Source organism: Bacteroides clarus YIT 12056 (genome assembly GCF_900129655.1).
In the GTDB taxonomy this organism is placed as follows: domain Bacteria; phylum Bacteroidota; class Bacteroidia; order Bacteroidales; family Bacteroidaceae; genus Bacteroides; species Bacteroides clarus.
On record NZ_FQWK01000003.1, the window covers coordinates 1 to 230,686 of the forward strand.

Consider the following 230,686-nt stretch of genomic DNA (forward strand, 5'->3'; position numbering starts at 1 on the left):
TTGTATTGTTTATGTAAATCTGTTCAAAGATCGCTTCTTTTCGAAGAATGCTCCTTTTCAAAAGCGGATGCAAAGGTAAAAACTTTTAAGCATATCTTCCAAATGTTTTCGGAAGTTTTTTTTTAAATTCTTTTCTCATTCAAAACAACTCTCTTGCGAAAGGAAGAACTGAGAAAGAAAAGAATCCAAAAAGCTCTTTTCTTTGCGAGTCGGACTGCAAAGATAAAGATAAAATTCAATAAACTCCAAACAATTTCAGATATTTATTTTTCATTTCTATCTAATCTTCAGCACTCATGCGCTTTTGTTTCAGAATGTCAATCTATCGCTGCTCTCGTTCTCGAAAGCGGATGCAAAAGTAGAGGATTTTAATATACCGACCAAATATATCTTTCACTTTTTCCTAATATTTTTGAAACTTTTTTGTAACTGGCTGATTAGTAAAGATGTTGTAGAGCATATGCTTTTAAAAGTGTTATACCTACCGACAAAATAGGTACATTATATATATACGTGCGCGCGAAAGCGGCTTCCTACTTCCATTATTTACTGTTCAAAGCAATGAGAATCATAATACACATATTTGGCATTTAAGAATAAAAGCACTAATTTTACTTTTAAATAAAAACCGTATGAGATACAAAAAGATTATAGAACTATTACCAGCTTGCGCATTACTCTCTTTGCTATCGAGCGCAAACGGCGCATGCAGCAGCGGACAGGCAAGTAACAAACAAGAGAAAGTAGTCGTAACAGATACGATAACCGCTTTCGCATTACCCACAATCCCCACAATGCTGAATACTCCGGAATTGCGTGCCGATTATCTGGCGCGTCATTACTGGGATAATGTAAATTTCACCGACACCAATTACATACACCATCCCGAAGTGACGGAGCAAGCATGGGTAAACTTCATTGATATTCTGCGACTGGTACCCGCTTCAACAGGGGATACAGCCTTGAAAACCTTGTTTGCACAAGCTGAAAAAGAGAAAAAATGCTATATGTACCTGACTTCCCTTGCGGACAAATATCTATACGATCCAAACTCGCCGATGCGTAATGAAGAATTGTATATATCCGTGCTGGATGCCATGCTGAAATCTTCCGTCATGGATGACACAGAGAAAATTCGTCCGAAAGCCCGGCGGGAACTGGCGCAGAAAAACCGTGTAGGTACAAAAGCGCTGGATTTTACCTATACGCTCGCCAATGGCCAGCAGGGCAACTTGTACAATATCAAAGCTCCTTACACATTGCTATTTATCAATAATCCCGGTTGCCACGCTTGCGGTGAAACGATAGAAGCGTTGAAACACAGTCCTTCCATTCACCAAGCCACTGCACAAAGCCGGATGAAAATTCTGTCCATTTATCCCGATGCGGATTTGGCGGAATGGCGAAGACATCTATCGGATTTTCCTGTGGAATGGATTAACGGTTATGACAAGAAACAGACAATCGAGCAAAACAATCTTTACGACTTAAAAGCCATCCCAACCCTGTATCTACTGGATAAGGATAAAACTGTATTGCTGAAAGACGTTACAACCAAAGAAATAGAGGAATACTTGCAGAATATTCAGTGAACAGTTTCGGCATAGCGAGTTTCAAGGAGATAAACGGTTTTTTCAGAGAGAACCTCGCCCTTTATAAAAAAGAATAATATTCTCCGTCATTCATTCAGAGCGCAGCGAAGAATCTTTTCCCTATCACAAAGGAGTGGATTCTTCGCTGCGCTCTGAATGAATGACGGAGAACACGGTGTTTAATCCGTACATTATTCTATAATTTTTGCATCTTCGATGTCGTCATCATCGGCCTTACCGCCCGTAACTGGTGCTTTAGGACGGAGACGAGTGAACTTGAACCAGTTTATCAGTTCCGAAACCGCATAAACCAAACTGGTGATTCCGATAATAATAAACGCCGTAGAGCGTACTCCCGTAGGATTGAACAGGGCAATCAATCCGGCAAGCAATATCAGTACCGGAACAACGTAGAATCCGCCCGGCACAGGTGTCCATCTGCGGGCAGCCGAAAGCGAAGCTATCTGCTGCACACCGCCCATTACAAGGATAAAGCCCAGCACGAACGTCAGCAAATCGGCAAAAAAGCCCGGCATAATAACCAGCCACAATCCGAACAGCAAGCTGCCTATCCCCTCGATAGGAAAACGGCGGCGCACCTCGGCACTCTGAGCATAATATCCTATAATACTGATGAGCGAAGGCACAAGGAAAATGACACCGATCGTTATCACAAAATAATCACCGGCCTGGTCGGGAAACATCACCAACACCAAGCCTATTACCAGCGCGCACACGGCGCGCAAGAATGAATAACTTAATCCTTTCATGAGTTTTTGATTTTTTGCGAAGATACATTATTTATCTGAACAACCCCGCATGATAATACCGAAAAATCAGTTCACATTGAGCCAGGCGTTCAAGTCTTCGGCTATAAAAAGCCAATATAGCAATAAGACAATGGCAATAATCGCGCCTACGACAATCAAATGTTTTCGCTTCATAGTTTGTTCCTTTCTTTTTAATAGTAAATAATAGCTGTTATCCGCTATAAAGAACAAAATTTTAAGAAAAATGTTCTTATACGAAAAAAAAGTAAGATTTATTTTGGCGATTAAAACAATGTGCTTATATTTGCCTCGGTTAAAATAAAAAAAGACAATGAAAACAATGTTCGTAAATACATATTGGTGGTGGCACCCGTTACAACTCCGGCAGTCGTAAGGGAGCAGTGCTCGTATGTATATATGTAATATATGATAGATATAAAAAGAGCCCTGTCGCACCAAGCGACGGGGCTTTTTTCGTTTAAGCGATGTACATCTCCCCCCTATCAAATCAATGGTAAAATGATAAATAATAAAAAAGACAATAATATGGCGAGTTTCTTAGTTGACAAAGAAGGCTATTACGGAGAATTCGGCGGGGCATACGTTCCCGAGATACTCCACAGATGTGTAGAGGAGTTGCAGAACACCTATCTTGACGTTCTGCAAAGTGAGGATTTCAAGCGGGAGTACGACCAGTTGCTGCGCGACTACGTAGGGCGTCCTTCTCCGCTGTATCAGGCCAAACGCCTGTCGGAGAAGTACGGTTGCAGGATTTATCTGAAACGGGAAGACCTGAACCACACCGGCGCGCACAAAATCAACAATACCATCGGCCAGATTTTGCTGGCGCGCCGCATGGGCAAGCACCGCATCATCGCCGAGACAGGAGCGGGACAGCACGGCGTCGCCACCGCCACCGTCTGCGCATTGATGAATATGGAGTGCATCGTATATATGGGCAAGACCGATGTGGAGCGTCAGCACATCAACGTAGAGAAAATGAAGATGCTGGGAGCAACCGTAGTCCCCGTAACCAGCGGCAACATGACCTTGAAAGACGCCACCAACGAGGCCATACGCGACTGGTGCTGCCACCCTGCCGACACCTATTACATCATCGGCTCCACCGTAGGCCCGCACCCCTATCCCGATATGGTGGCACGCCTGCAATCGGTTATCAGCGAGGAGATTAAGAAGCAGCTCATGGAAAAGGAAGGGCGCGATTGTCCGGACTATCTCATAGCCTGCGTAGGCGGCGGAAGCAATGCCGCCGGAACCATTTACCACTATGTCGACGACGAACGCGCGCAGATAGTTCTCGCCGAAGCCGGCGGTAAAGGAGTGGAAACGGGCATGACGGCCGCCACCATCGCCCTCGGCAAACTGGGCATCATTCATGGAGCGCGCACCTACGTCATCCAGAACGAGGACGGGCAGATTGAGGAACCTTACTCCATCTCCGCCGGACTGGATTATCCGGGCATAGGTCCCATGCACGCCAACCTTGCCGCACGGAAACGCGCCATCGTACTCTCCGTAAATGACGACGAGGCTATCCGCGCCGCTTACGAACTGACAAAGCTCGAAGGCATCATCCCCGCATTGGAAAGCGCCCACGCCCTCGGCGCCTTGGAGAAACTGAACTTCAAACCCGACGATGTGGTGGTACTGACCGTTTCGGGACGGGGGGATAAGGATGTGGAAACGTATTTAAGTTATGAGTTATGAGTTATGAGTTATGAGTTATAAGTTATGAGTTATAAGTTATGAGGGTTTGTGATATAAACTGACTGTTACAACTGACTGCTACTACTTACTGTTACTACTATTTACTGTTACTATTTACTCAATAAAGGAAGCAATGAAACAATATAATTATCAAACGGTCAGCCGTACAGTGCTTGGCGACCTGCATACTCCCGTAAGCACTTATCTGAAAGTGCGCGACATCTTTCCTCAAAGCGCGCTCATGGAGAGTTCCGATTATCACGGCAGCGAGAACAACCGTTCTTTCATCGGGCTTTGTCCGGTGGCAAGCGTCAGCATAGACCACGGAACCGCCGTATTCCGCCTGCCCGACGGCACACGCGAGGAACATCCCGTTACCGGAGAGTACCGTGCGGAGAATGCTCTGCGGGACTTTCTCAACCGCTTTCATGTGGAAGGCGAGTACAGCGACTATTGCGGGCTGTACGGCTACACCTCTTTCAACGCCGTACGCTATTTCGAGAACATTCCCGTAAAGGACAGCCGCGAAGCCACCAACGATGCGCCGGATATGCTATACATATTATACAAGTATCTCATCGTTTTCAACGACTTCAAGAACGAGATGCTGTTGCTGGAAATGCTGGCTCCCGGCGGGAAAAGCGAGCTGGACAAAGTACGGAAAGCCATTCACAACCGCAATTATACCGTTTACGACTTCCGTGCCGTAGGCGAAACGACCTCTCCGCTGACGGACGAGGAGCACAAAGCCAACATCCGCCAAGGAATAGCCCACTGCATGCGGGGTGATGTTTTCCAGATAGTCCTCTCCCGCCGCTTCGAGCAACGTTTCACAGGCGACGATTTCAAGCTCTATCGCGCTCTGCGCAGCATCAACCCCTCTCCCTACCTGTTTTACTTTGACTTCGGCGGTTTCCGTATCTTCGGCTCATCGCCCGAAACGCACTGCCGCATCGAAGGACGCCATGCCTATATAGACCCCATTGCCGGCACTACCAAGCGCACCGGCGACCCGGAGCAGGATGCCGTAAACGCCCGTTACCTGCACGACGACCCGAAAGAAAACGCGGAGCACGTGATGCTGGTAGACCTCGCCCGCAACGACCTCAGCCGCAACTGCCACGACGTGAAAGTGGATTTCTACAAGGAGATGCAATATTACAGCCACGTCATTCACCTCGTGAGCCGCGTCAGCGGTACGCTGAACAGCGAAGCCGATCCTATCAAGGCGTTCATCGACACCTTCCCCGCCGGAACATTGAGCGGTGCGCCGAAAGTACGCGCCATGCAGCTCATCAGCGAACTGGAGCCGCATAATCGTGGCGCCTACGGCGGTTGCATCGGGTTCATCGGTCTGAACGGCAGTCTGAATCAGGCCATCACCATCCGCACATTCGTCAGCCGCAACGGGGTACTGTGGTTTCAGGCAGGCGGCGGCATCGTAGCCAAAAGCAATGACGAATACGAGCTGCAAGAGGTGAACAACAAACTGGGAGCATTGAAGAAGGCGATTGTAATGGCGGAGAGAATGAAAGAAATGAAGAATGAGGATGAAGTATGAAGAATAAAGGATGAAAATTTTGAAAGATATGGAAATGAAAATAGTAATCATAGACAATTACGACTCTTTCACCTACAACCTTGCGCATCTGGTGAAAGAACTCGGAGCAACGGTGGATGTGTTGCGCAACGACCGATTCAAAATGGACGAACTGGAGAAATATGATAAGATTCTTCTTTCTCCCGGCCCCGGTGTGCCCGAAGAAGCGGGGTTGTTACCGGATGTCATACGTACCTATTCCGGAAAGAAACCGATATTGGGAGTGTGCCTGGGAGAGCAGGCTATCGGACAGGTATTCGGCGGGAGATTGGTCAATCTCAGCAAGGTGTTTCACGGCGTACAGACCGATATACGGCTGACAGAACCGGATTACATTTTCCGGGGACTGCCTGAGAAAATACCTGTGGGGCGCTACCATTCTTGGGTAGTGGATACGGAAGGACTGCCTGCAACGCTTGCCGTTACAGCCGTCAGTCCCGAAGGGCAGATTATGGCGTTGAAACACCGGGAGTACGACGTTCACGGCATTCAGTTTCATCCGGAATCCGTGTTGACCCCGGACGGAAAGCAGATTATGAAAAATTGGCTGGACGGTGACGAAAAGGACGGAATAAACGGCGCAGCTTATGAAGGTAAATGACACAGTTCACGAGGATGCAGCGCAGACCTCATAAGGTACAAGCGGCCTCATAAGTACAGGTGCACATTGCGTGAAAAACAAGCGCACACTGCGTGAAAAACAAGCGCACACTGCGTGAAAGCCAAGCAAGCACTTCGTGAGAACCGAGCAGGCACTTCGCGAGAATCGAGCAGGCACTTCGTGAGAGCCGACCGCACACCTCATGGAAGCTGACCGCGCACCTCACAAGAGCCGGGCAGGCATCTCACGGGAGTGAAGCAAGCGCCTCACGAGAACAAAAAAACGTTACTCGGAAACATATTCGATTACTGATATCAGCACTCATGCTTAGCCATACATCAACTATAAACTTTTTAATCACTGACTTAAACAGATGAAAACAATATTAACCCGCCTCTTCAATCACGAAGAGCTCACCGCAGAGGAGTCCAGACAAATCCTGCTCAACATCAGCCGGGAGATGTATCCCGAGGCGCAGATAGCAGCGTTACTCACTGTTTTTCAGATGCGCGGCATCACAGTAGACGAACTGACAGGCTTTCGCGAAGCACTTATGGAAACACGAGTCCCGATAGACTTCGCGCCCTATCGCCCCATTGACATCGTAGGTACGGGCGGTGACGGAAAGAACACGTTCAACATCTCCACCTGCGCCTGCTTCATTGTGGCGGGAGCGGGTTACAAAGTGGCCAAGCACGGCAATTACGGCGCTACTTCCGTCAGCGGGGCAAGCAACGTAATAGAGCAGCATGGCGTGCGCTTCACCAATAATCCCGACATCCTGAAGCGCAGCATGGAAGAATGCAACATTGCCTACCTGCACGCCCAACTGTTCAATCCGGCAATGAAAACCGTCGGTTCTGTGCGCAAAGCGTTGGGAGTACGGACGCTGTTCAACCTGCTGGGCCCGCTGGTGAATCCGTGCAAACCCGCTTATCAGCTGCTGGGTGTGGCAGACCTCTCGCAGATGCGTCTCTACACAAATGTTTTCTACAAGCTCGGTATCGACTTTGCCGTCGTCAACAGCCTGGACAATTACGATGAAATCTCGCTGACCGATGAATTCAAGGTAATGACACGCAATTATGAGCGCATCTATCGTCCGCAAGCTCTCGGTTTCAGCGCGGTACGTCCCGAAGAGCTTTCCGGCGGAGCATGTAAGGAAGACGCGGCACGCATCTTCGATAATGTCCTGAACAACCGTGCGGAAGCCGCCCAGACGCAATGTGTCATTGTCAATGCCGCCTTTGCCATTCAGGTCATGGAACCGGAAAAGGAGATTGAAGAATGCATCGCCATAGCCCGCGAATCACTGGAAAGCGGACGGGCGTTGAAGACATTGAAAAAGTTTATAGAAATAAGTAAAGGTTGAAAATCAAGTTATGCTATACTGTCATTCAGAGAGAAGCGAAGCATCTCTTCCCTTTGTGAATACAAGTCTTTATGTGAATGTCAAGAAGAGAGAAGATTCTTCGCTCTGAATGACAGATAGGATTAACCGATTATACGCATTTACTTAAACAGCGCCATATCACCCCCAACCCATAACTCATAACTCATAACTTATAACTCACCCCTCCCCTCCTATGGATATTCTATCTGAAATAACAGACCACAAACGAATCGAAGTGGAATTGCAGAAACAGGCTGTTTCACCCGAACAGTTGCGCGAGCAAGTACGCGACCTAATGGAAAACTCCCCTGCCCCACGCCGCAGCATGAAACGTGCGCTGGCTTCCTCACCCGCGGGAATCATTGCCGAGTTCAAGCGGCGCTCGCCCTCGAAAGGCTGGATATACGAGACGGCCAAAGCCGACGAAATACCAGCCGCATACAAGGCGGCAGGCGCTTCCGCCATCTCCATCCTTACGGATGAGAAATTCTTCGGCGGTTCGTTGCGGGACATCCGTACGGCACGTCCGCTGGTCGACATTCCTATCTTGAGAAAAGACTTCATCATCGACGAATACCAACTGCTGCAAGCACGTATCGCAGGTGCGGACGCCGTATTGCTCATCGCCGCCTGTCTGACGCAGGAAGAATGCGCCGACCTCACCGCCCGGGCGCACGCCCTGGGACTGGAAGTGCTGCTCGAAATCCACAGCCCCCGCGAACTTGCTTATATAAGTAAGGATGTGGACATGGTAGGCGTCAACAACCGCAACCTCGGCACATTCGTCACCGATGTGGAGAACTCGTTCCGCATAGCCGGACAACTCCGGCAGGCGATAGCCGGCGTCCGTAACATTTCCGACGCTCAAGACGCTCCCGATGCCTGTAACATTTCCGATGCACGTAACGTTCCCAACGCCCAAGGCTCTTCCGATACCCCCCGACATCAGCCGCTACTTGTTTCGGAAAGCGGTATTTCGCACCCCGAAACCATCTGCCGCCTGCGCACCGCCGGTTTCCGAGGCTTCCTTATCGGAGAAACCTTTATGAAAACCCCGCAGCCGGGAGACGCGCTGAAAGGCTTCATACAAGGCATCGAGGAAACCGAAGCACAGAAATCTTTGTGAGCAATGAATAATGAATCATAAATATAGTAAACAGTAACTCCCATGGCTTCTCTTATTATCAAAGTATGTGGTATGACCGAAGCGGAAAACATCCGCAATGTAGAGCAACTGGACGTAGATATGATAGGTTTCATCTTCTACCCCAAGTCTCCCCGTTGCCTGTGCGAAATGCCGGCATACCTGCCTGTGCACGCAAAGCGTGTCGGCGTCTTCGTAAACGAAAACAAGGACGACATCCTGATGTACACCGACCGTTTTGCGCTGGATTATATCCAGCTCCACGGCAACGAATCGCCCGAGTACTGCCGTTCTTTATGCAACAACGGCCTGCATCTCATCAAAGCTTTCTCCATCGCGCACCCCAAGGATTTGGCGGCCGTCTCCGCCTACAAGGGATTATGCGACTATTACCTGTTTGACACCAAAACGCCACAGTATGGCGGTTCCGGCAATCAGTTCGACTGGAACCTGCTGCTTCGATACACCGGAATGACACCCTTTCTGCTCAGCGGCGGCATCAACCCTTACAGCGTCAAAGCAATCAGGGAGTTCCATCACCCCAAACTGGCCGGCATCGACATCAACAGCCGCTTCGAAACGGCTCCGGGCAAAAAAGACGTGGAACGCATCGGAAAATTCCTTCAGGAAATAAGAGGCGGCGAACCTGCCGGCAAGTAGCACCGCTACCCGCCGATAACGTAACAGACAACAATAAATCCATAATAACGAACTCACTATGAACCGTATCAACCAACTTTTCCAGAACAGCCCCCAAAACCTGCTGTCTATCTACTTTTGTGCCGGCTGCCCCACACTCGACGGCACAGCCGATGTTATCCGCACGCTCGAAAAGAACGGAGTGGATATGATAGAAATCGGCATCCCCTTCAGCGACCCCATGGCGGACGGCATCGTCATTCAGGATGCCGCCACCCGTGCCCTGCGCAACGGAATGTCTCTCCGCATCCTCTTTGACCAGCTGCGTGACATCCGCCGCGATGTCCGCATACCGCTGATATTGATGGGATATCTCAATCCTATCCTGCACTTCGGCTTTGAAGCCTTCTGCCGGAAATGTACGGAATGTGGCATCGACGGCGTCATCATCCCCGACCTGCCCTTCAGGGAATACGAGGCGAACTATAAGGCCGTCGCGCAAAAGTACGACATCCGCATCATCATGCTCATCACCCCCGAAACCAGCGAAAAGCGCGTCCGCGAGATAGATGCCCACACCGACGGATTCATTTATATGGTGTCGTCGGCAGCCACCACCGGCGCGCAAAAGGATTTCGACACCCGGAAACAAGCCTACTTCAAGAAGATTCAGGACATGAACCTGCGCAATCCGCGTATGGTAGGTTTCGGCATCAGCAATAAACAGACGTTCAATGCCGCCTGCTCCCATTCGTCCGGAGCCATCATCGGAAGCCGCTTCGTCACTCTGCTCAACGAATATAAAGGAGATGCCGGAAAAGCCGTCGCGCACCTGAAAGAGGACTTGGAGCAAGGATGATAAAAGGGTTATTACTTTATCATTACCACCTTATCACTTTTTTTCCTATCTTTGTGCCCGAAAAAGAAGAAAAACGAGATATTTATGAAAGCAGATTACCCTTCCGTTCTCTTAATTTACACAGGCGGAACTATCGGAATGATAGAAAACCCGGAAACCGGCGCACTGGAAAATTTCAATTTCGACCACCTGCTCAAGCATGTCCCCGAATTGAAACGCTTCAACTACCGTATCTCGTCCTATCAGTTCGACCCGCCCATCGACTCCTCTGATATGGAACCTTCTCTGTGGGCCAAGATTGTCGAAATCATAAATGATAACTACGATAACTTTGACGGCTTTGTCATCCTGCACGGCACCGACACGATGGCGTATACGGCATCGGCGCTCAGCTTCATGCTCGAAAACCTCGCGAAGCCGGTTATCCTTACCGGTTCGCAGCTGCCTATCGGAACCTTGCGCACGGACGGAAAGGAAAATCTGATTACTTCCATCGAAATAGCCGCCGCCAAGCATCCCGACGGCACCGCCATCGTTCCCGAAGTATGCATCTTCTTCGAGAACGAACTGATGCGGGGCAACCGGACAACCAAAATCAATGCCGAAAATTTCAACGCTTTCCGCTCCTTCAACTATCCCGCCCTGGCAAAAGCAGGCATCCATATCCGCTACAACGAGCACAGCATCCGTCGCCCCGACCCTGCACGGCCGATGAAACCGCATTATCTCTTCGACACCAACGTCGTAGTCCTCACCCTGTTTCCGGGCATTCAGGAAAGCATCATCAATTCCGTACTGCACGTTCCGGGGTTGAAAGCGGTGGTTCTCAAGACATTCGGTTCCGGCAACGCTCCCCAAAAGGAGTGGTTCATCCGGCAACTAAAGGATGCCACAGAGCGCGGCATCGTCATCGTCAACATCACCCAGTGCCAAAGCGGCGGCGTAGAGATGGGGCGTTACGAAACCGGCCTGCATCTTCTTCAAGCCGGCGTTATCAGCGGCTACGACAGTACGCCCGAGTGCGCCGTTACAAAGCTCATGTTCCTGCTCGGACACGGGCTGGACCAGACAGAAATTCGTCACCGGATGAATTCGGATTTAGCAGGGGAAATTACAAAAGAGTAATTTCCTCTTTTTTTCTTCTCCCCCCTTCTGACTTTTTCCCTCACCCGCTCTGGATAGTATTTACAAGTTTTCAAGACCGGCAAATGGCCGGATTTAACAAAATATCCACCCTATTTTATCAAAAAAGACAATATTTACAACTAATAATCCGAATAATATGGCTATTTTTGCGGCGTAAACGAACTGAAAGTTGATTATTTTACTCAAGAAGCAAACAAAACATCAGAAATTTTTATAGATTGGCTTATGAAATTATTCTACCGTTTTTCAGTTATGGCAGCCATAGCCGGAACTTTGGCGTTTGCCGGTTGCACGGATGATGTGTACGATCCTGAAAGGGGGATTCAGACGGAACCGAAAGAAAATCCGTTAGGAGAAGATTTCGCCGCCCCTGACGGTTTTAACTGGTCTATGATTAACACCGTAAATCTGAACGTCGAGGTAAACGACGAGTTTGACGGTCGATACAAGTACCTTATCGAAGTATTCACCGCCAACCCGATATCCGATGTAAGCGCCGCGCCTATCGCAGTGGGTACCGCCGATAAGGACGGAAACTACAACGCGGAAATCAACGTCTCCAAAGCAACCGCGAGACTGTTCATCCGTCAGACCGACCCAAAGCAGCGCAAGGAAGTCTACGAATACGACATTCCCGAAAACGGCGGAGCATTGGAGTGTAAGTTATACAGCGTTTCAACCGGCACAAAAACAAGAGCGGCAAGCAGAGTTACAGCCAATTCCAACCCGGCAGCCGAAGCAGCCCGAGCAGCCGGCATAACGGAAATCGCCGATAAGGAATATAAAGAAGCGGAAGTCATCCCCGCCGTCCCGGGCACATCGGACGGCTATATCTCCGACAATCCTTGGGATGAAGGCGTACTGGCCGACGGCGCCGAGTATATTATAGGAAAGGAATACACTTCAGCCTCTCCCTACCTTGTGCAGCTAAGAACAAACAGAGGCAGGGCAACCGTATTCGTACAAGGTGTTTGGAAACTAAGCGATAATCATTCAAACCTCGATATATACGTAATGAATGGCGGTAAAATCATCGCCAACGCCCTTACCGTCGGCAACAACAATACCCTCGCCCTGCAAAGCGGCGGCAGCCTCGAATGTACCTCTCTCAAATTAGGATGCCCCACCAAGAATTTCGGAAGCATCAAGGTCGGCAAAGAGCTGAGCATGAATCTCGGAAACCGCCCGGAATTATTTAACGCGGGGAACATCGAAGCAGACGATGAAATCACTATCAACGGCAGCAACGTCATCAATCACGGCACATTAAGCGCCCATGAATTCAACTTCGTAAATGCCCGGATACTGAACAAGGCGGATTTAACCAGCGCCACCGATATAGACCTCAACGGCAGTCAGCTATTCAACTACGGCAATATCAGCTTCGACGAAGCGGACGGTGAAATAGAAACCAACAACTCCACCGCAACCGCCATCGTCAACCACTATGAAGCCCGCATCAGCGGTCATGAAATAGAAGGCGGCCTGTCCGTCTACAACGACGGTTTCATCGAAACATCCAAATTCACGAACTCGTCATCCGATGTTCTATACAACAGTTGCACCGTCATCGTCAAAAAGGAATTCAAGTTCAGAAACGTGACATTAAACAAAGGCTCCATCACTGCCGGCCGTGCCGACGAAACCGACACCGAATGGCTGCCCGTACCCGAAATAGAAACCCTGAGCAATGCCAGGTTCACGCTGACAGACGGCTCCATGATTAAAGCCAAAGAGTTCAGAGTAAAACGCGGCGACGTCATTTTCCGGGCGGTGAACGTCACCAACGACGACAAGTCGATGATTAAGGCCGGAACAATTAAATTCGAGCAACCCACTACCGTCCAATTGTTAAGCAACAATCTGGTCATAGAAGGAAAGATAGAAGGCCCCGACCGGTATCGCCCGTTTAAAAAGAACGAAAGCGTCAATACCGGTTATGACGAATCCAAATACACTATCGAGACTTGCGGCGGCATCTACGACGAAGGCAACAAAGGCGAAGAAGAGAAAGACCCCGACTTCCCCATCGAAATCGAAGATAGCGACGTATACACTTTCGCCTTCGAGGACAACTGGCCTGTATACGGTGACTTTGACATGAACGACCTCGTAATCGTAATGTCCAGAAAAGAGCTGCAAGTAGACAAAAACGGCATCGTGACCCGCCTCAGAATGACCCTCGAATTACGCGCGACAGGCGCCACCAAGACATTGGGAGCAGGCATCCGCTTCACCAAATTCCCCCGAAACATGAAGCCCGATAAATTCAGAATCGGCGGTGAGGACGTATCATTCGAGGAGCGGCAAAGCATCCCCACCTATATCCTCTTCGGTGACGCGCGCACCGAATTGTGGGGCGGCCGATACACCGACACGGAGAAGCGCATCAACACCATTGTCGGCGGCCCGTTCAAGAAGGACACCAAGGAATACAACATTATCATGGAAATTCCCGCCTCTGCCAACGTGAAGCCGGAAGACCTGAATATCAACCACATCGATATCTTTGCCATCACAGCTCCCGCCACAGCCAAAGGAAAGCGTACGGAAGTGCACATAGCGGGCTTCGCTCCGACCGACTTGGGCGGTACTCATTACTTCAACAGCGGTAACGACGGCTCATCCGCCGCCGAAAACAGGTACTATCTCAGCCAAGAGAACCTTGCCTGGGCGGTCGTGATTCCCCAAGAGTTCGCATGGCCTGCGGAGAACAAGAAAGTCACGATGGTATACGATAAGTTCCGGTCGTGGATTACCACCGGCGGACAACAAGACAACGACTGGTACCGGTCGCACAACCAAGACGTATATCCTATTGAAAATCTGACTCCGCTCAATAAAGACTAAAGTACACCGATATACACATTCTCACGTTTTTTCTCACTTTGCCGTTAAAGTAGGTTAACAAGTCTTCATTGTTATTAGCAATCGGACGAGTTTAATAAAAAATAATAGTTACTTTTGTTACTGCATAGTAAACAAACAAAGCAACAGCGCTATAATAAACAGAGCAATGAAAAAAATCTTATTGGTTGATGACAAAGCCACCATAGGCCGCGTACTCAAGATCTATTTAGGGACAGAATACGACCTGGAATATTTTGAAAACCCCTTAAAGGCCCTTGAGTGGCTTAACGAAGGCAATATTCCCGACCTTATCATCTCCGACATCCACATGCCCCATATGCGTGGCAACGAATTCCTGTACTATCTGAAAGGAAACGAGCTGTTCAGGCACATCCCCGTAGTGATGCTCTCCAGTGAGGAAAGCACCGTCGAGCGCATCCAGTTGCTCGAAGCCGGGGCGGCGGATTACATACTCAAGCCATTCAACCCGCTGGAACTCAGGGCGCGCATCAAGAAATACATCTAAAAAAGCAGCAAGGAAGATATGTTATATTATATCTACATAGGAAACGGCCAAACCGCCATCGACCATCTGAGCAAGGTTACGGATGGCATGTTCGTTACTGTTTCCTGCGCCGATAAAGCGGCCGTCATCATAGACGGCATCCGCGAACGGTATAACACATCCATCCTTTACGAGCAAACCGACCCCGGAAAGGACTGCCTCGACATCGCCTGCCTTCACAGGAGATTTCCACGCGTCTACATCACCCTTATCACCGAAGGATTACAGGCAGAAGAGCGCAAGGCCTATCTGCTGGCAGGCGTCAGCAACACACTGCCGCCGCAGGCCGACGCAGAGAGCATCCGCAGCATGACCCGGTTCCTGCAGATACGCCAAAAGCACAAAATGCAGGAATTCAGCCGTACCCACCGGAAGATGCTCAACACGTTTCACCTGCCCGCATGGAAACGCGCGTTCGACGTATTATTCGCCGCATGCGCATTGGTACTCCTTTCTCCGCTGCTCATCGGCACAGCCGTCGCCATCCGTCTCGAGAGCAAAGGCAAGGTCATTTACAAGTCGCAACGTGTAGGCAGTAATTACCGGATATTCAACTTCCTGAAATTCCGTTCCATGTACACCGATGCGGACAAACGGCTGAAAGAGCTCAACGCCCTCAACCAGTACAAGCTGGAAGAAGAAATAGCGGACTGCACTCCCGACATCCGTTTCGACGAGCTTACAGGCTCCCCCGACGAAGAAGCCGACCTGCTGATTTCGGACGATTTCATCATACCGGAGAAAGATTTTTTGAAACAAAAAGCCCAATCCAAAGAAAGCCCGTTTGTCAAGATAGAGAACGACCCGCGCGTCACACGCATCGGCCGTTTCATCCGCAAATACAGCATCGACGAGCTTCCACAGCTATTCAACGTTCTAAAGGGCGACATGAGCATCGTAGGCAACCGCCCTCTCCCGCTCTACGAAGCCGAGCTGCTGACCAGCGACGCGTACATAGACCGCTTCATGGCGCCTTCCGGACTGACCGGGCTTTGGCAAGTGGAGAAACGCGGCGGAGCCGGCAAGATGTCGGCGGAAGAACGGAAGCAGCTCGACATCAAATACGCGCAGGAATTCAGTTTCCTGCTGGACATGAAGATACTTCTCAGGACGTTCACCGCTTTTGTACAGAAAGAAAACGTGTAATCATTAAAACCAAAAACAAAACAGACGAATGATAAAAGCCCGTACATATACCTTATTACATCTCTGTGCAGTTACACTTATTCTGTTCCTGTCACCCCTGCCTGCCGGCGCCCAGAAAGACATGACGCGTGAAGAGCGAATCAAAATCCTGGAAGCGTTGAAAGAGAGCGACGCCATTCTGGAAAAGAGCGTCTCGGGAGACAACCTGCCGGAGACGCGGCACTACATAGAAGGCTTCGAGCTGCCGCCCCTTTCCGTATTCATGGATGCCGTGATAGAAAACGCCACCGTAAAACGGGCGCAGTCCCAGGTAGAGCAGGTAAAGAACCAGTACCGCATAGAAAAAAGGAACTGGTGGAACTACTTCCGGCTGAACGGGAACTACGCCTACGGGCGTTACAACGTGCTGAACGACAACAGCGACTCCTTCACCGACTGGTATCAGTCCACCACAGCCAGCTCCCGCCACACCTTCAACGTAGGCGCCAGCTTCAGCGTAGGCCTCGGCGATTTGTTCAACCGCCCGCTCCGGCTGAAAAACTATCGTTACAACATCGAACAACTCCAATACACGCAGGAAGAAGTGATGGAAGAACGGCGGCTCAAAGTGCTGGAAGCCTATAACAATGTGACGGCGCAACTGGCAACCATCAAAGCCAAAGCGGAGAATGCCGCCCTCTACAACGCCCAGATGAAAATCTCGGAGAACAATTTCATACAAGGCAAAATAGACATCATCTCGCTGTCACTGGAGCGCGCGCGCCGTTCCGGGGCGGTGACTTCCTATGCCGAGGCGCGCGTCTCGCTGCATAACGCCATCATTTTACTCGAGATGCTGACCAACGTAAAAATAATCAAAGGGAAATAAAGTCTTATGGATATAGTACAGTTTATAGCCCAATTCTTTTACCGCATCCGTTACTGGCTGTTGTGGGGCGGATTCATCGTCACCGTGCTGGTGGCGTACTTCACCCAGTTCCTGCCATTCAGCTATACTGTAAACAGCAATATCTACGCCGGCGTCACCAACGTCACCAACATCGACGGCAGCAAGGTCGAGAACATCAGCAGTACGTTCGACAATCTCATCAACATCGCCAAGTCCAAAAGCACCCTGGAGCAAGTCTCGCTCCGCCTGCTGGCCACCAACCTTGTGTATGGCGAGGAGTGGCAAGACAATATGTACATCCAGGCAAAGCACTACCGCCAACTCCTGCAAAGGACTCCCAAAGAAGTGCTGGCTCTGGTAGACCGTTCCTCGTTGGAGAAGACCGTCGGGAACCTGCAAAAATACCGTCAGGAAAGCGCCGCGAACTTCGTATATTCCATGTTCAGCCGTCCCACGGAGTTTTACGGCTTCGAGGCGCTCGACCAAATCATCGTAAAGCGTCTGGGCACGAGCGACCTGATAAGCTTCACCTACACAAGTCCCGACCCGGGCATCACCCAAAACACCATCCGGATTTTAGAGGACGAGCTTATCAAGGCATACGAAATACTCCGTTTCAGCGCCACCAACAGCGCCATCGCTTACTTTGAGGAGCAAGTGAGGCTCGCCAAAATCAACCTCAACAAAGAAGAAGACAACCTGATGCGCTATAACGTAGAACATTCGGTAATCAACTACGACAACCAGAGCAAGGAGCTGGCCATCACCAAATACGACCTGGACGACCGCGAGGAACTCGCCCGGCGCACCTACCGGAGCGCTGTGGCGCTCCGCCGGATGCTGGAAGACAAAATGGACATCCGCGCCAAGATAATCCGCGACAACACCAAGCTGCTCAAAGAGCTTGAGAAAGTAACGGAGCTGAACCAGAACATTCTGGAGCAGGAAATCTTCTCGACGGACACGGAGCTGAAAGACAACAGGCAGTTGCAGCAAAACAAAACCGATTTACGGAACTCCGAAGACAGAATCAGCCATATTTCCGACAACCTCAACGAATACAATTTCACCAAAGAAGGGGTCGGCATCGATAATATGGTAACGGAATGGCTGGTGGCGTGCATCAACGAGGCCAAGGCGCAGGCCGAGCTGAAAGTCCTTCGCGAGCGCCGGAACGACATCCTGAACCAATACCGGGAATTCGCCCCCGTGGGCACGCAGGTCAACCGCAAGGAGCGCGCCATCGGCATAGCCGAGGACACCTACCGCGAACAGCTCCGCGGCCTGTCCGAAGCGCGGCTCCGCCTGCAAAACATCAAAATGACCACCGCCAACCTGCAAATCATCGCCCCGCCCGAGTTCCCGCTCACCGACAACGGGCGCAAGCGCATGCTCTACATCGTGGCAGCCCTGATAGGCAGTTTGATATTCATCACTTTCTACTTCCTCATCATCGAGCTAATAGACCGTACGCTCCGTGACGCCGAACGCAGCCACCGCCTTAGCGGCCTGCCCGTCATCGCCGCGTTCAACGGCATCAGCAACCTGAAATTCCGGGGATTCCTGAAAGTATGCAACCGCCGTGCCGCCGCCTACTCCTGCCACCGGCTCAACAAATACCTGGCAACAGGCCGTCCCACCGTCATCAACCTGCTCAGCATGGAAGAACGGGAAGGCAAGAGCTTCCTGGCCAAATACTTTGCCGACCATTGGGCGTCCGAGGGGCTCCGCACCCGTATCGTAAGGCACGGCGTCGATTTTGAAACCAACGACAAGAAATACATCCGGGCGCAGCGGCTATCCGACTTCTGGGAGTTGAACTCCGCCGAGCAGATACCCGATATCATCCTCGTGGAATACCCGTCCGTAAGCAGCTCCAGCCTGCCTCTGGCCGTGCTGAAACAGGCCGATTTCAACCTGCTCATAGCCAATGCCTGCCGTTTGTGGGGTAAGAACGACGACATCAACCTGAAATCCATCAAAGAAATGCTGGGTGACACCCCGTTATCGCTTTACCTCAACAATGCCGACCGTGAAGTCGTGGAATCATTCACCGGCGAATTACCGCCCAAGACACCACTCCACAGCTTCGTCAGCCGATTGTCGCAACTGGGACTGACCGCCAAAAAAGCCGCCGTAAAATGAGCATCAAGCGAAGTTACATATCATCTCCCACCCTCACCTTTGCCATACTCTGCATCGGGTTAGGCTGCATCGTGGCGGCCACCCTGCGGCAAAATCTGGCGATAGCGGCACTGGTGGCCGTGCTGCCCGCCCTCTTATGCATCCTGATTCTGCATCTCCGCAAGCCGGAACGCTTCATCTTCCTGCTGTTCATCTTCAATTACTTCTTCACCCCGCTGGCCCGTTACAGCCGGCAGGACGGGCTCAGCGTACTGTCGGACGTCATCTGGTGGAGCGTACTGCTTATCATCATCATCCAGACCGCGCTGCGCTACCGTTTCCCCTGGAAGCAGGCCGCCAACATCCTCACCATAGGGGGCGCGGCGCTGGCGGTATACTGCCTGATGGAAGTCGTCAACCCCACCGCGTCCCTGGAAGCGTGGATTTATTCCAGAGGATTCATTTACAACACGTTCCTCGTCTCCTTAATCACGGTGCTGCTGGCAACGTCCTACAAGCAAATCGGCCGGCTGATGTTCCTGTTCTCCCTACTGACGCTCATCGCCATACTGAAAGGCTTCTGGCAGAAATTCATCGGGTTCGACGCCATCGAGTACGATGTCCTGATGGAAAGCGGCATGTACAAGACGCACCTGCTGCCCCAAATCACCCGCTATTTCTCTATTTTCACCGATGCGGGCAATTACGGTTCCAACATGGGATTCACCTGCGTACTGTTCGGCATCACCGGCCTGTTCAGCAAGAAACCCGGCCTGAAAACATATTACCTCTGCGTCTCCGCGCTTTCACTGTACTCCATGTTCACTACGGGCACCCGGGGAGCCATCGTGGTGCCTCTGGGCGGCCTGCTGCTCTTCGCGCTTATCAGTAAAAACATCAGGCTGATGAGCGCCGCCACGGTGGGGGGAATATGCATCTACGTCTTCTTCGCGTTTACATACGCGGGCGAGAGCAACTACATGATACGGCGTATGCGCACGGCGTTCCGTCCGAATAAAGACGCGTCCTATCTGGTAAGAAAACAGAACAGGCAAAAGCTGGCGGAATACCTCAGAAACAAGCCCTTCGGCGAAGGTCTCGGCCTGGGCGGCGTGGAAGCCCGGAGATTCGGCAACAGACTGACCACCACCATCCCCAACGACTCCACCTACGTCAAGATATGGACGGAAACGGGCATCGTAGGCATCATCCTCTACCTGCTGATTTACGCGGGCAGCCTGCTGTGGGGATGCTACTACATCATGTTCAAGGTGAGGAACGACGAGCTGCGCCACCTGCTCACCGCGCTTGCCTGCGGCGTATTCGGCATGATGCTCAGCGCATACGGGAACGCGTTTTTCACCCAGTTCCCCACCGGCATCATGATGATTATGTTCCTGGGCATACTGATGAACGGGAAATATATAGACGAACGTCTGACGATTGAAAAACAACAAGCATTATTAACCGCAACTAAAAAAGATTCGACGCTATGATGTCCGATATTTTTAACATATTCAGTATAGACTGGTGGATGGATGAGAACAACAACGCGTTACAAATGACAGATTCCGTCCTGTTCCTGCTGCTGGCCATTCCGGTGGCCTACTTGCTTCTTTGCGCGCTCTTCTCGCTCGGAAAGTACAGGAACCCCTACCCGGCGGCAGCCGTACAGCACCGTTTCCTGGTGCTTTTCACGGTGTTGCGCAACGGGAAAGAGGTGATTGAATCCATCAACCGCTTTCTGGACACCCAGCAATACCCGCGCGACAAGTACGACGTGGCCGTAGCGGCCACCCAACTGCCCGAAGAAGACCTTATCACCCTGCTGCAAATGCCCGTAAACATCGTAGTGCCCGACAAGGAGTACTGCACCAAGGTCTACGCCATCCAGCAGGTGATGGAACGCTATGCTCCCGACGAATACGACATGATTGTGCTCTTCAATTCCGACAACCACATCGTGCCGAACGCCCTCAGCCTGTTCAACGACGCCTATTACTCCGGCTGCGACTCCATCCAGGCGCACCGCATGGCGGAGAACCTGAACACCAGCATCGCCGTCCTCAATGCCACCAGCGAGGAAATCAACAACAATCTTTTCCGTCTGGCGCACACCCGCATGGGCTTTTCCTCGGCTCTCATCGGTTCGGCCATGGCGTTCGATTTCGTCATGTTCCACGAACGCGCTCCCAAGTTGAAAGGCTCCGACATAAGCAAGGCGATGGAAACCGCCCTGCTGGAGCAGAACATCTACACCGAATACCTGGCGGAAGTGGTGTGTTACAGCAAGAAAGAGGACAACGCCGACGGCTACCAGACACAGCGCATCAGTTGGATACGCGCGCAGTACACCAGCACATTCTTCGCGCTGAGGTATCTCCCGCTGGTGCTGCTGAAAGGCGAATGGGACTACGCCCTCAAACTGTTCCAGTGGCTGATGCCTTCCCGTTTCCTGCTTATCGCGCTGGTGCTGCTGTGCACCGCGGGCGTCACCCTGCTGGACTGGACGCTGGCTCCCAAGTGGTACGTGCTGTTTGCCGCGCTTATCCTCGCTTTCCTCATGGCGCTGCCCGAAGGAGAGGCCAGCCGCCGTCTCCGCAAGGCCATCTGGGCGCTCCCGGTGCTTATGTTCACAGCCGTATTCAGCCATATCAAACGGTTCTTCCATAAAAAGAGATAAGGAGCGCACAACATGAAGATAGCCATAGAAGCCCAACGGATTTTCCGTCCCGACAAGCACGGCATGGATTTCGTAGCGCTGGAAACCATCCGCGAATTGCAGAAGCGGAACGACGGCAACGAATATTACATCATCGTCGCTCCGGGCGCCGACCGTTGCCTGGAAGAGTCCGCCAACCTCTCCATCGTGGAAGTGGCGTGCCCCACCTACCCGCTTTGGGAGCAGACAGCCCTGCCGCTGGCGGTGAAACGCCTGGGCGCCGACCTGCTGCACTGCACGTCCAATACAGCCCCGCTATGCTGTCCGGTTCCGCTGGTGCTGACACTTCACGACATCATCTATCTGGAGCCCCGCCTGCACCGCAGCCCCTCGCTCTATCAGGAAATGGGGTGGCACTACCGCCGCCTCACCGTGCCCCGGATTCTGAAGAAATGCCGGAAAATCATCACCGTCTCGCACTTTGAGCGCAACCGCATCCGCGAAGCCCTGAACATCCCCGCAGACCGCATCACGACCATCTACAACGGCTGCAACAAGCATTTCCGCCCGATGGACGACATAGACATGCAGGTAGTAAACCGCTATATCCCCCAAAAAGACTTCCTGTTCTTCCTGGGCAACACAGACCCCAAAAAGAACGCCGCGCGGGTGCTGAAAGCCTACCGCCTCTATCTGGAACAGTCGTCCGTAAAGCGTCCGCTACTCATCGCCGACCTCACAGAAAGCCGCATAGACAGCCTGCTTCAGCAGGAAGGCATCGGCAACGCCCTGAAACAGCACCTCTACTACCCGGGCTACATCCGCAACGCCGACCTCGCCACGCTGTATAACGCCGCGTTCGCCTTCCTCTACCCCTCGCTGCGCGAGAGTTTCGGCATCCCGCTGGTGGAAGCCATGGCCTGCGGCACTCCCGTCATTACGGGAAACACCTCTTCCATGCCCGAAGTGGGCGGCCCCGGCATACTGGCCATAGACCCCTGCCGGCCGGAAGAGATAGCCCGCGCGGTGCTGCGTCTCGAAAACGAGGACACGCTCTACCGGCGGCAGCGGAAATACGGACTGCTGCGCGCCCGGCAATTCTCGTGGGAAAAGACGGCCGACGAGCTGATTCAAGTATATCGTTCCCTATTCAAATAACCGCCGCCCCATGAAAATCCTTTTCCTCGTCTTCTACGGATTCCAAGAGTACAACGGTATCAGCAAGAAAATCGGCTACCAGGCGGACGCCCTCAGGCAATGCGGGGCGGATGTCCGCGTCTGCCGCTACGAGGTCGCCGGCGACGGCAGCCGTAAGTGGATGACAGACGAAGAAGTGCTCGCCGATTTGGGCAAGGGAATACCCGCCAAGCTCAAAAAGCGGCTGTCGTTCGCCCCCATCCTGCGATACGTCCGCCGGGAAGGCATCCGGTGCGTCTATATCCGTTCCTACCACAACGCCAACCCCTTCACCATACACTTCGTGAGGACACTGAAAAAGCAAGGCGTCGGCGTGTTGCTGGAGATACCCACATACCCCTACGACCACGAATACGCTTCCGTCAGGGAGAAAGCGCAGCTGTATACGGACAAGCTGTTCCGCCGCGCCTTCTGCAAGTACGTCGATTTCATCGTCACCTTCTCCGACGACGAGCGCATATTCGGCCGCCCCACCATCCGCATATCCAACGGAATAGATTTCGACCGCATCCCCCTGCGCTCCCCCCGGCACGGCACAGCCGGAGAGCTGAACCTGATAGGAGTTGCCGAAATCCACTTCTGGCACGGCTTCGACCGCCTGCTGAAAGGTCTGGGAGAGTATTACAGCGGCCATCCCGAATATAAAGTCCGCTTCCACCTGGTAGGCAAACCGAGCGGCAGGCGCGAAGCGGAAGAAATCGCGGCGCCCATCCGCCGCTACCGCCTGCAACCGTTCGTCACCCTGTACGGAGCAAAGCACGGCGAGGAGCTGGACGCGCTTTTCAACCGGGCGGACTTCGCCGTAGGCAGCCTGGCACGGCATCGCAGCGGCATATACAACATCAAGACGCTGAAAAACAGGGAATACGCGGCGCGCGGATTCGGTTTCGTCTACTCCGAGACGGACGACGACTTCGACCGCATGCCCTACACGTTCAAAGTCCCCGCCGACGACAGCCCCGTCAGCATCCCCGCCCTGATAGAGTTTTACCAAAGCATGACCGTGACGCCGCCGGAAATAAGAGATTCCATCCGCCACCTCTCCTGGCGGGAACAGATGAAGAAAGTATATGAACATATCGTACGAATGAAAAAATAGAACGCCATGCCCGAAGTCTCCGTCATCATCCCCATATACAACACCGCCGCCTACCTGCGCAAGGCGCTGGACAGCATTTGCGACCAGACCTTGAAAGAGCTGGAGATAATCCTCATTGACGACGGCTCCACCGACGGAAGCCGCGGCATCATTGAAGAATACGCGGAACGCGACGCGCGGATACGGTGGCACGCGCAGCCCAACCAAGGTCAGGGAGTGGCGCGCAACACCGCCCTGGCGCTTGCCACGGGCAGGTATATATACTTCATGGACAGCGACGACCTGTTGGGCAGGGACGCCCTGCGGCACTGCCACGAAGAATGCGAGCGGCACAAGCTGGACTTCGCTTTCTTCGATGCCGAAACCATCCTGGAAGACCGCCACACGCCGAACCTCTACGATTACCGCAGAAAAGGCATCGTGGATGAAAACAAGCTGTGGAACGGCATCGAGCTGTTGGACTTCGAGATAAATCACCGCAAGCTGCTTATCTCGCCGTGCCTGTTCTTCACAAGACGCTCCTTTCTGGAGCGATGCTTCAAGGGGTTCCCCTCAGGAATTATCCACGAAGACCATGTCTTCGCGATGGATGTGCTGCTGAACGCCCGTCGGGCGCGCTATATAGCGCAACCCTACTTCAAGCGCAGGGTGCGGGGCAGCTCCACCATGACCGGCCGCTTCGGAATGCGCAACATCGAGGGATACACCGCCGTATGCACCCGGATGCGCGCGCTCGGAGAGGAACGCCCCGAATGGAAAGCGGTTATCGGCAAATACCTGTCCTACACCCTGAACGATGTAATCTGGGCGGGACACCGGATGTCGCTGCTCGAAAAAGTGGAAACCGCCTGCCGCTTCAGACGCCTGCGGCTCGGAAAGTACGTCAGTTTCAGGAACTGGGCTGTGTTCTGGCTGAAAAAGAAATAGGAAAAGACCATGAAAGCGCTTGTCTCCATCATCACCGTCAACTACAACGGGCTGCGCGACACCTGCGAAATGATAGACTCCTTCCGCAGCCGCGAAACCTATCCGCGATACGAAATCATCGTTGTGGACAACGGCTCGCGCCTGCCCGAGGCGGAAGAGATACAGGAACGATACAGGGACAACCCCGTGCCGGGCGGCTCCTTATCAGGCAGCCCCGTCTCCTTTCCCCCCGTCAAAGTGGTGCGGAACATCAACAACGGCTTTGCCGGCGGCAACAATGCCGGACTGAAAGCGGCCGAAGGCGATTATCTCTTTTTCATCAACAACGACACCCTCATCAAAGAGCCGGTACTGGATGCGCTGGTGCGGCGCATAGAGAGCGATTCGCGACGCAACGGCGGCGTGTCGCCCATGCTGAAGTTCGCCGCCCGTCCGGACACCCTGCAATACGCGGGCTTCACCCCCCTGAGCCCCGTCACCCTGCGCAACGCGGCCATAGGCTTTATGCAGCAAGACAGCCCCCGCTTCCGTATCCCCCGCGAAACCGCCTCGCTGCATGGAGCCGCCATGATGGTGAGCCGGCGGGCGTTGCAGGACGCAGGCACCATGAGCGAGGTCTATTTCCTGTTTTACGAGGAGCTGGACTGGTCGGCACAGCTCCGGAAAGCCGGCTACCGCCTGTGGTACGAGCCCGCCGCCGTGGTCTACCACAAGGAAGGCATGACGGCGAGGCGGGGCAGCCCGACACGCGAATTCTACCTGTCGCGCGCACGCATGCTGTTCGCCCGCCGCAACCTGCGGGGCATCGGCAAATACCTGTCGTGCGCCTACCTCTGCATCCTCGCCGCCCCCAAAAAGGCGGCCGTGTACCTGCTGCACGGGCAGGTCGCGCTGGCCAAAGCCACGATATGCGGCACCTGCGAAGGGATATATAAAAATATCCGAACCGCCTGACATTCCGAAAGAAGTGCTACCTTTGCAGGCGTTATTTTTTTAGTATTTGAGTATGAAAAAATTTTTAAGGTAACCATAACGCTGAACAACAAAGCGTTTTGGGTATTCGAGGGAGAAACCAAGTACACGATGAAAGAGCTGGTTATCGCCGAAATCATCAAGCTGATAATCTTCCGGACGTTCAGGTCGGACACGAAAGCCAGTTACAGGGCAAGCGCCGAACTGATTCCCGCCGGACACCGCATCGAAGTCGTGAAACAGGTAAGGGAAAAGGAGAAAGAGTAGAAAAATCCCGGAATTATACATCTTTTAACCTACTCACGGTTTCCAAGTATTTTCAAACCGTATTACACTGCAACACAACAGCATGAGCGTATATAGACCGTAGTAAATCAGGCTATATACGCTATTTTTTATGCCTACCTTCGTGCCGATAATACAAGCGTACGAATAAATAAAATTGATACATGAAACGCAATTTCTACTTACAACATCCCATCATGGCGATGAACGATCCCCGAATGAAAAAACTCATAGACAAGGAAAGGTTGAAAGGCTCCGGAGCCTATTGGTTCATCATCGAAAAACTGGCGTTGCTGCCCGAACCGCGCGCGCAACTGGAATATCTGCAACCGTTCTGCGTAGGCCGGAAAATCCCCCTGTCGTACTTGCAGAAAATCATCCGCGAATACGACCTTTTCATCTTCGACGAGGACAACTATTTCACGCCCGCCGAACTGAATCCCGCCAAGAAAAAGGATGAAAAAAGTGTCGAAAATGTTTCGGGAACTGACGTTTCAGTGTCCGAAAACAACCGAAAAGTGCAAAAAACGTCTCGGAAGAAAGCGGAAAAAGAGAGTTTGAAAGTCGGTAACAGCCTAAACGGCAGCCTGTTGCCAAAAGATACTCCCGCAATCGGTAAAGAGAATATAAAAGATATAAAAACAACAGCAACAACAGAAGAAAAAGAAGAGACCGCCGCCGATGCCGCTACTCTTCCTTCGGTTTGTTCGTCCGGCAGCACACCCCCGCCGCCGCCATCCGTCACGGTAACCGTCTGCGACGAATGGGACGAGCCACGCCGGCCGCAGCACCCCATCCGCCCCTGGCGTGAACTGGTGGACGAACTGGGGCGCAACCGTCTGTGGATGGAAATGGCCTGCATGAGAAGCGGCTACGGAGCCATGCTGGCACGCCACCTGCCGGAAGCCATAGAGTTCTTCAAGCAGCACGTGGAGCTGTACGGCAAAGGAGACAACCTGCTGACCGAAAGCGATGTACGCTCCTACTTCGTGAATTTCGTGAGTGCCGGCGGACGCACCTCGAAAGCGCTGTTCAAGGAGCTGACGGACAACGAAGCCCGGAAGAAATCCGAGCTCCGGGAGTCCTCTGCCGACCCGCTGCGATACGAGCAAATCGTCAACGGGAAGCGAACCTACCTGGGCTGCCCCATCCCCGACGACGCCCCGCCCCGTCCCGACCCAAACGCCGTCTGGAACGAGGAACTGTGCCTGTGGATGTCCGGCAGGAAGAACAAAGGGAAGCCCGACTGAAAGCGGGCAGTCCGACAACTCCGAGCAGGCAGTCCGGCGGTCGCAAGCCCGCAGTCCGGTGGTCATAAGCAGGCAGTCCGGCAGCCGTAAGCAGGCAGTTCAAGAGCGCTGCCCCCACAGTTCGTCACCGCCGAGCCCGCAACCCGAAGTATCCGGGCTCACAACCCGAAATCCATTCACCCCAAACCATCCCCCATGTTCGACTTCAGAAAACATAACATCAATACCCGTGGCCGCAGCAGCGGCAAAATCAAAACCACCTGTCCGCAATGCAACGACACCCGCGGCCACAAAGGCGACCGTTCGCTATCCGTAGACCTCGACAAGGGGCTGTGCTACTGCCACCACTGCGGCTACACCCTGCACATCCCCGACGATGCCGAAGAACGCCGGCGGCAGGAACGGATAGACCGCTACCGCAAATCCGTCCTGCTGCCCTCGCACTTCCGGCGTCCCGTGTTCAACGCTTCCAAAACCGGCCGCAGCGAGGCGCTGGAACGCTACTGGACGGAAGAACGCTGCCTCAGGCAAGAGCTGCTCGACGAGCTCCGCATCACCGAACAGCGCGAATGGATGCCCCAAAGCGAGAAAGAAGAGAACTGCCTCTGCTTCAACTACTTCGAGGGTGATACCCTCGTCAACACCAAGTTCCGCAGCGGACAGAAGCATTTCAAAATGGTGAAGGACGCCGAGCTCATCCCCTACAACATCAACGGCATACTGGGCACCCGCCAGGCCGTCATCACCGAAGGCGAGTTCGACGCCTGCGCCCTGATGACCGCCACCGGACGGCGCGACATCATCTCCGTGCCCGCCGGCGCACAAAGCAACCTCACCTGGATAGACCGCTTCGTGGAGAGCCACTTCGAGGACAAGGAAACCGTCTACATCGCCGTAGACGAGGATGCCGCCGGAGAAGTGCTGCGCCGTGAGCTCGTCCGCCGTCTGGGCGCGGAATGTTGCAAGATAGTGCGCTACGGAGCCGGCTGCAAGGACAGCAACGAGCATCTGATTCGTTACGGCGCGGACAGCCTCGCCATCTGCCTGCAACAGGCCGAGGAAATTCCCATAGAGGGCGTAGCCACCGCCGACGATTGCAGCGAGCAGTTGCGCGCCCTCTACGAAAACGGACTGCAAGGCGGCGCCGAAACGGGCTGGGAGAACCTGGACGCCCACTGCACGTTCGAGCTGGGGCGGCTCGTGGTGATAACAGGCCGTCCGGGCGACGGAAAATCCGAGTTCACCGACGAGCTCGTGCTCCGCCTGCGTCTGCGCCACGGCTGGAAAACAGCCTATTACAGCCCTGAGAACCTGCCCGTGGAGTACCACCTCAAGAAGATTGCCGACAAGCTGTTGGGACGTAACTTCGCCCCCGGCTACGGCATGACCGAGGAACTGTACGACCAAGCCCGCCAATGGCTGGCGGCCAACGTGACCCATATCCTGCCCGGTGACGGCGCCTACCGCATAGACGACATCCTGCTCAAAGCCCGCCAACTGGTACGCCGCCGCGGCGTGCGCACCCTCGTGATAGACCCCATGAACCGTCTGGAGCAGGACAGCGGCATGACGGAACGCGACTTCATCCGCTCCGTGCTGAACAAGCTCTGCCGCTTTGCCCAGCGCAACCGTTGCCTCGTCATCCTCGTAGCCCACCCCCGCAAGGTCAACCGCAACGAAGCCACCGGAGAACTGCGCCGTGTGGAGATGAACGACATCAACGGCTCCGCCGACTTCGGCAACATGACGGACTACTGTATCGACGTAGACCGTAACGACAAGAAGCAAATCGTAACCATTTATATTGACAAAGTGCGCTTCAAGCATCTGGGCAGTGCAGGCACCTGCGCCAAGTTCGTCTACAACTTCATCAGCGGGCGCTACTTCCCTTGCGAAGAGGGTATCGTGCATACTCCGGACGGCGACAGTCCGGGCCCCGTAGACACGCGGTTCGACAATGCAAATTGGTTGAAAAATAATGAGGAACAAGGTTGCCTGTTCCACTGAAAATGCGTATCTTTGAAGCAATCAACTATCTGAATATCAAAACCTGAACATGTATAGACTATGATGAAAAATGATGCTTCTTTCATTGCTGAAGCCCCCTTCTCCATCCGCAGCTACGGCAAAGGAGAACTGGCGATGTGTTATATCCGCAACGTGGCGCAACAGAGTGCCGTAAACCTGTTTAACGAATGGATCCGTACCGCCCCCGGACTGGAACAACGCCTGCTGGCCACGGGCATGAACCCCGCCGCCCGCCGGTATACCCCCGCGCAAGTGCGGCTGATGGTGAGTGTTTTCGGAGAACCTTAAAGGGTTCTTCGGGAAAACTCCCGAAACGTTGCGGCTGTAACTGTCGTTGTGATTCTCTGCGGTTCTCGGTGACTCTCGGTGACTCTCGGTAATTCCCTGCAACTCTCTGCAATTCCCTGCAACTCCCTGCAATCCTCTGCAACTCCCTGCAATCCTCTGCAACTCCCTGCAATCCTCTGCAACTCCCTGCAATCCTCTGCAACTCCCTGCAATCCTCTGCAACTCCCTGCAATCCTCTGCAACTCCCTGCAATCCTCTGCAACTCCCTGCAATCCTCTGCAACTCCCTGCAATTCCCTGTAATCCCCCGTAATTCTCTCCCAATCTCCCCCAACCCTTGCAAAGCTCCTTTCGTACCGGCACGCCGCCGTATCTTTGTATCAACGAAACGAAAAGGAGAAAACTCGCCGCGGAGAAGCCATCCCCGTCGTTCCGGAAACAATTGACAATTCATTAAAAAGTAACGAAATGACAAAAGCAAAAGCATTAGTAATGCGTACGCAGCGACACAAGAAAATAGGCGACAATACCTCGCCGATGGTCTACACGCTGAGACGCAAGCCAAAAGACGCTAAGATTCTCGACCTCGAACGCATCGCGCAAGACATCGAGGCACTGGGCAGCATGTCCGCCGAAGACGTGGTACACGTAGGCAGAGCTCTCGTCCGCCAGATACGGCAGACGCTGACGGACGGAAATAACGTCCGCCTGGACGGGTTCGGTATCTTCTATACCACCTTCAAGTGTCGCGCCACCGAGGCCGCCAAAGATTGTACGGTGAAAAACATCGAACGGGTGAATATCCGCTTCAAAGTAGCGAACACGCTCCGTTTGGAAAACGACACCAACGCCACGACCAAAGGCAACCCCAACACCTTGATTTTTGAGCTGGTGTCCGAAGACGGCGTTTCCGGCGGCGGAAACAATGGCGGCGGCAGCGGCGGAGACAACGGTGAAGAGGAGAACCCGCTGGGATAAGGGAATTTTACGAACCGATAATCGGGATTTATCATTTATAACTTAAAAACAAAAGAATATGAGTAAAAGTACAGGAATCTGGGACACAGTCTTGAAAGTAATCATCGCCGTAGCTTCCGCCGTTCTCGGCGTTTTCGGAGCCAACGCGATGACGTTCTAAAAGAGTGACGGTACACACCGTACGAGAGGATGCGCCGCCCCGGTGATGGGAACGAGGCCATCCTCTTCTTTTTTATCCGCTTTATCTGCGCCGGAAGCGCCTTACCAGCGAACGCATCCCCGCCGAGCAGCAATAAAAGCCGCCGCACAATATCAGCAGGAACACCAGCGACGACACCAGCGCATACACCATCCACATGCCATAGCCCTGAGACGGTTCCGGCAGCGGAAGGAAACAGAGAACCACGTCCGTCAGCCCCCACGAAAGGACGGCAAGCAGCAGGTAAAGGAATATATTCTTCCAATAGGACATGACGGGCATTCCGAACCCTTCCTTATAAAGGAGATAGGGTTTCCAAACGCTGACGACGGTCAGCGAACTGGCTACATCGCCCAGCAACACGCCCGGAAGCCCCCACAGGAAGCCGCCCGCCAATGCCACCGCCACCGTGATTGCCAGCGTCGCCACCGCCGCCCATGTGTCGTGAAACAGTCCGTAACCGAAGATAAACTGGTCGTTCGTGCCTCTGAACTGGCTGATGAAGAAGTTGGTGAGGATAATAACCAACACGGAACGGGGCAATACGTACTCCTCGCCCAGCCACACCGTAATGAACGGGTCTGTCAGATGATAGAGCGCGAATGTCAGGAACGACGCTATCAGGAAACGCAGCGAGCTCAGCTCCCAAAAGACTTGCTGGATGCGCTTCACATCTCCCTCGGCTATCAGGTTGCCCACGCCCGCTCCGGTACTGCCCAGAAAATTGTCGACAAACTGGTTCAGCTTGGTGAGCAACAGCATATAGTTGCCGTAATACGCCACCAGCTTCAGTGAGGTAAACGCGTACACCAGAAAAGGCAAAAGCTGCGTCCTGCCCATTCCCGCCAGTTTATGTACAAACATCTGGCGGGCTTTACGCACGATAATCTTATTCTCCGGATACTTCCGCCTGCCTTCCGCCACCTCGCACTTCAGCCACGGATATACCCGGTTTATCTTCCAATTCAGGATGAACGAGTACAGAATGCCGAATATCAGCTCGATGGCTATCCACAGGTAGAAGCTGCCCACATGGCACGCCAACGCCGTTTGCAGGAGTATCTTGACGATATTGGCCGTTTGGAAGTAGACGGTGACCACATAATTGCGCTGGTCGGCGCCAAGCAGGGTCTGCCGGTAATTGACGAAGTAACCGATGAGGGCGGAAGCCAAAAAGGCGAAATAAGCAAAATAGATTACTCCGAAACGAATACCGGCACCGGCGAATATGTAAGGCAGAAAACAGGCGAGCAGCAGCCCGGCGCCCAAAATCAGCAACCCCACATTGCGATAGAGATAGCCCAGCACCGAGATGATTTCCTTTATCTTGTCCCGGTTGCCGTCGAAAATCGGTTTGTAAAGCACATAGCCGATGGAAGCTCCGATGCCCAGCTCGGCCAGATTGAGAAAGCCCAGCAGGTTCTGCATCGTCCCCGTCAGCCCGACAAAGTCCGCCCCCAGCTTCTCAAGAAATATCTTTCTGGAGAAAAAGGAGATGAAAAGGGTGACAAGGTAGAAGAATACATTGACACGCGCGTTCAGATAGCTTTTCTTCAGGCGGGATTCTGACATAGGCACTTTTTTAACTTTGCCGACAGCAAGCCGGAAAATGTTTCATAAACCATATCGGGACATTCCATACGCGTATAAATCCACACGGCTTTCAAATATCCCCGCCAGCCAAAATGCTTCCGGCACAACTGTACGTAATAGTAGCGGTTCACGCGTTTGTCCCGCTCCCCTATTTTCCGCATGAAACGGTTGTACCGGCACGATACCCGAACGCGCGCCAGCAGGTTCTCAAGCACAACGCCGTAGTACAAAGAGTTCTTGCGAACCGTGGCGCAATATATGGCTTGGGAGCAGAGAGCCGTTTTCCGGGCGTAATAATCGCTGTATGCCGAAAACATCACGTCGTTTCCTGCCGGAGTTTCATCGAAACGAATCCGGTGGTTCCGCACCAGGCTTGCGGATATCATCTTCGCCCACGGCACTCCGTTCTTATATCTCAGCGCTTCCCAATCGGCATCCTCACGTATCCGGCCGTAATATTCCTGCCGGGATTCCACCTGCCGGAGCGTATCCGAGTCCGTGCTCTCCGCCCGAAAAACAATCATGTCGTAATCCGTAAGGGCGAATGTATCCAGCACATCCAAAAATCCCGGAAGAAAGAAATCGTCGGCATCGGCAAACAACAGCCAGCGACCCTTCGCCACGGCCAACCCGCAGTTGCGCGCGTATCCGGCTCCCTTGCTTTCGGACGTATGGATAATCTCCGTGTCCTTACGCTCGCTCCCCGGAAAGTTGTCAAAATCTACAACGGCAGGCGAACTGTTATCGTCTACTATCACAACCTGGATATCCTGCCGTAACGGTATGGAATCAAGACAGCGTTGCAATAACAACGGAATATTCTTGTGAGGAATTATTATCGTATAGGTATATGCAAAGTCCATTTCAAGAGTTTTTCTTCTATCTGTCATTATCCATCCACCCCATGCACCGTATGAATAAACCGCTTATTCGCTTCTTTCAATCGGAACAGGTTCAAAAGCATCAGCAAGAAAGAGTAAGGAACCCAGCAAACCGCCTTCAGCAACCGCCACTTCCAATACTTGCGGGGAATGGCGAGAGCCAGCGCCGACAGCAGCAGGATGAATATTCCCCACCACTTACAGGCCGATGGGGACGCGCATAGGGAATGCGCGAGGGAGATGATGAACACGAATCCCAACAGCAGCACCCGGGAGAACGAGATTTGCTGGTAGAGCTTGTCGCAGAAGTCCCACTTCCCGTCACGGATGGCGGGCAGCAAGCGTCCGGCAAACTCAAAGAAACTGTAATACTGCGCGGACAGCCAGCGGCGGCGTTGCTGGTAGAAATTGTTGGCTTGCTGTATCTTCTCGTCCTTGACGAAAGTATCGGGCAGGTAATGGAAATGCACGCCCTCATAAAGGAGCTTCATCTCCAGCACACGGTCAAAACCGCCCACCGAGGTGTTGCTCATCATCGCATCGTAAAACAGGGGATAGTCAAAAGCCATGCCCGAACCTATCAGAGCCGCCGACATGCCCAGATTGGCATGCCCCGAACGGAAAATGGAGTTGTTTATCTCCTCGCTGACTGCGTCCAGATAGGCCATGTCGGTGTTCAGGTTCTTGGCCACGCGATGCGTCTGCACCACCCGGACACCGGGCACGGCGAAAGCGTCGTTCACCTCGGACAGGTAGGACGGGGCGATAATGTTGTCCGCATCTATTATCAGCGCCACGTCGTAAGCGGCTTTGTCCAGGTATTCGAGGGCGGCTTTCAGGGATTTGGTGTTGGTGCTTTTCTCAAAATCCACTTGAAGCAGCTTGATGGGAAGTGAAGACAAGGCCGCGTTCGTCTCAGGCCGCATGTGGTCTGATATAACGGTGACGTCGTATTTATCGTCCGGATAATCCTGCGCCAGGCAGGCGTGCACGGTGGACAGGATGACCGCATCCTCGCGATAGGCGGCAATGAGTACCGCAAAACGCTTGCAGGCGCGTGCCGGTACGGAAGCGAGAGGTTTGCCACGGCGCAGCGATGCCAGACTGTACACCAACAGATACGCCACATTTATTGACAATAAAATGTATAGAAACCAATCAAAGATATGTAATAAGTGTTCCAAAATCCATGCAATTTAACCCTGTTGTTTTATTTGTTGGAAGCCTGCCCGCAGGGGCTTCGTCGCAAAGATACAAAAAACGGGGAGAGTTTGGACAGAATATACAAAAAAAGGCGGAAAATAAAAAAAACGAGCAAGTTCTCCCGAACCCCTCGCCTCGTGTAAGAAAAGCCAAAAGGCTTTTCTTTTTTACTTGCATCAAATTGTTACCCGAAAATCAATCTTTCTTTTTACCTCTAAAAATAAACTTCAAACCTATCAAATAACACTTAATGTTTAACTTTTACCTTTACCTAATTACCTACTTTTAATCTACAAATTTTTCGCTTATGAATTAATTCAATCTTTTTACCTCTTAACTAATTACCTTTACTGAAAACTCTTCTTTTATTTTTTAAGAGCAATTTCTCAACTGCACTGCAAAGGTAAGCGTTTTTTCCGTGTGCGCAAACAGTAGAGGGAAAAAGTGAGTGTCTTATAACATTGTTTTAGAGATTAAACGTCTCTTTTACACTTGTAAACACTTAAAAGGCTATCATTGTGACACTCTTTCCGCCGAAAGCGTTACACCGGGTACAAAAAAACAAACCACCGAAGTGCCGTAGCACCTCGATGGTTGTCCCCTTTAAACACCTTTAAACAAAATGAAATATAATGATTACTTTCTTGCTTCCGCAATGTAAGCCAGAGCTTCCTTGCATTTCTCCGTAACGTAAGTCCAGTCTTCAGCGGCAACCTTGTCGTTCGGGAAGAGCTTGGAACCCATACCTACGCAGAATACGCCGGCTTTAATCCAAGAAGTCAGGTTTTCCTGTGTCGGTTCCACACCGCCGGTAACCATCAGCTTAGACCACGGCATCGGAGCCAACAGGCCTTTTACGAGTTTTGTACCCAGCACGTCACCGGGGAATATCTTGCAGAGATCGCAACCTGTTTCCTGCGCGAAGCCTACCTCTGAAACGCTTCCGCATCCCGGAGTGTATGCCACCAGACGGCGGTTGCAAATCTTAGCAATTTCGGGGTTGAACAACGGGCCTACAATGAAGTTTGCGCCCAATTGCAGATACAGCGCAGCGGTAGCAGGGTCTACGATAGAACCTACACCCATAGCCATTTCGGGACATTCCTTAGCAGCGAACTTCACTACTTCGGCAAATACTTCGTGAGCGAAGTCGCCGCGGTTGGTAAACTCGAATGCGCGGACACCGCCGTCGTAACATGCCTTCACTACTTTTTTCGCTACTTCTGCATCTTTGTGGTAGAATACAGGAACCATACCGGTTGAACCAATCTTGTTCAATACGGCTATTTTATCAAATTTTGCCATTGTATTAATCAATAATTTAATGTATAGAAATAACTCTATTTGATTTTTTCAGGCATGGATTGCACGGGCTCAGCACCGTATTTTCCATGTGATTATCACACCGGCATCCGTAAAATCCGTGTAATCCGCGCCTGAAAAGAATTATCAGCGTTGTACGCGACCGCTTGCGTCACCACCGGCCAGCGCTTCCACTTCCTCAACAGAAACGAGGTTGAAGTCACCGTTGATAGTGTGCTTCAAAGCCGAAGCGGCCACCGCGAATTCGAGAGCGGCGCCTTGGTTGGGCTTAGTCAGCAAACCGTGGATGATACCGCCTGAGAAAGAGTCACCGCCACCTACACGGTCGATAATCGGGTTGATGTCGTAGCGTTTTGATTCGTAGAACTCTTCGCCGTTGTAAATCATTGCTTTCCAGCCGTTGTGTGTTGCCGAGAATGATTCGCGCAAAGTAGAGATTACATATTTGAAACCGAATTCTTTGGCCATTGCCTTGAAGATGCCTTTGTAGCCTTCCGCATCTGTCTTACCGCCTTCTACGTCAGCATCGGGTTTGAAACCGAGGCAGAGTTCCGCGTCTTCTTCGTTACCGATACAAACGTCTACGTATTGCATCAACGGTTTCATGATGGACTGAGCTTTTTCTTTTGTCCAAAGTTTCTTACGGAAGTTAAGGTCTACGGATACCGTAACACCATGACGCTTGGCGGCTTCGCAAGCCAGACGGGTCAATTCGGCAGCCTTGTCGGAGATAGCCGGAGTGATACCTGACCAGTGGAACCAGTCTGCACCTTCCATGATAGCGTCGAAATCGAAATCCGCCGCATCCGCTTCGGAGATTGAAGAGTGGGCGCGGTCGTAAATCACCTTGCTGGGACGCATGGACGCACCGGTTTCCAGATAATAGATACCTACGCGGTCACCGCCACGTGCGATAAAGTCTGTCTTTACACCATATTTACGCAAAGCGTTCACCGCTGACTGACCGATTTCGTGTTTCGGCAATTTGGTTACAAAGTAAGCATCATGACCGTAGTTGGCGCAGCTGACAGCAACGTTGGCTTCACCACCGCCATATACTACATCAAAAGAATCGGACTGTACGAAACGAGTGTTGCCCGGAGTGGACAGTCTCAACATAATCTCACCTAATGTAACGACTTTCTTTCCCATAATTCTATGTTTTTATTAAATATATGATTAAATTGTTTCTTTCAAATTGTCATATCAGCCCTCATGAAGAGGTTAAACACTTGATTCTATGCAGAGTAAACGAAAACGGGGTTTGTTCTTCATAGCTTTCGTGTGCGGGCACAAAGATACAACAATTTTCGTAATTACAAAAATTGTTATATATTTGTGTCGAAAATATTTAGATTATTATTGTGTGCGAGCACAAAAAGCCATGAACAAGCCCATGAATACACCGGAAAGGATAAGGATTAAGGACATCGCCAGGATGGCTGATGTATCGGTGGGAACCGTAGACCGCGTTATCCACGGACGTAGCGGAGTGTCGGAAGCCAGCCGTAAACGTGTGGAAGAAATCTTGGAGAAGCTGAACTATCAACCCAATATGTATGCCAGCGCACTGGCGTCCAACAAGAAGTATGCGTTTGCCTGCCTGTTGCCCCAGCACGACACCGGGGAGTATTGGACGGAAGTGGAAGGCGGCATCCACGAAGCGCTGACAACCTATTCGGACTTCAACATCACCGTGAAGCTGACGTACTACGATCCGTACGACTACCGCTCCTTCGCCCGCGCCGCCCGCAGCATCGCGGACATGAAGCCCGACGGCGTATTGTTCGCCCCCACCGCCCCGCAGTATACCGCCCCCTTCACCGACGAGCTCGAAAAGCTGAATATACCTTATATATATATAGACTCGAACATCAAGGAAGCTCCCGCCCTCTCCTTCTTCGGACAGAACTCGCACCAAAGCGGATATTTCGCCGCACGCATGCTGATGCTGCTCGCCGGCGAGGATGCGCAGGAAATCGTAATCTTCCGCAAGATAAACGAAGGCATCGTAGGCTCCAACCAGCAGGAACGGCGGGAAATCGGTTTCCGGGAATACATGAGCGAGCATCACCCCGCCTGCCGTATCTGGGAACTGAACCTGCACGCCAAACGCGACAGCGAGGACGCGCAAATGCTGGACGACTTCTTCCGCGCCCACCCCACCGTAAAGAACGGCATCACCTTCAACTCCAAAGCATATATCATCGGCGAATATCTGCAAAAGCACCGGAGAACGGATTTCAACCTCATGGGATATGACCTGCTGAAACGTAACGTGGACTGCCTGAAAGAGGGGAGCATCTTCTTCCTCATCGCCCAGCAACCCACCTTGCAGGGGTTCGACGGCATCAAAGCCCTGTGCGACCATCTGATTCTGAAAAAAGAAATCGCAAGGGAGAATTTCATGCCGATTGACCTGCTGACGAAAGAGAATATAGAATACTATTATAATAAGTAAGAGAATACGGAAGACCATTATAACAAGTAAGAGATATAAAATACCACCATAACAAGTAAGATAAAATAGAATACCATTATAATAAGTAAGAGCATATAGAATAACATTATAATAAGTAAGGACATATAGAATAACATTATAATAAGCAAGGGCATATAGAATAACATTATAATAAGCAAGGGCATATAAAATAACATTATAATAAGCAAATGTTAGAATGACAGACAGTACAAGCTGATTATACATTAATAAATGTTGAAATTCAGTTTATATCAGTAACGATGATATAGGGTAATCTAAGGCTGAAAGCCTTTTTATCTTATAGCCCGGGGTAACACCCCGGGAATACGAATATGAATAACATTGCGCCCTGTAAGGGCAAAATATTTGAAGATTAATCTTTTGCCCTTACAGGGCGCAGGGTTCCGGGAACATTTATTCCCGGGGCGTTGCCCCGGGCTATAAGATAAAAAGCCCTTCAGGCTTAGGTTATACTTACTATAAATAGCTTTCAACACTTACTTGTTTAATAAGGTGGTAAGATAACAAGGTGAAAGTGATAAGGTGGTAAGATGATAAAGCGATAAGGTAGAAATGATAAAATAGAAGTAATAAGGTAAAAGTGATAAGGTGGAAACGATAAAGTAGAAGTGATAAGGTAGAAGTGATAAGGTAGAAGTGATAAGGTAGAAGCGATAAAGTAGAAACGATAAAGTAGCAGCAATAAGGTAGCAGCGATAAAGTACTAAGATAATAAGGCAATAAGAAAATAAGATAATAAAGTGATTAAAGCAATCAAGTAATATTGAACGAAACTAATTAAAACATATTCATATGGAAACAAAGTACCTGAAAATTAATCCTGCTGATAACGTTGCAGTGGCCATTGTGGCACTGCCGGCAGGTGAAAAGCTCATAGTAGACGGCAAGGAAATCGTCCTGAACGAAGATGTTCCTGCCGGGCACAAGTTCGCGCTGCAAGATTTTGCGGAAGGCGAAAATGTGATTAAATACGGTTATCCCATCGGCCACGCCCGCACCGCTAAGAAGCAGGGCGACTGGATGAACGAAAACAACATCAAGACCAATCTTGCCGGACTGCTGGAATATACGTACAATCCCACCGAAGTGAATCTGGATATTCCGCACAAGAACCTGACCTTCAAAGGTTACCGCCGCAAAAACGGTGATGTGGGAGTGCGCAACGAGATATGGATTATCCCCACGGTGGGCTGTGTAAACGGCATCATCAACCAACTGGCGGAAGGCCTGCGCCGTGAGACAGAGGGCAAAGGCGTGGACGCAATCATGGCATTCCCGCACAATTACGGCTGCTCGCAGCTGGGCGACGACCACGAGAACACCAAGAAAATACTACGCGACATGGTGCTGCATCCCAATGCCGGCGCTGTACTTGTGGTAGGCCTGGGATGCGAAAACAACCAGCCGGATGTATTCCGCGAGTTTTTGGGTGAATACGATTCCGACCGCGTGAAGTTCATGGTGACGCAGAAAGTGGGCGACGAATACGAAGAAGGCATGAAGCTGCTGCGCGAACTCTACGAGAAAGCCAGCAAGGACGAGCGCGTGGATGTGCCTCTGAGCGAGCTGCGCGTAGGCTTGAAATGCGGCGGTTCCGACGGCTTCTCAGGCATTACAGCCAACCCGCTGCTGGGTATGTTCTCCGACTTCCTCATTGCGCAAGGCGGTACGAGCGTACTGACGGAAGTACCCGAAATGTTCGGTGCGGAAACAATCCTGATGAACCGCTGCCGTAACAAAGAGCTGTTTGAAGAAACGGTGAAACTGATAAACGACTTCAAAGAATACTTCCTCTCGCACGGCGAACCGGTAGGTGAGAATCCGTCTCCGGGTAACAAGGCCGGCGGTATCTCCACACTGGAAGACAAGGCTCTGGGATGTACCCAGAAGTGCGGCAAGAGCTACGTGGACGGCGTGCTTCCTTATGGCGAACGCCTGCAAGTAAAAGGCCTGAATCTGCTTTCGGCACCGGGAAACGACTTGGTTGCAGCCACCGCCCTGGCTTCATGCGGATGCCACATGGTACTGTTTACGACAGGCCGCGGAACGCCGTTCGGAACGTACGTACCGACCATGAAGATTTCCACCAACTCCACCCTCGCCAAGAACAAACCGGGCTGGATTGACTTCAACGCCGGAGTTATCCTTGAAAACGAACCGATGGAAAAGACTTGCGAACGTTTCATCGACTACATTATCCGTGTGGCAAGCGGCGAGTTCGTGAACAACGAAAAGAAGGGTTACAAGGAAATCGCCATCTTCAAGACAGGCGTGACTTTATAATACAGGTTTGCCCGGTGATTTTTCTGGTACGGATTACACGGATTTCGCAGATATTAAACGAATATTAAAAAAATCCGTGCAATCCATGCCTGAAAAAATCACCGGGCGTATTCCATCCCTAAATAGGGAAAGAAAGTGTCAGAATGAATTTCAACCCTCATTCAACTATTCGGTACGAAGTGAAGAACCCCTTTCCTTTATATATGAGGAAAGAGATTCTTCACTTCGTTTCGAATGACAGAATGAGGTATCAACCGGAATTCTATTCTTTTTTTCCTATCTTTGCAGCCGGTTTACTCAATATATCGCTCTTATAATTCCATAACAGAAAAGTATGTCCGCAGATACAACTACTTCTCCAAAGCAAAAAGGCGGCTGGTGGTCGCTAAGTCCGTTGGCTGTATTTCTTTGTCTATACCTCATCACATCACTGCTTGTAAACGATTTCTATAAAGTGCCGATTACGGTGGCCTTCCTGCTGTCGTCCTGCTACGCCATCGCCATTACACGGGGGCTTAAACTGGAACAACGCGTCTACCAGTTTTCCGTAGGCGCAGGCAACAAGAACATATTGCTGATGATATGGATATTCGTCCTCGCCGGAGCGTTCGCGCAAAGCGCCAAGCAGATGGGAGCCATCGACGCCACGGTGAATCTGACCCTGCATATCCTGCCGGACAACCTGCTGCTGGCGGGTATCTTCATAGCCGCCTGTTTCATATCCCTGTCTATCGGCACCAGCGTGGGGACTATCGTCGCGCTTACTCCGGTGGCGGTGGGGCTGGCGGAGAAAACAGGCATAGACCTGCCCTATATGGTAGCCATCGTGGTGGGCGGCTCGTTCTTCGGAGACAACCTCTCGTTCATATCAGACACCACGATTGCATCCACAAAGACGCAGGACTGCGTTATGCGGGACAAGTTCAAAGTAAATTTCATGATTGTAGTACCGGCCGCATTGATTGTGCTGGGCATTTACATCTTTCAAGGGCTGTCATTGTCCGCCGCCCCGCAAATACAAGAGATTGAATGGATAAAGGTAATCCCCTACCTCATCGTGCTGGGTACGGCGATAGCCGGAATGAACGTGATGTCGGTACTGCTGCTCGGCATCTTCTCGACCGGTATCATCGGCCTCTTCACCGGAATGGGGTTCTTCGACTGGTTCGGCGCCATGGGAACGGGCATCACCGGCATGGGCGAACTTATCATCATCACCCTGCTGGCAGGCGGAATGCTCGAAACCATCCGCTACAACGGCGGCATCGACTTCATCATCGCCCGCCTCACCCGCCACGTCACCGGCAAGCGGGGAGCGGAACTGAGCATAGCCGCACTGGTGAGCGTAGCCAATCTTTGCACCGCCAACAACACCATTGCCATCATCACCACCGGCCCCATCGCCAAGGACATAGCCAAGCGCTTCCACCTGGACCGCCGGAAAACGGCAAGCATACTCGATACATTCTCCTGCCTCATTCAAGGCATCATTCCCTACGGCGCACAAATGCTGATAGCCGCAGGACTTGCCGGCATCTCGCCGCTCGGCATCATAGGCAACCTTTACTATCCGTTCTGCATGGGAGCCTGCGCGATACTCGCCATATTGATAAGGTATCCGAAAAGATACTCATAATTCTCCCCCGGAATGAAAATATTACGCGAACTATTTGTCAATCAAAAGAAAAAGTGTACCTTTGCGCCCGCTACTACGAGTTAGCAGCATAATTCAAATCATTAACTAAAAACATTTATTTAAATGGCAACAAAAATCAGATTGCAAAGACATGGACGTAAGAGCTACGCTTTCTACTCTATCGTAATTGCAGACGTAAGAGCACCACGTGATGGTAAATTTATTGAGAAGATTGGTACTTACAACCCTAACACCAATCCTGCCACAGTAGATTTGAAATTCGACCGCGCACTTGACTGGGTATTGAAAGGTGCACAACCTACCGACACTGTCCGCAACATCCTTTCCCGTGAAGGCGTTTACATGAAGAAGCACCTTCTTGGCGGTGTAGCGAAAGGCGCATTCGGCGAAGCAGAAGCAGAAGCTAAGTTCGAAGCTTGGAAGAACGACAAACAAAACGGTTTGGCCGCTCTGAAAGCTAAAGACGAAGAAGCTAAGAAAGCTGAAGCCAAAGCACGTCTGGAAGCCGAAAAGAAAGTAAACGAAGTGAAAGCTAAAGCATTGGCCGAAAAGAAAGCCGCTGAAGAAGCTGCCAAGGCTGCCGCTGAAGCACCTGCAGAAGCAGAAGCTACCGAAGCTCCGGCTGAAGAAGCTCCCGCAGCAGAAGCCGCTGCTGAATAAAAAGCAGAGCTTTCCCTGTAAAAAAGGGACAAAAAACATAAAATCCTCACCGGTTATACCGGTGGGGATTTTTTATTATTATCTTTGTGGCTACAAATTATTTATTTAATGAACAAAGCAATGAAAAAACTAACTTACCTGCTCGCTGCCGCTGCCGTATTCGCAGCCTGTAACAGCGGGAACCAAGGTTACACCGTAACCGGAACGATAGAGGGTGCAACCGACGGCGATACCGTCTTTCTGCAAACCGTGGAAGGCCGCCAACTCGTAAAACTCGATTCCGCAGTCATCACCAACGGAACCTTCACCTTCAAAGGAACGCAGGACACTGCCGCCAACCGCTACCTTACTTATAGCCCCGCCGGAGCAGAGGGTATGATTATGGACTTCTTCCTCGAAAACGGAAAAATCAATATCAAACTCAACGGAAAGAGCAGCTCCGCCACCGGTACCGCCAACAACGACATCTACCAGGCCATCAGAACCCAGCTCAACGAACTGGACAGCCAGATGGAAAACATCTACACTTCCATGACCGACACCGCCCTGACCGACCAGCAGCGCGAAGCCAAAGGCAAGGAAATGAGTGCGCTGGAAAGCAAAATGATGGAAGTGGCCAAAGCCGGCATCAGCCAAAACATTACCAATGCCGTGGGCGTGCATCTGCTGAAAAGCAATTACTACTACTTGGATGTGAAAGAACTCGACCCGCTGATGCCGCAGATTCCCGCCACATACAGCAACGACGCCACCATCATCCGCATCAAGGAGAATGTAGAAAAGATGAAAGCCACTGCCGTAGGCCAGAAGTTTACGGACTTTGAAATGCAGACTCCCGAAGGAAAGACCGTGAAACTGTCCGACTACGTAGGAAAGGGCAAGACCGTGCTCGTCGACTTCTGGGCAAGCTGGTGCGGACCCTGCCGTCGCGAAATGCCTAACCTGGTAGAGGCATACGCCAAGTACAAGAACAAGAATTTCGAGATTGTAGGCGTTTCTTTAGACCAGAACGGCGATTCTTGGAAAGAAGCTATCGACAAACTGAATATCACCTGGCCGCAAATGTCCGACTTGAAATATTGGAATAATGAAGGCGCCAAGCTGTATGCCGTAAGCAGCATTCCCCACACGGTACTGATTGACGGTGACGGAATTATCCTTGCACGCGGTTTGCACGGAGAGGAACTGCAAGAAAAATTGGCTGAAGTGCTTAAATAAACGAGGAAGCCGAAAGAGTATAAAACAAAGGGGTGTGTCAAAACTCCCCTCGTATCGAAATCACCCCCGCTACGATTATCTGTGGCGAGGGTGATTTCCTATTTATGAGGGTTTCGACACACCCTCTTTATTGTTTTGCAATCCCGCAGGGCAACAGCCGTAAGATGCGGGCTCAATTATGGTAACATGCGGGCTCGGCCACCACGAGACGCGGGCTCGGATGTAACAAAGTACGGGCTCAGCCATAACAAGGCCTGCGCTCAAACACAGCAAGACATGCGCCCGGACACAACAGTGCGTGCGCTCAGACAGGGAATATACGGTCTGCCATATCCTTAGCCAGTCCCACGGTTTTCCATTGTTTCTCCTCATCCTCTTCCGAGGGATTAAGAAGATTATCCGCATCGGGCAGGCAGAGCGTCAGATGCTTCACGGGAATATAATTCAGCACTTCTTCCATCTTGGCCTGCAACTCATCCAGTTCTTCCTCATCGGGATAATAAGAGAGTACGAAACCAAACACAGCTTCCCGTTCATGCACAAACCACAACAGACGGCTGCGATCGCAAATCCCGCAATCATAATCCAGAAAATACGCGTCCGCCCCGCGCAGCCGTATCAACATATCCGTCGCGGCATGAAAAGCCACGAACAACCCTTCGGGACGCTCGCGCAGCACCCGGTTATTGAGGCGGGCGGCTTCATCGGTCAGCATGGACTTCACGCCCTCGAACTGTATATAACGGCAACCGGCCTCATAAAGCCCTTCCAGCAACTTTTTATAAGCCGCCGCCAAATCATCCAGCAGTATATTCAAGTCCGGATAAACCGACTTCATGCACCCGGCATCCGTCTCGCGAAGAATCCTCATCAGTACTTTTCCGGGCGAAGGAATATGCTGTTTGGGCAATACATCGTCCGAAGCATTCGCCGCCAAAAAAGCAAAATCATCAAGGATAGGATGATGAAGCAAACCTATTCTGCCCGTCACTTCCAGCTCCTTGCCGGACGGAGCCCCCGCATCGCCCTTCCGGCGGATGCCTTCCCAGGCTTCCAGAAAATCATAACTCCGAAATCCGCCATCCGTCACAATCCTTACGCCTTCCGACCTCAACCGTTCAATCAAACTACGTATCTCCGCATTTTCCACGGCACGCAATGTTTGCTGACTGATTTGCCCGCCTTGATAGCGGCTCCTTGCGTCCCGCAGCGCAGAAGGCACACACAATGCCCCCGCAATATCGACCTTAAAGGGTGGAAACAACTTTCCCATATTCGTTCTTTTTATTTGAAAATTAATACCTCAGCGCTTTGCCCTATCCCACGAGTGGCAAAGAAAATCAAAGAATGGCAGGTCTTCTGACTCGGTTTCCATTTCAAACCGCCTTCCCAACCTTTTCCCGCATACGGGGAAATAATCAGTGGCAGAGGTGTATCTGTCGAAATGTTTGGTATGAAACCTTACAGCAGCGGGACTGTCCGGGATTTGCACCCGATTCCCTTTTAATTACCGATGATGACAACCATCGGTAAACCGATTCGCTGCAAATATAACCAAAGTATTTGAAAGTCGGCAAGTGAAATCCCTATTTTTCATCGGCCGCTTCAAAACAGATTGACACATCATCTAATATATAATTATCAATAATGTGCAACTATAAAAACCACGCAAACTGAAAAGTTTTCCATTTTATCACAAACCATATTTGATTATCAACAGATTAACCATTTTTAATCCAACAAAAGTTTTCCAAAACAGAAAACGTATGAAAAACTATCATACCTTTGTTTCGCAATTAACTCCTATTGTAAAATCTAAAAAATACAACCAATATGATACAAACGGTACTCAAGCGTGACGGACGCGTCGTCGGCTTCAACGAAGAAAAAATAGTAACCGCCATCCGCAAGGCCATGCTCCATACGGACAAGGGAGAAGACATGCAACTGATACGCCAAATCACCGACCACATCTCCTTTAAGGGCGATGCCCAAATGACGGTGGAAGCCATTCAGGACCTGGTGGAAATGGAGCTGATGAAGAGCAGCCGTAAAGATGTCGCACAGAAATACATTGCCTACCGCAACCAGCGCAGTATCGCCCGCAAGGCAAAGACGCGCGATATGTTTCTGGAAATCATCAACATCAAATCCAACGACATCACCCGCGAGAACGCCAACATGAATGCCGACACTCCGGCAGGCATGATGATGAAGTTCGCCAGCGAGACCACCAAACCGTTTGTAGACGACTATCTGCTGAGCGAAGAAGTGCTGGATGCCGTCAGCCACAACTACCTGCACATCCACGACAAGGATTATTACCCTACCAAGAGCCTGACATGCGTGCAGCACCCGCTGGACCGCATCCTGACATACGGCTTCTCCGCCGGACACGGAGAATCGCGCCCTGCAAAACGCATCGAGACCGCCAGTATCCTGGGTTGCATCTCATTGGAAACCGCCCAAAACGAAATGCACGGCGGACAAGCCATTCCCGCATTCGACTTCTATCTCGCCCCCTACGTGCGCAACAGCTACATCGAGGAAATAAAGAATCTGGAAGAGCTGAACGGCAAGGACTACTCGCACCTCTACCAAAAAGAGCTGACAGACTATCTGCAACAACCGCTGGACGGCCTGACCGACGACCGCCGCATTGTCCAGCATGCCGTGAACAAGACCGTAGCCCGCGTGCACCAGTCCATGGAAGCGTTCATCCACAACATGAACACGATACACTCCCGTGGCGGAAACCAAGTGGTTTTCAGCTCCATCAACTATGGCACGGACACTTCCGCCGAGGGGCGCTGCATCATCCGCGAACTGCTGAAAAGCACGTATCAAGGCGTAGGAAACGGCGAGACAGCCATCTTCCCCATTCAGATATGGAAAAAGAAACGCGGCGTAAGCTACCTGCCCGAAGACCGCAACTACGACCTCTACCAGCTTGCCTGCAAAGTCACCGCACGCCGTTTCTTCCCGAACTTCCTGAATCTGGACGCCACCTTCAACCGCAGCGACGACTGGAGAGCCGACGACCCGAAACGCTACGAGCACGAAGTCGCCACCATGGGATGCCGTACGCGTGTGTTTGAAAACCGCTTCGGCCCGAAAACATCCATCGGCCGAGGAAACATCTCTTTCTCCACAATCAACATCGTCCGCCTTGCCATAGAGTGCATGGACATAGCGGACAAGGAGCAGCGCATCGCCCTCTTCTTTGCCAAGCTGGACGCCATGCTCGACATCACCGCCCGCCAGTTGCACGAACGCATGGAGTTCCAAAAGACGGCGTTTGCCAAACAGTTCCCCTTGCTGATGTCCGCCTTGTGGATAGGTTGCGACAAGCTCAAGCCGAACGAAGACATCTCTTCCGTAATCAACCAAGGTACGCTGGGCATCGGTTTCATCGGTCTTGCGGAATGTCTGGTCGCGCTTTTGGGCAAGCACCACGGAGAATCGGAAGAAGCCCAGGAATTAGGTCTGAAAATCGTGACGTACATGCGCGACCGCGCCAATCAGTTCTCCGACCAATATCAGCATAATTACAGCGTGCTGGCCACGCCCGCCGAAGGTCTTTCAGGCAAGTTCACCCGTGTAGACCGCAAGAAGTTCGGCTGTCTGCCGGGCATCACAGACCGCGACTACTACACCAACTCCAACCACGTGCCCGTGTACTACAAGTGCAGCGCCCGCCATAAAGCGGAAGTAGAAGCCCCCTACCACGACCTGACCCGCGGCGGACACATCTTCTACGTGGAGATTGACGGCGACGCCACCCACAACCCCGAAGTCATCATGCGTGTAGTAGATATGATGGACCGGTACAACATCGGTTACGGCTCGGTGAACCACAACCGCAACCGCTGCCTGGAATGCGGATACGAAAACTCCACCCCCGACCTGGAAGTTTGTCCGAAATGCGGCAGCACCCACATCGACAAACTGCAACGCATCACCGGCTACCTGGTAGGAACCACCGACCGTTGGAACCAAGCCAAACTCGCCGAACTGAACGACAGGGTAGTACATGGGAATTAAGAATTAAGAGTTAAGAATTAAGAGTTAAGAATTAAGAGTTGGTTAAGAGCTTTCATGCTGAATTCATCATTCTTAATTCTTAATTCTCAATTCTCAATTTCCCTAATTCTTAATTCTTCATTAAAAAAGTGCTTTCCATTCTTGAGATATTAGAAGATACCACGGTGGACGGTCCCGGTTTCCGTACCGCCATTTACGCGGCCGGATGCCCCAACGGGTGTCCGGGCTGCCACAATCCGGAGTCGTGGGACATTAACCGCGGACGCTGGATGAGCACCGATGAAATTCTGCAAAAGGTGCTTGCCGATACATTCGCAGACGTGACGTTCAGCGGGGGCGACCCGATGTTCCAGCCGGAAGGCTTCACCGAACTGGCGCACGCCATCAAGCAGCGAAGCCGGAAAAACATCTGGTGCTACACCGGATACACCTTCGAGTCGCTGCTGCGCAATCCCCGTCAGGCAAAGCTGTTGGAGTACATCGACGTGCTGGTGGACGGTAAATTCCGGCAGGAGCTGCGCGACGAAGACCTCTACTTCCGTGGCAGCAGGAACCAACGGCTGATTGACGTGCAGGCATCACTGAAAGCAAACAAAACCGTAAGTTACCGGTACAATCCGGGCATTTAACGAATATTTTTCCTACATTTGCAGCACATAAGATAATCCGCAACGAGATACTGAAACCGTGAAACGAAAACAATCCCCCGGACATACGATACGCTTCCGCCGCTGGAGCCGGAAGGCCTATGCCGCATTCGCCAGCATAGGCAGATGCGTCACGATCGGCTGTCTACGCAAGAATGTGGCCGACAGCTCGCTGCGCAAGCAGGATGCGGTTCAGACTCTCCCCTATTTTATTCATACCATGACTATTGACGAACTGAAAGCCCGGGTACTGGCAGGCATAGACATATCGCCCGACCAAGCCGCCTGGCTGGCGAACACCGCCGACCGTGAAGCGCTTTATGCCGCTGCACATGAGATTACCGTACAGTGCGCACAGCACGAGTTTGATATGTGCTCCATCATCAACGCCAAGTCGGGACGCTGCCCCGAAAACTGCAAATGGTGCGCACAATCCGCCCACTACCACACCAAGGCCGACATCTACGACCTGCTCCCCGCAGAAGAATGCCTCAGACAGGCGCAATACAATGAACGGCAGGACGTCAACCGTTTCTCCCTCGTCACCAGCGGCCGAAAACCTTCTTCCCGACAAATGGAACAGCTTTGCGATACGGCACGCCATATGCGCCGCCACTCGTCCATACAGCTATGCGCCTCTCTGGGCTTGCTGAACGAAAAGGAACTGCGAGCCCTGCACGATGCCGGCATCACACGCTATCACTGCAATCTGGAAACAGCCCCCTCTTTCTTCCCCACCCTGTGCAGCACGCACACGCAAGAAGACAAGCTGCGCACCCTGCAAGCCGCCCGCAACGCGGGTATGGATATTTGCAGCGGCGGCATCATCGGTATGGGCGAGACGATGGAACAGCGTATCGAGTTCGCCTTTACCTTGAAAGAGCTGGGAGTGCAGTCCATCCCCATCAACCTGCTCAGCCCCATTCCGGGCACTCCGCTGGAAAACCGGCAGGCGCTGACGGAAGAAGAGGTATTGGTAACAATCGCCCTGTTCCGCTTCATCAATCCCACGGCCTACCTGCGCTTTGCGGGCGGACGTTCGCAACTGAGCAAGGATGCGGTGAAGAAGTCCTTATATATAGGTATCAACTCGGCCATCGTGGGCGACTTGCTGACCACGCTCGGCTCTAAGATTTCCGACGACAAGAAGCTGATAGAAGAAGCCGGATATGAGTTCTGCGGTTCACAATTCGACCGCGAGCATCTGTGGCATCCATACACTTCGACCACCGATCCGCTGCCTGTATATAAGGTGAAGCGGGCGGACGGAGCAACGATTACGCTGGAAAGCGGACAGACGCTGATAGAGGGAATGTCCTCTTGGTGGTGCGCCGTACACGGTTACAACCATCCGGCGCTGAACAGGGCGGCCACGGAACAGCTCGGCAAGATGTCGCACGTCATGTTCGGCGGACTGACGCACGACCCCGCCATCGAACTCGGAAAACTGCTCCTGCCGCTGGTTCCGCCTTCCATGCAGAAGATATTCTATGCGGACTCCGGCTCGGTGGCCGTGGAAGTGGCCTTGAAAATGGCTGTGCAGTACTGGTACGCCAAGAACCGGGGCAAGAAGAATAACTTTGTCACCATCCGCAGCGGCTATCACGGAGATACGTGGAACGCCATGTCGGTGTGCGACCCGGTGACGGGGATGCACTCGCTCTTCGGTTCGGCGCTCCCCGTACGGTACTTTGTTCCGCAACCCCGCTCACGCTTCGGCGGCGAATGGAATCCGGATGATATTCTCCCGCTGAAAGAAATCATGGAGCGACACGCCGATGAGCTGGCGGCCTTGATACTGGAACCCGTGGTGCAGGGCGCAGGCGGAATGTGGTTTTATCATCCGCAGTATCTGCGCGAAGCGGCGAAGCTATGCCGTGAGCACGGTCTGCTCCTCATCTTCGATGAAATAGCGACGGGCTTCGGACGTACCGGAAAGCTATTTGCCTGGGAGCATGCCGGAACAGAGCCGGACATCATGTGCATAGGCAAGGCTCTGACCGGCGGCTACATGACGCTTTCCGCCGTATTGGCCGCCAACGAGGTGGCGGACACCATCTCCAACCATGCCCCAGGCGCGTTTATGCATGGCCCCACGTTCATGGGAAATCCTCTGGCATGCGCCGTGGCCTGCGCATCGGTACGATTGCTCACGTCTCCCGAATATGATTGGCAGGAGAAAGTTACCCGCATCGAAGCACAGCTAAGGCAGGAGCTGGAACCTGCACGGCAACTGCCGCAAGTGGCCGATGTACGCGTACTCGGAGCCATCGGCGTCATAGAAACCAAGCAGCCGGTGGATATGGCATGGATGCAGCGACGCTTCGTTGAAGAAGGCATCTGGGTACGCCCGTTCGGCAGGCTGGTATATCTGATGCCGCCTTTCATCATCGAACCGGAACAGCTCGGCGTATTGACGAAAGGATTGATTAAGATTGTGGAAGAAATGAAATAAGAAAGCGTTGAACAATGGATACAATACATGAAATGCAGCAAGAGCTGCAACACCTTGAAGAACACAGCAACCTGCGCCGTTTGCCCAAGATGGTGCACGACGGAAGGCATGTCATCGTGAACGGCGCGCGTATGCTGAACCTCTCGTCCAACGACTATCTGGGGCTGGCATCCGACCGGAGCTTGCGCGAGGAGTTCCTGCGCACGCTTACTCCCGACACGTTCCTGCCCGCCTCTTCTTCTTCCCGGCTGCTGACGGGCAACTTCACCGTTTACGAAGAACTGGAAGCGGAGCTGGCGCACCTTTTCGGTACGGAAGCCGCATTGATTTTCAACAGCGGGTATCATGCCAATACGGGTATCCTGCCTGCCGTAAGCGATGCGCGGACGCTGATACTTGCCGACAAGCTCGTCCACGCCAGTCTGATTGACGGCATCCGTCTTTCGGCGGCCAAGTGCGTCCGTTACCGCCACAACGATTTGGCGCAATTGGAACGGCTGTTGAAAGAGCATCATTCCGCCTATCGCCGAATCATCATCGTCACCGAAAGCATCTTCAGCATGGATGGCGACCGGGCGGATTTGCAAGCCCTGGCAGGATTAAAACGCCGATATGACAACGTACTGCTTTATGTGGACGAAGCCCACGCCTTCGGCGTACGCGGCAAGCGGGGGCTTGGTTGCGCCGAGGAATCCGGTTGTATCCGCGACATCGACTTTCTCGTCGGTACATTCGGCAAGGCGGCTGCGTCCGTAGGCGCTTACATCGTATGCAGAAAGACGGTACGGGAGTATCTCGTAAACCGCATGCGCACACTTATTTTCACCACCGGGTTGCCACCCGTAAACATAGCATGGACACTGTTTGTAGTACGCCGACTGGCAGATATGCAGGAACGGCGTGAACATCTGGCGCATATCGGCCGAACGCTTCGCGAAGCCCTGCAAGCCCGAGGATATACATGTCCCGGCGCCAGCCATATCGTTCCGATGATTGTCGGACAGAGCGCGGATACCGTCCTGCAGGCAGAGGCTTTGCAACGGCACGGCTTTTACGCCCTGCCCGTCCGTCCGCCGACAGTGCCGGAAGGAACATCACGCATCCGTTTTTCGCTGACAGCGGAAATCAGAAGCGAGGAGATAGAAGAGTTAACGAATTACCTGACCGTTCATACTCAAACTTAGCAATACCTATGACAAACGGCATTAAAACATCAACCGATATTTATCATTTAATAAAGAAAAAACAATGAAACAAGTGTATATCATCAACGAGAATCACCCCAAGTTACTCCTTTTCTTTGCCGGATGGGCGGCAGATGAAACTCCTTTCAAGCAGTATCATCCCAAGGATACGGACTACATGATTTGCTACGACTACCGCACACCGGACTTCGACACGTCCGTCTTCGACCGTTACCGGCAGATAAACGTGGTAGCCTGGTCTATGGGTGTGTGGGCAGGCTCTCTCATACTCAGCCAAGTTCCCCGGGAAAAGATTTTCAGTATAGCCTTCAACGGAAGTACAAGCCCCATAGACAATCTGGAAGGTATTCCCGTGCAAACCTATCAGGCCACTTTCGACGGACTCACCCCCGCCTCGCTCCAGAAGTTCCTGCGCCGCATGTGCAAGGACAGCAACGCCTACAAGGCCTTCATGGAAATAACTCCCCGACGGGACTTCGATGAAATCAAGGAAGAACTGAGGCTCATCCGGGAGCGGTACTTCGAGATGTTTGGAAACATGGAGCATAAAGGTTATGATGAGGAGACTGAAGAAAGGTTTCAGGAGAACTTCGAAAGGTACGAATACGACTACGATTACGCCTTTATCGGCAGCAACGACCGGATTTTTCCGCCTGAAAACCTGGAAATGAACCACGACAACCTGATGTGCAACAATGTAATCCTGACGGACAGCGCACACTATGACGCGTCCATGTTCCGTTTTCTGTTGCAGGACATGTGGGAAATGCCCATCGATGACTTTATGCACCACCTCAAATCCATCAATATCGAATGAAACGACAGAGGAAATGACTTGCAACGCCCAATCCATTGACAAAGCTCTCGTGGCACGGCGCTTTGCCCATGCGCGAGACACATACGGCAGCGAAGCCCGCGTACAGCAGCAGGTTGCGGAAAAAATGCTGCGCCTGCTCACGGCGCACGCCTGTACATCCGCTACCGCACCGGACGGTAACGGTGACAGGCAACAGCCGCGGAACGCCGCCCTTTCCTTCCGTCATATTGCGGAGTTCGGATGCGGTACGGGCTGTTACTCCCGCCTGTTGCTGCGCACGTTGCAACCGGAAACGTTGCTGCTTAACGACCTGTGCCCCGAAATGGAAGAGTGCATACACGACTTGCTGACGGGTGGCGGGCGTCTGCCATGCGCTCCTCAGGCTGGCAACGCCTCTGGGGTTCTTTACGATGCCGATGTGGAACTTTACAGCGCCGAAACTCCATCCGAGAGCACCAAAGTACCATCCGAAAACGCCAAAGTGCCATCTGAAAACGCCAAAGTGCCATCTGAAAACACCAAAGCGCCACTTTGCGGAAGCTCTCCTGCAACTACCGCCGTCAGCTTTCTGCCGTGTGACGCGGAAACGCTTGATTTCCCGCAAGGGACGGACTTGATAACGTCCTGCTCCACCTTGCAATGGTTTGCCGATACGGAACGGTTCTTCGCCCGTTGCCACCGCTTTCTGTCGGACGGCGGCATTCTTGCATTCAGTACTTTCGGGAAGAAGAATATGCGGGAGATACATACCCTGACCGGACACGGACTGGAGTATCTGTCGCTCGATAACCTGAAAGTCCTGCTCTCTCCCCGTTTCGAGATTCTTTATGCCGAAGAAGAGATTGTCTCCCTGTCGTTCGGCACTCCGCTCGAAGTGTTGCGACACCTCAAACAAACCGGAGTTACCGGCACGGAAAAGAGGGTTTGGACACGCGGACGTTTGCAGAGTTTCTGTGATGAATATATACGGATGTGCGGCAACGACGACCGCAGCGTTTCGCTGACTTATCACCCGATTTATGTGATTGCGAGGAAGAGGGAAAGATAAAAGATTAAAGATAAAAACATGAAAGATAAAGAATAAAGGATATTAGTAATAGAGTAACCTAAGGCTGAAAGCCTTCTATCGCAAAGCCCGGGGTAACACCCCGGGAATACGAATATAACCAACATTGCGCCCTGTAAGGGCAAAAAAGATAAAATATAAAGTATAAAAAGACATGAATACCGACATCTATTTCATCAGCGGTATCGATACCGATGCCGGAAAAAGCTACTGCACCGCCTGGTACGCCAAGCAGCTATCCCAAAACGGACAGCGTGTCATCACCCAGAAATTCATCCAAACCGGCAACACCGGCCATTCCGAAGACATCGACCTTCACCGCCGTATCATGGGCACAGGCTACCTGCCCGAAGATAAAGAAGGGCTCACCATGCCCGAAATCTTCTCCTACCCCTGCTCTCCCCACCTTGCGGCGCGTATCGACAACCGCCCCATCGACTTCGGCAAAATAGAGCGCGCCACCCGCGAACTCGCCCGCCGCTACGACATCGTACTGGTAGAAGGCGCCGGCGGCCTGATGGTTCCCCTGACGGAAGAATATCTCACCATAGACTACATCGCCGAGAAAAACTATCCCCTTATTTTCGTAACATCCGGCAAACTGGGCAGCATCAATCACACCCTGCTAAGCCTTGAAGCCGTTAAACACCGGGGAATCACACTCGACACCGTATTGTACAACCTTTATCCCACGGTAGAGGACACGACCATACAAAACGATACGATGCAATACATACGGGACTACCTTGCCAGGCACTTCCCCGAAACGAAGTTTGAAGTCGTGCCGGAAATAAATAATCCGCGTCAGGCCATGTAATCTGTGCCGAATTTCGTAACTTTGCACGTTATAAAACGTCATAGGACACATGGAAGCATTTACATTCGATACAACCGAGAAGATATTACTCGCAGCGACGGGAACTCTTTTTATCATTCAAGCCCTTTATTACTTTTGTCTGTACAACCGTATTCACATGCGCAGCCGTGCCGTGAAACGAGACAATGTGCACTTTTCCCAGGAGCTCCCCCCTGTATCGGTCATCATCTGCGCCCGTGAAGAATCCGAGAACCTGCGCCGCAATCTGGCCGCTGTGCTGGAACAGGATTATCCGCAGTTTGAGGTTATCGTTATCAATGACGGCGATACGGACGAAAGCGAAGATTACCTCACCCTGCTGGAAGAGAAATACCCGCACCTCTACCACAGCTTCGTCCCCGACTCTTCACGCTATATCAGCCGCAAGAAGCTCGCCGCCACTCTCGGCGTGAAAGCCAGCAAATACGACTGGCTCGTCTTTACCGAAGCCGACTGCCGTCCGCAAAGCGACCAATGGCTCCGACTGCTGGCACGTAACTTCACTTCGCGTACGCAAGTCGTTCTGGGATATAGCGGTTATGAGCGCGGCAAAGGCTGGCTGCACAAACGTGTGGCGTTCGACAACCTGTTCAGTTCCATGCGTTACCTCGGTTTTGCGCTTGCCGGAAGCCCTTATATGGGCATCGGGCGCAACCTCGCCTACCGCAAAGAACTGTTCTACCGGGAGAAAGGCTTCTCCGCGCATCTCAACCTTCAACGCGGCGATGACGACCTGTTTATCAACCATGTAGCCACAGCCGAGAATACCCGTGTAGAAACCGATGCGGATGCTATCGTACGCATGCAACCCGTATTCCGCGCCAAAGACTGGCGGGAAGAAAAGATAGGCTACGCATCTACCGCCCGCCTCTACCACGGTGCGCAACGCTGGCTGGCCGGATTGGAAACCACCACCCGCCTGGCGTTCCATGCCGCATGGATAGCCGCGCTCGCAGCAGGTATACTGCATTTTCACTGGCTGGCGGCGGGCATCGCGTTCCTTATCTGTATATTTCGGTTTATCCTGCAAGCCATCATCATCAACAAGACCGCAAAAGATTTGAACGACCAACGCAGATACTACTGGTCACTGCCCGTATTCGACGTGCTTCAACCTTTGCAGTCTCTCCGTTGGAAACTCTACTGCCTGTTTAGAAAGAAAAGCGGATTCCTGAGAAAATAAATCCATTCCACGGGGCGGAGTTATTCGCCTTGCGGAATGAAAATATCTATCCCGTGGGATGAAATTATTCGTCCCATGAGATGAAAACCACCCGTCCCGTAAGATGAAAATATCCGTTCCGTAAGACGAAATCATCCATCCCGTAAGACGGATTCGGCTCTGCAGTGACAGGAATTTGATTGCCCTACCCGCTCTTACTCGTAGCGCATGGAATTTGCCGGATGAATCCGTGTAATAAGGTATGACGGCCCCAGCAACATAATGACCGAAGCCAGCAGCGTACCGACATTCAGCAACAAGAAAATCCAGATATTGAAAGACACGGGAACGGTGTCCATATAGTAGGTTTCGGGGTCCAGGCGGAACAGGCCGAACCATTTCTGGATAAAGTAAAAAGCCAGTCCTATCACATTGCCCCACAACATTCCCTTTCCGATAAGGAATACCGCCAGCCAAAGAAACAGCTTGCGGATAGTGAGATTATTCGCGCCCAAAGATTTCAGAACGCCAATCATGGAAGTACGCTCGATGATGATAATCAGCAATCCCGACACCATCGTGAAGCCGGCAACACCGGTCATCAGGATAAGGATAACCCATATATTGACATCCAGAATGCCGAGCCATGCAAAAATCTGCGGGTTCAGTTGCTCCACATTGAGCACACAGTAGTCCGCTCCGTACGGGTCGGGGCGCCGGCTCACCTCATCGGCTATCCGGTAGGTGGCTTCTTCCAGTTTATCGTAGTCGTATAGCTCCAGCTCCACTCCGCTCACCTGGTCGGGGCGCCATTTGTTCAGGCGGTTCACCAAGCACAAGTCGGTGAGCAGGAACAGGTTATCGTACTCGGAAAAGTTGGTCTGGTAAATGCCCGTGACGGTCAGACGGCGGGCACGCACCTCATCCTGTATATAATAGGTGTCTATCTTATCGCCGAGCTTCAGTTTCATCTTGTCGGCCATCGCCTTCGAAATGACGACACGGTTGGTAGAAGCCGAGTCGCTGAACTGCGGAAACTCTCCCTCTACCAGGTGGCGACGGAAGAAAGAACTGCCGTACTCAGGCCCGATACCCTTCAGCACCATCCCCTGAAAGGCGTCGGACGTCTTTATCATCCCCGGCTTGGTGGAATAGCGTTGCACATGTTTCACGTCGGGATTATCTGCGAGGGCGGCAATCATGCTGTCCGTCACAGCTATGGGGCGGGTTTCAAAAGAACGCGCCGCGTCCGAATTGCTTATCTGGATATGCGAGCCGAAACCGATTATCTTATCGCGCACCTCGCTCTTGAAACCGATTATCACCGACACAGCGATAATCATCACCGCCAATCCGATAGCGACACCGACAGTCGCTATCAGCACGGCAGGACGGGAAACTTGCTTTCCGGCATCGGAACTGCGGTAAATACGCAGCGCTATGAAACGGGATAAATTCATCAGTAGTATTATATATCTTCCGATTTCTTCCGGGCACGGGTTACACGGATTCCGCAGGCTTTCTTAATCCTTTCTCCGTGAAATCCGTGTAATCCGCGCCCTATTCTTACATTCGACAGACCGATTATCCGGTACACCTTCCCGAACAACTATTCCGTACGTCCCGGATAGGCTTCGAGCGCTTTGGAGAGCACAAACAGCGCACGGGTCAAATCTTCTTTCTTCAAGACGTAAGCTATGCGCACCTCGTTGCGGCCGGAACCCGGAGTGGTATAAAAGCCGGAAGCCGGAGCCATGAAAACGGTCTGGCCTTCGTACTCGAATTCGGAAAGACACCATGCGCAGAACTTGTCCGAATCGTCTACGGGCAGCTTGGCCACGGTATAAAACGCTCCCATAGGAATGGGCGAATATACGCCGGGAATACGGTTCAGACCGTCAATCAGACACTTACGGCGTTCCACGTATTCGTCGTAGGTATCGCGCAAGTAGTCTTCTCCGGCATCCAGGGATGCTTCGGCGGCAATCTGGCCTATCAACGGCGGGCTCAAACGCGCCTGGCAGAACTTCATAACGGCATCGCGTATCTCCTTGTTCTTCGTTATCAGCGCACCGATACGAATACCGCATTCGGAATAACGCTTGGAAACGGAATCTATCAGAACCACGTTATTCTCGATACCTTCCAGGTGGCAGGCGGAGATGTATGGGGAACCCGTATAGATAAACTCACGATACACTTCGTCGGAGAAGAGGAAAAGGTCGTACTTCTTCACGAGGTCGCGTATCTGATTCATCTCGCGACGGGTATACAGATAACCGGTAGGATTATTGGGATTACAAATCAGGATGGCGCGGGTGCGGTCGTTTATCAACTCCTCGAACTTCTCCACTTTAGGCAGCGAGAACCCCTCTTCTATGGTCGTCGCAATCGTACGGATTTTAGCGCCGGCGGAAATGGCAAACGCCATATAGTTGGCATAAGCCGGTTCCGGCACGATAATCTCGTCCCCCGGATTAAGACAGGCCATAAATGAGAACAACACGGCTTCCGAACCGCCGGAAGTAATGATTATATCATCGGCGGTGAGCTTGATGTTGTATTTATCGTAATATCCCACCAACTTTTCACGATAGCTGCGATAGCCCGCGCTGGGACTGTACTCCAACACCTTACGGTCAATATTGCGAATGGCGTCAATCGCGACTTGCGGCGTAGGCAGGTCGGGCTGTCCGATATTGAGGTGGAATACATGGGTGCCCCGTTGCTTGGCTGCATCTGCCAAAGGAGCCAGCTTTCTGATAGGAGATGCGGGCATCTCCATTCCGCGAATAGAAATTGTTGGCATGAGTTTTTTATATCATTTTATCATTTAAGTCGCAAATGTAGTGATTTATTTGATACTGAAGGGAAGCTAAGACATAAAAACTTTAAAAACCTTATCTATATTAAAAACACTATGCTATTTCAAAAGAATCTTGTACCTTTGAAATAGTAAACAAATGGACAACTACAACCGTTTTATCATAAACCAACATTAAAAATAGTAAGTAATACCATGGTCATCAACCTAATAACTTTTGCTTCACTGTTACATAAGCAAGCATCTGTTCGCAGTTCCCATGAAATAATATTGACTGAGTTGGAGAAATATTTCACCGTCAATTTCATAGATTATCAAGATATTAACAAGCTGACCCCCGATGACTTCAGCATCCTGTTCATCGCCACCGGCGGAGTGGAACGACTGGTCATCCAGCATTTCGAATCGCTTCCCCGCCCCGCCATCATCCTTGCGGACGGCATGCAGAACTCACTCGCCGCCGCCCTCGAAATATCTTCCTGGCTGCGCGGACGCGGCATGAAAAGCGAAATCCTTCACGGCGAACTGTCCGAAATCATCAAACGCATTTTTGTACTCCACAGCAACTTCATGGCGCAACGCAGCCTTTTCGGGATGCGCATCGGCGTGATAGGCGCCCCGTCCGGCTGGCTCATTGCCAGCAACGTGGATTATCTGCTTGCCAAGCGGCGTTGGGGAGTGGAATACACCGATGTCGCCCTTGACCGCATCTACGAATATTACGCTCAAATCACCGATGACGAAGTGGGCGAAGCATGCGCCCGCCTCGCCGGAAAAGCGCTTGCCTGCCGGGAAGCGTCCCCCGAAGATATGATAAAGGCGATGCGCCTGTACCGGGCTATCCGAAAGATTGTGGACGAAGACCGCTTAAGTGCGCTCACCCTGAGCTGCTTCCGTCTGATAGAGCAGACGGGCACTACCGGATGCCTGGCGCTTTCCCTGCTGAACGACGAGGGTATCATCGCCGGATGCGAAGGCGATTTGCAATCCATATTCACCATGCTCACCGCCAAAGTGCTTACAGGGAAACCCGCTTTCATGGCCAACCCGTCCATGATTAACGCGCGCACCAACGAAATCATACTGGCGCATTGTACAATCGGCATCGCGCAGACAGAGCAGTTCATCATCCGCAATCACTTTGAAACGGAAAGCGGTATCGGCATACAGGGAATACTGCCCACCGGAGACGTGACAATCGTGAAATGCGGCGGAGAATGCCTGGATGAGTATTACCTCGGTACGGGCACGCTCATCGAGAACACCAATTACATCAATATGTGCCGCACGCAGGTACGCATAAAAATGAATGCTCCGGCAGAATATTTCCTGAGAAATCCGCTGGGAAACCATCACATCCTGTTGCATGGCAACCATGAACAAATACTTGACGAGTTCTTGCAGTCGAACGGATGCAAGAGGATAGAATAAGGCTGTAAACGCTCCGCAATTACATCACATCGTCGCTCAGTCTGACTTCAAAGCGGGTTCCTCTGCCCAGCTTTGAAGTTACCGTTATCGTTCCATGCAGACGTTCCACAATCGTCTGGCAGATACTCAGCCCCAAACCTGCGCCTTGCGTAAAGCTGTCCGCCTTGTAGAAACGCTCGAAGATATGTTTCTGGTCTTCATCGGATATACCCGCCCCGGTATCTTCCACGAAGACGGTTGTGTATCCGGGTTCTTCCATGCTGTATCCCAACGTGATACTGCCCTTCGCGGTAAACTTCCTGGCATTGTTGATCAGGTTATTCACAACCTGCTTCAAACGCACGGAGTCGGTAACGATATCTTTGCCTGTCCCTTCCGGAAAGTCGGTGCGTAATTCCACCCCTTGCGGCATACTCAGCCTCTGAGAGTCGTAGACCTGCTGCATGATAAACGTAAGGTTGTAGGAAGAGAGCTGAAAGTCCATTGTGCCCGACTCGATGCGTGAAAGGTCCAGAATATCGTTAATCAGAGCCAGCAACAGGGTACAGTTTATATTGATGGTCTCGACAAACTGCTGCACTTCTTCCGAAGAAAACGCTTCCAGGTCTTTCAGCAAATCGGAGAAACCGACTATCGCATTCAGCGGAGTGCGTATCTCGTGGCTCATATTGGCAAGGAACGCCGATTTCAGTTTATCGGCCTGCAAAGCCCGGTCACGGGCGGCGATAAGCTCGTCTTCGGTGTCTTTATAGCGCTGAATACTCTGGCACACACCCAATACCATATAAGGAATATCCGCCGTCAGACCGTCATAAGCGGTACTGCGGAACTCCCACCACTCGTACCCGCCATCCGCGTTTTGCAGCCGGAAACTCATACGCGAGTTCGGCTCGTGTCCCAGCATGATATCATTGAAATGCTTGCGTGTACGGGGCAGGTCTCCCGGATGAATAATCAGGTCCAGCTCTTCCCTGGATATATACCCCGTATTGTCATAGCAGTTGAAGCGTTGCAACAATCCGCCGGGGAAGTGGAAACATTTCAGCCGCGTGTTGTACTGCCACGGATAGATGGAACTCTCTTCGATGGCCATATTGAAGAAACGCCTCTGCATCTCCTCTTCGGATATGTTACGGCAGACAATGGCCATACCCGTCAGCTTGTCTTTCGCAAAGATAGGAACCACCTCGCCCGAAACCGGGAAATAAGCGCCTTTCGTATTCTCCTGCATGAACGCCTTTTCCGGTATAATAACAGGTTTCTTGTCCCGTATCACCTGCTTCAACAAAGTTTGCAGGATATTCTCGCCATTCATGTAGATATGGAAAATGGAGCCGGCAATCTGCCCTTCGTACGAACGTGCCATATACGTATCGGACGATAAGCCCAGCATCTCCACCAAAGCCCGGTTGACGAAATGGATCCGCAAATCCGTATCATACGTTATCAGCCCGTCGCGAATGGAGCAGAATATCTTATCGAATTCATCCCGCTGCTCCACCAAACGGTGCTGTACCAGCAGACGGGTCTGCGCGTGGATGCGCTTGCGAGCCTCGCGCCGGTTGCTCCGATAAAGCCAGGCCACAAGAAACGCCAGTGCGCCCACCGTCACCGAATAGAAAAGGATAAACCAAACCCGATAGCGATCCATTAAAGGCACATTCAGAATGGTTCCCCGCTTCTCAACGCTCTCCACGTCCACATGGAAAAAGTCCAGCTGCTTATAATCGAACAATAACTTACCGTCCAAATCCCCCACCCCGAACGAATCGGGCGACCGCCCTTTCAGAATGTCCGCCGCCTGTACGCCCGCAGCATAGGTATCTGTCGCCGGCTCTACGTCATAAACGCATAACACGCCGCTCGTCATCGCCAAGTTCTGATTGGCAAATACGGGAGCTTTCAGCTTCAAGGAAAGAAAAGGAATCCATTTAGGAGCTATAACAATGTGCTTATACGCGTGATAATCGTAGCAGATAGAGGTAATAATGGTGTTGAGGGACTTCTCCTGCACATTCAGTTTCTTCAAACTGTATCCGGGATGCTTCTCCTTAAAAGCCACCCAGGCATCTTCCACCGCTTCCACCCCTTTAGAGCTCAAGAAGCTGCTGTCCGTCAGGCAGACAATCTCCTTGCGCGCGGGAAACAGACGTATGGCTTCTTCAAGCAGCACATTGAAATCCGTCTTTGAAGTGAAGCCCGAAACGTTCGGCATTCTGTCAAACAGCTTCTTATCGGGATACTTAATGCCCGAAACCACCACCGGTATCTGATACGGCAAAGAATCGCCGCAATGGGTTAAAGTAAAGAAAGCCTCATCGCTGGACGTCACAATCAAGTCTGTTTTACGCTGCCTGGCACGTTCGCATATACGGCGCATGATAACGCACTCCGAAGCGAAAGTCCAAAAGTCGGCGTTCAGGTATTCCGTTACCACGTCAGCCTTTACGCCACCCTTCTCCAAGCCGTTCTGCAGACCGGTAATAAGATTATCATGCCAAGAAGCGCTGTTGGTATATGATTGTATGAAAAGTACGTTATAGTTGTTTTCCGCAGCCGAAAGTGTTCCCGATATCAAGCACAGGAAAGCCCATGAACATAGTAAGAAAAAGTGTTTTCCCATTTCGTTTGTTTTGATTTGTCTGCGTAAACTTCTTTATAGTCACGCAAATATACAAGGTTATATTGAGAATTTACACCTTTTTCCTTAAAAAAACTTTATTCATCGTGCAATGCCTCGGCCGGATGTACTTTCATCGCTCCATAGGCGGGATACCAGATTCCGGCAACAATCATCAGCGCCATAAGCATCCATGTCAAAACGAGAGCCGATAAAAAACGTACGGCATCGAAAGGCATCTTGCCCACATCCACCAGCTCGGCATAACCGATATTAAAAGCTATGACAGCCGCCGGCAGAGCCGCCAACGTGAGCAGCAGTATCCCCTCATACATGAGGTAGGAGAAAATACCCCGGCGCGAGCTGCCCATCGCCAGCCGCAACGCAACCTCTTTACGACGCTGCTGCGTACGGAACCAGAATGTTCCGATAACGCCCAGAAAGATATTCAGCAACAGGAAACCGAGCACGCAAAGCTGTGTCTTCCATTCGTTCATGTCTTCCAGCTCGCAGATTTCACGCAAATGCCCGAACGGTGTAATATCCAGCAGATAAAGGTTGCCCACCTGATAAAGACGGTCGGCCTCATCCATCAGCTTTTCGGCAAAGTCCTTATCGGCATCTTCGGAAACGCGCAAACTGACGGTGATATAACGGGGGTCTGCAAAATCCCGTAACCTGTTCACGTCAAGCGGAAGGGCGGCAAAAGCCCCGCCCCACTGCGACGGCGTATGGAAATGCGACCAGCGCACAGGCGTACCCACCGCACCGATGCGGCGGCGGACGTCCTTACCGTAGTTCAAAAGCGAAACTTCCCGTCCCTGCAAAGATGCGCTACCGCCCGTTTCCGGATGTCCTTCGGTGAGGTTGGAAGATACCACCAGTTCATCGTTACGGAGTGCGGCCTCTACTTTGGCGAAATCCGCTTCTTCCGTAAAGGAGTAACGGAAGACACGGAAGAAGTCCGCGGTGACCCAAAGAAGACGCGCGTTGACGGCCACAGAGTCAATGCCCAAGTCGATGCCGTTGCTACCCTCATTGTACGGAAAACAGTTTTGCGAAAGGGCGACGGCCTCTACACCGGGACAATGACGCAGCCTGTCCGTAAGCCGGAGTAAATCATCCATATCGTCATCCGCAGTCAGCTCCGGATTATAAAGAGGCGAGTTCGCTCCCAGCCTGCTTACGGTAATGTTGTAGCAATGCTCCGTATCAAATCCCATCGGAGCGTGATAGACGCGTGTGGTGACAAGCGTCCAGTCCACAATATACCACAGCACGACAAAGACCAGCAGCAACTCCACAAAGAGAAAAAGATTGCTGCTCCACTCGTTCTTTATTTGTTTCAATATCGTTTTCATAATCATCGTTTACCTTTGGTTAATCGCATCCGTTATATTCATTCTCGAAGCGCGCCATGCCGGTATGCCCGCCGAAAGGATGTTCATCAGCAAGCAGAAGCCGAAAGCCGCAAGAAACGCCCAGGGCGAAAGCAGCATGCCCGGTGTCAGTGTGGTTTCACCGCTGAGGTAGGCATTGGTGCTGTTGTCGAAGAGGAAGCCGTTCAGCAGGAAAGTGGCGGCATAGCTCAGCGCAAGTCCCAATACGCCGGCAAACAATGTCAGCAACAGGTTCTCAAAGAATATCTGGCGCATCAGCTCCCCACCCGTAGCCCCGAAAGCCTTGCGCACGCCTATCTCCGCCATGCGCTTACGCATACGGGAAAGCGTCATGCTGCTCAGGTTGATGGCAGGTACAAGCAACAGAATGACGATAACGAGCGTGTAATGCAGGATAATGGCTTTGGTATCGGGCGTTTCGCTCCACTTGCGGTAAAGATTGGCAAACTGTTCATCGGGTTGCCCGCGGTAAAACACTTCCGAGTCACGCAGCCCGTCGTTATATTTGCGGCGGAGTTGTTCCACCTCCTCACGGATAGCCGGAAAATCGGCTACGGAATGTGCGAGGATAACCGCTCTCATCTGTCCCATAGTGTCTTCCCACCACGTCAGCCGGTTAATATCCGTGGAAGTATAAGGCACCCACACCTGCGCATAAGCAGAAGTGGCAAGTACGGACACATCCGCCACCACACCGGATATACGGTACTCCACATGGTTCAGTTGTACCGTTTTTCCCGCAACGTCCGTCGTGCCGAACAGGCGGCGCGCCACCGTAGCGCTCAGCACGGCGCATGGCAGTCCGGCATCGCTGTCGGCCTTTGTAAACGCCTTGCCGCTGAGAAACCGGAACCGGAAGATAGACCAAAAGGCATCGTCCGTCTGCACCATGTCGGCAGTGGCCTTGTTGCCCGCCGGCAAAGACACACGTACCTTTTCGGGCAAGGAAATCAACGTGACCGCTTCCGCCGTGGTGAGATTCTTAAAGCACTCGCGCCCCGTACGTACCGACATGCGGGCGTTGGACGAATCACCGTCGCTCCCACCCTTGTTCTTGACGGACATGGCAGACACATACAGCGAACGGCTGCGGTTCACTTCCGGCTCACAGTCCACAAGCCTTACCTGAAAGGTGATGACAAGCACCATAATCATACAGATGGCCAATGCCGTACCCAGTACGGAAACCCACGTTATGATAGGATTCTCGCGCAAATGATATAGCGCTTGCTGAAAATAAAGACGTATCATATTCTGTTATCGGTTTAATTTCTTGAATTCATTCATCGTGCAGAGCTTCCGCCGGTTGTACCTTCATCGCCTTACGCGCCGGAATACCGATACCAATCGTAATCATCAATCCTATCAGGACGAAACTTACGGCCGCGCAAAGCAACAGACGCCCCCACTCCAGCGTCGTACCGTTGCGCCAAGAATTCAGTTCCATGCTTGCCAGGTTATAATCAATGATGAATGCTATCGGGGTGATAAGTAACAGCAAAAGCAGTCCTTCGCTTATCAGACGGACGAAAATACTCATGTCCGATGCTCCATGCGCCTTATGCAGGGCAATCTCCGAACGGCGCTGCTGGGTACGGAACCAGAAAGTGCCGAGCAGCCCCAGGAAGATATTCAGCAGCAGGAATCCCATTCCCATCACGTAATTACGCAAATCATTGCTCCATGACTGCTGGAAATTACGGCGGATATCCTTAAAAGAACGCACTTCGGAAATATAGACGTTGCCGATGCGGAACTGCTTCTCGCTGTCCGCCTTCAGGCGCCGGATAAAATCATGGTCTTGATTAGCCCGGACACGCAAGCAAAGTTCCAACCCAATATCGTACCAGTCCAGTTTATAGAGAAAAGTATAAGAGCTTCGAGCTTGTTGGAAGTCGTTGTAACGTACATCCTTTAAAGCCGCCCCCAATCGATAAGTTTGTGTTGTATCACCAAAAAGCTGGCAACGTTTGCCTACAAGTTCTGTCAGCGGACGACCGTACTTCCGGTAGAGGTTATCGGAAGCAAGGAACTCTCCTTTTTCCAACATCCCGGCAAGCTGTTCGGGCGTTTCACCGCGTGTACCCTGATAACGGAACACACGTACAAAATCGGGAGTTACCATACGGCGGATAGTCCAACTATCAGAAACCAGTGTATCATACCGAACCATATCAGTAGAATTGCTGCCATTGTATGGATAGGAATTTTGCGAGAGACTTACCGCCTCAATTTCCGGACGGCGGCGTAAGCGGTCTACAAGTTCAAGAATATCGGCATCTTCCTGTTCATCGGTTTGGTTCGGAATATAATCAGAACTCTTGTCCGTGAGTTTTCCCATCTCAATAAGGTAACAATGACTGATGTCAAAGCCTCGCGGTTCCAAGTAGGTAGCTGCACGCGTATAGAGATAATCTACCACAAACCACATCACAACGCTCACAACCAGCAGTTCCAAAGCCAGCCACAGGTTATTGCGCCATTCATTCTTTATCTGTACCAAAAGTTTCTTAGTCATTTCTTTCTGCGATTAATAGTTAGCGACGAGCGTTTAGTGCAACCGTCCACCCAATGCATTCACTATCCCGATACGTGAAGCGCGCCATGCCGGAAAACCGCTGCTCATCAAGTTCAGCACAAAGCAAAAGAGCAGCGCCCAGGCAAAGGTGGAAGCATGCAGCAGGATTGAAGCGTCCACTTCCGGCGGATTCAAAGTCTGGCTGAACTCCTGCGCAAAAAGCAACGTGTTGCCCACGTACGCAAAAACCACGCTCAGCAGCAGGCCGACAATACCGGCCAATAAGGTTATCACCAGATTCTCCGCTATAATCTGCCCCATCAGCTCCATGCGCGTACTGCCGAAAGCACGGCGTACCCCGATTTCCGCTACCCGCTGACGCAAACGGCTCTGCGTCATGCTCGAAAGATTGATGGCAGGCACTATCAGCAAGATAACGAAGATGATAATCCGCTGGCGGCGGGCCGCATCCACATCCGGTTCGATATTGGCGCCGAAAGCGATGGCATTCTTTTCCTGGTCGTAGGGACGGTTACGGTAAATCAGTTCCCAGCCGTTCTTTCCGATGAGCGTGTTGTACGCCGATTTACGGCGTTCGGCTTCCCGGCGGATAGCGGGAAAATCATCCCGGCTACGCGCCAGTATCGTGCAACTCATCATTCCCATATGCCGGTCGTTCCACGTATCATTATCCATACCCGTCGAGGTATACGGAACCCATACCTGCCCGTAAGCGCAATCCGCCAGCGTGGACACATCTTTCACGACACCGGCCACGCGATAGGGCGCATGACTGAGGAGAAATTCACGTCCCGCCACATCGGTCGTACCGAAAAGGCTGCGCGCTACACTTTCCGTAAGTACGGCCGCCGGTTGTCCGGCGTCGAATACGGCTTTATCGTAGGGCTTTCCATCGATAAAGGAGAAGTCGAACACACGCCAGAAGATGTCGTCCGTCTGCCGCAAATCCACGCTGACCGCCGGCTTGCCCGGCAAAGAAACAGGTGTGGATACCGGGAAAATGGTATAAATAGTGACGGCTTCCGGTGTTTTCAGCGACTGGAAACATTCACGGGCGGTCTGCACGCTCATCGGTCCGTTGCTCGTCCCTTCGCCCCAGTTCGAGTTGGAGATGCTCATCGACTTGACGTGCAGAAAGCGGTCGCGATTACTTTCGGGCGCGAAAGGAGCCACCTTTACCTGCTGCATCATTACCACCAGCATAATCAGGAAGATGGCAAGCGCTGTACCGGCTATACCGACCGCACTCATCAACGGTTGCTGGCGAAGCTGCGCCCACGCTTGTGTAAAATATTGCTTTATCATCTGTTCATTCGCTATTTTAACAGTACACTATAATCAGTTTTCTACTTTTACTCTTCGTGCAATGCCTCTGCCGGCTGTATGCTGACAGCTTGCTGCGCCGGAAACCAGATTCCCACTATCACCATCGACGCCATCAGCAGCCATGCGCCCAACGTGCCCGACAGGAAACGAAGGAAACTCCATTCCACCGGCCAGGTGGTAATCAATTCGGTATGTCCCATCGTAAATTCGGCAATGCCCACATTGTAGCATACAATCATGGCCGGGAGCGTAACAAGGGTCAGCAACAGCAATCCCTCTCCCATAAGCAAACAGAATATCTGCTTCTTCGTGCTGCCCATCGCAAGCCTTAAAGCTATTTCATTGCGACGGCGGCGGGTACGGAACCAGAATGTACCTATCAGCCCCAAAATGTCTTTCACCCGTTTCTCCATTCCTTGCCTGATGGCCGGAAAGTCGGCAGATGAGCGCGCCAGCGCAACGACCGTATGCGCGCCGATATAGTTCCGAACGGAAACGGCATCCTGCAAATCGGCCGGATACATGCGCCACACCTGTGCGTAAGCGTCTTTGGCTATTACGGACACATCCTTCACCACCCCGCACACACGCGCCTCGTTGCGGTTCAGCAGCACCGTCTTACCTACCGCATCCGTAGTACCGAACAGTTTCCGGGCGACAGAAGCAGATATCACAATAGCGGACACATCACCGCCCCGGTCCGAATCATCGAATCCGCGTCCGGCGACGAACTGCATCTGGAACACTTTCCAGAAACCCGGATCCGTCTCCATGGCATCCACCTTTACGCTGTTAGTGCCATCGGGCATGGAAACCAAAGCAACTCCCGCCGGAACAAACGCCGTACAAGCCTCCACTTCCGGCAACGGCTGCACGCACTCTTTCATAAAAGCCGGCGAACAGGAGCTATAAGTATTCCACTCCTTATTTTCTTTGCCCTGCAAATGCATCTTACTTATATATAAGCAACGGCTGCGGTTCACTTCCGGCTCCATATCCGCATATTTCATCTGCCAGGTAATTACAATCGCCATAATCATGGTTATGGCAAATGCCGTACCCAATATGAAGATGGTACTCAGCAACGGATTCTGCCGCAGAAGCATAAGGGCTTGACGAATGGTTTGCATGGTGATGAGGGGGGGATAAGTTATGGGTTATGAGTTATAAGTTATGAGTTATGGGGGATGAAGGGCGGGAATTATTCTACCTGACGGCCGTCGAAGAAGCGGACGGTACGGCTGGTTTGTCTGGCCTGTTCTTCATTGTGGGTCACCATTACGATGGTGCGTCCGTCTTCTTTATTCAACTGATGCAACAGCTCCATGACTTCCGCACCCATCTTGGAGTCCAGATTACCGGTAGGCTCATCGGCGAGTATTATCTCCGGATTGCCGATGATGGCGCGCGCAATGGCAACACGCTGGCACTGACCGCCGGAAAGCTGTGTAGGCATGTGGCGCATACGGTGGCTCAAACCCACCTTCTGCAATACTTCCTCTGCCAGACGGCGACGCTCCTTGGCCGACACCTTTCTGTACAGCAAAGGCAGCTCCACGTTATCCAGTACATTCAGCGAATTAATCAAGTGGAAAGACTGGAACACAAACCCCAGCTTCCGGTTACGGAAAGCCGCCAGTTCCCTGTCCTTCATGCCATCCACCTTAATGCCGGCTATTTCAATCGTTCCGCCGGTAGGCGCATCCAGCAAACCCATAATGTTCAGCAAAGTAGACTTACCGCAACCGGAAGGACCCATGATACTGAGGAATTCCCCCTTGTTCACTTCGAGGTTTACATTCTCCAACGCTACGGTTTCAATCTCGTTCGTACGATAAATCTTGTTGATGCCAGTTAACTTAATCATAATGGTAAGTATTTAATTGTTATTTCAGTTTCAGCTTATTCTTGTTCTTATACTGGCTCATGTCGCTCACCACCACTTCATCACCCGGTTGCAAGCCGCCAATAACTTCCACAAACTCAAAGTTGGAATCGCCCAGCTGTACTTTGCGCTTCACAATCTCGTTATCGGAATTGCGGACAAACAGTTCGTATTCCCCACGTCCCACATAGTAAGAAGCGTTGGCAATGCGCAACACGTCCTCTTTCACGGCGTTCATCACATACACATCCGTTTTCAGGCCGGAGCGGAGACGGCGGTTGTTATCCTCATTCAGTTGTACGGTAAAGGAGATAACGCCGTTCTTGGACAACGGAGTGACACTGCTGACCGCCCCTTCCAGTTTCTCATTGCCAATCTTCACAACGGCCTTGCCGCCGGCAGATACACGGTCGCCGTACGTATCGGCTATCTCGCCCTCTACTTTGAAGTGGCTCAAATCGGAGATGACGGCAATCTGCGAACCCTCCGCCACCTGCGCGCCAATCTGGTTATTGATGTAAGTAAGGATGGCCTTACGTGGCGAACGGATTTGCGCGTCGTCCAGCGTACGTTTGGTTTCGGCCAGCGTCTTGCGGAAAATGCTGAAATCCAATTCCTGCACCTGGTATTCCGCATCCAGCACTTCTTTCTCGTTGGCATACTGTTGCTTCAACTGTTCGTATTCCAACTCGGCCACATTATAGCTCAGCTCCGCCTGACGCACTTTATCGGTAGTGCCGGAGCCGAGGCTGTCGAGGTATTGCTCATTACGCAGCTCCACCTTTTTGCGGTTCAGCTGCATGGCAGAAACCTTTATCTTCATCTGCAAGTCATTCAGCTTGGTCATGTTCTCCAGTTTGAGCTGTTTCAGCTTGTAGCTGCGCATCTGTTCCTCGTCCAGTTTCTGCTTATAATCGGTTTCGGCGCTCTGCAAGTCCAGCTTCAGGATAGGCGTGCCTACATCCACGCTGTCGCCACCTTTCTTATATACTTCCAGAATACGGGTATTGATAGGCGAATTGATAATCTCCTCAAAGGCAGGAACCACCTTGCCTGAAGCGCTTACGCTGACCTCGATAGTGCCCTGGTTCACTTTAGAAAACACAAGGTCTTTTTCTTTCACGCCGGTACGCATCAACGAAATGAGTACACTGATAACGACGATACCCGCAGCGCCCATGCCGCCATAACGAATGATTTTCTTGTTACGTTCTTTGTTACGAACTTCTTTCGGAATCTCTCTATCCATATTCTCTGTCTTTATTTACTGTTTTATGTTGCCGCCGTCCTGTCGCGTAAACGGACAGCCGCGATTCTTCGTCCTTATACTTGCGAAATCCGTGCCAAAAATGTAAATCATTGAAAACAAGCGTTAAAACAAAAAAGAAGAGTGTCCGTTTTCGGACACTCTGTACATTTTCGGATAGCGGGCCGGTACACAAAAGGGACAGGCAAGGCACATCCCGCCGACAACATGCTTTAGTAACGGCAATACCAACCTTTGGTACAGCCGATACCAACAGCCGGTACAAGGAATACCAACGCTTGGTACGACGTGTACCTAAGGCTGGTACGCTTCGTACCTAAGCAGGGTACACGACGTACCAAAGCGCGGTATCTCTTTGGTACGCGCACCTCACTGAATTACAATAGAATATAAAAGCCGTAATCCGCTTATCTCAAACGCAGCCTGTCGCCTACTTCCGGCACGTATTCCGCATCCTTGCGGTTCATCTTATACAGGTTCTTCAGGCGGATGCCGTACGTCTGCGAGATGGAGTGCATGGAATCGCCGTCCTTCACGATATAAACGGTATGAGGCTTGGCCGCTTTCTTGCGCTTGCCTTTCAGATAGATGATATCGCCGGCCTCTAAGGTATAGTCTTTGTGCAGGTCGTTATATTTCACCAGTTTGCGCCAACTGATGCCGAACTCCTTGCCCAGGAAGTGGAAGGTATCTCCGTCACGTGCCACGACATAGGCTATGTCATTGGCGATATACACCTGGTGCGGATTGGCGAGCCAGGGCTTCTTCTTCAATTCCTTCTCCCAATTGCGGGCTTCACGCTTGCTCATGCCGCGGCTATCATACTTATACAAGTCGTAGTCCTCGATGATGGTTATCAAGCGGTTGGCGTAAGAGGGGTCTGTGGCATAGCCCGCTTTTTTCAGGCCGCGCGCCCAGCCTTTGTAGTCGGTAATCTTCAACTTAAACAGGAAAGCGTAGCGGGCGCCGCGTTTCAAGAAAAGCGAGTGGTCTTCGTAGGAATCCTTCGGATTGCGGTAGGCGCGGAAACACTCGTTACGGGCATCATCGTCGTGCCGCACGCTGCGTCCCCGCCAACTGCTTCCGCACTTTATGCCGAAGTGGTTGTTGCTTTTACGCGCCAGCGTACTTTGCCCCGCACCGCTTTCCAGCAGACCTTGCGCCAGCGTAATGCTGGCGGGTATCTTATGTTCCTTCATCTGCTCTACGGCAAGCGGAGCATATTCCTTTATGTATTCATTGTAGCGGGAGTTTCTGCGTTGCGCCTGCGTGGCTACGGAAACAAGAAGAAGCGCTATGATAGCGGTCAGTCTGAAAATAGGTTTCATGCTTCAAATGTTGAATTTGACACAAAAGTCTGCAAAAGAATTGAAAAAACCAATCTCTTTCCTATCTTTGTAACATTAATTACAATAAACCATTACTCTATGAAAGACCTGAACATACAGATTGCTATCAAGATATACGACTACGAAGAACTGAGTGCCGCCGACCGCGAGCTGATGGATGCCGCCCGTCAGGCAACTTTCCGCAGCTATGCCCCCTACTCGCATTTCTCCGTGGGCGCGGCAGCCCGATTGGCAAACAATACGATTGTTACAGGTACCAATCAGGAGAATGCAGCCTATCCGTCGGGACTTTGCGCGGAACGCACCACCTTGTTCTATGCCAACTCCCAATATCCCGACCAAGCCGTAGAAACGCTTGCCATAGCCGCCCGCAACGAACGCGGGGAGTTTCTGGAAGAACCCATTCCCCCATGCGGCGCCTGCCGGCAGGTGATGCTCGAAACGGAGAAACGCTTCAAACGCCCCATGCGCATCTTGCTGTTCGGCGAAAAAGGCATTTATGAACTGAAGAATGTAAGCGCATTGCTGCCGCTTTCATTCGATGCGTCTTCCATGTTATAAACAAGATGTGTACCTTATTATAAATAAAATGCGTACCTTTGCAACCGCTAACCAATAAATACCACCGATGAGAATAGTTAAGTAAAGACAGCACATTTCGGTAAACATCACTTTATACATGCTTTTCATATCAGAACGCTGAGCATCACTCAAAAGGTGTATGTTTGGCCCTTACTGTGTTTGTCTGTTCCCCACAGCCTTGCGAGAGTTGAAAATGTGTCATGCGGACACCTATGTTATCTACCCTGAACACAGTATTTTTATGAGTATCATTATCAAAGACCTCAGCTATATCCATACCGATAAGGAAGTTTTGTTTTCCAACCTCAATCTGATTATCAATTCCGGAGAAAAGACCGCGCTGACAGGCAACAACGGTTGCGGAAAGTCCACCCTGATGCGTATCCTTGCGGGAGAAGTATCGCCGGGCGGCGGCAGCGCGTATTGCTCCGGGCATCTTTTCCATGTGCCCCAGCATTTCGGGCAGTACGACGGACAGACGGTTGCGCAGGCATTGGGCATAGACCGTAAGCTAACCGCTCTCCACGCCATCCTGAACGGTGATGCGGCGGAAGAACACTTCGTCCGGCTCGATGACGACTGGAATATCGAAGAACGAGCCCAAGCCGCGCTCGACGCATGGCAGTTGGCCGGTATCTCCCTTTTGCGCCCGTTAAAGGGGTTGAGCGGCGGAGAGAAAACACGCCTGTTCCTCGCCGGCATGGAGCTGGGAAAGCCGGACACCATACTGCTGGACGAGCCGACCAATCATCTGGATACCGCCGGACGGGAACGCTTGTATGATTTCGTACGCCGCACTTCGGCTACGGTACTCGTTATCAGCCACGACCGTACCCTGCTAAACCTGCTACCCGCCATTTGCGAGCTTTCCCGCAACGGACTGGCTTACTACGGCGGTAATTACGACTTCTATAAAGAACAGAAGGAAGTGCACCGCAACGCCCTGCAACAGCAGTTGGAAGAAAAAGAAAAGGCTTTGCGCCTCGCCCGCAAAACCGCCCGTGAAGTGGAAGAACGGAAAGCCAGGCAAAACACACGAGGCGAAAAGGCTTCCATAAAGAAAGGTATTCCGCGTATCCTGTTGGGCGGCCTGAAAAATCACGCCGAAAACAGCAGTAGCAGGCTCAGTAATGTCCACGCCGAAAAGGCGGGAAAGATTCAGCAGGAAATAACAAGCCTGAAAGGCTCCTTATCGCGAACCGACAAGTTGAAAACAGACTTCAACGCCCCGGCATTGCATACAGGCAAAATACTCGTTACGGCACGGGATATCAATTTTCATTACCCGGACAGCGACGCAAATCTTTGGCCGGCTCCCCTCAGCTTTCAGCTGCGCAGCGGCAGCCGATTGTGCATTAAAGGGAATAACGGCAGCGGTAAGACAACCCTGCTGAAACTGATTACCGGCGAACTGGCACCGACCGGCGGAGCGATAGAGCGTGCAGACTTTACCTATGTTTATCTGGATCAGGAATACTCCCTTATCCAAAATGGATATACCGTTTCGGAACAAGCGGAAACCTTCAATCTGCGGCATCTGCCGGAACATGAAATAAAGACCATCTTAAACCGTTATCTTTTCCCGCAGGACGTTTGGAACAAGCCTTGCGGCAAATTAAGCGGCGGTGAGAAAATGCGCCTTGCCTTCTGCTGCCTGATGATTGCCGATAACACTCCCGACATATTTATGCTGGACGAACCTACCAATAATCTGGACATCGAAAGCGTTGAAATCATCACGGCCGCGATACGTAACTATCAAGGTACCATACTTGTTATCTCGCACGACCGGGAATTTCTGAAAGAAGCGGGAATTGAACAAGAAATAAGCTTTTTTCTGTAAAATTGGTAAAAACAACTGTAATCCATATACACAAACTAATGATAAACTCCGTATTTTTGCGACGATAAAACTATTATGACTATGTTACGTACTATCAGACTGACACTTGCAATTGTATTCTTTGCGCTCGTCACGCTCCTGTTCCTCGATTTTACCGGAACGCTGCACGGATGGATGGGCTGGATGGCAAAGATACAGTTTCTCCCCGCACTGCTCGCACTGAATGTAGGTGTGGTATTGCTGCTTGTTGTATTGACCTTGCTGTTCGGACGGGTCTATTGTTCCGTTATCTGTCCGCTCGGCGTATTTCAGGATGTCATCTCCCGGTTTGCGGGCAAACGGAAGAAAAACCGCTTCCGCTACTCTCCCGCAAAAAAATGGCTGCGTTATGGAATGCTGGCATTGTTTGCCGTCACCCTCATTGCGGGGGTACGTTTTCATGCGGTCGCTTCGCTGCTCGAACCGTACAGCTCTTATGGGCGTATCGCTTCCAATCTTTTCGCTCCCGTCTACCAGTGGGGCAACAATCTGCTGGCATACCTGGCGGAACGGGCGGACAGCTACGCTTTCTATGAAACAGAGGTGTGGATGAAAAGCCTGCCTACGTTCATCATAGCGTCCCTTACTTTTGCCGTACTCATCATATTGGCATGGAGAGGCGGGCGTACGTACTGTAACACGATTTGTCCGGTGGGTACGGTACTCGGCTTCTTGTCCAAGTATTCCTTTTTCAAACCGGTTATAGACACAGCGAAGTGCAACGGCTGCGGACTTTGCGCACGCAACTGCAAAGCTTCGTGCATCAACTCCAAAGCTCACGAAATCGATTACAGCCGTTGCGTGGCGTGCATGGATTGTCTGGATAAATGTAAGCAGGGCGCCATCATCTACACCCGCCGTCATAAAGCAGGTGTAGAGAAAGTAGCTGCCCGGAATCAGTCCCGTGCAGCGACCGGTGCTGCCGAACCGATAGATGATACCCGGCGCGCATTCCTCTCGGCAACGGCAGTGTTGGCCGCTACCGCGGCCTTAAAGGCGCAAGAGAAGAAAGTGGATGGCGGACTGGCTGTCATCGAAGATAAGAAGATACCCGCACGTGCCGCCGCCATCACTCCGCCGGGGTCGTTGAGCGCACGCAATTTCGCGCAACACTGTACAGCCTGCCAACTATGCGTTGCCGTATGTCCCAACCAAGTACTGCGCCCCTCTTCCGACCTGACGAAACTGATGCAGCCGGAAATGTCCTACGAGCGCGGCTACTGCCGTCCCGAATGTACCAAGTGTTCGGAAGTGTGTCCGGCAGGTGCAATCCGGCCGATAACGAAAGCTGACAAATCTGCTATCCAGATAGGCCACGCCGTATGGATAAAGGAGAATTGCATCTGCATCACCGATGACGTGGAATGTGGAAACTGCGCCCGCCATTGTCCGGTCAGCGCCATACAAATGGTAGCTTCAGACCCCGGGAATCCGGAGTCAAAAAAAATACCCGTTGTCAATACCGAACGCTGCATCGGCTGCGGAGCATGTGAGAATCTTTGCCCGTCACGCCCGTTCAGCGCAATCTATGTGGAAGGACATATTATGCACAGGACGGTGTAAAGACCAGGTGAAAAAGCAGTAATACGATGAGGTGATGAGATAATGAAGTGATGAGACGCTGAAGTAGCGCTGAAGCAGTGATGAAGCAGTGATGAAGCGGCAAGGTAATGAAAGAGTATCATCACGAATTATATAAATAAACGACTGAATCAATTAATATCATTGGGGACTTATGGATAAGAATAATAACCATAACAATAATAATAGCAATAAGATTAATCGCCGGGACTTTTTCAAGCTTGCCGGCGCAGGGACGCTCGCATCGGCAGCCGCGCTGTATGGCTGTTCCGGTAAAAACAACAGTTCGGACAGCGAATCGGCCGCTTTGGGCGAGATTCCTACCGATAAGATGGTCTACCGCACCAATCCTACTACGGGCGACCGTGTATCGTTATTAGGCTACGGCTGTATGCGCTGGCCTACCCGGAAACGGGCTGACGGAAACGGGGATGAGATAGACCAGGAAGCCGTCAACGAACTGATAGACTATGCCATTGCCCACGGCGTGAATTACTTCGATACATCCCCGGCATATGTGCAGGGTATGTCCGAGCGTGCCACGGGTATCGCCCTGAAGCGCCACTCGCGTGAAAAGTTCTTCCTCGCCACCAAACTGTCCAACTTCAGTCCCAGCACCCACAGCCGTGAGGAGTCACTTGCCATGTATCACCGCTCTTTCCGTGAACTGCAAGTGGATTATATCGATTATCTGCTGTTGCACGGTATCGGCATGGGCGGTATGGAAGCCCTGCGCAGCCGCTATCTGGATAACGGCATGCTCGACTTCCTTCTGAAAGAACGTGAAGCGGGGCGCATCCGCAATCTCGGTTTCTCTTATCACGGCGACATCAAAGTTTTCGATTATCTCCTCTCCCGACACGACGAACTGAAATGGGATTTCGTACAAATCCAGCTGAACTACGTCGACTGGAAACATGCCAAAGAAGTAAATACCCGCAATACGGATGCCGAATATCTGTATGGAGAACTCGTAAAGCGCGGCATACCTGCCGTCATCATGGAGCCGTTATTGGGCGGACGCCTCTCCAAACTGAACGACCACCTGATGGCACGCCTGAAACAACGCCGTCCGCAAGACAGCGTAGCTTCCTGGGCATTCCGCTTTGCCGGAACCTTTCCCGATGTGCTGACGGTGTTAAGCGGCATGACGTATATGGAACATCTGCAAGACAATCTCCGCACCTTCTCCCCGCTCGACCCCTGCACGGAAGAAGAAATGGCGTTGCTGGAAGATACGGCGCAGATGATGCTGACCTATCCCACCGTTCCGTGCAACGACTGCAAATACTGCATGCCTTGTCCCTACGGTCTGGACATCCCCGCCATATTGCTGCATTACAACCGATGCATCAACGAGGGCAATGTGCCTAAAAGCAGTCAGGACGAGAACTATCGCGAAGCACGCCGCGCCTTCCTCATCGGCTATGACCGCAGCGTACCGAAGCTTCGCCAGGCAAGTCATTGTACCGGATGCAACCAATGCAACCCGCATTGTCCGCAGGGCATTGATATTCCCAAAAAGTTACAGGAAATAGACCTATTTGTAGAAAATCTCAAACAAGAGAGACTATAATACAAACGGAGAAAGAAAATACGCCCTATCTTTGGCGGAGCAAATAATGAAGAAAGTAATACGAATGAAGAAAAAAGCAATATTACTCCTTTCGATAACCGGTATCTGGGCAATGGCGGGATTCGCGCAAACAACAAAAGACAGCACGCGCATTGCCGGAAGCCTGACAATAGATGAAGTGGTAGTCACCGGAACAAGAAACGAAACGGATATACGGCATCTGCCAATGACCATCTCCGTAGTCAACCGCAAAGTGCTGGAACAAAGTTTTCAGCCGTCCGTTCTGCCCGTACTGACGGAGCAAGTGCCCGGCCTGTTCACCACGAGCCGCGGTATCATGGGATACGGCGTGTCTACGGGAGCGGCGGGCGGAATGAGCCTGCGCGGTATCGGCGGCAGTCCTACGGCAGGCTTGCTGGTGCTGATTGACGGACATCCCCAATATATGGGATTAATGGGGCACCCCATTGCCGACGCCTATCAGACCATGCTGACCGACCGGGTGGAAGTGCTTCGTGGCCCCGCCTCGGTGCTGTACGGCTCCAACGCCATGGGCGGCGTCATCAATATCGTGACCCGCAAGATGCAGGAAGACGGCATAAAGACCAATGCGCAAATTGGTTACGGTTCCTACAATACATTACAGACGGAGGTTTCCAACCGCATCAAGAAAGGGCGTTTCAGCAGTATCGTCACCGGCTCTTACAACCGTACCGACGGACATCGCGACGATATGGAATTCGAGCAATACGGCGGTTACGCCAAGCTGGAGTATGACTTCAACGATGCCTGGAAACTGTGGGGCGACGTAAATATCACCCAATTCAAGGCTTCCAATCCGGGCGAAGCCGGTAATCCGTATATAGACAATGATTCACGCGTCACGCGCGGCATGACTTCGTTCGCTCTCGAAAACCATTATGAGAAAAGCTCCGGCGCCTTGAGTTTCTTTTACAACTGGGGACGCCATAAAATCAACGACGGCTATCATCCCGGCGGAACACCGCAGGAATCCCACTTCAATTCCAAAGACCGGATGCTGGGCGTGTCGTGGTACCAAAGCGCAACGCTTTTCACCGGCAACCGTCTGACTATGGGTTTCGACTATCAGCACTTCGGCGGCGAATCATGGAACAGAGTGGTGGCCACCGGCGAACGTATTCCGGGGGTAGACAAGCAAATGGATGAATTTGCCGGATATGTCGACTTCCGTCAAGACCTCGGCGAATGGCTGTCTTTGAATGCCGGTATCCGTGTAGACCATCATTCGCACGTAGGTACGGAATGGATTCCGCAAGGCGGACTTTCGTTTCACTTGCCCGAACAGGTGGAAATAAAGGCGATGGTAAGCAAGGGATTCCGCAATCCCACTATTCGTGAAATGTACATGTTTCCGCCGCAGAACCCGGATTTAAAAGCAGAAAGTCTGATGAATTACGAGCTGTCCTTCTCACAAAGAATGTTGGACGGTGCTTTGTCTTACGGCATAAATATCTACTACATCGACGGTGACAACATGATTATGACCGTTCCCACGGACGGCAAACCCAAGAATGTCAATACCGGCGAGATTGAGAACTGGGGTTTCGAAACCAATATCGGCTACCGCATCAATCCTCACTGGCAAGTAAACGCCAATTATAGCTGGCTGCACATGGAGAATCCGGTGGTTGCCGCTCCCGAACATAAACTCTATGCGGGCGTTGACTTTACACGAGGCCGCTGGGGAGTATCAACCGGGGTGCAATATATAAAAGACCTTTACACCAACGTAAGCAAAGGTAAGGAGAAGAAAGAAAGTTTTGTTCTTTGGAATCTGCGTGCCAATTATCGTTTATGCCGTTATGCCGACCTCTTTGTAAGGGGTGAGAATCTGCTGGCGCAACGTTACGAAATCAACGACGGCTTCCCGATGCCCAAAGCCACCGTTATGGGCGGAGTGAACATCAACTTCTGACAAAATCAGGCATTACCGTCGTCAAGACCGTAGCTATTTGGAATAATAGTTATAACTTTGTAAGCATAAAAATGATTATTTGATAAACCAATAAGATTACTCTATAAACTATAAGAACATGGAAACAAAAACTGTAAAACTCTATTCGCTGGATTACAGCAATGCAAAAACTTACTTAATGGCCGCATTGTTCATTGCAGGCAATATGGCGCTTCCTCAGCTTTTCCACCTTATACCGCAAGGTGGTATAACATGGTTGCCCATCTATTTCTTTACCCTGATCGGCGCCTACAAATTCGGCTGGAAAGTGGGATTGCTGACTGCCGTTCTTTCTCCGGTAATCAATTCGCTGCTGTTCGGAATGCCTCTTCCGGCAGTGCTTCCCGCCATTCTGTTGAAGTCCGTATTACTGGCGGTAGCAGCCGGTTGGGCGGCACACCGCTTCAACCGCATCTCTCTGCCTATTTTATTGGCTGTCGTACTGTTCTATCAGGTGGCAGGTACTTTAGGAGAGTGGGCTATGGTTGGCAGCTTCTTCCAGGCCGTACAAGATTTCCGTATCGGTCTGCCGGGAATGGCGATGCAGGTAGCAGGCGGGTATGCGTTGATAAAATATAGCGCATCGCTGTAATACATTGCAGGATTATCAAAAGTGGCGGAACTGTTTTCCGTACACTGTTTTACCAAAAGTATAGAGGCCGTTGGCCTCAACTCAAAAAGAAAACCTTAGAATCGATAATCAGAGAAAGAAATGATGAACTTTTTCCGCTTATCGAATTCTAAGGTTTCAACCAATATAATCTACGAGAATCAAAAACGTCAGTTTCTCAACAAAGAGACAGAACCGCTTACTTTATCTTATCATATTGCTGTTCTGCTTTAATTTCCGCATAAGCAGGCGCATCTATCATCTCGACCAATGCCCTCAAAACAGGTCCTTCACCCATAGGGTCGTTTTTCCATTGCGGACGGTTATAATAAAATGATAAAGAAGGCATAATTCCCGTACCTACACAAATTGCAGTGACATCACCCTCGGGCGTGATTTTTGTCAGCATCCCTTTCAAGCCTTCCCATGCCACATAGATATAATCGGGATGTAACCATCCTTCTTTAACTCCCTTGGCAATGCCGAAAACAAACATGGACGTTCCGGTTATCTCTTCATAAGAATCCGGTTTGTCGAGCAACTGATGCCATAACCCGTTAGCGCCCTGATAACGGATTACTCCATCCGTCTGCATCCGGAAGTTCTCGATGACATCTTCACGCATAGGATGATTTTCAGGCATTCTCGACAGTAAATCTGCCGTTGCCATAAATATCCATCCGTTGGCTCTTGACCAATGAGCTACTCCGTGTATCTTCGTGTCGGTATGGTAACAGTGATAATATACTCCCTTTTCCGGACACCACAGATAGCGGGTATAATTCAATATCTGATTGGCAGCATCATCGAAATACTTATTATCTCCCGTCACCTCTCCCATTCTTACCAAAAAGGAAAGAGCCATAAAAGCATCATCAGCCCATACCGTATTTACATGCGGCCACAACCGGGCAATGGTACCATCGGCGAGCCGGGGTTCGGAAAACATCAAATGATGATTGGTGCTTTCAATATATTTCCGGAACGCTTCGTCAGGATGCTTCCGGTTCAAATCAATCAGGCTTGCTCCCATCGGTCCGTTATCGTCCAAACGTTTATTACGATAAATCATGTGCCAGTTCAAGGCGTTCACCGCTTTCCAACCCTCATTCTTCAGCGTTTCTTCATACAATCGGCGGAAATAAGATTGATTGTCCGCGTCAAATACGAAATCCATGTTTTTCAATACATAGTTTTCGTATTTGGAATTACCCAGCTTATTACCCAATTCCATTAAGGCGATATTGGTAACTCCGTTCGTATAGTGCCAATCCAGATATTTACTCTTGACCTTCACCGCTTTATTCAATGGCGTATTCTTTAAGGATGTATAGGTCTTCCCGCTTTTCTTATCCACAAACTCATAAGTGGTGGACGCTAAAATACGGTCGGCTATCTTCACCGCCATCTCTCTGGCTTTGTCATTCGTTTGCGCCCCTGCCGGCACGCTACACAATTGCAACACGCTTATAAAAACAAGACATAATTTTTTCATCATTCGGTATTCTATTTAATCAGAAATATATAATTCTCTATATTCGTATATCCATTGGACGCTATCTTCATGGCATCTGCCGGATCGTTCTTATCAAGGCCGTATTTATCTTCAAACTCGTCCGGCATACCGTCATTATCGGTATCCGCGGGAGCATCCGCTGATTTTATACTGCCCGGCCCTTTTGTCGGTATATCTTCTTCCGTATGGATAATCAGCCCTTTTTTCCCTAATGAAGTCAGTTCGTCGATAAGATAGGTATCCACCTCATCCCGTACGGGAAGGGAAGCTCCGCCATTATCGACAATCCATTCATAGGCTTCCTGAGCAGTCATCAGTCCTTTTATTTCGGGATGTATATCGGACGGACGTTCAAGGAACGTAGGAGAAGTTATAATCTCCTCTCCGGCTACAACCGACTTCTTCATGCAGTCCGCACGTTCCAGCTCACGGCCATTCAATACGCCATCCTTATTATCATCATAGAAGTTACCGGACAAATAGGCGCTGAAATGCTCGTTATATCGGGTAAAGGGAGCTGTCGCGCCTAACTTCTTGCCATCGTAATTATCTGTAGTTCCTACTATAAAATAATTATTCCGAATATCCGCATCCGATTTTTGCTCGGTATCCCCCATAATGTAAGCACCGCCGTTTCCCCAATTATAAAGGACATTGTTTACGAACTGATTCAGTCCTTTCACTTTCGGATTACGGGTTTTATTGTCTATATACAGATTACGGTACAAAGTAACCCCGTTGTTTATCGTAGTCTGGATAAGGCCGCCGCAAGAATGGGGTTGCAGTCCCTGCCCTATGAACGAATTCTGTATAGTGATATTCCGAGGTTGGTCGGCAGGCTTTTTAGGGTCTCCATTGATGGAGAAACATTCATCGCGTCCCCATGTTACGGACATGTGGTCGAAAATCATATCCGACCCGTAGGCGATACCGGCCGCATCTTTACCTTCACGGCCGTTCATGCCCATTCGTACACGTAAATAACGGCATATCAAATTGTCCGCCCCCGAAAAGGAAACCCGATTGCCATACACGACAACTCCGTCACCCGGAGCTGTCTGTGCTGCAATTGTCAAATTCTTTGAGAAGTCGAGAGGAGACTCTAATTTGATTACCCCCGCTACCTTAAATACAATAATACGGTTGGGCTTACTGACGGCATCACGTAAAGAACCCTTACCCGAATCCGCCAAAGTCGTTACTTGATACACTTCACCCGTTCTGCCGCCTGTGGCATGCCGTCCATACCCTTCCGCACCGGGAAAGGCCAGTACTTCACCATAATCCGGAAAAGGAACCGCCGGATTATCTTTTCCTTCTTCTTGGTTGCAGGACAGGAATACCCATGCAAGACTAAAGAGCCCTATCAGATTCATAGTACATCTCATTAATTAGAGTTTTTAGCTTTTTATTAAATTTGCAGATAATCAATCCAATACTGTAATCCAACGAGGATCGCCATATTCCGACTTATATATAACGGATTCCGCATCAATCACAGTAAAGTCATTCTCCTCGATATTACGGAATAATGAAGCATCATCCGTATCCAATGAGATAAGTGTCAAACCGGCATCAGACATCTTTTCAAAATCCGATGTGCAATAATTACCTTTCGAACTCAAATTGATACCGCCTGCATCGAGCACTTTACTTTCACTGCTGCCAAAGACGCAATTATTTACCGACAAATTCAGCGGAGCAGTCAGTTTGGAGAAATTTCCAACAGCCCTATAAGTGTTTTTACCATCCTTATTCGAGCCCCAGTTGTAGAAAGTACAATTAGAAATAACAACCTTGTTACCGGCGGCAATAGGAACATTGGCAGTAGGCGCTCCAAACACACCGGGTGAAATATAAAACTCATAGAATGTGGAATTAGTGACAGAGACATCATTCCATACATTAGAGCCTTTATTTATAGCATGAATAAAACCGAATTGCTTTGTTACATTTTTTGTATCATTAATGCCGGAAACCAAACAATTATCTATACGGATATGGTTGATTGTAGTTACCCCTTCACTGGCGTCGCTCATCATTAGGACAGCAGACGGTAAAACAATATCCGAGTTTGTAATTTCAAATCTGTCTATTGTAAAATCAGTACCGGCATCATGTTTCCCAATATTCAGTAAACGTGTCTTACTGCCCTTACTGGGTTTGCTTTCAGTCCAGGTTTCCTTAACATTCACATTATCAACAACAAAATATTCAATATCGGGCATATTGCCACTTTCCGGTTTTACGTTGAAGCATCCCTCACGAATATACAAAGTAGGACGTTCTCCCGGATTGGCAAGAAGAGCAATGCTCTTGGTCAATTTTATATCGCCGGTTTTCGCAGCTACTTCCCCGCCTTCCGTCAGGTAGTAATCAACTCCATTCTTCAATTGGAATACAAGGGCTTGCTTACTTGCATCTGTCATACCGGCCTTTATCTTACCCATCAAATCGACACCATCTTCTACCACAACCGCATCGACAGGCATTCCCGCAGTGGTAAACCTTTGTTGATTGTATTTCTCCGCTCCTTCCGGTGCAGCGCTATTTGTTAAAGCCACATAGTACGTGGTGCGAGGGGTTAATCCTGTAATTGTATATTGTCCGGCGGAAGCATTTTCCAAACTGATTTGTCTTTCCTCTGTGGTCCCTTCTTCCCATATCGCCAATCCGTCAACCGGATTTTTCTCTGATACCACCCATTTGATTTCTGCAGAAGTCTCACTAATCCGCGAACCTTCCACGGCATATAAAATTTTAGGAATGGTACGGGACAAAGTTGAAATGGAAGAACCCATTTCCGTCCAATTCGATGTGATGGCAAGAGATTCGTTATTGGCTCTGACACGAGCATAAAACTTAGTCTCATAACGTAAATTCGTAAACGTACACTTACCATGCTCCACTGTCTGCGTTTCCAACTTTTCCGACTGAAACGTGGCATCCTGTGAAAGTTCTACCGTATATGAAGTCGCTTCACCGGAGGTTCTCCAGGCCAAGGTTATGGTATTATCCTCTGCAAAACAGGAAGAAGCTATAAAAGAAGGTCTGAATAAACGGGGCATTTCCGTCTTATCGTCTTCACACGCCATGCAAGCAAACAGACAAAAAAGTAAAAGCGGTACTATATATCTTGTTTTCATCCTACTGTTAGTTTTAATATCCATAATAATTTTTCAATAATCCCTGATGGCTCGACAACGCGTCCGGCGGTATAGGAACCAAATAGCGTACAGGATCTGTCTCGGGATTTACAGACCCGGCATTCGAAGCGTTGATATATCCATAGAACGAATGCAGAATACGGGCAGACGGTTCCCACTGGCGAGGGCTGGCGTTTTTGACTTGCGTACAATATTGAACGCACATATCTACGCGCGAGTAACCGGTAGGATTCTTAGAAGGATATGCAGGTAGCGCCTCGTCATAAGAATTGACATCACCTTCCTTATACCAATCCATTGTTTCGGCTACACATACCGGGAACAGCGTTTTATCAGCCGGTACCATCTTATAATAGGCTACGGCCGGATAAGAATCAAAACGCGCATTATAAGTAGGGTCTTCAAAAGGAGTTGTCGTATTTTCATACTGCTTAGTGCGGGCAACCTTACCTAATTCAATCCAATCGAAATACAAGTTATATAATGTTTTGCCATACAAGTTCCAGCGCGCCAAATCATAGCGTCTATGCTTTTCTCCGCCAAACTCCCACGCACGTTCCTGAACAATAGCGTTGAAGAAATCTTCTTTTGTCCCCAAAGCATCTACATAGGCTTCCACCTTTTCCGCATGGTCTTCCTGCGCAAAGGCTCTCTTACGTACCTGCTTCAAAGCATCCTTGGCGCCCGCCGTCGGCCCGTCATGGTTTTCATTGGCAGCTTCCGCATACATCAACAGCACATCGGCATAACGCATATACGTATAGTTAATCCCCGTACCCTTATTGGATGTGCTGCCCAGCGGAGATTCCATAAACAAACGGTTCCACTTGCCGCAGCCAACATTAAGCTCGGAAAAAGGCTTCTGAACAATAGAACTCATCCCCGAATTTTCATAACGGAACATTTCGCAGGTAATATCCCTACGTAAATCCGCCTTATCAAAAGATAACATATACGTAAGCGCTAATCTGGCACCGCCGGACGAATATCCGTGAGGAGCATTGGAAGCGTTCACACCTTCCGAATTCTTTGACGATACGATATATGTTCCCCAAGAATAAGCCAATTCTCCTGAACCGCCCACCTTAGCCGGTACATCAAAAATATTATCATCGGCAACCGGTACTATCCAATTACATTCATCTACCCAAACCTGGCGGAAAGAGCGGGCCAAAGAGTGTTTACCCTCGGAGATAACCTTTCCGGCATATTCCTCGGCTATTTTATAATACTCCTTCCAATCATCACTCCGTTCCATTGCACCCACAGCCGCAGGATTATCATAATCCGGTCGGAGGCTCCAGCCACCTCTTTGCAAAGCAATACGTGCTATCAGTGCCTGGCAGAATTCTCTTGAAGCAGCTTCCACTCCTCTGTCGGATTCTTCCGCATACAACATCAAAGGTTCTACTTCTATCAAATCATTTATCATATCTGTCAATATCGTATTGCGGTCTGTCGCCCCAATAAACAGTTCATCCTTATTTCCGGCAGATGTTCTTCTGTACGGCACATCACCCCAGTTTCTGACAAGTTCCAGATAATACATGGCGCGCAAAACTTTCGCTTCTCCATAGTAATGCATCAAACGAGACGGTTTAGTCTTATCGGCGGCGGCAAACAACGGACTCTGCTCGATACCCTCTATAACGTCATTCGTACGGTTCACCCCGTCATACATACCCGTCCAAATATCACCATACGACTTTATATCACCCGTACTCGGCACATACGCACGCTCATTGAGGTTAGATGCGGTGGACAGTCCGCTAAACTCCACATCCGTATTAAACAGCATCTTCTTAAGCAAGACCCCTACCCAACCCTTACCGCTGACCATAGGCACATACATGCCATTGACAGCAGTAGCGATTTCGGATTCGCTGCCAAATACATAATTCTTATCAAACGTAGACGGAGAATTTACATCCAGATAATCTGAACAGGAAGCAAACAGTAATATGCTCGCAATTACCGATATATATATTTTTCTCATACTCTATATAATTTTAAAAATTCAAATTAACACCGACTGTATAAACACGGCTACGCGGAGTTACATTGTTATCAATACCCGGCGTCAAACCTTTTTGGATATTCACTTCCGGATCGTAACCGCTATATCCTGTTATCGTAAACAAGTTACTTCCGGAGAAATACAAGCGCAAGCTTTTAACTCCCAAAGATTGCAACCAATGTTTAGGAAGCGTATAACCGACCGTCAAAGTACTCAAACGAAGGAAAGAACCGTCTTCAACCAAATCGGTCATTGTTATACCCTGAGTTACGGACATCCAAGAGTAAGTTTTGGCATTCTCATTCAATGCAGCCAAGGCGACAGGGTCACTGGAAACATTTACCCCGGCGTCATCCACATAACGGAAACGATTGGCAAGATTCATATCCGTAGATAAGTTGGAATAATTACGACGGACAGCCGAGTGCAGGTAGAGTTTATTCACATTGAGCACATCAAAATCACACATGTAATTGAAGAATGCCGTAAAGTCCAGATTTTTCCAGTTACCGGAAAGACCGAAACCGCCGGTCACTTTAGGATTGGTATCACCTATCACCGTCATATCATCTTCCGTAATCAGGTTCGATTCGGAATCGGACAGTTTCTTGAATTTCATGGCGCCCGGCTTAAAGGCGAAGTTACCGGAACTGAATGATGAATTGTCGGGTACGCCCGGCTTCAAAGTCCATTTTTTAGTCGTCGCGTCGAAATCAAAATCATCTACCTTATAGAACCCGTCATTGACGAATCCGTAAATCAATCCCATGCTTTTGCCTACTTCCATCTTATAGTTATACGTTCCATACCAGTTGGACAATGAGGCTTTGGTTTTCCATTCGGTCTCACCGGTAGCCAGTTTGTCCACCTTATTCTTATTGAACGCGACGTTGAAATTTGCCGATAACTGGAAATTCTTTGTCTGAACGATTTTTGCGTCCAAAGAAATTTCAACTCCTTTATTTGAGGTCTGTCCCACATTTGTCATCTGACGGGAGTAACCCGATGAATTGGGAATGATGGAAGGAACCAACAAGTCCTTGGTAGTATTCCAATATACATCAACCGTACCGCTCAAACGATTTCTAAAGAATCCGAAATCCAAACCGATATTACGGGTTATGGTGGTTTCCCATTTCAAGTCAGGGTCATAAAGATAGGTCTGGTCGGCAAACTGATAATAATTATACTCTTCATTGCCGAAAGCGGGAGCTCTCGTTCCGCTGTATACGCGATAGATATTATGCCACAAATCATTACCGATACGGTTATTACCTGCCAGACCGTAGCTGGCTCTCAACTTCAAGTCGGAAATGAATCTTATAGGCTTCATCCACTTTTCATTGGAAATTCTCCAGGCAATAGAACCTGCCGGAAAATATCCCCATTGCTTACCGGGAGCAAACTTGGTAGACCCGTCGGCACGAACCGTCAGAGTGGCATAATAACGATTTTTGTAATCATACAATGCACGTCCGAAGAAAGAGGATGTTCTGTCGGGAGCGCTTCTGTAACTGGTGCTCTGATTGGGAGTTCCCAAAGCAAAATTCTCCAAAGCCGCCTCTGCCGTTACTGAAACCGGAAAGAGCTTCGCGCTCATAAACGTATTATCGTTCTGCGCATGGTTAATTTCCTGTCCCAGCATTATATTGACATTGTGAGACTTATTAAACGAGTTACGATAGGTCAGCGTATTTGCCAGACGATATGATTCCTTATGGGTTTTGGTACGCTTAGCCGAAGGCATATTGTTCATACCCGCAGCAGAGGCCGTACTGGACAACGGGCCGTAAAACTGATTGTCATTTGCATGAGTCGTACTGATTCCATACTCGGAACGAAATTGCAGCCCTTTTATCACATCCCACACCAAGGCAGCTTTCAGGCTGATAGCCTGTTCGTCCCGTTTTCTGTAATTCTGCTTATTCTCTTCTACCGGAGTATATTTCTGATTCAGAGAGTTTCCGTCTTCATCCAGGTTTTCCTCGTCATCATCGGGGTCAACGGCAACTCCCGCCGACAATCCGTTGGTAGGGCGGAAACGAAGTGCGGTAACGATATTTGTTCCCGAAGTTCCGGCACCGTCAATGGTGCGTGTGCGATACGTTGCATTTGTTTCCAGTTTCAGATTCTTGAACAACTGATGATTCAATTTCAGGTTGATGTTATTACGTGTCAGTCCCGAACCAATCAACTGTCCCTCATCTTTATTACGGGTATAACTTAAATTGAATTTAGTTTTTTCATTACCGCCGTTAACGGTTATATTATAATACTGTGAAAGAGGATTACCGCCCAAAATTTCATCCTGCCAGTCAGTAGTGTTCGTGTATTTGTACAAATCGATATCGTCATAATAGCCGAAGTTTTTGATAAAGCCCTCATCCGAACCTTTACGGATCATCTGATATTCATATTCGGCCATTACAAACTCATAGTTGTTCATCACCGGTATTTTGCGTGCCAGCGTACGCATCTGCAGATAGCTGTTAAACTGCACCGTTGTTTTACCCATTTTAGGATTCTTGGTAGTCACGATAACAACACCGTTCGCGCCTCTCGCTCCGTAAATAGCTGTCATTGACGCTTCTTTCAATACATCAATGGATTCAATATCCGTCGGCGGAATACCGCTCAAATCATCTACCGGAAAACCATCCACCAAAAACAACGGCGAATTATCCTGGGTAATGGAACCACCGCCACGCACGCGAACGCTGATTTCAGCGTCCAACGCACCGTCTGTAGTGGTAATCTGTACACCAGCCATTTTTCCAGCCAAAGCATCGGCTACGGAAGCCGAAGCCACCTTGGATATAGACTCGGATGAAACAGATGCAATGGAACCCGTCACATCGCTACGGCGTATATTGCCATATCCCAATACCACAATTTCATCCAGCACATTCGCATCCTCACGTAAAGTTATATCCAGTTTTTTACCTTGCTGGGCTTTTACTTTGCGTGTCTCATAGCCGATGTAAGATATTTCCAGATTGGCATTATCCGTAACGTCCAGCGAAAAGCTGCCGTCAATACCGGTAACCGCTCCGTTGGTTGTTCCCTGCTCTCTGACAGTCGCACCGATGATAGGCTCCCCTGCATCATCCACAACCTTACCGATGGCTTTAACTCGCTTACTCTTTGTTTTTCCTTCCGGTTGTATCTTCTTTACTATTATTCGTTTATTCTGAATTTCGTAAGTCAGATTGTTTTGTCCCTGAAGAATTTGCTTAACAACATCATCAATCGTCGCTTTATCCGTAGATATTGAAATTCGCTTATTCGTATTTACATCCGCAGATGAAAACACAAATGAGTAACCGGATTTTTCTTTCAATAGTTCTATCGCTTCTTTCACCGTTATTTGCTTAGCTTTCAGTGATATATCTTGTGAAAAAGCAGAAAGGTGAAGACAAAGAGCTACTGAGGCTATTAAAACAGCCTTACTGAAGTTTCCCATAAACTTTTTGAATTTTTAATTAATGAATAGAAATAAGGTTTGGTAAAATTACCAAATAAAGCTGACTCCCGGAACATTATATCCGGGAAGCAAAATACCTGTGTCAGCCGGAAAAAGTAAATCTCATGCAATTCATGTTTCTCATATTTTATTTTTTAAGTTCAACATTAATATAGTATATATACACCGTTTTCGTATTTATAATTCATCTGCTGGGTCGAAGCCATCACATCCAGAATCTTATCAATCGTATTGGCCGAGATACCGAAACTTCCATAGAAACGTTTGTTGCGTAAAGAATCGGCAACTTCCACCTTAACATTATAGCTGCGCATCAGTTTCTTAGCTATATCTTCCAGCAGCTCCTCATCAAAGAAAAGCTCGTCGTTAATCCAGACATTAGCTTTGGCCGCCCTTGTGCTGCTTTTTACCATTTGACCGGTCACCTTGTTGAGAACCATTTTTTCGTCCGGCGTCAGATAAAGTTCAGGCATTTCCCTGATGCCGTTCCTAAGAGCCACCTTTCCTTCCATCAGATTCACCGTCACTTCTTCATCATCCGGATAGTTTCTGAAATTGAATTTCGTTCCCAGCACTCTCAGATTCAGTTCTTTCGTGTTTATTTCAAAAGGTACTTCTTCGTTCTTCATTACCTCAAAATACCCTTCTCCTTCCAAACGCAACCGGCGGTCATCCACTCCAAAACCCTGCGAATATATTATTTTCGATCCTGCATTCAGCCATACCAATGTACCATCCGGCAAATAGAGTTTAGTATGCGCTCCCATAGGTGCCTCTACAACCATATCCGCAAAGTTTTGCTTCACAGCTTGCTTTCCCTGCCAATAAGTAACAAATGGAATCATCAGAATCAGCACAACGGCAGCTACCCGCATAAAGGTTTTCCATGAGAAACGGAGCATCTGTTTTTGTTTCTTCTCCGCCCCGGCAACCCGTTGTCTGAATAAAGAGAATGCCTTGTCTTTATCAAACCGTACAGCAGTATCGGCAGCCCCCGAGGAAAACCATACCTCTAACTTATTCCGTACATATTTCCGATTAGACTCAGACTCCAAACTCCAACGTTTCAGTTCGGCAAAGGATTCTTTATCCAGTTTTCCCGAAAGATATCGAGTTATCAATAAATCTATATCAGTATGTTCTTCCAGTTGCATAATTCTGTTGCTTTATATATAAGACAAAAAAATCAAGAATGAGGGTAGTCGAAAATATATATTTTTTCAAATATCCATAAAAATATAAATAATCAATAAATGCAAATAGTTATCCAAACGCTTTTGAAGAAGAGCTAAAGCATTCTTTATATGATACTTAACCGTATTAATGGAGATTCCTAACTCTAAAGCAATCTCTTCGTACTTTTTTTGTTCAAAACGACTTTTTTTAAATACGGTGCGACATTCCACAGGCAGTTCTTCTATGCTGCGGGTCAATTCATCTTCCAATTCTTGTTCGAGCAATATACCCAAGGGCTGATTCTCTTCCACAAAAACAGAATCGAGGAATTCCATATTTTCCGGCAGCATAAAAGATGAAAAATGCAGTTCTTCGCGATGGCTCAAGGATTGCAATTCATTCAGGCAACGGTTACGTACAGCACGCATCAGATAAGCACGTACAGAATACGTGATTTCTATCTCCCGGCGATGCTCCCATAAATAAAATATAGCGTCGTCCACCACTTCTTCCGAAAGAGCCGCATCATTCAATATCTGATTGGCGAAGCGACAAAGCAGGACATAATGACGCTCATAGATGTATTTAAATGCCTCCTCATCCCCTCTGCGTAAATGTTCAATGATTAATGTATCTTTCATAGCCGCCTCCATTTATAGAAGAGCAAAAGTAGTCAAACTTAGGTAACTACACAATCATTAAGAAGATTTTTCAGAAAAAGAGGCGCTCAATTATGCGCCGCCGCACACAATAACTTATATTTCTATTGCAATAAATCTGCCTTTGCATCTTAATAATTTATATCTTTGTTACCTGAAATCTATTCATTCGACAACTATCTAATAATCATTCGATAGATATCAAATAATTATTAGACAATTGTCGAATGATTATTAGATAGTTGTCGAATGAATAAATTTATACAAGCTGAAAAATAGTTTGTAGAGAGAGCAGAATTTATTCATCGAATAGCAAAAAACTAACTGCAATACTTATATAATGAGTGCCTACTACGATTTTTACGAAACACCCTCACCGGGACAAAAGAAAGAGAACAAAAAAATTCTTCACGCACGTATCTATCCTAAAAGGACTTATACCAAAGAAGAATTTATAGAACATGCTTCAAAATACCAACATCTGCCTAAAAATGTATTGGGAGCCTCATTAGGAGTTCTTATTGATGACCTCTGCGATTTACTTGCCGACGGAAATATCGTGGAACTGGGTGAACTCGGATTTCTCAGTACTTCGCTAAAATGCCTTCGGAAAACAGACGATAACCAGCAAAAAATAAGGGCGGAATCCGTTGTGTTTCAAAATGTGCATCTACGTATCAGCAGTACATTCCGTAAGAGGATTATACACAAAATGACACTGGAGCGCGTACACTCTCCCTCACGTAAGGCCGCTGCAATTACGTCCAGCATAGAAGAGCGCAAAGCCGCATTGGCTGTATTCTTAAAAGCCAATATTTGCATCACCCGCCGGGAGTACGTCCAAATAACCAAGCTTACGCCATACGCCGCCATGAACGAACTGAATAACCTTATTCAACAAGGTATTCTGCGACGTAGAGGTTCGGGAAGGTCTGCCGTCTATGTTGCAGGCGAAAAATACAATGAAGAAATAAAAGAATAACAAATCTCGATAGAAATCAGAATATGGAAATCGCAAAAACAACAGAACCGGAAAATTCTATGCAGTGGTTCGTCTTTTTCAAAGACCAACTGCTGTTAAAGAAAGAATACACAACAAACGGAGAAAACAAATACGGTATACCCCATGGAATAAATCCGCCTGTAACACCCGAAGCGGGATGTACGATACACGAGGTAACTCTGACGGACGGACATAAGGTAAAAACCTTCGCCCTCGAACAACCTGTACCCGAAACCGAAGAATGGGTAATGACAGGTTTACGCACTTCTTACGACTATCTGCCATTGGCGGATTACCAGGCAGCGGGAAAATCATTCCAGATACTCTATTGGGACGAGCACAGCCGCTTCTGTCCCGTATGCGGCACTCCTATGGAACAACACACTCCTATCATGAAGAAATGCCCGGAATGCGGAAATGAGATGTATCCCCCCGTTTCTACGGCTATCATCGTGCTGATACGGAAAGACAAAGAAATATTGCTGGTGCATGCACGCAACTTCCGCGGTACTTTCCATGGGCTGGTAGCCGGATTTCTGGAAACGGGCGAAACACTGGAACAATGCGTAGAGCGGGAAGTTATGGAAGAAACGGGACTGAAGGTGAAGAACATCACTTATTTCGGCAGTCAGCCATGGCCCTATCCCAGCGGGTTAATGGTAGGCTTCATTGCCGACTACGAAAGCGGAGAAATCAAGCTGCAAGCCGATGAGCTCAGTTCCGGCGCATTCTATTCCAAAGACAATCTGCCGGAAATTCCACGTAAGCTAAGTATTGCACGAAAGCTGATTGACTGGTGGCTGGAAAATAATTAAAGGAAAGGGCATAAAAAACAGATTGCGGAAAACACGCGCTCACAAACGAACAACTACGAATGAAACGACTCTCATTCACATCAACCAATCGGCGTGCAACCGCAATCTGTAAGTACATCTGTTAACTGTTGACCTCCGTCGCATATAAGAACAGCATTTAACGGAGAATGATTAGATAATCGGCATAAAGAATATAAAAGAAACTTAATTGAGGTACTTCAAAATACGCATGATGATTTCTTTTAGACACGGATTGCGCGGATTTCATGGTACTCTCTAAATTTATCCGTGCAATCCATGTAATCTGTACCTAAAAAAGCAAACAGCAAGCAAGATTTTGCCCTGCTCCCTCTTAACCTTTTTTACAGCCGTTTCTTACAGCATTCTGTGGCGTGTTGCGTCTAACCTACAACCAAGACTCAACAATGAACAGAAATGATTAAAAAGGAATATATATTGTTGGCAGTATTATCTGCCGGTTTTTCCTTTCCGGTGCAAGGACAGACTACATGGACGAAACAAGATTCCATTAAACTGAAAGAGATACTGGACGGAACAACGGATATATCCATTAATCCTACTGTCAAACAAGAAATCGACCTGTTATTTTCCACACCTGCACAGATACACAGTATTCCCATTTTACCCGTTGAGGAACTTTTACCCAAGCCGGAAAATCTCCGGCAGATATACGCGATACCCGGATTCCGGCTGGACAATACACGCATATATTACAACACCCAACGACGGAATAAATATATACTGAACACTCAGCGATTCAGTATCTCAGCCACTACGGAATATGGCAAAAGAGCAAAGGTACTTTTACAGCAAAAGACAGATTTCAAATTTGACGTCACTCAAAAGCTCGGCTATCATATTTACGCAGGCTATAGCCGCAGCAGCGGTAAATCCGCCATATTGCCGGGAACAGTAAGCCCGCTGTATCTTGGAAGCGGATTCTCGTATGACATCAACAGGCAGGTACAGGTAAAAACAGGTGTCAGACACCAATTCAATATAATCCACAGACGCTGGGAATGGGTGTGGGAAACAAGTGTGGGAATATCTTTTTAGATATGAAAAAAGGTGCAGGCGGCTTACTGCCGCTTGCACCTTTCCATATCAAGAGTCAAATCGTCTTAGATACCGAGTGATTTGCGTACTGCTTCCACTTTCTTTTCAGCCTCGGCGTTTGCATTGCCGTAGCACTTGGAGCAACCCATTTCACCTTTCACTTCAATGTAGAACTTAATCTTAGGCTCCGTACCCGAAGGACGAACGGAAATCTTCGTGCCGTCTTCTGTAAAGTACTGGAGAACGTTGGATGTCTCGGGCATATCCAAGTCGGTTACATTGCCCTTGGCATCGGTAGCTTTCAGAGTTTTGTAGTCCTTAATCAAGGAAACGGCAGAACCACCGATTTCTTTCGGCGGGTTGGCGCGGAAGTTATCCATCATAGCCTTGATTTCATCTGCACCGCTCTTACCCGGCTTCACTACATTCACGGTAGTTTCCTTAGAGAAACCATACTCTACATAGATATCCATCAGGATGTCATACAACGTCTTACCCTGGTCTTTAGCCCAAGCGCAGATTTCAGCCAACAGTGAACAGGCTGAAACGGCGTCTTTATCGCGAACGAAATCTTCGGCAAGGAAACCGTAGCTTTCTTCGCCGCCGCCGATGTATTGCTGCTTGCCTTCGCGCAGGCGGATTTCACGGGCAATCCACTTGAAGCCGGTATAGCAATCGAGCATTTCAATCTTATTCTTATCGGCAACCGCCTTGATAAGTTCGGTAGTCACAATGGTCTTCACGATGAAGTCCGTAGGCTGCATCTTGCCCGTCGCGATACGGTTCTTGATGATATAGTACAAGAAGAGCAAGCAAGTCTGATTACCGTTAATCAGCACCCATTCGCCCTTATCGTCCTTACAAGCCATACCCACGCGGTCGGCATCCGGGTCGCTTGCCATTACGATGTCCGCATCAATCTTCTTGGCGAGTTCGATGGCCATAGAAAGCGCTTCCGCATTTTCAGGATTCGGAGAGATTACCGTCGGGAAGTCACCGCTCTTGACCATCTGTTCGGGCACGCAGTGTACATTCTCAAATCCCCATTCTTTCAGAGAAGCGGGAATAAGCACTCTACCCGCACCATGAAGCGGCGTATAAACGATACTGAGGTCTTTCTGACGTTTAATCACTTCCGGGTCGATGGAAAGAGTATGAACTTTATCCAAATATACCTTGTCGATGTCTTCGCCGATAATCTGAATCAAATCCTTGTTGCCTTGAAATTTGATGTCCTCAACAGTTACTTTGTTCACTTCATCGATAATGGCAGTGTCGTGCGGAGCAAGTACCTGCGCACCGTCATCCCAATAGGCTTTATAGCCGTTGTATTCTTTCGGGTTGTGGCTTGCGGTCAGGTTGATACCGCTTTGGCAACCGAGGTGACGGATGGCGAAGGAAACTTCCGGAGTAGGACGCAAATCATCGAACAGATAAACCTTGATACCGTTCGCCGAGAAAATATCAGCCGAGATTTCAGCGAACTTGCGGCTGTTGTTACGGCAGTCGTGACCCACTACGACGGAGATTTGCTCTTTGTCCTTGAAGCATTTGTTCAGATAGTTCGCCAATCCCTGGGTAGCCGCGCCTACTGTATAGATGTTCATACGGTTACTGCCCGCACCCATGATACCGCGCAAACCACCTGTTCCGAATTCCAGGTCTTTATAAAAACATTCTATCAGTTCGGTCTTATCTGGATTTTCCAACATTCTTTTCACTTCAGCCTGAGTTTCGGCATCATAAGCCGGGGTAAGCCATTTTTCAGCTTTCTCAGTTACCTGTTTAATCAGTTCTTGATTTTCCATAAGACTATTTTAATATTAAAGGTTAATACTTCATTTTTTGTTAAGTCACAAATGTAAAAGAATAAGTTCAAATATCCTAATCAATCGGGCATTTTATAACGGTCGCCCGTTTGTTTTACATATTCTTCCAAGAATTCCTTCGGATAACCCGGACGAACCACACCTGCGGGCTGACCGATAGCATTGCGCTCGAACTTTCCGTCTTTCATTTTACGGACAACACCGTCATTATATTTCACAATGATGAATTCACCCAGACGCTTCCATGTGTCAAAAGCGCTCTGTGCCGTCATATTGGTATAATTTGTCAAAAATGCTTTCGCTTTGGCCGGGTCTTTCTCCAGAAGTTTGGCGGCGGCGGATTCAAAGCCTTCCTGCGCCTCGTTGAAAGTGGTTTCGAGTTCGTTCTGCGTGGCACGTACATCGCCAATCATAAGGTCGTAACGGGGATATACCATATTGGAAACCCAGTTGAAAATCCAGAAAGAGGAGTTCCATGAGAAAGTGATGTAGTCCGCACCGTCTACGCGCGAATAGCATACGGGCACTTTATCCGTGCAACAGTATACGGGAGTGAATACAGTCATGTTGGCGTCATCCGTACCGAACCACAATACGCCTCCGATAGCATCGGGCAGCGTGGAACGCATCTGCGCCACAAACACGAAACCGCTCTGCTGCGTGGAGATGGGACGCTCGTTGAAATACTCCTTATCGCCCACTTTGAAAGAAAGAGGAGAAAGACGGTAGGGAGTATGATACGGTCCTGCGCCGAAATCCTTGCTAATGTCGAGAGGAGTGCCTTCGTAATGATCGCGCATGGCATTCTTTACATCTTGTACGGAGATTTTACGGTCGGGCTTTACGAAAAGCGGCATCGGAGTGTCGGTATCGCCTAATATATAAGGTAAGAATTCGTTGCCACGGGCGGTAAACATATTAAAATAGCTCCACACGCGGGCTTCGCAATAACGACGAGCGCCAAAGTCGAGCGGCGCATAGGCATTCGCAAAGCTGAAGTCTTTGTTTACTCCGTCGAAATAGCCTTTCTCACGGGCAAAGGATATGACGTCGGGAGAATACATACAGTTGTTCTTGTCGTTCATATCGAACTGGTGGATACGGCTTTGGTTGGCATGCGCGGAAATGCAATCATCGGGCACGCGGACAGCCACCCATACGGCTCCACGCACACCGGGACCTTTGCCTATCATCTCCATAATCCAGATTTCATTGGGGTCTGCGATGGTGAATGACTCGCCGCCGCTGTAATAACCGTATTCCTGTACGAGTTCCGTCATTACTTTGATAGCTTCGCGGGCGGTGCGGGAACGTTGCAGACCGAGATAAATCAGGCTTCCGTAATCGATGATGCCGGTAGTGTCCACCAACTCGGGACGGCCGCCGAAAGTCGTCTCACCGATAGTAAGCTGGAATTCGTTCATATTGCCGATAACGTTGTAGGTCTGGCGTGCCTGTTCTATCCGGCCGAGGTATTTGCCGGTATCCCACTCGTGTACGTCAATCAATGCGCCCTTTTTGTGCACACCTGCGGGATAATGATATAACTCGCCGAACAATCCATAGGAGTCGGCAGAATAGGAAACAATTGTAGAACCGTCCGTAGAGGCGTTCTTACCCACAATGAGGTTGGTACAGGCAAATGCGTTTGCCACAGCTGCCACCACTAACGCGACGGAGAGAGTTAATCTTTTCATACTTCTGTTATTATATAGTTTATTTGATAATGCCATGATATAAATGAAGAGTTACCATGCAAAACGGAACTGTTTCGTGGTCTGATTGCCACAACCGTCGGTTACAGTCATTTCTACGGTATGCCTGCCGCCTTTCTTTACATGCTTCGGGTCGAGTTCGCAAACCAGATTGCCGCTAATGGAGTTGGGCTTGCCGAACAAGGCGTATTTTCCGTCTATCGTTCCGCGATAACTGTGTATTCCTGTCTCCTTGTCTTTCGCTTTAAAGACGATACGCCCCGTACGCCCCCACTGCTGAGGGTTGAGCGGAGTAATCTCCGGCGGTACGGTATCGGCAGCCACCGTATAAGCAGCCAAGTCGCGGATGCGGACTTTCATAAAGCCGTCCTCATACGTGCCGCCTACGCTATATTTCCCACCTCGGGCTGTAACGCCGGCTACGTAATATTTCGATTTATCTTCCAGGCGGTCGCGGCGCAAACCGATACGCATTTCGCAAGCTCCGTGCAGGGGAATACGCGTATCGTGCAACTGATAAGTGAAAGCCACATCTCCGCTATCGGCACGTACGGAATAGTTCAGCCAGACATCATCGTACAGCATTCCGCGCGGTACGACCAGCTCCAAACCGGGTTCCTGAAGATAATTGGTCTTGTCCCATTTGAAAGCATACTTTTCGCGATGTTCCACGGGACGGATGCCGGTGTTCTTTCCCTGTACGGTAAAGCGGACTTTCGAGGTGTTGCCTAACGCGTCGCTTAGAGTGTACACAAAGCGATAAGGACGTTCTTCGTTGATTTCTATCAGTCCGCGATTGCCGTTGGAGGCATGCAGCATACGCAGGCGGTTGCCCGGTTCGATGAATGACTTCATGTACTGTCCGTGCGTCCATGAGTTGATATAGCGGTTTTCTTCGTAAGCAAAGCGGTCTACCACACTGCGGAATACTTCTTCACCGTCCACTTCGAGAATAACGGTATGCACGCCGTAGCGGTTGCCCACTCCGTCCATGTGGTCATAGGCACGAATTCCCGCGCCTATCAGTCCCCAGGCCGTGATAGGTTTTGCGGGGCTGGCAGGGAAAGTCTGATATATCTGCTTTCCGTTTACCACACCTTTGCCCGGTTGCGGAAACAGGATGATACCCTCGGCATGAGGGGCGGTATTGTCTTTCACTTTTTTCATAAAGAAAGGCAGCGGGTCAACATAGTCTCCCGTTGCCGACTCAATCATATCCAGATGCAGGTGAGGGCCGAAAGAGTAGCCCGTATTGCCGCTAAGGGCTATCACCTGGCCTGCCTTTACCGGATATTCCCCCGGCTCGGGAGTAATCTCCACTTCCCAGCTTTCCTTTTCATACTGCAAAGCTTTCACCCTTCGGGCTATATCGCCTACAAACGCACTGAGGTGGCGGTTAATAGTGGAATAGCCGTTGTCGTAATCCACATCGAGCACATAGCCCGAACCGTGCGTTACGCGGATGCGTGAGATATGCCCGTCGGCTAAAGCACGCACGGGTTTGCCGATGGCCCCGCCGGTCTTGAAGTCCAATCCGCCATGAAAATGGTTGGCACGTATCTCACCGAAGTTACCGGAGAAGACGATAGGAAAATCAAAAGGGGGAGTAAAAGACGCCGCCTGCATCTCCGGCACAGTTTCCATATCGGACGCCTCTTGTGCATATCCGCTTTGTACGCTGCCAACGAAAAATAAAACTGAGAGAAATATAGAGTGTTTTATATTCTTACAAATCATATCCTATTTTTTTAATGCATGCAAATATAAAAAGAATAGTTCTCTCCGCCTAAACAAAAAAGCATAATCCTACCGTCCTACCCTATAAATAAGCAGGCGTTTTCTGTTGTAAAACACCTTATATTAAATGACAATGAGACAGAGAAATCGCTATCTTGCAACATGTTTAACCATTAACAGATGACATTATGATTATCGGAGTACCCAAAGAAATCAAGAACAACGAGAACCGTGTAGGAATGACCCCTGCCGGAGTAGCCGAGTTGGTGAAGAAAGGTCATACGGTGTATGTGCAGGCTACGGCCGGCGCAAACAGCGGGTTCTCTGACGATGATTACATCGCCGTAGGTGCGCGAATCCTGCCTGCCATTGAAGATGTCTATGCCATAGCCGACATGATTGTCAAGGTGAAGGAGCCTATTGCACCGGAGTACAAACTGATTAAAAAGGGACAAGTGGTATTTACCTATTTCCACTTTGCGGCCGATAAATTACTGACCGAGGCCATGATTGAAAGCGGTGCCGTATGTATCGCTTATGAAACGGTGGAGAAGGACGACCATTCCTTGCCATTACTCACTCCTATGAGCGAAGTGGCAGGACGTATGGCTACCCAGGTGGGAGCCCGCTTTCTGGAAAAGCCGCAAGGCGGAAAAGGAAAGCTGATGGGTGGCGTACCGGGTGTCCGCCCCGCGCGCGTACTTATTTTAGGTGGCGGCGTAGTCGGTACCAATGCCGCACAAATGGCCGCGGGAATGGGTGCCGAGGTAATGATTACGGATGTCAACCTGCCACGCCTGCGCTATCTCAGCGAGGTATTGCCCAAAAACGTAAAAACACTCTATTCCTCGCTTCACAATATAAGAATGGAACTGCCTACCATAGATTTGGTAATAGGTTCCGTTCTTATTCCCGGCGATAAAGCTCCGCATCTCATTACAAGGGATATGCTGAAAATGATGAAACCCGGAACCGTACTTGTGGATGTCGCCATTGACCAGGGCGGCTGCTTTGAAACGTCTCATCCCACTACCCACAGCGAACCGACGTATGTTGTGGATGGTATTGTGCACTATGCGGTAGCCAATATTCCCGGCGCTGTACCGTTTACTTCTACTATGGCGCTGACAAATGCAACGCTGCCTTATACCGTGGCATTAGCTTGCAAAGGTTGGAAACAGGCTTGTAAAGATGATCCGGCATTGGCATTGGGACTGAATGTGGTAGAAGGGAAAGTGACATATAAGGCGGTGGCGGATGTGTTCGGAATGAGGTATGAGGAGGTAGAATTATAAGTGATGAGTGATGAGTGATGAGTGATAAGTGATGAATCATGAATGATGAGTGATAAGTTATGAATTATAAATGATGGGTGATAAGTTATAAATTACAAGTGATGAGTGATGAGTGATGAATTATAATTTATAAATAATGAATTACGATTCTGCATAACTCATAACTTATCACTTATCGCTCATAACTTATAACTTATCACTTATAACTTATAACTTATCACTTATCACTTATCCACCACCTCAATCATCAAACAAGAAATCTCCTTTCTTCGCATACGCCCAATACATAGTCAATATTGTTATGCACAAATTGAAAATGAACGGAAATTCTTGCGAACCGGTATGGAATATCCATTGGAAAAAATCGGTGATGAAAGGCGACAACAGTATGGCAAGGTAATTCATCACCATTACAAAAGCAAGGGCAAGCGTTGTCTTTTGAGGAATGGCAGTATCGACCGTCTTATCATAAATCAGCGGTTGAATGATACCATAGCCTAAACCGACCAAAATACATCCCGGCACAATAAGCCATTCCGTAGGAGAAATCCATATCAATAGTAATCCGACGGCAACAGCCAAAAGGCTATAAAGTTTTGTTTTATTTCCCAAAAGCTTCACTATATTATCCAACATAAACCCCGGAGCCATAATGGCAAGGAAAAACAAAGAAATCATCAGCCCTGAATTTCCGCTTGAAAAGTGGTGCGCTTCCATTAAGAAAGGTAAATTAAAAGTAACCGCAAGAACTACGTACGTAACCACCCCATAGAACAGCATTAACTGAATAAGATGGCGTATATGTATGCCATATTTACCGGAAATCACAGGCGCAGACTGCATGGAAGGAATAACAGCCGACGCCTGCTTCACCGTGACCGAAACCGTATTCTTTTTTAAATAAGCCGAAAGAACCAAAGAAATCAGCGGCAACAGATAAACGACAAAAGGCAAACGCCAGTGTACCTCTGCCAGATAGCCCGTTACGGCCGTAGCCACCACCAGCGTCATATTGGTTATGGCGGAACTGTATCCAAACTGTTTGACGCGATACTCTCCCGTGAAATACCGAGAAATCAGCCCCGTAGAAAGAGGAATAATCAATCCCGCCCCGATACCGAGCAAAGCGCTGACAGCCATCAGTTGCCACATCTTGGAAGAAAACAAATAAAGTACCCCGCTTGCGGCAAACAGCCAAAGCCCCACCCGCAGCAAACGGATAAAATCGCGTTTCTCCGCCAACTTGCCCGCCAACAATACAAACGGGATAATCAGTAAAGAAGGCAAAGAAGTCAACATCTGTATATCCAACTCCGTGGCATGGGGGAAAATAGTGGAGAGCTCTCCCAAAATAGGTGAGACAGCCAAGCCCGGCAATGAGGTCAGCGCGGAAATAGACCAGATACCTATAAGCGTAATAAGAGGAATGGTTCCTTGTCCGGTATTAATTTTCATAATTTTAAAGTGAGTGGGTTAGTTGAAGGAAAACAAGCGATACAACAGAATGTTCGGACAGGATAAGTGATAATTAAAGAGTAATAAGACGTAAAAGCGCCGGGATTTCCCGCCCCGCCCTTTTAATAAACGCCAAATAATGTAAAACGGCGGAACTTTCTTTCGTGGGGGTCGTTGTTGTGGAAAATTCGACGGGGAAGGTCCCCGCCGCCTAAACCTTTAAAAACTTATAGTTATATGGAAGATTTGAATTTCAGAAAAGGAGATGCAAAGACCGAAGTATTCGGTTCGAACCGTATGTTGCAACCCTCACCGGTAGAGAAAATCCCCGAAGGGCCTACCACTCCGGAGATTGCCTACCAGATGGTGAAGGATGAAACGTTTGCGCAGACCCAGCCCCGTCTGAACCTGGCTACGTTCGTCACTACTTATATGGACGAATACGCAACCAAGTTGATGAACGAAGCTATCAACATCAACTACATCGACGAAACCGAGTATCCCCGCATCGCCGTAATGAACGGTAAATGTATCAACATCGTCGCCAATCTGTGGAACTCTCCGGAAAAAGAAACCTGGAAAACCGGCGCGCTCGCCATCGGTTCTTCAGAAGCATGTATGCTGGGTGGTGTGGCCGCATGGCTGCGTTGGCGCAAGAAACGCCAGGCTCAAGGCAAACCGTTCGACAAACCGAACTTCGTTATCTCGACCGGTTTCCAGGTGGTATGGGAAAAATTCGCCCAACTGTGGCAGATTGAAATGCGTGAAGTGCCCCTGACACTCGACAAGACCACGCTCGACCCCGAAGAAGCTCTGAAAATGTGTGATGAGAACACTATCTGTATCGTACCTATCCAGGGTGTTACATGGACAGGACTGAATGACGACGTTGAAGCCCTTGACAAAGCGCTCGACGCATACAACGCCAAGACCGGCTACGACATTCCTATCCACGTAGATGCTGCAAGCGGCGGCTTTATCCTTCCGTTCCTGTATCCTGAAAAGAAATGGGACTTCCGTTTGAAATGGGTACTTTCCATCAGTGTCAGCGGTCACAAGTTCGGCTTGGTTTATCCGGGTCTGGGTTGGGTTTGCTGGAAAGGCAAAGAATATCTGCCCGAAGAAATGTCATTCAGCGTAAACTACCTCGGCGCCAATATTACCCAAGTAGGTTTGAACTTCTCCCGTCCCGCCGCACAGATTTTAGGACAGTATTACCAATTTATCCGCTTAGGCTTCCAGGGTTACAAAGAAGTACAGTACAATTCACTCACAATCGCCAAGTATATCCATGACGAAATCGGTAAAATGGCTCCATTCGTCAACTACTCCAACGAGGTGGTGAACCCGTTGTTCATCTGGTATTTGAAACCGGAATACGCAAAGACCGCCAAATGGACGCTGTACGACTTGCAGGATAAACTTTCGCAACACGGTTGGATGGTTCCGGCCTATACGCTGCCTTCCAAACTGGAAGATTACGTAGTGATGCGCGTCGTGGTCCGTCAAGGATTCAGCCGCGACATGGCGGACATGTTGCTGGGCGACATCAAGAATGCCATTGCCGAACTGGAGAAACTGGACTATCCCACTCCTACCCGCATGGCACAGGACAAGAACCTGCCGGTAGAAAGCAAAATCTTCAATCACGGCGGCAGACGTCACAAAAAGTGATAAAGTCATAATCACTCTACTGCCTTATCACTTTAACACAGTATATATAAATATGGAAAAGAAAATATCAATCTCTCAAATCAAGGAAGTTGCCCAACAAGCCTATAATGAGGTGAAAGGACAAACAGGCGGCAAGAATGCGGATTATATTCCGTACCTTGCCAATATAGATTCCAAATTGTTCGGCCTCAGCATTTGCCTGATGAACGGACAGACCATCAATATCGGAGATACGGACTACCGTTTCGGCATAGAATCCGTGTCAAAGGTACATACCGCCATACTTATCCTGCGCCAGTACGGTGCGCAGAAAGTGCTGGATATGATTGGCGCCGATGCAACAGGACTGCCGTTCAACTCTATCATCGCTATTTTGCTGGAGAACGACCATCCCTCTACGCCATTGGTAAATGCCGGAGCCATTTCCGCTTGCTCCATGGTACAGCCGGCAGGCAATTCGGACAAGAAATGGGATGCCATCGTACAGAACATCACAGAACTGTGCGGCTCCGCTCCGCAGCTTATCGACGAACTGTACAAATCGGAAACGGCTACGAACTTCAATAACCGCTCCATTGCCTGGTTATTGAAGAATTACAACCGTATCTACGATGATCCGGATTTGGCGCTCGACCTTTATACCCGCCAATGCTCACTGGGTATCACAGCCGAACAATTGGGCATTGCAGCCGGAACGATTGCCAACAACGGCGTTAATCCCGTCACCAAACAAAACGTGTTTGAGGCCGGGCTCGCGCCGAAAATCACTTCAATGATTTCCACCGTAGGCTTCTACGAGCATTCAGGCGACTGGATGTACACTGCCGGCATACCCGCCAAGAGCGGTGTAGGCGGTGGCGTAATGGCCGTACTGCCCGGTGTGATGGGTGTTTCCGCTTTCGCTCCCCCGTTGGACGAAGCCGGCAACTCCGTCAAGGCGCAACTGGCTATCAAGTTCATCATGAACAAGCTCGGTCTGGGTGTATTCAACGGTGACAATGTGACGATTACAGAATAATCTCTCATACTCTTTTTTCCAAGGTTGCTCCAAAAGCGTCGCGAACGCCGAGGGGCAACCTATTTAATGATGAATGATGAGTTGCAGGTGGCAACTCGTCACAAAACAGACCTCATTATGAAAATGGCTCTATCGGAATTCGTTTTGCGAAAAAAAGGAATATACGGCATCCTGCATGTCATCATCCTGCTGCTTTCGCTGTTTTTGGTAATCAGCATCTCCATCGATACGTTCAAAGGCATCCCTTTCTACGAGCAATCGGTGTACATGGAAGTACAGTTGTGGATTTGCGCATTGTTCCTGGCGGACTTTGTGCTGGAGTGGATTCTGGCAACAGACAAGAAACGGTATGTCGCCACGCATTTCATCTTCCTGCTGGTGGCTATTCCTTATCAGAATATCATTGCCTATATGGGCTGGACTTTCTCACCCGAAATTACCTATATGCTGCGTTTTATCCCGTTGGTACGGGGCGGCTATGCCATGGCTATCGTGGTGGGCTGGCTGACGTACAACCGCGCATCGGGTCTGTTCGTATCCTACCTGACCATGTTGCTGGCTACCGTCTACTTCTCAAGCCTCGCCTTCTACGTCATGGAGCATGGAACCAATCCTTTGGTTACGGGCTATGGCGATGCTTTGTGGTGGGCGTTCATGGATGTGACCACGGTAGGCTCCAACATAATAGCGGTCACCGTCACCGGACGGGTATTGTCCGTGCTGCTGGCGGCGTTGGGCATGATGATGTTCCCTATTTTCACAGTATATGTAACGAGCCTGGTAGAGAGGCGTAACAAGGAAAAGCAGGACTATTATAAAAAGATAGAACAGAAACAGGAGCCCGCAAACAGCGCTCCTTAATTGTTAAAACCAAGATTTTCCCTTACCCGCCGGGAACAACTGTTCCCAGGGGTTGTTATAAACGCTGATTTTGAATATATTTTTCATCTAAAACCTTAACTTATGGCAAATATTAAACAAACAGTGAAGCTGGGCGTGTTTACCCTGGCAATCATGAATGTGACGGCAGTAGTATCCCTGCGTGGACTGCCCGCCGAGGCCGTGTACGGAATGAGTTCGGCCTTCTATTACTTATTTGCGGCCATAGTTTTCCTTATCCCGACGTCACTCGTCGCTGCGGAATTGGCTGCTATGTTTCAAGACAAACAAGGCGGTGTGTTCCGCTGGGTGGGCGAAGCCTACGGAAAGAAGCTCGGCTTCCTCGCTATCTGGGTACAGTGGATTGAAAGTACGATCTGGTATCCTACGGTGCTGACGTTCGGCGCTGTGTCCATTGCGTTTATCGGCATGAATGACGTGCACGACATGTCGCTGGCGAACAACAAGTATTACACGCTGGTCGTGGTACTCGTTATCTACTGGCTGGCAACTTTCATCTCTCTGAAAGGTATGAGCTGGGTAGGAAAAGTCGCTAAAGTCGGCGGTTTGGTAGGTACGATTATCCCTGCCGGATTACTGATTGTACTCGGTATCATCTACCTTGCTACGGGCGGACATTCCAATATGGACTTCCACAGCAGCTTCTTCCCGGACCTGACGAACTTTGACAATGTGGTGCTCGCCGCAAGTATCTTCCTCTTTTATGCAGGTATGGAGATGGGCGGTATCCACGTGAAGGATGTCAACAATCCGTCCAAGAACTATCCGAAGGCTGTGTTTATCGGCGCGCTGATTACGGTGCTTATCTTCGTGTTGGGTACATTCGCTCTGGGTGTCATTATTCCGGCCAAGGATATCAGCCTTACACAGAGTTTGCTGGTAGGCTTCGACAACTACTTCCGTTATATCCACGCTTCCTGGTTGTCACCGATTATAGCCATTGCGCTGGCGTTCGGCGTGCTGGCAGGTGTACTGACATGGGTCGCCGGTCCGTCCAAAGGTATCTTTGCCGTAGGTAAAGCAGGTTATATGCCCCCGTTCTTCCAGAAAACGAACAAGCTGGGTGTACAAAAGAACATTCTGTTCGTGCAAGGCGGCGCTGTAACCATATTAAGCCTTTTGTTCGTGGTGATGCCTTCGGTGCAAAGTTTCTATCAGATTCTTTCGCAACTGACGGTGGTTCTTTACCTCATCATGTATATGCTGATGTTCTCCGGAGCTATCGTATTGCGTTATAAGATGAAGAAGCTGAACCGTCCGTTCCGTATCGGTAAAGGCGGTAACGGTCTGATGTGGCTTGTCGGCGGTCTCGGTTTCTGCGGCTCATTGCTCGCGTTCGTACTGAGCTTCATCCCGCCCAGCCAGATTTCTACCGGCAGCAATACCGTATGGTTCTCCGTGCTTATCATCGGCGCGCTTATCGTGGTAATCGCTCCGTTCATCATCTACGCTTCCAAGAAGCCGGGCTGGGTTGACCCGAACAGTACTTTCGAACCGTTCCATTGGGAAGAGCAACCGGCCGCGCAAGTTGCGGGTAAAACAGCCACAGTGACTGCCGGAACAAGCGCTTCGGCGACCGCAAGCGAGAGCGTCGCACCTGCTTCTACGGGAAATGCTCCGTCGGCAAACGGCGGCAATGGCAGTAAAGCTCCGAATACTCCCCCTAAAGGGTAAAGACAGGCTTGCCATATAATTTTGCCTATAATGAAAAATCCTTTTGATGTACATCATACAGGATTTTCATTATAGGCAAAATCTTTTATATCAACTGTCAAACTAAAACAAGCAGCAAATCAAAAGCCGGACTTACACTTCCAAACGCTCGAAGATATTGGCGGCAAGCGTTTCGCACGCCCGCTGATAGCCCGTTACCAGTTCATCCATTACTTCCGCAGCCGTCTGTATTCCTTTCTCATTGAGCAAGGCGGAAGCCTGTCCTATTTCAAGTTCGCCTTCTTCAAGGTCTCCTTCGAAGATACCGCGTTTGGCACGTCCTTTCGACAAGAGGATGCGCAACTCTTCTTCCGTAGCTCCGACAGCCTCGGCAGCCGTCACCGCCCGCTGAAAATTGCCGCGGGCCAAACGTACGGGGGATAATTTCTTCAGTAATAAACGGGTGTCACCCTCTTTCAGACGCAGGCAGTACTCTTTAAACACTTCGCTGGCAGAGCTTTCTTCGGTCAAGGCAAACCGCGTGCCGACCTGAACGCCCTCGGCTCCCAAAGCGCGCATGGCGAGAATCGCCTCACCGGTGGCGATGCCGCCGGCAGCAATCAGGGGCAATGCGGTAACCGCGCGTACGGCAGGAATCAGACAAAGAGTGGTCGTCTCTTCACGCCCGTTGTGTCCGCCGGCTTCAAAGCCCTCGGCAACAATGGCGTCTACGCCGGCCGCCTCGGCTTTCATGGCGAAGCGCGATGATGAAACGACATGTACCACTGTGACGCCGTGTTTCTTCAGCCAGCCTGTCCATGCTTTAGGGTTCCCGGCAGAAGTAAACACGATACGCACCCCCTCATCTACCACAATCCGCATGATTTCTTCTATCTGGGGATACATTAAAGGAATATTCACTCCAAACGAATGATGCGTGGCCGCACGGCACTTCTGTATATGTTCGCGTAAAGTTTCGGGATGCATGGAACCTGCGCCCAACAGTCCCAAGCCACCGGCATTACTCACTGCCGACGCCAACCGCCAGCCACTACACCACACCATGCCACCTTGAATGATGGGGTATTTTATCCCAAACAGAGAAGTTATTCTATCCATTGTTTATCCTTTAAAGGTTTGTCTTTATGAAAACAAGGATAAGAGAAAGAAAGTTCAATATTTAAGAAATTAAAGACGGGATACTCCTATTTGATTATTGCCTCTTTACGGCGGGCGCTAACGGAATCACCATAAGCTTTTAATACTTCCAGCGTACGTGCGCGACGCCTCGCCGCTTTCCTGTTCCAGAACTCTTTTGTGAAAGGACGCATAAAATCGCCTGTAAATCCGCTGCTGCCGGTACCCCGCCAACTTCCTACCGCCATATTGTTGGCACGCTCGGTCACCATATAGCGCAAACCCGTAGCTTCTATTTGTTCGATACTTTCGCGAGGCCCGGCATCCATGGGAGTTTTAGCCCAATCGGAATAGATGAAACGCGTGGTCAGTTCGTAGAACGGATCGCCCCGCCATGTATTCTTATTCACTGTAATTTTTTTCTGATAGACGGGGTCCCAGTTGTATTTGGTATTCGCGGTATAAGGCCGCAGGGTAAGCACCACCTTTTTCTCCGGCATCCGAGGCATTACGGGTAAGGCGGTATTAAAGTCCAGCCATGTTTTATGCACATCGGCTTTCGGAGAACCCGAAGGAGCATCGGCGCCCATCTCTTTCAACACGTCCGGATTCAGCTTCACCTCTCCCCCGCCATTCAGCAACCGGTGCAAACGCAAAGAGTCTTGCGGTGTCCACTCTTGAGCGTAAAGGGGGAAGGCTACCGCACAAAGCAGCCCTAAAAAGAGAATAGAATACTTCACCCGATTAATTTTTATACCTTATACTTTATACCTTATCTCACCACCACATATAGCCGCTTCCGCAAAGCGGTTCGTCATAGCAAGGGTCGATGGTCCACATGGTACGCGGATATTTCCGGCCTTCCCACCAACGGCGATAACGGGCGGCCGCATCGAGCACCTCTTCATCGGTCAGGAAGTAGATGCCCTCATAGTTTTCGGCATCCACATGCACCATTTTGCATCCCATCGAGGCGTTATGTCCCAGGCGAATCGTTTCCACCGTCCACAGAATGCACTCGCCCAACCGCAATTTCCCGCCTGCCGAATAAGATACGGGAGCCAGCGGGAAGGAAGGTATCACCGTTAAATCCTCGGCATATTTCAAGAGCTCTTCAATATCTTCTTTGGCGAACTTGGGCACATTGCTCAGCCCCTCAGGGCTTTGAGCCGAGTATTTTCCCGCCTTCAGTTGCTTCACAAACAAATCCACATCCGGATGATTATAATCCAGCGATTCTTCTCCGCAAGATACAAGCGCAAGGCAGCATACCATCGCGAGCATTACGTATCCGTATTTATATATTTTACAAAGAGTATTCATTTTGTTGTACTGTCTTTAAGGTTAATAAGTCATACGCACTCCGCACAAAAGGTTCAGGTTCGTGGGGCGTTCCGTTCGCAAAGTTCCGGTTTCGGAATCCGTATCGAAATGATGGGAAACCGAAGGCTCGGCAAACAAAGCAAAGCGGTCGTTCAATTTGTAACGCACCCCTACTCCTGCCGCTACCGACAGTTGAACGGGCTCCGCATGAAAGCCGTTATCCGAAGCGCCGGCAATACATTTTTCGGCGGCTCCGCCTACGGTGGCATATAAATCGACTTTCGGAGTACTTGCCAGCGTCATATTCAATTTTACGGGAATGGCCAAAGTGTGCAGCGTACGGTCGGCGGGCAAACGATTGTACCGGATACCCGTTTCCAAAGCGAGCCAATTGTTCAGACTGCGTTCCACTGTAACTCCCGCCGTCAGCGGCATATTGCAGTCGCCTTCAGGGAGCGAGGTGCCGAGAGCCGCTTTCAACGCCCACTTACGCGATTTCCGATATTTTACAGGAGCGGATTCCTGTTCTTCTTCCGCGGGAACAGCGGAAAAGGCATCCGAAGCAACGTCTGCCTGAGCGGTGGCGTTCTGATAAGGACTACCGGCCTGTGAAACGGTATTGTTGTCGAAGTAACCGCCACCGGCCTGTACTCGCTGCCTGATAGTAATGGAAAGCCGGACGGAAACGGATTCGCCCTCATCTTCCGCCTGGTCAGTCAGGCCTGCGGGAGTTCCGCTTGCGGGTCGCTTCATGCCGGAATGCTGCGCCGTCGGGGTTGCCGGACGGATGGACGGGAAAGACTCCTGCACCACATCACCGTTCAGACTGCCTTCCGGTGTCAAAACAACCACTTGCGTAAAGGCTTCCTTTATTTCCTCTTTCGGAGAGAAGTACCAGAAAGCGGCCGATGCGGCTCCCAACACAAATATAACGGATGCGGCAGCCGCCACCCGATAATATTTCGGAGAAAGAAACGCAGCCCTCTTCCGGTCTTCCGAGGCGGAAGACGCCACGTCTTCCCGCAACTTCTCCCAGAAGCCTTTGCGTACCGTCATCTCTGTGCCGGCCAGACGGCTGCGGAACAATCCGGTTATTTCATCTTTTTCTCTCATATTCGGTATATTCTTTAATTCTTTTCGCTAACATACACTTGGCACGATGCAATTGCGAGGTAGACGAATGCTCCTTGATATGGAGCAGCTCCGCTATTTCCTTGTGCGACTTTTCCTCGAAGACGTACAAGTTGAACACGGTACGGCATCCGTCGGGAAGCTCCGCCACAAATGCCATCAGCACTTCTTCCGACAAGCGGCTCCCGCTTTCGGCAACACTTGCTTCGTCCTGCACATCGGGAAGCTGTTCTTCGTTTACCACCAGTTGGCTGAAACGGTGCTTCCGCCGCAGATAGTCGATGGCCTGCGTCACCATGACCCTCGTCACCCATGTGCTCAACGCACATTCGCCACGAAACGTGAAACGGGTGAAGATTTTGATAAAGCCGTCATGCAAAACATCGTGCGCCGCATCCATATCGCCCGTATAACGGTAGCACACCGCCAACATCTGTTTGGAATAGAGAGTGTAAAGTTCCTTTCGGGCGGAATCCTTTCCTGCCCGGCAGCCCTCTATCAGTTCTATCTCATTTTCCAATGTCAGTGCTCGTTTTACGGACGCCTCTTCGCGTCGTTTGTCAGTTAGACGCAGCATCCGGAAGAATGCTGCAACAGAATCTCTAAAAAGAAGTTAAAGAATCGCAGAATTAAAACAGAAGACCTTCCATAAGCTTGCTTACACGATGCAATCCTTACAGAAGGTCTTACTTTTATTCAGGTTATCAATGCAGGCGCTTTATCAGCAAGCTTTAAAGCTCATGTCCAGTCCTTTTACGGAATGCGTCAAAGCACCCACCGAAATAAAGTCTACTCCACATTCGGCATAGTCGCGCAGTGTATCGAAAGTAATGCCGCCGGAAGATTCCGTTTCGTAACGTCCCGCTACCATTTCCACGGCTTTTCTGGTCATTTCTGGTGTAAAGTTATCGAACATGATACGGTCTACACCGCCCAAATCGAGTACCTGTTGCAGCTCGTCGAAGTTGCGCACTTCAATCTCTATCTTGAGGTCTTTACCTTTCTCCTTGCAATATTCTTTGGCGCGGGTAATGGCTTTGTCGATACCGCCGGCAAAATCCACATGATTGTCTTTCAGCAGAATCATATCGAACAGGCCGATACGGTGGTTCACGCCGCCGCCTATCTTTACAGCCATCTTCTCCAGAATACGCATGCCCGGAGTTGTCTTGCGGGTATCGAGCACACGGGTATTCGTTCCTTTCAACTTCCCGGCATACCGATGTGTCATGGTGGCGATACCGCTCATACGCTGCATAATGTTGAGCATCAGACGCTCGGTCTGCAACAGAGATTGTATCCTGCCTTCCACGATCATGGCTACGTCACCCGGCTTCACTTCCGCACCGTCGTTGATGAATACTTCCACTTTCATCTCAGGGTCGAAACGGCGGAACACTTCTTTGGCTACTTCAATGCCGGCAAGGATACCGGTTTCTTTAATCAAAAGTTTGGATTTGCCCATTGCCGTGGCAGGGATGCACGAAAGGGTGGTGTGGTCACCATCGCCTATATCCTCGGCAAAGGCCAGGTCTATCAGCCTGTCAATCAATTCTTCTTCCTTATTCATTTGTTTTATCTATTCTTATTTGATGTATCACGTATTTGTCCGCCACTTTTCTAAAGAAACAATTCACCCGGAAGTTTCCGTTTGCGGTTGCCAACGTACCGACTATGAAGCCCGATTCATTGCGTTTTCCCTGATGGTTCACCGTAAAACCGCTCACCTGATTGCCGGAAAAGAAAGCGGCCATCTTTCCCTCTGCCGTCCGGCGGTCGACATTGATTGAACGATTCTCCAGAATCAGCTCTACTTTATCACTCAGATGCCCGTTCAGCTCCTGAGAATCTCCCTTCTTAAAGGCCGTGACCACTCCCGCCGGCACATCTTGCGCCATGAGCGAAACCGCCCGGACAAAGAGACAGAGCCATAATATTACTACTCGTTTATTCATTTTCACAAGTATTAATGATAGGCAAAGGTAAGCAAATCTTGTAAATAACAAGAAAAAAGGCCGATTTTATTTTATTAACCTTCCATAAGTACAGCCATCATGGAAGGAATAATTCGTCCTGCGGGATGGAATTATCCGTCCCGCAAGACGGATTGTTTCATCTCACGGGATGAATTTATTTGTCTCGTGAGACGGATTATTCCGTCCCATGGGATGAAATAAATAATACACAGAGAAAAGCGGTATTCTCACGAGAAAGGATTATTTTTGCACGAAAATCAGTAATTCACATGAAAACGACTTTGCTCGTCGTAGGACGAACCGTAGAACAGCACTTTATCACAGCCATCAATGACTACATACAGCGCACACGGCGCTATCTCTCGTTTGATATGGAAGTCATCCCGGAGTTGAAAAATACCAAAAGCCTTTCCATGGACGTACAAAAAGAGAAAGAGGGCGAACTCATCCTGAAAGCTCTCCAACCGGGTGATGTAGTGGTGCTGCTGGACGAGGGGGGAAAAGAAATGCGCTCCATAGAGTTCGCGGACTATATGAAGCGCAAGATGAATACCGTAAACAAACGGCTGGTTTTTATTATCGGCGGACCTTACGGTTTCTCCCCCAAAGTTTATGCAGCGGCACACGAGAAACTGTCTCTTTCGCGCATGACCTTTTCGCATCAGATGATAAGGCTTATCTTCGTGGAGCAGCTTTACCGTGCCATGACGATACTGAACGGCGGACCGTATCACCACGAATAATCGCGAGAAAGCCTCTCCCTGAACCTGTCTCCGGACACAGACACCGCAGACGGTATCCCGGCACAGATACAGCCCCTCTTAAACAATCTCCTGCAACAGAGCCGGAATTTCGGGAGTACTGTTCTTTATAACCGTAATACGGTTCTTCCCTTCCGGCGTCAACGCGAAGTGCATCTGACGCTTATCCGCTTTTCCCACCAGGCGGGTTATCAGCTTCTTCTCCTCTACCGAACGGATTATCTTGGAAGCATTGGAGGCTGACAGTCCGAGCGCTTCCGCTATCTCGCTGGAAGTGAGTTTGGGGGTGTTGAGCAGGGTACACAACAGCATACCCTCATTCAACGACAAATCAAACTCCTGCATGAATTTTACTTCAAACTCGGCTATCGCCCGGTAAATATCGCGGATTCTACATAAAGTTTCCATTATTCCTGTTTATATAAATAGATTCACATTCGCCTTGTCCGCGCGCTCCATATAGGTAGCTACACCGCCTATGGTAACTTCGTCCAGCAATTCTTCGCGCCGGATACCCATCATATCCATAGACATCTGACAAGCTATAAATTCAACGCCCTGCGCCAACGCCTGAGAACGCAACGATTCCAACGAATCTATCCCTTTCCGTTTCATCAGGAAGCGCATCATCCGGCTGCCCATTCCCATCATATTCATCTTGGACAGTTTCAGTTTCAATGAGTTGGACGGGAGCATCATGCCGAACATCTTTCCGAAAATATCTTTCTCCGTCCGGGGCTTCTGCATCTTCTTCAAGACATTCAATCCCCAGAAGGTGAAGAATATCGACACTTTCTGTCCGGTGGCCGCTGCGCCGTTAGCGAGTACAAAGGTAGCTAAAGCCTTGTCTAAATCATCGCTAAAAAGAATTAAAGTTTTTCCCCGTCCGCCTGCTGCCGGAAGAGATGACGGACAGGCACAGGCCTCATCGCCTTTTTCAAGCAACACCGTGTAACGTCCTTTTTCTTCTTTTTTCTCTATCAGTTTGTTGCCCGTAGTGGCGCACCAGGCAGAAGCGTCACGTGCGAAACCCGCATCGGTCGCCACAATTTCCACCCGCTCGCCCGGAGCAATGCTGTCCATGGCTTTCTTTACCTGCATGATAGGGCCGGGACATTGCAGGCCGCAGGCATTAACCCTCAAAGGTTCTTTGGCAGAACCGCCCTGCGCCGATTCTGACGGAGCGGATGCAGCAGGCTGCGCCGGCGATGGTGCCGTAGGAGCAGGAACGGGAGCCACTGCCGTAGAATAGGTCTTATATCCGCCTATCAAGTTGAATGTGTTACGATAGCCGCGCCCTATCAGGATACGTTGCGCCAGATATCCGCGCAAACCTACGGCGCAGAAGAGTACAACGGGCTTATCCGCCGGTATTTCCGACAAATGGTCGCGCATCCCGTCCAGCGGAATATTGACAGCTCCCGGAATCGTTCCGAACGAGAATTCCTCGGGCGTACGGGCATCTATCAGCATTACCTCGTCTTTCTTCTCAGCCAGTTCGCGCCAGGAGATAACCGGCATTGCGCCGCTGATAATATTGGAAGCCACATATCCGGCTATGGCGATGGGGTCTTTTGCCGATGAGAAAGGCGGCGCATAGGCGTGTTCCGTTTCCATCAAATCATAAACGGTTCCACCGTGTTTGATAAGTCCCGCTATCTGGTCGATGCGCTTATCCACTCCCTCATAACCCACACATTGCGCGCCATAGAGTTTACCGGTTTTCGGGTGGAACGTCAGTTTCAAAGTCAAAGGCAATGCATCGGGATAATAACCTGCGTGCGAAGCCGAATGGGTCACCGAGCTTTGATACTCCATTCCCCATTGTTTCAGACGCTTGGCGGCCAGTCCGGTAGACGCTACCGTCATATCGAAGACTTTGGCGATGGATGTACCGATGGCGCCTTCATAGGATGTGGTATTGCCCAATGCCATATTGTCGGCAACAATACGTCCCTGACGGTTGGCCGGATTAGCCAAATAGTTGAGCCACGGTTTTCCGGTCAGCGGATGGGGATATTCGATGGCATCGCCTACGGCATAGATGTCTTTTACGGAAGTTTCCAAGTGCTCGTCCACCCAGATACCGCCCATTTCCCCCAACTTCAGGCCGGCCTGTTGCGCCAATGCCGTTGCCGGACGCACACCGATAGAAAGCAATACCATATCGGCGGGAATCGTCTTTCCGCTTTTCAGGAAGACAGTAATTCCCTGTTCGGTACGACGGAAATGGGTAACGCCCTCTTCCAAGTAAAGGGAAACGCCTTTTTGAATTAAATGCTGGTGGATATGTGCAGCCATAGAGAAATCGATGGGCGCCATAACCTGGTTGCCCATTTCTACAACCGAAACCGCAACGCCCGCATGATGCAGGTTTTCCGCCATTTCCAGTCCGATGAAGCCCGCTCCCACTACAACCGCGCGTTTTACTTGTTTGTCTGTGATATAAGCCTTGATTTGGTCGGTATCTTCCACATTGCGAAGCGTAAATATGCCTTCCGAATCGATGCCTTCCAAAGGCGGTTTTACCGGATTGGCTCCCGGAGAAAGCAGAAGTTTGTCATAAGTTTCTTCATATTCCTTTCCGTCGGCCTTACGGATAGTCAGTGTCTTCTTTTCCGGGTCGATGGCGACCGCTTCATTCTCTACCCGTACATCAATCCGGAAACGTTGGCCGAAAGATGCGGGAGTCTGAACCAACAGTTTCTCACGCTCGGCAATAACGCCACCGATATAATAAGGCAATCCGCAATTGGCATACGAAATGTATTTGCCTTTCTCCAATAAAATGATTTCAGCCTGTTCGTCTACTCTTCTTAACCGGGCGGCAGCTGTAGCTCCACCTGCAACACCACCAATAATTACATATTTCATACTTCTTTCTTTTAGTTTGATGCTGCAAAGAAAGCAATAATTTCCAATACAAAATAGTTTCCTTTGGAAAATAATGTTAACCGGTTATATTTTAATGCCATGAGGGGTGATATCCACATTGATACCCCCCTCATGATATATAATATTTCATTCAAAAGTTTTTCGGAACGGGAATTACCACCCCATCTTATCGAGACCGGCAGCAGTATACCAAGCGGTGGAACGATATGCGGCGGCAGCCTGGGAGTCTAAGGAAAGGGGGATATAATGCGTGACACCATTTGTTTCCTTCATCGAAAACATTCCGGCAAACTGCGAATAATTCATCTCCGTAGTATCCCAATACTCAATAGAAGCATTAAAAGCCTGCTTCCAAACGGCATAAGCATTATCGTCCAATAAAGTTTGCATCATCTGCGAGAAATCGTAATAGCCGACATGACTTTGCCTTTCATCCTCGTAATGGGACAATCTTCGCGCGTCGTAATCAAACACTTTGCCACGGAGCGAAACGTTATCATCATCCACTCCTTCGGAAATCATCTGTTTCGTCACAGCGGCCAACTCCGCTAAAGCGTCCGTCTTTACGACACAGACAGAAGTACCCCCTGTCCAATTCGTATTAGACATGCCGGAGCCGCCGTTATATTTCTCATTGTAATGATTGAAATAGGCTTCTGCCATCTGATTTGCCGCGCCCGGTTTAAACATATAAGGAACAACCTTGTCATAAGGAGCGCCCGGACCCGGATTCTCCGTAGGGCAACCCATATAGTAATCGGCATAATCACGCACCGCATAAGCCACTTCTACGGACATCATAAAGCATGCATCGAACATGATAAAATCGAAATGAGGCATGTTATCATCCAGCACCGTCACCAAATCGGATATATTCATACGATTGTCCTGTCCTGCCCCCTTGTCTTGCCCTATCCAGCGTGTAGAGGCCGAAGGCACCGGATAAGGTATCCACCCATCCGCATGCGACCAGTAAACCAACCCGTAGCTGTCCGCCGGATATTCATAAAAAGCGCGGTGCATAACCTCTTTCATCACCGATACGTCCGTAGACACCTGCTCCGCATATTCTTTGATGATCTCTTTCTCCACATTGCCTTTCTTATCTTTTGCGATGCGAAACAAAACAGGGGTGTTTCTGTCATCCTGATATACCAACAGATTACAGGATGATGAACCGACAAGCTTCATACCCTCAATCATCTCTTCCACATCTTCCTTTGCAAACGAAGCCAAACTATTATCCGCTACGATATAAACAAGCACGGTTTTACTTCCCGCTTCGGGTGGCACAGGGTCATCATCTTGGTTACAGGACGTAAACAAAAAAAGGAAAGACGCGCACAGCAGGGTATAAAGTTTCAATCTCATAGTCATTCGTATAATTCCGGGAAGCAATGATTACTCTTCCGGCTTCTTAAAACTAAACTTGTCCGGCGCAATAGCTTGCAGCACCATTGTTCCTTTCTTATACTTCGCCTTTACCTTGACAGCTTCCTTTTCCAGTTTCTTTCTGCTTTCACTGAAATAGACCATACACGTATAATCGGGTTTCTTCAAATCGTACTCCAAGTAGTTCTTCAACTGATAGCTATACAAATCGCGTTTGGGCAGAAAACCGTTCTTATCCAGCGCCGCGCTATCCAAGACCTGAATTTCCGTACAATACACTATCGAATCATTGAAAGACGCCGCTACACCAAAAGCGTAAACCAGCTTATGACTTTTCATTGTAAATGCCGTACACAAAGTAAATACGAGCATTACTGCAAATACTATTTTTACGTGCTTCATAATTTCTTTTTGTTTATTTAATGGGGCAAAGATAATGTAAACCGAAAGCAGAACAAAATAAGCACGCCTATTTTTTATGCGGAGACACCGCTTTATCATGATTTAAAGACGGAAAAAACCGGCCGTCCACGCTGGACAGACCGGTTTACTTAATTTCTTTATTTGTCAGAAACCGATATTCTTATTTATCCCAAATAAGATTTGAGCAATTTGCTACGATTACTTTGTCTTAATCTTCTGATTGCTTTTTCTTTAATCTGGCGGACGCGCTCACGTGTGAGACCAAATTTGTCGCCGATTTCCTCTAATGTCATTTCCTGCTGTCCGATACCGAAAAACATCTGTATGATTTCTTTTTCCCTATCGGTTAACGTAGAAAGAGCTCTATCAATTTCCCTCGCAAGAGACTCGTTCACCAAAGAGCGGTCGGCCATAGGAGAGTCGTCGTTGACCAACACATCGAGCAGGCTGTTGTCTTCTCCTTCAACGAAAGGCGCGTCCACCGAAATATGGCGACCGGAAACCTTCAGCGTATCAGAGATTTTGTCAACAGGGATTTCCAATTCATCGGCAAGCTCTTCGGGAGACGGGCGACGTTCGTTTTCCTGCTCGAACTTAGAGAAAGCCTTGCTGATTTTGTTCAGCGAGCCTACCTGGTTCAAAGGGAGACGCACAATACGCGACTGCTCTGCCAAAGCCTGCAAAATGGACTGACGTATCCACCATACTGCATAACTGATGAACTTGAAACCACGTGTTTCATCGAACTTTTCGGCAGCCTTAATCAGTCCTAAATTGCCCTCGTTAATCAAGTCGGGCAAACTCAAACCCTGGTTCTGGTACTGTTTGGCTACAGATACAACGAAACGCAGATTGGCACGTGTCAATTTCTCCAGTGCAACACGGTCACCCTTGCGGATGCGCTGAGCGAGCTCTACCTCTTCTTCGACTGTAATGAGGTCTTCGCGACCGATTTCCTGCAAATACTTGTCAAGAGAAGCGCTCTCTCTGTTAGTGATACTTTTGGTAATTTTTAATTGTCTCATTCTTATAATACAGATTTGGGTTGCAAAGTTACGACAAATTATTTATTACAAACAAACTTGCCCGAACTTTTTTACCTTATTTATATCTTACTTATACAACAAAAAGGATGTCGACAAGTATTTGCCGACACCCTCTTTTTCGTCTTTCTTTGCTATTATTACAATCTTCTTACCTATCTGCCTGCTTTTGTCACTCTTGAGTTAAATCCACAGCGTAGCTTGCACGCTTGCCCGACGGGAACATACCGGTGATGAACAGTACCTGATCGGGAGATTGAGTAGCCGCTTTCAGCACTTTCTCCAAATCTTCCACCGACTTCATCTGCACGTTGTTCGCTTTCAGGATAATGAAGCCCTTACGGATACCGGCATCGGCCATCTTACCGTTGGATACTCCGGTTACTTCCAAGCCATAACCCAGATTAAGCTGTCGCTTCAGTTCGGAAGATACAGGCTTGAAGGCTGCACCCAGAAGTTCCATTCCGGCGTCTTTCACAACTTTCGTATTGCCCTGAGAGTTTTTCAGAGTCAACTCAAATTCTTTCTCTTTCTTATCACGGATTACTTTTACCTTCACCTTGTCGCCCGGACGATGCTTGGCCAAAGCTTCCTGCAAATCAGTGAATTTATGCACTTTCTTACCGTCGATACCGATGATAACGTCATCCGACTTCAATACGCCGGCGGCAGAACCACCCTCTACGACTTCGGCAATCAGGACACCTTCTTTCACACCGAGTTCATCGGCTTTCTTTTTCATCTCCTCAGCCAGTCTTTCGTCCATTTGCAGGTCTGTACCCAGCGTAGTACCGGTAATGCCCAGCAAAGCGCGTTGCACCGTACCGAACTGTTTTAAGTCCGCTACAACTTTCGTCATGATACTGGTAGGGATTGCAAAACCGTAACCGGAGTATGCACCTGTCGGTGAATACAGCATGGCGTTGATACCGACCAGCTCGCCTCTTGCATTGACCAGCGCACCACCACTGTTACCCTGGTTGATAGCGGCATCCGTCTGGATGAAAGACTGGATATTCGCAGCCTGTCCGTTGGATGCGGTAGCGCCGATGGCACGAGCCTTTGCGCTGACGATACCGGCCGTAACGGTAGAGTTCAGGTTGAACGGATTACCTACCGCCAACACCCATTCGCCGACTTTCAGCTCGTCGGAATTACCTACCGGCACCGTAGGGAAATCATCTCCCTCAATCTTAATCAGCGCAAGGTCGGTGCTGGGGTCGGTGCCGATGATGCGGCCTTTCAGCTCACGGTCGTCATTCAGTTTTACGGTAATTTCATCAGCGCCTTCAACCACGTGATTGTTGGTTACGATGTAACCGTCCTTAGAAATAATCACACCGGAACCGAAACCTACGCGCGGCTGGGTTTGTATCTGACGCTGCTGTCCGCGGCCGTCACCGAAGAAAAAGTCAAAAATATCCGGCATACCCTGCACCGTTTGAGTTTTACTCAATTGCTTGGCGCGTATATGTACTACGGCGTGAACCGAATTCTCCGCCGCTTGTGTCAAATCAACAGGCTGCGCATCCGTTGCGTTGTAAGCGGCCAACCGCAGGTTATTAGGGTTCTGTTGGAACAACTCGCCAAATGTAGCAGGCTTTTCCTTATTCAGCATCTTATAGGTGGTAACACCAGCTACTCCTGAACTAAGAATTACAATGGCTGCTACTCCAAGGATGTTTTTTGTTGTCTGTTTCATATTACTTTCTATTCTCTTTAATTGTTAATATTCAAATCTCATTTAACATTCTGACGTTAAAATAACGACAAAAATCGTTCAGTTATTCCGCTTGTCACTCTTTTTTGTTCTCTTTTAACAGTGAATATTTAGGGCTTAACAGCGGTTAACGGCAACGACTGCCAAATTAGCATTTGTGTACGATTACTGTCTGTTAAAAGACTGACAGATAGACGAAATAAAAACGCACCGTCCGTTTACCTGTAACAGATGATGCGTTGAGGGCAAACAGACCGTGCGTTTACCTCAAACGTACGGTCTGTTTTAAAGTTGTATGCTATATCCTAATAATTAAGGTAATCAATGTCCATATGGTAGCTCCACTGCGGAAAATAAAGGTTTCCGCCTTCCCACTCTACCTCACCGCGCTGGAAGTCCACCGTTTCGCTACGCGGATATTTCTTTTCGGGTACCAACGGCATACCGTAATCGGTATTCACAATCATACGCCAGGAATCGATGCCGCCCATGAAGAAATACTCTTCATCGGCATTGCGGGCGAAAGCCGGTATTCCGAACGATTGGTCGACAGGCACCCACCCTACACCTTCAAAATACACCTCCGCCCAATCGTGCAGGTTCCAAGCACGGGGATGCATCATGAAACCGCTCTGGAAATGCGCGGGAATACCGCTGATGCGGCATAAGGTAATGAATAAAAGGCTGACCTGACCGCAGTCGCCGTGACGGTTGTCCAATACATATTCCGGGATATTCTCAATCGTGGAATATTCGCGGGCGGACGCCCAAGGGAAGTTATCGTTGACCCAGCGGAAAATACGCTTCGCCTTTAAATAAGGATTGTTTTCGCCTGCTGTCAATTTGGCAGCCAGCTCATGCAGACGCGGAGAGAAAATGATATGCTTCTCCCGCTCGGCGGTATATTCCTTATAAAGAGCGGTAGCCGTATCATAGGGCTGGACATCTTCCACACGCAGATTATGCCATTCTCCGCAAGACGTATATTCAAACGTCTCGGAGAATACGGTAGGCTCACCTTTCACCGCGCGCTTCTCCATATAGAGCGTACTGTGCCGGCAGTCTTGCGGAGAAAAGACATACTCCGGCTCGCTGGCAGAAATAAATTTCACGTCCGTCTGCCGGGACTGGTCTTTACGGGGATAAGGCAGCCAGCAGCGAATCATCTTTCCCGCAGGAACAGCATTGGTGTCTACCGTCAGCGTATAAGTGACGCGCATCCGTTTAGGAGCGACTATCGCTTTCTTGTCCTTCTTCACGGCGGCAATGATTTCCGGCAGGTTCTCCTTGTTCACCTGTTCGCTCCCGCTCAATGCAGTGCCTTCTTTGGCTGTTTTTATATCATAACAGGCCGAATCCACACGAAACAGATTAGGCCCGGCATTACGGAAATAGCGTTTTTCACCATCCAAGGTCATGCACTCCAAAGCATTGGACGCTTCCCACCGGCGCATTTGCTCGTCCGTCACATCAGGAATATACTTTTCGATATAGTCTTTCACCTGGGCTTCCGTCAAACAGAAATCCGTAAGCAGGCGTTGGTGTAAATCATCGTCCCAACTATATGGTTTGCTTTCAGGCTTCGTGCCGCAAGCGGAAGCAAGAACAAACAGGAATACGGTATATACTAATTTCCTCATGGAGAGATTTATAATTTAGGATTTATCATGCATTTAAAGTTTCACGACTCCGATACCCGGCAAATCCGGCAGCGTAATCTTTCCCTTCACAACTTCCATACCCTTGAAGCGGTCGTTGGCTATCAACAAACTGCCGTCCAAATCGGCAAAGTCCACCGCCGGAGAGAATTGCGAGGCCGCGGAAATGGCGCACGAAGTTTCGGTCATACAACCCACCATGACTTTCATGCCCAAAGCACGCGCCAGTGTCACCATTTTCCATGCCTCACGCATACCTGTACACTTCATCAGTTTGATATTGATACCGGTAAAGGCGTCTTTCAGCCCTACTATATCCTTCAAACGTTGAATGGACTCGTCCGCGAATATCGGCAACGGGCTTTGTCCGGTTACCCACGCGATATCATCCAATTGTTCTTTAGGCATGGGCTGCTCTATCATCACAATGCCTTTCTCTTTCAGCCAGTGAATCATATCAAGCGCATAATGTTTGTCTTTCCAGCCCTGATTGGCGTCAACAGCGATGGGAAGAGCCGTCACCGAACGGATGGTCTCAATCATCTCCTTATCGTTATCACGTCCCAGCTTCACTTTCAGAATATTGAACTGCTCGGCGCACTCTTTTGTCTTTTCACGTACCACATCGGGCGTATCGATACCGATGGTAAATGTGGTGGAAGGCGCTTTCTCCTTATCCAATCCCCAGATTTTATACCAGGGAGCCTGCAACAATTTACCCACCAAATCATGCAAAGCGATATCCACCGCGGTTTTAGCCGCCGCATCGCCGGCAGAGAGACTGTCTATATAGCTTAGAATATCCTCCAGCCGAAAAGGATCGGAAAACTGTCCGATAACACCCTGTACTTTCTTCAGAAAAGCCAGCACGCTATCCATCGTACCCAATTCGTGTTGCAGATAGGGCGGCATGGACGCTTCGCCATAGCCGACGATGCCGTCATACTCTATTTCGACCTGCACATCGGGAGTAGTGGTGCGCGAATAAGTAGCCACCGTAAACACATGGCGCAACTTCAATTCATACGGAAAGAAACGCAGCTTCATTTTAGGCGTAACGCCACTCTTCTTATTGATATTGAACAAAGCGGGCATTGCACCTTCACCTGCCAATACGCTATTGATAGCCATGCCCGAGCCTAATGCGGCAAAGGCGGCGGTCTTTAAAAAGTCTCTTCTGTTTTGCATGTCATTTATAGTATTCGTTAGTTTCCGTCGTATTTAATCCCGCTTCCTTATTTATATAAGGTAACACGCGCGTAGCAAACAGCAACCGTCCGAGATTGTACTCATCAAACAATTCGTCCGCCGGGTCGAAGCTGCTGATATGCACATCACCCTGTGAATGAATAAAACGCTTGCCGCCGATATACATGCCCACATGCACGACACGTTCTTTACGTTCCGGGGTTGCTTTGCGGCCGAAGAATATCAAATCACCCGGCTGCAGGTTGGAGAAATCGGATGCAATGTCTATATGCTCGCCCACATAAGCCTGCTGGGAAGCATCACGTGGAATAATGATGTCGTGCATGAAAAGTATGGTACGCATGAAACCGCTGCAATCCACACCTTTCGATGAAGTTCCCGCCCAAAGATAAGGTATTCCCATCATTGTGTGCGCCGTACGAATAATATCGGCCGCATCCTGCTTCAAGCCGGAACGCCATTTCTTCTCAGGCATGGCTATGGATTTGGAGATGTAACCCTGACGGCCGTCGGGATAGGTCACTTTGTAAAAAGCTCCTTTGCTCCCTTCCCATTTCAAACGGTTACCTGCCGCAACATCCGAAATCGTCTGTGAGGTCTGGTCCGGTTCGGAATATACAAAACCGTAATGAGCCGTCACAACAACCTTTTCCGCGCTGTTCCATGCAGCCATTTCTTCTTTTGTCACGGGATGTACACCTACGCGGTGCACCCAGGCGATATAATCGTCGGGAGTTTGAATACGTATCCAGCCGTCGCGCTGCAACACACGCACGGGCATTCCCATCAAGCCCTGCGTCATCATTTCCGATGAGAAATCCGGGGATACGCGCAGGTTTGCCACAGAGACATTGATAATGCCGTACGTTTTGCCTTCCAAATCCTTCCCGTCGGGAAGCACTTTGAGACAATCCATTACGGTATATCCTTTTTTTGCCAGTTCTTTCAGCAAAACAGTCTTTGCCTCCGCCGAGGTAGTAACACCGCGCAACATCACATTTTTACCGGAAAAAGAATAATCTATTTCCAACAACGCCACACGCTTATCCGGTGCGAACTGTTTTTTCAAACTATCGGTGAGTTGCGCTACCTCTGCCGGTATATCACGGTCGCCGGATTCCGAAGCGGCTGCGCAAAGAGTTATCAAGAGAAATACTGCTAAGAATGAGGCAAACTTTTTCATGGGCTATATGCATTTGGGAGTTATTAATGTTAGCAAAGCTAACAATTTATTCCGAAAGAGATACATATTTTCAGCGTTTTTAAGAATTTACGCAAATAAAAGGCCGATAACAAACAAATCGCCAATCACTGACCGCCAATCACCAAAAAATTCCTATCTTTGCGGGACAAAGCAGTTGGTCGGTTTGTCGCTTGCGCCCTGTGCGTATGAGGAAAGTCCGGGCAACACAGAGCATCCTACTTCCTAACAGAAAGCTGTCCGCGAGGGTAGAGTAACGTAGAAGAAAATAACCGCCATGCTCTTCCTGAGTATGGTAAGGGTGAGAAGGTGGGGTAAGAGCCTACCGGCCTTGTGGTGACACAAGGGCTGTACGTCTTGGGAGTTGTAAGGTCATGTAAACCGACGCTATGAGAGCTGCTCGCTCCATGTCGGAGGGTAGACCGCTAAAGCCGGTATGGCAACATACGGCTCAGATAAATGACAGACACTTCTTGAATGAAGAAGGAAGAATGAGGAATGAAGAATTCCGAAAACGACCTCTTCCGGAACAGAAGAACAGAACCCGGCTTACAGACCGACTGCTTTTTTAAATTAAAAATTAAAAGTTGAGAATTGAGAAATAAAGGCCTTTCGGCCTACTGTCATTTTTCAATTCTCAATTCTCAATTTTCACTTTAGCATGAACAAGCGTATCGCCACCCTTTGGAAGTTCCTGACATACGACATCTGGCGTATTACGGAAGATGAAGTCACCAAAACGACTTTTTCCTTATATAATATCATCAAAACCATTTATCTCTGCATCAACCGCTTCACCAAAGACAGGCTTGTGAACAAGGCGTCTGCGCTGACATACAGTACCTTGCTGGCTATCGTACCCATTTTGGCCATTGTGTTCGCCATCGCACGCGGGTTCGGTTTCGACAATCTGATGGAGAGCCAAATCGTCAAAGGTTTCGGCGGTCCGTCGGAAACGACGGAGGTTATTTTCCAATTCGTCAATTCCTATTTGTCGCAAACCAAGAGCGGCATATTCATCGGGGTGGGTTTAATCATGTTATTGTGGACAGTGCTCAACCTGATTAACAATATGGAGATTACTTTCAACCGCATCTGGCAGGTAAAGAAAGCGAGGAGCATGTACCGCAAAATCACGGACTACTTCTCCATGCTTCTGCTGATACCGATTCTGCTGGTAGTTTCCGGCGGTCTTTCCATATTCATGAGTACCATGCTGAAGAATGTGGCTGACTTCACCCTGCTCGCCCCCATCGGTAAGTTCTTAGTCCGCCTCATACCTTTCGTTTTGACATGGTTCATGTTTACGGCACTGTACGTCTTCATGCCTAATACAAAAGTGAAATTCAAACACGCGCTGATTTCGGGAATTCTGGCAGGTACGGCACATCAGGCCTTTCAGTTCCTTTATATCAGCAGCCAGTTGTGGGTATCCCGCTACAATGCCATCTACGGCAGCTTTGCGGCGCTCCCCATGTTTCTGCTGTGGTTGCAAATATCCTGGACCATCTGCCTCTTCGGAGCGGAACTGACGTATGCCGGACAGAACATACGGAACTTTAGTTTCGATAAGGACGCGCGCAATATCAGCCGCCGTTACCGCGATTTTATCTCCATCCTCATCATGTCTCTTGTAGCCAAGCGTTTCGAAAAGAATGAACCGCCCTACACTGCCGAAGACATATCCGAGGAGTGCCAGATTCCCATACGCCTGACCAACCAGACCCTGTATGAGTTACAGGAAATCAATCTGCTGCACGAAGTAGTGACCGATACCAAAAGCCAGGACATCGCTTACCAGCCCTCTATGGACATCAACAAGCTAAACGTCGCTTTCCTGCTGGACAAACTGGACACCCACGGTTCCGAGGACTTCAAGATAGATAAGGATAAAGAATTCCACGGGCAGTGGGAAACACTGATGAAAGCACGGGAAGAGTACTACAAAAGCGCAAGTAAAGTGTTGCTGAAAGACTTATAGCGATGCCATTAATAATGGTTGTACGAAACAACCTTATCTTTGGATTTTCTTGATTTCTTCCGTTTATCTTTCGCCGGATAACCTATCGTTATGTCAAGCAACAGACGCTTATTGGCGGGAATGCCCGTAAGCTTCTTAATCTCCTTTTCATCGAACCAGCCCAAGATACACGAACCCAGCCCCTCGCTCTCGGCAGCCAGCGTGATATGGGCGGTAGCAATACCGATATCTATCAGGGGGAAATACTTGTCCTTAATCTTAGCGCCCAAGAAAGAAGTGATATTCATCGATTCTTCCACAACCAGAATATGTACCGGAGCGTCTTTGGCAAACTTATTCATCCCCAACCCGGCAGTAGCCTTACCCACTTTTACCGACAGCTCCGGGTCTGTGATTACCACAAAACGCCACGGCTGGGCATTGCAAGCCGAAGGCGACAGCCGGGCCGCTTCCAAAATACGTTCCAACTTCTCCGGCTCTACCGCACGGGACATATCATAAGCCCGGTCGCTTTGGCGTGAAGCGACCAATTGCAAGAAATCATTCATAATGAGTTATGAGTTATAAGTTATAAGTTATGAGTCATGAGTGGTAAATGCCTGTGCTTATAAAAAGAAAGCACCCGCGAATTATAACTTATAACTCATAACTTATAATTCTATTTATATTGTATCATTCTACTGATATACTTACCGATAATATCGAACTCGAGATTCACTACGCTACCCACCTTGAAAGCATGGAAATTGGTATGTTCGAAAGTATAAGGAATAATGGCTACCTGGAACGTGTTATCCGTAGGATTGCATACAGTCAGGCTGACGCCATTTACGGTAACGGAACCCTTATCTACGGTGATATAACCGCGCTTTGCCATTTCCTTATCAAACTCATACCGGAACGTAAAGTAATAACTGCCCTCGGCATCCTTTATATCCACGCAAGTTGCCGTCTGGTCTACGTGTCCCTGTACAATATGTCCGTCCAAGCGGCCGTTCATCATCATGCTGCGTTCTACATTCACCTCATCGCCTACACTTAACAAGCCGAGATTGGAACGGTCTAAAGTTTCCTTCATCGCCGTCACCGTATAGGTATCATCCGTCATGCTGACCACCGTAAGGCATACGCCATTATGGGATACACTCTGGTCTATTTTTAATTCATTCACGAACGAACACTTGAAAGTAAAGTGTACATTTTCTTGGTCTTTCACCATAGCCACCAGCGTGGCGCATTCTTCTACTATTCCGGAAAACATAAGCCTATACATTTTTAAGTTAGATACTATCCTTATCATGGATGCGGCAAAGATACAAAAAGGGTCTCATATAGAAATGAAAAAAAGGAAGCTTTTCACAAAGCCTCCTTTTTCAGTTTTCAATAGGTATTAGTTTTTTTTAAGGTAAAAAGATTGTTTTCAGGATAACGTTGCAAATATAGCCGCTTTTCAGGATACCAACCAAATTAAAAAACATGTCTTATAACATCTTTTCCTTGATTCTTTTGATTTTATTATCATTTCAAAGCACTTTTCTACATCTGCAATCGTTTTCAATGGACAAATATAGGGTTATTTTCCATTAAACACTAAAAATATCCTAAAAAGTTATCTATTTCTTATCATTCGGATAGTGTTCGTCTGTACGTCCGCTATGTTTTAACACTTTGGCGTCGATAAAGAACACGATTTCCTCGGCGATATTCGTAATGTGGTCACCGGAACGTTCCAGTTTACGGAACACACTGACCAGATTCAAACAGGAGAGCGCACTTTCGGGGTGCTTGCTGATATAGTCGGAAAGCACGGCAGTGGCGTTCGCGTTGATTTCGTCCAGCAGATTATCTTTGGCAAACACCGCGGTCGCCATCTCCTGACTCTCTTCCTGGAGAGCTTTTTTGGCAAGCTCCAGCATAGACAACACCTGGTTTATCATCTCTTCCAAGCGCAGCCCTTTTACCAGCTCGTTGTCCAAAACAGGTTCCTTGCAGTTTATGGCAAAGCGGGCTATCCCCTCGGCAAAGTCGCCCAAACGTTCCAGGTTCGTATTGATTTTGAGCATGGCAAGTACAAAGCGCAAGTCGATGGCGACAGGATTATAGAGGGCTATAATATCTTCTATATCACTGTCTATTTTGAGTTCAAAGGCGTTGACACGACGTTCGCGCACCAATACCTGCTGTGCCAGTTCGCGGTCTAAAGTCAGTACGGCTTCTCCTGCGCGGTCAAGCTGGTTATACACTAAAGTCCACATTTCGTCTATTTCTTTTTTCAGCAAGACGAGCTCTGATTCGATAAACTTTACCATAATGTTTCTTCTATTTCAAAATTATCAATTCCATAATCATATCACTTGTTTCAACGCATGACACTGTTCGTACCAAAGGGCGGTACCGTCCGTACCAACGCATGAAACTCCCCGTACCAAAGCGTGGTACCGCTCGTACCAAAGCGTGAAACTGCTTGTACCACGGCATGGTACCGCGCCTGCCAAAGCACGGAACAGTCCGTTACCCGAAGCGTCCCGTTATATAGTTCTGCGTCTCTACCTTATCGGGATTAGTGAAAATCTTTTTGGTATCGCCGAACTCCACCATCTCACCCATATAAAAGAAAGCCGTACTATCGCTTACGCGGGCAGCCTGCTGCATATTATGGGTAACGATTACAATGGTGTATTGCTTCTTCAATTCGTGTATAAGCTCCTCTACCTTAGCCGTGGAAATGGGGTCGAGGGCAGACGCCGGCTCATCCATCAACAGGACGGACGGAGATACCGCCATGGCACGGGCTATGCAAAGGCGCTGCTGCTGTCCGCCGGAAAGGGCGTAAGCAGACACCTTGAGCTTGTCTTTCACCTCATCCCATAGTGCCGCCCCTTTCAGGGTCTCCTCTACCCGCCGGCGGATAAAAGCATTGTCGGTAACGCCGTTTACACGCAATCCGTAGGCCACATTCTCAAAAATGCTTTTCGGAAAGGGATTGGGACGCTGGAATACCATACCTACATTTTTGCGAAGTTCGTCCACCTGCACACCTTTCTTATATATGTCCTGACCGTCGATAAGAATCTCACCGGTCAGGCGGGTGTCGGGTATCAAATCGTTCATACGGTTCAGCAAGCGGAGAAAAGTGGACTTACCGCAACCGGAAGGTCCGATGAAAGCCACAACCGACTTCTCCGCGATATCCATGCTGATACCTTTCAAGGCATGGAAGTCGCCATACCAGAAATTTACATCACGCGTTTCTATTTTATTCATCATGCCGTTCATGATTTTATTGATTTAGTTCATTTTGATTTTCTTCTCGAAATATTTCCGCAGAGCATTGGCCAGCAGATTTACCAGAAGGATTATCAGTATCAAGACCAAAGCCGTTCCATAGGCAATAGGCAGCTGGGCTTCCATATCCGTACCGCTGGTGGAGATGACGTACAGATGATAGGGCAACGCCATGCACTGGTCGAAAATACTGCCGGGCAGTTGCGGCAGGAAATAGGCTGCGCACGTAAAGAGAATAGGCGCCGTCTCTCCGGATACACGCCCCAGAGCAAGAATCAGGCCGGTGATGATGTTGGGCATTCCCATCGGCAGAATCACATGCCAGATTGTTTGCAGCTTGGTGGCTCCCAAAGCGCGGCTGCCCTCACGCAGGTTGTCGGGTATCGCCTTCAAAGCCTCTTCGGTAGTGCGAATCACCAAAGGCAGGCTCAACAGCCCCAAGGTAAGCGAACCCGCCAGGATGCTGTCGCCAAAGTCCATATAGTTGACAAACAATGCCATGCCGAAAAGTCCGAACACGATGGAAGGTATGCCGCTCAGGTTGTTCGTCATCATACGGATGAAACGCACAATCCAGCCCTTAGGCGCATATTCGTTCATATAGATGCCGCTCATCACCCCCACCGGGAAAGCGAACAACGCGCTACCTGTCATCAGGCAAAAAGTACCGACGATGGCAGGCAGGATACCGCCGGATGTCATGCCGTCTGTCGGAGCGCCCGTCAAGAACTCCCAGTCGATGACTCCTATACCTTTGTATATGATAAAACCGAGAATGGCAAAGAGGATGCCTACTACACTCAGACTAAGCAAACGGAACAGTCCGAACGCGATGTTTTGCGAAAGATGTTTTCTACTTATCATATCCTTTTACTTTCTTTTGCCCGAAGATACAGCTTCTACCGTGAAGTTTATCAACAAGCTGATAAAAAACAATACGACTCCCAAGAGGAACAATGCCTCGTAATGCGCGCCACCCGCCGGCGCTTCGCCCAGTTCGGCGGCAATTGTGGCGGGAATCGTGCGCAAAGGTTCCAAAATGCTATGGGGAATTACGGCAGCGTTTCCCGTCACCATCAGCACCGCCATCGTTTCGCCGACAGCACGGCCGATGCCCAGGACAACCCCGGACGTAATACCTGATATGGAATAAGGTATCACCACCTTATATATGGTCTGCCACTGTGAAGCGCCAAGCGCCAGACTGGCTTCGCGCATGGCCCGCGGACAGTTGCGCATGGCATCCTCAGTCACCGTGATAATGGTAGGCAACGCCATGATGGCGAGCACGATACTTCCTGCCAGTCCGCTCTCGCCGACAGGCAAATCGAACACTCTCTGCAGCAAAGGCACTATCACAATCAACCCGAAGAAACCGTAAACAACGGAAGGAATACCGCTCAGCAGTTCTATCACCGGCTTCATCAGATTCCGTATCTTATGGTCAGCCACCTCGGACATATAAACGGCCACCGCCAGTCCGAACGGCAAGGCTATGAGAATGGCGAAAAGGCTTACCCACAACGTACCCGTTATCAACGGTAAGAAGCCGAACTGGGGAGCAGGTGTAGCCGTAGGAAACCACTCGGCTCCCGCAAAGACGTCTTTCAGCGAAATGGTGTTGTCCCACAGCAAATGAACGGAGTCGGGACGGACAATGAACTGCCTCGGCACAAAAGCCACGATGCCCGGCGTGCGTTCCACCAAGTCCGTGATGCATGCGCCTGCATTTTCGTAAGATGCTCCCAACTGTTCTTCCGTATAATACCGTGTAACATCTTCCAAACGAAAAAGCCGGATAGGGAGATTCTCCCCACCGACTTCCCGCCAATTTGTTATCTCTTCATCGAAAACATCCTTTATCTGTACCGGAGTAAGTTCACTTACCTTATTGTCCTTATTTAACGCCAAGACATACCCCTCTTCGATTACCCGGCTATGGAACAGCCCCACCGCTTCGGAAAAGAGGAATAAGACGATAAGCACAATAGTAAGACTTGTTACAAAACCGCTACAAGCCAATATGCCCTCTATAATTTTCTCAAAAACTTTTTTCATATTGCCTACTTTTTTCTGTGCGCAAAGAAACGGGGTAGATATTAAGGTAGTGTGACTATCGTTTGAAAGAAATGTTTCAAACATATTACAAATCTGTTACAATAAACACAGACCCGCCGTATGTAACAACTTTGTAACATGCGTTGTTTTAATTTGCAGCGAAATAAAAACAGCGGGAACATACCACCATACACTATTGTTGTTTAAGTATCGTCCCAAAAACATTAGAATATGATGAAGCATTTATTTCTGACCATCTTCGCATTGGCATTTGCCGCTACCGACATTCAGGCGCAGCGCATCAAAGGCAGCGACACCGTTCTGCCCATCGCACAGCAAACCGCCGAACGCTTTATGACATTGAATCCCAATGCCCGCGTCACCGTCACCGGAGGCGGAAGCGGGGTAGGCATTTCCGCCTTGCTGGATGAAACGACCGACATCGCAATGGCTTCCAGAGGCATCAAATTCAGCGAGAAGATGAAAGCGAAAGCAGCCGGAGAGGAACTGGAAGAAATACCGGTAGCCTATGATGCGCTGGCCGTTGTCGTACACCCGTCCAATCCCGTAAAGCAGCTCACCCGCCGACAGTTGGAAGATATCTTCCGCGGTAAAATCACCAATTGGAAGCAAGTAGGCGGAGACGACCGCAAAATAGTGGTCTACTCGCGTGAGACCTCTTCCGGCACATACGAATTCTTTAAAGAAAGCGTACTGAAAAATAAGAATTACATGAGCAGCAGCCTTTCCATGCCCGCCACCGGAGCCATCATACAATCCGTCAGCCAAACGCGCGGAGCCATCGGCTATGTGGGTCTTGCCTATGTATCGCCCCGCATCAAGACCCTTGCCGTATCTTACGACGACAAGCACTTTGCCGCTCCCACCCTGGAAAACGCCATCAATAAAACTTATCCCATCGTACGCCCGCTATATTATTATTACAATAAGAAAAACGCCGGCCTTGTAGACCCGCTGTTACAGTTCGTATTGTCACCCGCCGGCCAAGAAATCATTAAAAAGAGCGGATACATTCCTATAAACGAAGAATGAAAAATGAATAATGAATAATGCAGAATGAAAAACGAAGAATGAGGAGCGAGAAATTCTTCATTCTTCATTCTTCATTCTTCATTATTTTGCGCTATCTTTGCGCCACTATACGAATAATAATAGCATTATGGCAGAAATAAAAAGCGAAGAAACAAGCGAAAAGAAGAGCCTGAACTTCATTGAACAAATAGTAGAGAACGACTTGAAAGAAGGTAAAAACGACGGAAAAGTACAGACACGTTTTCCGCCGGAACCCAACGGTTATCTTCACATCGGACATGCCAAAGCCATTTGCCTGGATTTTGGTATTGCCGCCGCACATGGCGGTGTCTGCAACTTGCGTTTCGATGATACCAACCCCACCAAAGAAGACGTGGAGTACGTAGAGGCTATCAAGGAAGATATTCAATGGCTGGGCTACCGGTGGGGCAACGAATACTATGCTTCCGACTATTTCCAACAGCTATGGGACTTCGCCATCCGCCTCATCAAAGAGGGCAAAGCGTATATTGACGAGCAGACATCCGAACAGATCGCCGCTCAAAAAGGTACTCCTACCCAACCCGGAGTAGAAAGCCCGTACCGTAACCGCCCCATTGAAGAGACTCTCGACCTGTTCCAAAAAATGAACACCGGAGAGATTGAAGAAGGCGCCATGGTGCTCCGTGCCAAGATTGACATGGCAAGCCCCAACATGCACTTCCGCGACCCGATTATCTATCGCGTCGTGAAGCATCCGCACCACCGTACGGGTACTGCATGGAAAGCTTACCCGATGTATGACTTCGCTCACGGACAAAGCGACTACTTTGAAGGTGTAACCCACTCTCTGTGTACACTGGAGTTTGTTCCTCACCGTCCGTTGTACGACTTGTTCGTAGATTGGGTGAAAGAAGGTAAGGATTTGAACGACCACCGTCCTCACCAGTACGAATTCAACAAGCTCAACCTGAGCTATACGCTGATGAGCAAACGCAACCTGCTGACTTTGGTAAAAGAAGGTCTCGTCAACGGTTGGGACGATCCCCGTATGCCGACCATCTGCGGTTTCCGCCGTCGCGGCTATTCACCCGAGTCCATTCATAAATTCATTGATAAAATCGGTTATACCACTTATGACGCTCTCAATGAGTTCGCGTTGCTGGAAAGCGCCGTACGCGAAGATTTGAACGCCCGCGCCACCCGCATATCCGCCGTATTGAATCCGGTGAAGCTTATCATCACCAATTACCCAGAAGGACAGGTTGAGGAAATGGAAGCCGTCAATAACCCGGAACGTCCGGAAGAAGGCAGTCACAACATCGAATTCAGCCGCGAACTGTGGATAGAACGCGATGACTTTATGGAAGATGCTCCCAAAAAGTACTTCCGCATGACACCCGGACAAGAAGTTCGCTTGAAAAGCGCGTACATCGTGAAGTGTACCGGTTGCAAGAAGAACGATGCGGGAGAAATCACAGAAGTATATTGTGAATACGATCCCGACAGCAAAAGCGGTATGCCCGGAGCCAGCCGTAAGGTAAAAGGCACGATTCATTGGGTGAGCTGCGCACACTGCCTGCAAGCCGAAGTCCGCCTTTACGACCGTTTATGGAAAGTAGAGAATCCGCGCGACGAACTGGCCGCCATTCGTGAAGAAAAGAATTGCGACGCGCTGACAGCCATGAAGGAAATGATAAATCCGGACTCTCTGAATGTATTGCCATGCTGCTATATCGAAAAATACGCTGCCGGCATGAAGCCCCTCTCCTACCTGCAGTTCCAGCGTATCGGTTACTTCAACGTAGACCGTGACTCTACGCCGGAGAAAATGGTATTCAACCGTACCGTAGGCCTGAAAGATACTTGGGGTAAAATCAATAAATAATATAAGGAGTAGAAATAATTAATGAGTAAAAAGAACCTGTTGTCCGGAAGAGACAAGGAATTGCAAGAACTTGCAGAACAATATGAAGCCGCGAAAGCTGAAAATAAGCCTATCTATCTGGACGCAGACGATTTAGCCGACCTTGCCGACTGGTATGCCATGCACGGGAAAAGCGAACAAGCTACCGAAGTCGTAGAGTACGGTTTAAGCTTACACCCCGACAGTACCCCTCTACTGGTGGAACAGGCCTATCTCTTCATGGATGCCCAGAACAGAGAGCAAGCCAAACTGGTAATAGAGCGAATATCCGAGGATTACTCTTCGGAAGTGAAGGTACTTAAGGCGAATATTCTCTTGGGTGAAGGTAAAATAGATGAAGCGGAACAGCTTCTCGACACTATAGAGGACAAAGAGGAGTTAGCCAATATTGTCGATGTATCCTATATGTATATCGATATGGGTTATCCCGTTAAGGCTTTACCATGGCTGGCCGGAGGCTCTGAAAGATACGCCGAGGACGAAGCATATCTGGCCGTAACAGCCGATTGCTTCCATGCGCAAGGTTTGAATCAGAAAGCCGAAGCGTTATATAATAAGCTGATAGATAAAAATCCTTATTCGGCTCCTTACTGGTTCGGCTTGGCGCGTTGCTATTTCGAACAGCAGTTGTTTGACAAAGCCATCGAGGCCTGTGATTACGCAATCGTGGCAGATGAAGAATTTGCCGAAGCCTATATCATGAAAGGTCATGCTTTCTACCAATTGGGCAATGAAGAAAGTGCATTGGAGAACTATACTTTGGCCGAGAAATATAAGGCTATCAACCCTGATTTTCTCCAAATGTTCATCGGGCTTAATGAAATATCCAAAGGGCATTGGGAAGAGGGATACCGGCATCTTGAATCTGCCATACAAAGCAAGGATACCGATTCAACGATACTGCCTTCTTTGTATGCTCACGCAGGGAATTGCCTCTATAAATTAGGAAAGAAACGTAAAGCCGGCCAGTATTTCAAGAAATCCCATGAAATAGACCCGGAAGATGTGGACTCGTATCTGATTGAAGGACGCATGTATATGGAAGACGGTGACTTTGACAAGGCCGTAAAAAAGTGGGCTTTGGCTTTAGAGCGTGCACCGTATGCCGATACGTGGAATGAGATTGGGATATACAGCATGGAACTCGGCCAACTGAACCATGCCCGGATGGCCTTCGAACATGTCAAGGAGTTGGAACCCGATTTTGAAAATATCAACGAAAAGCTGGCATCTCTTTATCTGCTGCTTAAAGACAAAGAGAACTTCCAGAAGTACAACCAGCTTTGCAAACGTCCGTTCCAACTGGAAGACTTGAAGAAAATAGAAGAAATGCTGGAAAGTGAAGATAAAGAGGAGTTGGCACAAGCGATGAAGAACATCCTGAATGCACTACAATAAGAATGTAAACAAACCATTAATCACAAGTATAGAATATGGAATCATCAGCAGAGCTCATTAAATGGGTATTAGAGAATTTGAATTATTGGGTGGTCACAATCTTTATGACCATTGAAAGTTCATTTATCCCGTTCCCTTCGGAAGTCATCGTACCACCGGCCGCGTGGAAAGCAATGACCGATGATAGTATGAACATCTTCCTTGTTGTTCTTTTCGCAACCATCGGCGCAGATCTCGGCGCACTCATAAATTATTATCTTGCACGTTGGCTGGGTCGCCCTATCGTCTATAAATTTGCCAACAGCCGTTTGGGACACATGTGCCTGATTGATGAAGAGAAAGTACACCATGCCGAAGAGTATTTCAGAAAACATGGCGCTGCATCCACATTCTTCGGACGCCTCATCCCCGCGGTACGGCAGCTTATCAGTATTCCGGCCGGACTGGCAGGCATGAAGTTAGGGCCATTCCTGCTTTACACGACGCTCGGTGCCGGAATATGGAATGCGATACTGGCTCTGCTCGGTTATTTCATATACCGGTTCACGGACATTAAAACTACGAATGATGTCTATATACTGGCCACGAAGTATAGTCATGAAATCGGTTACGTCATTATAGCAGTTACGGTATTGATTGTAGGTTTCCTGATTTACAAAGGAGCGAAACAGAAAAAATAATAAATGGAAAAACGGTGGATAAAGATAGTCTTCATCCACCGTTTTTCATTATATAGCTAAGTCTAAAAGGCTTATTTCTTAACTGTCTCAATCGCTTTATCATAATCCGGCTCCTGCGTAATTTCCGGAACCAACTCTGTATAGGCAATCTTTCCATCCTTACCGACAACAATTACCGCACGAGCCAGCAAACCGCTCAACGGACCGTCTGCCATACGCACGCCATAGTTTTCATCAAAATCCGAGAAACGGAAATCGGACAAGGGAATAACATTCTCTATGCCTTCCGTTGTACAGAAACGAGCATGTGCAAAAGGCAGGTCTTTGGAAATAGCCAGTACCACCGTATCCGGCAACCCGGCGGCCAATTTATTGAATTTACGTACGGAAGTAGCACATACACCGGTATCCAAACTCGGGAAAATATTAAGAATTACATTCTTGCCATTCAGTTCTTTCAATGAGAAAGAAGACAAATCCGTTTTTACCAATTCGAAATCAGGGGCAACTGTCCCCACTTTTATAAACTCACCGATTACTTTCACCGGTTGTCCTTTAAATTTTGTTGTAGCCATAGTTTTATCAATTTATATGATATAGTAACAAACCGAATACAGAAAATGTTCAATGGAAACTTTTCAATCCGTAGATTGTTACTTTCCCAACGAACTTATAATAATCATTTTTAAATTAAGATTCACATGAAAACAATTTTTGATGAACTGAAACAGGAAGTGAAGAACTGGTGGATTTCACTTATTCTCGGAATCCTGTATGTTGTGGTAGCTTTGAGTTTAATGTTCTCCCCTCTTGACGGATATGCGGCATTAAGTATTTTATTCAGTGTTTCCATGCTGGTCAGCGGTTTGCTGGAAATCTCCTTTGCGGTAAGTAACCGTCGAAGAGTGTCCAGTTGGGGCTGGTATCTGGCGGGAGGTATCATTGATATGATTTTAGGATTCTATCTGATAGCCTATCCTCTGTTAAGTATGGAAGTTATTCCGTTTATTATCGCCTTCTGGTTGATGTTCCGGGGATTCTCATCGGTAGGTTACGCCATGGACTTAAAAAGGTATGGAACGAAAGACTGGGGTTGGTACATCGCATTGGGCATCCTCGCCGTTATATGCTCGCTTATTATTCTGTGGCAGCCGGCGGTCGGAGCTATCTATGCAGTTTATATGATTTCGTTTGCATTCCTTATTATAGGATTCTTCCGTATCATGCTGTCCTTCGAGCTAAAGAATCTGCACAAACGGAGTTCTCAGAGCGCATAATTCGCCGCAGATTACACTGATTTGTACAGATGAGATATCCCTGAGCAAGCCTCAACAGCTTTAAGTCAGTCTGTAATAATCGGTATAATCCGCAGTGAATCATAACACATTCCGGTTGGAGGTCTCCGGCTTATCTTTTATGATGCAGAAAACGGAACATGGTTGTTCTGGACACTCCCATTCGTCGGGCGAGTTCAGAACAGGATGTTCCGTTCGCCTGTTCTTTAAATAATTCCCTTTTATTCTCCGCAAGTATTCTCATCTTGGGCATATACCCCTTTTGGCGCCCTAACCGCTTTCCTTCCTGCTTTCTACGGGCCAATGCTTCTTTGGTACGCATCGAAATCAGATTACGTTCTATTTCAGCCATTAAGCCGAATGCAAATCCCAGAACCTTACTGTTGATATCGTTCTGAAAGACGTATCCTTCTTTAGTACTATACAATATAACTCCTTTTTTGATGCACGAATTAAGAATAGTCATAATCTCAAGTAATGTGCGGCTTAGCCGTGATATCTCCGTTACAATTAAAGAATCGCCGGGACGCATCCTGTCCAGCACTCCCGATAATTTACGCTCTTTACTACTGACGCTGCCGCTAACAGTCTCTGTGTACCACTTGTCAATACTCATACCGTTTCTCTCTGCGAAACGTATAATCTCCTCTCGTTGGTTTTCCAAAAATTGTCTTTCTGTACTTACTCTTAAATAAGCTACTACTGCCATAAATTTTGTTGTTTTTTTATTGGTTTAACGTCACCAAAGAACGGCTATTCCAATAAAAATGCCAACGCCTCCACGCATATCCTTTACAAAAGGATTCCAAAAATGAAGGATAGGGTAAAAAAACTCCCGGCTGTATTCGGCAACCGGAAGTTCTCTTTCAAATTCCAATAATATGTAGGATGTACTCCTTCCTCATAAACGATTTCTATCAACGTACGATACTCCAAAATGTCAAAAAGATGATTTTGAAGTATTCTTTCAGAGAACGATTATTGATATACTTCATATTATACCTGATTTTATCAGGCATAATCAATTCCACATAGGCCTTATCCGCATCATCCGCTTGCCCCAATATCGTATTTTCATCAACATATTCTATCGAGGCGTAATCTGTTATGCCCGGTCGTACAGACAGAACTTTACGCTGTTCCTCTGTATAGAGGTCAACATATTTGCGTACTTCAGGACGCGGCCCTACCAAACTCATATCTCCTTTCAGAACATTAAATAATTGGGGCAACTCATCCAATTTATACTTCCGTATAAAATAACCGATACGGGTTATTCTCGGATCACGTCCACCTACAGTAATCAATCCCTGTTTATCGGCTCCTACACGCATCGAACGGAACTTATAAACATAGAAGTCCTTACCATAACGCCCTACACGCAATTGACGGTAAAATCCACCGCCTCTACTTTCCAAACAAATGGATATATAAAGAAGAAGAAAGACCGGAGATAATAGAAGTATGCCCAGAAAGGAGAAGAAAATATCGAAGAAACGAATCATAGACTTACAATGGTATCACTCTACAGCTTTATCACCTGCCACCTTGCGATATGCCGCTTTTACGGTATCAATAATAAAAGCCAACTTTTCTTCATCCAATTGCGGATATATAGGCAAAGATATTTCTCCCTTAAAGTTCTCGTAAGCTTGAGGATAATCCTTTATATCATACCCCAAAGAATTGAAGAATGATAACATTGGCATCGGGATAAAGTGAACATTTACAGCCACTTCACTTTTGGCTATTTCATCAATCATCCGATCGCGCTGTTCTTCTGTAAAATCCTTGATACGTAGGGCGTAGATGTGGTAGGAACTTTCTTTATCGCCCTCTATCGAAGGGGGCACAATAGCCCAATTACAGTTTTCAAAAGCTTGGGTGTAAGTATTGAATACTCTTTTTCTCTCTTCGAGCAGTTTAGGGTATTCCCGTATCTGTGCAAGACCGATGGCAGCATTTACATCCGCCATATTAATTTTCATCCCTAAGCCAACAATGTCATAACGCCAACCACCCGCTTTAGATTTGGAGAAAGCGTCTTTAGTCTGGCAGTTCAAACTCATCATACGAAGTTCTTTGTACAACCCGGCATTGTCAAAGGACATGGGCAGATTCAAACAAATGGCACCGCCTTCGGCTGTTGTCACGTTCTTTACTGCGTGAAGAGAGAAAATGGCAACATCCGTTTCACAACCGGTACGCTGATTCTTACTGTATTGCGCTCCCAGTGAATGGGCCGCATCATTCATTACAAGGATACGCCCCAACTTTTCTTGTACCGGACTTTCCGCTTTGAACATTTTCTGTATTTCAGATGTGTTTACTAGCTTCATGATACAATCGTAATCACACGGAAAACCTGCAATATCTACAGGGATAATAGCTTTCGTTCGCGGAGTAACGGCTCTACGAATGGCATCTACCGAAATATTGAAATCCGCACCGGAGTCCACCATAACGGGTTTAGCGCCTGCATGCAGCACCGCCAACGCCGTAGCGCTATATGTATAAGCCGGAACGATAACTTCATCCCCGGCTTTCACTCCCAGCCAACGAAGCATCATAATGGCTCCCGAAGTCCAGGAATTTACACAAAGCACTTCTTTTGCACCGGAAAAAGACTTTATTTCTTCTTCCAACGCTTTTACTTTAGGTCCGGTGGTTATCCAACCGGAGCGTAAGGAATCAACCACTTCATTGATGACAGTGTCATCAATGTAAGGGGGAGAAAATGGTATTTTCATGATTAATATAATTTATATTGTCAGATGCATTATAAGATATTTCCTGAAGCGGAAAGTACAGTATAATAAAGGATATGATAAAGTAAATTCATTTTTACTTCATCACAGATATGTGTATTTTTGAAATTGAACGATTGATAATCAAAATCTAACATTTTATTCATCCTCCTGCGAAGAGTAACAAATCCAAAACGGCATCTTTATCAATCCAACTAAAGTTCCAATACCATAAGATATATGTAAGAGCAAGAAAATCAGTGGTAACAATACTGCGAAACGACAAGTTATCCTATTTCTTAAATATGTCGCTAATGCCATCAATATGGCAACTATAAGATAGCTCAATATCAATACTATAAAGAAAACTTTGAAGCCACAGAGATACAGAATTGTACAAAAAATAATTGAAATAATAAATAAAAAAGGTACAAAATGAAATAGAGAGAAACAAGCAGGACAAATCCCCATAGTTAGTCCAATCCAATAGCCATTAAGAAATTTCTGTTTAATCAACTTATACAAAGAGTTTCTAGAGAAACGATAAGAAATAATATTAGGATTAAAATAAAATTTATATCCTGCCGTACGCATTCTATAATGCATCTCATTATCTTCTGTTCTTACTAACTTTTCGTTATAAAAACCTACGGACTCAAATACTTTCTTCCGATAAATAGCAAATGCCAATGTTGATACCTCACGCACTTTGTCACTACGACGAAATGCCGCAAAACTCCCCCCAAACATAGAGTTCTCGGCAGCTAACAAGGTCTGTTGCCACATTCCCTGTTCTATTTGTAAACTTAAAACTTTACCCCCACAAATATCATATCCTTTTTGTAAATATTGAACATTTTTCTTAATAAAATCCTTTGGAATAGAAGCATGAGCATCGATTCTCAATATTGCATCCCCAGCTACGTGCTTCAATAAAACATTCCAACCCGCAGCCAATATTCTATTAGGATTATCAAGAACTACAATCTGCTTAAAATCTTTTTCTTCATCAGCAAAATGCAGCATAATGGATTTTGTATTATCAGTAGACATACTATCTACTAATATTACTTGTATTAAAGAATGCGGATAATCCTGTTTCTTAAGGTCCGACAATAAACTCGGTAAATACCGACATGCATTATATGCTACTATACCGAAAGTTAAAATCATATATTATTATGTATTAAAATAGATTTTTTTAATCATTTGGAAGTTCAAACTTCATTATAAAATGTCGTTCACGTTTTTCAAGAGGCGGGAGTTGCATATAATCTTTATAAAGATTAGTAAGATACTTGTCATAATCAGCCGGAATAAAAACATCTAAATCCTCAAATTTTACCTTTTGTGGCGGAAAAAAAACAGAAGCCTCAAAAATCTCACCATTATAATATTTTCTACCGGTAGGTATACCTACCAAATTATTCATATTGTCATTCGCAACAAATTTATCAAAACAATACACCCATGTCTTATGACTTATCACACCAAATATCTTACCTAAAAACAATTTTAGTTTATATCTTCTTTTCAACTGAACATCCAAAGACACAAATTTTTTAAAAGACTTACTCGGGTATTGCGCCATTAATACCATGATAGAAATATATTGCAACAGATTGGCGATACATCCCTTAACAAAACGGAAAAGTTTATTGGCAGGAACTCCATCCAAAGCAAATACATCTAAATATATTCCTTTAGGAAAAGGTGTATTCTCATTAAACAATTCTTGATTAATAGAATTTTTTCTATAAATCTTAAGAAACACATTTTTACTGTCGGTACTTGGATTTGGATAGTTAATCTCATACTTATCTCCCAACTCTCCTCTTTTACATAGAAGAATAAGCGTTTCATAATCTTTACGAGGCATCATTATATCCAAATCATCATCCCACGGAATAAACCCCTTATGACGGACTGCCCCCAAACAACTACCGCCACTCAACATATAAGTCAAGTTATACTTATTGCATAGGGTTGCAACATCTTTGTATATACCTATTAATGCTGACTTCAATGAAGCCGATTCATCCGAAGAAAGTTCCCTCAAATAATTAACCCTATGAGAGAGTTCATTCATTAATTCACTATCCGATTTCACAATAAATAAACAGTTATTTTCTAAAAAACGACATATGCAGAGGATCTCTCACCCATCTTTCGGGCAGCCGTCAGAAGTATCATAAAAAAGATTTAACTATTACCGCCAAAACGTTTAACTTTTTGCACCGTAAGAGTTAACTTTCACGATGCTGACTGTTAAATGTTATTTTCACGTTTCTGTAGCATAGAAATCATTAAGCATCTAACAAACTGATAATCTGCATATTTTAAAAATATCAATAACAGGCTGGTAAAAAAGCTCCTCACATATCGGGCTTCTCGTCGTGTAGATGCAATCCAATAACATTTTTTCTTTCACCGCACCAATAAAAAATTAATTCACTCCAAAGACACATATCACTTTTTCCTTACATCAATTACTTCACCCGTCATTGAAGAAAACAGACTATTAACCGAAACAGCAGCCACAACATTGGACTTCAGCAGACTGTCATCAGGTTCCATACCAAAGTTTCTTGTTCTCATAGGTGTCTTTGTCCGCTCCGGATTAATACAATTTACACGTACCCCACAATCGTACCATTCTTCACTTAATGCCTGCACAAAGTTGACAATCGCAGCTTTGGAAGACGAATACAGACTATACAACGAACGTCCCCGTGTATAAGAACTGGAAGTGAACAGCAATAATTCTCCTTTACTGTCCTGTAAATACGGATAAGACTCCTTAGCTACAATAACAGCACCTAAGTAGTTAATATTAATGCTTTTATAAACATCCTCATAGGACATATTCACCAAAGGTTCTTTATCAAGTATTCCGGCAGTATTTACTACGGCATCTATCCGCCCTTCCTTTTCGTACACCTCTTTCAGAGCTTTTGCTACCAACAACTTATTTGAAATGTCAACACCATTTTCCGAGCGGCTGAAAGAATATGTATGCGCTCCATAACAGGTGCAAATATTCACGATGTCAAGTCCTATGCCATAACTGCCACCAAAAACCACGATTACAGAGTTTGCCAACCCCGATTGTGCTTTAGGAGTTATCGTTTCGTTCTGTTGGGCTATTGATTTCAATTGAAACAACTTATCCAAAAGGAATAAATCTTCTTTATAAGTAAGTTTCATATTAAACTGCTCACCCTTTACGACATATACGGGTTCATCCGGCAGATATTTATACACTACACCGCAGTCATCCGTTGTCTTAAAATCAGCGTCTTGTAAGGCCAATTCATATGCTTTCTTAATAGTGGATAATTTAAAAGCTTGCGGGGTTTGTCCGTTACGCAAGTCCTCACGGGCAGGAATACCGGTTATATACTCTTTTTCATTTACTTCGATAATGGTATCGGTAGTTTTGATAGCTACATCTACTGCATTATATTCTTCCAAAGCCCGTATGCAATCCGATATGATCCGGTCATTCACTAAAGGACGCACGGCATCATGAAAAATAAGATTAAGCTCTTCATTACTATCGTAGGCATTAATAGCCGCTAAACTGGAGTGATAACGTTCTTTACCGCCTTGAAGTATTCTCTTCAATTTAGTATAACTATTCTTTATTACAATATTCTCTACATCATTTACAAAAGCCGGATTGGAGACAACCGCAATCTCGTTAATTTGCGGATGATTCTGAAACACATCCAATGTGTGTTCTATAACTTTTTTTCCGGCAACTTTCAGGAACTGTTTAGGTATAGAATCCCCCAATCTTTGCCCCGTTCCGCCAGCTAATATTATTGCAATATTTTTCATTTAAAGATTCTTGTGAGTTTAAAATAGCTATATATAAAAAGTACAAATAATGGATAACAATTTAATGATAGCCATGCAGAGCATTTGTATCTGAACGGCATATTATTTATTGTTAAGATATTAGATACATATTTATGGAAAACAGAGTCCTCTAAAATATCCCTAATTATACGATGAGCTTTACAAGAAAAGGGTGCTATACATATATATTTTATTATTATACTATTATAAACCCATGTAAATAACATTATATCATATAAATCATTACGATCACCTCGTTGTAACAAATATCTATCTATCGCTCCAACTGTATATAAAACGTCTCTATCTTTATCTTTTATCGTAGATGTTATATTCCCATTTCTATGATGCCGATAAAAATAAAGATTATCATCCAGTACAATAACCTTATTAGAATTATACAAATACTCAAAAGAAAAGAGCAAATCTTCATAAACTATATCTTTAGTAAATCGTAGCTGCAACGTCTGGATTAAATTTCGCCTAAATATTTTAAAACATACAGGAGCTGCGAAATCTCGATATTTTACAGCATTGAGTAAATATGCTCTCCCACTATTATATATTTTATTTACATCATTGAAAGTTACAATTTCTTTTTCTTGATCGTCAAACAAACAACGGTTAAAGACAACCAAATCACAACCCGTACATAAATGTTTTACAAATTCTTCACAAGCATTAATTGCTACATAATCATCACTATCTATAAACCAAAGATAATCTCCTGAAGCGACTTTCATTCCTGCATTCCTTGCCGCACTTAAACCTTGATTTTCCTGATTAATAATCTTAATTCGTTCATCGTGTAACTGATACTGCTGAATTATAGAGAATGAATTATCCGTAGAACCATCATTCACTATAATAATTTCAATATCGCGATAAGTCTGATTTACAACACTATTTAAACACTCAGCCAAATAGTTTTCAACATTATAGACGGGAATAATTATTGATATTTTCATAATTTATTCATGGAAAAAAGAATATATCGTTGTTTTAAATAAAATAATAATTGTATAAAAAATAGCATAAATAAAGGTCTAAACAAGACTGGTACTATATTCATTGGAGCAGAACGAGGAGAAATAAAAAATGCCGGTAACATAAAGAATAAAAGAAATACCCCCGTATATGTTTTTTTATATTTTTCCACAAAAAATATTACACAAAAAACAAGCATATAACCCACAAACATCACCCCAAACATACCACCAAAGATGTAAGATTCTGCAATTGCACTACTTCCCATACCATGCCCTAACAAATAGTATTTTGGGGCTACTATGTAAGAAAGTTTATCACTCCACGAATAGCTTTTTTTTACAGTTTCTGCAACTTGTCCTTGAGGAATTCCAAAATTAAGACTCTCCGCAACTGGATTTTTTCTTAGATTGTCTGTAATAGGTCCATAGAAATAAAGCCATCCGTTTGTAACATCATCTGCGTGCTCTATGGTACGTCCAATAGTCTGTATGGAAGTACCTTGCTGCCAAAAAAAAGTCTGCACAAGTTGTGCAATAGGAATATCGCTTTCACTATCACTAACCAATCCCTCAAATCCTTTATCACGAAAATCATTTACAATTTGAGCAGTATATATCAATCCACAAACAGTTAGACTAAAATATATAATACGCCTCTTATCTATCCGCAAACCTCGTAACCCCAAATATACAATAAATGCAAATATTTGCGTAAACGTGGCAGTTCTTCCCCCCGTTCCCAACATTATTAGTAAAGTAAATATATAAAAGATTATTGCAAACTTATATTTCTTTCCGGATGGGAATGTGCTTAAATATAAAAACAAACCAGCTATACAAAAATCATCGCTTATTCTCAAGAAAGGATTAGTAACAGAAGTGGCAGACTCGTTCAGATATACAGCCAAATACCCATTCTCCATAACATATTTTACAGCTTGGTATAAATATATCAAATAAGGTATAGTAAAAGCTATAAAAAGAGCAAAACCTAAACGTCGTACTGCCAACATGATAGGAGTTGCTTCCTTTATACTTCTATTTTCATACAATCCGCTAGAAAGATAAAATACAGATAAAGCTCCTAAAGAAGCAAATAATAAAAAGAAGATTAAAGCATTCAACATTTCAAACTGTATCGGTTGCGAAAAAAAAGACCAGTCGTTAGCCCATGTTGCCACATCAAAAAAAGCATTCTCCACCCCAAAGGTATCTAAGAAAACTCGTGACATCATAAAAACACCAAAAGCTAAAAGATAAAGAATATATGGGTGGACAATATTTATCCCAAGTAATAACGGTATTATAATTCCTACAATATATATAGCACACGCATAATATTTCAAAAATGAAATAATATCTTCATCGGGACACTGTATCCAAATTACAAACTGTACAAAAATCAATATCAAATAAAAGAGTAAAGATATTTTTATTCTATATCTCTTACTGTTTCCCGAACTCATCTTAACAAAAATACACTGTAAATTTGATTACCTATTTACCGAATAACAATTTCATTCTTGCCATAGACAATCGAAAAGATTTATCAAAACAGGCAAATAATACTAAACTTAATATAACATAGATGGAAAGATATTTAAAAGCAATCCAACAGAACGTTCTATATGAAGTTATTATATCTAAAGAAGACAAATCTAAAAAAAGAGAAATGGCTAACCAAGATATTAGAATTAATATCACATATTTGGCATAACGCCAAATATATTCATTGAGACTTGTTTTAAATCCTTTTTTAAATAAGAAAACAGGTTTCCAACAGCAAACCATCAACAGAAGGCTTATTAAAACACCAAATAAAATACCTGTTAACCCGTAATAATACCCCAAAAGGATTGAGAGTCCTAAATTGAGTATGGCTTCTGTCAGCGGAGCCCAAATATCTTGAAATAGCCCGAAAGCAGACAAAAAGACTTGACTTGTCCGTGTAAGATTTATAAAAGCAATTATCACTAAAAATTGAAATGCAGTTTCTTCCAATATAAATTCCTTACCAACCCAAAGAGTGATAAAAGAATGTCCCAATGTATAAATTCCGAAACATATAATTGAAGCAAACCACATTTTTATAGACGTAAATTCCCAAAAGACCGATTTAATACGCTCCATATCTCCCTCAGCCACCAAATTGCCAACAGAGGCATTGATCCCGTTAAATAAAGAATTCATAAGAGAAATTACTCCCAAAATAATAAGCATATAGTTGCCATAAATAGCTACCAAAGTTAATGAAGCATAAGCATAAATTATTAAGGGACTTGTTTGAGTTAATACGACACCAGCTATTTGATGAAAAAAGACCTGTTTCGTTTTCTGAATGATTTCCGGATATTTTTTCCGGAGTTTTCCGCCTTTTGAAGGTATTGATTTCAGCCAAGGATATGTCCGCTTCAACAATTTATCCAATGCAACAGCCATAGCGACCGATACGACCAATTCTAAAATCATCCAATAGACATATCCATTATCCAAATAATAAATAGCAAGTATCTGCAAAAAAACTTTTACGGCTCTGCCACCTTGTAAGTTCCAAGTTATCATATACTCTTTTTGGTCGGCAGTAAGAACTATTTGGCGGTAATTAATAAAATAGCCGAGTAATGCGCTTATCAATAAAACGATAAAAGAGCCATAAGTATACCACAAAGGAACGTTTGCCTTTTCAAAGATTAACGGAAAAAAACACATTAATATGCATGCACCGATAATCACGCAATAGGCTACCCGGCGATAAAGCCATCCTTGTACGGAAACGACTTCATTCACAACCTGGACATTTTTCTCATAAAGAGGCTTGTAGAGCGTAAAAGCAATAGCTCCACCTATCCCCAATTCTGCCAAATTCAAGAAACCTATCAGGTTCTGTGCTGTGGTACTTAATCCTAAAAGTTCCGCTCCCAAACACTCTAAAAAAACTTTACGGGAAAAGAATTGTAAGATCAAATTAATAAAATAAAAAACAAGGCCTATCTTGGCGTTTTTTAAACTTTTGGCAGTTCGAGAAACTTCAGACACTTATCAAAAATTAGTTAAAAGAGAAAACAAATAGAACTTATCTATTTATGCTATAAACATATTAATTTATAACATCATACCAAGTTAACTTTAACATATTGACTAAGTTAACTTCCTATCATCTATAAAGTTAATATCATAACTACTAGAAATTAACTCCTTATCAATAGGATGTATATTACTTATTTTACATTTTAACATTGGGAAAGCAGAGACTGATTCTCTTTAGATAAATGAGAAGGTAGATACTATCCACGCCGTACATAGCTCACCGGCACACTAACCAACGCACATCCCAACTCCTGCAATCTTACAGCTATGTAATATTTACTTTCATATTTCACCATTTCGCCTCGTACCCCCTGCATACTTCCTTTTGCCACAGTAACCATAGTTCCCGGAGTAATCGGCTCATTAACCATTAAAATAGAAGTATCGGAGAGGTCGACCATGAAGCGGAAGTCTGCCATTTGTTGGTCGGGAATGACAAGAGGGGCATTAGTGCCACGTTTACTAAAGAAATGATGAACGTTGGGTGCTTGTTCTACCACAGAGAGTTCGGAACGAGAAAGGCAGACAAACACCATACCTGTAATTACCGGCTTTGTCACTTTCACACGCTTTCCGGCATATTCCAGAAATACATCCTGCACAGGCAAATAGACTTCTACTCCTTGCTCACGTAGCCACGTTTCTACCTTAAATTCGGTATTGTGACGAACATAAACAGCATGCCAATGCTTATGATCCGACGTAGTTAACAAATGCTAATAATAAATTATTAATAGTTTAGTAATAAGCGTTTTATGATTTCATTATAGCAGAGTTTCTTTTATGGCTCCGCCGAATGTAGCATCCACTACATTTCTCATCTCAAGAATAGAATTTTCGTCCACGATTAGCTCGTTTTGCAAGGGCAAAGATAAACACTCCGTATGGAACTACAAAATATTTAATAGATAAAAAGTTTTGCATTAACATAATCTTCTTTCACATACATCGAACATTTTTCCTCTTTTTCGTTTATCTTTGTACACCCTTTCCAATATAAACGGGAAAGAGATTCTTCAATAAGTCGCAAAATGACAGAAAGAAGAAAGCAATTAATTTATTAATTAAAAACACTAACTAAAAATCAGAAAATTATGGCAATGCATACATGGTTTGAGTGCAAAATCCGTTACGAGAAAACAATGGAAAACGGAATGAACAAGAAAGTTACCGAACCTTATCTGGTAGACGCACTCAGCTTTACGGAAGCGGAAGCGCGCATCATTGAAGAGATGACGCCGTTTATTTCCGGTGAGTTTACCGTATCGGATATTAAACGGGCGAATTACAGTGAACTCTTCCCTTGCGAAGAAGATGCTGCCGACCGTTGGTTCAAATGCAAACTGGTTTTCATCACATTGGATGAAAAAAGCGGTGCGGAGAAGAAAACATCTACTCAGGTACTGGTACAAGCCGCCGACCTGCGCGACGCAGTAAAGAAACTGGATGAGGGTATGAAAGGTACAATGGCCGACTATCAAATTGCATCGGTAGCAGAAACCGCCATCATGGATGTATATCCGTACAGTGCAGAACCGAATGATAAGCCGGAAGTGTAATTTAAGTTATGAGTTATAAGTTATGAGTTATTATTGGGTACTCATGACTTATAGCTTATAAATCATAAAACAAGAGAACTGATGATTGCAGAAAATATAAAACAAGTACTGAGCGAACTGCCTGAAGGGGTGCGACTGGTAGCTGTTTCCAAATTTCACCCTAACGAAGCCATAGAAGAAGCCTATAACGCAGGGCAACGTGTGTTCGGAGAAAGTAAGGTGCAAGAAATGACAGCCAAATATGAAAGCCTGCCCAAAGACATAGAATGGCATTTCATCGGACATCTGCAAACAAATAAAATCAAATATATCGTACCTTATGTAGCATTGATTCACGGAGTTGACTCCTACAAACTTCTCACCGAAATCAACAAGCAAGCAGCCAAGGCAGGACGAATGGTAAACTGTCTGCTCCAACTGCACATTGCACAAGAAGAAACTAAATTTGGTTTCAGTTTCGACGAATGTCGGGAAATGCTTACGGGCGATGAGTGGAAAGAGCTTAAGAACATCCGGATATGCGGACTGATGGGCATGGCGACAAATACCGATAATGTCGAACAAATCAAAGCTGAGTTTTGTTCATTAAATAGCTTCTTCCAAGAAGTTAAGGCCACATGGTTTTCCAATGCAGAGTGGTTTCGGGAGCTGTCTATGGGGATGTCACACGATTATCACGAGGCAATTGCCGCCGGTAGCACTTTGGTACGTGTAGGAAGTAAAATATTTGGAGAAAGAATATATTAATCACTAATAACTATTATCATGGCAACATTAGAAACTACTTTTGCAGGGTTAAAACTTAGAAACCCGATCATTATCAGCAGTTCCGGACTTACCGACAGCGCTGCTAAGAACCAGAAGCTTTATGAAGCCGGGGCAGGAGCTATTGTACTCAAGTCACTTTTCGAGGAGCAAATCATGATGGAAGCCGACTGGCTTGGAGATCCCAATATGTATCCGGAAGGAAGCGATTACCTGGTGGGATATATACGCGAACACAAATTGGGTGAATATTTGAATTTAATCAAAGAGAGCAAGAAAGTCTGCGATATTCCTATCATCGCCAGTATCAACTGTTATCAGGATGCAGACTGGATTGAGTTTGCCAAGAAAATAGAAGAAGCCGGAGCAGATGCTTTGGAAATTAATATCCTTGCTTTGCAAACTGATATGCAATATGCTTACGGTTCCTTTGAACAGCGCCATATCGATATCTTGAGCCACATCAAGAAAACGGTCAATATTCCTGTCATCATGAAATTGGGAGACAATCTTACCAACCCTATTGCTCTCATCGACCAGCTTTATGCTAACGGTGCGGCGGCGGTAGTCATGTTCAACCGCTTCTACCAGCCGGATATCGATATTGAAAAGATGGCTCAAAGCGCCGGAAGCGTATTCAGCACAGATGCCGATTTATCTAAATCTTTACGTTGGATAGGTATCGCTTCTGCAGCAGTCGGTAAGCTGGACTATGCAGCATCCGGCGGTATACACGCTCCTGAAGGAGTAGTAAAAGCTATTCTGGCAGGTGCTTCGGCGGTAGAGATATGCAGTGTGCTGTATCAGAATTCCTATGCCATCATTGACGAATATGTTCGTTTCCTGAATTTATGGATGGACCGTAAAGGAATGGAGAATATCAACCAGTTCAAAGGCATGCTGAATGTAAGCGACTTGAATGGCGTAAATACATTCGAACGTACCCAATTCCTGAAATATTTCTCCTCACGCAAGTAAGTGTGATACATACTAAAACGGATGATGCGTTTATGATAAACGCATCATCCGTTCTTTTATATCATAATCATTGTCTGTTTCAGACTTCACCGGCTCCTACTCTTTCTTATCCAGAACCTCAAAGCAGGAATTCTTGCTGACAAACTCAGGAACAATATCTTTCATGGCCGCCACAATCTTCATCTGGTCATAAGTATAGCTGACCTCAATCAACTTCTGAATACGTTCCCGCACTTCATCATAATCATACTCGCGTACAGTAGCAATCATAATCTTTTCGTGATAGGTCGGTTTTGTCAGCTCCCGGACATTAAGCAGTTCCTCATACAACTTCTCGCCATGACGTAACCCTGTAAATTCTATCTTGACATCAGTACGTCCGGAAAGACTGATCATACGCTTAGCAAGGTCTACAATCCGCACCGGTTTACCCATATCGAAGATATAAATCTCTCCTCCATGCCCCATACTACCGGCTTCGAGTACCAAACGGCAAGCTTCCGGAATGGTCATAAAGTAACGTATAATTTCCGGATGAGTCACCGTTACAGGCCCGCCACGCTGTATCTGATCACGAAAACGGGGAATGACCGAACCGTTCGACCCCAAAACATTGCCGAAACGGGTAGTGATAAACTGCGTGAAACGTCCGCCTTCCGCCTGTAATTTCTTCGCCAGCGACTGAACGTAAATCTCACAGATACGTTTGGAACATCCCATTACATTGGTAGGATTCACCGCCTTGTCCGTAGAAATCATCACAAACTTCTCCGCACCGTATTTCACCGCCAAATCAGCGACAGTACATGTACCGTAAACATTTACCTGAATAGATTCGGATACATTATCTTCCATCATCGGTACGTGCTTGTACGCCGCCGCATGAAAAATATACTGCGGCTTATACTGCCTGAATATTTCTTCCATGCGAGTTGCATTGGAAATATCGGCGATGATGGTTTCGGCATCAATATCCCGCCAACGGTCCTGTAGTTCCAAACGAATATCATGCAACGGAGTTTCCGCCTGGTCTACAAGAATCAGTTTATAAGGATTGAAAGAAGCCACCTGACGCATGATTTCACTACCGATAGAACCGGCGGCACCGGTAATCATCACCCGCTTGCCTTCCAGATGGGAAGCAACCTTATGAATATCAATCTCAATCGGATTGCGCTGCAACAAGTCCTCAATCTGGATTTCTTTCAGTTGGGTACGGTCCAGGAACTGCCCATTCCATTCACTCAGCGGCGGAGCCGTCATCAGTTTGATGTTGTGCGCCAATAAACGGTCTGCCATGTCGGAGCGCTTGAGCGCTTCCATCTTGGCGGGAGAAACGATAATGGTATGCACGTCACGGTCGTCCAGATTATCAATCAGGGCGTTGTCGTTGGGATATACCTTTACCCCCATCATCACCTTATTAATAAGTTCCGGCTCATCGGCAATGAAACCGCGCAAACGGTAATGGTTACGCAAATTAACGCGCAGCGCTTTTGCAATATTCACTCCGGCCTCTTTGGCTCCGTAAATAAACACATTGGCGCTGTGCGAACCGTCAAAGTTCAACGCTTCGAAGAATATCTTTACAACAATACGGGAACACGCCATCATGGCAAAACTGATGATATAAGACATGAACAATACCGTAGCAGGCGCTACATTAATGTCCATGCAACTTTTTGCCAGCACACTCGTTATCAGCAACAATGCGTAGGAAACCGTCAGCGATACGAATATGCGCATTATATCTACAAACGATGAAAAGCGAAGCACGTTAGAGTACGTACGAAACACTCTAAAGAATATCACATTGACGATTACCGTCCACACAATCGTTATGTCTATGGACGAAGATTCCGAGAACAGACTCCGGAAATCATATCGCAGCGCATAAGCCAACAGACTGGATACGACAATAATAAGCACATCAATCAATAGAACAGTCCATATCGGCAATACCTTTGCTGAAAGGTACCGATGAAAAAAGTTTCGCTTCATCACGTTTGACAGTTTTTGTTTTAGGCACCGCAAAGATACACTAATTTTTATCAAAGCGAAGAAGAAAATGATAAAATGTTACATCAAGTTACTTGCTAACTCGCTCAGCTGGCTACGCTCTCCTTTCACTAAATTGATATGGGCAAACAGGTTCTGATCTCTCATGCGGTCTATCATATAGACAAGTCCGTTGGACTGGCTGTCCAGATACGGCTGGTCAATCTGTTGGATGTCACCCGTGAATACCATCTTCGTCCCCTCTCCGGCACGTGTTATGATGGTTTTGATTTCGTGAGGAGTAAGGTTCTGCGCCTCGTCAATGATACAATAAGTCTCGCTCAAGCTGCGTCCACGGATAAAGGCCAGGGCTTCAATAACCAGTTGGTCGCTTTTCTGCATATCTTCCAACCTTTTCACTTCGCTCGAATTAGATGCAAACTGATGCTTGATTACGTTCAAATTATCAAACAAAGGCTGCATATACGGAGCGACCTTTTCATTGGCGTCACCCGGCAGGAAACCAAGGTCTTTATTGGATAAGGCGACGATAGGACGCGCCAACAGGATTTGCTTATAATCCGTCAGCTTGCCCAAAGCGGCAGCCAGCGCCAACAGCGTCTTACCGGTTCCGGCCTTACCCGTAAGGGCTACCAACTTGATATTCGGATCGTTCAGCACTTCAAAAGCAAAACTCTGCTCGGCGTTGCGCGGTTCTATACCGTAATTCTTCGTCTTGTTTACACGGCAGACAGAATGCGTAAAAGGATTATAGCGGGCAAGCACACTGCTACGGTCGCTTTTCAGTACAAAGCATTCATTGGGATGGATGACATCCTTAAAGTCGAACTCACTGATATCCAGCCCCTCTTTGGATGAATAGATACGGTCTATCAAAGTAGGGTCGATCCCCTCGAACACTTCATTCGATTTTTCAAATATATCCACATTGATTACCTTGTCATTGATATAATCCTCGCACAGTAGTCCGATGGAGCGCGCTTTCATACGAAGGTTGACGTCTTTGGTGACAAGAATGGATTTCATTTTCGGCTTTTTCTCCGTCAGCCAGTCTACGACGGACAATATCTGATGATCGGGAATGCGTTCAGGGAAAGAATCACGCACGCGGGACGAATCTACCGAGCCGGCCACTACGAACAAACGTCCCAGCCCCTCTCCCAGCGGAGCGCCTTTGGTAAAGAGGTTATCGTCGGTAATCAAGTCGAGTTCCCGGACAAACTCACGGGCATTGAAATTTATCTGCTCGTTGCCTTTCTTGAATTTATCGAGTTCTTCAAGCACTACAATGGGAAGATAAATGTCGTTCTCTTGAAAGTTCTTCAAACAGTTATAATCGTGAAGGATAACATTGGTATCAATCACAAAGTTTTTCTTAGCTCCCATACTCTTTAGATTTAAATTGTTTATACCTCATACCGACATATAAAATAAAGCAAGCATACGCACTTAAATAAAATTGCCTTATCTTTGCCGTTCCTAAAGATAACACTTTAATAGGGAGAAAGGATTGCTTTCCCGTTAATTTTTATAAAAGATGGACTATCAGAACACTTTAACTTACTTATATAACAGCGTACCCATGTTCCAGCAAGTGGGTGGCTCGGCATACAAAGAAGGGCTGGAAAACACACGTATACTGGACGAACATTTCGGACATCCCCACCGCTCGTTCCGCACCATCCATGTGGCGGGAACCAACGGCAAAGGCTCCTGTTCGCACACGCTGGCCGCCATATTGCAGGAAGCCGGGTATCGTGTGGGACTTTACACTTCCCCCCACTTGGTAGACTTCCGCGAACGTATCCGTATAAACGGACAGCCTATACCGGAAGAGTATGTAGTACGTTTCGTAGAAAAAGAGCGTGACTTTTTCGAGCCTCTGCACCCTTCTTTCTTCGAGCTGACCACCGCCATGGCCTTCCGTTATTTTGCCGATGAAAAAGTGGATGCAGCCGTCATTGAAGTCGGGCTGGGCGGCAGGCTGGACTGCACAAACATCATTCATCCGGATTTGTGCCTTATCACCAACATAAGTTTCGACCACACCCAGTTTTTAGGCGACACACTGGCAAAGATAGCCGGAGAAAAGGCAGGCATCATCAAAGCAGGCATCCCCGTCGTCATCGGAGAAACCACTCCCGAAACCAAACCTGTGTTCCTGCAAAAAGCGGAAGAAGAAAAAGCTCCGGTCATATTCGCGGAAGATACGATGATACAAGATTATCCCGGGATGAAAACAGAATTGCAAGGGCTCTATCAGATAAAGAACACGCGTACCATTCTCACCGCCTTACCGCTGCTTCAAGAAGCCGGCTACCGGATAGACGAACAAAGCATACGCAGCGGTTTCGCCCATGTCTGCGAACTAACGGGATTAATGGGACGCTGGCAAAAGCTGCAGGACGCCCCCACCCTGATATGCGACACCGGACACAACGTAGGCGGCATCAGCTACATTGTAGAACAATTGAAGCAGCAGACCTACCGCCAGCTGCATATTGTAATAGGTATGGTAAATGACAAGGATATCAGCGGCGTACTCGCCCTGCTTCCCAAAGACGCCGCCTACTATTTCACCAAGGCCTGCGTAAAGCGCGCCCTGCCCGAAGAAGAGCTGCGCGCGCTCGCCGCACAAGCCGGTCTGCGGGGAAGCTGCTATCCGGATGTCCCTGCCGCTGTGACCGCAGCGCAAGAAAAAAGCTACCCGGAAGACTTTATCTTCGTAGGTGGCAGCAGCTTTATTGTAGCGGACTTGTTAGCGAACCGCGATGCACTCGATCTCCACTAAAGCGTCTTTCGGAAGCGCCTTTACGGCAACTGCCGAACGGGCGGGGAAATCTCCGTCAAAGTAAGTGGCGTACACCTTATTCATATCGGCAAACAAAGACATATCCGCCAGAAAAACGGTAGTCTTTACAATATTCGCCATGCTCAATCCTGCTTCTTCCAAAATGTGCTTTACATTCTCCAGCGATTGGCGTGCCTGAGCCTCTGCGCCCTCTGCCATCACTCCGGTAGCAGCGTCAATGGGTAACTGACCTGATACAAACACCATTCCGTTCGCTTCAATAGCTTGACTGTATGGGCCTATTGCGCCCGGAGCCTTTTGGCTGCAAATTACTTTCTTCATAATTTTCTTATTCTTTTTATCTGTTCATTATCAAGTATATCGTATCTTTCTTTACAATATTCTCAAAAAAAATCAATAAGTCCATGCAGTATTCCTAAAAGCCGTGCATTTACTATACGAATATACGAAAGAAATTTCACTCATAACCTGTTAATACCTAGACTTAACTTTTATTTTAGCATGGGGAAGTTTCCCAAACAAAGGCTCTGCTTGTGAAAGCAGAGCCTTTATCGTTAGTATATCACTTATTTGCAATGCTTTTTAATCAGTTCATCCACATTCGGGTCTCCCAATTCTTTCGCTTTGGCAAAACTTTGGCACGCTTCCTGATTTTTCTTCATCTGCAACTGCGCGATTCCCATCAGACGATAGGCTTCCGCATATTTAGGGTCGATTTCCAAAGCGGCCTGCAGCACCTTCAGCGCTTCCTCATTACGTCCCACACGAATATTGACAACGGCAAGTTCCGCACGGTAAGTCAAATCTTTCGGACTTAATTCGATAGCCTTTTCCATATCATTCAGCGCACGCTGGAACTGCTTGGCTTTCAAGGCGGCCTGCTCACGATAGTAATAGAATACATCATTCACCTTGCCGTTTACCGTCTTGTAATACGCATCATAGTCGAGCATCGCGGCGCGCGCCTGATTCGCATTCATACGGGCTTGGGCACGTTCCAACAGATAAGGGGCGGCTTCTTCCGTATACGGCTCGCTGAAGCGTGCCATACAACTATCCATAAGCGCTACTACTTCTTCCGCAGGCGCTTTCATCAGTTCTTTGGTCTTGGCTGCGCTGAAGAAAGTGGCCGCCGACGCCAGATTGGACTGATTCACCTTTTCATAGCAAGCCAAAGCAGCCGGATAATCTTGTTTCGCAAACAAAATATCTCCTTCGGTCTGTACGTACACCGGAAGTTCCTGAACGGCAATCGCCTTTCTTATTTCATCCGCAGCCTTGTCGTACGACCAGTCCTTGTAAGGTTTCTCCGGATTGCCCAACATATAATTGTATATCAGCTTGGCACGATTGTAATATACATCGTCCTTCTTCTGAGTTACGCTCAGGGCCTTATCCATATCGGCCGCTACCTTATCCATCGAGGCGTCATCTTTTGACTGATACAACCGGTTGGTAGCACGACGCAAATAACCGTCCGCGCTATTCGGATATTCGGCGACGAAGTCATCCAGCAGTTCGGCGTACTTCTCCGGGGTAACCTGTGAAGAAGCCATGAAGAGGAACACCAACGCCTGTTCTTCCGTATCGGGCAATGCCTTCTTGATGCCGATATTCTTTAAAGTCATATCGCTGAAAGAGAACGCCGAAACATTCTGGTCTATGGCAAACTTAGCATCTACCGCATAACAGATTGTTGCGGTGTCGGCGCCGGATGATTTCTGCGCAAGGGCAAAGACCTGTCCTTCCTCGGTCATTACGGGACAACTCACCATCTTATCTTTCAGACGCAGGTTGAGCGTATAGTAATAATACTTTTCGGAGAACTTATCCGCCGCTTTCACTTGTCCGGCGGTATAAGAACGGTCTTTTTGCGTGGAATAAGGCAGGATATATACATTGGCGCCCACTGCCGGAGCCGTGGTTGCCGGGTTCAATGCAGGAACTTTCTTGGTTGATATGCCTACACGAAACTTAATGACATCGTACATATCATTTGCGCCCAAAATAGAAACTACCGGCATCTGTACGCCTTCCGAGTTCATCACTACCGCCCGTTGCGCTCCCTTGAACAGAGAGTAATCGGACAAGGCAACGCCGTCTTCCGTTACGAAGAACCCGTTTCCGGTATTCAGAATCTTGTCATTCTCGCCATAAGTGACCACCGAGAACACGGCACGTTTAGCTTTCTCCACCCATTTGGGGGCTTGCGCTACACTCCACTGAGCCAGAAGGCACAGAGTGAAAAGCAGGAAAATCTTCTTTTTCATATTTAGTTGGTTCTTTGTTTCACAGCTTCATAAATCAGAATACCCGCCGCAACAGATACGTTAAGAGATTCAATCGTACCCAGCATCGGAATCTTTACCCATTCGTCGCATAATGCAAGGTTGTCGTAAGAGACGCCTTTATCCTCAGCGCCCATGATGATACACATAGGGCCGGTATAATCGGCTTTTGTGTAGTCGTAATCACCTTTTTCCGTGGCAGCCACAATATGGAAGCCGCTGTTTTTAAGGTACTGCAAGGTATCTTTCAAGTTCTGCTCACGGCATACGGGCAAGGTATGCAACGCTCCCGCCGAAGTCTTCACCGCATCGGCATTCACCGTCACGCTGTTCTTGGCGGGGATAATAACGGCATCTACCGCCGCGCACTCGCAAGTACGGGCTATCGCTCCGAAATTACGCACATCCGTTATGCCGTCCAGCATGACAAACAACGGGTTCTTTCCCTCTTCAAACAGAAACGGCACAAGGTCTTCCGTTTTCTGGTAGGTCACGGCGGAAACAAACGCTATCACACCCTGATGGTTCTTGCGTGTAAAACGGTTGATACGTTCCACCGGCACACGTTGCACGGGAATCAAAGTTCCCTTCAAAGCGGCAAACAACTCTTTGGACAAGTCGCTCTGAATATCTTTCTTCACCAATATCTTGTCTATGTCCTTACCTGCCTGAATAGCTTCTATTACGGCGCGAACGCCGAAAATCATTTCACTTTTATCTGTCATTATATCTTAATTGTTTTTTGTCTTACTTCAGTCTGCCGGAGCTTTACGCTACGGCTATAAACCTCTACTTTACAAGCGCAGAATTACGGCACCCGTCAGACGATGCCCAACAACGCCTTTGCATTGTTCAGCGCAGCTTCCGTCAAGGTGGCGCCGCTCAACATATGCGCTATCTCCTCTACCCGTTCTTCGTCCGTCAGGCGGCGGATATGGCTGTTGGTTTCCGTCTCATTATCCTGCTTATACACCTTATAATGGGCACGTCCGCGGGCGGCAATCTGCGGCAGGTGGGTAATGCTGATAACCTGGCGGTCGCTATCCCCCATTTCCTGCATAATGTCCGCCATACGGTCGGCTATCTCACCGGAAACTCCGGTATCTATTTCATCGAATACGATAGTGGGCAGCTTCACCGCTCCGGCTATCATCGCCTTGACAGACAGCATAACACGGGCAATCTCACCGCCCGAAGCTACCGAAGATATATTCTGCAACGCCCCGTTCTTATTGGCGGAGAAAAGGAAGCCCACCGTATCCGCGCCATGCGCACCCGGCTCCTTACGTGTACCTATCTCTACCCGGAAACGAACATTAGGCATTCCTAACGGTATCAAACGGGCTGCCATTTGTTTCTCGACCTCGCGGGCTGCGGCAGTACGCAATTCGGTCAGTACCGCAGCCTGCTTTTTCACCTTATTATATAAGGCTTCGCTACGGGACTTCAGTTCTTCAATCTGTTCATCCGATGAAGTGATGTTGGAGAGTTTCGCTGCATAATCGTCCGCCAAAGCCAGCAGTTCGTCCACCGTAGAGACTCGATGTTTCTGCTGGAGAGTATAAATCAGGTTCAAACGGTCGTTCACTTCTTCCAGCCGGGCGGGATTAAATTCAACCTCTTCTTCCTTTCCTGAAATCTCCTGGGAAATATCTTTCAATTCGATATAGCTGCTTTCCAGACGCTCGGCAAGTTCCCCGGCCGAAGGATATACTTTCTGCAGCCCCGACATTGTGTTCAAACACTCTTTCAACGCGGAGAGCAGACCGCCTTCATCGGAGTTCATCACCTGACCGGCACGGAACAGTCCGGCTTTTATCTCTTCCGCATGGCTCAGCGTATCGGCTTCCCGCTCCAGCTCTTCCTGCTCTCCGGCAGTCAGGTGAGCGTCTTCCAACTGCTCCAACTGAAAACGGATATAGTCTTCATCAGCCTTATTCTGTCCGGCAAGGGCGATAAGGTTCTCTAAATCCCGCTGCGCCTGCTTCCATTCCCGATGAAGGGACTGATAGGCGGCCAGTTCTTCTTCATCATGCGCCAATATATCCAGCACATTCAGCTGGAAACCCTCTTTGTTCAGCAATAAGTTCTGATGCTGCGAGTGCACGTCAATCAATTGCTCACCAAGCTCTTTCATCTGTACCAATGAAGCCGGCGTATCATTGATGAATGCGCGGCTCTTGCCCGAAGCATAGACCTCACGGCGCAGAATGCACTCATCTTCGTATTCCAGTTCGTTTTCCTCAAAGAAAGGCTGCATGCCGTAGCCCGCAATCTCAAAACGGGCTTCAATCACACATTTCGCGGCGCCTCGCCTGATAGACTTCACATCGGCGCGCTGCCCCAGCAACAGGCCGATAGCTCCCAGTATAATGGACTTTCCGGCGCCTGTCTCACCGGTAATCACCGAGAAACCGCTACCGAAGTCTATATCAAGTTTCTCGATAAGCGCATAATTCTGTATGTATAGAGAACGCAACATTTTATAAAATTGAGAATTGAGAGTTGATAATCGAAAATAGCATTAATGTTTCATCACTTCCACCAGATGGTCGATAATGTCCGCAGCCACCTCGGCTTTGGACTTCAACGGATAATCCTTTTTACCATTCCGGTCTATAATACTGATTTTATTGGTATCGTAACGGAATCCGGCGCCTTTGTCATTCAACGAATTGAGCACGATAAAGTCCAGATTCTTACGGTTCAGCTTATCTTCCGCATTCTGTCGTTCGTCATTGGTTTCGAGGGCAAACCCTACCAGCACTTTGCCGGGATATTGCTTCTTCATCTCTCCCAAACGGGCGGCAATATCCTGCGTAGGCTTCAAATCCAACGACATATCCCCGGTCTTTTCCCGCTTAATCTTCTTATCGGCCACCTGCTCCGGCGTATAGTCGGCTACGGCGGCGGCCATAATAACGGCATCCGCATTGTAAAACAAAGAAGTGGCCGCCTCGAACATCTGTCCGGCAGACTCGACATTGAAATGTTGATGCATAGGATAATGCGTACGGAGCTGCACAGGTCCCGAAACCAGAGTCACAGCCGCTCCTCTTGCCGCACATTCATCGGCAAGCGCAAAGCCCATCTTACCCGACGAATAATTGCCGATGAAACGCACCGGGTCTATTTTTTCATACGTAGGTCCGGTAGTTATCATAATTTTCTTTCCGGCCAGATCACCGTCTTTGGCTGCGAAGAACTCTTCCAAATGACGGATGATAACGTCCGGTTCTTCCATTCTTCCTTTGCCCACCAAATGGCTCGCCAGCTCGCCCGTGCCCGGTTCTATGATATGATTGCCATACGAGCGCAGCGTCTCCAGGTTCTTTTGGGTGGACGGATGAGCATACATATCCAAATCCATCGCCGGAGCCACAAACACAGGAGCTTTCGCAGACAGATAAGTGGTTATCAGCATATTGTCGGCAACGCCATTCGCCATTTTGCCGATAGTGGAAGCCGTGGCCGGAGCTATCAGCATGGCATCCGCCCACAAGCCCAAATCCACGTGACTGTTCCATGTCCCGTCACGTTGCGCAAAAAACTCACTGATGACAGGCTTCCCGGTGAGGGCGGATAAAGTAATGGGAGTTATGAATTCTTTTCCCGCAGGGGTTATAACGACCTGCACTTCCGCACCCTGTTTTATAAGTCCGCGGATGATATGGCAGGCTTTATAAGCGGCAATACTGCCTGTAATGCCGAGTACTATTTTCTTTCCTTTCAGTGGATTTGCCATGAAATCAAAATACTAATTACAAATATCACTTCTGAGTAATCTCACGCAGGCGGATTTTAGTCAGCATGGCTTTGGTATTCAGCGTAAAATCACTGTTCAGTATCCAGCTGTAATATCCCGGATCACGCTTCAACACATCGGCTACCGACATGCCTTTGTACTTACCGAAATTAAACACTTCCACACCTTTATCATCGTAAACCATGCGTCCCGCAAAGTCCACATTCTTGTTGAAACTGGAATAATCCGACAGGAAAGTCACATCGTTCTGCAAGTCCGGATAGCGGTCCAGTTGCGACATCAGCACCTCATAGGTAGCGCGAGTGTCCGCTTCCGCCGTATGGGCGTCTTCCAGATTCTTGCCGCAATAGAACTTATAGGCGGCGGACAGCGTGCGCTGTTCCATTTTATGGAAGATAACCTGCACATCCACAAACTTGCGGCGGCTCATGTCGATATCCACATCCGCACGCAGGAATTCTTCCGCCAGAACGGGAATATCGAAACGGTTGGAATTGAAACCGGCAAGGTCGCAGCCTTCAATATCATTGGCGATACCGCGCGCCACTTCCTTAAACGTGGGACAGTCCGCTACATCTTCATCATAAATGCCATGAACGGCGGAAGCTTCCGCCGGAATATGCATTTCGGGATTGATACGCATGGTTTTGGTTTCCTCGTTCCCGTTGGGATATACTTTGAGATAACAGATTTCTACTATTCGGTCTGAGTTAATGTTTGTACCGGTGGTCTCCAAATCAAAAAAGACAATCGGATTTTTAAGATTCAGTTTCATGAAGTTTCGTATTTATTTATCTTTTAGGCACGGATTACACGGACTGACACGGTTTTCCTATAAACCTGAACCGTGAAATCCGCGTAATCCGTGCCTAAACAAAAAATGACAGGTTACTATCTCATTAGTCATTCAGCATCATCGGCATCAGCAGCATCAGCAGGTCTTCGTTTTCTTCCTGCTCTACCGGAACGATAACGCCGGCGCGTGAAGGATCGGCCAATTCGATAACCACTTCATCCGCTGAAATATTATTCAGGATATCTATGAGGAAAGTAGATTTGAAGCCGATGCTCATCGGATTGCCCGTATACTGGCAAGTCTGTGTTTCTTCCGCCGAAGTGGAGAAGTCGATGTCCTGCGCCGAAATCACAATCCGGTTTTCCTGCATGCGCAGCTTGATAAGGCTGCTGGCCTGTGACGAGAAGATGGACACGCGGCGCAACGCGCCTATCAGTTGCTGGCGGTCTACCGTTACCTTATACGGGTTGTTCTGCGGAATTACAGAGTTATAGTTCGGATAGCGTCCTTCAATCAGACGGCATACCATGCGATAACTTTCCAGCGTAACCACAGCGTTACGTTCATCAAACTCAATGGTTACCATGCCCTGTTCTTTGGGCAACAGGTTCTTCATCAGGTTGGCGGGTTTCTTGGGCAGGATGAAAGCGGCGCGTTCATTGCCTTTGGCGGCCAGCGTCTTGCAGCGTACCAGCTTATGGCCGTCGGAAGCCACCATGGTGATGTCTTCGGTGGTAATATCGAAATAGATACCGTTCATCACGGGACGAAGCTCGTCATCGGCGGTTGCAAATACCGCGCGGTTGATACCGCCCAGCAACACCTGCGCATCCATTTCCACACGTACGGCGTTGTCACCCAGCATGGCCGATTGCGGGAATTCGTCCGCGTTCTGTCCCATCAGGCTGTATTTACCGTTTTGATACTGTACTGTAATCTCCAAAGAATTTGTGTTGATGTCAAATGTCAGCGGTTGTTCGGGAATTTCCTTCAAAGCATCCAACAGAGTTTTGGCGGTTACGGCAAAACGTCCGTCGGTATCACTTTCGTTCACTTCGACTGTAGTAACCATCGTTGTTTCGCTGTCGGAAACGGTTACAGACAAGGTTCCGTCTTGTAGTTCAAAGAGGAAACAATCCAAAATAGGCAGCGCATTCTTCGAATTAATCACGCGGCTGATAGCCTGCAAATGGCTGGAGAGCGCAGTACTCGAAACGATAAATTTCATATATTCTGTATATTTAAGTTTTAATTTCAGCTAACTTGTTAACTAACGGACAAAGTTAAAAAAAGAATTCCCTACGACAAAGAAATAGTAAGAAAAAACAGCCGTTTATTCGTCGCATATTCCTAAAAAATTGTAACTTCGCCGCATCATTTAAAAAGAGAACAATGGAATTTACAGGAAAAATTATCGCTATACTCCAGCCCAGAGGCGGAGTTTCCAAAACAGGTAACGAGTGGAAGGCACAAGAATACGTAATCGAAGACCACGGGCAATATCCCCGTAAGATGTGTTTCGACGTATTCGGAGCAGATAAAATAGAACAGTTCAACATCCAGATGGGTGAAGAGCTGACGGTTTCTTTCGATGTCGATGCACGTCAGTGGCAAGACCGCTGGTTCAACAGTATCCGCGCATGGAAAGTAGAACGCGTCAGCGCAGCCGCACCTGCACCGGGCGCACCGGTTCCGCCGCCGGCTCCTTCCGCAGCACCGGAATTCTTGTCCGGAGACGCTAAAGACGATTTACCTTTCTAAATTGAGAATTGAGAATTAAAAATTGAGAAATAAGAAAGACCATGTATCTACCTGCGGGCATATACATGGTTTTTTTTTATCGGAAGAACCGACTATTCTCCCTATTTCTCAATTTTTAATTCTCAATTCTCAATTTCCTCAATTTCCCCTTTATACAGTAAGACGAGGTTCGGGTACACTATTCCGTCCGTACAAGTAAACTGTATGCCGATTACGAAGTGACGGAAGAACTTGGCCTGACGGAAGAAGAAGTTCGGTATCAGGCGCACATAAGTTTCCGGCTGGAGCATCATCTCTTCCATATCCACCATCATGGCAAAGTTATAATACGGGGAAAGACTGCCTACCCCTTCTTCATACACCGAAGTTCCGCCCAGCACATCCTTATTCTCGACGGCGTCTATATAGGCGGAAAGGCTCTGCGCATCGGGCGCCAGCAACAAGGCCCCCTTATAAAAACAGGCGTAGGTGTGAAGCGCGGATTCCGTAATGCCGGTCAGTTGCGTCAGCATAGTATTCCGGGGCAACATGTACTGCCGGTATTTCCTCGCCTGCGGATATTGCCTGTAACCGGGAGAGGTCCGCGGCACTGCCGGGGCGTCCTCTTCTTTCGGAGTAACATATAGCAGATGTTGCAGATAACGTTCCGCCTGCGCTTCATCTTTCACGGCAACACTCATTACGGCGCAAGGACGACGGTCGGTTGTGTCTTTGGATTGGAACAGGCAGGACATGATGCTCTCTCCCGCATGCTCTTTCATAAAATCCATCCACTCTTCATCCCGCTTCTTGATATAATCGGAATAAGTAGCTTTGGCATATTCCTGCCGCGAAGTAAAGCCGAACATGGCTTCCAAATCCGAAATAGCCCACTGGTCGTAGAAGAAAGTAGAGGCCGGAAGCCGCTCTCCCGAAAACCCCTTTATCGGCATCTGCCTGCGAAGCGCGTTGATAAACGTCCGGGTAGTATCCGAACCGTGACTGATACCGGAACAATACACGGCTTCCTCATTGAACTTCATATCAAACTCCGCCCAGCTTCCCAAGCGTGTCTGCGAACGGATGCCGTCCGTATCCTTTCCCATGCCCACCTCTTTCATGCGCACGTACACCGTTGCCGCCACATTATTGCGTTTGCCGGCATACATGGTACGGAAAGAAGGCATATCCATCAGCGATTGCCTGGAACGGCGGGCATCGATGACCCGCTCTATCAAACGCTTCTGAAAGCTGACCGCCAGAAAATCCGGCGTGAAATAGACCGCAAGGAAACGTCCGTCCGCCATGGGATAGATACGTATTTCCTCGCCGTTATAATCGAAGTATTTAGAGGGGAAAGTACTGGAGCAGTACTTACGCACAAAAGATTCCACCAATTCGTAATCTCCCGACCCCAGGCTGCAATACAACACCTGATTCAAAGGAGTATCCGGCTCGTGAAAACTGATAAGCATCTTGTTCATCTGCCTGCTCAACCCGTGCGGGGTGTCGCCTACCAGCGTATTGAGATACTTTTTCAAGTAGGCGAAAAGCTCCGAAACATATAGGAAGTGGTCATCCTTACTGCAATGCAACCCGTTGATGTCTTCCATCAAGTCCGCCACGCGGTCTGTCTCAAGTACAGCCGTAGCATCTTGCGGAACCAAGGTAAAGAGATTAAAATCCTGCCGGTTTTCCACCGCGTTCATGCGCAGGAACGAGTATGCGCCGAAGCCCGTACATAGCAGCACTATGGACACAATAACGGCTATTCGTATAAGTACTCGAAGCTTCATGGCATTTATTCATCAACTGTTGGCAAAAATAAACATTTCTACTAATAAAACAAAACAAATGTTTTAAAAAGTTTAGAAATCTATTTCCATCCCGTCATAAGCAAAATGCACATGGGGCGGCAGTTGGCTGTCTATTTCGGCATGCAGTCCTGCATGATGGCTCATGTGGATGAAATAAGTTTCCTTCGCGCCAATACGTTCCGCAGCCGCCAACGCTTCCGATATGCTCTGATGCGTAGGATGCGGTTGCGGCCGCAAAGCGTTTATTACCAAAACGTCCAGCCCCTGCAATTGTTCATACGAGGCATCCGGCATCGTAAGCATATCCGTTACATATCCCAGGCGTCCGCCGATACGGTAGCCCAGAATGGGTAAACGCCCGTGCATCACGGCCACCGGCAGTATTTCCGTTCCCCGTACAGAGAAAGGCTTGCCCGCTTCCACTTCCCGCAAATAGATGCGCGGCACGCCCGGATACTTCTTATCCACAAAGCAGTAAGGCATCCGCACCCGCAGATGGGCGGCTGTGTAAGCATCCGAATAGATAGGTATCTCCGAAAAACGGCAGAAAGGGCGCAAATCGTCCAATCCGCCCACATGGTCGTAATGCTCGTGGGTTATCAGTACGCCGTCTATCCGCTCGTAAACGGCAGCGCGCAACATCTGCGTCCTGAAGTCGGGGCCGCAGTCTATCAATATCGTCGCGTCGTCCGTATGCAGCAGAGCCGACGCGCGCAAGCGGTTATCCCGCAAATCGGCAGAGGTGCAGACAGGGCACGTGCAACCTATTTCCGGCACTCCGGTAGATGTTCCGCTTCCTAATATGGTCAGTTTCATAACAGTAATAAGTAAATGGCGGTTAATCACTCTATAAAGTTTACTTCCGGATGAATCTCCACCCCGAACTTCTCCTTTACAGAAGCTCTGACGGCATCCGACAGGGCAACCACGTCTTTTCCGGTCGCACCGCCCAGATTCACAAGCACCAGAGCCTGCTTGTCGTGTACGGCGGCAGGTCCTAAAGCCTTGCCTTTCCAGCCGCACCGGTCTATCATCCACCCGGCGGGAATCTTCACCCGCTCGGCGTCCACCTCGTAATGGGGCATGGCGGGATATCTGTCCAGCAACGCTTCAAATTGCGCACGGGGCACGATGGGGTTCATAAAGAAACTTCCGGCATTGCCCAGCACTTTCGGGTCGGGCAGCTTGCTTTCGCGGATAGCTATAATCACACGGCGCAAAACAGCTAAATTCACCGACGGATACTTGGCAAGTTCCTGACGAATCGTACCGTAATCCAGCGTGTAACGCTCCTTCTTGCTCAGTACGAAATTCACGTAAGTCACAAAGACCGACTTCATTTCAGGCTTTTTGAAAAGGCTTTTCCGGTAAGCGTACTCACATTCGTCTTTTTGGTAAACACGCTTCTCGCCGCGAATGTTTATCGTCTCCACAGACGCGATGATGTCTTTCACCTCTACGCCGTAAGCGCCGATATTCTGTACGGCGCCCGCACCCACCTCACCGGGTATCAGCGACAGGTTCTCCGCGCCATACCAGCCCCGCTCTACGCAGTAAGCCGCGAAATCGTCCCATATCACGCCCGCGCCCACACGCACCCGCACCCGCTCATCATCTTCCGCGGTCACTTCCACTCCGCCGATGCGCGAGTGCAGCACCATGCCGTCATAATCTTTCACAAACAACAGGTTACTGCCGCATCCTATATGCAAAAAAGGAGAAGTGACGCGCCCTTCGGCTATCCATTTCTCCAGTTCCTCTACCGAGTGATATTCCGCATACACGGCAGCTTTCACATCGAATCCGAATGTATTGGGTATTCTCATAAATCTCAAATGCTCGTATCTTCGTATTTATACATTTTCCACTCGCCGCCCCGTCTCCGGAAATAGAAAACGTTGGAATATCCGTTGCCGATGCCGTTCACTTTCAGAATTTTCGTATTCGAATTGTCCTCGTTCTTCTGTCCGTAGTTGATGTTGGACAACTTGTCTACGGGCAGCGGCGGACGGAAAGCATACCACTGGTTCACATCGAGGGTGGTCTCCAATATGGCAAACTCATCGTCGGGGTCGATGGTGACAAACTGCAACGGGTCGGCGATATGCTTACTCTGGTACAGGCTGTCCGTCACAAAACGGGTATAGAAATCCACAAAATTCTCACCTTCACCTTCCTCGATATGGCGCAGATTTATGGCTTCAAGCATCCACATGCCTTCCTTGCGCTCAAAGTAATATTTCTTCACCATGCGCGTTTTCAGGTAAATCCATTCCACCTGTACGGATTTCAATGCGGTGTCACCCACCATATCCATGTCGCTCTCACGGTCGAAAAGCAACGTGTAATAGTTCTGCTTCGTAAACAGGTAGTCGTGCTTCCAGAAACGCTCTTCTATTTTTGAAGGGGTATCCCGGTTGTAATAAGGCAAAGGAAACACCGTCCTCTCCCGCTGCAAAGCTTCGTCCGAGGCATAGTTGAAGATAAAATCATCAAACAGTTCGTCCGCTTCCAACGGCTTAGGTTCTTCCTTCACTTCCGCCTGTTGCAGCGTATCGGCCTTATGACCGGCCGAATCCACCATTTCGGTAATGGTAGCAAAGGGATCCATTTGCGTCTTCCTGTTCCCGCATGAGAACAGAAAGACGAGTATAAAAAATCCCGTTAGTAATCGTTTCATTCTTTACTGACCCTCTACGGTCATTTATTTAATTTCGCTCTTAATTTTTCAAGCATATCCACAGTCATGGACTCCAGGTCGAATTGCGGCATCCAGTCCCATTCCTCGCGGGCGCAGGAGTCGTCCAGAGAGTCGGGCCAACTGTCGGCGATGGCCTGCTTCAAAGGGTCTACCTCGTAGGTCATTTCAAAGTCGGGCACATGCTCCTTGATAGCGGCGTAAATCATTTCCGGGTCGAAGCTCATGGAAGCGATGTTGAACGCATTCCGGTGTTTCAGGCGCGCCGGAGCGGCTTCCATCAGCGAGATAGCCGCATTGATGGCATCGGGCATATACATCATGTCCATAAATGTACCCGCCTTTACGGGACATACGAACTTCTCGCCTTTCACAGCCGAGTAGAAGATGTCTACCGCATAGTCCGTCGTACCGCCACCCGGGGGCGTCACGTTGGAGATGATGCCGGGGAAGCGTACCGCACGGGTATCCACCCCGTATTTCGTATAATAATAATCGCTTAACAATTCTGTCGTCACTTTTGTTACGCCGTACATGGTGCGCGGGCGCTGAATAGTGTCTTGCGGCGTCTTTACGTGGGGAGTGTTTTCTCCGAACGAACCGATGGAACTCGGCGTAAATACGGCGCAACCATACTCACGCGCCACTTCCAGCACGTTCCACAACCCGTCTATACCTATTTTCCATGCCATGGCCGGACGGCTTTCGGCAACTACCGACAGCAAGGCTGCCAGATTATAAATTGTATCGATCTTGAATTGTCGCGCCACAACTTCAATGGACTGGCGGTCTGTCACATCGGCTATGGCCGAGGGACCCGAGGCTTTTAATTCACCCTGCGGCATAGCGCTCGGAATATATCCGGCTACAACATGGTCATCACCATAGCGCTTGCGCAACTCTAATGTCAACTCCGAGCCAATCTGTCCTGTGGCTCCGATTACCAAAATATTTTTCATACAACTTATTTATAAGGTATTCTTTCATTACCGAGGCGCAAATATACGCACTTTTTTTTCATTTTTCTATCAAAAAGATATTGTTTATTCCAATAAAAATGATGTCCTTTGTAGAGCTTCAAATAACGATGTATCACTTATTAAAATAGAACGCTATGTATGGTAAAATGAAAGACCATCTCAGCAAAACTCTTGCTGAAATAAAAGAAGCCGGACTCTACAAAGAGGAACGCCTGATTGAGAGTGCGCAACAAGCCGCTATCACCGTGAAAGGCAAGGAAGTACTGAACTTCTGCGCCAACAATTACCTGGGATTATCCAATCATCCCCGCCTGATAGCCGCCGCCCGAAACATAATGGAACGCCGCGGTTACGGCATGTCGTCCGTACGTTTCATCTGCGGAACGCAGGACATTCACAAAGAACTGGAAGCCGCCATTTCCGATTACTTCAAGACGGAAGACACCATTCTGTACGCCGCCTGCTTTGACGCCAACGGCGGTGTGTTCGAGCCTCTCTTCACCGAAGAGGACGCCATCATCTCCGACTCCTTGAACCACGCTTCCATTATCGACGGCGTGCGCCTGTGCAAAGCCAAGCGTTACCGCTATGCCAATGCCGACATGGCGGAGCTTGAAAAATGCCTGCAAGAGGCTCAGGCGCAACGTTTCCGCATCATCGTGACGGACGGTGTGTTCTCCATGGACGGCAACGTGGCTCCCATGGACAAGATATGCGACCTTGCCGAAAAATACGACGCGCTGGTAATGGTGGACGAATCTCACTCCGCCGGCGTGGTAGGCGCTACGGGTCATGGCGTGAGCGAGCTGTATGGCACGTACGGGCGTGTGGACATCTACACCGGTACGTTAGGCAAAGCCTTCGGCGGCGCTTTGGGTGGTTTCACCACAGGCCGCAAAGAGATTATCGACTTATTGCGTCAGCGCAGCCGCCCGTACCTGTTCTCCAACTCCCTGGCTCCGGGCATCATCGGCGCGAGCCTCGAAGTGTTCAAGATGCTGAAAGAGAGCAACGCCCTGCACGACAAGTTGGTAGAGAACGTAAATTACTTCCGCGACAAGATGACTGCCGCCGGTTTCGACATCAAGCCTACCCAAAGCGCCATTTGCGCCGTAATGCTGTATGACGCCAAACTGTCTCAGATTTATGCGGCACGCATGCAGGAAGAAGGTATCTATGTAACCGGTTTCTACTATCCCGTTGTACCGAAAGACCAGGCACGCATCCGCGTACAAATCTCCGCCGGACACAATAAGGAGCATCTGGATAAATGCATCGAAGCGTTTATAAAGGTAGGAAAGGAATTGGGAGTACTGAAATAATATAAAAAAAGCGATAGAGTGGTAAAATGGTAAAAAGCAGATTACTCTATCGCTTTTTTATTATATTCAAGTACTAATTCTTCTGCCAGATATTCATCACTCAGACAGTGCATATCAGCCACTCCGTCATTTATCAAACCATAGGTTTCCGAATCATAAAAAAAGCCCAAGGCATCCTCATAAGACAAATGCACCCGTTCTGCAAACAACCTGACAATGCGGGCGTATTTCATTTGTAGAATAGTTTTATTTGCTATCATTTTTGCTTGCTTCAATTGTTATTTCAGTAGCTTTCTTAAATTTCAGATGATGTAGAATTACATTCTGATTCAGTATACAGATTTGATGATTGGGATATTCAAAAGCCAGTCTTCCTAAAGCATCTTCTTTACTCATCTCACCGGCAAAATACAAATCAATCGTGTTGAAAACTTTATCATCCGCTATACCGCCGGATACAATGTCATATATCACCCCACCGTTACCTTTACGACATGCACCTACATACTCCAACCAGGCTTCGTCATATCTGTCGAATGTCATAACATTGTATTCAGACAAATCTTCATCTAATACATACTCATTAATATAAGCTTTTTGCCCTCTGCGGAGAAAACGCATCGCATATTTTTCAGCCTGCTCACGTATTGCAGTAAGATAGAAGCCCTTCCCAAAATCCAGAAAGTCACGCGAACGGCTCACATCCGGTCTCTCTATAATATACGGCGAAGCATGATACAATATCATTGCAAAACTCCTTTCTCTTTCATATACGATACAATGTCTTCCACCAGATAATCTTTACCGAATGTATGCAGCACGTCATACCCCGGCACAATATACTCCATTAAAATACCGGAGTCTCTCAACAGCCGATACACGTTTCCTGCGCTCATTTTCAATGCATCCGCTACATTGCCCACGCAAAACATCGTGAAATTTAATTGTTCAAAGTTCATATTCTTTAATACTGCAAAGCAGAGTATCTGATTATCTCTAAAAACAAAGATACGCAAAAAACTCTATATTTTCTGCGTATCTTCCAAAAAAATCCCATTAGGGATAATCAGTATACTTATCTTCTTTCGCCCAGCTTCGCATCGACAAAGAACACTCCGGCAGCACCGGCTTTCTTTACCATATCTACGATACCTGCGGCAGTAGCTTCTTCTTCCACCTGTTCGCGAACGAATCCCCACAAGAAGTCTTGAGAAGCTTTATCTTTTTCAGCGGCAGCTACGTCAACGAGGGCGTCAATCATCTTTGATACGCGGCATTCGTGTTCGTAAACCTGTTCGAATACTTCCAGCGGAGTACCGAAATCGTTGGGAACAACGTCAATCTTATCTAATTTAGCCTTACCGCCGCGCTTGATGATGTACGATGCCAGTTCGCAAGCATGTTCGTGCTCTTCGTGCGCCTGCTTTTTCAACCAGGAAGCCATACCGCAATAACCTTCCTTATCCATATAGAAAGACATTGCCAAATAAAGGTTGGATGACCACATCTCAGCCGTAATCTGCTCGTTAATTGCATTCTGTAATTTTTCTGTTATCATAATTGTATTTATTAAGTAAATTGAAATGATTACAAATGTAACAAGAACACACGAATATTGTTCACCCCAATAACATTATTTAGTAAAAAAAGCGTAACATAACTTTTCAAATACAACAATCGGATTACAATGAAGCCGGATTGGGGGGCGACGGCTCTTGCAGAATGGACGCAGCATCAAAGCAAGGACACACTTTTACCCATTCTTCGGGTTCTATCTCGCCGTTGCCGTTCAGGTCGGGACTGAGGTCGCGATGCCCGCAAAGGCGGCTGCCGGGATAATCGCGCAGCAATAACATAACGAGTACCCTCAGTGAGTGTTTCTGGAAATCGGTACGGGTATCGGCAGGCCGTCCCCGCTCGTTCAGCCCGCCCTCGTAGCAGATGCCGACGCTGTGGGCGTTGCAGCCTCTGGCATGCGCACCGGGACGTTCCAAAGGCCGGAGCGTCTTTATATCACCGTTCTTACGGATATAAAAATGATAACCTGCGCCGGAGAAGCCCCGGCGCAGGTGGTCTGTTGTCAGGTCGTGTTCCGTATAGCTGCGGTCGCAGCGGGTGGCGGAACAGTGGACAACGATGAGGTTGATGAATCTCATTTTGAGTTATGAGTTATAAGTTATGAGTTATGACTTGGCTACATGGGCATTGCGTGCGCGCCCAATGCGCCGAGAACGGCCGATGCCACTGCGATTACGATTTTGAGGAGCTTGTCCCACCAGGTTGATTTTGTTGACATAAGAGTTTAGGATTTAAAAGATGAATACATAAAGTTATTGTTCAGTCGGGAAATCAGGACGGAAAGGCTATCCAAGAGGGTTCTCCTCTTCGCCGCTGTTGCCGCCGCCGTTACCGCCGCCCGAGCTGCCGTCAGCAGGTTTATCCAGCGAGAAAGCCACATTGGCCGGACTACGGGTGACGGCCGTACTGCCATTCACCAGCTTGAGACCCTTGTCGGGCACGAAGCGGATATTCACTTTGGAAATATTCCTGACCGTACAATCTTCCGACTTCTCCACACCCGGACAGCGGAACGTCATGTGAAGCGTACCGAGCTGATTCAGTTTCACCTTGTCGCCGTTGGCAAGATTTGTCTGAATTTCTTCCACAAGGGCTTCGATTACGTGCTTCACATCGCCTTTCGTCATGGCGCAATTTTTCTGAATACTGGCGGCAAGGACATCGATATCCACCGTGCCGCAGGTTTTGGGTTTCTGACGAAGATAATACAGTTTCTGAGAATCAGGATTCGTCACATCCTTCCGGCGCAGAAAGCGCTCTACAAGTACATCCATAAAAAATAAAGTTTAGGTTAAAAAAAATGCATATCAAAATTCCATGTAAAAAGGAAGAGTAAACAGGCGCCTTAATCAATGATTTTCCCTTTCTTTAAGCACATAACAAAGATACGAAATCTACGAGGCGAAGTCAAGTATCCAGCCATTTATTTTCTATAATTCGTTCACTTTTTTCTCTGAAAATCAGGTAAAAAAACAGACGGTCTGTTTGCTCCGTACAGACCGTCTGTTTCACCGTTGCAGACCATGCGTTTACCCTGTTTGCACCGTCTGTTTTTTCATATTCTCCTATATAAGTAATGAATACATTATAATTGGATTGTTATTTCGCGTTTCTCATCAGCCATTCCGTAGGCGGGACATATTCGCCAAGTTTCGTCATGCTGGGGTTATGCGCAAAGTACACATCCCCTGTCTCACCGTTGCGGTGCTTCGCCACCATCACCACTCCCAAACACTCCGTAGGATACTTGCTTACCGGTTCTGTCTTGATGCCCGACAACGCAGGGCGGTAAAGCAGCATCACCATGTCCGCGTCCTGCTCGATAGCCCCGCTTTCACGCAGGTCGCTCAAGATAGGACGGCTGAAAGGCCGTCCGTCGCTTCCCCGGTTCAACTGGCTCAGGAGCAGAACGGGCACATTCAGTTCTTTTGCCATGAGTTTCGCCTTGCGGGTGGTCTGCGCCACTTCTTGTTCGCGGTTGCGGTTCTTCTGGTCGGACTTCATGTCGCAGAGTTGCAGATAATCCAGAATAATCATGTCGCACTTGCCTTTGCTTTGCAGCATACGCGCCGAAGAGCGCACCCTGTCCATACTCGTCACCGGATGGTCGTCCACGTGGATAGGCAGTACACGCAAGCCCGTAGCGGCTCTCCTCACCTGCTCCACCTCATCGGCGGTGAGTTGTCCGCCGCGCAGGTGGCGGGCATTGACATCCGGTGAGGCGGCCACCAGCCAGCGGTCGCCCAGGCGCTCACCCTGCATTTCGAGGCTGTACACCGCCACATGATGTCCTGCGGTGGCGGCCGCACGCGCCAGATGCAGAGCGAAGGCCGTCTTACCTACGGCGGGACGGGCGGCAATGACATTCAAGTCACCCCGCTGCCAGCCCGAAGTCAGGCGGTCGAGGTCAGCCAGACCGGTGGGGATACCTGTGATGCCGTTTATGCCGGAAGCCTGACGGGCATCCACTTGTTGCAGCGTATCATCCATCAAGGTATCCATATCGCGCAAATGGTCGATAGTGCCGCATTCTCCCTCAAAACGGTCCAGCAGGTTGTGGGCATCCACCAGCGTGTCGGCAATATCCGTGGTTTCATCGGCGGCAAGGGCCAGCAATTTATGGAAGCCGAGTATCATTTCACGCCGCAAGTGCTTCTCATGCAAAATCCGCACATGATACTCCAAATGCACCGACGACACCACCCTGCCGCTGATACGGACCAGTTCATACGGCCCGCCCGCGGCATCCAGCTTGCCGCGGGCGCCAAGCTCGTTCTTCACGGTGATGATATCTATCTGCCTGCCATCCCGGTACATCGCCTGCAAGGCGGCATAAATCAGCGCATTCTTCTCAAAGTAGAACATTTCCGGACGTAGCCGGTCGGCCACCATCGGCATGGCCTCACGCTCTATGAGGCAGGCGCCAAGTATAACTTCTTCAAGTTCCGCATCCTGCGGGTTCAGTATTTCACTCATTGCATTACGGTTGTCATCGTCGGCCGCCGGCCGCTAATATTCGTATTCATTCAAGAAAGCCTTGTTGGAGAGGTAATTCACGGCTTGCAGGCAGAACAAGGTGCTGTTGAGATGGCCGTAATAGTTTTCGATGTTTTCTACGGCGGCGGTACGTTCGTTGGCGGAGAGCCTGTTCCAGCTTTTGCGCGCTTTGGCGGGATTCACTTTGTCCTTGCGGGTAATCTCGTGGTACTGCTCCCAGAAATCATTGAAACCGTTGTCGGGCGGTGTGGCGGACGCCGCTTCCTTTTTCGGCGCGCGGGGTATCCAGGCGTCATAATCGGGGATGCGGATATGGGTGGAATGTCCGTCGTCCAGATGCACCAGCCGTTTGCAATCGAACATTTTTTTGAAGAAACGCATGGTACGGCTACGTCTCCAACCGAAAATTTCGGTCCACTGCATATAGCTGAACAGACTTTCGCCACGTGCGCACACATACTCTGCCCCGTTGCGGCGATAAACGCTCTCCTTGTAATTGGCATAGAGCAACACACGCAGAAAGGCTTCCTGCTCTCCGGCAGCTTCCGGACACTCGCATATAATCTCATGGATTAGTTGTCGGGGAACCATGAGATACCCCTGTTTGGTGGATTCTAACATTTTATCGTTTTAAATTACTCCGCAAAGGTAGAGGACAATTCCCGGCTCTGCAAGCCCGGTATGCACTTCCGGTAAGCTTCGGTAAATAATAGCAGGTTTCGGTGGAAAATAGCTATTTCAGGTCGTTTTCGGTATGAACATCTTTCCGGACGCTCCGGCGCTCATTCATACGGGCTGTCCGCCAAAGGCTTATTATCTTTGGCGGACAGCCGGCCGGACATTTTCCGGACACATAAGAAATAAAGGAAAGAATTGATATATTAAAATATATCAGGGGTTTTCTCTGGAAGCGCGTTTCTGCTTTTCGAAGAACGCTTCGCACGGCATTCCCAATTCGCGAATCACGGCAGCTATATGCAGAGGGGTCAGGATGGTGAAATGTTCCGTGTAGCCGTTCTTGCAAAGTTCGGCGTAAAGTTTCGGATAAAGTCTCAACAGTCTGCGGAAAGCGCGTGTGGACGAAGTGGCGTGTTCACAAGGACAATAAGCCATAGCGATGTCGGATATCGGATGACATCCGAACAGCATCCAGTCATAATCAGGGTGTTTCATATTATGTTTATTTTTTAAAAAAACGGCTGCAAAGGTATACAAAAAAGCCAAACATAACATTACCAATTGATTACCTGTGAACAAGCTGTTTTTTTACGCGTAATTTATTTTCAGGAAAACGAGTATATTATATTGCGCGCGTTAATTGCGCACGCAAGGAGTGTAAATATATAAAAACAACGCATTATGAAAGATTTAACATCCTTTACGCTTTCGGTCGTACAAGAACTGGAAGACAGGGAGCGGTTCGGAACCGCTCATGTGTATCGCAGCGCTTTGCGCGCTTTCCAACGTTACTGGAAAACCAGGCATCCGCAAGAAGAGATACGGATGAAAAAAGTGTTCGTGGCCGCCACGATACAAGAGTTTGAAAGGCATTTACAGGAGCGGATGCTCAAACTGAACACCTTATCCACGTACCTGCGGATGCTGCGTGCCCTTTACAACCGGGCATTGGCGGCGGGAATGGCCAACTATGTGCCCGGACTGTTTGCCCGCGTATATACCGGAACCCGCACCGACGTGAAGCGCGCCCTGCCGCCTGCCGATATGGGGCGTGCGCTTGCCATTTCCCCGTCCTTGCAGCAGGAGCTGAGGGAAACGCAAATATGGTTCGCCCTGCTTTTCCTGTTACGGGGAATGCCTTTTGCCGACCTTGCCCGGCTACGCAAATGCGACTTCAGGAACGGAGTGATTTCCTACCGCCGGCAGAAAACCGGACGACAGGTGAGCGTGCAGGTCACCGCCGAAGCCGCCGAACTTCTCCGGCAATGCGCCGACCACCGTACAAACTCCCCCTATCTGCTCAATATCCTATGGGACGAAAGCCGGTATTCTCCATTGGGAAGCCGTAACGAATATCAACATTACCAACGGGTATTAAGAAACTTCAACCGGAAACTGAAGCTGCTGGCATCCGCCCTCGGACTAAGCGGAAAATTATCGTCCTACACCGCGCGCCATACATGGGCGACAACGGCTTTTCACACGAAAGTCGCTGTGGGAATCATCAGCAACGCGCTGGGACATTCATCGGTAAAGGTGACGGAAACCTATCTGAAACCATTTGAAAACGAAGTGCTGGATAAAACCAATAAGAAAATAATCGCTTACGTAAAAAGATGCACGACGTGCTAATGCCAGGAGATTTGGATTTCCGATATATATCTATAATACAGGATATTACAAAGGAATTACTTTGTAGGTAACGGAGAGTATCTTCACTGCAAAAGTAACCATAAAACTTGAAAAACAAAGCAAAAAAGATAAAATCTTATCACAAACGGCACAAAAGCCCTACTTGCGAACAAACAGAAACAAACCAACCCCGAAGCATACGGCAACAAATCCTCTTACCGCCTTTCCGGACGGAAAGCGGGAAACACCTGTTATATAACCCCACTGATTATACAACCCGGCCATACATGCGACAGACGCTTCTGTGAGGAGCCGCAAAACCGTTTTCCGTTACCTACAAAGTAACGGACAAATATCAACAATCAAACAAACAAAACAGTACATGGTAACACCCCGAACACAGGCCGCCATCGTGCAGCTTAACCACATCCACGCAGGCAGCTATGATAGCTGTCCGGAACAGCATATACCTGCCGAAGAAGCGAGGCGCTCCCTACTGCCGCAACTCACCGCCGCCGGACTTATCATTCCAAAAGGTGACAATAATCCGATGGAAATGCAATCTTATAAAAAATCCTACATTCAATACGGAACGACTGCGCAGAACCCCGGAGTAGTACACCCGGTGAACGGGACATACCCGCAAGCAACAAACATGTCGGACTTATAGCCGGAGAGAAAACAGTTGAGAAAAAGAAGCTACATATCGGCCTCGGTGCTCCTGGCAGTGCTGTTATTGCTTCCCGCCTGCAAGACGGAAGGGCAAAACATTGCCGTGAAAAGCGATTTGCTTACAGGCATGCTCTCCTCTCCCAACCTCGGCGTGGAAGTAAGGCTGTCCGAACGGTTTACGCTGGAAACCGGATTTCATTACAACCCTTTCCCGGCAGGAGAGAACAAACGCTGGAAGCACTGGTTTGTACAGCCGGAACTGCGTTATTGGATGTGCCAGCCCTATGGCGGGCATTTCTTCGGGGTGAACCTGACGTACGGAGTGTACAATGCGGGAAAAATGAAACTGCCTTTGGGGCTCTTCAAGGGAGTGCGCTCCGACAGATACGAAGGAAACGTCATGGGCGCGGGCTTCTCGTACGGCTACCACTTTATCCTCTCTCCGCACTGGGGACTGGAAACAAGCCTCGGCATAGGATTTCTGCACACCGCATACGAACGTTACCGCTGCCTGCACTGCGGAGAAAAGACGGGAAGCGGGCGCAAGAGCTTCATAGCTCCCACAAAAGCGGCCGTATCGCTGGTGTATATGATAAAATAGTAACAAGAATAATTACATAGCAAATTGAAAGTATGAAAAACTTAATCCGTATTCCTCTGGCTCTGGCAACGCTGACGCTCTGTTGCAACACCGGCTGCGCACAGGAATTCTACCGGGGGGAAATGTTCGTTACCGGACAACGGTTCTCGCTTGCGGACGGACATCTGAACATAGAATTGTCCGTTGACTTCGAGGGGCTGAAAATGCCCTCGGACGAATCGCTGACTCTGACACCCGTACTCATCAGCGGGGAAAACGAACAAGACCTGCCCGCAGTCCTGATTAACGGCACGGAGAAGCAGAAAGTATACCGACGGGAACAGAAATTTGCCGACAGCAAGCATCCCGCCCCCATACCTGCGGTAGTAATAAGAAATGACGCCAAGGTGTCGCGTTCGTTCCACTACCGGGTGGCAGTGCCCTATCAGGAGTGGATGAAGAACGCCTTGCTCCTGATACGGTCGCAGGAGTGCGCCTGCCACGGGAAGCAAGGAAACGTCTATGAAGACAAGATAGCCGACAAACTGAGCCTGCCCAAAGCACGCGCTTCCGCCTGGGACACGGGTACGGACAGAAAATACCTGTCTTGGGTGAATTTCATCGAACCCGCACCGGACAAGGATACGCTCCGCACGATAACAGGCTCCATCCCCTACTTCGGCCGGGACAGCCGGGAGAAAGGCGAGAAGCCGTTGGGCGGCCTGTCCGAAGAGAAGCAGGACTTCGAGATATACCATCGCCTGCGCAATGCCTTGCAGGACATCCGACGGGAAAGCGGAACGGAGCTTTCCAAAGTGGAAATAACCGGTTATGGGGCTCCCATAGGAAATCTGAAAAAGAACGAGATGAACGCGCCGGTACGTGCGCTAAGCCTGAAAGGGTATCTGCGCGAAAACCGCCTGGCGGCAAGCACTCCGCTGGAAGTCCGTTGGATTTCCGAGGATTGGGATTCCATCGCCGCACTGATAAAGCAAAGCGACATGATGTTCCGTGAAGCCGCCCTCGACCTGATAAACAATGTAGACATAGACAAGGGGCGCGAACGCATGCTGATGAACCTTGCCGACGGTAAGCCTTACAAATATCTGGCGGAAAGGATATTCCCCGAAGTAATGAGAGTGGACTACAAAATAGAGTACACCCGCAGGCCGCCGGATGCGGCGGAAAGCCTGAGGCTGTTCCGTACGGGCGAACGGAAAGCGCTGCACCTGAACGAGTTCTTTACAGTGGCAAGCAGCTATCCGCAAGGGTCCAGGGAGTACAACGATGTGCTCGACCTGGCAGCCCGCCTGTTTCCCGACAGCCCCGAAGCGAACATCAACGCCGCGGCGGTAGCCCTCGCCAAAGGCGAAACAGCCAAGGCCCGCCGCTATCTGGAAAGGTTCGCCACCCTGCCCATGGCATACAACAACATGGGCATACTCTGCCTGCAGGAAGGAAACCGCGACAAGGCGGAAGTGTATCTTACCATGGCGGCGGCAGCCGGAATAGAGCAAGCGAACGAAGCATTGAAAACCCTGAGAAGAGAAACCGAATATTAATCATTAAAACAGGCATATATGAAAACGAACAATTACTTATGGACGGCCCTGGCAGCCACCACTTTTGCGCTCGCCGGATGCGGCGGTGACGACAACGGAATGACAGAACCCCGGCCGCAGGAGAACATAGCGCAACTGGAACTGCATCTGACTGGAAACGGAACAAACACCAAAGCGACAGGCGGCGCATTGCCCGCGCAGGCCGAGGAAAACACCGTGAAACGTTTCACCGTCGCCATCTTCAACAGTGACGGATCGGTGAACGCCATCCAAACCGTGACCCAAAACACAACCGCCGCCACAACCATCAACTGTACGCCGGCCAAAGACTGCACGGGCATGGTGGTAGCCAATGCTCCCACGAACGACTATTTTGCGGGTGTGCTGAACAAGACCGACTTTCTGAAGAAAACCATCGCCCTATCCGACGCCCAAACCAAAGACTGCCTGCCCATGAGCGGGGATGTGAAGAACAGCAGCAAAAGCGCGACTTTCACGCTCGGCGCAGGTGAAAACAAAGGTATGACGGCAGCGTTGAGCCGTCTTGTGGCAAGGGTATCGGTGAGCAGCATCAAAACCGCTTTCGACCCCAACGGGCAATACTCCGCAGCGTCTTATGAGCTGAAGAATGTCTTTGTACGGAACGCCGTGAAAGAAGCGGTACCCGCCACAGGAGATTACAGCCAAACGAAAATGGGAACGCCCGCCTATCTGACCGGCAACCACAACGGCTCCACCGGAACGGCGGCCTATCTGGCAACAGCGGTAACCCCGGCCGTCAACGTAAAAACGGAACATAAAACCGACTATTGGTTCTATATCTTCCCCAACGAAGAAACTACCCGTACGGCATTGGTGCTGGAAGGTACTTTCAAGAAAAACGCGAGTGACACGGGAACTACCATTTACTACCCCGTCGTCATCAACAAAAAACAGACGGGAACAACTATTACCGGGACTTCGGGTACAGGGACTTCCACCATCGCCCGCAACACCACCTATGCCGTAAAAGCCACGATTAAGAGCATAGGAACCGAAGACCCCGACGGAGAGATAACCCCTACTTCACTGGAGCTGACGGTGAGCGTCGCCGACTGGGCGTTGAACATTACCCAAGACGTAACATTTGAATAAGCAGCCGAGAGTACAATACAGCCATGAAGCATCTTCACCCATCCATACTTACGGCACTGTATGCCGGACTTATCTTCCTGTACGCATCATGCGTGCGGGAAGATACAAGCGCCTGCATGCAGTATGAAGTAAACGTACGGGTAGTGGATGCCGAAGGCAACGACCTCACCGAAAGCGAGGTGCTGGAAAAGTCGGAAGTGTATCTGTTCGGCGAGAACGGATTTGTGCGCATGATTCCTGCGGGAGTATCGTCGGATTACCTCTTCGGGCACTACAAGGATGACAGGCTCACGCTGGTGGCATGGGGAAACGTCAAGGAAGATACGCTGATAACCGCCGAAATCAAACCGGGCACTCCGATTGAGGAAGCGCGGCTGAAGCTGAAACAGTATGCCGAGGGAAATCATCTGCCCGTTACCGACCTCTTTTACTGCCGTAAGGAGTTGAGCAACACCGCAACAAGAGGCATACGGGAAGAAAACATCACGCTGGTCATGGAAAGACTGGCGGCAGGGCTGAGCATACGCGCGCGCTATCTGACCGAACGGTATGCCGACAAAGGCGAAGGCTATACCTTTATCGTGAAGGGAACGGGCAGCGAAATGAACTTCATGGGAAAAGTGACCGGAGAGGATTCGGGCTACAAGCCACTGACCCTCACGGACGGACAAGGGGATGCCTACGCCCCGCCCTTCCGCATCTTTCCTACGGAAAAGGGAGAATGTATAGAAGTGGAGATATACAGGGGACAGGAGAAGCTATGCACCGTTACACACGACGAGCAACAGCAGCCCTTATGCGCGGCAGCCGGAAAGCAGACGGATATTGAAATAGATTTCAGATACGCCGAAGTGAGGACGTTTGTGACAGTGCTGCCCTGGGGAGAAGTGGAACAGGAGACGGAAATGTAAAGAGACAAAAGTATGACAGGTATATTGGAACATAGAAGCAAAGCCGCTACATTATATATCGTAACCGCCGTGGCTGTCATCATTGCCTTATCGGCTTGCGACACCGGACAGCCCGACATGCCGGCCGATGATGATGAAGTGATGCTCACGCTCCGCCTTTCACTGCCGGAAACGGAACGGGATGCCGCCACCCGTGCCATTACGTCCGTTGAAGAGAATGCGATAGACATCGCCCAACTGAAAGTGCTGGTATTCAAAGCCGCCGGTACAACGGAAACTTTCAGTTACGAAGCGCCGCAAGTGCTGCTGCAAGGCGGAAAGTATACGGTAACCTTGAAGCAGAGCCGCGCCGGAGAGAAGTATCGGCTCGTCGTCATAGCCAATGCGGGAAAGAAACTGCCCGTCATACCGGAGAACACCTCTAAAAACGATGCGCTGAAAATGATTACATTCGGTGCCGGCGGAAAATGGAACGCAACGGGCACGACGAACTACACGCGTTTCCCCATGTGGGGAGAGACGGCGGCGGCACAGGTAATCTCCTCTGCCACATCTCTGGGAACAATCACGCTGCTCCGTGCGCTGGCTCGTATAGATGTGGGTTGTGCACTCAGCGGAGAAACGGCAGCGGGAGTAAACGGGTTCACCCTGACAAGCGCCAGTATATACCGCACCAAGAACAAGGGGTATGTAGCCCCCGTGAACGGGGGAACCATCACCGGTAATGTGGTCGCAAACGTATCCATCCCCCCGGATGCCGGAACAAACGGCGCGCTGACTTATACCTGTACGGACGGTAAATCTTTGATACGGACTATCTATGTAGCGGAAACGCCGCAAGGGAGCAACAAGGATAATAATGTATGTCTTGTCGTGGGCGGAACTTATGCGGGAAGCACGAACTATTACAGGGTAGACCTTACCGCCGGGGGAAATTATATACCGATAAAAAGGAATTGCCGCTATATAGTGAATATTAAAGCCGTGAGCAATGCGGGGTATACCACGGAAGCGGCAGCGCTTACGGGAGACAAGACGTTAGTGATAGCCACGAGCGTATCGGCTGAAGCATGGGGCGGACAGACGGTTGCCGGTTCGGGAACGATTACTTTACCTTGAGAGGATTATTTTATCTTAGGACAATATGGGACGGAAAATAAGAGGCATATTCTACATAGTGGCTATCCTGCTGGCAGCGGGATGCGGAAAAGAGGAAGAAACGGAAAACGTTTTTTCCGACGGCATACTGATTGAAGTGGAAGCGCCACAGACGAACGGCTGGAGTACGGAAGAAATTACCGGTACACGAAGCGGAAGGGAAAAGGCCATCGAGGTAAAGGGAAAAGACGGTTTGGATATGGAGATTAGTACACTGCACGACAACGGCGCGACGGGAACGGCCGAGGGAGAAGCGACTACCCGCTGGGCGAATATGGATGATAACATCGTTTTTCGGGTGGTAGCCTACAAGTCGGCAACCGCTGCGGGGATTTCCACATCGAACTACGCGGGATACGGGGATTACAAGTTATCGGGAAGTACCGTGCAAACCGTCAAAAGCCTGGTTGTCCCGATAGGAACTTACACATTTATCTTCTATTCGTACGGGAATTCCAATGCGATAGCCGCCTTTACCAATGGCTCCGCAAGTGTCCCCGCCACAAACGGGCAAAACTTTATGACGTATGTAAAGCCCGGTGTCGTTATCAATAACATAGGAAGTAGATATACGTTGAGCGGCATTGTATTCAAGCATCATTGCGCACGATACAGGGTGCAAGCGATAGCTCAGTCCGGAAGAATGGGAAAGATTACAGCATGTGCGGGTACAGTGACATTGCCTAAGCATAACGCGACCTATACTTTTACAAATGGCACATTCACCACACAGGCAACGACCGGTACGATAAATCTCACTTGGGACAAACCCAACGCAATGAGTGCATATAGCGGCTATATCTATCTATTACCGCAAACTTCCGCCAGCGTAACGGTGAAACTGAATCTTACGATTGGCGGGAAAGCGTTTAGTAATAAAAGCGTTACGCTATCGGGGCTTACAATGGCCGCCAATAATACATATTATAGTAATGTGTCGCTCACTACGACAGAAGGGTATATTATAGGGGGAGCATTGTGGGCAGGGGGTAACCTGTATTATGACGGTACTTTTAAAATATATACAGGACAAGACCAATATACAACCACCAGAGGACATGATTTTTGGAGATTTGGAGCATTATATCCTACTGATATGTGTATAGATAGTACTCCCTGGGCGCAAGTCAAAGATCCTTGCTGTCGGGTTTCACCAACCAACAGCTGGCGTGTACCGACAATAACAGAATATATATCTTTGTTAAAAGTGAGTTGGGAGTATTACACACTAAACAGCGCATCCGGTCTCCTATTTGATAAAATACTCTTTTTTCCTTCTACCGGATATTTTGCGGGAGCGAATCCTAATAATATTACCAAATCTATTCGCGGACTATACTGGTCTGCAAACCAATTCTACAACACAGAGTTTGCTCCCCAAATGTTAGATTTTGTTACAGATAACACATATCCCCCTACAAGAAATAGCTCAAATCACCCAGATAACTTTATGACTATTCGCTGCGTTAGAGCAGACTAAAGAAACAACAGGAGTATGTGAATCTGAAATCTTGCAGAAGTTCTATCGGTAAATGTTTATGTTTGTTTGAGATTGATTTCCCGCACCGTGAAATATATAGAGATACCCTGCATATATCTATATATTTTTCGTCTTTACATTGATTAAGTAGCTATACTTTTTTTCAAGACTTACACTTCTCGTAAAATACAATTGAAATAATTTATCTATATTAAACTTAACATCATTTTTAACCGTACAAAAATTACCTTATCTAAAACCTATAGCATTTTAATATAACCTCTTTGTAGAGTCCACCATAGTAAAAAAGACGGAAACCTTACCACCCACATTTTTTAAACATAAAAAATCATATAATAAAAACAAATAGTTTTTTGATACAGCAGTTCGTCAATCATAAAATTATAGCTAAATTTGCTCAGAAAATTAAGCCCCTTATGGAGTATAAGAAAGAACAGCAAATAAAATTTGATATAGTATCGGAAAGCCAATTAGCTTTCACTTATCCGCAAGATAACACAAAAGAGAAGAAATTGAAAATTCTTTCGCTCTTTTCTGGTTGCGGCGGTATGGACTTAGGATTTGAGGGGAGTTTTATCGCTCCGTATAAAAGTATTGCACCACATCCAGAATGGATAGAAAAACATATAAATGAAGATTGGGTAAGTGTAAAGCCTACTAATTTCTCATTAGTGTTTGCCAATGACATACTAAAAGAAGCCTCTTTAACTTGGACTCGCTTTATGAAACGCTATGGATATGATCCCTCTATTTATCGTACAGAAAGTGTGGTAGATTTAGTAAAACAACACAAAAAAGGCGTCAAGATATTTCCAGAGAATGTAGATGTGGTAGTAGGTGGATTTCCTTGTCAAGATTTTAGTGTATCCGGTAAACGTAAGGGGTTTGATTCCATGCGTACCCATGATGGAAAAATACGTACAGACGATTTACCCACTGAAGAAACCCGTGGTAAGCTCTATTGCTGGATGAAAGAAGTGATAGACATTACTAAACCCAAAATATTTGTCGCTGAGAATGTAAAAGGGCTCGTAAATATGGGTGACATGAAAGATATTATACAAGCTGATTTCTCTCAAGCTGATGAAAACGGTTATATAGTACTTCCTCCTCAAGTGCTTCACGCTGGAAACTATGGTGTGCCAGAATCAAGAGAGAGAGTTATCTTTATTGGCGTTCGGAAGAATGCGCTAAAGCAAGAAGTGGCGCAAGCCTTAGAAAGCGAAAATATTCCCATAGATTTATATCCTTACCCTCGTCCTACTCATAATTGCACACTGAATGACAAAAGCCTAGCAACTCCGGTAGTTCTGCAAGATGTACTTAAATTATTAAAGGAACCGGAAGACAGCTTTGATCCGAGCCAACGTTTTTATTCCAAAGCAAAATATATGGGAAGTCACTGCCAAGGACAAAAAGAAGTGACTATGAACAATATCGGCCCTACCATTCGTTCTGAACATCACGGAAATATAGAATACCGCAGATTATCTTTGGAACACGGTGGAACCCACATTGATGAACTAAAAAGAGGATTGATAGAACGCAGATTGACGCCAAGGGAATGCGCCTTAATCCAAACATTCCCACCCGATTATCAGTTCGTTATTCCAAAAGATTACAGCTGGAAACGATTTTTAGTTAGTGCGTCGGGAGCATATAAGGTGATCGGTAACGCTGTACCTCCTGTTTTGGCTTATCATATTGCGATGAGAATACAAGAATTATGGTCAATCTACTTTAAAGAATAATATATGGAAACAGGGAATATTATAGCTATTTACAACAAAAATCAGCAGATAGCGTTACAAGAATTTGATTCTTTGATGAACAAGACTAACGCTTTCATGAATAAGATAGCTTCAGAAGCCAATCGTTTTGCATATTGTGACGCAAAACGATTAGAAAAAGAGACTGTAATCGCCATGAAAGAGCAATGCAATAATACTCCATTTACTCCTGATGACATTCAGTTAGTGTCAGGACAACGTTTCCCAGACATTGTAGCCGCTAAACATTTCGGTGTAGAGGTAAAAAGTACTAAAGAGAATAAATGGACTTCAACAGGAAGTAGTATTGTTGAGTCCACCCGTGTAGAGGATGTAAATTATATTTATATGCTTTTTGGAAAACTAGGTGGTAATCCTGTAGAATTTATGTGTAAACCCTATCAAGATTGTTTATACGATATTGCAGTAACACACTCTCCCCGTTATCTGATAGATATGAACATATCAAAAGAGAATACTATATTCTCAAAAATGGGTATGGAATATGATAAATTTCGCCTTTCTGATAATCCAATCGATTTAGTGCGTAATTATTATGTAGAAAAAATAAAGGAAAAAGGACAAACAGCCATGCCATGGTGGATAGGGGGAGATATCACTACCTCTCCCACGTTACGTTTATGGTCTAAAGGCTCTTTTACCCAAGAAGAAGAAAATAGATATAAAGCGGAAATGCTGATATTATTTCCAAAAGAAATCTGTAAATCTGACTTTAACCATGCCGCATTATGGCTGTGCATTCGTCATTCGATCATTAATACTCACTTTAGGGATTTATTCACAGCAGGCGGAAAAATAACGATAGAAAACGGTTACTATCCTGCTATTATTGGACGTATATTACAATTAGCACCCATCATTAAAGAGCTACTTGGTGACCGTTCTTTATGGTTTGATATGCAAAATAATAATCCAGAATTGTTTTACGCTAAAGACAAATACGCATGTTGGGCAAACCAAATCGCTACACAATATCTGGATAAAGTACCTTATTTAGAAAATTGGCTCTTAAACATTTGATATGTCCGACAAGATGACACCAGAACAACGGCACCGTTGCATGTCTCATATCCGAAGTAAAAATACAAAGCCTGAAATGTTGGTGAGACGATATCTCTTTGCACATGGATTCAGATATAGGATTCATGTAAAAAATCTACCGGGAAAACCCGACATTGTCTTACGTAAATATCGTACGGTGATATTCGTGAACGGATGTTTTTGGCACGGACATGAAGGATGCGGTTCATACTCTTTTCCAAAATCAAACGTAGACTTCTGGAGAAAAAAGATTAAACGTAACCGCGAACGTGACCTACAAGAGACAATAGCATTACATTCTATGGGTTGGCATATTATAAGAATATGGGAATGTCAACTTAAGCCCAAAGTACGAATGGCTACGCTTACCTCGCTAGAATACACTCTGAATCACATTTTCCTAATGAATTATGGACATAAGGAAACAGAAAACAAACCCGATGAGGGAGAGTGTCAACCTATAGTGAATATAGAGGCAGAATCCTCAGAAACTTATGAAAAGCGATTAATAAAAGAGCCTAAAGTATAAAAACATTTCTATATAAAAAGATAATCATATATAATACATCCCAATAAGGCTTATTTCGATAAATTTATTTTGGGGAAAATTGAGTTTTGGCACATTTACATCAACTTAGATTAAAATATAAAAACTTACAAACATTCGTCAAAAAGACAAATTATAACCATAAGGAGACTATTACAGAAATCGAAAAGAAATGGTATCAACCGATTTGGAATTGGGTATTGATTTTTAATCAATTTATTACTATATTTAAAAACTTTAAGATTCAAGTATAATACTTGAATCTTAAAGTTTTCTATTTACACAAAATTGTGGATAGCGCCACCATAAGTAACATTTTCTTGTACAAACACTATCTATACTATCTAAAAGAGCAATATCTTTAATCTTTTTACAGAATTAAAGAAATGTAAGTATTTACAATTCTAAAGGATAAATTCAAATGATTGTTTTTCCTGTTCCATTTCATACTGCTTAATAAGCGCATCATAACTTAAAAACGCCATGCGTTTGTTCAACCGTAAATGATCGAATGCATGAAACTGCATCTTAGCTTCAAATTCAGGCTTACGTTTTATATCAGCGACAATAGCCATTCTTACATAGAAATCTTGCAAGTCGTTGAACTTCAGTAAAGAATTCTGGATGTCAGTAGAATGTTCTATCTCAAAAAATGAATGAGGCATATTGCGTCCGTTGAACCATATCGTATCAATAGTGGCACTGCGCTTTGTCATTTGAGGATAGGAATAAGGCGGCTGTTCCGAAAGAGTAGAAAGTTCATGTAGCTTACGCCCATCGTAGAATTTCTTGTTTTTATCTTGTTTGGGTACGAAAGTCTGCATGTTATGGTATTTACCTATTATTAATAAAATACCTTGATAGTAAGTATGGTTGAACATTATGACATCGTTCGAATCTTTATTCTTCTCGGTTTCAACTATAATCCCCCTATCTTCTATCTGTTTTCTGTATTTCTCAAGTCCATATAGTCCGGGCTTTATTTTGTAAATACCTTTAGTTTTTTGCACAATGCGGCGGATACTGGCAAATGGTGTTTTTGTTTTCCATTCACAGTCGGTTATTTTAAAAACTTCTCTGTTCAATTCGCCTAAAGTTGCGACTCCACCCAACTTATCTAAAGTTTCTATGACAGCTTCATATTGTTTCATATTGCTGATGTATATATTTTATTATGGATATTCAAGATGATCATTATTTGCACAACAAAGATACCTATTTTCGTATCTCATCTAATAAGACAGGAATTTCACTATAATCCTCAAACCATATAACTCTTGTTCCTAAACTTTCCATCATTTTTTCCTGAATGATATGATGTGTTTGCAATATTTTATTTACTGATGCCTCATTTATCTTCACACAGCTTGAATCGTCTATCAAACTATCATTACTCAATCTTTGAATAAAAGCGTAATGCCTACAATTCTTCGATTGCTTTTGGGCTGCAATTTCCAGCAAACGCCGTAGATTAGGATCACTTAATGATAATCCAATCATTAAGCAATTATTCTCACGCAATGTCGCTAATTGAACAAGATTAGACCAATGATATGGCTCAGAATAAACCTTATGGTACGCTTCTTCTGAAAAGACCAAAGAAGCTTCTCTATCAAAACTCTCTCTACCAGGAATAAAACCATGTACATGATATATTGGCAATTCATCAGAATCATGCTGTTCTTCATCTCTATATATCGTCTTATATTCAAGTTTTACTTTGCTGAGAGATTCTTCTATTAAATCATCAAAATTATAAGTAATTATAGATTTTACTTTAGCCCCACTTCTTTTAGGAATACACAAATTCGTAATGGACTCTATTAATGGAGATGAAGTTCTTTGCGAACTATATAAAGCATCCTTTACAGCAGATATAAACATTATATCATCGTCTTTTTGCGACAATCCTGCTTTTAGATAACGAGCAATAGCCAATGTCGAATTATTGTTTATTTCTATAAATTTATTCGTGATAGCTTTAATAGTATCATCATCTACAGTATCGTCATTAAAAATCTTATTAACAAAATTAGTGTATAGAGAGTTTAACAAAGTCTTCCAGTTAGGAAGCCCTGCACTACATGATACACCTGCACCCAATAACAGCGAGATATTTCCTTTTTTATATGCCTTTTTTACGGATGTCAACAGTTCTTCTCGTGATTTCTTCCAATCATTATCCCTTCTGTTGAGTTCCTTCTTTATTTCTAACTTAAATAAGCTATTAGCAATATATTCAGCTTCTTCTTTATTCGCATCAATCAATCCATTTATTTCCGTAATTCCCCATAAAATCAAATTCGGATTTTCATTTCTGAGAAAGTATCTCATCTTATCAGAATCAGCAGGATAAATTAATATCATATGCTTTATTTTTTCAGAATCTAATATACCTGTCAGTTGCCTGACTGTATATCTCATTATCATTGGATTGTATCTATGAGTATATTTAATTTCAAATGCCACAGGCCCCTCATAATTTCCTATACCATTTTTAGAATAACCATCTAACCGATTGCCATCAATAACGTAATCACTAATAAACTGCTTACCTTGTTTTTCCAAATGTAATTTAAGTAAATTCTGAATAAATAGCTCAAAGTATAAAGCCGATTTTGGATTACTTCTAAAATTTATTTGATTTATAATATCTTCAATCTTCATATATAAGCTGTTTTTAGATTCTATAATAAGTAAATAACAACTATTTATTGCTTCAAGCGTAATTGAAGCTCCTCTTTAAAATTAAGAGTTTTCAATTACGCTTGAATATTTTACGGCCAACAAAACTTACAACACCAAAATGATATATTCTACCATTTATTTACGTCACCTACAAAATTCATAGCTACCGGCCGTCCCCTCAAAAGCAAGCACCCCGTCGGAAGCCCGTACCTCGGCCAACGGAATAAAGACGCGGCCGTTCTTCTTTACCTGCCAATTACCTGCTTTAAGGTCGGTGATGACGAATTTATATGTACCTGTACCGTTAACTGTCAGCGTGAAGTCCTTCTGCAACGGTTCGCTACTCTTGGCAAACGTAACGACACGATCGGCTAACTGAGCACCTACTATCCGGTCATTCTCAATACGCTGTACTTCGTTCAACTGATTGCATCGGTTATCGGCAACCTGTATCACATTCAGGAAGTTATCGGTAACGGCAGGGGCAGCGGGTGAAACTTCTACCCGCCAAGCTCCACGCTCATTGGCATTGTCAAGATAAGGGGCTACGGCATCGTTGGGATAGTTAGTACCGAACACCCAGTTTTCCTTGCCGGGGCCGCCAACCTTATCAATACGGATATTATCCGCTCGGGGTAAAAGGACAGTATTATGCAGCATACCGCTATCACCGTCCTTGGTACGCCGAACAGTGAAAGTGTTGCCTTCAAGCGCAGGCTCTTCGATACTATGCAGCAGCCAGTATTTCCGGAAATCGGGATTGGAAGCCGATACTTTGTCATACACAATAAGTGCGGCAGGCACTGTTTCGGACTTCAGGTTGAGAAATACGAAAGAGCGTTTGGCCTCTTTCACTTTCCGGGTATAGGCCTGGGTAATATCACCTTTCAAATAAGAATAATTGGGAGTTTGCGCATCAGGGCCAAATCCGTGAGCCAACACTTTACCCACCGTATACTCCTCGGACAAAAGGCTGTCGAGCGAATTGCAAGTTTTCCAACCTTCACCACACATACGCTGCCCGCCGTCATTGGATGCGAATCTGGTCTTTCCGCCACCGCCATAGTTCCAACAGCCGAACTTTTCGTCAGGGTCGTACACCAGCAACGAATTATGAGCGATGGTACGTTTGAAGTAATTCTTGTTGTTGGGGCTGTTGTAACCGCCCGAACTACCGCTATAAGCGCCGGCATCGATAGCCAAAGGGCCTTTGTGGTAAATCTGGAAACTGCCGCCGTCCATGTGCTGATGATTGCCCACAAACTGCTCGTTGATTTTCATTTCGGCAATCACACTGTTGGCGTCCCAGCCCGTACGGGCAATCATCCAGCCGTAGGGAGTACCGGAATAACGTGTCAAAGGAAGGTCGTCGGGAGATTTTCCTTTCAGGTCGTAGTCACGCCACAACAGTTCGTATATCAGACAGTGGTTCATTGACTCGTTGCCCGACTTATTCAAATGGGGATTACGCTCGAACTCATAAGCCAGATATTCATCTTTATAATAGCTGGAAGCCAAAAACATGGGTGTCGGCATGGTAAGCAATGCGGGACGGTTCTGCGGATAATCATCACCCGCAGGCATCAACACTCCGTCGGGACGCCGACGGTAAATAATATCGTAGAGCACAAATCTTGCCGAAGAGCTGTAAATGCCGCCGGCTCCCATCTTATCTAAAATCCACAAGGGAAAGAGGTCGCAGGCAAAACGGACATGCACGTAATTCGTGCCCTGATGGTAGTTCTGCCCCGCATAGAAATAATTGCGTGCCGGGATATAATCACGATAGAGCATGGTAATGACGTGATTGTACATATCGGGATACTCGTCATAAATGGCAATACCTGCCGACAGCATATCACGCATAATCATCCACTCCGACGGATGCCCCGCTATGGGCTGGTTATTGCGTGGCGGATAACCGCATTCCATACTCTTCGCCAGACGGATAAACTCTTTGATGTAAGCTTGTTTCTCGGAACTCTTCATTTGGTCGTAACACCAGTCATATACCATGGCGCCCGTTATCAGCATGGCTCCGCTGGCCCGCGACAAGTCGGAACGAGTGCCGAAAGAAGCGCGTTGCAACGTATCGAGCATGGCTGTAATGGCACGGCGGGCCAGACGCTTGTCGCCTTCCAGCAGATAGTCGAGAGCCTGCAACTGCACCCGCGACGTAACGCCGCGCATCTCGTAATAGTAGCGGAAACCGCGGTTCGTAACGGCAGCCTCTTCGGCCGGAGTACGGTCTTTGCTCAGCTCCTTCATGAGAGAAAGCGTCTGTTGCGCCTGAGGAGTTTTCATCCGCTCCTTCAATGCGGGCAAATCAGATGAGCGAACGTACAAACGGGGGTGCGTTTGAGGCGGAACCGGTACATTAACTCCCTCTACCTCTTGCCAGACTACCTCTTTCGGCAATTCCTGCGCCGAAAGACAAAATGAGCTAAATACCAGACTGATTGAAAAGAAAATCGACTTGTGTTTCATAATGGAGTTTATATCAGATGTTAGTGCCGTAAAAATACAATAAAAAAATCAAGTAGCTATAAAAAACAAGCACAGAAACATAGAGAATGTTCCTGTGCTTAATAAATCTTTATATCTCGTACTGCGCCTATACCAGCTCGTCCGACGTATAACCTTGCGGCAACTCGCGGCAGTTATACCCCGAAGCCATAATTTCACCGTAAGCTCCGGCAGAGCGAAGGGCTATAAGGTCGCCACGCTTCACACCGTTCAAGTCGACAGCCTTGCCAAAGACATCGGATGATTCGCAGATAGGTCCCACCACATCGTAGGTTTGCTGCGGAGCATCGGAAGTGACGTTCTCTATCTTGTGGAACGCCTGGTAGAGTGCGGGACGAATCAAATCCGTCATACCCGCATCGAGAATGGCAAACTGCTTGTTAGCGCCTTGTTTTACATACAGCACCTTTGAGATGAGCGAACCGCACTGCCCCACTACCGAACGTCCCAATTCAAAGTGAAGCGTCTGATAAGGACGGAGTTTCAGGCAGTTATCATAGGTTTCAAAATAGCTTTTGAAGTCGGGTACAGGCTGACGGTCGGGATGCCCGTAGTCAATGCCGAGACCACCGCCCACGTTGACGTGCCCGATACGTATCCGGCGGGCTTCGAGCTTATCCAACAGCTCGTTGACACGGTTGCACAAAGCCACAAAATCGCCCATATCCAGTATCTGCGAACCGATGTGGAAGTGCAGCCCGATGAACTTGACGTTCTGCATCTCCTGCGCCACGTCTATCACATGATCCATATCTTCCATGCTGATGCCGAATTTGTTTTCGGCCAATCCGGTGGTGATGTTGGCATGCGTATGCGCGCCTACGTTGGGATTGATACGGAAAGCGACATTGGCTGTCTTGCCTTTCGCAGCGGCCAGCTCATTGATGATTTCCAGCTCCGGAACGGATTCTACGTTGAAGCAGAAGATATCATAATCCAATCCGAGGTTTATCTCCCAGTCTGCTTTGCCTACACCTGCAAACACTATCTTATCGGCAGGGAAGCCGGCCTTGATGGCCGCACGGATTTCACCGCCGCTCACACAGTCGGCTCCCAACCCGCTTTCACGGATAATGGTAAGGACTTTAGGATTGGCGTTGGCCTTTACCGCATAATGCACCGAATAGTTCTCGTATCTCGATGCTTCGGTACGGATACAGGCAAGGGTATCACGCAGCACCTTCGTGTCGTAATAATAAAACGGGGTACGCAGTTCGCGGAATTTGTCAATAGGAAATGTTCCTTTCATATAATTATTATGGGTTATATCTTCGTTCAGTTAAAAAGAGCGCTTTTATCAAGAAGGTAAAAGCGCTCATATCTATTGTTTTCTTTTGTTACTCATTGAACAGCGCATCGCTGAGCGACTGCAAAGCCTGTTTCTTATCACATTCGCGGATAAGGAAAGAAATGTTATAGTTGCTGCCGCCGAAAGAAATCATACGCACCGGTATGTCGCGCATGGCATCGAGCGCCTTGGCTTCAAAGCCGACGTTCTCCCATTCGAGGTCGCCTACCACGCAGATGATACACATATCCTTGTCTACCGTCACCGTACCGTATTTCTTCAAATCGTCCAAAATCTCGTTGAGATGCTTGGTATTGTCGATAGAAACGGATACGCCTACCTCGGACGTACAAATCATGTCGATAGAAGTCTGGTAGCTTTCAAAGATTTCAAACACTTTACGCAAGAAACCGTGAGCAAGCAACATACGGCTGGACTTGATTTTGATGGCCGTGATATTGTCCTTAGCGGCTACCGCCTTGATTTTGCCTTTCTCCGTATCGTTGGAGATGAGTGTACCCGGAGCCGTCGGGTCCATTGTATTGAGCAGACGCACGGGGATGTTGGCGTACTTGGCGGGCTGAATACAGGTGGGGTGCAGGATTTTTGCGCCGAAGTATGCCAGCTCGGCCGCTTCTTCAAAATGAAGGTGACGCACCGGAGAAGTCTTGTCCACAATACGCGGGTCGTTGTTGTGCATACCGTCGATGTCCGTCCAAATCTGGATTTCGGAAGCATTGACGGCAGCGCCTATCAGGGAAGCGGTATAATCGCTGCCGCCGCGTTGCAGGTTATCTACCTCGCCATAGGCGTTGCGGCAGATGAAACCTTGTGTGATGTAGATTTCCGCATCGGGATGCAGTTCGAGCTGAACCTGGAGTTTATCTTTGATATAAACAGGGTCGGGCTCCGCGTTCTTGTCCGTACGCATGTATTCTAAAGCCGGAAGCAGAACCGACTTCACGCCGCATTCCTGCAGATAGTAGTTCATCATGGCGGTAGAAATCAACTCGCCCTGCGCCAGCACTACTTTCTCCTCGAACAGCGTAAAGAGGTCTTTGGTGTAAGAACGGATATAGTCGAAATGAGATTTGATAAGTTCCAGACCTTTCTGTTTATATTCGGGAGTGGCATAGAGCTCATCAATGTGCTGGCGGTATTTCGTTTCCAGCCTGTTGATAATCTCGTTAGCACCTTCCGGATTCTTCTTGTACAGATAGTCCGAAATCTCAACCAATGTGTTTGTGGTACCCGACATGGCAGAGAGAACCACAATCTTACGTTCACCATCGGTAATCAATTTGGCCACTTCCTTAATTCGCTGAGCCGAACCTACTGAAGTACCTCCAAACTTTAAAACTTTCATTTTCGTTCCTGTATTAAAATGTTATATAATCTTGTTTATTTTTCTTCTGTTGACGACGCGACGGAATACTGTTCCGTCACATCCGTTATCAAATGGTCGGCACAACGGTATACGCGTCCCGGATATTCCCAAAGCAACTGCATGTTGTGCGTAGTCATAATGACCAGCGAACCCGCCGCGCTGATGCTGTGCAAAAGCTGGGTTATGGCAAAGCCCGTCTCCACATCCAGATTTCCCGTAGGCTCGTCGGCAAGGATGATTTCCGGAGAGTTGAGTACGGCACGGGCTATCACGATACGCTGCTGCTCGCCCCCGGACAATTCATTGGGATATTTATAGCCTTTATTGCTCATGCCCACCAACTGCAGTACTTCGTTGATACGGTCTTTTATCTCTCCCTTATTCTTCCACCCGGTGGCACGGAGCACAAATTCAAGATTGTCGTACACCGTGCGGTCGGTGAGCAACTGGAAATCCTGAAATACGATACCCAATTTACGACGCAACTGCGGAATATGCTTGCGCTTGATATGCAGCATATCATATCCCAGCACCTCGGCATCGCCCGCTGCAACATCCAGTTCGCCGTAAAAGGTTTTGAGCAAACTCGTCTTGCCCGAACCTACTTTACCGATGAGGTAGACAAACTCCCCTTTATGCAGCTCCAGGTTTACATCGTTCAATACGCACAGCTCCTGCTGGTGTATCTCCACGTCTTTATATCGTATCAGCGCTTCGTCCATAATAACTTAGTGTTTCTTCCAGCTCGCACTGTGGCGTTCTTCCAGCTCACGTGCCAAATCTTCTATGCGATACCCCTTAGAGGTCAGCAATACGATGAGGTGGTACAGCAAATCGGCTCCTTCGTATATCAGACGCTCGTCGGTGCCGTTGCACGCTTCAATGACGGTCTCAACCGCTTCTTCACCTACTTTCTGCGCCATTTTATTGACACCCGACCGGAACAGGCTGGTTGTGTAAGAGCCTTCCGGCATTTCGGCGTGACGCTTGTCGATGAAGTCCTGAAGAAGTTTCAGGAACATAACGGGCTGTTCGTTCTTCTCGCCCCAGCAAGTGTCCGTACCCGTATGGCAAACCGGACCGACAGGGTGTACCTGAATCAGCAAAGTATCCTTGTCGCAGTCCTCTTTCATGGAAACCACGTTCAGGAAGTTGCCGCTCTCCTCGCCTTTCGTCCAAAGACGGTTCTTGGTGCGGCTAAAGAATGTTACCTTACCGGTTTCTACCGTCTTGTCGTATGCTTCCCGGTTCATAAAACCCAACATCAGCACCTTGGCCGTATCAGCATCCTGTATAATTGCCGGAACGAGTCCGTTCATTTTATCAAAGTCCAACATCTTTTTAAGTTATGAGTTATAAGTTATGAGTTATTTTGTTGTGAGTTATTGTTATGAGTCGTTTTCATTCGCGCTTCGTACGGCACTTCGTACGGCAACGAATAACTTATAACTCATAACTTATAACTCCTTATCATCTTCTCATCGCGACTCCTTGGGCGCAAAGATACGATTTTAAATCGGGAATTTTGATTTCTCCGAAATGAAAAACGCTGGCAGCCAAGGCGGCATCTGCTTTTCCTTCCAGAAAGACATCACGGAAATGCTCTTTCGCGCCTGCTCCGCCCGATGCGATAACGGGTATGGAAAGCCTGTCGGCAAGGGTGGCAAGGGCTTCGTTGGCATATCCGGTCTTTACGCCGTCGTGGTTCATACTGGTAAAAAGCACCTCGCCCGCACCGCGTTCCTGCGCTTCTTTCGTCCAGGCAAAGAGTTCTTTGCCGGTCTCCACACGTCCACCGTTAAGGTAGCACCACCAGCCTTTTTCCGTCTGCTTGGCATCAACGGCCAGCACACACACCTGCGAACCGAAATGCTTGGCTATCTCGTCAATCAGTTCGGGACGGCGGATGGCCGAGGAATTGACGGAAATCTTGTCCGCACCGGCATTCAGCAGCCGGTCTACGTCGTTCAGCTCATGGATACCGCCACCCACGGTAAAAGGTATACTGATGTTGGCGGCAATACGCTTCACCAGTTCGGCGAACGTCTTGCGTCCCTCGAAGCTGGCGGTTATATCCAGAAAAACCAACTCGTCGGCACCCTGCTCGCTATAAGCACGCGCCAACTCGACCGGATCGCCTGCATGGCGCAGATTCACGAAATTGGTTCCTTTTACGGTCTGCCCGTCTTTGATGTCGAGGCAGGGAATGATTCTTTTTGCTAACACTCTTCTTTCTGTTTATGATTTCGGATTTATGACTTACATCATAAATGCTTCCAGTTCCTTGAAAGTTATACGCCCTTCGTACAACGCCTTACCGAAAATAACGGCAGGTACGCCCGCCGCTTCCAGCCGGCGGATATCATCGGCGCAACTCACTCCGCCGCTGGCAATGAGGCAGAGGCCGGGATGCGCTTCCAGTATCTCCTTATACAAAGCCGTGGAAGGGCCTTGCAGCATACCGTCGCAGTTGATGTCAGTACAGATAACCTTGCGGATGCCCTTCTCCACATAGTCTTTCAGAAAAGGAAACAACTCGCAAGGGCTCTCGTCTTTCCAACCGTTGACGGCAATCTTATGGTCTTTCACATCAGCTCCGAGGATGATTTTCTCCGAACCGTATGTTTGCAGCCAGTGACAGAAACGTTCGGGATTCTTTACGGCAATGCTACCGCCCGTCACCATCTGCGCACCGCTTTCAAACGCAATGACCAAATCTTCATCGCTTTTCACCCCGCCACCGAAGTCTATAATCAAGGAAGTGCGGGAAGCGATCCGCTCCAGCGTGCGGTAATTCACCACATGGTGGGAAGCGGCTCCGTCGAGGTCTACCACATGAAGGCGGCGGATGCCATGCGCTTCAAGCTCCCTGGCTACTTCCACGGGATTCTCGTTATACACTTTCTTGCTGTCATAATCACCCTGGGAGAGGCGTACGCACTTTCCGTCGATGATGTCAATAGCGGGAATTAATTCTATCATGTCAATTAACTGCAAATTACGAGTTATCAAATAGCGGCATCTTCCGCCTATAAGTCCAGAAAATTCTGCAGGATACGTTCGCCTACACTTCCACTCTTTTCGGGATGAAACTGGGTGGCATAGAAGTTATCCTTATGCAAAGCGGCGCTGAACGGAAGTATGTAGTCCGTTACGGCAGCCGTACAATCGTTGACCGGAACATAAAAGCTGTGTACGAAATAGACGAATTCTTCTTTCGTAAAGCCCCTGAAGAGGTCGCTGTCGGTCTGCGAAATCGTATTCCAGCCCATGTGGGGAACCTTATCCTCATGCTTTTGCGAAACGAAACGTTTCACGTCGGCATCAAAAATACCGAGGCAATCCACATCTCCTTCCTCCGAATGGCGGCACATCAACTGCATGCCCAGGCAGATACCCAATACCGGCTGACGCAGCTCTTTTATCAGCTTGCCCATGCCGCCGGCATTCAGGAAGTTCATGGTTGTCTCCGCCTCACCCACTCCGGGGAAGATAACTTTATCCGCAGCGCGTAACACCGCTTCATCCGCCGTAATCTCCGCCTCAACGCCCAAACGCCTCAAGGCATAGTCCACCGAACGGATGTTACCTGCATTGTATTTGATAACTGCAACCTTCATCAGCCACTAATTAAATATTACGGTCTTATTCTTATACGCCAGCACCTTGCGCTCGATATGCTTCTGAACGGCGCGTGAAAGGACAATCTTTTCCAAATCCTTACCCTTGTTCACCAAGTCCTGCACGGTGTCCTTATGCGTGATGCGCACCACATCCTGCTCGATGATAGGGCCTGCATCCAGCTCCGTGGTAACGTAGTGGCTGGTAGCGCCGATAATCTTCACACCACGCTCAAATGCCGCATGATAGGGTTTCGCTCCTACAAACGCCGGAAGGAAAGAGTGGTGGATATTGATGATTCGGTTGGGATAAGCGTCTATCATCTTCTCGGAAATTACCTGCATATAGCGCGCCAGCACGATGAAGTTCACTTTATGCTTGGCCAGCAGTTCCATTTCTTTCTTCTCCTGCTCTTCTTTCGTTTCCTTTGTGATAGGGAACAGGTGGAAAGGTATGCCGAAACGTTCCGCCACATGCTGCAAGTCGGGATGATTGCTTATTATAAGAGGTATCTCCACATTCCACTCACCTGCCGTATAGCGTGCCAGCAGGTCGAAGAGGCAGTGCGACATCTTCGACACGAAGATAGCCATACGCGGTTTGGCATCCGAGAAGTAAAGACGGAAATTCATTCCGTACTTCTGCGCATACAACGTTTCAAAATAATCTTCTATTTTCTCTTGAGGAACCAGGAAATTTTCCAATTCCCACTCGATACGCATGAAAAAGATATTCTCTACGTGGTCTACATACTGATCCAGATAGATAATATTACCCTTGTTCACCGTTATAAAGTCCGTTACTTCCGCCAGGATGCCCGGTTTGTCGGGACAGTGAAGTAACAGTTTGGCTGTTTTCATCATCCTAAAATCTCTTTTTTATCGTTTTCTAATTACAACATTCTTGTTTTGAGTTCGCAAAAATAACGATTTATTGCAAAATAACGAACTTTTCGAGCAGGAAGTTTAAAAGTCGGCGTAAAATGTTTCGTTTTCTTCAGAAACAAGGGTTCAATCGGATGCTAAATGCTACATAAACGCTCTATAAACGGTTTTCTAAATAGTTGTTAAATCACGATACTTCCTTTTTTTACAATATTCTCAATATGAGGATGTAAAGTAAATGCAACCAAAAAGCCCCGAAAAAAAGTTTATCGCAGCTATTGCAGGTTCAAAAAAAACACCTACCTTTGCAACCGCAATCGAGAGAGATAGCAATGATAAAATGAAATTCTGGTGCGTTAGTTCAGTTGGTTAGAATACATGCCTGTCACGCATGGGGTCACGGGTTCGAGTCCCGTACGCACCGCAGAATTAGAAATAAAGCCCTGAAACTCAATAAGTTTCAGGGCTTTTTCTTTATACAAATCTCCCCCGGTAATTCACGGCAACCGCCACATGGCTTACCGTGATTGATAAAGAAAAAAATTCATTCAATAGAATTCTTCTCCTTTCACCGTTTGGAAACAGACAGTCCGTTTAAGCGAAACACACTATGCGTTTCGCCTCAACGCATCATACGTTTACGCCGGACGCACAGTGTGTTTTCATCCGTAAACAGTTTATACCACCTCTCCCACCTTTCACACAGTCCCGTCCATACGGAATAGCGGGCGGATAGGATTTAGCAGATATATTTCATAATTTTCGCAGGCACTCCCCCTACGATTGCATCCGCCGGAACATCTTTCGTCACCACCGCGCCGGCTGCCACCACCGCATTGTCACCAATCGTCACGCCTTGCAGAATAGTGGAATTTGAACCTACCCACACATTCCTGCCAAGCACGATAGGCGCAGGATATGTGGTATGACGGTCTTCGGGCGCAAGCCCGTGGTCGAGGGTTGCAAAAACCACATTATGCCCTATCTGGCAGCCGTCTCCCAACGTAACCCCGCCATGGTCTTGAAAATGGCAGCAGGCATTGATAAATACGTTATCACCGATTTCAATATTCTTTCCGAAATCCGTATAGAACGGCGGGAACACGCGAAGCGAGGGCGGCACGGGTTTTCCGAAAAGTTCGGAGAGCAACGCCCTCACCTCGTCCGGAGCATAATAGGAAGTATTCAATTTAAATGTAACACGTCTCGCCTCATTACTCATTTCGTCCATAAAGCGATGTATCTCTTCCGCATCGAGAGCCTTTCGTGTCTTTACATATTCCAAAAAATCATTAAGTGTCATATAACCAGCTATTAATAAATTACACTGCAAATGTAACCGAATGACAACCGCACCCGTGTGAACGAATTACGGACATTTGTAACCTAATTACTGATTCTGCGCGAAGCGGTGTACTACGTATGATTTTATTCTTTACATTTGTGCAGGACTAAAAACGATACCTTATGAAAGAAGTTATAAAACTGGACACAGTAGACCAATACAACCAATTCTTCGGACTTGAAACCCTGCATCCGCTGGTGAGCGTGGTAGACCTGTCGGAAGCCACCAAGTTCCCTACACATTTTACGATGAACTACGGAATATACGCGCTCTTTCTGAAAAAAGTAAAATGCGGGGACATCCGCTACGGCAGGCAGATTTATGATTACCAGGAAGGGACGGTCACCAGCTTTGCTCCGGGACAGGTCGTGGAAACGGAGATGCAGCAGGGAGTGAAGCCGAGCGCCCACGGTCTTTTGTTCCATCCCGACCTGATTAAAGGAACTTCTTTGGGACAAGACATCAAGCAGTATTCATTCTTTTCGTACGCCTCGGCCGAAGCCCTGCACCTATCCGAGGAAGAAAAAGGCATATTCATGGATTGTCTGGAGAAAATAGAAATGGAGCTCCAGCACCCGATCGACAAGCACAGCAAACGTCTGATTTCGCGGAACATCGAACTGCTGCTGGATTACTGCATGCGCTTCTACGAAAGGCAGTTCATCACCCGTTCGGAAAGCAACAAGAGCGTGCTGGTGAAATTCGAAGCCTTGCTCGACGATTATTTCCAAAGCGGCAAACCGCAAACGGACGGGCTGCCTTCCGTAAAATACTTCGCCGACAAAGTATTCCTGTCACCCAACTATTTCGGAGATCTGATAAAGAAAGAAACCGGAAAAAGCGCGCAGGAATACATTCAGACCAGAATGATAGATTTAGCCAAAGAGATGATTGCCGGGACGGAAAAGACGGTCAGCCAGATTGCCTATGAGCTGGGATTCCAATATTCGCAGCATTTCAATCGCATCTTCAAGAAGAACGTGGGGTATACACCCGGCGAATACAGAAAACTACAAATATAAAGGATGCGGATAAGATTGTCCTTATGAAAAAAGAGATACTGAATATAGAGACTGTACATCAATGTAATTGTTGTATGGGCTGCAAGACGCTGCATCCGCTGGTGAGTGTCATCGACTTATCCAAAGCCAACCTGGAGCAGCGCACCATCCGGTGTGATTTCTATACGATTATTCTGATGGAAGGAGAAGCCGGGGAGCTTACGTACGGACGCAAATACTACGACTACTCCAACGCCACACTGATATTCCGTACGCCGGGCGAATCCATAAAGCTGGGTATAAACAATATACTTACTCAAAAAGGCCTGCTGCTGGCTTTTCATCCGGAGCTGATAGCGCACACTGCATTGGGAAGCCACATCAAGGAGTACTCCTTCTTTTTTTACAAGCTGAACGAATCGCTGCACCTGTCATCGCGCGAAAAGATGAAAATCATAGAATGTATCCGCAATATCGAAGAGGAGCTTCGGCACTCCATAGATTGCCATAGCAAGACGCTGATTTCACGCTATATCGAGTTGCTGCTGGATTATTGCGCACGTTTCAACGAACGCCAGTTCATCACTCGTTGTGAGGCCAACAAGGCGATTCTGCACAAAACGAAGTTGCTGCTGAGCGAATATATCTCGTCCGGCAAGCTGGAAGGCGGTGTATTGCCCACAGAGGAATATTGCGCGGACGCCCTTCGCCTGTCCCCCTGTTATTTCGGTGATTTGCTAAGGTTTGAGACCGGAAAAAGTATTCACGAGTATTTCCAGCTAATGCGGCTCAACATCGCAAAGAAAATGTTGCTGGACAAGGAGAATGCCGTAGGCACGGTAGCCAAGAAATTAGGGTATGCCAATACGCAGTATTTTACCGGCCTGTTCAAGAAGATAACGGGGATGACACCGACTGAATATAAATATGCGCAGAATTGACAGGACGGTTGTCCATATGCCGGTCACCCTACTCAATTCAGATAAGTAATCTCCCCTATTACGGGCATCAGGACATCCAGTGAGTCTTTCTCTTTCAGATTCACGGCATTCCTTAACGGTTCATCCCAACGGTGTCTTGCCAAGGCAAACTTCGAGTGATGAACCGTTAAGTATTTCTCCGCTTTCAAATCTTCGGCTGCCTGCGCAAGATAAGCGGGCATGGTATGGATATATTTCCAGTCCTCATTATACTGCCCGTTCTCCAGTATGGCAAGATCGATTCCCGGATATTTCTTACCGATTTCGGCAAAACGCGTGTCATATCCGCCGTCTCCGCCCATATAAATCTTTTGCGAGGGAGTTTCAATAAGGAAAGAAGCCCAAAGCGACCGATTGGATTTCAGAAAACGTCCGGAGAAATGACGGGAAGGCAGGCAGTGAATAAGAAAGCCCTCATCGAGCCCGGCATCTTCAAACCAGTCCAGTTCCACCAAACGCGACTTGTCGAAGCCCCAATATTCAAAATGCTCGCCCACCCCCAGCGGACAAACGACCTTACCCGTACGCTCCTTCAATTGCATCACCGTGCCGTAGTCCAAATGGTCCCAATGGTCGTGCGTGATAACCAGGTAATCAATGTCGGGCATATCTTCCGGCTTGTAAATATCCGTACCCTTAAACGGCTTGTTAAGGAAAGAAAGCGGGGCGGCCGCACAGAAAACGGGGTCTACCAATATCCGCTTGCCGTCCGCCTGGATAAAATAAGAAGAATGGCCGAACCACACCAACACATTCTCGTCCCGTCCTATGCTTTTCAAGTCCGTCTTGACGGCCGGAACATCTTCTTGGGGACGAAGCCCTTCCTCTTTTTTGAAAACAAAACTCCATAAAGCGCCCAAACGGCCTTTCTTTGCCGTCATCTGCACAGTGGGATGCAGGTTATGGAACTGCCCGTCCCTGTAATGAGGCGACTTTCTGATTCGCTCCAGCCGTTCTCCCTGCGGCAGTCTCCCAAACTGCGGGCGGTTGACAAATACAATACCCGCCACGCCTGCCGCTATAATCACACCCGCTATTATTCCTATTATCATATATACCTTTTTCTTTTTCCGTGACTTCATACTTCAAACTACATTAAACCTGTGCAAAGGTAGGCTTACTTCCTCAGTTTAGCAACATACAGATTACGGATGTTGTTATCAATATTACTGTTTTTCTCAATAAATCATTACCTTTGCGGCAAAATTACAAATAAATAAACGAATAAAAACAACAGGGAACAATGAGTGTACACGATTTATGCTGCATCGGTTATATCACACAGGACAAGATAGTTACCACCAAGAACACGATATTCATGCCGGGCGGCACTTCTTTCTATTTTGCGCATGCCATCAAGCATCTCGACCCGAATGGCTTTTTATTGGTTACGGCTCTGGCCGACGCCGACATGAGCGTAGCGGAAGATATACGGAAAGAAGGCATCGAAGTGAAAACTCTGCCCAGCGCCCATTCCGTCTGCTTTGAAAATATATACGGAGAAAATCAGAACGAACGTACGCAACGTGTCACGGCAAAGGCCGATCCGTTTACAATGGAAGGTTTGCGGGACGTCAACGCCCGGATTATTCATTTGGGCAGTCTGCTGGCTGACGACTTTTCGCTGGACGTCATCAAATACCTGTCGGGCAAAGGACTGCTGTCGGTAGACGTTCAGGGCTTTCTGCGCAAGGTGGATAATGAAAAGGTGCTTCCCGTGGACTGGCCGGAAAAGAAAGAAGCCTTGAAGCATATCCATATATTAAAAGCTAACGAAACCGAAATGGAAGTGCTCACCGGATGCAAAGAGCCCCATGAAGCCGCCCTGCTCATTGCCGACTGGGGCGTGAAAGAGGTATTGCTGACACTGGGAGACAAAGGCTCGCTGATATACGCCAAAGGACAATTCCACGAAATCCCCGCCTACTCCGCCCTGCAAATAGTGGATGCCACAGGCTGCGGAGATACCTATATGGTGGGGTATCTGTATATGCGGAACAAGGGCGCGTCCTATCAGGAAGCGGGCTGCTTTGCCGCTGCCATGTGCACCATCAAGCTGCAAACGCACGGACCGTTCCGCGGAACCGAGGCCGAAATCAGAAGGATAATCAATCTCGCGTAAAGAAAAACGTTCTCTTTACGGAACGAGAGTCACTAAAAAGCTGAGAGTGTGTCAAAACAAAAAAACGCTTACCGTTTGTTTTGTTTTGACACACTCTCGTTATTACCCTATCGGCTTATCCGCTCAAGAAGCCAACCCGAATTTCTTCAAGTCCTCTTCCACGCTGCCGATGCCCGCGATATGGAACATATCCACCAATACCTTAGCCACATTCGGAGAAAGGAACGCAGGCAAAGTAGGGCCTAAATGTATTTCTTTCACTCCCAAACTCAACAGCGCCAACAATACGATTACGGCTTTCTGTTCATACCAGGCTATATTATAAACAATAGGCAGCTCGTTTATATCATTAAGCCGGAACACCTCTTTCAGCTTCAAGGCGATAACCGCCAGAGAATAGCTGTCGTTACACTGTCCGGCATCCAGTACGCGGGGAATGCCGTTGATGTCGCCCAGGCCGAGCTTGTTATAGCGGTACTTGGCACAACCAGCCGTAAGGATTACAGTGTCCTGAGGCAATGATTTGGCGAATTCCGTATAGTAGTCGCGGCTCTTCATACGTCCGTCGCACCCTGCCATTACGATAAAGCGACGAATCGCGCCGCTCTTTACGGCATCCACCACCTTATCCGCCAGTTGCAGAACCTGGTTATGGGCGAAACCGCCGATAATCTCCCCGCGCTCAATCTCCGTAGGCGGTTGGCACTGTTTGGCCATCTCTATGATTTCGGAGAAATCTTTCCTGCCCGTCGCGTCCTTCTCGATATGCTTGCAGCCCGGATACCCGGTAGAGTTGGTGGTAAACATTCTTTCCTTATATACGGCATTCGCCAGCGGCGGCACGATACAGTTTGTTGTAAACAGGATGGGGCCGTTGAAAGCCGTAAACTCTTCACGTTGCTTCCACCAGGCATTACCGTAGTTGCCCACAAAATGAGAGTACTTCTTAAAGGCGGGATAATAATGCGCCGGCAACATCTCGCTGTGTGTATATACATCCACGCCCGTACCTTCCGTCTGTTTCAACAATTCTTCCAGGTCTTTCAGGTCATGTCCGCTAATCAGGATGCCCGGACGGTTCTTGACACCGATATTCACTTTGGTGATTTCGGGATTTCCATAAGTTCCCGTATTCGCCTCGTCCAGCAGCGCCATGGTCTTTACCCCGAAACCGCCGGCTTCGAGCACCAACTGCGTCCATTCGTCCGCCGAAAGCGAGCGGCAGGCTATCGTAGCCAACGCGTGTTGCATAAAGACATGAATATCATTGTCGTTGAAGCCCAAACGCATGGCATGTTCCAAATAGGCCGCCATACCTTTCAAACCGTACGTCAGCAGTTCTTTCAGTGAACGGAGATCCTCGTCGGGTTCACGCAACACGCCTACCGACTTCGCCTTTTCCGCGTAATCGGCGCGTGTTCCCTGCCAGGATAGTTCGTCCACTTCCGGCAAAAATACATTGTTACGCTTGGCTTCATCCATCAAGCGGTTGCGCAGGGCAAGCCCCTTGTCCACCCGCTGCAGGATGCTTTCATCATCGAAATTGGCATTCGTAATCGTGGAGAACAGGGCATCCACCACAAATACATCGGCCTCTCCGGGCATGGGGCATCCGGCTTTACGTAAGGCATCGGTAACTACCGAAACGCCTCTGACCACAAACAGCAGCAAATCCATGGCCTGCGCCGTATGGCTTTCTTTTCCGCACACACCTTTCAGCATACAGCCTACTCCTTTGGCTGTTTCCTGGCATTGATAACAAAACATGTTCATTTCCATTTTCTTATTCATTTAGAAGTTTATACCTACTTTCTGTCAACACTTTCCCCGTCGTTTGGTTTCCTATAAAGAAAGTGTTTCACTATCTTTGTGCAAAGATGGGGATTCGCACTTGCGTAAACTGTCACGTATGTTACACCAAACCACAAAAAAACAAAAAGAGAATGGAAATATATCCGCTACTGAAAATGCCGCCCTTCCAGGGAACCACGGAAGATGAATTATTACCCCTTATCCTCGCCCCCGAGCATGCGTGCCGACTGTACAAGCCGTCCGACTTCATAGCCATTCAGGGAGAAGTGTACCGTTCCCTGTTTATTCTGTGCAGCGGCAAGGTACGTACGCAAATGGTTAATGCGGAAGGTAAGCAACTGACCATCGAGACCCTGAAAGCCCCGCAACTGCTTGCTCCCGCATTCGTCTTTTCATCAGAGAACCGCTTCCCTGTCAATATCGAAGCGATAGAAGAATGTGAAATCCTTGTCGTAAACAAAAACGCCTTTCTGGACTTCCTGCACCAATATCCCGTAGCGATGCACAACTTTTTAAGGCTGGTATCGGACAGAACCCTGTTCCTTTCCAAGAAGCTGAATGCCTTTGCCCTGCAAAGCCTCAAATCGCGTCTGCTGAACTATCTGCGCATGCACGGCTCCATACTCAACCAGCAGGAAGTGGCACAGATACTCGGCGTGGCACGTCCTTCACTGGCACGGGCTCTGTCCGAGCTCGCCGGCGAAGGGTATATCCGCATGGAAGGAAAAGAGATACAAATTATTAAGACTAAATAAGTAAGATACAAACTATTAAGACTGAACAAGCAAGATACAAACTACTAAGACTGAACAAGTAAGTCATAAGTAAGTCATAAATAAGTGTTGAAATTTAATTTATAGCAGTAACGAGGATATAGCGTAACCTAAGGCTGAAAGCCTGTTTATCTTATAGCCCGGGGTAACACCCCGGGAGTACGAATATGAATGACATTACGCCCTGTAAGGGCAAAAGACTTGCATATTCGTCTTTTGCCCTTACAGGGCGCAGAATACCACGAACATTTATTCCCGGGGTGTTACCCCGGGCTTAGAGATAAGAGCCTTTCAGGCTGAAAGCTAAAATCCTTCAAGCTGAAAACTAAAAATCTTTCAAGCTTAGATTATTCTTGCTATAAATTAAATTTCAACACTTACTTAAGTAAGTCATAAGTAAGTATTAAGTTATATCAAGCGGATACGCCGCAGCCACAGATAATAACCCGTCAGCGGAAGTGTGCCGCCCAATAGTGCGGCAATGAACGTCAATATCCGGGTGAACATGCCGCCCCAACTGCCCACATGTACGGAGTATATCCAGCCGCGCATCTTGCCCGAAGCGTCGGTGTCCTTATATAAGGTAACTTCGGTGATTTCGCCGTCCTGCGGATTAAAGGCATAACGGTCGGCAGCCCGCTGATTGCCGAAACGCTCAAAAGAGACGCTGGCAGAGCCGTTGGAAACTGTAATCTGCTTATAGCCGGCATTACGCGCTTTCAGTTCCTCGTACACTTGCTGCCAGCAAGTATATGACGAGGTATGCTCCCGGTTTCCACGACCTTCTTCGGAAGAGTTACGCCCGGACTTGCCACCATGAGCCGTTTGCGGTGTGCCGTGAACCGTTTGCAGCGCACCATGCCCCGCCCTTTGTTTCATCTCTACTCCGAACACCTTATAAAAGCCCGCGCGATACCACGAGAAAGACCATGTCAGTCCGGTCAGAGCCATTGCCAAAAGCAATACAAGCGCATACATACCGCCCGCCACGTGCAAATCGTACCAAAAGCGGCGCCGGCCTTTACCGACGGCAATCTTCAGGCTGTTCTTCAGCGCTTTCTTTGTGCGGGGCCACCAGATGACAATACCCGATATGAGCACGAATACGAACATCAGCGTACTGACCCCTACAATCATCTTGCCCCAAAATATTCCGCCGTCCGGTTTCATTCCGTCCAGCAGCCAACGATGCAGCTTAAACATGGTGAGGAAGAACGGCGCACGCTCGTGCCTGCCCTTTACCTCACCGGTATACTGGTCTACATAAACGGACGCCCGTCGCGGTTTCGACAGATTGACCTGATAGGCACGTTCCGCATCGGAAGAAATGGAGACACCTGTAACGGCAACACTGTCCGGCAATGTTCCGGCGACTTTCTCTATCAGGTATTCCACAGGAAGCGGAGCGCCGCTTACCTTTTCCACATAATAGAGGTCGCGCCTGCACAATTCCGTTACTTCATCTTCAAATACCAGTGCAGCGCCCGAAAGACAGATAACCGTAATAATCAGCCCGAAAGGGACAGACAGCCACAGATGTATTTTACGAAATGCTTTCTTCATGGCAGTTAATTAAGAGGGCTCAGCTTACCGATACCTGTAATCTGCGTAGCCTCTACCGTGACACCTTTCGTGGCAGTAGCGCTGGACGGGTCTATCTTATAAACAGCCGGATGCCCGTCGGTAGTTGTCACAGCCATATAGGCATAGCCGTTTTCCGTATACGGGGTGTTGCCGAAACCGGAAATCAAGTCTGCCGACGGAAGGCCGGTGACATACGTAAGTTTCTTGCTTCCAGCTTTAAAGACAGCCAGTTCTTTGGCCTCAAAGCCTGTTTCCGTCAGAGGACGGTCGTACATCAGCAGCAGGAAATAGTCGTCTGCAATATGCCAGCAACGCAGGAAGGATTTTCCGCCGCTTTGCTCCTCCAGGTCACAGTAATAGCTGTCGAAGTCTTCCTGACCGTCAGGGATACGTACCACACCCGCCGGCAAGGTTGTCCGCTGGCGGACATCGCTCATGGTCTTGGCATAACTTGGAGAGAATACGTAAATATCACCGTTGTCAGCTTCCCAGATAGTCTGGTAATACTGGGATTTGAAGCGGCCGCAGGCATAACTGATTTTGTCTGTCTTGATGAGCTTCTTTGTCGTCATGGCGGCATCATCAAAAATTGCCACCCAACACTCGTTGGGGTACTGCGTCCACTGCAACTCACCTTTCTTGTAAGCGCTGCTGTTGGAACCGCCGTCTTCGGTCTTTACCAACGTCTCGTTACCCGGCAATATATACTTACCGCCGTCTACGGCAGCGCCATACTGGCTCAACCCCATGGGAACGGCTGCGCTGTATATCTTTTTGTTATGTTCCAGAATGCCCGCCAATGTCACGAACTCACCGTTGCCCAGGAAGTTCTCGGACATATAGGCTTTTACTTTCGTATCATTGGTTTTGAACGTTTCGGCCGCTACATCCAGATAAGAGAGTAAGAACATTTTAGGCAGATACTGCTTGTCATCGGCATACTCCGTAGGGCCATCGCCGGTAGAGGCGGTGATGATATACTTGTCGTAGATGCCGTAAGTGGTGAATCTCTTGACGGCGAACTCTCCCGAACGCGCCTGCACTTCGTTGGCGGAGTTCATGATATAAGAACGGGTAGTTCCGGCATTGCCCTGATTATAAGTCAGTCCATAGAGATACTGATCCTTATAGAACACCCATTGGGAAGCGCCGTCGTTGACAAGTCCGTTGTTGACGGTAGAAACAGAGCCTTCGTCCAAAGTCTTGGAAGTCAGCAAGACGTTAGTCGTATTACCAGAGGCCGTGACAGAGGCAGCGACCACAAAATCGCCTTTGGTCTCATTATTGTTTCCGCCGCCCGGCACTTCCGTATCCGTACAAGATGTCAATGCCAGTCCTGTCATCGCGGTTGCGAAAAGTCCGGCTAAAAAGAAATTCTTTTTCATAATGTTTTTACCTTATTATATTATACTAATCGTTATTGATTTATTTATCAGCTTAATTACCGAAGTATACGCGTACCTTCCCATAAAATGCCCGTCCGGCTTTCTGCAGACTGAAGTTATCGTACAGTTTCTCATCCGTGAAGTTCCGGCACTCGAACGACAGGTTGTAGCGTCCGCCGTGGAGACTGTAAGAAAGGCTCAGGTTGTGTGAGAACTGGTTGGGAACCACATAGTCGCCTTTATTCGAACCGATTTTGGAAGAATAATAGGTAAAGCTATGCAAGTACTGATTGTCGTAGGATACGGTCAGCGCATTTCCCTTTTTCCCGAGATCGCGCCAGTAGAATGTCACGTCGGAATCGGCAAAGATATACGGCAGGTTGGGCATGCGTTCCTTATAGGCTATATTTTCCGCGCTGCCGGATATGGACGTTTTCATATTATCGCGTACATTCATCTGCGTAAAGTTACCGCCCACGCTCACCCATTTGCCAAAGCCGTAACGGGCGGAGATGTTATATCCTTTCGTCAGCACCTTTCCGTAGTTTATATAAGTGGCCGCGGATTTACCGCCGCTCAGGTCGGTGATGTTGCGCTGGATATAGTCTTTGGTGTTACGGTACACCAATCCGCCTTCCACATATACGGAATGCTTGCCGAAAGTCTTATTATAGCTCAGGTTCAGATTGATGTTATCGCTGTTCTCCGGACGGATGCCGATGTCTCCCATTTCCAAGTCTTCGTTACCGAACATTTCTTCGATAGTAGGCAGACGGTAGGCTTTTTCGTAGGACAGTTTGGCTTGCAGCCCCGGCAGGATGAAGTAAGTGCCCGCCGCTCCATACCCTATGGAACTTACGCTGCGGGTGGTACGCACATAGTCGTCCTGATTGGTATTGGTAGCCACCGGTCCGGCAACAAATTGATTGTAATACTTACCGAATACGGATAAGTTCCAGGTTTCGGACGGCATCAGGCGGTAAGAAAGACCGGAGATGTTCTTGCGGGTTTCCTTGGCGATGGCATCCGACTGCTCTTCTTTGGCGAGCAACGAAGTGTTGGAACGGCTGAAAGCATTCAACACGTGATTGAACGTCAGCATGTGTATCTTCCCGAGACGGTAGTTGGCCGTAAACGTACCATTCCAGTTGTTGTTATCGGCACGCGAGTGCTGGTAGGACTGCTCGCCGGGAGAGTTCAGCAGTTTCCTGTCTCCGTACCAGTTGTACTTATAGGAAGCAGTGTCCACGTTTGTCGTCAGGTTCTTGTTATAGTTCACGGTCAGCACCACATCCAGCCCTTTCGCAAACAGGTTGCGCTTGTTATACTCCAGCGAGGGCATCAGCGAGTGTCCCTTGCGGTGCTTCTGTCCGTACACTATGTCCTGACGCACACCGGTCTGTATATCCTGGTACATATTGGAATAGGTGAAACCGAACATCAGACGGTCGGCCCACTTCTTGTCGATAACGCCCACCTTGCCGATAATCGCCTCATTATGGTAGGTATCGTTGAAACGCTTTACGCGTACTTTCTTGTCACGGTCTATCCGGCCCGTTTCAAAGTCTTCCACCGGAGCGTCGATGTGATAGTCATTGTCCGAATAATTCTGGAACGCATTGATTTCGTACGTAAAACCGTTCTTAAAGGTCTGCCCGAAGTTTACGTTGGATTTATGCGTATTGAACGAACCGTAAGAGTAGGACGCATCCAGAAACCAGCGGCGGCGTTTCTTGTTCGTAACGATATTGATAACTCCGCCGATAGCATCCGTTCCGAAGCCCACAGGCACTACGCCTTTATACACTTCGATACGGTCGGCAAAATTCACCGGGATATTGTTCAGCCCGAACGAGCTTCCGACACCTTCCTGCGGAACACCGTCGATAAACACCTTTACGTGTTTCCCGCTGAAGCCGTCCAGCATGAGCTGCATGTCCGAACCTACCCCGCCCGACTCGCGCAATTTCATGCCCGGCGCTTTGGTCAGTGCGTCACTCAGGTTCTTCGTGGTGTTCTGCAGCTCTTTCGTATCCACCGCCACAGCATTGAATGCCGACCGCTTGATACGGCTTACGCCCGTTGACACTACCGTTACTTCATCCAGTTGCTGGGTTTCGGGAGTAATTGTGATATTCTGTTTCACCCTTTGCCCTCTGAGCAGCGTCACCGCTTTCTCTACGGTTTTATAGCCGACAGCCGACACTACCAGCGTATAGTCACCCGCAGGCGCACTTACATGATAAATACCTTCGTGATTGGTTATCCCCCCGTAACCGGTTCCTTTCAAGTAGACTGTCGCAAAATCCACGACTTCTTTCTCCGTAGACAGGATTTTACCGGAAATCATCGTTTTACCCGGCTTCTGCGCGTATGCAGAAAATGCACACGCAGACAGGAAGAAAAGGAATAGGTTTGATATAACTGTTTTCAATTTGAAATGATTATTAAGTTGTTACTAATACCGATGCAAAGATCATCAGAAAAAGAACACCGCACAATCACTTGTTTTAGGTAATTACATCAACGCTATTCTAAGAAAGTATCATACCCGCAATCGCTATTGATAGGTATATTCCATTATTTCATTCGCGGTTCATCAAGCGGTGTTCCGCCATTCGTTCGTATTTCGTTCCGGGACGTCCGTAGTTTGCGTACGGGTAAATGGATATGCCGCCGCGCGGGGTGAAGATTCCCGTAACCTCAATGTACTTGGGATTCATCAGACGAATGAGGTCTTTCATTATAATATTTACGCAATCCTCGTGGAAAGCGCCATGATTACGGAAACTGAAAAGATAGAGTTTCAGGCTTTTGCTCTCCACCATTTTCACATCGGGGATGTAGCTGATACGGATTTCCGCAAAATCCGGCTGTCCCGTTATGGGGCAAAGGCTGGTGAACTCCGGACAATTGAAACGCACCCAATAATCATTACCGGGATGCTTATTGTCAAACGCTTCCAATACTTCGGGGGCATAATCCTGCTTATACTCCGTTTTTCTTCCCAATAAGGAAAGCTGGTCTTTTAATTCGGTCATATTATCAAGTAGTTGAAATTTAGTTTATATCAGGGTTATCTATCATTCAGAGCGTATCTGTTTACTTAATTGATTTCAATTCATTTTCCAGGGATTAAAAGAGGTTGTCGCTTACCCGCCAAATACTTTTCCAATCCTTCTCTACGCAGCTTGCAGGCCGGGCAGTGTCCGCAACCGTCACCGGGTATGCCATTGTAGCAAGTCAGTGTTTCGTGACGAATCAGGTCGAGTACTCCCAACTCATCCGCCAATGCCCACGTTTCGGCTTTATCTATCCACATCAGCGGGGTGTGCAGTACAAACTGCCCGTCCATGGCAAGGTTGAGCGTTACGTTGAGCGACTTGATAAACGCGTCCCGGCAATCGGGATAACCGCTGAAATCCGTTTGCGACACACCCGTCACGATATGATCGATGCCTTTCTCGCGTGCATAGACAGCGGCAATGCTCAGGAAGAACAAGTTACGTCCCGGCACAAAAGTGTTCGGAACACCGTCTGCCGGCTTTTCCTTATCCATCACCATACCGGGGTCTGTCAACGAATTATGCCCCAACCGGCCAATGAAAGAAACATCCATCACTTCAAACTCCACTTCCGCTTTACGCGCTATCTCCCGCGCCAGCTCCACTTCCTTCCGGTGTTTCTGCCCATACAGGAAGCTCAACGCGTACACTTTCTTAAACTCACGCTTTGCCCAGAACAGGCAGGTTGTCGAATCCTGCCCACCGCTGAATACGACTAATGCAGCTTCTTTATTCATGATTGCTATTATTTATAAGAACAGTAGTCGGAAGTTGCGTCAAAATACACTTGATGATTTCTTTTCAGGCACAACCCCTTCCACACTTGATGTTAGATTTCAGTGATTTTCCACACTTTATAAGAGATTCCCTCATCATAGACATCACTTCCGTCTATCCTTTTAATGGCTTTCACCACCCGGATTGTCACCGGAAGAATCATTACCTCATACAGGGATTTCAGTACTATCTGAATGCACATCATCACCAGCAACTCCTGCCATGCGATAATGCCGCCAAAGGCTACCGGAAAGAATATCAGCGAATCGGCTGTCTCGCCCACCACCGTAGACCAGATGGCGCGTGCCGAAAAATGACGTCCGCCGCTCGCCACTTTCATGCGGCTCATCACATAGGCGTTGAGAAACGAACCTACCAGAAATGCCGACAGGCTTGCAACGACAATACGCGGCGCCATGCCGAAAACAAAGTTGAAATGAGGCGCTCCTTCCCAAAAAGGAGCGGCAGGCAAGGCCACGGCAATCAGCCCCAGCATCACCACAAAAAAGTTCATGGCGAAGCCGCTCCAGATAATCAGGCGCGCCTTACGAAAGCCCCATACCTCGGCAATACAGTCGTTGATGATATAAGAGACGGGAAACACTAACAGTCCGGCGGTAACGGTTATGCCGAAAACCTGAATGACTTTTGTTTCAAGGAGATTAGCCGCTATCAAACAGACATTGAACAGAATGCCCAGCAGCATAAAGGGTACAGATACTTTTTGCTTCATATTCCTGTTTTTTACGTGGTGTTCTAGAATACACGACCGCTATTCGCGGCATCATACATTTCAGTTTATGATTTCACTCTTGTTAAATCGGGCGCAAAGATACGCTTTCTTTCGGTGACCGCAAAACCATTTTAAATTTAAGTTGTTCAAAGCACATTCACCAAAACCTAACTTAAATGAAAACAATCTTAAAAGTAATGTTTCTGCTGTGCGGCGCAGGACTGTCGGCAGTTGCAGCCCACGCGCAAAAAAAAGTGATTATCGAAGACGAGTCTCCCAAAGGTGTCGTACTGGTCACCATAGACAAGGCGGGCGATGAGATAATCCGCATCATGAATGAGTCGCAACTGCCTTACATCCATGAACCGCAAGCTCCCCGCTTCCTGCTGACGGACAGAAAAGGCAAGTTCGCCCTGGGTATCGGCGGCTATGTACGCGCTACGGCGGAGTATGATTTCGGCGGCATCGTCGACAACATCGACTTTATCCCCGCCTATATCCCTGGTGGAAGCAAAATCAAGAACCAGTTTCAAATGGATGCCAGCACTTCCACCATCTTCCTGAAGCTGGTGGGGCATACCAAGATTCTCGGCGACTTCATCGTGTACACTGCCGGTAACTTCCGGGACGGTTCCAACAAAGGCTTCCAACTGCGCAATGCCTACGTGTCTTTTCGTGACGTAACGGTAGGTTATACCTATGGCGGTTTCATGGACTTGGGCGCACTGCCTTCCACTATCGACTTCCAGGGTCCCAACGGAGCCACCTTTTACCGTGCCACCCAAGTGGCATATACCTACAAGGGGCTGAAAAACTTCCGTTTCAACGCTTCCGTCGAAGTACCTTCCGTAGACGGTACGACCGACAGCGGGCTTGACATCGCGCAACAGCGTATGCCGGATTTCACCGCTTACGCACAGTACGGCTGGAACAGCAAAAGCCACTTGCGTGTGGGCGGACTTATCCGCAGCATGACGTACACCAGCACGCTGAGCGACAAGGCGCATGCCGTTACCGGATTCGGCGTACAGGCATCCGCCACCTTCAATGTAGGCAGGCAATGGCAGGTATTCGGACAGGCCACCTACGGAAAAGGCATCGGACAATACCTGAATGATATTAGCAACCTGAACGTGGACATCGTTCCCGATCCCGACAAAGAGGGGAAGATGCAGGCGTTGCCGATGCTGGGCTGGTATGCGGGATTGCAATATAATATCAGTCCGAAGGTGTTCCTCTCAAGCACATACAGCATGTCACGCCTTTATTCTGAAAACGGATATCCCGCCAACGAACCGTCTACGTATCGCTATGGACAATATTTCGTAGCGAACCTGTTTTGGAATGTCACTCCCAATATGCAGGTGGGTGCGGAATACCTGCGCGGATGGCGTACGAATTTCGATGATTCCACCAATCATGCCAACCGTATGAACCTGCTGGTGCAATATTCCTTCTGATTGGCGCAAGACTCTTTCTAATCTGTATAAAAACGAAGAAGGGGATGTATCCGTAACGGACATCCCCTTCTTCCATATATAAAGGTTGGATTATGAAATATCAGAAGCGATAGTCGATGCTCAGACCGAAAACTTTGTTGGTGCGGCTGTACACGTTGGTACCGGGCAAGCCTAAACCGTTGTAGTTTTGAGTGGTCTTTGTATAATCTTCATAGTTGGTCCACATATAGCCCACATTCAAGTCGGCTCTTTCCGAAAGCTGCAATTTTGCGCCTATACCCAAAGAGTAAGAATCGCAGGAGAAGCTGGTATCGGTCTGGTAGTTATCGGACAAGCCGTAATCGGTGAACTGTACACCGCCGCTCAGGGTCAGTCTTTTGATTACGTCCCATTCTATACCTGCCAGATACTCGTTCGTGCCTTTTGTCAGGTATTTCTGTTTGCCGTCGGCCATACCCGCGTTCTTGTCATCGTAGAAGTGGTACTCTACCGATGCGCGCAGCACGGGAAGGAACTCATAAGCAGCGGCTACCGAAAGCATGGCGGGAATATCGTTCGGAGTATTTACACCATGTTTGTAAGCTTCCAACTCGCTTTCGGGAGCGCCTACCATACGTAATGAGTTCAGTTTGGTATTATTTTCGATATTCAGGTTGGCTTTGAACTCGTATTTAGCGCCAATAGTCAGTTTGCCGAACTTAGCGTCCAAGCCGATAACCGGAGTAAATCCCCAACCGGTCTGGCTGCAATCCAGGTCGATGCCGATAAGCTCGGTACCAACGGGTATCGCTCCCCCGGCAGGCAAAGGCAGATTGACGGCGGCGCTGGCATTCAACGCACCCTTATAACCACCGGTAAAGTAGTTCATGCGTCCGCCCGCAAAAGCGGAAAGCCAATCCGTTATTTTATAAGTCAAACCCAGCTGTACGGAATAAATGTACTGCTTGCCGTCCATATAGCTGTTCAGCGAATAGGCATTACCCGGAATGCCTTGTTGACCCAATCCGCCTATTACCATGGCATCGAACATGGAAAGACCGTCGTCAAACGAAGCTTTTCCACCGCCACCGGTGATACCGAAGAAACCGGAGATAGTCCAATCACCTTTTTTATAAGCCGCAAATACGCTGGGGATAACAGGCGCCGACGCCTTACCCTCGTAATACTTATCCAAGCCCAAAGCATCGCATGAAGCATCGATATTTCTTGTTTGGAACGCACTCTGAATACTCAAGGACGTATAAAATCCGTCTTTCGGCAAAAAGGCCAGACCCGCAGGATTGGACAAAGCCGCATCCACGCCGGTAGTATTTGCACCACGGGATAACATACGAAGAAAAGCAGGGTGTTGATTTGTATTTGTCAGGAGACCTCCCGCAAAAGTTGGAATTGAAACGATTAGCATCGCAATGCTAATCAATGAAATTTTTCTCATCTAAATCTTTTTTATTGTTTTCGGGCGCAAAGGTACAATAATATTGCACATGAAAAACTGTTTTGTGCATTTAATTTATAACAAGTAAAGAAATTAATTGAAAAAATCAATAGTTTCTATTGAAACATTTAAGCAAATACTCAATATAGGGTGAGATACTCCTTGATTTATCACTGCCATAATTCAGCGAACAGCGTTTCCATAATGAAAGGAAAAGACCGCTAATCTTAAATCATTCCACCATGGGGTAAATTTCGTTCCATCATGGTGGAACGAAACTTTCTCCATGGTGGAATAAAACTTACCCCATGCCGGAACGATATAAGTAAGGCATGCTAAATCATTAATCTCCCGAAAGGGAAAAGAAGTGTTTACAACCGATTATTAATCAATGATGTGTAAGCACATCGTATTCATTATCTGTTTATTTCTAATTCTTTTTCGATTTCTTCAATCGTAGGCAGGCTGCCTCGGAAGTCTTTCGGCAAGGCTTGTCCCAACTCATAGTCGGAAATTCCGATTGGCTTTTGGATATCACGCAAGGCATATTCAGCCTTGATACGGTCTTTGCTCTTGCAAAGCAGCAGTCCGATAGTCCGGTTATCTCCCTCACGGCAAAGAATATCATCCACAGCGGAACAGTAGAAATTCAATTTACCGATATACTCCGGTATGAACTCGGTATCTTTTAATTCAATCACCAAATATCTGTGCAGAAACGCATTATACATCAATATGTCGATATAATAATCATCACCCGACACCTCTATGTGATACTGCCGACCCATAAAGGCAAAACCGGCTCCCATTTCCACGAGGAATTTCTCTACATGCTTCACCAAACCGATTTCCACATCACGCTCATTGTAGTGGTCGGTGAAAGTCAGCATATCGAATATATATGGGTCTTTGAGCATGAATTTTACATCGTCCGCTTCCGGTGCAGGCAGGGTTTCAGTGAAATTGTTTGCCAACGCTCCATGCTTGCCGTAATCATCAAGTCTGATGGCTTCTTGCAGATAGCGTGTCGTCCAATGATTGGTAATGCTTTGCACCATATACCAATACCGTGCGCGAATATCCTTGACCTGCTTTATCAGAACAAGATTATGCGTCCAATCCAGATACTTGATGGGAAGAGTAAAATTATATTCGTCTAATTGCGAAATCACTGATTTCGTAATTGGAGAAGCAGTTCCTTTCACCATCGTAAGTTCTTGATTATATTCGTTGAAGAACTGCACCATATATTGCATATTGCGCACAGTAAATCCTTTTATTTCGGAATAATCGTTCTTCAAATCCACAGACAACCGCTGCAAAGTTTTCTTACCCCAACCTTCATCATCTTGACTTTGCTGTAACATTTCACCAACGTCCCAATACATCCGAAGCATTTCCTCATTGGCTGCATAAATCACCCGTTGCTGTGCAATCAGTACCCTTTGCTTGATTTTGCGAAGCAATGCCGCATAACCACGAAAGTTATCCGCCAAGTTATCATTCCCTTTCATTTCTGTATTTTCAGCCATAGTCTTCTTTTGTTTATTTGCAAAGTTACTCTTTTGATTTAACTGTACATCAAAACCTTACGGTTATTTGAATGTATTTCTATATAGGTTATTTTTTCATCGAACTGTGATGAACCTGTCCTGAACCTTATTATCTTTATATGTGTTATTTATATCGGTAATAAGCGAAATATTCTAAAAACTTAAAAACTCATGGCATATACTATTGCATTCTTCGGCAGCAAGCCTTACGATGAGGCTTCATTCAATGAAAAAAACAGTGAATACGGTTTTGAACTCCGTTATTATAAGGGTCATCTCAACCTGAATAACGTGATACTGACACAAGGTGTGGACGCGGTGTGTATCTTTGTAAACGATACGGCCGACGCGGAAGTCATCCGGCAAATGGCGGCAAACGGAGTGAAGCTCCTTGCCCTGCGTTGCGCCGGATATAATAATGTAGACCTGAAAGCAGCGGCGGAAAACGGTATTACCGTCGTACGTGTTCCCGCCTACTCCCCTTATGCGGTGGCGGAATACACCGTTGCCCTCATGCTCTCCCTTAACCGGAAAATACCCCGTGCCACCTGGCGTACGCGTGACGGCAACTTCTCCCTGCACGGTCTTTTGGGATTCGATATGTATGGCAAGACGGCCGGCATCATCGGCACAGGCAAGATCGCCAAAAAATTAATCACCATCCTGCGCGGTTTCGGCATGAATATCCTTGCCTACGACCTGTATCCCGACTACAATTTCGCCCGTGAGCATCAGGTGGTATATACCACACTGGATGAATTGTATCACAATTCGGATATCATCTCCCTGCACTGCCCGCTCACAGAGCAGACCAAATACCTGATTAATGACTACTCTATCAGTAAAATGAAAGACGGCGTAATGATTATCAATACCGGCCGAGGACAGCTTATCCACACCAACGCCTTGATAGAAGGGCTGAAAAACAAGAGAATCGGCTCTGCCGGACTGGACGTGTACGAGGAAGAAAGCGAATATTTCTACGAAGACCAGTCGGACAAGATTATCGATGACGATACGCTGGCGCGCCTGCTGTCATTCAATAATGTAATCGTAACTTCCCACCAGGCATTTTTCACCCGTGAAGCCCTTGCCAATATCGCATCCACTACCCTGATGAATATAAAGGACTTCATGGAACACAAGAAACTGGAGAACGAAGTAAAACTGTAAAAAGCCATTTATGGAACATTAATCATCCACGGCTCAAACTTTCCGGCACGATTGCTTGTTACATACAGATAAATCACTAAAAAGAAAGATTATGAAAAAAGTAATAGACAAAGCCGAAAGCCGTGGACGTTCTTTATATGACTGGCTCGACAGCCACCATACATTCAGTTTTGACGAGTATTACAATCCCCGTCGCATGAACTTCGGCGCCCTGCGTGTACTGAACGACGACCGGATAGCTCCGGGCAAAGGCTTTGGCACCCACCCGCATAAGAATATGGAGATTATCTCCATCCCCCTGAAAGGTAAGCTGAAACATGGCGACAGCAAGCAAAACAGCCGTACCATCACCACAGGCGATATTCAGACCATGAGTGCCGGTACAGGTATCTACCACAGCGAAATGAACGGAAGCGATACCGAACCGGTGGAATTTCTCCAAATCTGGGTAATGCCCGAAAAACTGAATACCCCGCCCGCCTATCAAGATTATGACATCCGCCCCTATCTGCACAAGAACGAGCTTGCGCTCATCGTATCTCCCGACGGGAATGCTCCCGCCAAGCTGCTGCAACAGACATGGTTCTCCATCGGAGAAGTCGAGGCCGGAAAGAAGCTGGGCTATCACCTGCACCAGTCGCACGCCGGAGTGTACATCTTCCTCATAGAAGGCGAAATAAAGGTAGACGGCACGATACTGTCCCGTCGCGACGGTATGGGAGTATACGAAACCGGCAGCTTTGAGTTGGAAACTCTGAAAGATTCGCATATCCTGCTGATTGAAGTCCCCATGTAAGACTTTTGCATAAAATAACAGCTAAACCGGAAGTTTGTGTAGCGTTTTTTGTAATATTGCGCTATAATTGAATCCGTACAATGAAACTTGATTATATCTACCATAGCGGCTTTGCGATTGAAGCGGACGGAGTGACGGTCATTATCGATTACTACAAAGACTCCTCGGAAGAGGAGCCGAACCGGGGAATCGTACACGACCGTCTGTTAAAGAAACCGGGGATACTCTACGTACTCTCCTCGCATTTCCACCCCGACCACTTCAACCGCGAAGTTCTTTCATGGAAGGAAGAACGCCCCGATATCCGGTATATCTTCTCCAAAGATATTCTGAAACACCGGCGTGCAACGGCGGAAGACGCCACCTATATCAATAAAGGCGACGTCTGCGAGGACGGGCATATCCGTATCGAAGCCTTCGGCTCCACCGATGTAGGCATCTCCTTCCTGATAGACTTACAGGGCGTCCGCCTGTTCCATGCCGGCGATTTGAACAACTGGCATTGGAGTGAAGAATCCACTCCCCAGGAAATACGCAAAGCCGAAGGCGACTTTCTTGCAGAAGTGAAAACCCTGCGACAAAAGGCTCCTCAGGTAGATGTAGCCATGTTTCCGGTGGACAGCCGCATCGGAAAAGATTATATGCGCGGTGCGGAACAATTCGTGGAACGAATAAAAACCACTATATTTGCACCTATGCACTTCAGTGAAGATTATCAGGGCGGCAACGCATTCCGTACTTTTGCCGAAAGCGAAGGTTGCCGTTTCCTTACAATCTCCCGCCGGGGTGAGAGTTTTGACATTACTAAATAAAACATAGCATTATGAAAAATTTGACACAAGTTCTTGTTGCACTGTTCTGCCTTTGCATGCCCGCCTTGCTGCACGCGCAAAGGGACGACAGCAAATATCTGGCCGGCGCCGTTCCGGAAGTGGACGGCAAAGTGGTATTTACCAAAGATTTCAGCATTCCCGGCATGTCTCAAGATACAATCTATTCCCGTCTGCTGAAATGGATGGACGCGCGTTTGGCGAAGAATGAGAATAACAGCCGCGTGGTTTTTTCCGACAAGGAGAAAGGACAGATTGTGGGCATGGGCGACGAATGGATTGTGTTCAGCTCCACGGCATTGTCACTGGACAGAACAAAAATTCTTTACCAGCTCACCGTTACCTGCCAGCCGGAGAAATGCATCTTTGAGGTGGAGAAGATACGTTTCAACTACCGCGAAGGGAAAGAAAAATATACCGCCGAAGAGTGGATTACCGATAAGTACGCACTGAACAAGTCCAAAACCAAACTGGTGCGCGGCCTTGCCAAATGGCGCAGAAAGACGGTGGATTTTGTAGATGACCTTTGCGTGGGCGTGACCGAGGCTCTAAGCGCCACTGTTGCCAAAGCTCCGGCAGAGGAAAAGAAAGAGGAACAGAAACAGAAAGAGACAAAAGCACTCGTCAACTCCGGCACAACGGTGATTACTCCCAAGACGCAGGTAACGGTAGAGACTCCCCAAACCGCTACGGCACCGGTTACGGTGACCGCACCTCAAACGAATGCGCAGGTTGTGCCGAACGCCTATAAGGAAGTTGCGCCGAACGCCATACCCGCCAACGCCATCCAAACCGGAAACGGCAAACTGGTTATCGTGATTGGCGAGGAACCTTTCAACATGACCATGATGACCGCCAATGCCGGCGGCTCGTTAGGCAAAATAGCAGGCGACAAGCCGGTAATCTTCACCATCCTGTCACCGGAACAGCCTTACGAACAGATGGAAGCAGCCGGGAACTATACCGTACGCTTCTACCCCAACGGGCAGACAGAGCCTTCCGTTATTCTGGAATGTAAGAAAGTTCCGTCACAAGCTCCGATAGAAGGCATGCCGCGCACATACATAGGCGAAATCCTGAAAGCGAAAATTAAATGAACCGATAATGTAAACCTAAATAAGTAACAGCAGTGGAAATAAAAAGCAAATTTGACCATTTTAATATAAACGTCACCAATCTGGAACGCAGTATCGCTTTCTACGAAAAAGCGTTGGGACTGAAAGAACATCACCGGAAAGAGTCGTCGGACGGCTCTTTCACGCTGGTTTATCTCACCGACGGCAGCACAGGCTTCCTTTTGGAACTGACCTGCCTGAAAGAACATCCCCAAGCCTACGAGCTGGGCGAGAATGAAAGCCACCTTTGTTTCCGCGTAGCCGGAGACTACGAGGCGATCCGCCAATACCACAAAGAAAACGGCTGGGTGTGTTTCGAGAATACCGCGATGGGGTTATATTTCATCAATGACCCTGACGATTACTGGATTGAGATACTACCGACCAGGTAAGTATGCGATATACCCCGATTTTACATTAATACTTAATACATCAACAACGTGAGTATAGAAGAAGCAATGATGGGCGGTATTGTTTTCAAAGGCAAGAAAGACAAGCCTAAAGAAGACAACAAGGTCAAGACCAAAGCCAAAAAGAAAACCTATATCACCGGGCTGCATGGTTCCGGTGCGGCGAAAATGAAAGCCGAAATTCGCAAGAAACGCGCAAACAGGCATAAAGGAAAGTAAAAATAATTTTTCAGGTAAGAAGGTGTAAGTTCTCTCAAACAGAATTTACACCTTCTTTTCTTTATATCATACTCACCCGCATCACGAAAAACCATTATAAAATTATGCAATCCAAACGGTTTTTAGGCATATCACACCGGAAAAGCCCCCCGTTAATGAAAGAAAGTTAACAAAAAACTTTGTTTTTACGTTCTTAGTATATATTTTTGATGCCGCAAACAAACAAATAACATTTTAAAAAGAAAGTGATTTTATCACAAGAGCATAAAAAAAAGCGCTACTTTTTTTTATCCAGAAGGATTGTAGTGTGTTTTCTTATATCAATAACTTTGAATAGCACCCATGCTCAGGTACAACGCGGCAAGAAAGACGATGCGAAAGCAGAATTGATATCTTTCAAAGACCGCTGGGGTATCAAGACGAATGCTGTCGACTGGTTATTGACCGTCCCCAATATTGGCGTGGAATTCGACTTAGGCAACACTATCCGAAACAAACACACCATAGGCGCCAATATAAAGTGGAACTGGAATACCTCGCAAAAGTACACCCCATCCCTTATTTTCAATGTATTCGACGCACGGGTAGAGTGGCGGCAGTATTTTCGTACCCGTAAAAGAGGCGGCATCA

General features: G+C 48.1%; 200 protein-coding genes, 1 tRNA gene, 1 other RNA gene and 1 riboswitch (1 of these 203 cut by a window edge). Of the genes, 94 read left to right on the forward strand and 108 right to left on the reverse strand.

Annotation, left to right across the window (positions count from 1 at the left end):
* Positions 1–632 precede the first annotated feature (632 nt).
* Positions 633–1,592, forward strand: a complete 960-nt coding sequence (locus tag BUB52_RS04640; RefSeq protein ID WP_009123384.1) for a DUF5106 domain-containing protein — start codon at positions 633–635, stop codon at positions 1,590–1,592.
* 191 nt (positions 1,593–1,783) lie between these two features.
* On the opposite strand, the gene BUB52_RS04645 is transcribed toward BUB52_RS04640, so the two are convergent.
* Entirely contained in the window at positions 1,784–2,362 is a 579-nt protein-coding gene (locus BUB52_RS04645; RefSeq protein ID WP_009123383.1) for an HdeD family acid-resistance protein, read from the reverse strand.
* A gap of 546 nt (positions 2,363–2,908) precedes the next feature.
* Between BUB52_RS04645 and trpB the strand changes: the two genes are divergently transcribed.
* From trpB to BUB52_RS15715, 26 genes are all read left to right on the forward strand, one after another.
* Entirely contained in the window at positions 2,909–4,090 is a 1,182-nt protein-coding gene (trpB, locus tag BUB52_RS04655; RefSeq protein WP_039951228.1) for a tryptophan synthase subunit beta, read from the forward strand.
* A gap of 133 nt (positions 4,091–4,223) precedes the next feature.
* Positions 4,224–5,651, forward strand: coding sequence for an anthranilate synthase component I family protein (locus tag BUB52_RS04660; RefSeq protein WP_039951224.1), 1,428 nt, complete (start codon positions 4,224–4,226; stop codon positions 5,649–5,651).
* A gap of 34 nt (positions 5,652–5,685) precedes the next feature.
* The gene (locus tag BUB52_RS04665; RefSeq protein WP_039951226.1) at positions 5,686–6,291 is read left to right on the forward strand and encodes an anthranilate synthase component II; all 606 of its coding nucleotides are present in this window, start codon (positions 5,686–5,688) and stop codon (positions 6,289–6,291) included.
* Between the two features lie 373 nt (positions 6,292–6,664).
* A complete protein-coding gene (trpD, locus tag BUB52_RS04670) occupies positions 6,665–7,663 on the forward strand; it encodes an anthranilate phosphoribosyltransferase (protein ID WP_009123377.1) in 999 nt (332 codons plus the stop codon).
* Between the two features lie 214 nt (positions 7,664–7,877).
* On the forward strand, positions 7,878–8,810 hold the full coding sequence (locus BUB52_RS04675) for an indole-3-glycerol phosphate synthase TrpC (protein ID WP_009123376.1): 933 nt from the start codon (positions 7,878–7,880) through the stop codon (positions 8,808–8,810).
* Positions 8,811–8,852: 42 nt separating this feature from the next.
* Entirely contained in the window at positions 8,853–9,488 is a 636-nt protein-coding gene (locus tag BUB52_RS04680; protein WP_009123375.1) for a phosphoribosylanthranilate isomerase, read from the forward strand.
* A gap of 58 nt (positions 9,489–9,546) precedes the next feature.
* Positions 9,547–10,326 carry a tryptophan synthase subunit alpha gene (gene trpA / locus BUB52_RS04685; RefSeq protein WP_009123374.1) on the forward strand — a complete coding sequence of 260 codons (780 nt, stop codon included), beginning with the start codon at positions 9,547–9,549 and terminating at the stop codon, positions 10,324–10,326.
* 84 nt (positions 10,327–10,410) lie between these two features.
* The gene (locus BUB52_RS04690; RefSeq protein WP_009123373.1) at positions 10,411–11,451 is read left to right on the forward strand and encodes an asparaginase; all 1,041 of its coding nucleotides are present in this window, start codon (positions 10,411–10,413) and stop codon (positions 11,449–11,451) included.
* Between the two features lie 246 nt (positions 11,452–11,697).
* Positions 11,698–14,322 (forward strand): LruC domain-containing protein, encoded by a 2,625-nt coding sequence (locus tag BUB52_RS04695; RefSeq protein ID WP_039951223.1) that lies wholly within the window; start codon positions 11,698–11,700, stop codon positions 14,320–14,322.
* A gap of 166 nt (positions 14,323–14,488) precedes the next feature.
* Entirely contained in the window at positions 14,489–14,848 is a 360-nt protein-coding gene (locus BUB52_RS04700) for a response regulator (RefSeq protein WP_009123371.1), read from the forward strand.
* Positions 14,849–14,866: 18 nt separating this feature from the next.
* A complete protein-coding gene (locus BUB52_RS04705) occupies positions 14,867–16,033 on the forward strand; it encodes a sugar transferase (protein ID WP_009123370.1) in 1,167 nt (388 codons plus the stop codon).
* A gap of 28 nt (positions 16,034–16,061) precedes the next feature.
* Complete coding sequence (locus BUB52_RS04710) at positions 16,062–16,901, forward strand: TolC family protein (protein ID WP_009123369.1); 840 nt, start codon at positions 16,062–16,064, stop codon at positions 16,899–16,901.
* Between the two features lie 6 nt (positions 16,902–16,907).
* Positions 16,908–19,067, forward strand: a complete 2,160-nt coding sequence (locus tag BUB52_RS04715) for a GumC family protein (RefSeq protein WP_009123368.1) — start codon at positions 16,908–16,910, stop codon at positions 19,065–19,067.
* Positions 19,064–20,542: an O-antigen ligase family protein gene (locus BUB52_RS04720; RefSeq protein ID WP_009123367.1), complete on the forward strand. Its 1,479-nt coding sequence runs from the start codon at positions 19,064–19,066 to the stop codon at positions 20,540–20,542. Before BUB52_RS04715 ends, BUB52_RS04720 begins: the two co-directional genes overlap by 4 nt.
* Positions 20,539–21,729: a glycosyltransferase family 2 protein gene (locus BUB52_RS04725; RefSeq protein WP_009123366.1), complete on the forward strand. Its 1,191-nt coding sequence runs from the start codon at positions 20,539–20,541 to the stop codon at positions 21,727–21,729. Before BUB52_RS04720 ends, BUB52_RS04725 begins: the two co-directional genes overlap by 4 nt.
* A 12-nt stretch (positions 21,730–21,741) precedes the next feature.
* Positions 21,742–22,866, forward strand: a complete 1,125-nt coding sequence (locus BUB52_RS04730) for a glycosyltransferase family 4 protein (protein ID WP_039951222.1) — start codon at positions 21,742–21,744, stop codon at positions 22,864–22,866.
* 10 nt (positions 22,867–22,876) lie between these two features.
* A complete protein-coding gene (locus BUB52_RS04735; protein ID WP_009123363.1) occupies positions 22,877–24,004 on the forward strand; it encodes a glycosyltransferase family protein in 1,128 nt (375 codons plus the stop codon).
* Between the two features lie 6 nt (positions 24,005–24,010).
* Positions 24,011–24,931 (forward strand): glycosyltransferase, encoded by a 921-nt coding sequence (locus BUB52_RS04740; RefSeq protein WP_039951221.1) that lies wholly within the window; start codon positions 24,011–24,013, stop codon positions 24,929–24,931.
* 9 nt (positions 24,932–24,940) lie between these two features.
* Positions 24,941–25,885, forward strand: a complete 945-nt coding sequence (locus tag BUB52_RS04745; protein WP_009123361.1) for a glycosyltransferase family 2 protein — start codon at positions 24,941–24,943, stop codon at positions 25,883–25,885.
* Between the two features lie 129 nt (positions 25,886–26,014).
* The gene (locus BUB52_RS15710) at positions 26,015–26,170 is read left to right on the forward strand and encodes a hypothetical protein (protein ID WP_009123360.1); all 156 of its coding nucleotides are present in this window, start codon (positions 26,015–26,017) and stop codon (positions 26,168–26,170) included.
* Positions 26,171–26,352: 182 nt separating this feature from the next.
* Complete coding sequence (locus tag BUB52_RS04750; protein ID WP_009123359.1) at positions 26,353–27,438, forward strand: DUF7833 domain-containing protein; 1,086 nt, start codon at positions 26,353–26,355, stop codon at positions 27,436–27,438.
* 195 nt (positions 27,439–27,633) lie between these two features.
* Positions 27,634–29,445 carry a DnaB-like helicase C-terminal domain-containing protein gene (locus BUB52_RS04755; protein ID WP_009123358.1) on the forward strand — a complete coding sequence of 604 codons (1,812 nt, stop codon included), beginning with the start codon at positions 27,634–27,636 and terminating at the stop codon, positions 29,443–29,445.
* 60 nt (positions 29,446–29,505) lie between these two features.
* Positions 29,506–29,754, forward strand: a complete 249-nt coding sequence (locus tag BUB52_RS04760; protein WP_022217563.1) for a DUF4248 domain-containing protein — start codon at positions 29,506–29,508, stop codon at positions 29,752–29,754.
* 78 nt (positions 29,755–29,832) lie between these two features.
* Positions 29,833–30,066 (forward strand): hypothetical protein, encoded by a 234-nt coding sequence (locus BUB52_RS15550; RefSeq protein ID WP_139259692.1) that lies wholly within the window; start codon positions 29,833–29,835, stop codon positions 30,064–30,066.
* A gap of 155 nt (positions 30,067–30,221) precedes the next feature.
* Positions 30,222–30,731 carry an HU family DNA-binding protein gene (locus BUB52_RS04770; protein WP_039950686.1) on the forward strand — a complete coding sequence of 170 codons (510 nt, stop codon included), beginning with the start codon at positions 30,222–30,224 and terminating at the stop codon, positions 30,729–30,731.
* A 58-nt stretch (positions 30,732–30,789) separates the two neighbouring features.
* Positions 30,790–30,891, forward strand: a complete 102-nt coding sequence (locus BUB52_RS15715) for a smalltalk protein (protein ID WP_022217561.1) — start codon at positions 30,790–30,792, stop codon at positions 30,889–30,891.
* 81 nt (positions 30,892–30,972) lie between these two features.
* Here the strand turns inward: BUB52_RS15715 and BUB52_RS04775 are convergent, their stop codons facing one another.
* The 5 genes from BUB52_RS04775 to BUB52_RS04800 form a co-directional block, all read right to left on the reverse strand.
* Positions 30,973–32,502 carry a lipopolysaccharide biosynthesis protein gene (locus tag BUB52_RS04775; protein WP_039950670.1) on the reverse strand — a complete coding sequence of 510 codons (1,530 nt, stop codon included), beginning with the start codon at positions 32,500–32,502 and terminating at the stop codon, positions 30,973–30,975.
* Positions 32,484–33,386: a glycosyltransferase family 2 protein gene (locus BUB52_RS04780; protein ID WP_039950685.1), complete on the reverse strand. Its 903-nt coding sequence runs from the start codon at positions 33,384–33,386 to the stop codon at positions 32,484–32,486. Before BUB52_RS04780 ends, BUB52_RS04775 begins: the two co-directional genes overlap by 19 nt.
* Before the next feature lie 26 nt (positions 33,387–33,412).
* Positions 33,413–34,588: a glycosyltransferase family 2 protein gene (locus tag BUB52_RS04785; protein WP_039950669.1), complete on the reverse strand. Its 1,176-nt coding sequence runs from the start codon at positions 34,586–34,588 to the stop codon at positions 33,413–33,415.
* 655 nt (positions 34,589–35,243) lie between these two features.
* Complete coding sequence (locus tag BUB52_RS04795) at positions 35,244–35,912, reverse strand: bifunctional 4-hydroxy-2-oxoglutarate aldolase/2-dehydro-3-deoxy-phosphogluconate aldolase (RefSeq protein WP_009121766.1); 669 nt, start codon at positions 35,910–35,912, stop codon at positions 35,244–35,246.
* Between the two features lie 144 nt (positions 35,913–36,056).
* Positions 36,057–37,082, reverse strand: coding sequence for a sugar kinase (locus tag BUB52_RS04800; protein WP_009121765.1), 1,026 nt, complete (start codon positions 37,080–37,082; stop codon positions 36,057–36,059).
* Between the two features lie 232 nt (positions 37,083–37,314).
* Between BUB52_RS04800 and BUB52_RS04805 the strand changes: the two genes are divergently transcribed.
* The 5 genes from BUB52_RS04805 (at position 37,315) to BUB52_RS04825 (ending at position 44,251) form a co-directional block, all read left to right on the forward strand.
* Positions 37,315–38,391, forward strand: a complete 1,077-nt coding sequence (locus BUB52_RS04805) for a LacI family DNA-binding transcriptional regulator (protein ID WP_229028052.1) — start codon at positions 37,315–37,317, stop codon at positions 38,389–38,391.
* A gap of 834 nt (positions 38,392–39,225) precedes the next feature.
* Positions 39,226–40,716: a UxaA family hydrolase gene (locus BUB52_RS04810; RefSeq protein ID WP_009121763.1), complete on the forward strand. Its 1,491-nt coding sequence runs from the start codon at positions 39,226–39,228 to the stop codon at positions 40,714–40,716.
* 334 nt (positions 40,717–41,050) lie between these two features.
* Positions 41,051–42,352, forward strand: coding sequence for a Na+/H+ antiporter NhaC family protein (locus BUB52_RS04815; RefSeq protein ID WP_009121761.1), 1,302 nt, complete (start codon positions 41,051–41,053; stop codon positions 42,350–42,352).
* Between the two features lie 123 nt (positions 42,353–42,475).
* Positions 42,476–43,033, forward strand: coding sequence for a 30S ribosomal protein S16 (locus BUB52_RS04820; protein ID WP_009121760.1), 558 nt, complete (start codon positions 42,476–42,478; stop codon positions 43,031–43,033).
* A gap of 120 nt (positions 43,034–43,153) precedes the next feature.
* A complete protein-coding gene (locus tag BUB52_RS04825; protein ID WP_022218721.1) occupies positions 43,154–44,251 on the forward strand; it encodes a TlpA disulfide reductase family protein in 1,098 nt (365 codons plus the stop codon).
* A gap of 304 nt (positions 44,252–44,555) precedes the next feature.
* Here BUB52_RS04825 and BUB52_RS04830 read toward each other — a convergent pair whose 3' ends face one another.
* Positions 44,556–45,524, reverse strand: coding sequence for a uroporphyrinogen decarboxylase/cobalamine-independent methonine synthase family protein (locus BUB52_RS04830; protein ID WP_009121758.1), 969 nt, complete (start codon positions 45,522–45,524; stop codon positions 44,556–44,558).
* Between the two features lie 60 nt (positions 45,525–45,584).
* Positions 45,585–45,805: riboswitch (cobalamin riboswitch) on the reverse strand.
* A gap of 279 nt (positions 45,806–46,084) precedes the next feature.
* Between BUB52_RS04830 and BUB52_RS04835 the strand changes: the two genes are divergently transcribed.
* From BUB52_RS04835 to BUB52_RS04870, 8 genes are all read left to right on the forward strand, one after another.
* Positions 46,085–48,295, forward strand: coding sequence for an anaerobic ribonucleoside triphosphate reductase (locus BUB52_RS04835; RefSeq protein ID WP_009121756.1), 2,211 nt, complete (start codon positions 46,085–46,087; stop codon positions 48,293–48,295).
* A gap of 128 nt (positions 48,296–48,423) precedes the next feature.
* Positions 48,424–48,924, forward strand: coding sequence for an anaerobic ribonucleoside-triphosphate reductase activating protein (gene nrdG, locus BUB52_RS04840; RefSeq protein WP_009121755.1), 501 nt, complete (start codon positions 48,424–48,426; stop codon positions 48,922–48,924).
* A 238-nt stretch (positions 48,925–49,162) separates the two neighbouring features.
* Positions 49,163–51,397 carry an adenosylmethionine--8-amino-7-oxononanoate transaminase gene (gene bioA / locus BUB52_RS04845; protein WP_039950683.1) on the forward strand — a complete coding sequence of 745 codons (2,235 nt, stop codon included), beginning with the start codon at positions 49,163–49,165 and terminating at the stop codon, positions 51,395–51,397.
* A 14-nt stretch (positions 51,398–51,411) separates the two neighbouring features.
* Positions 51,412–52,581 carry an 8-amino-7-oxononanoate synthase gene (locus tag BUB52_RS04850; protein WP_009121752.1) on the forward strand — a complete coding sequence of 390 codons (1,170 nt, stop codon included), beginning with the start codon at positions 51,412–51,414 and terminating at the stop codon, positions 52,579–52,581.
* A 64-nt stretch (positions 52,582–52,645) separates the two neighbouring features.
* On the forward strand, positions 52,646–53,419 hold the full coding sequence (locus BUB52_RS04855; protein ID WP_009121751.1) for a pimeloyl-ACP methyl esterase BioG family protein: 774 nt from the start codon (positions 52,646–52,648) through the stop codon (positions 53,417–53,419).
* A 13-nt stretch (positions 53,420–53,432) separates the two neighbouring features.
* Complete coding sequence (locus BUB52_RS04860) at positions 53,433–54,467, forward strand: malonyl-ACP O-methyltransferase (protein ID WP_009121750.1); 1,035 nt, start codon at positions 53,433–53,435, stop codon at positions 54,465–54,467.
* A gap of 172 nt (positions 54,468–54,639) precedes the next feature.
* On the forward strand, positions 54,640–55,302 hold the full coding sequence (gene bioD, locus BUB52_RS04865; RefSeq protein ID WP_009121749.1) for a dethiobiotin synthase: 663 nt from the start codon (positions 54,640–54,642) through the stop codon (positions 55,300–55,302).
* Positions 55,303–55,351: 49 nt separating this feature from the next.
* Entirely contained in the window at positions 55,352–56,524 is a 1,173-nt protein-coding gene (locus BUB52_RS04870; protein WP_009121748.1) for a glycosyltransferase, read from the forward strand.
* A gap of 194 nt (positions 56,525–56,718) precedes the next feature.
* On the opposite strand, the gene BUB52_RS04875 is transcribed toward BUB52_RS04870, so the two are convergent.
* Complete coding sequence (locus BUB52_RS04875; protein WP_009121747.1) at positions 56,719–57,963, reverse strand: ABC transporter permease; 1,245 nt, start codon at positions 57,961–57,963, stop codon at positions 56,719–56,721.
* A 149-nt stretch (positions 57,964–58,112) separates the two neighbouring features.
* On the reverse strand, positions 58,113–59,312 hold the full coding sequence (locus BUB52_RS04880) for a pyridoxal phosphate-dependent aminotransferase (protein ID WP_022218728.1): 1,200 nt from the start codon (positions 59,310–59,312) through the stop codon (positions 58,113–58,115).
* Positions 59,313–59,522: 210 nt separating this feature from the next.
* On the opposite strand from BUB52_RS04880, the gene BUB52_RS04890 reads away from it, so the two are divergent.
* Complete coding sequence (locus BUB52_RS04890; protein ID WP_009121744.1) at positions 59,523–60,758, forward strand: fucose isomerase; 1,236 nt, start codon at positions 59,523–59,525, stop codon at positions 60,756–60,758.
* Positions 60,759–60,777: 19 nt separating this feature from the next.
* Here BUB52_RS04890 and BUB52_RS04895 read toward each other — a convergent pair whose 3' ends face one another.
* The 8 genes from BUB52_RS04895 to BUB52_RS04935 form a co-directional block, all read right to left on the reverse strand.
* The gene (locus tag BUB52_RS04895) at positions 60,778–63,381 is read right to left on the reverse strand and encodes a sensor histidine kinase (RefSeq protein ID WP_009121743.1); all 2,604 of its coding nucleotides are present in this window, start codon (positions 63,379–63,381) and stop codon (positions 60,778–60,780) included.
* Positions 63,382–63,476: 95 nt separating this feature from the next.
* Positions 63,477–64,739 (reverse strand): ABC transporter permease, encoded by a 1,263-nt coding sequence (locus tag BUB52_RS04900; RefSeq protein ID WP_039950681.1) that lies wholly within the window; start codon positions 64,737–64,739, stop codon positions 63,477–63,479.
* 9 nt (positions 64,740–64,748) lie between these two features.
* On the reverse strand, positions 64,749–66,029 hold the full coding sequence (locus BUB52_RS04905) for an ABC transporter permease (RefSeq protein WP_009121741.1): 1,281 nt from the start codon (positions 66,027–66,029) through the stop codon (positions 64,749–64,751).
* A gap of 28 nt (positions 66,030–66,057) precedes the next feature.
* Positions 66,058–67,296, reverse strand: a complete 1,239-nt coding sequence (locus BUB52_RS04910) for an FtsX-like permease family protein (RefSeq protein WP_009121740.1) — start codon at positions 67,294–67,296, stop codon at positions 66,058–66,060.
* Between the two features lie 33 nt (positions 67,297–67,329).
* Positions 67,330–68,622, reverse strand: a complete 1,293-nt coding sequence (locus BUB52_RS04915) for an ABC transporter permease (protein ID WP_009121739.1) — start codon at positions 68,620–68,622, stop codon at positions 67,330–67,332.
* Positions 68,623–68,669: 47 nt separating this feature from the next.
* Positions 68,670–69,773 carry an ABC transporter permease gene (locus BUB52_RS04925; protein ID WP_009121738.1) on the reverse strand — a complete coding sequence of 368 codons (1,104 nt, stop codon included), beginning with the start codon at positions 69,771–69,773 and terminating at the stop codon, positions 68,670–68,672.
* Between the two features lie 71 nt (positions 69,774–69,844).
* Complete coding sequence (locus BUB52_RS04930; RefSeq protein ID WP_009121737.1) at positions 69,845–70,510, reverse strand: ABC transporter ATP-binding protein; 666 nt, start codon at positions 70,508–70,510, stop codon at positions 69,845–69,847.
* A 19-nt stretch (positions 70,511–70,529) separates the two neighbouring features.
* Positions 70,530–71,777, reverse strand: a complete 1,248-nt coding sequence (locus BUB52_RS04935; RefSeq protein WP_009121736.1) for an efflux RND transporter periplasmic adaptor subunit — start codon at positions 71,775–71,777, stop codon at positions 70,530–70,532.
* A gap of 110 nt (positions 71,778–71,887) precedes the next feature.
* Here BUB52_RS04935 and BUB52_RS15555 point away from each other — a divergent pair, with 110 nt between their 5' ends.
* The gene (locus BUB52_RS15555) at positions 71,888–72,115 is read left to right on the forward strand and encodes a hypothetical protein (RefSeq protein WP_139259693.1); all 228 of its coding nucleotides are present in this window, start codon (positions 71,888–71,890) and stop codon (positions 72,113–72,115) included.
* A gap of 87 nt (positions 72,116–72,202) precedes the next feature.
* Here BUB52_RS15555 and BUB52_RS04940 read toward each other — a convergent pair whose 3' ends face one another.
* Positions 72,203–73,123 carry a glucosaminidase domain-containing protein gene (locus tag BUB52_RS04940; protein ID WP_039950668.1) on the reverse strand — a complete coding sequence of 307 codons (921 nt, stop codon included), beginning with the start codon at positions 73,121–73,123 and terminating at the stop codon, positions 72,203–72,205.
* A 99-nt stretch (positions 73,124–73,222) separates the two neighbouring features.
* Here BUB52_RS04940 and cdd point away from each other — a divergent pair, with 99 nt between their 5' ends.
* From cdd to BUB52_RS04970, 6 genes are all read left to right on the forward strand, one after another.
* Positions 73,223–73,705, forward strand: a complete 483-nt coding sequence (gene cdd / locus BUB52_RS04945; protein WP_039950667.1) for a cytidine deaminase — start codon at positions 73,223–73,225, stop codon at positions 73,703–73,705.
* Positions 73,706–73,967: 262 nt separating this feature from the next.
* Entirely contained in the window at positions 73,968–75,569 is a 1,602-nt protein-coding gene (locus tag BUB52_RS04950) for an ABC-F family ATP-binding cassette domain-containing protein (RefSeq protein WP_039950678.1), read from the forward strand.
* Between the two features lie 81 nt (positions 75,570–75,650).
* Positions 75,651–77,171, forward strand: coding sequence for a 4Fe-4S binding protein (locus BUB52_RS04955; protein ID WP_039950665.1), 1,521 nt, complete (start codon positions 75,651–75,653; stop codon positions 77,169–77,171).
* Positions 77,172–77,343: 172 nt separating this feature from the next.
* Complete coding sequence (locus BUB52_RS04960) at positions 77,344–78,765, forward strand: aldo/keto reductase (RefSeq protein ID WP_009121729.1); 1,422 nt, start codon at positions 77,344–77,346, stop codon at positions 78,763–78,765.
* 64 nt (positions 78,766–78,829) lie between these two features.
* On the forward strand, positions 78,830–80,722 hold the full coding sequence (locus tag BUB52_RS04965) for a TonB-dependent receptor (protein WP_039950663.1): 1,893 nt from the start codon (positions 78,830–78,832) through the stop codon (positions 80,720–80,722).
* Between the two features lie 118 nt (positions 80,723–80,840).
* Positions 80,841–81,353 carry a membrane protein gene (locus tag BUB52_RS04970; RefSeq protein WP_009121727.1) on the forward strand — a complete coding sequence of 171 codons (513 nt, stop codon included), beginning with the start codon at positions 80,841–80,843 and terminating at the stop codon, positions 81,351–81,353.
* A gap of 217 nt (positions 81,354–81,570) precedes the next feature.
* On the opposite strand, the gene BUB52_RS04975 is transcribed toward BUB52_RS04970, so the two are convergent.
* The 7 genes from BUB52_RS04975 to BUB52_RS05005 all read right to left on the reverse strand — a co-directional run bounded on the left by BUB52_RS04975 (position 81,571) and on the right by BUB52_RS05005 (position 93,372).
* Entirely contained in the window at positions 81,571–82,869 is a 1,299-nt protein-coding gene (locus tag BUB52_RS04975; RefSeq protein ID WP_009121726.1) for a glycoside hydrolase family 88/105 protein, read from the reverse strand.
* An 8-nt stretch (positions 82,870–82,877) separates the two neighbouring features.
* Positions 82,878–84,263: a pectate lyase family protein gene (locus BUB52_RS04980; protein WP_009121725.1), complete on the reverse strand. Its 1,386-nt coding sequence runs from the start codon at positions 84,261–84,263 to the stop codon at positions 82,878–82,880.
* Positions 84,264–84,314: 51 nt separating this feature from the next.
* A complete protein-coding gene (locus BUB52_RS04985; protein WP_254302467.1) occupies positions 84,315–86,033 on the reverse strand; it encodes a fibronectin type III domain-containing protein in 1,719 nt (572 codons plus the stop codon).
* Between the two features lie 13 nt (positions 86,034–86,046).
* Positions 86,047–88,050 carry a RagB/SusD family nutrient uptake outer membrane protein gene (locus BUB52_RS04990; protein ID WP_009121723.1) on the reverse strand — a complete coding sequence of 668 codons (2,004 nt, stop codon included), beginning with the start codon at positions 88,048–88,050 and terminating at the stop codon, positions 86,047–86,049.
* 13 nt (positions 88,051–88,063) lie between these two features.
* Positions 88,064–91,534: a TonB-dependent receptor gene (locus BUB52_RS04995; RefSeq protein ID WP_009121722.1), complete on the reverse strand. Its 3,471-nt coding sequence runs from the start codon at positions 91,532–91,534 to the stop codon at positions 88,064–88,066.
* A 167-nt stretch (positions 91,535–91,701) separates the two neighbouring features.
* A complete protein-coding gene (locus BUB52_RS05000) occupies positions 91,702–92,709 on the reverse strand; it encodes a FecR family protein (RefSeq protein WP_009121721.1) in 1,008 nt (335 codons plus the stop codon).
* A gap of 66 nt (positions 92,710–92,775) precedes the next feature.
* Positions 92,776–93,372: an RNA polymerase sigma-70 factor gene (locus tag BUB52_RS05005; protein ID WP_039950674.1), complete on the reverse strand. Its 597-nt coding sequence runs from the start codon at positions 93,370–93,372 to the stop codon at positions 92,776–92,778.
* Positions 93,373–93,730: 358 nt separating this feature from the next.
* Between BUB52_RS05005 and BUB52_RS05010 the strand changes: the two genes are divergently transcribed.
* The 3 genes from BUB52_RS05010 to BUB52_RS05020 all read left to right on the forward strand — a co-directional run bounded on the left by BUB52_RS05010 (position 93,731) and on the right by BUB52_RS05020 (position 96,285).
* Positions 93,731–94,372 (forward strand): HU family DNA-binding protein, encoded by a 642-nt coding sequence (locus BUB52_RS05010; protein WP_009121719.1) that lies wholly within the window; start codon positions 93,731–93,733, stop codon positions 94,370–94,372.
* A gap of 23 nt (positions 94,373–94,395) precedes the next feature.
* On the forward strand, positions 94,396–95,208 hold the full coding sequence (gene nudC / locus BUB52_RS05015) for an NAD(+) diphosphatase (protein WP_009121718.1): 813 nt from the start codon (positions 94,396–94,398) through the stop codon (positions 95,206–95,208).
* Positions 95,209–95,643: 435 nt separating this feature from the next.
* On the forward strand, positions 95,644–96,285 hold the full coding sequence (locus tag BUB52_RS05020; protein WP_009121717.1) for a DUF4858 domain-containing protein: 642 nt from the start codon (positions 95,644–95,646) through the stop codon (positions 96,283–96,285).
* A 65-nt stretch (positions 96,286–96,350) separates the two neighbouring features.
* Here BUB52_RS05020 and BUB52_RS05025 read toward each other — a convergent pair whose 3' ends face one another.
* The 3 genes from BUB52_RS05025 to BUB52_RS05035 all read right to left on the reverse strand — a co-directional run bounded on the left by BUB52_RS05025 (position 96,351) and on the right by BUB52_RS05035 (position 101,566).
* On the reverse strand, positions 96,351–98,093 hold the full coding sequence (locus BUB52_RS05025; protein ID WP_009121716.1) for a phospho-sugar mutase: 1,743 nt from the start codon (positions 98,091–98,093) through the stop codon (positions 96,351–96,353).
* A gap of 80 nt (positions 98,094–98,173) precedes the next feature.
* Positions 98,174–99,811, reverse strand: coding sequence for a C69 family dipeptidase (locus BUB52_RS05030; protein WP_039950673.1), 1,638 nt, complete (start codon positions 99,809–99,811; stop codon positions 98,174–98,176).
* Between the two features lie 51 nt (positions 99,812–99,862).
* Positions 99,863–101,566, reverse strand: coding sequence for a M23 family metallopeptidase (locus BUB52_RS05035; protein WP_009121714.1), 1,704 nt, complete (start codon positions 101,564–101,566; stop codon positions 99,863–99,865).
* A gap of 188 nt (positions 101,567–101,754) precedes the next feature.
* Between BUB52_RS05035 and ald the strand changes: the two genes are divergently transcribed.
* A complete protein-coding gene (gene ald / locus BUB52_RS05040) occupies positions 101,755–102,861 on the forward strand; it encodes an alanine dehydrogenase (RefSeq protein ID WP_009121713.1) in 1,107 nt (368 codons plus the stop codon).
* Positions 102,862–103,101: 240 nt separating this feature from the next.
* On the opposite strand, the gene BUB52_RS05045 is transcribed toward ald, so the two are convergent.
* A complete protein-coding gene (locus BUB52_RS05045) occupies positions 103,102–104,316 on the reverse strand; it encodes an MFS transporter (RefSeq protein ID WP_009121712.1) in 1,215 nt (404 codons plus the stop codon).
* 237 nt (positions 104,317–104,553) lie between these two features.
* On the opposite strand from BUB52_RS05045, the gene BUB52_RS05050 reads away from it, so the two are divergent.
* The 4 genes from BUB52_RS05050 to gadC all read left to right on the forward strand — a co-directional run bounded on the left by BUB52_RS05050 (position 104,554) and on the right by gadC (position 109,582).
* Positions 104,554–105,990, forward strand: a complete 1,437-nt coding sequence (locus BUB52_RS05050) for a glutamate decarboxylase (protein WP_009121711.1) — start codon at positions 104,554–104,556, stop codon at positions 105,988–105,990.
* Positions 105,991–106,042: 52 nt separating this feature from the next.
* Positions 106,043–107,008: a glutaminase A gene (gene glsA, locus BUB52_RS05055; protein ID WP_009121710.1), complete on the forward strand. Its 966-nt coding sequence runs from the start codon at positions 106,043–106,045 to the stop codon at positions 107,006–107,008.
* A 117-nt stretch (positions 107,009–107,125) separates the two neighbouring features.
* Positions 107,126–107,869: a potassium channel family protein gene (locus tag BUB52_RS05060; protein WP_039950658.1), complete on the forward strand. Its 744-nt coding sequence runs from the start codon at positions 107,126–107,128 to the stop codon at positions 107,867–107,869.
* A 102-nt stretch (positions 107,870–107,971) separates the two neighbouring features.
* Positions 107,972–109,582, forward strand: a complete 1,611-nt coding sequence (gadC, locus tag BUB52_RS05065; protein ID WP_009121708.1) for a glutamine/gamma-aminobutyrate antiporter GadC — start codon at positions 107,972–107,974, stop codon at positions 109,580–109,582.
* A 132-nt stretch (positions 109,583–109,714) separates the two neighbouring features.
* Here gadC and BUB52_RS05070 read toward each other — a convergent pair whose 3' ends face one another.
* From BUB52_RS05070 to BUB52_RS05100, 7 genes are all read right to left on the reverse strand, one after another.
* Positions 109,715–110,680 carry an NAD(P)H-dependent flavin oxidoreductase gene (locus tag BUB52_RS05070; RefSeq protein ID WP_009121707.1) on the reverse strand — a complete coding sequence of 322 codons (966 nt, stop codon included), beginning with the start codon at positions 110,678–110,680 and terminating at the stop codon, positions 109,715–109,717.
* Positions 110,681–110,766: 86 nt separating this feature from the next.
* On the reverse strand, positions 110,767–111,438 hold the full coding sequence (locus BUB52_RS05075) for a DUF4858 domain-containing protein (RefSeq protein WP_009121706.1): 672 nt from the start codon (positions 111,436–111,438) through the stop codon (positions 110,767–110,769).
* A gap of 37 nt (positions 111,439–111,475) precedes the next feature.
* Positions 111,476–112,021, reverse strand: a complete 546-nt coding sequence (locus tag BUB52_RS05080; RefSeq protein WP_009121705.1) for a DUF4943 family protein — start codon at positions 112,019–112,021, stop codon at positions 111,476–111,478.
* A gap of 21 nt (positions 112,022–112,042) precedes the next feature.
* Positions 112,043–113,134, reverse strand: coding sequence for an outer membrane beta-barrel protein (locus BUB52_RS05085; protein WP_009121704.1), 1,092 nt, complete (start codon positions 113,132–113,134; stop codon positions 112,043–112,045).
* Positions 113,118–113,729 (reverse strand): RNA polymerase sigma factor, encoded by a 612-nt coding sequence (locus BUB52_RS05090; RefSeq protein WP_009121703.1) that lies wholly within the window; start codon positions 113,727–113,729, stop codon positions 113,118–113,120. Before BUB52_RS05090 ends, BUB52_RS05085 begins: the two co-directional genes overlap by 17 nt.
* 144 nt (positions 113,730–113,873) lie before the next feature.
* Positions 113,874–114,722, reverse strand: coding sequence for a carboxylating nicotinate-nucleotide diphosphorylase (gene nadC, locus BUB52_RS05095; protein WP_009121702.1), 849 nt, complete (start codon positions 114,720–114,722; stop codon positions 113,874–113,876).
* On the reverse strand, positions 114,715–115,107 hold the full coding sequence (locus tag BUB52_RS05100; protein WP_009121701.1) for a DUF4783 domain-containing protein: 393 nt from the start codon (positions 115,105–115,107) through the stop codon (positions 114,715–114,717). The genes nadC and BUB52_RS05100 overlap by 8 nt, the downstream gene beginning before the upstream one ends.
* A 290-nt stretch (positions 115,108–115,397) precedes the next feature.
* Between BUB52_RS05100 and rlmH the strand changes: the two genes are divergently transcribed.
* Entirely contained in the window at positions 115,398–115,871 is a 474-nt protein-coding gene (gene rlmH / locus BUB52_RS05105) for a 23S rRNA (pseudouridine(1915)-N(3))-methyltransferase RlmH (protein ID WP_009121699.1), read from the forward strand.
* 78 nt (positions 115,872–115,949) lie between these two features.
* On the opposite strand, the gene BUB52_RS05110 is transcribed toward rlmH, so the two are convergent.
* From BUB52_RS05110 to BUB52_RS05150, 9 genes are all read right to left on the reverse strand, one after another.
* Positions 115,950–116,297: a MarR family winged helix-turn-helix transcriptional regulator gene (locus BUB52_RS05110; RefSeq protein ID WP_009121698.1), complete on the reverse strand. Its 348-nt coding sequence runs from the start codon at positions 116,295–116,297 to the stop codon at positions 115,950–115,952.
* Positions 116,298–116,306: 9 nt separating this feature from the next.
* Positions 116,307–118,763, reverse strand: a complete 2,457-nt coding sequence (locus tag BUB52_RS05115) for an FAD-dependent oxidoreductase (protein ID WP_009121697.1) — start codon at positions 118,761–118,763, stop codon at positions 116,307–116,309.
* A gap of 174 nt (positions 118,764–118,937) precedes the next feature.
* Entirely contained in the window at positions 118,938–120,155 is a 1,218-nt protein-coding gene (locus tag BUB52_RS05120; protein WP_039950654.1) for a clostripain-related cysteine peptidase, read from the reverse strand.
* 30 nt (positions 120,156–120,185) lie between these two features.
* On the reverse strand, positions 120,186–120,578 hold the full coding sequence (locus tag BUB52_RS05125; protein ID WP_039950652.1) for a hypothetical protein: 393 nt from the start codon (positions 120,576–120,578) through the stop codon (positions 120,186–120,188).
* 185 nt (positions 120,579–120,763) lie between these two features.
* The gene (locus BUB52_RS05130; protein WP_002561589.1) at positions 120,764–121,624 is read right to left on the reverse strand and encodes a sigma-70 family RNA polymerase sigma factor; all 861 of its coding nucleotides are present in this window, start codon (positions 121,622–121,624) and stop codon (positions 120,764–120,766) included.
* A 190-nt stretch (positions 121,625–121,814) separates the two neighbouring features.
* On the reverse strand, positions 121,815–123,344 hold the full coding sequence (locus BUB52_RS05135) for a Do family serine endopeptidase (RefSeq protein ID WP_009121693.1): 1,530 nt from the start codon (positions 123,342–123,344) through the stop codon (positions 121,815–121,817).
* 323 nt (positions 123,345–123,667) lie between these two features.
* Positions 123,668–125,002: a transglutaminase-like domain-containing protein gene (locus tag BUB52_RS05140; protein ID WP_009121692.1), complete on the reverse strand. Its 1,335-nt coding sequence runs from the start codon at positions 125,000–125,002 to the stop codon at positions 123,668–123,670.
* A 33-nt stretch (positions 125,003–125,035) separates the two neighbouring features.
* Positions 125,036–126,208, reverse strand: a complete 1,173-nt coding sequence (locus tag BUB52_RS05145; protein WP_009121691.1) for a dipeptide epimerase — start codon at positions 126,206–126,208, stop codon at positions 125,036–125,038.
* Between the two features lies 1 nt (position 126,209).
* Positions 126,210–127,412 carry a C40 family peptidase gene (locus BUB52_RS05150; protein ID WP_009121690.1) on the reverse strand — a complete coding sequence of 401 codons (1,203 nt, stop codon included), beginning with the start codon at positions 127,410–127,412 and terminating at the stop codon, positions 126,210–126,212.
* A gap of 171 nt (positions 127,413–127,583) precedes the next feature.
* Between BUB52_RS05150 and rnpB the strand changes: the two genes are divergently transcribed.
* Both rnpB and BUB52_RS05160 read left to right on the forward strand, forming a co-directional pair.
* Positions 127,584–127,998: RNase P RNA component class A (rnpB, locus tag BUB52_RS05155), an RNA gene on the forward strand.
* Between the two features lie 93 nt (positions 127,999–128,091).
* Positions 128,092–129,411: a YihY/virulence factor BrkB family protein gene (locus tag BUB52_RS05160; RefSeq protein WP_009121689.1), complete on the forward strand. Its 1,320-nt coding sequence runs from the start codon at positions 128,092–128,094 to the stop codon at positions 129,409–129,411.
* Positions 129,412–129,419: 8 nt separating this feature from the next.
* Here the strand turns inward: BUB52_RS05160 and BUB52_RS05165 are convergent, their stop codons facing one another.
* The 6 genes from BUB52_RS05165 to pstC all read right to left on the reverse strand — a co-directional run bounded on the left by BUB52_RS05165 (position 129,420) and on the right by pstC (position 134,754).
* Complete coding sequence (locus BUB52_RS05165) at positions 129,420–129,959, reverse strand: nitroreductase family protein (protein WP_009121688.1); 540 nt, start codon at positions 129,957–129,959, stop codon at positions 129,420–129,422.
* Positions 129,960–130,069: 110 nt separating this feature from the next.
* Positions 130,070–130,672 (reverse strand): riboflavin synthase, encoded by a 603-nt coding sequence (locus BUB52_RS05170; RefSeq protein ID WP_022217952.1) that lies wholly within the window; start codon positions 130,670–130,672, stop codon positions 130,070–130,072.
* Between the two features lie 352 nt (positions 130,673–131,024).
* Positions 131,025–131,720 carry a phosphate signaling complex protein PhoU gene (phoU, locus tag BUB52_RS05175; RefSeq protein WP_009121686.1) on the reverse strand — a complete coding sequence of 232 codons (696 nt, stop codon included), beginning with the start codon at positions 131,718–131,720 and terminating at the stop codon, positions 131,025–131,027.
* A 202-nt stretch (positions 131,721–131,922) separates the two neighbouring features.
* Complete coding sequence (gene pstB, locus BUB52_RS05180; protein WP_022218378.1) at positions 131,923–132,678, reverse strand: phosphate ABC transporter ATP-binding protein PstB; 756 nt, start codon at positions 132,676–132,678, stop codon at positions 131,923–131,925.
* 21 nt (positions 132,679–132,699) lie between these two features.
* On the reverse strand, positions 132,700–133,560 hold the full coding sequence (gene pstA / locus BUB52_RS05185) for a phosphate ABC transporter permease PstA (protein WP_009121683.1): 861 nt from the start codon (positions 133,558–133,560) through the stop codon (positions 132,700–132,702).
* A 6-nt stretch (positions 133,561–133,566) separates the two neighbouring features.
* Positions 133,567–134,754, reverse strand: coding sequence for a phosphate ABC transporter permease subunit PstC (gene pstC / locus BUB52_RS05190; protein WP_039950651.1), 1,188 nt, complete (start codon positions 134,752–134,754; stop codon positions 133,567–133,569).
* Between the two features lie 231 nt (positions 134,755–134,985).
* On the opposite strand from pstC, the gene BUB52_RS05195 reads away from it, so the two are divergent.
* From BUB52_RS05195 to BUB52_RS05210, 4 genes are all read left to right on the forward strand, one after another.
* The gene (locus BUB52_RS05195) at positions 134,986–135,807 is read left to right on the forward strand and encodes a PstS family phosphate ABC transporter substrate-binding protein (protein ID WP_009121681.1); all 822 of its coding nucleotides are present in this window, start codon (positions 134,986–134,988) and stop codon (positions 135,805–135,807) included.
* Between the two features lie 127 nt (positions 135,808–135,934).
* Positions 135,935–137,674 carry a glutamine--tRNA ligase/YqeY domain fusion protein gene (locus tag BUB52_RS05200; RefSeq protein WP_009121679.1) on the forward strand — a complete coding sequence of 580 codons (1,740 nt, stop codon included), beginning with the start codon at positions 135,935–135,937 and terminating at the stop codon, positions 137,672–137,674.
* A gap of 21 nt (positions 137,675–137,695) precedes the next feature.
* The gene (locus BUB52_RS05205) at positions 137,696–139,111 is read left to right on the forward strand and encodes a tetratricopeptide repeat protein (RefSeq protein WP_009121678.1); all 1,416 of its coding nucleotides are present in this window, start codon (positions 137,696–137,698) and stop codon (positions 139,109–139,111) included.
* A 35-nt stretch (positions 139,112–139,146) separates the two neighbouring features.
* Positions 139,147–139,791 (forward strand): DedA family protein, encoded by a 645-nt coding sequence (locus BUB52_RS05210; protein ID WP_009121677.1) that lies wholly within the window; start codon positions 139,147–139,149, stop codon positions 139,789–139,791.
* A 71-nt stretch (positions 139,792–139,862) separates the two neighbouring features.
* On the opposite strand, the gene tpx is transcribed toward BUB52_RS05210, so the two are convergent.
* Complete coding sequence (gene tpx / locus BUB52_RS05215; protein WP_009121676.1) at positions 139,863–140,366, reverse strand: thiol peroxidase; 504 nt, start codon at positions 140,364–140,366, stop codon at positions 139,863–139,865.
* Positions 140,367–140,492: 126 nt separating this feature from the next.
* On the opposite strand from tpx, the gene BUB52_RS05220 reads away from it, so the two are divergent.
* Positions 140,493–141,068, forward strand: coding sequence for an HdeD family acid-resistance protein (locus BUB52_RS05220; protein WP_009121675.1), 576 nt, complete (start codon positions 140,493–140,495; stop codon positions 141,066–141,068).
* Positions 141,069–141,198: 130 nt separating this feature from the next.
* On the opposite strand, the gene BUB52_RS05225 is transcribed toward BUB52_RS05220, so the two are convergent.
* The 10 genes from BUB52_RS05225 to BUB52_RS05270 form a co-directional block, all read right to left on the reverse strand.
* Positions 141,199–141,795, reverse strand: coding sequence for a master DNA invertase Mpi family serine-type recombinase (locus tag BUB52_RS05225; protein WP_009121674.1), 597 nt, complete (start codon positions 141,793–141,795; stop codon positions 141,199–141,201).
* Positions 141,796–142,003: 208 nt separating this feature from the next.
* Positions 142,004–142,591 carry a sugar transferase gene (locus BUB52_RS05230; RefSeq protein WP_009121672.1) on the reverse strand — a complete coding sequence of 196 codons (588 nt, stop codon included), beginning with the start codon at positions 142,589–142,591 and terminating at the stop codon, positions 142,004–142,006.
* A gap of 15 nt (positions 142,592–142,606) precedes the next feature.
* Positions 142,607–143,836, reverse strand: coding sequence for a DegT/DnrJ/EryC1/StrS family aminotransferase (locus BUB52_RS05235; RefSeq protein WP_009121671.1), 1,230 nt, complete (start codon positions 143,834–143,836; stop codon positions 142,607–142,609).
* Between the two features lie 156 nt (positions 143,837–143,992).
* The gene (locus BUB52_RS05240) at positions 143,993–145,006 is read right to left on the reverse strand and encodes a glycosyltransferase family 2 protein (RefSeq protein ID WP_009121669.1); all 1,014 of its coding nucleotides are present in this window, start codon (positions 145,004–145,006) and stop codon (positions 143,993–143,995) included.
* A gap of 28 nt (positions 145,007–145,034) precedes the next feature.
* Entirely contained in the window at positions 145,035–145,922 is an 888-nt protein-coding gene (locus tag BUB52_RS05245) for a LicD family protein (protein WP_009121668.1), read from the reverse strand.
* A gap of 380 nt (positions 145,923–146,302) precedes the next feature.
* Positions 146,303–147,676 (reverse strand): bifunctional cytidylyltransferase/SDR family oxidoreductase, encoded by a 1,374-nt coding sequence (locus BUB52_RS05250; RefSeq protein ID WP_009121667.1) that lies wholly within the window; start codon positions 147,674–147,676, stop codon positions 146,303–146,305.
* The gene (locus tag BUB52_RS05255) at positions 147,673–148,665 is read right to left on the reverse strand and encodes a glycosyltransferase family 2 protein (protein WP_009121666.1); all 993 of its coding nucleotides are present in this window, start codon (positions 148,663–148,665) and stop codon (positions 147,673–147,675) included. Before BUB52_RS05255 ends, BUB52_RS05250 begins: the two co-directional genes overlap by 4 nt.
* The gene (locus tag BUB52_RS05260) at positions 148,662–150,152 is read right to left on the reverse strand and encodes an O-antigen polysaccharide polymerase Wzy family protein (RefSeq protein ID WP_009121665.1); all 1,491 of its coding nucleotides are present in this window, start codon (positions 150,150–150,152) and stop codon (positions 148,662–148,664) included. The genes BUB52_RS05255 and BUB52_RS05260 overlap by 4 nt, the downstream gene beginning before the upstream one ends.
* A 31-nt stretch (positions 150,153–150,183) precedes the next feature.
* Positions 150,184–151,722, reverse strand: coding sequence for a lipopolysaccharide biosynthesis protein (locus BUB52_RS05265; RefSeq protein WP_009121664.1), 1,539 nt, complete (start codon positions 151,720–151,722; stop codon positions 150,184–150,186).
* Positions 151,723–151,970: 248 nt separating this feature from the next.
* Positions 151,971–152,486 (reverse strand): UpxY family transcription antiterminator, encoded by a 516-nt coding sequence (locus tag BUB52_RS05270; RefSeq protein ID WP_009121663.1) that lies wholly within the window; start codon positions 152,484–152,486, stop codon positions 151,971–151,973.
* Positions 152,487–152,867: 381 nt separating this feature from the next.
* On the opposite strand from BUB52_RS05270, the gene BUB52_RS05275 reads away from it, so the two are divergent.
* The 3 genes from BUB52_RS05275 (at position 152,868) to BUB52_RS05285 (ending at position 155,075) form a co-directional block, all read left to right on the forward strand.
* Positions 152,868–153,332 carry a DUF4494 domain-containing protein gene (locus BUB52_RS05275; RefSeq protein ID WP_004289989.1) on the forward strand — a complete coding sequence of 155 codons (465 nt, stop codon included), beginning with the start codon at positions 152,868–152,870 and terminating at the stop codon, positions 153,330–153,332.
* Positions 153,333–153,410: 78 nt separating this feature from the next.
* Positions 153,411–154,079, forward strand: coding sequence for a YggS family pyridoxal phosphate-dependent enzyme (locus BUB52_RS05280; protein WP_039950647.1), 669 nt, complete (start codon positions 153,411–153,413; stop codon positions 154,077–154,079).
* A gap of 18 nt (positions 154,080–154,097) precedes the next feature.
* Positions 154,098–155,075 carry a dihydroorotate dehydrogenase-like protein gene (locus BUB52_RS05285; protein ID WP_009121660.1) on the forward strand — a complete coding sequence of 326 codons (978 nt, stop codon included), beginning with the start codon at positions 154,098–154,100 and terminating at the stop codon, positions 155,073–155,075.
* Positions 155,076–155,171: 96 nt separating this feature from the next.
* Here BUB52_RS05285 and BUB52_RS05290 read toward each other — a convergent pair whose 3' ends face one another.
* A complete protein-coding gene (locus BUB52_RS05290) occupies positions 155,172–157,076 on the reverse strand; it encodes a polysaccharide biosynthesis protein (protein ID WP_009121659.1) in 1,905 nt (634 codons plus the stop codon).
* Between the two features lie 78 nt (positions 157,077–157,154).
* Positions 157,155–158,480: a PhoH family protein gene (locus BUB52_RS05295; protein ID WP_009121658.1), complete on the reverse strand. Its 1,326-nt coding sequence runs from the start codon at positions 158,478–158,480 to the stop codon at positions 157,155–157,157.
* Between the two features lie 151 nt (positions 158,481–158,631).
* On the opposite strand from BUB52_RS05295, the gene BUB52_RS05300 reads away from it, so the two are divergent.
* Entirely contained in the window at positions 158,632–159,885 is a 1,254-nt protein-coding gene (locus BUB52_RS05300) for a bifunctional folylpolyglutamate synthase/dihydrofolate synthase (RefSeq protein ID WP_039950645.1), read from the forward strand.
* On the opposite strand, the gene BUB52_RS05305 is transcribed toward BUB52_RS05300, so the two are convergent.
* From BUB52_RS05305 to dnaN, 7 genes are all read right to left on the reverse strand, one after another.
* A complete protein-coding gene (locus BUB52_RS05305; protein WP_009121656.1) occupies positions 159,853–160,227 on the reverse strand; it encodes a RidA family protein in 375 nt (124 codons plus the stop codon). The genes BUB52_RS05300 and BUB52_RS05305 overlap by 33 nt on opposite strands.
* Positions 160,228–160,472: 245 nt before the next feature.
* Positions 160,473–162,176 carry a tetratricopeptide repeat protein gene (locus BUB52_RS05310; protein WP_009121655.1) on the reverse strand — a complete coding sequence of 568 codons (1,704 nt, stop codon included), beginning with the start codon at positions 162,174–162,176 and terminating at the stop codon, positions 160,473–160,475.
* 2 nt (positions 162,177–162,178) lie between these two features.
* On the reverse strand, positions 162,179–162,919 hold the full coding sequence (rlmB, locus tag BUB52_RS05315) for a 23S rRNA (guanosine(2251)-2'-O)-methyltransferase RlmB (RefSeq protein WP_009121654.1): 741 nt from the start codon (positions 162,917–162,919) through the stop codon (positions 162,179–162,181).
* A 95-nt stretch (positions 162,920–163,014) separates the two neighbouring features.
* Complete coding sequence (recN, locus tag BUB52_RS05320) at positions 163,015–164,676, reverse strand: DNA repair protein RecN (protein WP_009121653.1); 1,662 nt, start codon at positions 164,674–164,676, stop codon at positions 163,015–163,017.
* Between the two features lie 42 nt (positions 164,677–164,718).
* Positions 164,719–165,939 carry a bifunctional phosphopantothenoylcysteine decarboxylase/phosphopantothenate--cysteine ligase CoaBC gene (coaBC, locus tag BUB52_RS05325; RefSeq protein ID WP_009121652.1) on the reverse strand — a complete coding sequence of 407 codons (1,221 nt, stop codon included), beginning with the start codon at positions 165,937–165,939 and terminating at the stop codon, positions 164,719–164,721.
* A gap of 25 nt (positions 165,940–165,964) precedes the next feature.
* Complete coding sequence (locus BUB52_RS05330; RefSeq protein WP_009121651.1) at positions 165,965–166,735, reverse strand: 3'-5' exonuclease; 771 nt, start codon at positions 166,733–166,735, stop codon at positions 165,965–165,967.
* Positions 166,736–166,859: 124 nt separating this feature from the next.
* Positions 166,860–167,984, reverse strand: a complete 1,125-nt coding sequence (dnaN, locus tag BUB52_RS05335; RefSeq protein WP_009121650.1) for a DNA polymerase III subunit beta — start codon at positions 167,982–167,984, stop codon at positions 166,860–166,862.
* A 164-nt stretch (positions 167,985–168,148) separates the two neighbouring features.
* Here dnaN and BUB52_RS05340 point away from each other — a divergent pair, with 164 nt between their 5' ends.
* Positions 168,149–168,517 carry a DUF3127 domain-containing protein gene (locus tag BUB52_RS05340; protein ID WP_009121649.1) on the forward strand — a complete coding sequence of 123 codons (369 nt, stop codon included), beginning with the start codon at positions 168,149–168,151 and terminating at the stop codon, positions 168,515–168,517.
* Positions 168,518–168,639: 122 nt separating this feature from the next.
* Here BUB52_RS05340 and BUB52_RS05345 read toward each other — a convergent pair whose 3' ends face one another.
* The 5 genes from BUB52_RS05345 to BUB52_RS05365 all read right to left on the reverse strand — a co-directional run bounded on the left by BUB52_RS05345 (position 168,640) and on the right by BUB52_RS05365 (position 173,970).
* Positions 168,640–170,292: a hypothetical protein gene (locus BUB52_RS05345; protein ID WP_009121648.1), complete on the reverse strand. Its 1,653-nt coding sequence runs from the start codon at positions 170,290–170,292 to the stop codon at positions 168,640–168,642.
* A gap of 72 nt (positions 170,293–170,364) precedes the next feature.
* The gene (locus BUB52_RS05350) at positions 170,365–171,129 is read right to left on the reverse strand and encodes an MBL fold metallo-hydrolase (protein WP_009121647.1); all 765 of its coding nucleotides are present in this window, start codon (positions 171,127–171,129) and stop codon (positions 170,365–170,367) included.
* 26 nt (positions 171,130–171,155) lie between these two features.
* Entirely contained in the window at positions 171,156–172,139 is a 984-nt protein-coding gene (gene murB / locus BUB52_RS05355; RefSeq protein ID WP_009121646.1) for a UDP-N-acetylmuramate dehydrogenase, read from the reverse strand.
* Between the two features lie 5 nt (positions 172,140–172,144).
* Positions 172,145–172,993 (reverse strand): DUF4348 domain-containing protein, encoded by an 849-nt coding sequence (locus BUB52_RS05360; RefSeq protein ID WP_009121645.1) that lies wholly within the window; start codon positions 172,991–172,993, stop codon positions 172,145–172,147.
* 20 nt (positions 172,994–173,013) lie between these two features.
* Positions 173,014–173,970 (reverse strand): NAD-dependent epimerase/dehydratase family protein, encoded by a 957-nt coding sequence (locus BUB52_RS05365; RefSeq protein ID WP_009121644.1) that lies wholly within the window; start codon positions 173,968–173,970, stop codon positions 173,014–173,016.
* Positions 173,971–174,125: 155 nt separating this feature from the next.
* On the opposite strand from BUB52_RS05365, the gene kbl reads away from it, so the two are divergent.
* Entirely contained in the window at positions 174,126–175,313 is a 1,188-nt protein-coding gene (kbl, locus tag BUB52_RS05370) for a glycine C-acetyltransferase (protein ID WP_009121642.1), read from the forward strand.
* A 41-nt stretch (positions 175,314–175,354) separates the two neighbouring features.
* Here the strand turns inward: kbl and BUB52_RS05375 are convergent, their stop codons facing one another.
* The 10 genes from BUB52_RS05375 to BUB52_RS05415 form a co-directional block, all read right to left on the reverse strand.
* Positions 175,355–175,546, reverse strand: a complete 192-nt coding sequence (locus tag BUB52_RS05375; protein WP_022218411.1) for a DUF3791 domain-containing protein — start codon at positions 175,544–175,546, stop codon at positions 175,355–175,357.
* A gap of 13 nt (positions 175,547–175,559) precedes the next feature.
* On the reverse strand, positions 175,560–176,060 hold the full coding sequence (locus BUB52_RS05380; RefSeq protein WP_009121640.1) for a DUF3990 domain-containing protein: 501 nt from the start codon (positions 176,058–176,060) through the stop codon (positions 175,560–175,562).
* The gene (locus BUB52_RS05385; RefSeq protein WP_009121639.1) at positions 176,057–176,272 is read right to left on the reverse strand and encodes a DUF3791 domain-containing protein; all 216 of its coding nucleotides are present in this window, start codon (positions 176,270–176,272) and stop codon (positions 176,057–176,059) included. The genes BUB52_RS05380 and BUB52_RS05385 overlap by 4 nt, the downstream gene beginning before the upstream one ends.
* A gap of 116 nt (positions 176,273–176,388) precedes the next feature.
* Positions 176,389–176,871, reverse strand: coding sequence for a ferritin (locus BUB52_RS05390; protein ID WP_009121638.1), 483 nt, complete (start codon positions 176,869–176,871; stop codon positions 176,389–176,391).
* Positions 176,872–176,995: 124 nt separating this feature from the next.
* Positions 176,996–177,469 carry an N-acetylmuramoyl-L-alanine amidase gene (locus BUB52_RS05395; protein WP_073212617.1) on the reverse strand — a complete coding sequence of 158 codons (474 nt, stop codon included), beginning with the start codon at positions 177,467–177,469 and terminating at the stop codon, positions 176,996–176,998.
* Between the two features lie 38 nt (positions 177,470–177,507).
* Entirely contained in the window at positions 177,508–177,609 is a 102-nt protein-coding gene (locus BUB52_RS15725; protein WP_162609559.1) for a smalltalk protein, read from the reverse strand.
* Between the two features lie 67 nt (positions 177,610–177,676).
* Positions 177,677–178,165: an HU family DNA-binding protein gene (locus tag BUB52_RS05400; RefSeq protein WP_009121622.1), complete on the reverse strand. Its 489-nt coding sequence runs from the start codon at positions 178,163–178,165 to the stop codon at positions 177,677–177,679.
* A 325-nt stretch (positions 178,166–178,490) separates the two neighbouring features.
* On the reverse strand, positions 178,491–179,867 hold the full coding sequence (gene dnaB, locus BUB52_RS05405; protein ID WP_009121621.1) for a replicative DNA helicase: 1,377 nt from the start codon (positions 179,865–179,867) through the stop codon (positions 178,491–178,493).
* Positions 179,868–179,900: 33 nt separating this feature from the next.
* On the reverse strand, positions 179,901–180,509 hold the full coding sequence (locus tag BUB52_RS05410; protein WP_009121620.1) for a hypothetical protein: 609 nt from the start codon (positions 180,507–180,509) through the stop codon (positions 179,901–179,903).
* A gap of 270 nt (positions 180,510–180,779) precedes the next feature.
* Positions 180,780–181,061, reverse strand: coding sequence for a DUF4248 domain-containing protein (locus BUB52_RS05415; RefSeq protein ID WP_022217862.1), 282 nt, complete (start codon positions 181,059–181,061; stop codon positions 180,780–180,782).
* 186 nt (positions 181,062–181,247) lie between these two features.
* Here BUB52_RS05415 and BUB52_RS05420 point away from each other — a divergent pair, with 186 nt between their 5' ends.
* The 11 genes from BUB52_RS05420 (at position 181,248) to BUB52_RS05470 (ending at position 193,076) form a co-directional block, all read left to right on the forward strand.
* Positions 181,248–182,198, forward strand: coding sequence for a tyrosine-type recombinase/integrase (locus tag BUB52_RS05420; RefSeq protein ID WP_009121617.1), 951 nt, complete (start codon positions 181,248–181,250; stop codon positions 182,196–182,198).
* Positions 182,199–182,580: 382 nt separating this feature from the next.
* Entirely contained in the window at positions 182,581–182,868 is a 288-nt protein-coding gene (locus BUB52_RS05425; RefSeq protein WP_009121615.1) for a hypothetical protein, read from the forward strand.
* A 45-nt stretch (positions 182,869–182,913) separates the two neighbouring features.
* Entirely contained in the window at positions 182,914–183,471 is a 558-nt protein-coding gene (locus BUB52_RS05430) for a DUF3575 domain-containing protein (protein WP_009121614.1), read from the forward strand.
* Between the two features lie 32 nt (positions 183,472–183,503).
* On the forward strand, positions 183,504–185,012 hold the full coding sequence (locus BUB52_RS05435) for a DUF3868 domain-containing protein (RefSeq protein ID WP_009121613.1): 1,509 nt from the start codon (positions 183,504–183,506) through the stop codon (positions 185,010–185,012).
* An 18-nt stretch (positions 185,013–185,030) separates the two neighbouring features.
* Entirely contained in the window at positions 185,031–186,146 is a 1,116-nt protein-coding gene (locus BUB52_RS05440; protein WP_009121612.1) for a fimbrial protein, read from the forward strand.
* Positions 186,147–186,169: 23 nt separating this feature from the next.
* Complete coding sequence (locus BUB52_RS05445; RefSeq protein WP_009121611.1) at positions 186,170–187,057, forward strand: FimB/Mfa2 family fimbrial subunit; 888 nt, start codon at positions 186,170–186,172, stop codon at positions 187,055–187,057.
* Between the two features lie 12 nt (positions 187,058–187,069).
* Positions 187,070–188,176: a FimB/Mfa2 family fimbrial subunit gene (locus BUB52_RS05450; RefSeq protein WP_009121610.1), complete on the forward strand. Its 1,107-nt coding sequence runs from the start codon at positions 187,070–187,072 to the stop codon at positions 188,174–188,176.
* A 25-nt stretch (positions 188,177–188,201) separates the two neighbouring features.
* Entirely contained in the window at positions 188,202–189,695 is a 1,494-nt protein-coding gene (locus BUB52_RS05455; protein ID WP_009121609.1) for a fimbrillin family protein, read from the forward strand.
* A gap of 374 nt (positions 189,696–190,069) precedes the next feature.
* Complete coding sequence (locus tag BUB52_RS05460) at positions 190,070–191,467, forward strand: DNA cytosine methyltransferase (RefSeq protein WP_009121608.1); 1,398 nt, start codon at positions 190,070–190,072, stop codon at positions 191,465–191,467.
* Positions 191,468–191,470: 3 nt separating this feature from the next.
* Positions 191,471–192,526, forward strand: coding sequence for a hypothetical protein (locus BUB52_RS05465; RefSeq protein ID WP_009121607.1), 1,056 nt, complete (start codon positions 191,471–191,473; stop codon positions 192,524–192,526).
* A 40-nt stretch (positions 192,527–192,566) separates the two neighbouring features.
* Positions 192,567–193,076, forward strand: a complete 510-nt coding sequence (locus BUB52_RS05470) for a very short patch repair endonuclease (RefSeq protein WP_009121606.1) — start codon at positions 192,567–192,569, stop codon at positions 193,074–193,076.
* Between the two features lie 422 nt (positions 193,077–193,498).
* Here the strand turns inward: BUB52_RS05470 and BUB52_RS05475 are convergent, their stop codons facing one another.
* From BUB52_RS05475 to purU, 11 genes are all read right to left on the reverse strand, one after another.
* Positions 193,499–194,245 (reverse strand): hypothetical protein, encoded by a 747-nt coding sequence (locus BUB52_RS05475; RefSeq protein ID WP_009121604.1) that lies wholly within the window; start codon positions 194,243–194,245, stop codon positions 193,499–193,501.
* 64 nt (positions 194,246–194,309) lie between these two features.
* Positions 194,310–195,761, reverse strand: a complete 1,452-nt coding sequence (locus BUB52_RS05480) for an SIR2 family protein (RefSeq protein ID WP_009121603.1) — start codon at positions 195,759–195,761, stop codon at positions 194,310–194,312.
* A gap of 165 nt (positions 195,762–195,926) precedes the next feature.
* Positions 195,927–198,269 (reverse strand): heparin/heparin-sulfate lyase HepB, encoded by a 2,343-nt coding sequence (gene hepB / locus BUB52_RS05485; protein WP_009121602.1) that lies wholly within the window; start codon positions 198,267–198,269, stop codon positions 195,927–195,929.
* 127 nt (positions 198,270–198,396) lie between these two features.
* Positions 198,397–199,557 carry a diaminopimelate decarboxylase gene (gene lysA, locus BUB52_RS05490; RefSeq protein ID WP_009121601.1) on the reverse strand — a complete coding sequence of 387 codons (1,161 nt, stop codon included), beginning with the start codon at positions 199,555–199,557 and terminating at the stop codon, positions 198,397–198,399.
* Positions 199,558–199,645: 88 nt separating this feature from the next.
* Entirely contained in the window at positions 199,646–200,962 is a 1,317-nt protein-coding gene (locus tag BUB52_RS05495; protein ID WP_009121600.1) for an aspartate kinase, read from the reverse strand.
* Between the two features lie 35 nt (positions 200,963–200,997).
* Positions 200,998–201,705 (reverse strand): cell division ATP-binding protein FtsE, encoded by a 708-nt coding sequence (locus BUB52_RS05500; protein ID WP_009121599.1) that lies wholly within the window; start codon positions 201,703–201,705, stop codon positions 200,998–201,000.
* 6 nt (positions 201,706–201,711) lie between these two features.
* On the reverse strand, positions 201,712–202,320 hold the full coding sequence (gene hisIE, locus BUB52_RS05505; protein ID WP_009121598.1) for a bifunctional phosphoribosyl-AMP cyclohydrolase/phosphoribosyl-ATP diphosphatase HisIE: 609 nt from the start codon (positions 202,318–202,320) through the stop codon (positions 201,712–201,714).
* A gap of 133 nt (positions 202,321–202,453) precedes the next feature.
* Positions 202,454–203,209 carry an imidazole glycerol phosphate synthase subunit HisF gene (hisF, locus tag BUB52_RS05510; protein ID WP_009121597.1) on the reverse strand — a complete coding sequence of 252 codons (756 nt, stop codon included), beginning with the start codon at positions 203,207–203,209 and terminating at the stop codon, positions 202,454–202,456.
* Between the two features lie 33 nt (positions 203,210–203,242).
* Positions 203,243–203,965 carry a 1-(5-phosphoribosyl)-5-[(5-phosphoribosylamino)methylideneamino]imidazole-4-carboxamide isomerase gene (hisA, locus tag BUB52_RS05515; protein WP_009121596.1) on the reverse strand — a complete coding sequence of 241 codons (723 nt, stop codon included), beginning with the start codon at positions 203,963–203,965 and terminating at the stop codon, positions 203,243–203,245.
* A 47-nt stretch (positions 203,966–204,012) separates the two neighbouring features.
* Entirely contained in the window at positions 204,013–204,603 is a 591-nt protein-coding gene (gene hisH / locus BUB52_RS05520; protein ID WP_009121595.1) for an imidazole glycerol phosphate synthase subunit HisH, read from the reverse strand.
* 6 nt (positions 204,604–204,609) lie between these two features.
* Positions 204,610–205,467, reverse strand: coding sequence for a formyltetrahydrofolate deformylase (gene purU / locus BUB52_RS05525; RefSeq protein WP_009121594.1), 858 nt, complete (start codon positions 205,465–205,467; stop codon positions 204,610–204,612).
* 371 nt (positions 205,468–205,838) lie between these two features.
* Here purU and BUB52_RS05530 point away from each other — a divergent pair.
* A tRNA-Asp gene (locus BUB52_RS05530) sits at positions 205,839–205,912 on the forward strand.
* 315 nt (positions 205,913–206,227) lie between these two features.
* Here the strand turns inward: BUB52_RS05530 and BUB52_RS05535 are convergent.
* The gene (locus tag BUB52_RS05535; protein WP_009121593.1) at positions 206,228–206,791 is read right to left on the reverse strand and encodes a DapH/DapD/GlmU-related protein; all 564 of its coding nucleotides are present in this window, start codon (positions 206,789–206,791) and stop codon (positions 206,228–206,230) included.
* Between the two features lie 164 nt (positions 206,792–206,955).
* Between BUB52_RS05535 and BUB52_RS05540 the strand changes: the two genes are divergently transcribed.
* Together BUB52_RS05540 and BUB52_RS05545 are read left to right on the forward strand one after the other, a co-directional pair.
* Positions 206,956–207,855, forward strand: coding sequence for a helix-turn-helix domain-containing protein (locus BUB52_RS05540; RefSeq protein WP_009121592.1), 900 nt, complete (start codon positions 206,956–206,958; stop codon positions 207,853–207,855).
* A gap of 23 nt (positions 207,856–207,878) precedes the next feature.
* Positions 207,879–208,775: a helix-turn-helix domain-containing protein gene (locus BUB52_RS05545; RefSeq protein WP_009121591.1), complete on the forward strand. Its 897-nt coding sequence runs from the start codon at positions 207,879–207,881 to the stop codon at positions 208,773–208,775.
* A 32-nt stretch (positions 208,776–208,807) separates the two neighbouring features.
* Here BUB52_RS05545 and BUB52_RS05550 read toward each other — a convergent pair whose 3' ends face one another.
* Positions 208,808–209,896, reverse strand: coding sequence for an MBL fold metallo-hydrolase (locus tag BUB52_RS05550; protein WP_009121590.1), 1,089 nt, complete (start codon positions 209,894–209,896; stop codon positions 208,808–208,810).
* 161 nt (positions 209,897–210,057) lie between these two features.
* Between BUB52_RS05550 and BUB52_RS05555 the strand changes: the two genes are divergently transcribed.
* Positions 210,058–210,936: a PfkB family carbohydrate kinase gene (locus BUB52_RS05555; protein ID WP_009121589.1), complete on the forward strand. Its 879-nt coding sequence runs from the start codon at positions 210,058–210,060 to the stop codon at positions 210,934–210,936.
* Between the two features lie 123 nt (positions 210,937–211,059).
* Here BUB52_RS05555 and hcp read toward each other — a convergent pair whose 3' ends face one another.
* Positions 211,060–212,715, reverse strand: a complete 1,656-nt coding sequence (gene hcp / locus BUB52_RS05560) for a hydroxylamine reductase (protein ID WP_039950596.1) — start codon at positions 212,713–212,715, stop codon at positions 211,060–211,062.
* A 164-nt stretch (positions 212,716–212,879) separates the two neighbouring features.
* On the opposite strand from hcp, the gene BUB52_RS05565 reads away from it, so the two are divergent.
* The gene (locus BUB52_RS05565) at positions 212,880–213,503 is read left to right on the forward strand and encodes a Crp/Fnr family transcriptional regulator (RefSeq protein ID WP_009121587.1); all 624 of its coding nucleotides are present in this window, start codon (positions 212,880–212,882) and stop codon (positions 213,501–213,503) included.
* Positions 213,504–213,929: 426 nt separating this feature from the next.
* On the opposite strand, the gene BUB52_RS05570 is transcribed toward BUB52_RS05565, so the two are convergent.
* The 6 genes from BUB52_RS05570 to BUB52_RS05595 all read right to left on the reverse strand — a co-directional run bounded on the left by BUB52_RS05570 (position 213,930) and on the right by BUB52_RS05595 (position 221,065).
* The gene (locus tag BUB52_RS05570; protein ID WP_009121586.1) at positions 213,930–215,084 is read right to left on the reverse strand and encodes a PepSY-associated TM helix domain-containing protein; all 1,155 of its coding nucleotides are present in this window, start codon (positions 215,082–215,084) and stop codon (positions 213,930–213,932) included.
* Between the two features lie 5 nt (positions 215,085–215,089).
* Positions 215,090–216,490 (reverse strand): DUF4374 domain-containing protein, encoded by a 1,401-nt coding sequence (locus tag BUB52_RS05575; protein ID WP_009121585.1) that lies wholly within the window; start codon positions 216,488–216,490, stop codon positions 215,090–215,092.
* A gap of 52 nt (positions 216,491–216,542) precedes the next feature.
* The gene (locus BUB52_RS05580; protein ID WP_009121584.1) at positions 216,543–218,840 is read right to left on the reverse strand and encodes a TonB-dependent receptor; all 2,298 of its coding nucleotides are present in this window, start codon (positions 218,838–218,840) and stop codon (positions 216,543–216,545) included.
* A 235-nt stretch (positions 218,841–219,075) separates the two neighbouring features.
* Entirely contained in the window at positions 219,076–219,531 is a 456-nt protein-coding gene (gene queF / locus BUB52_RS05585; RefSeq protein ID WP_009121583.1) for a preQ(1) synthase, read from the reverse strand.
* 80 nt (positions 219,532–219,611) lie between these two features.
* Entirely contained in the window at positions 219,612–220,292 is a 681-nt protein-coding gene (queC, locus tag BUB52_RS05590; RefSeq protein ID WP_009121582.1) for a 7-cyano-7-deazaguanine synthase QueC, read from the reverse strand.
* Positions 220,293–220,384: 92 nt separating this feature from the next.
* On the reverse strand, positions 220,385–221,065 hold the full coding sequence (locus BUB52_RS05595; protein ID WP_009121581.1) for a queuosine precursor transporter: 681 nt from the start codon (positions 221,063–221,065) through the stop codon (positions 220,385–220,387).
* A gap of 176 nt (positions 221,066–221,241) precedes the next feature.
* Here BUB52_RS05595 and BUB52_RS05600 point away from each other — a divergent pair, with 176 nt between their 5' ends.
* On the forward strand, positions 221,242–222,525 hold the full coding sequence (locus BUB52_RS05600) for a DcaP family trimeric outer membrane transporter (RefSeq protein ID WP_009121580.1): 1,284 nt from the start codon (positions 221,242–221,244) through the stop codon (positions 222,523–222,525).
* 100 nt (positions 222,526–222,625) lie between these two features.
* On the opposite strand, the gene BUB52_RS05605 is transcribed toward BUB52_RS05600, so the two are convergent.
* On the reverse strand, positions 222,626–223,960 hold the full coding sequence (locus BUB52_RS05605) for an OmpP1/FadL family transporter (protein ID WP_009121579.1): 1,335 nt from the start codon (positions 223,958–223,960) through the stop codon (positions 222,626–222,628).
* A 416-nt stretch (positions 223,961–224,376) separates the two neighbouring features.
* Positions 224,377–225,492, reverse strand: coding sequence for a PDDEXK nuclease domain-containing protein (locus BUB52_RS05610; protein WP_009121578.1), 1,116 nt, complete (start codon positions 225,490–225,492; stop codon positions 224,377–224,379).
* Positions 225,493–225,684: 192 nt separating this feature from the next.
* On the opposite strand from BUB52_RS05610, the gene BUB52_RS05615 reads away from it, so the two are divergent.
* From BUB52_RS05615 to BUB52_RS05645, 7 genes are all read left to right on the forward strand, one after another.
* Positions 225,685–226,686: a 2-hydroxyacid dehydrogenase gene (locus tag BUB52_RS05615; protein WP_009121577.1), complete on the forward strand. Its 1,002-nt coding sequence runs from the start codon at positions 225,685–225,687 to the stop codon at positions 226,684–226,686.
* 91 nt (positions 226,687–226,777) lie between these two features.
* Positions 226,778–227,482 carry a pirin family protein gene (locus tag BUB52_RS05620; protein ID WP_009121576.1) on the forward strand — a complete coding sequence of 235 codons (705 nt, stop codon included), beginning with the start codon at positions 226,778–226,780 and terminating at the stop codon, positions 227,480–227,482.
* A gap of 80 nt (positions 227,483–227,562) precedes the next feature.
* The gene (locus BUB52_RS05625) at positions 227,563–228,294 is read left to right on the forward strand and encodes an MBL fold metallo-hydrolase (RefSeq protein ID WP_009121575.1); all 732 of its coding nucleotides are present in this window, start codon (positions 227,563–227,565) and stop codon (positions 228,292–228,294) included.
* A gap of 11 nt (positions 228,295–228,305) precedes the next feature.
* On the forward strand, positions 228,306–229,409 hold the full coding sequence (locus BUB52_RS05630; protein WP_009121574.1) for a DUF4468 domain-containing protein: 1,104 nt from the start codon (positions 228,306–228,308) through the stop codon (positions 229,407–229,409).
* A gap of 32 nt (positions 229,410–229,441) precedes the next feature.
* Complete coding sequence (locus BUB52_RS05635) at positions 229,442–229,819, forward strand: VOC family protein (RefSeq protein WP_009121573.1); 378 nt, start codon at positions 229,442–229,444, stop codon at positions 229,817–229,819.
* A 48-nt stretch (positions 229,820–229,867) separates the two neighbouring features.
* Positions 229,868–230,056 (forward strand): hypothetical protein, encoded by a 189-nt coding sequence (locus BUB52_RS05640; protein ID WP_009121572.1) that lies wholly within the window; start codon positions 229,868–229,870, stop codon positions 230,054–230,056.
* A gap of 245 nt (positions 230,057–230,301) precedes the next feature.
* Positions 230,302–230,686, forward strand: the beginning of a protein-coding gene (locus BUB52_RS05645; protein WP_009121571.1) for a DUF3575 domain-containing protein. It continues 947 nt past the right edge of the window; only the first 385 of its 1,332 coding nucleotides appear in the window; its start codon is at positions 230,302–230,304; its stop codon lies off the right edge, out of view.

Bases quoted from the DNA above. Each gene is read 5' to 3' on its own strand.
- BUB52_RS05345 (WP_009121648.1), bottom strand. From the start codon at position 170,292: ATGAAGCTTCGAGTACTTATACGAATAGCCGTTATTGTGTCCATAGTG.
- BUB52_RS05225 (WP_009121674.1), bottom strand. From the start codon at position 141,795: ATGGCAGTAGTAGCTTATTTAAGAGTAAGTACAGAAAGACAATTTTTG.
- BUB52_RS05145 (WP_009121691.1), bottom strand. From the start codon at position 126,208: ATGCAAAACAGAAGAGACTTTTTAAAGACCGCCGCCTTTGCCGCATTA.
- BUB52_RS04960 (WP_009121729.1), top strand. From the start codon at position 77,344: ATGGATAAGAATAATAACCATAACAATAATAATAGCAATAAGATTAAT.
- BUB52_RS04745 (WP_009123361.1), top strand. From the start codon at position 24,941: ATGAAAGCGCTTGTCTCCATCATCACCGTCAACTACAACGGGCTGCGC.
- BUB52_RS05360 (WP_009121645.1), bottom strand. From the start codon at position 172,993: ATGAAACGATTACTAACGGGATTTTTTATACTCGTCTTTCTGTTCTCA.
- BUB52_RS05020 (WP_009121717.1), top strand. From the start codon at position 95,644: ATGATTAAAAAGGAATATATATTGTTGGCAGTATTATCTGCCGGTTTT.
- BUB52_RS04755 (WP_009123358.1), top strand. From the start codon at position 27,634: ATGTTCGACTTCAGAAAACATAACATCAATACCCGTGGCCGCAGCAGC.
- BUB52_RS04800 (WP_009121765.1), bottom strand. From the start codon at position 37,082: ATGGGAAAGAAAGTCGTTACATTAGGTGAGATTATGTTGAGACTGTCC.
- BUB52_RS04930 (WP_009121737.1), bottom strand. From the start codon at position 70,510: ATGATTAAGTTAACTGGCATCAACAAGATTTATCGTACGAACGAGATT.
- BUB52_RS05420 (WP_009121617.1), top strand. From the start codon at position 181,248: ATGAAAGATTTAACATCCTTTACGCTTTCGGTCGTACAAGAACTGGAA.
- BUB52_RS05615 (WP_009121577.1), top strand. From the start codon at position 225,685: ATGGCATATACTATTGCATTCTTCGGCAGCAAGCCTTACGATGAGGCT.
- dnaB (WP_009121621.1), bottom strand. From the start codon at position 179,867: ATGAGTGAAATACTGAACCCGCAGGATGCGGAACTTGAAGAAGTTATA.
- hcp (WP_039950596.1), bottom strand. From the start codon at position 212,715: ATGGAAATGAACATGTTTTGTTATCAATGCCAGGAAACAGCCAAAGGA.
- BUB52_RS05450 (WP_009121610.1), top strand. From the start codon at position 187,070: ATGACAGGTATATTGGAACATAGAAGCAAAGCCGCTACATTATATATC.
- BUB52_RS04925 (WP_009121738.1), bottom strand. From the start codon at position 69,773: ATGCAAACCATTCGTCAAGCCCTTATGCTTCTGCGGCAGAATCCGTTG.
- BUB52_RS04710 (WP_009123369.1), top strand. From the start codon at position 16,062: ATGATAAAAGCCCGTACATATACCTTATTACATCTCTGTGCAGTTACA.
- BUB52_RS05240 (WP_009121669.1), bottom strand. From the start codon at position 145,006: ATGATTTTAACTTTCGGTATAGTAGCATATAATGCATGTCGGTATTTA.
- glsA (WP_009121710.1), top strand. From the start codon at position 106,043: ATGGAAAAGAAAATATCAATCTCTCAAATCAAGGAAGTTGCCCAACAA.
- queF (WP_009121583.1), bottom strand. From the start codon at position 219,531: ATGACCGAATTAAAAGACCAGCTTTCCTTATTGGGAAGAAAAACGGAG.
- BUB52_RS05285 (WP_009121660.1), top strand. From the start codon at position 154,098: ATGGCAACATTAGAAACTACTTTTGCAGGGTTAAAACTTAGAAACCCG.
- BUB52_RS05275 (WP_004289989.1), top strand. From the start codon at position 152,868: ATGGCAATGCATACATGGTTTGAGTGCAAAATCCGTTACGAGAAAACA.
- BUB52_RS04820 (WP_009121760.1), top strand. From the start codon at position 42,476: ATGGCAACAAAAATCAGATTGCAAAGACATGGACGTAAGAGCTACGCT.
- BUB52_RS05205 (WP_009121678.1), top strand. From the start codon at position 137,696: ATGAGTAAAAAGAACCTGTTGTCCGGAAGAGACAAGGAATTGCAAGAA.
- BUB52_RS15715 (WP_022217561.1), top strand. From the start codon at position 30,790: ATGAGTAAAAGTACAGGAATCTGGGACACAGTCTTGAAAGTAATCATC.
- lysA (WP_009121601.1), bottom strand. From the start codon at position 199,557: ATGAAAGGAACATTTCCTATTGACAAATTCCGCGAACTGCGTACCCCG.
- BUB52_RS05125 (WP_039950652.1), bottom strand. From the start codon at position 120,578: ATGAAGCACGTAAAAATAGTATTTGCAGTAATGCTCGTATTTACTTTG.
- BUB52_RS05290 (WP_009121659.1), bottom strand. From the start codon at position 157,076: ATGAAGCGAAACTTTTTTCATCGGTACCTTTCAGCAAAGGTATTGCCG.
- dnaN (WP_009121650.1), bottom strand. From the start codon at position 167,984: ATGAAATTTATCGTTTCGAGTACTGCGCTCTCCAGCCATTTGCAGGCT.
- BUB52_RS04665 (WP_039951226.1), top strand. From the start codon at position 5,686: ATGAAAATAGTAATCATAGACAATTACGACTCTTTCACCTACAACCTT.
- BUB52_RS05220 (WP_009121675.1), top strand. From the start codon at position 140,493: ATGAAAACAATTTTTGATGAACTGAAACAGGAAGTGAAGAACTGGTGG.
- BUB52_RS04690 (WP_009123373.1), top strand. From the start codon at position 10,411: ATGAAAGCAGATTACCCTTCCGTTCTCTTAATTTACACAGGCGGAACT.
- BUB52_RS04995 (WP_009121722.1), bottom strand. From the start codon at position 91,534: ATGGGAAACTTCAGTAAGGCTGTTTTAATAGCCTCAGTAGCTCTTTGT.
- BUB52_RS05255 (WP_009121666.1), bottom strand. From the start codon at position 148,665: ATGAAAATATCAATAATTATTCCCGTCTATAATGTTGAAAACTATTTG.
- BUB52_RS05045 (WP_009121712.1), bottom strand. From the start codon at position 104,316: ATGAAAATTAATACCGGACAAGGAACCATTCCTCTTATTACGCTTATA.
- BUB52_RS05060 (WP_039950658.1), top strand. From the start codon at position 107,126: ATGAAAATGGCTCTATCGGAATTCGTTTTGCGAAAAAAAGGAATATAC.
- BUB52_RS05375 (WP_022218411.1), bottom strand. From the start codon at position 175,546: ATGAAATACGCCCGCATTGTCAGGTTGTTTGCAGAACGGGTGCATTTG.
- BUB52_RS05235 (WP_009121671.1), bottom strand. From the start codon at position 143,836: ATGAAAATACCATTTTCTCCCCCTTACATTGATGACACTGTCATCAAT.
- BUB52_RS05535 (WP_009121593.1), bottom strand. From the start codon at position 206,791: ATGACACTTAATGATTTTTTGGAATATGTAAAGACACGAAAGGCTCTC.
- BUB52_RS05080 (WP_009121705.1), bottom strand. From the start codon at position 112,021: ATGAATACTCTTTGTAAAATATATAAATACGGATACGTAATGCTCGCG.
- BUB52_RS05305 (WP_009121656.1), bottom strand. From the start codon at position 160,227: ATGAAGAAAGTAATTTGCAGCCAAAAGGCTCCGGGCGCAATAGGCCCA.
- BUB52_RS05625 (WP_009121575.1), top strand. From the start codon at position 227,563: ATGAAACTTGATTATATCTACCATAGCGGCTTTGCGATTGAAGCGGAC.
- pstC (WP_039950651.1), bottom strand. From the start codon at position 134,754: ATGAAAAAAGTTTTTGAGAAAATTATAGAGGGCATATTGGCTTGTAGC.
- hisIE (WP_009121598.1), bottom strand. From the start codon at position 202,320: ATGTTGGACTTTGATAAAATGAACGGACTCGTTCCGGCAATTATACAG.
- pstB (WP_022218378.1), bottom strand. From the start codon at position 132,678: ATGATGAATAAAATAGAAACGCGTGATGTAAATTTCTGGTATGGCGAC.
- BUB52_RS04965 (WP_039950663.1), top strand. From the start codon at position 78,830: ATGAAGAAAAAAGCAATATTACTCCTTTCGATAACCGGTATCTGGGCA.
- BUB52_RS05120 (WP_039950654.1), bottom strand. From the start codon at position 120,155: ATGAGATTGAAACTTTATACCCTGCTGTGCGCGTCTTTCCTTTTTTTG.
- BUB52_RS05295 (WP_009121658.1), bottom strand. From the start codon at position 158,480: ATGGGAGCTAAGAAAAACTTTGTGATTGATACCAATGTTATCCTTCAC.
- BUB52_RS04695 (WP_039951223.1), top strand. From the start codon at position 11,698: ATGAAATTATTCTACCGTTTTTCAGTTATGGCAGCCATAGCCGGAACT.
- BUB52_RS04760 (WP_022217563.1), top strand. From the start codon at position 29,506: ATGATGAAAAATGATGCTTCTTTCATTGCTGAAGCCCCCTTCTCCATC.
- nudC (WP_009121718.1), top strand. From the start codon at position 94,396: ATGGAAATCGCAAAAACAACAGAACCGGAAAATTCTATGCAGTGGTTC.
- BUB52_RS04935 (WP_009121736.1), bottom strand. From the start codon at position 71,777: ATGGATAGAGAGATTCCGAAAGAAGTTCGTAACAAAGAACGTAACAAG.
- BUB52_RS05415 (WP_022217862.1), bottom strand. From the start codon at position 181,061: ATGAAACACCCTGATTATGACTGGATGCTGTTCGGATGTCATCCGATA.
- gadC (WP_009121708.1), top strand. From the start codon at position 107,972: ATGGCAAATATTAAACAAACAGTGAAGCTGGGCGTGTTTACCCTGGCA.
- BUB52_RS04780 (WP_039950685.1), bottom strand. From the start codon at position 33,386: ATGGACTTTGCATATACCTATACGATAATAATTCCTCACAAGAATATT.
- BUB52_RS05260 (WP_009121665.1), bottom strand. From the start codon at position 150,152: ATGAGTTCGGGAAACAGTAAGAGATATAGAATAAAAATATCTTTACTC.
- BUB52_RS04750 (WP_009123359.1), top strand. From the start codon at position 26,353: ATGAAACGCAATTTCTACTTACAACATCCCATCATGGCGATGAACGAT.
- BUB52_RS05385 (WP_009121639.1), bottom strand. From the start codon at position 176,272: ATGAACTTTGAACAATTAAATTTCACGATGTTTTGCGTGGGCAATGTA.
- BUB52_RS04675 (WP_009123376.1), top strand. From the start codon at position 7,878: ATGGATATTCTATCTGAAATAACAGACCACAAACGAATCGAAGTGGAA.
- BUB52_RS04645 (WP_009123383.1), bottom strand. From the start codon at position 2,362: ATGAAAGGATTAAGTTATTCATTCTTGCGCGCCGTGTGCGCGCTGGTA.
- BUB52_RS04660 (WP_039951224.1), top strand. From the start codon at position 4,224: ATGAAACAATATAATTATCAAACGGTCAGCCGTACAGTGCTTGGCGAC.
- BUB52_RS04810 (WP_009121763.1), top strand. From the start codon at position 39,226: ATGGAAACAAAGTACCTGAAAATTAATCCTGCTGATAACGTTGCAGTG.
- BUB52_RS05160 (WP_009121689.1), top strand. From the start codon at position 128,092: ATGAACAAGCGTATCGCCACCCTTTGGAAGTTCCTGACATACGACATC.
- BUB52_RS05170 (WP_022217952.1), bottom strand. From the start codon at position 130,672: ATGTTTTCCGGAATAGTAGAAGAATGCGCCACGCTGGTGGCTATGGTG.
- BUB52_RS05115 (WP_009121697.1), bottom strand. From the start codon at position 118,763: ATGAAATATGTAATTATTGGTGGTGTTGCAGGTGGAGCTACAGCTGCC.
- queC (WP_009121582.1), bottom strand. From the start codon at position 220,292: ATGAATAAAGAAGCTGCATTAGTCGTATTCAGCGGTGGGCAGGATTCG.
- BUB52_RS04855 (WP_009121751.1), top strand. From the start codon at position 52,646: ATGAAACAAGTGTATATCATCAACGAGAATCACCCCAAGTTACTCCTT.
- BUB52_RS05470 (WP_009121606.1), top strand. From the start codon at position 192,567: ATGTCTCATATCCGAAGTAAAAATACAAAGCCTGAAATGTTGGTGAGA.
- BUB52_RS04715 (WP_009123368.1), top strand. From the start codon at position 16,908: ATGGATATAGTACAGTTTATAGCCCAATTCTTTTACCGCATCCGTTAC.
- BUB52_RS05390 (WP_009121638.1), bottom strand. From the start codon at position 176,871: ATGATAACAGAAAAATTACAGAATGCAATTAACGAGCAGATTACGGCT.
- BUB52_RS04770 (WP_039950686.1), top strand. From the start codon at position 30,222: ATGACAAAAGCAAAAGCATTAGTAATGCGTACGCAGCGACACAAGAAA.
- kbl (WP_009121642.1), top strand. From the start codon at position 174,126: ATGTATGGTAAAATGAAAGACCATCTCAGCAAAACTCTTGCTGAAATA.
- BUB52_RS05445 (WP_009121611.1), top strand. From the start codon at position 186,170: ATGAAGCATCTTCACCCATCCATACTTACGGCACTGTATGCCGGACTT.
- BUB52_RS05440 (WP_009121612.1), top strand. From the start codon at position 185,031: ATGAAAACGAACAATTACTTATGGACGGCCCTGGCAGCCACCACTTTT.
- BUB52_RS05630 (WP_009121574.1), top strand. From the start codon at position 228,306: ATGAAAAATTTGACACAAGTTCTTGTTGCACTGTTCTGCCTTTGCATG.
- BUB52_RS04910 (WP_009121740.1), bottom strand. From the start codon at position 67,296: ATGACTAAGAAACTTTTGGTACAGATAAAGAATGAATGGCGCAATAAC.
- BUB52_RS05600 (WP_009121580.1), top strand. From the start codon at position 221,242: ATGAAAACAATCTTAAAAGTAATGTTTCTGCTGTGCGGCGCAGGACTG.
- BUB52_RS04980 (WP_009121725.1), bottom strand. From the start codon at position 84,263: ATGAATCTGATAGGGCTCTTTAGTCTTGCATGGGTATTCCTGTCCTGC.
- BUB52_RS05035 (WP_009121714.1), bottom strand. From the start codon at position 101,566: ATGATTTGTAAGAATATAAAACACTCTATATTTCTCTCAGTTTTATTT.
- BUB52_RS05195 (WP_009121681.1), top strand. From the start codon at position 134,986: ATGATGAAGCATTTATTTCTGACCATCTTCGCATTGGCATTTGCCGCT.
- BUB52_RS04825 (WP_022218721.1), top strand. From the start codon at position 43,154: ATGAAAAAACTAACTTACCTGCTCGCTGCCGCTGCCGTATTCGCAGCC.
- BUB52_RS05380 (WP_009121640.1), bottom strand. From the start codon at position 176,060: ATGATATTGTATCATGCTTCGCCGTATATTATAGAGAGACCGGATGTG.
- BUB52_RS04805 (WP_229028052.1), top strand. From the start codon at position 37,315: ATGAACAAGCCCATGAATACACCGGAAAGGATAAGGATTAAGGACATC.
- BUB52_RS05140 (WP_009121692.1), bottom strand. From the start codon at position 125,002: ATGAGGAAATTAGTATATACCGTATTCCTGTTTGTTCTTGCTTCCGCT.
- BUB52_RS05150 (WP_009121690.1), bottom strand. From the start codon at position 127,412: ATGAAAAAGTTTGCCTCATTCTTAGCAGTATTTCTCTTGATAACTCTT.
- trpD (WP_009123377.1), top strand. From the start codon at position 6,665: ATGAAAACAATATTAACCCGCCTCTTCAATCACGAAGAGCTCACCGCA.
- BUB52_RS05090 (WP_009121703.1), bottom strand. From the start codon at position 113,729: ATGCTGCGTCTAACTGACAAACGACGCGAAGAGGCGTCCGTAAAACGA.
- BUB52_RS04730 (WP_039951222.1), top strand. From the start codon at position 21,742: ATGAAGATAGCCATAGAAGCCCAACGGATTTTCCGTCCCGACAAGCAC.
- hisA (WP_009121596.1), bottom strand. From the start codon at position 203,965: ATGATAGAATTAATTCCCGCTATTGACATCATCGACGGAAAGTGCGTA.
- BUB52_RS05395 (WP_073212617.1), bottom strand. From the start codon at position 177,469: ATGAGATTCATCAACCTCATCGTTGTCCACTGTTCCGCCACCCGCTGC.
- BUB52_RS04640 (WP_009123384.1), top strand. From the start codon at position 633: ATGAGATACAAAAAGATTATAGAACTATTACCAGCTTGCGCATTACTC.
- BUB52_RS05605 (WP_009121579.1), bottom strand. From the start codon at position 223,960: ATGAGAAAAATTTCATTGATTAGCATTGCGATGCTAATCGTTTCAATT.
- coaBC (WP_009121652.1), bottom strand. From the start codon at position 165,939: ATGGCAAATCCACTGAAAGGAAAGAAAATAGTACTCGGCATTACAGGC.
- BUB52_RS05005 (WP_039950674.1), bottom strand. From the start codon at position 93,372: ATGAAAGATACATTAATCATTGAACATTTACGCAGAGGGGATGAGGAG.
- BUB52_RS05330 (WP_009121651.1), bottom strand. From the start codon at position 166,735: ATGAAACTGAATCTTAAAAATCCGATTGTCTTTTTTGATTTGGAGACC.
- BUB52_RS05085 (WP_009121704.1), bottom strand. From the start codon at position 113,134: ATGAGAGAAAAAGATGAAATAACCGGATTGTTCCGCAGCCGTCTGGCC.
- BUB52_RS05025 (WP_009121716.1), bottom strand. From the start codon at position 98,093: ATGGAAAATCAAGAACTGATTAAACAGGTAACTGAGAAAGCTGAAAAA.
- BUB52_RS05000 (WP_009121721.1), bottom strand. From the start codon at position 92,709: ATGCAACTGGAAGAACATACTGATATAGATTTATTGATAACTCGATAT.
- BUB52_RS04700 (WP_009123371.1), top strand. From the start codon at position 14,489: ATGAAAAAAATCTTATTGGTTGATGACAAAGCCACCATAGGCCGCGTA.
- BUB52_RS05550 (WP_009121590.1), bottom strand. From the start codon at position 209,896: ATGAAGTCACGGAAAAAGAAAAAGGTATATATGATAATAGGAATAATA.
- BUB52_RS05545 (WP_009121591.1), top strand. From the start codon at position 207,879: ATGAAAAAAGAGATACTGAATATAGAGACTGTACATCAATGTAATTGT.
- BUB52_RS04940 (WP_039950668.1), bottom strand. From the start codon at position 73,123: ATGAAACCTATTTTCAGACTGACCGCTATCATAGCGCTTCTTCTTGTT.
- BUB52_RS05595 (WP_009121581.1), bottom strand. From the start codon at position 221,065: ATGAAGCAAAAAGTATCTGTACCCTTTATGCTGCTGGGCATTCTGTTC.
- BUB52_RS04795 (WP_009121766.1), bottom strand. From the start codon at position 35,912: ATGGCAAAATTTGATAAAATAGCCGTATTGAACAAGATTGGTTCAACC.
- BUB52_RS05165 (WP_009121688.1), bottom strand. From the start codon at position 129,959: ATGAATGATTTCTTGCAATTGGTCGCTTCACGCCAAAGCGACCGGGCT.
- BUB52_RS05500 (WP_009121599.1), bottom strand. From the start codon at position 201,705: ATGGACGAAGCGCTGATACGATATAAAGACGTGGAGATACACCAGCAG.
- BUB52_RS05580 (WP_009121584.1), bottom strand. From the start codon at position 218,840: ATGATTTCCGGTAAAATCCTGTCTACGGAGAAAGAAGTCGTGGATTTT.
- BUB52_RS04725 (WP_009123366.1), top strand. From the start codon at position 20,539: ATGATGTCCGATATTTTTAACATATTCAGTATAGACTGGTGGATGGAT.
- BUB52_RS15710 (WP_009123360.1), top strand. From the start codon at position 26,015: ATGAAAGAGCTGGTTATCGCCGAAATCATCAAGCTGATAATCTTCCGG.
- BUB52_RS05620 (WP_009121576.1), top strand. From the start codon at position 226,778: ATGAAAAAAGTAATAGACAAAGCCGAAAGCCGTGGACGTTCTTTATAT.
- BUB52_RS05230 (WP_009121672.1), bottom strand. From the start codon at position 142,591: ATGATTCGTTTCTTCGATATTTTCTTCTCCTTTCTGGGCATACTTCTA.
- BUB52_RS04950 (WP_039950678.1), top strand. From the start codon at position 73,968: ATGAGTATCATTATCAAAGACCTCAGCTATATCCATACCGATAAGGAA.
- BUB52_RS04880 (WP_022218728.1), bottom strand. From the start codon at position 59,312: ATGCCAACAATTTCTATTCGCGGAATGGAGATGCCCGCATCTCCTATC.
- trpB (WP_039951228.1), top strand. From the start codon at position 2,909: ATGGCGAGTTTCTTAGTTGACAAAGAAGGCTATTACGGAGAATTCGGC.
- BUB52_RS04740 (WP_039951221.1), top strand. From the start codon at position 24,011: ATGCCCGAAGTCTCCGTCATCATCCCCATATACAACACCGCCGCCTAC.
- ald (WP_009121713.1), top strand. From the start codon at position 101,755: ATGATTATCGGAGTACCCAAAGAAATCAAGAACAACGAGAACCGTGTA.
- hepB (WP_009121602.1), bottom strand. From the start codon at position 198,269: ATGAAACACAAGTCGATTTTCTTTTCAATCAGTCTGGTATTTAGCTCA.
- BUB52_RS05350 (WP_009121647.1), bottom strand. From the start codon at position 171,129: ATGAAACTGACCATATTAGGAAGCGGAACATCTACCGGAGTGCCGGAA.
- BUB52_RS05425 (WP_009121615.1), top strand. From the start codon at position 182,581: ATGGTAACACCCCGAACACAGGCCGCCATCGTGCAGCTTAACCACATC.
- BUB52_RS04990 (WP_009121723.1), bottom strand. From the start codon at position 88,050: ATGAGAAAAATATATATATCGGTAATTGCGAGCATATTACTGTTTGCT.
- BUB52_RS04860 (WP_009121750.1), top strand. From the start codon at position 53,433: ATGACTTGCAACGCCCAATCCATTGACAAAGCTCTCGTGGCACGGCGC.
- BUB52_RS04905 (WP_009121741.1), bottom strand. From the start codon at position 66,029: ATGATACGTCTTTATTTTCAGCAAGCGCTATATCATTTGCGCGAGAAT.
- BUB52_RS04830 (WP_009121758.1), bottom strand. From the start codon at position 45,524: ATGGGAAAGTTGTTTCCACCCTTTAAGGTCGATATTGCGGGGGCATTG.
- BUB52_RS04870 (WP_009121748.1), top strand. From the start codon at position 55,352: ATGGAAGCATTTACATTCGATACAACCGAGAAGATATTACTCGCAGCG.
- BUB52_RS05400 (WP_009121622.1), bottom strand. From the start codon at position 178,165: ATGGATGTACTTGTAGAGCGCTTTCTGCGCCGGAAGGATGTGACGAAT.
- BUB52_RS04915 (WP_009121739.1), bottom strand. From the start codon at position 68,622: ATGATAAAGCAATATTTTACACAAGCGTGGGCGCAGCTTCGCCAGCAA.
- BUB52_RS04975 (WP_009121726.1), bottom strand. From the start codon at position 82,869: ATGATGAAAAAATTATGTCTTGTTTTTATAAGCGTGTTGCAATTGTGT.
- BUB52_RS04890 (WP_009121744.1), top strand. From the start codon at position 59,523: ATGGTCATCAACCTAATAACTTTTGCTTCACTGTTACATAAGCAAGCA.
- BUB52_RS05030 (WP_039950673.1), bottom strand. From the start codon at position 99,811: ATGAAAAGATTAACTCTCTCCGTCGCGTTAGTGGTGGCAGCTGTGGCA.
- murB (WP_009121646.1), bottom strand. From the start codon at position 172,139: ATGAGAATACCCAATACATTCGGATTCGATGTGAAAGCTGCCGTGTAT.
- BUB52_RS05340 (WP_009121649.1), top strand. From the start codon at position 168,149: ATGGAATTTACAGGAAAAATTATCGCTATACTCCAGCCCAGAGGCGGA.
- purU (WP_009121594.1), bottom strand. From the start codon at position 205,467: ATGATGAAAACAGCCAAACTGTTACTTCACTGTCCCGACAAACCGGGC.
- BUB52_RS15725 (WP_162609559.1), bottom strand. From the start codon at position 177,609: ATGTCAACAAAATCAACCTGGTGGGACAAGCTCCTCAAAATCGTAATC.
- BUB52_RS04680 (WP_009123375.1), top strand. From the start codon at position 8,853: ATGGCTTCTCTTATTATCAAAGTATGTGGTATGACCGAAGCGGAAAAC.
- BUB52_RS04955 (WP_039950665.1), top strand. From the start codon at position 75,651: ATGTTACGTACTATCAGACTGACACTTGCAATTGTATTCTTTGCGCTC.
- BUB52_RS05575 (WP_009121585.1), bottom strand. From the start codon at position 216,490: ATGAAAAAGAATTTCTTTTTAGCCGGACTTTTCGCAACCGCGATGACA.
- BUB52_RS05200 (WP_009121679.1), top strand. From the start codon at position 135,935: ATGGCAGAAATAAAAAGCGAAGAAACAAGCGAAAAGAAGAGCCTGAAC.
- BUB52_RS05365 (WP_009121644.1), bottom strand. From the start codon at position 173,970: ATGAAAAATATTTTGGTAATCGGAGCCACAGGACAGATTGGCTCGGAG.
- BUB52_RS04720 (WP_009123367.1), top strand. From the start codon at position 19,064: ATGAGCATCAAGCGAAGTTACATATCATCTCCCACCCTCACCTTTGCC.
- phoU (WP_009121686.1), bottom strand. From the start codon at position 131,720: ATGGTAAAGTTTATCGAATCAGAGCTCGTCTTGCTGAAAAAAGAAATA.
- BUB52_RS05130 (WP_002561589.1), bottom strand. From the start codon at position 121,624: ATGAGACAATTAAAAATTACCAAAAGTATCACTAACAGAGAGAGCGCT.
- BUB52_RS05245 (WP_009121668.1), bottom strand. From the start codon at position 145,922: ATGAATGAACTCTCTCATAGGGTTAATTATTTGAGGGAACTTTCTTCG.
- cdd (WP_039950667.1), top strand. From the start codon at position 73,223: ATGAAAGACCTGAACATACAGATTGCTATCAAGATATACGACTACGAA.
- BUB52_RS04775 (WP_039950670.1), bottom strand. From the start codon at position 32,502: ATGTCAGAATCCCGCCTGAAGAAAAGCTATCTGAACGCGCGTGTCAAT.
- BUB52_RS05010 (WP_009121719.1), top strand. From the start codon at position 93,731: ATGAGTGCCTACTACGATTTTTACGAAACACCCTCACCGGGACAAAAG.
- rlmB (WP_009121654.1), bottom strand. From the start codon at position 162,919: ATGACAGATAAAAGTGAAATGATTTTCGGCGTTCGCGCCGTAATAGAA.
- pstA (WP_009121683.1), bottom strand. From the start codon at position 133,560: ATGATAAGTAGAAAACATCTTTCGCAAAACATCGCGTTCGGACTGTTC.
- bioA (WP_039950683.1), top strand. From the start codon at position 49,163: ATGACTATTGACGAACTGAAAGCCCGGGTACTGGCAGGCATAGACATA.
- BUB52_RS04705 (WP_009123370.1), top strand. From the start codon at position 14,867: ATGTTATATTATATCTACATAGGAAACGGCCAAACCGCCATCGACCAT.
- BUB52_RS05410 (WP_009121620.1), bottom strand. From the start codon at position 180,509: ATGTTAGAATCCACCAAACAGGGGTATCTCATGGTTCCCCGACAACTA.
- BUB52_RS05565 (WP_009121587.1), top strand. From the start codon at position 212,880: ATGGAAATATATCCGCTACTGAAAATGCCGCCCTTCCAGGGAACCACG.
- tpx (WP_009121676.1), bottom strand. From the start codon at position 140,366: ATGGCTACAACAAAATTTAAAGGACAACCGGTGAAAGTAATCGGTGAG.
- BUB52_RS04850 (WP_009121752.1), top strand. From the start codon at position 51,412: ATGGATACAATACATGAAATGCAGCAAGAGCTGCAACACCTTGAAGAA.
- BUB52_RS05050 (WP_009121711.1), top strand. From the start codon at position 104,554: ATGGAAGATTTGAATTTCAGAAAAGGAGATGCAAAGACCGAAGTATTC.
- BUB52_RS04735 (WP_009123363.1), top strand. From the start codon at position 22,877: ATGAAAATCCTTTTCCTCGTCTTCTACGGATTCCAAGAGTACAACGGT.
- BUB52_RS05210 (WP_009121677.1), top strand. From the start codon at position 139,147: ATGGAATCATCAGCAGAGCTCATTAAATGGGTATTAGAGAATTTGAAT.
- BUB52_RS04900 (WP_039950681.1), bottom strand. From the start codon at position 64,739: ATGAAAACGATATTGAAACAAATAAAGAACGAGTGGAGCAGCAATCTT.
- BUB52_RS04895 (WP_009121743.1), bottom strand. From the start codon at position 63,381: ATGGGAAAACACTTTTTCTTACTATGTTCATGGGCTTTCCTGTGCTTG.
- BUB52_RS05250 (WP_009121667.1), bottom strand. From the start codon at position 147,676: ATGAAAAATATTGCAATAATATTAGCTGGCGGAACGGGGCAAAGATTG.
- BUB52_RS05480 (WP_009121603.1), bottom strand. From the start codon at position 195,761: ATGAAGATTGAAGATATTATAAATCAAATAAATTTTAGAAGTAATCCA.
- BUB52_RS05100 (WP_009121701.1), bottom strand. From the start codon at position 115,107: ATGAATAAACGAGTAGTAATATTATGGCTCTGTCTCTTTGTCCGGGCG.
- BUB52_RS05555 (WP_009121589.1), top strand. From the start codon at position 210,058: ATGAGTGTACACGATTTATGCTGCATCGGTTATATCACACAGGACAAG.
- BUB52_RS05110 (WP_009121698.1), bottom strand. From the start codon at position 116,297: ATGGAAACTTTATGTAGAATCCGCGATATTTACCGGGCGATAGCCGAG.
- BUB52_RS04875 (WP_009121747.1), bottom strand. From the start codon at position 57,963: ATGAATTTATCCCGTTTCATAGCGCTGCGTATTTACCGCAGTTCCGAT.
- bioD (WP_009121749.1), top strand. From the start codon at position 54,640: ATGAATACCGACATCTATTTCATCAGCGGTATCGATACCGATGCCGGA.
- BUB52_RS05310 (WP_009121655.1), bottom strand. From the start codon at position 162,176: ATGAAAAAGAAGATTTTCCTGCTTTTCACTCTGTGCCTTCTGGCTCAG.
- BUB52_RS05610 (WP_009121578.1), bottom strand. From the start codon at position 225,492: ATGGCTGAAAATACAGAAATGAAAGGGAATGATAACTTGGCGGATAAC.
- hisH (WP_009121595.1), bottom strand. From the start codon at position 204,603: ATGAAGGTTGCAGTTATCAAATACAATGCAGGTAACATCCGTTCGGTG.
- BUB52_RS05465 (WP_009121607.1), top strand. From the start codon at position 191,471: ATGGAAACAGGGAATATTATAGCTATTTACAACAAAAATCAGCAGATA.
- BUB52_RS05495 (WP_009121600.1), bottom strand. From the start codon at position 200,962: ATGAAAGTTTTAAAGTTTGGAGGTACTTCAGTAGGTTCGGCTCAGCGA.
- BUB52_RS05070 (WP_009121707.1), bottom strand. From the start codon at position 110,680: ATGGATAGAATAACTTCTCTGTTTGGGATAAAATACCCCATCATTCAA.
- BUB52_RS05475 (WP_009121604.1), bottom strand. From the start codon at position 194,245: ATGAAACAATATGAAGCTGTCATAGAAACTTTAGATAAGTTGGGTGGA.
- BUB52_RS05570 (WP_009121586.1), bottom strand. From the start codon at position 215,084: ATGAAGAAAGCATTTCGTAAAATACATCTGTGGCTGTCTGTCCCTTTC.
- BUB52_RS05540 (WP_009121592.1), top strand. From the start codon at position 206,956: ATGAAAGAAGTTATAAAACTGGACACAGTAGACCAATACAACCAATTC.
- recN (WP_009121653.1), bottom strand. From the start codon at position 164,676: ATGTTGCGTTCTCTATACATACAGAATTATGCGCTTATCGAGAAACTT.
- BUB52_RS05300 (WP_039950645.1), top strand. From the start codon at position 158,632: ATGGACTATCAGAACACTTTAACTTACTTATATAACAGCGTACCCATG.
- trpA (WP_009123374.1), top strand. From the start codon at position 9,547: ATGAACCGTATCAACCAACTTTTCCAGAACAGCCCCCAAAACCTGCTG.
- BUB52_RS05435 (WP_009121613.1), top strand. From the start codon at position 183,504: ATGAAAAACTTAATCCGTATTCCTCTGGCTCTGGCAACGCTGACGCTC.
- BUB52_RS05135 (WP_009121693.1), bottom strand. From the start codon at position 123,344: ATGAAACAGACAACAAAAAACATCCTTGGAGTAGCAGCCATTGTAATT.
- nadC (WP_009121702.1), bottom strand. From the start codon at position 114,722: ATGAATAAGGAAGAAGAATTGATTGACAGGCTGATAGACCTGGCCTTT.
- rlmH (WP_009121699.1), top strand. From the start codon at position 115,398: ATGAAAACGACTTTGCTCGTCGTAGGACGAACCGTAGAACAGCACTTT.
- BUB52_RS05455 (WP_009121609.1), top strand. From the start codon at position 188,202: ATGGGACGGAAAATAAGAGGCATATTCTACATAGTGGCTATCCTGCTG.
- BUB52_RS04835 (WP_009121756.1), top strand. From the start codon at position 46,085: ATGATACAAACGGTACTCAAGCGTGACGGACGCGTCGTCGGCTTCAAC.
- BUB52_RS04970 (WP_009121727.1), top strand. From the start codon at position 80,841: ATGGAAACAAAAACTGTAAAACTCTATTCGCTGGATTACAGCAATGCA.
- BUB52_RS04815 (WP_009121761.1), top strand. From the start codon at position 41,051: ATGTCCGCAGATACAACTACTTCTCCAAAGCAAAAAGGCGGCTGGTGG.
- BUB52_RS04985 (WP_254302467.1), bottom strand. From the start codon at position 86,033: ATGAAAACAAGATATATAGTACCGCTTTTACTTTTTTGTCTGTTTGCT.